Origin of the sequence: Janthinobacterium silvisoli, from assembly GCF_014200725.1 — a bacterium.
Taxonomy (GTDB): Bacteria; Pseudomonadota; Gammaproteobacteria; order Burkholderiales; family Burkholderiaceae_D; genus Janthinobacterium.
The window spans coordinates 915,007-1,145,692 of record NZ_JACHCL010000002.1; the positions used below are offsets into that span (position 1 = coordinate 915,007).

General features: G+C 60.0%; 188 protein-coding genes, 13 tRNA genes and 2 pseudogenes (1 of these 203 cut by a window edge). 76 read left to right on the forward strand and 127 right to left on the reverse strand.

Annotation, left to right across the window (positions count from 1 at the left end; translation table 11 throughout):
* Window positions 1-164: 164 nt before the first annotated feature.
* Window positions 165-1,214 (reverse strand): phosphate ABC transporter substrate-binding protein PstS, encoded by a 1,050-nt coding sequence (gene pstS / locus HDE75_RS14280; RefSeq protein ID WP_183677049.1) that lies wholly within the window; start codon window positions 1,212-1,214, stop codon window positions 165-167.
* 271 nt (window positions 1,215-1,485) lie between these two features.
* Here pstS and ppk1 point away from each other — a divergent pair, with 271 nt between their 5' ends.
* The 3 genes from ppk1 (at window position 1,486) to HDE75_RS26795 (ending at window position 4,513) form a co-directional block, all read left to right on the forward strand.
* Window positions 1,486-3,579 (forward strand): polyphosphate kinase 1, encoded by a 2,094-nt coding sequence (gene ppk1 / locus HDE75_RS14285; RefSeq protein ID WP_183677048.1) that lies wholly within the window; start codon window positions 1,486-1,488, stop codon window positions 3,577-3,579.
* A gap of 30 nt (window positions 3,580-3,609) precedes the next feature.
* On the forward strand, window positions 3,610-4,068 hold the full coding sequence (locus HDE75_RS14290; protein ID WP_183677047.1) for a SixA phosphatase family protein: 459 nt from the start codon (window positions 3,610-3,612) through the stop codon (window positions 4,066-4,068).
* 313 nt (window positions 4,069-4,381) lie between these two features.
* On the forward strand, window positions 4,382-4,513 hold the full coding sequence (locus HDE75_RS26795) for a hypothetical protein (protein ID WP_260174053.1): 132 nt from the start codon (window positions 4,382-4,384) through the stop codon (window positions 4,511-4,513).
* A gap of 66 nt (window positions 4,514-4,579) precedes the next feature.
* Here the strand turns inward: HDE75_RS26795 and HDE75_RS14295 are convergent, their stop codons facing one another.
* The 9 genes from HDE75_RS14295 to HDE75_RS14335 form a co-directional block, all read right to left on the reverse strand.
* Window positions 4,580-5,665 carry a polyamine ABC transporter substrate-binding protein gene (locus HDE75_RS14295; protein WP_260174054.1) on the reverse strand — a complete coding sequence of 362 codons (1,086 nt, stop codon included), beginning with the start codon at window positions 5,663-5,665 and terminating at the stop codon, window positions 4,580-4,582.
* 227 nt (window positions 5,666-5,892) lie between these two features.
* Window positions 5,893-8,499, reverse strand: a complete 2,607-nt coding sequence (clpB, locus tag HDE75_RS14300; protein WP_183677045.1) for an ATP-dependent chaperone ClpB — start codon at window positions 8,497-8,499, stop codon at window positions 5,893-5,895.
* A 128-nt stretch (window positions 8,500-8,627) separates the two neighbouring features.
* Window positions 8,628-9,107, reverse strand: a complete 480-nt coding sequence (locus tag HDE75_RS14305; RefSeq protein WP_183677044.1) for a molybdenum cofactor biosynthesis protein MoaE — start codon at window positions 9,105-9,107, stop codon at window positions 8,628-8,630.
* Window positions 9,104-11,671 carry a DUF349 domain-containing protein gene (locus HDE75_RS14310; RefSeq protein WP_183677043.1) on the reverse strand — a complete coding sequence of 856 codons (2,568 nt, stop codon included), beginning with the start codon at window positions 11,669-11,671 and terminating at the stop codon, window positions 9,104-9,106. Before HDE75_RS14310 ends, HDE75_RS14305 begins: the two co-directional genes overlap by 4 nt.
* A 141-nt stretch (window positions 11,672-11,812) precedes the next feature.
* Window positions 11,813-12,436 carry a hypothetical protein gene (locus HDE75_RS14315; RefSeq protein ID WP_183677042.1) on the reverse strand — a complete coding sequence of 208 codons (624 nt, stop codon included), beginning with the start codon at window positions 12,434-12,436 and terminating at the stop codon, window positions 11,813-11,815.
* Window positions 12,437-12,548: 112 nt separating this feature from the next.
* Window positions 12,549-15,218 carry a bifunctional acetate--CoA ligase family protein/GNAT family N-acetyltransferase gene (locus HDE75_RS14320; RefSeq protein ID WP_183677041.1) on the reverse strand — a complete coding sequence of 890 codons (2,670 nt, stop codon included), beginning with the start codon at window positions 15,216-15,218 and terminating at the stop codon, window positions 12,549-12,551.
* Between the two features lie 118 nt (window positions 15,219-15,336).
* Window positions 15,337-16,329: a DUF2804 domain-containing protein gene (locus HDE75_RS14325; RefSeq protein WP_183677040.1), complete on the reverse strand. Its 993-nt coding sequence runs from the start codon at window positions 16,327-16,329 to the stop codon at window positions 15,337-15,339.
* A complete protein-coding gene (locus HDE75_RS14330; protein ID WP_260174055.1) occupies window positions 16,326-17,591 on the reverse strand; it encodes a winged helix-turn-helix domain-containing protein in 1,266 nt (421 codons plus the stop codon). Before HDE75_RS14330 ends, HDE75_RS14325 begins: the two co-directional genes overlap by 4 nt.
* Window positions 17,592-17,697: 106 nt before the next feature.
* Window positions 17,698-18,069: a YajD family HNH nuclease gene (locus tag HDE75_RS14335; RefSeq protein ID WP_183677038.1), complete on the reverse strand. Its 372-nt coding sequence runs from the start codon at window positions 18,067-18,069 to the stop codon at window positions 17,698-17,700.
* Between the two features lie 259 nt (window positions 18,070-18,328).
* Here HDE75_RS14335 and HDE75_RS14340 point away from each other — a divergent pair, with 259 nt between their 5' ends.
* Complete coding sequence (locus tag HDE75_RS14340; protein WP_311735115.1) at window positions 18,329-21,349, forward strand: PAS domain S-box protein; 3,021 nt, start codon at window positions 18,329-18,331, stop codon at window positions 21,347-21,349.
* On the opposite strand, the gene HDE75_RS14345 is transcribed toward HDE75_RS14340, so the two are convergent.
* Entirely contained in the window at window positions 21,319-21,672 is a 354-nt protein-coding gene (locus HDE75_RS14345) for a hypothetical protein (protein ID WP_183677037.1), read from the reverse strand. The two genes, HDE75_RS14340 and HDE75_RS14345, sit on opposite strands and share 31 nt — an antisense overlap.
* Window positions 21,673-21,684: 12 nt before the next feature.
* Window positions 21,685-22,083 carry a T6SS effector phospholipase Tle3 domain-containing protein gene (locus HDE75_RS14350; protein ID WP_183677036.1) on the reverse strand — a complete coding sequence of 133 codons (399 nt, stop codon included), beginning with the start codon at window positions 22,081-22,083 and terminating at the stop codon, window positions 21,685-21,687.
* Window positions 22,084-22,238: 155 nt separating this feature from the next.
* Between HDE75_RS14350 and HDE75_RS14355 the strand changes: the two genes are divergently transcribed.
* Window positions 22,239-23,465 (forward strand): exonuclease SbcCD subunit D C-terminal domain-containing protein, encoded by a 1,227-nt coding sequence (locus HDE75_RS14355; RefSeq protein ID WP_183677035.1) that lies wholly within the window; start codon window positions 22,239-22,241, stop codon window positions 23,463-23,465.
* 39 nt (window positions 23,466-23,504) lie between these two features.
* A complete protein-coding gene (locus HDE75_RS14360) occupies window positions 23,505-27,263 on the forward strand; it encodes an AAA family ATPase (RefSeq protein WP_183677034.1) in 3,759 nt (1,252 codons plus the stop codon).
* A gap of 30 nt (window positions 27,264-27,293) precedes the next feature.
* Here HDE75_RS14360 and HDE75_RS14365 read toward each other — a convergent pair whose 3' ends face one another.
* On the reverse strand, window positions 27,294-27,446 hold the full coding sequence (locus HDE75_RS14365) for a hypothetical protein (RefSeq protein ID WP_183677033.1): 153 nt from the start codon (window positions 27,444-27,446) through the stop codon (window positions 27,294-27,296).
* Between the two features lie 191 nt (window positions 27,447-27,637).
* Here HDE75_RS14365 and HDE75_RS14370 point away from each other — a divergent pair, with 191 nt between their 5' ends.
* The 6 genes from HDE75_RS14370 to HDE75_RS14395 all read left to right on the forward strand — a co-directional run bounded on the left by HDE75_RS14370 (window position 27,638) and on the right by HDE75_RS14395 (window position 30,912).
* Window positions 27,638-27,850, forward strand: a complete 213-nt coding sequence (locus tag HDE75_RS14370; RefSeq protein ID WP_183677032.1) for a hypothetical protein — start codon at window positions 27,638-27,640, stop codon at window positions 27,848-27,850.
* 59 nt (window positions 27,851-27,909) lie between these two features.
* Window positions 27,910-28,770, forward strand: a complete 861-nt coding sequence (locus HDE75_RS14375; RefSeq protein ID WP_183677031.1) for a hypothetical protein — start codon at window positions 27,910-27,912, stop codon at window positions 28,768-28,770.
* An 83-nt stretch (window positions 28,771-28,853) separates the two neighbouring features.
* Window positions 28,854-30,032: a methyltransferase gene (locus HDE75_RS14380; protein WP_183677030.1), complete on the forward strand. Its 1,179-nt coding sequence runs from the start codon at window positions 28,854-28,856 to the stop codon at window positions 30,030-30,032.
* A 63-nt stretch (window positions 30,033-30,095) separates the two neighbouring features.
* Window positions 30,096-30,172 (forward strand) — tRNA-Met (locus tag HDE75_RS14385).
* Between the two features lie 108 nt (window positions 30,173-30,280).
* Window positions 30,281-30,772 carry a hypothetical protein gene (locus HDE75_RS14390; protein ID WP_183677029.1) on the forward strand — a complete coding sequence of 164 codons (492 nt, stop codon included), beginning with the start codon at window positions 30,281-30,283 and terminating at the stop codon, window positions 30,770-30,772.
* 63 nt (window positions 30,773-30,835) lie between these two features.
* Window positions 30,836-30,912: transfer RNA gene (locus HDE75_RS14395), tRNA-Met, on the forward strand.
* A 172-nt stretch (window positions 30,913-31,084) separates the two neighbouring features.
* Here the strand turns inward: HDE75_RS14395 and HDE75_RS14400 are convergent.
* Window positions 31,085-31,699 (reverse strand): hypothetical protein, encoded by a 615-nt coding sequence (locus HDE75_RS14400; RefSeq protein WP_183677028.1) that lies wholly within the window; start codon window positions 31,697-31,699, stop codon window positions 31,085-31,087.
* A gap of 220 nt (window positions 31,700-31,919) precedes the next feature.
* Window positions 31,920-32,585, reverse strand: a complete 666-nt coding sequence (locus tag HDE75_RS14405; protein ID WP_183677027.1) for a hypothetical protein — start codon at window positions 32,583-32,585, stop codon at window positions 31,920-31,922.
* 189 nt (window positions 32,586-32,774) lie between these two features.
* On the opposite strand from HDE75_RS14405, the gene HDE75_RS14410 reads away from it, so the two are divergent.
* From HDE75_RS14410 to dbpA, 6 genes are all read left to right on the forward strand, one after another.
* Window positions 32,775-33,293, forward strand: a complete 519-nt coding sequence (locus HDE75_RS14410) for a sigma-70 family RNA polymerase sigma factor (RefSeq protein WP_183677026.1) — start codon at window positions 32,775-32,777, stop codon at window positions 33,291-33,293.
* A 4-nt stretch (window positions 33,294-33,297) separates the two neighbouring features.
* The gene (locus HDE75_RS14415; protein ID WP_183677025.1) at window positions 33,298-34,323 is read left to right on the forward strand and encodes a FecR domain-containing protein; all 1,026 of its coding nucleotides are present in this window, start codon (window positions 33,298-33,300) and stop codon (window positions 34,321-34,323) included.
* Window positions 34,324-34,401: 78 nt separating this feature from the next.
* On the forward strand, window positions 34,402-36,879 hold the full coding sequence (locus HDE75_RS14420; RefSeq protein WP_183677024.1) for a TonB-dependent siderophore receptor: 2,478 nt from the start codon (window positions 34,402-34,404) through the stop codon (window positions 36,877-36,879).
* A gap of 130 nt (window positions 36,880-37,009) precedes the next feature.
* Complete coding sequence (locus HDE75_RS14425) at window positions 37,010-38,674, forward strand: acid phosphatase (RefSeq protein ID WP_183677023.1); 1,665 nt, start codon at window positions 37,010-37,012, stop codon at window positions 38,672-38,674.
* Window positions 38,675-38,897: 223 nt separating this feature from the next.
* Entirely contained in the window at window positions 38,898-39,137 is a 240-nt protein-coding gene (locus HDE75_RS14430; protein WP_183677022.1) for a hypothetical protein, read from the forward strand.
* 114 nt (window positions 39,138-39,251) lie between these two features.
* Entirely contained in the window at window positions 39,252-40,670 is a 1,419-nt protein-coding gene (dbpA, locus tag HDE75_RS14435) for an ATP-dependent RNA helicase DbpA (protein ID WP_183677021.1), read from the forward strand.
* Window positions 40,671-40,746: 76 nt separating this feature from the next.
* On the opposite strand, the gene cysS is transcribed toward dbpA, so the two are convergent.
* Window positions 40,747-42,123 carry a cysteine--tRNA ligase gene (cysS, locus tag HDE75_RS14440; RefSeq protein WP_183677020.1) on the reverse strand — a complete coding sequence of 459 codons (1,377 nt, stop codon included), beginning with the start codon at window positions 42,121-42,123 and terminating at the stop codon, window positions 40,747-40,749.
* Window positions 42,124-42,371: 248 nt separating this feature from the next.
* On the reverse strand, window positions 42,372-43,577 hold the full coding sequence (locus HDE75_RS14445; protein WP_183678004.1) for an MFS transporter: 1,206 nt from the start codon (window positions 43,575-43,577) through the stop codon (window positions 42,372-42,374).
* Between the two features lie 159 nt (window positions 43,578-43,736).
* On the opposite strand from HDE75_RS14445, the gene HDE75_RS14450 reads away from it, so the two are divergent.
* On the forward strand, window positions 43,737-44,567 hold the full coding sequence (locus HDE75_RS14450; RefSeq protein WP_260174064.1) for an AraC family transcriptional regulator: 831 nt from the start codon (window positions 43,737-43,739) through the stop codon (window positions 44,565-44,567).
* A 10-nt stretch (window positions 44,568-44,577) separates the two neighbouring features.
* On the opposite strand, the gene aqpZ is transcribed toward HDE75_RS14450, so the two are convergent.
* The 10 genes from aqpZ to HDE75_RS14500 all read right to left on the reverse strand — a co-directional run bounded on the left by aqpZ (window position 44,578) and on the right by HDE75_RS14500 (window position 51,007).
* Window positions 44,578-45,267: an aquaporin Z gene (gene aqpZ / locus HDE75_RS14455; protein WP_183677019.1), complete on the reverse strand. Its 690-nt coding sequence runs from the start codon at window positions 45,265-45,267 to the stop codon at window positions 44,578-44,580.
* A 279-nt stretch (window positions 45,268-45,546) separates the two neighbouring features.
* Complete coding sequence (locus HDE75_RS14460) at window positions 45,547-46,005, reverse strand: Ivy family c-type lysozyme inhibitor (RefSeq protein ID WP_183677018.1); 459 nt, start codon at window positions 46,003-46,005, stop codon at window positions 45,547-45,549.
* A gap of 9 nt (window positions 46,006-46,014) precedes the next feature.
* Window positions 46,015-46,425 carry a hypothetical protein gene (locus HDE75_RS14465; protein WP_183677017.1) on the reverse strand — a complete coding sequence of 137 codons (411 nt, stop codon included), beginning with the start codon at window positions 46,423-46,425 and terminating at the stop codon, window positions 46,015-46,017.
* A gap of 41 nt (window positions 46,426-46,466) precedes the next feature.
* The gene (locus tag HDE75_RS14470) at window positions 46,467-47,606 is read right to left on the reverse strand and encodes an amidase family protein (RefSeq protein ID WP_183677016.1); all 1,140 of its coding nucleotides are present in this window, start codon (window positions 47,604-47,606) and stop codon (window positions 46,467-46,469) included.
* A 180-nt stretch (window positions 47,607-47,786) separates the two neighbouring features.
* Window positions 47,787-48,362 carry an elongation factor P gene (locus HDE75_RS14475; protein ID WP_183677015.1) on the reverse strand — a complete coding sequence of 192 codons (576 nt, stop codon included), beginning with the start codon at window positions 48,360-48,362 and terminating at the stop codon, window positions 47,787-47,789.
* A 136-nt stretch (window positions 48,363-48,498) separates the two neighbouring features.
* Entirely contained in the window at window positions 48,499-49,644 is a 1,146-nt protein-coding gene (gene earP / locus HDE75_RS14480; protein ID WP_183677014.1) for an elongation factor P maturation arginine rhamnosyltransferase EarP, read from the reverse strand.
* Between the two features lie 126 nt (window positions 49,645-49,770).
* Window positions 49,771-49,846 (reverse strand) — tRNA-Glu (locus HDE75_RS14485).
* Between the two features lie 87 nt (window positions 49,847-49,933).
* Window positions 49,934-50,009, reverse strand: a tRNA-Glu gene (locus tag HDE75_RS14490).
* A 126-nt stretch (window positions 50,010-50,135) separates the two neighbouring features.
* A tRNA-Glu gene (locus tag HDE75_RS14495) sits at window positions 50,136-50,211 on the reverse strand.
* A 175-nt stretch (window positions 50,212-50,386) separates the two neighbouring features.
* On the reverse strand, window positions 50,387-51,007 hold the full coding sequence (locus HDE75_RS14500) for a TetR/AcrR family transcriptional regulator (RefSeq protein WP_183677013.1): 621 nt from the start codon (window positions 51,005-51,007) through the stop codon (window positions 50,387-50,389).
* A 108-nt stretch (window positions 51,008-51,115) separates the two neighbouring features.
* Here HDE75_RS14500 and HDE75_RS14505 point away from each other — a divergent pair, with 108 nt between their 5' ends.
* Window positions 51,116-52,678 (forward strand): FAD-dependent oxidoreductase, encoded by a 1,563-nt coding sequence (locus HDE75_RS14505; protein WP_183677012.1) that lies wholly within the window; start codon window positions 51,116-51,118, stop codon window positions 52,676-52,678.
* 366 nt (window positions 52,679-53,044) lie between these two features.
* Here HDE75_RS14505 and HDE75_RS14510 read toward each other — a convergent pair.
* From HDE75_RS14510 to HDE75_RS14545, 8 genes are all read right to left on the reverse strand, one after another.
* A tRNA-Ala gene (locus HDE75_RS14510) sits at window positions 53,045-53,120 on the reverse strand.
* A gap of 70 nt (window positions 53,121-53,190) precedes the next feature.
* A tRNA-Ala gene (locus tag HDE75_RS14515) sits at window positions 53,191-53,266 on the reverse strand.
* Between the two features lie 51 nt (window positions 53,267-53,317).
* Window positions 53,318-53,393: transfer RNA gene (locus HDE75_RS14520), tRNA-Glu, on the reverse strand.
* A 50-nt stretch (window positions 53,394-53,443) separates the two neighbouring features.
* A tRNA-Ala gene (locus HDE75_RS14525) sits at window positions 53,444-53,519 on the reverse strand.
* 135 nt (window positions 53,520-53,654) lie between these two features.
* Window positions 53,655-53,730, reverse strand: a tRNA-Glu gene (locus HDE75_RS14530).
* 50 nt (window positions 53,731-53,780) lie between these two features.
* Window positions 53,781-53,856: transfer RNA gene (locus HDE75_RS14535), tRNA-Ala, on the reverse strand.
* Window positions 53,857-53,992: 136 nt separating this feature from the next.
* Window positions 53,993-55,402: a glutamate--tRNA ligase gene (gltX, locus tag HDE75_RS14540; protein ID WP_183677011.1), complete on the reverse strand. Its 1,410-nt coding sequence runs from the start codon at window positions 55,400-55,402 to the stop codon at window positions 53,993-53,995.
* 69 nt (window positions 55,403-55,471) lie between these two features.
* Window positions 55,472-56,383 (reverse strand): LysR family transcriptional regulator, encoded by a 912-nt coding sequence (locus HDE75_RS14545; RefSeq protein WP_183677010.1) that lies wholly within the window; start codon window positions 56,381-56,383, stop codon window positions 55,472-55,474.
* A gap of 102 nt (window positions 56,384-56,485) precedes the next feature.
* On the opposite strand from HDE75_RS14545, the gene lysA reads away from it, so the two are divergent.
* Together lysA and HDE75_RS14555 are read left to right on the forward strand one after the other, a co-directional pair.
* Window positions 56,486-57,736 carry a diaminopimelate decarboxylase gene (gene lysA / locus HDE75_RS14550; protein WP_183677009.1) on the forward strand — a complete coding sequence of 417 codons (1,251 nt, stop codon included), beginning with the start codon at window positions 56,486-56,488 and terminating at the stop codon, window positions 57,734-57,736.
* Window positions 57,737-57,804: 68 nt separating this feature from the next.
* Complete coding sequence (locus HDE75_RS14555; protein WP_183677008.1) at window positions 57,805-59,352, forward strand: phospholipase D family protein; 1,548 nt, start codon at window positions 57,805-57,807, stop codon at window positions 59,350-59,352.
* A 6-nt stretch (window positions 59,353-59,358) separates the two neighbouring features.
* Here HDE75_RS14555 and HDE75_RS14560 read toward each other — a convergent pair whose 3' ends face one another.
* Both HDE75_RS14560 and apbC read right to left on the reverse strand, forming a co-directional pair.
* Window positions 59,359-61,035 (reverse strand): alkaline phosphatase family protein, encoded by a 1,677-nt coding sequence (locus HDE75_RS14560; RefSeq protein WP_183677007.1) that lies wholly within the window; start codon window positions 61,033-61,035, stop codon window positions 59,359-59,361.
* A 174-nt stretch (window positions 61,036-61,209) separates the two neighbouring features.
* Complete coding sequence (gene apbC, locus HDE75_RS14565; RefSeq protein ID WP_183677006.1) at window positions 61,210-62,298, reverse strand: iron-sulfur cluster carrier protein ApbC; 1,089 nt, start codon at window positions 62,296-62,298, stop codon at window positions 61,210-61,212.
* A 171-nt stretch (window positions 62,299-62,469) separates the two neighbouring features.
* Between apbC and metG the strand changes: the two genes are divergently transcribed.
* The 5 genes from metG (at window position 62,470) to panC (ending at window position 67,248) form a co-directional block, all read left to right on the forward strand.
* On the forward strand, window positions 62,470-64,620 hold the full coding sequence (gene metG / locus HDE75_RS14570) for a methionine--tRNA ligase (protein WP_183677005.1): 2,151 nt from the start codon (window positions 62,470-62,472) through the stop codon (window positions 64,618-64,620).
* A 12-nt stretch (window positions 64,621-64,632) separates the two neighbouring features.
* Window positions 64,633-65,112, forward strand: a complete 480-nt coding sequence (locus tag HDE75_RS14575) for a GNAT family N-acetyltransferase (RefSeq protein ID WP_183677004.1) — start codon at window positions 64,633-64,635, stop codon at window positions 65,110-65,112.
* Between the two features lie 108 nt (window positions 65,113-65,220).
* The gene (locus HDE75_RS14580; protein WP_183677003.1) at window positions 65,221-65,430 is read left to right on the forward strand and encodes a DUF3460 family protein; all 210 of its coding nucleotides are present in this window, start codon (window positions 65,221-65,223) and stop codon (window positions 65,428-65,430) included.
* Window positions 65,431-65,448: 18 nt separating this feature from the next.
* Window positions 65,449-66,351 (forward strand): segregation and condensation protein A, encoded by a 903-nt coding sequence (locus HDE75_RS14585; protein WP_183677002.1) that lies wholly within the window; start codon window positions 65,449-65,451, stop codon window positions 66,349-66,351.
* A gap of 57 nt (window positions 66,352-66,408) precedes the next feature.
* Window positions 66,409-67,248, forward strand: a complete 840-nt coding sequence (gene panC / locus HDE75_RS14590) for a pantoate--beta-alanine ligase (RefSeq protein WP_183677001.1) — start codon at window positions 66,409-66,411, stop codon at window positions 67,246-67,248.
* A 21-nt stretch (window positions 67,249-67,269) separates the two neighbouring features.
* Here the strand turns inward: panC and HDE75_RS14595 are convergent, their stop codons facing one another.
* Both HDE75_RS14595 and HDE75_RS14600 read right to left on the reverse strand, forming a co-directional pair.
* Window positions 67,270-67,632 carry a hypothetical protein gene (locus HDE75_RS14595; protein WP_183677000.1) on the reverse strand — a complete coding sequence of 121 codons (363 nt, stop codon included), beginning with the start codon at window positions 67,630-67,632 and terminating at the stop codon, window positions 67,270-67,272.
* Between the two features lie 99 nt (window positions 67,633-67,731).
* Entirely contained in the window at window positions 67,732-68,259 is a 528-nt protein-coding gene (locus HDE75_RS14600) for a cyclic nucleotide-binding domain-containing protein (RefSeq protein WP_221291862.1), read from the reverse strand.
* A 227-nt stretch (window positions 68,260-68,486) separates the two neighbouring features.
* On the opposite strand from HDE75_RS14600, the gene HDE75_RS14605 reads away from it, so the two are divergent.
* Window positions 68,487-69,236, forward strand: coding sequence for an SDR family oxidoreductase (locus tag HDE75_RS14605; RefSeq protein ID WP_183676999.1), 750 nt, complete (start codon window positions 68,487-68,489; stop codon window positions 69,234-69,236).
* A 29-nt stretch (window positions 69,237-69,265) separates the two neighbouring features.
* Window positions 69,266-70,159, forward strand: a complete 894-nt coding sequence (locus tag HDE75_RS14610) for an SDR family oxidoreductase (RefSeq protein ID WP_183676998.1) — start codon at window positions 69,266-69,268, stop codon at window positions 70,157-70,159.
* A 71-nt stretch (window positions 70,160-70,230) separates the two neighbouring features.
* Here HDE75_RS14610 and cheY read toward each other — a convergent pair whose 3' ends face one another.
* The 14 genes from cheY to flhD form a co-directional block, all read right to left on the reverse strand.
* Window positions 70,231-70,626 (reverse strand): chemotaxis response regulator CheY, encoded by a 396-nt coding sequence (gene cheY / locus HDE75_RS14615; protein ID WP_183676997.1) that lies wholly within the window; start codon window positions 70,624-70,626, stop codon window positions 70,231-70,233.
* A gap of 148 nt (window positions 70,627-70,774) precedes the next feature.
* On the reverse strand, window positions 70,775-71,845 hold the full coding sequence (locus HDE75_RS14620; RefSeq protein ID WP_183676996.1) for a protein-glutamate methylesterase/protein-glutamine glutaminase: 1,071 nt from the start codon (window positions 71,843-71,845) through the stop codon (window positions 70,775-70,777).
* Between the two features lie 164 nt (window positions 71,846-72,009).
* Window positions 72,010-72,618, reverse strand: coding sequence for a chemoreceptor glutamine deamidase CheD (gene cheD / locus HDE75_RS14625; protein ID WP_183676995.1), 609 nt, complete (start codon window positions 72,616-72,618; stop codon window positions 72,010-72,012).
* A gap of 9 nt (window positions 72,619-72,627) precedes the next feature.
* Entirely contained in the window at window positions 72,628-73,500 is an 873-nt protein-coding gene (locus tag HDE75_RS14630) for a CheR family methyltransferase (RefSeq protein WP_183676994.1), read from the reverse strand.
* A gap of 70 nt (window positions 73,501-73,570) precedes the next feature.
* Complete coding sequence (locus tag HDE75_RS14635) at window positions 73,571-75,289, reverse strand: methyl-accepting chemotaxis protein (RefSeq protein WP_183676993.1); 1,719 nt, start codon at window positions 75,287-75,289, stop codon at window positions 73,571-73,573.
* A gap of 122 nt (window positions 75,290-75,411) precedes the next feature.
* Window positions 75,412-75,918 carry a chemotaxis protein CheW gene (locus HDE75_RS14640; RefSeq protein ID WP_183676992.1) on the reverse strand — a complete coding sequence of 169 codons (507 nt, stop codon included), beginning with the start codon at window positions 75,916-75,918 and terminating at the stop codon, window positions 75,412-75,414.
* A gap of 9 nt (window positions 75,919-75,927) precedes the next feature.
* Window positions 75,928-78,153 (reverse strand): chemotaxis protein CheA, encoded by a 2,226-nt coding sequence (cheA, locus tag HDE75_RS14645; protein ID WP_183676991.1) that lies wholly within the window; start codon window positions 78,151-78,153, stop codon window positions 75,928-75,930.
* A gap of 43 nt (window positions 78,154-78,196) precedes the next feature.
* Window positions 78,197-78,562 (reverse strand): response regulator, encoded by a 366-nt coding sequence (locus tag HDE75_RS14650; RefSeq protein WP_183676990.1) that lies wholly within the window; start codon window positions 78,560-78,562, stop codon window positions 78,197-78,199.
* 78 nt (window positions 78,563-78,640) lie between these two features.
* Window positions 78,641-79,189, reverse strand: a complete 549-nt coding sequence (locus HDE75_RS14655) for a chemotaxis protein (RefSeq protein WP_183676989.1) — start codon at window positions 79,187-79,189, stop codon at window positions 78,641-78,643.
* 48 nt (window positions 79,190-79,237) lie between these two features.
* Window positions 79,238-80,218: a flagellar motor protein MotB gene (gene motB / locus HDE75_RS14660; RefSeq protein ID WP_183676988.1), complete on the reverse strand. Its 981-nt coding sequence runs from the start codon at window positions 80,216-80,218 to the stop codon at window positions 79,238-79,240.
* 58 nt (window positions 80,219-80,276) lie between these two features.
* On the reverse strand, window positions 80,277-81,137 hold the full coding sequence (motA, locus tag HDE75_RS14665) for a flagellar motor stator protein MotA (protein ID WP_183676987.1): 861 nt from the start codon (window positions 81,135-81,137) through the stop codon (window positions 80,277-80,279).
* A 215-nt stretch (window positions 81,138-81,352) separates the two neighbouring features.
* Entirely contained in the window at window positions 81,353-82,114 is a 762-nt protein-coding gene (locus HDE75_RS14670) for a class I SAM-dependent methyltransferase (protein WP_183676986.1), read from the reverse strand.
* Window positions 82,115-82,245: 131 nt separating this feature from the next.
* A complete protein-coding gene (gene flhC, locus HDE75_RS14675; protein ID WP_183676985.1) occupies window positions 82,246-82,806 on the reverse strand; it encodes a flagellar transcriptional regulator FlhC in 561 nt (186 codons plus the stop codon).
* Window positions 82,807-82,857: 51 nt separating this feature from the next.
* Window positions 82,858-83,175, reverse strand: coding sequence for a flagellar transcriptional regulator FlhD (gene flhD, locus HDE75_RS14680; RefSeq protein ID WP_183676984.1), 318 nt, complete (start codon window positions 83,173-83,175; stop codon window positions 82,858-82,860).
* 594 nt (window positions 83,176-83,769) lie between these two features.
* On the opposite strand from flhD, the gene kynU reads away from it, so the two are divergent.
* The 4 genes from kynU (at window position 83,770) to HDE75_RS14700 (ending at window position 88,652) form a co-directional block, all read left to right on the forward strand.
* Window positions 83,770-85,020 carry a kynureninase gene (gene kynU, locus HDE75_RS14685; protein WP_183676983.1) on the forward strand — a complete coding sequence of 417 codons (1,251 nt, stop codon included), beginning with the start codon at window positions 83,770-83,772 and terminating at the stop codon, window positions 85,018-85,020.
* 26 nt (window positions 85,021-85,046) lie between these two features.
* Window positions 85,047-85,919 carry a tryptophan 2,3-dioxygenase gene (kynA, locus tag HDE75_RS14690; protein ID WP_183676982.1) on the forward strand — a complete coding sequence of 291 codons (873 nt, stop codon included), beginning with the start codon at window positions 85,047-85,049 and terminating at the stop codon, window positions 85,917-85,919.
* A 9-nt stretch (window positions 85,920-85,928) separates the two neighbouring features.
* Window positions 85,929-86,474 carry an RBBP9/YdeN family alpha/beta hydrolase gene (locus tag HDE75_RS14695; RefSeq protein WP_183676981.1) on the forward strand — a complete coding sequence of 182 codons (546 nt, stop codon included), beginning with the start codon at window positions 85,929-85,931 and terminating at the stop codon, window positions 86,472-86,474.
* A 105-nt stretch (window positions 86,475-86,579) separates the two neighbouring features.
* Window positions 86,580-88,652 (forward strand): toxin-antitoxin system YwqK family antitoxin, encoded by a 2,073-nt coding sequence (locus tag HDE75_RS14700; protein WP_183676980.1) that lies wholly within the window; start codon window positions 86,580-86,582, stop codon window positions 88,650-88,652.
* 35 nt (window positions 88,653-88,687) lie between these two features.
* On the opposite strand, the gene HDE75_RS14705 is transcribed toward HDE75_RS14700, so the two are convergent.
* The 4 genes from HDE75_RS14705 to HDE75_RS14720 form a co-directional block, all read right to left on the reverse strand.
* Window positions 88,688-89,734, reverse strand: coding sequence for a hypothetical protein (locus HDE75_RS14705; RefSeq protein ID WP_183676979.1), 1,047 nt, complete (start codon window positions 89,732-89,734; stop codon window positions 88,688-88,690).
* Window positions 89,735-89,918: 184 nt separating this feature from the next.
* Window positions 89,919-90,284 (reverse strand): hypothetical protein, encoded by a 366-nt coding sequence (locus HDE75_RS14710; protein ID WP_183676978.1) that lies wholly within the window; start codon window positions 90,282-90,284, stop codon window positions 89,919-89,921.
* Window positions 90,285-90,357: 73 nt separating this feature from the next.
* Entirely contained in the window at window positions 90,358-92,277 is a 1,920-nt protein-coding gene (gene htpG, locus HDE75_RS14715) for a molecular chaperone HtpG (protein ID WP_183676977.1), read from the reverse strand.
* A 74-nt stretch (window positions 92,278-92,351) separates the two neighbouring features.
* Window positions 92,352-93,770, reverse strand: a complete 1,419-nt coding sequence (locus HDE75_RS14720; protein ID WP_183676976.1) for an aminotransferase-like domain-containing protein — start codon at window positions 93,768-93,770, stop codon at window positions 92,352-92,354.
* A 120-nt stretch (window positions 93,771-93,890) separates the two neighbouring features.
* Between HDE75_RS14720 and HDE75_RS14725 the strand changes: the two genes are divergently transcribed.
* The 3 genes from HDE75_RS14725 (at window position 93,891) to HDE75_RS14735 (ending at window position 97,897) form a co-directional block, all read left to right on the forward strand.
* Window positions 93,891-94,799 (forward strand): DMT family transporter, encoded by a 909-nt coding sequence (locus HDE75_RS14725; protein WP_183676975.1) that lies wholly within the window; start codon window positions 93,891-93,893, stop codon window positions 94,797-94,799.
* 177 nt (window positions 94,800-94,976) lie between these two features.
* Complete coding sequence (locus HDE75_RS14730; RefSeq protein WP_183676974.1) at window positions 94,977-96,170, forward strand: aminotransferase-like domain-containing protein; 1,194 nt, start codon at window positions 94,977-94,979, stop codon at window positions 96,168-96,170.
* A 368-nt stretch (window positions 96,171-96,538) separates the two neighbouring features.
* A complete protein-coding gene (locus HDE75_RS14735) occupies window positions 96,539-97,897 on the forward strand; it encodes a diguanylate cyclase domain-containing protein (RefSeq protein WP_183676973.1) in 1,359 nt (452 codons plus the stop codon).
* Window positions 97,898-98,068: 171 nt separating this feature from the next.
* Here HDE75_RS14735 and HDE75_RS14740 read toward each other — a convergent pair whose 3' ends face one another.
* Window positions 98,069-100,336, reverse strand: a complete 2,268-nt coding sequence (locus HDE75_RS14740; RefSeq protein WP_183676972.1) for a TonB-dependent hemoglobin/transferrin/lactoferrin family receptor — start codon at window positions 100,334-100,336, stop codon at window positions 98,069-98,071.
* A 384-nt stretch (window positions 100,337-100,720) separates the two neighbouring features.
* Here HDE75_RS14740 and HDE75_RS14745 point away from each other — a divergent pair, with 384 nt between their 5' ends.
* The gene (locus HDE75_RS14745; protein ID WP_183676971.1) at window positions 100,721-101,503 is read left to right on the forward strand and encodes a 3-hydroxybutyrate dehydrogenase; all 783 of its coding nucleotides are present in this window, start codon (window positions 100,721-100,723) and stop codon (window positions 101,501-101,503) included.
* Window positions 101,504-101,583: 80 nt separating this feature from the next.
* On the opposite strand, the pseudogene HDE75_RS26800 reads toward HDE75_RS14745, so the two are convergent.
* Window positions 101,584-101,763: pseudogene (locus HDE75_RS26800) on the reverse strand (IS5/IS1182 family transposase); the annotation flags it as partial.
* 412 nt (window positions 101,764-102,175) lie between these two features.
* Between HDE75_RS26800 and HDE75_RS14755 the strand changes: the two are divergent.
* Together HDE75_RS14755 and HDE75_RS14760 are read left to right on the forward strand one after the other, a co-directional pair.
* Window positions 102,176-103,642, forward strand: a complete 1,467-nt coding sequence (locus tag HDE75_RS14755; RefSeq protein WP_183676969.1) for a tyrosinase family protein — start codon at window positions 102,176-102,178, stop codon at window positions 103,640-103,642.
* Between the two features lie 36 nt (window positions 103,643-103,678).
* Entirely contained in the window at window positions 103,679-104,134 is a 456-nt protein-coding gene (locus HDE75_RS14760; protein ID WP_183676968.1) for a hypothetical protein, read from the forward strand.
* A 175-nt stretch (window positions 104,135-104,309) separates the two neighbouring features.
* Here the strand turns inward: HDE75_RS14760 and HDE75_RS14765 are convergent, their stop codons facing one another.
* Together HDE75_RS14765 and HDE75_RS14770 are read right to left on the reverse strand one after the other, a co-directional pair.
* Window positions 104,310-105,911, reverse strand: a complete 1,602-nt coding sequence (locus HDE75_RS14765) for a methyl-accepting chemotaxis protein (RefSeq protein WP_183676967.1) — start codon at window positions 105,909-105,911, stop codon at window positions 104,310-104,312.
* A 165-nt stretch (window positions 105,912-106,076) separates the two neighbouring features.
* Complete coding sequence (locus HDE75_RS14770; protein ID WP_183676966.1) at window positions 106,077-106,661, reverse strand: hypothetical protein; 585 nt, start codon at window positions 106,659-106,661, stop codon at window positions 106,077-106,079.
* A gap of 213 nt (window positions 106,662-106,874) precedes the next feature.
* On the opposite strand from HDE75_RS14770, the gene HDE75_RS14775 reads away from it, so the two are divergent.
* On the forward strand, window positions 106,875-108,959 hold the full coding sequence (locus HDE75_RS14775) for a S9 family peptidase (RefSeq protein WP_183676965.1): 2,085 nt from the start codon (window positions 106,875-106,877) through the stop codon (window positions 108,957-108,959).
* Window positions 108,960-109,011: 52 nt separating this feature from the next.
* On the opposite strand, the gene HDE75_RS14780 is transcribed toward HDE75_RS14775, so the two are convergent.
* Window positions 109,012-109,914, reverse strand: coding sequence for a LysR family transcriptional regulator (locus HDE75_RS14780; protein ID WP_183676964.1), 903 nt, complete (start codon window positions 109,912-109,914; stop codon window positions 109,012-109,014).
* A 128-nt stretch (window positions 109,915-110,042) separates the two neighbouring features.
* On the opposite strand from HDE75_RS14780, the gene HDE75_RS14785 reads away from it, so the two are divergent.
* Window positions 110,043-111,482, forward strand: a complete 1,440-nt coding sequence (locus HDE75_RS14785; protein WP_183676963.1) for an amidohydrolase family protein — start codon at window positions 110,043-110,045, stop codon at window positions 111,480-111,482.
* Window positions 111,483-111,492: 10 nt separating this feature from the next.
* Window positions 111,493-111,957 carry a DMT family transporter gene (locus tag HDE75_RS14790; protein WP_183676962.1) on the forward strand — a complete coding sequence of 155 codons (465 nt, stop codon included), beginning with the start codon at window positions 111,493-111,495 and terminating at the stop codon, window positions 111,955-111,957.
* Window positions 111,958-111,974: 17 nt separating this feature from the next.
* Here the strand turns inward: HDE75_RS14790 and HDE75_RS14795 are convergent, their stop codons facing one another.
* The 8 genes from HDE75_RS14795 to HDE75_RS14830 form a co-directional block, all read right to left on the reverse strand.
* Window positions 111,975-114,026, reverse strand: a complete 2,052-nt coding sequence (locus HDE75_RS14795) for an esterase-like activity of phytase family protein (RefSeq protein WP_183676961.1) — start codon at window positions 114,024-114,026, stop codon at window positions 111,975-111,977.
* Window positions 114,027-114,101: 75 nt separating this feature from the next.
* The gene (locus HDE75_RS14800; protein WP_221291863.1) at window positions 114,102-115,055 is read right to left on the reverse strand and encodes a helix-turn-helix domain-containing protein; all 954 of its coding nucleotides are present in this window, start codon (window positions 115,053-115,055) and stop codon (window positions 114,102-114,104) included.
* A 67-nt stretch (window positions 115,056-115,122) separates the two neighbouring features.
* Window positions 115,123-116,040: a helix-turn-helix domain-containing protein gene (locus tag HDE75_RS14805; protein WP_183676959.1), complete on the reverse strand. Its 918-nt coding sequence runs from the start codon at window positions 116,038-116,040 to the stop codon at window positions 115,123-115,125.
* Between the two features lie 13 nt (window positions 116,041-116,053).
* Complete coding sequence (locus HDE75_RS14810) at window positions 116,054-117,529, reverse strand: mannitol dehydrogenase family protein (protein WP_183676958.1); 1,476 nt, start codon at window positions 117,527-117,529, stop codon at window positions 116,054-116,056.
* 11 nt (window positions 117,530-117,540) lie between these two features.
* Window positions 117,541-118,578, reverse strand: coding sequence for an ABC transporter ATP-binding protein (locus HDE75_RS14815; protein WP_183676957.1), 1,038 nt, complete (start codon window positions 118,576-118,578; stop codon window positions 117,541-117,543).
* 23 nt (window positions 118,579-118,601) lie between these two features.
* Complete coding sequence (locus tag HDE75_RS14820) at window positions 118,602-119,420, reverse strand: carbohydrate ABC transporter permease (RefSeq protein WP_183676956.1); 819 nt, start codon at window positions 119,418-119,420, stop codon at window positions 118,602-118,604.
* 10 nt (window positions 119,421-119,430) lie between these two features.
* Window positions 119,431-120,291 carry a carbohydrate ABC transporter permease gene (locus HDE75_RS14825; protein WP_183676955.1) on the reverse strand — a complete coding sequence of 287 codons (861 nt, stop codon included), beginning with the start codon at window positions 120,289-120,291 and terminating at the stop codon, window positions 119,431-119,433.
* Window positions 120,292-120,401: 110 nt separating this feature from the next.
* Complete coding sequence (locus tag HDE75_RS14830; RefSeq protein WP_183676954.1) at window positions 120,402-121,712, reverse strand: ABC transporter substrate-binding protein; 1,311 nt, start codon at window positions 121,710-121,712, stop codon at window positions 120,402-120,404.
* A gap of 313 nt (window positions 121,713-122,025) precedes the next feature.
* Here HDE75_RS14830 and HDE75_RS14835 point away from each other — a divergent pair, with 313 nt between their 5' ends.
* Complete coding sequence (locus HDE75_RS14835; RefSeq protein WP_183676953.1) at window positions 122,026-123,303, forward strand: maltoporin; 1,278 nt, start codon at window positions 122,026-122,028, stop codon at window positions 123,301-123,303.
* A 71-nt stretch (window positions 123,304-123,374) separates the two neighbouring features.
* On the opposite strand, the gene HDE75_RS14840 is transcribed toward HDE75_RS14835, so the two are convergent.
* The 8 genes from HDE75_RS14840 to HDE75_RS14875 form a co-directional block, all read right to left on the reverse strand.
* Window positions 123,375-125,702, reverse strand: coding sequence for a chitinase C-terminal domain-containing protein (locus tag HDE75_RS14840; RefSeq protein WP_183676952.1), 2,328 nt, complete (start codon window positions 125,700-125,702; stop codon window positions 123,375-123,377).
* A gap of 92 nt (window positions 125,703-125,794) precedes the next feature.
* Window positions 125,795-127,027 carry a chitinase gene (locus tag HDE75_RS14845; RefSeq protein ID WP_311735116.1) on the reverse strand — a complete coding sequence of 411 codons (1,233 nt, stop codon included), beginning with the start codon at window positions 127,025-127,027 and terminating at the stop codon, window positions 125,795-125,797.
* Window positions 127,028-127,368: 341 nt separating this feature from the next.
* On the reverse strand, window positions 127,369-128,820 hold the full coding sequence (locus HDE75_RS14850; RefSeq protein WP_311735117.1) for a glycoside hydrolase family 19 protein: 1,452 nt from the start codon (window positions 128,818-128,820) through the stop codon (window positions 127,369-127,371).
* A gap of 300 nt (window positions 128,821-129,120) precedes the next feature.
* A complete protein-coding gene (locus tag HDE75_RS14855; protein ID WP_183676951.1) occupies window positions 129,121-129,957 on the reverse strand; it encodes a sulfotransferase family protein in 837 nt (278 codons plus the stop codon).
* A 119-nt stretch (window positions 129,958-130,076) separates the two neighbouring features.
* Complete coding sequence (locus HDE75_RS14860; RefSeq protein ID WP_183676950.1) at window positions 130,077-141,062, reverse strand: YDG domain-containing protein; 10,986 nt, start codon at window positions 141,060-141,062, stop codon at window positions 130,077-130,079.
* Between the two features lie 30 nt (window positions 141,063-141,092).
* Window positions 141,093-142,748, reverse strand: a complete 1,656-nt coding sequence (locus HDE75_RS14865) for a ShlB/FhaC/HecB family hemolysin secretion/activation protein (protein ID WP_183676949.1) — start codon at window positions 142,746-142,748, stop codon at window positions 141,093-141,095.
* 579 nt (window positions 142,749-143,327) lie between these two features.
* Window positions 143,328-144,044 carry a choice-of-anchor E domain-containing protein gene (locus HDE75_RS14870; protein WP_183751098.1) on the reverse strand — a complete coding sequence of 239 codons (717 nt, stop codon included), beginning with the start codon at window positions 144,042-144,044 and terminating at the stop codon, window positions 143,328-143,330.
* Window positions 144,045-144,381: 337 nt separating this feature from the next.
* Window positions 144,382-145,254 (reverse strand): NAD(P)-dependent oxidoreductase, encoded by an 873-nt coding sequence (locus HDE75_RS14875; RefSeq protein ID WP_183676948.1) that lies wholly within the window; start codon window positions 145,252-145,254, stop codon window positions 144,382-144,384.
* A 224-nt stretch (window positions 145,255-145,478) separates the two neighbouring features.
* Here HDE75_RS14875 and HDE75_RS14880 point away from each other — a divergent pair, with 224 nt between their 5' ends.
* On the forward strand, window positions 145,479-146,165 hold the full coding sequence (locus tag HDE75_RS14880; protein ID WP_260174075.1) for a PEP-CTERM sorting domain-containing protein: 687 nt from the start codon (window positions 145,479-145,481) through the stop codon (window positions 146,163-146,165).
* Window position 146,166: 1 nt separating this feature from the next.
* Here the strand turns inward: HDE75_RS14880 and hisC are convergent, their stop codons facing one another.
* On the reverse strand, window positions 146,167-147,222 hold the full coding sequence (hisC, locus tag HDE75_RS14885) for a histidinol-phosphate transaminase (protein ID WP_183676946.1): 1,056 nt from the start codon (window positions 147,220-147,222) through the stop codon (window positions 146,167-146,169).
* A gap of 149 nt (window positions 147,223-147,371) precedes the next feature.
* Here hisC and HDE75_RS14890 point away from each other — a divergent pair, with 149 nt between their 5' ends.
* On the forward strand, window positions 147,372-147,821 hold the full coding sequence (locus HDE75_RS14890) for a hypothetical protein (protein WP_183676945.1): 450 nt from the start codon (window positions 147,372-147,374) through the stop codon (window positions 147,819-147,821).
* A gap of 154 nt (window positions 147,822-147,975) precedes the next feature.
* On the opposite strand, the gene HDE75_RS14895 is transcribed toward HDE75_RS14890, so the two are convergent.
* From HDE75_RS14895 to HDE75_RS14910, 4 genes are all read right to left on the reverse strand, one after another.
* Window positions 147,976-148,065: transfer RNA gene (locus tag HDE75_RS14895), tRNA-Ser, on the reverse strand.
* A 273-nt stretch (window positions 148,066-148,338) separates the two neighbouring features.
* Window positions 148,339-148,428, reverse strand: a tRNA-Ser gene (locus HDE75_RS14900).
* Between the two features lie 87 nt (window positions 148,429-148,515).
* Window positions 148,516-149,808 (reverse strand): serine--tRNA ligase, encoded by a 1,293-nt coding sequence (gene serS, locus HDE75_RS14905; RefSeq protein ID WP_183676944.1) that lies wholly within the window; start codon window positions 149,806-149,808, stop codon window positions 148,516-148,518.
* A 138-nt stretch (window positions 149,809-149,946) separates the two neighbouring features.
* Window positions 149,947-150,150, reverse strand: a complete 204-nt coding sequence (locus HDE75_RS14910; protein ID WP_183676943.1) for a hypothetical protein — start codon at window positions 150,148-150,150, stop codon at window positions 149,947-149,949.
* Window positions 150,151-150,426: 276 nt separating this feature from the next.
* On the opposite strand from HDE75_RS14910, the gene HDE75_RS14915 reads away from it, so the two are divergent.
* On the forward strand, window positions 150,427-151,179 hold the full coding sequence (locus HDE75_RS14915) for an NAD-dependent epimerase/dehydratase family protein (RefSeq protein ID WP_183676942.1): 753 nt from the start codon (window positions 150,427-150,429) through the stop codon (window positions 151,177-151,179).
* 2 nt (window positions 151,180-151,181) lie between these two features.
* Here HDE75_RS14915 and HDE75_RS14920 read toward each other — a convergent pair whose 3' ends face one another.
* The 3 genes from HDE75_RS14920 to HDE75_RS14930 form a co-directional block, all read right to left on the reverse strand.
* Complete coding sequence (locus tag HDE75_RS14920; protein WP_183676941.1) at window positions 151,182-152,489, reverse strand: replication-associated recombination protein A; 1,308 nt, start codon at window positions 152,487-152,489, stop codon at window positions 151,182-151,184.
* Window positions 152,490-152,558: 69 nt separating this feature from the next.
* Window positions 152,559-153,197, reverse strand: a complete 639-nt coding sequence (gene lolA / locus HDE75_RS14925; protein ID WP_183676940.1) for an outer membrane lipoprotein chaperone LolA — start codon at window positions 153,195-153,197, stop codon at window positions 152,559-152,561.
* Window positions 153,198-153,221: 24 nt separating this feature from the next.
* Window positions 153,222-155,582: a DNA translocase FtsK gene (locus HDE75_RS14930; protein ID WP_183676939.1), complete on the reverse strand. Its 2,361-nt coding sequence runs from the start codon at window positions 155,580-155,582 to the stop codon at window positions 153,222-153,224.
* Between the two features lie 225 nt (window positions 155,583-155,807).
* On the opposite strand from HDE75_RS14930, the gene trxB reads away from it, so the two are divergent.
* From trxB to HDE75_RS14945, 3 genes are all read left to right on the forward strand, one after another.
* The gene (trxB, locus tag HDE75_RS14935; protein ID WP_183676938.1) at window positions 155,808-156,761 is read left to right on the forward strand and encodes a thioredoxin-disulfide reductase; all 954 of its coding nucleotides are present in this window, start codon (window positions 155,808-155,810) and stop codon (window positions 156,759-156,761) included.
* A gap of 7 nt (window positions 156,762-156,768) precedes the next feature.
* Entirely contained in the window at window positions 156,769-157,443 is a 675-nt protein-coding gene (locus HDE75_RS14940) for a Smr/MutS family protein (RefSeq protein WP_183676937.1), read from the forward strand.
* A gap of 141 nt (window positions 157,444-157,584) precedes the next feature.
* Window positions 157,585-158,211 carry a trimeric intracellular cation channel family protein gene (locus HDE75_RS14945; protein WP_183676936.1) on the forward strand — a complete coding sequence of 209 codons (627 nt, stop codon included), beginning with the start codon at window positions 157,585-157,587 and terminating at the stop codon, window positions 158,209-158,211.
* Between the two features lie 152 nt (window positions 158,212-158,363).
* On the opposite strand, the gene HDE75_RS14950 is transcribed toward HDE75_RS14945, so the two are convergent.
* The gene (locus tag HDE75_RS14950; protein ID WP_183676935.1) at window positions 158,364-158,702 is read right to left on the reverse strand and encodes a P-II family nitrogen regulator; all 339 of its coding nucleotides are present in this window, start codon (window positions 158,700-158,702) and stop codon (window positions 158,364-158,366) included.
* 45 nt (window positions 158,703-158,747) lie between these two features.
* Window positions 158,748-160,364, reverse strand: coding sequence for an NAD+ synthase (locus HDE75_RS14955; RefSeq protein ID WP_183676934.1), 1,617 nt, complete (start codon window positions 160,362-160,364; stop codon window positions 158,748-158,750).
* A 105-nt stretch (window positions 160,365-160,469) separates the two neighbouring features.
* Between HDE75_RS14955 and HDE75_RS14960 the strand changes: the two genes are divergently transcribed.
* A complete protein-coding gene (locus HDE75_RS14960) occupies window positions 160,470-161,612 on the forward strand; it encodes a GNAT family N-acetyltransferase (protein ID WP_183676933.1) in 1,143 nt (380 codons plus the stop codon).
* A 168-nt stretch (window positions 161,613-161,780) separates the two neighbouring features.
* Entirely contained in the window at window positions 161,781-162,632 is an 852-nt protein-coding gene (locus HDE75_RS14965; RefSeq protein WP_183676932.1) for an undecaprenyl-diphosphate phosphatase, read from the forward strand.
* 71 nt (window positions 162,633-162,703) lie between these two features.
* Here HDE75_RS14965 and ppa read toward each other — a convergent pair whose 3' ends face one another.
* The 5 genes from ppa to hemC all read right to left on the reverse strand — a co-directional run bounded on the left by ppa (window position 162,704) and on the right by hemC (window position 167,527).
* A complete protein-coding gene (ppa, locus tag HDE75_RS14970) occupies window positions 162,704-163,252 on the reverse strand; it encodes an inorganic diphosphatase (RefSeq protein ID WP_183676931.1) in 549 nt (182 codons plus the stop codon).
* Between the two features lie 138 nt (window positions 163,253-163,390).
* Entirely contained in the window at window positions 163,391-164,587 is a 1,197-nt protein-coding gene (locus HDE75_RS14975) for a heme biosynthesis protein HemY (RefSeq protein ID WP_183676930.1), read from the reverse strand.
* Between the two features lie 3 nt (window positions 164,588-164,590).
* Window positions 164,591-165,754, reverse strand: coding sequence for a uroporphyrinogen-III C-methyltransferase (locus tag HDE75_RS14980; RefSeq protein WP_183676929.1), 1,164 nt, complete (start codon window positions 165,752-165,754; stop codon window positions 164,591-164,593).
* The gene (locus HDE75_RS14985) at window positions 165,751-166,542 is read right to left on the reverse strand and encodes a uroporphyrinogen-III synthase (RefSeq protein WP_183677995.1); all 792 of its coding nucleotides are present in this window, start codon (window positions 166,540-166,542) and stop codon (window positions 165,751-165,753) included. The genes HDE75_RS14980 and HDE75_RS14985 overlap by 4 nt, the downstream gene beginning before the upstream one ends.
* 4 nt (window positions 166,543-166,546) lie before the next feature.
* Window positions 166,547-167,527, reverse strand: coding sequence for a hydroxymethylbilane synthase (gene hemC / locus HDE75_RS14990; RefSeq protein WP_183677993.1), 981 nt, complete (start codon window positions 167,525-167,527; stop codon window positions 166,547-166,549).
* Window positions 167,528-167,792: 265 nt separating this feature from the next.
* Between hemC and ppc the strand changes: the two genes are divergently transcribed.
* From ppc to HDE75_RS15005, 3 genes are all read left to right on the forward strand, one after another.
* Window positions 167,793-170,639, forward strand: a complete 2,847-nt coding sequence (ppc, locus tag HDE75_RS14995; RefSeq protein WP_183676928.1) for a phosphoenolpyruvate carboxylase — start codon at window positions 167,793-167,795, stop codon at window positions 170,637-170,639.
* A gap of 186 nt (window positions 170,640-170,825) precedes the next feature.
* Window positions 170,826-172,577 (forward strand): PAS domain-containing sensor histidine kinase, encoded by a 1,752-nt coding sequence (locus HDE75_RS15000; protein ID WP_183676927.1) that lies wholly within the window; start codon window positions 170,826-170,828, stop codon window positions 172,575-172,577.
* Window positions 172,578-172,690: 113 nt separating this feature from the next.
* Entirely contained in the window at window positions 172,691-173,827 is a 1,137-nt protein-coding gene (locus HDE75_RS15005) for an HAF repeat-containing protein (RefSeq protein WP_183676926.1), read from the forward strand.
* 58 nt (window positions 173,828-173,885) lie between these two features.
* Here HDE75_RS15005 and HDE75_RS15010 read toward each other — a convergent pair whose 3' ends face one another.
* From HDE75_RS15010 to HDE75_RS15020, 3 genes are all read right to left on the reverse strand, one after another.
* Window positions 173,886-174,875, reverse strand: a complete 990-nt coding sequence (locus tag HDE75_RS15010; protein WP_183676925.1) for a 2-dehydropantoate 2-reductase — start codon at window positions 174,873-174,875, stop codon at window positions 173,886-173,888.
* 142 nt (window positions 174,876-175,017) lie between these two features.
* Complete coding sequence (gene rpoD, locus HDE75_RS15015; protein ID WP_183676924.1) at window positions 175,018-177,558, reverse strand: RNA polymerase sigma factor RpoD; 2,541 nt, start codon at window positions 177,556-177,558, stop codon at window positions 175,018-175,020.
* Window positions 177,559-178,110: 552 nt separating this feature from the next.
* Window positions 178,111-178,905, reverse strand: coding sequence for an alpha/beta fold hydrolase (locus tag HDE75_RS15020; protein ID WP_260174077.1), 795 nt, complete (start codon window positions 178,903-178,905; stop codon window positions 178,111-178,113).
* 208 nt (window positions 178,906-179,113) lie between these two features.
* On the opposite strand from HDE75_RS15020, the gene HDE75_RS15025 reads away from it, so the two are divergent.
* Window positions 179,114-179,623, forward strand: coding sequence for a ProQ/FINO family protein (locus HDE75_RS15025; RefSeq protein WP_183676923.1), 510 nt, complete (start codon window positions 179,114-179,116; stop codon window positions 179,621-179,623).
* Between the two features lie 9 nt (window positions 179,624-179,632).
* Complete coding sequence (locus HDE75_RS15030; RefSeq protein WP_183676922.1) at window positions 179,633-180,271, forward strand: 3'-5' exonuclease; 639 nt, start codon at window positions 179,633-179,635, stop codon at window positions 180,269-180,271.
* Here HDE75_RS15030 and HDE75_RS15035 read toward each other — a convergent pair.
* Window positions 180,268-181,695 carry an aminotransferase-like domain-containing protein gene (locus HDE75_RS15035; RefSeq protein ID WP_183676921.1) on the reverse strand — a complete coding sequence of 476 codons (1,428 nt, stop codon included), beginning with the start codon at window positions 181,693-181,695 and terminating at the stop codon, window positions 180,268-180,270. The genes HDE75_RS15030 and HDE75_RS15035 overlap by 4 nt on opposite strands.
* A 134-nt stretch (window positions 181,696-181,829) precedes the next feature.
* Between HDE75_RS15035 and HDE75_RS15040 the strand changes: the two genes are divergently transcribed.
* Together HDE75_RS15040 and HDE75_RS15045 are read left to right on the forward strand one after the other, a co-directional pair.
* Window positions 181,830-182,555 carry a c-type cytochrome gene (locus HDE75_RS15040; protein ID WP_183676920.1) on the forward strand — a complete coding sequence of 242 codons (726 nt, stop codon included), beginning with the start codon at window positions 181,830-181,832 and terminating at the stop codon, window positions 182,553-182,555.
* A complete protein-coding gene (locus HDE75_RS15045; protein WP_183676919.1) occupies window positions 182,552-183,826 on the forward strand; it encodes a c-type cytochrome in 1,275 nt (424 codons plus the stop codon). The genes HDE75_RS15040 and HDE75_RS15045 overlap by 4 nt, the downstream gene beginning before the upstream one ends.
* Before the next feature lie 68 nt (window positions 183,827-183,894).
* On the opposite strand, the gene HDE75_RS15050 is transcribed toward HDE75_RS15045, so the two are convergent.
* Complete coding sequence (locus tag HDE75_RS15050) at window positions 183,895-184,530, reverse strand: SAM-dependent methyltransferase (RefSeq protein WP_183676918.1); 636 nt, start codon at window positions 184,528-184,530, stop codon at window positions 183,895-183,897.
* 200 nt (window positions 184,531-184,730) lie between these two features.
* Between HDE75_RS15050 and HDE75_RS15055 the strand changes: the two genes are divergently transcribed.
* Complete coding sequence (locus HDE75_RS15055; protein WP_183676917.1) at window positions 184,731-185,522, forward strand: head GIN domain-containing protein; 792 nt, start codon at window positions 184,731-184,733, stop codon at window positions 185,520-185,522.
* A gap of 64 nt (window positions 185,523-185,586) precedes the next feature.
* Here the strand turns inward: HDE75_RS15055 and HDE75_RS15060 are convergent, their stop codons facing one another.
* Both HDE75_RS15060 and purU read right to left on the reverse strand, forming a co-directional pair.
* Window positions 185,587-186,129: a YaeQ family protein gene (locus HDE75_RS15060; protein WP_183676916.1), complete on the reverse strand. Its 543-nt coding sequence runs from the start codon at window positions 186,127-186,129 to the stop codon at window positions 185,587-185,589.
* A gap of 173 nt (window positions 186,130-186,302) precedes the next feature.
* The gene (purU, locus tag HDE75_RS15065; RefSeq protein WP_183677991.1) at window positions 186,303-187,184 is read right to left on the reverse strand and encodes a formyltetrahydrofolate deformylase; all 882 of its coding nucleotides are present in this window, start codon (window positions 187,182-187,184) and stop codon (window positions 186,303-186,305) included.
* Window positions 187,185-187,496: 312 nt separating this feature from the next.
* Here purU and HDE75_RS15070 point away from each other — a divergent pair, with 312 nt between their 5' ends.
* Both HDE75_RS15070 and HDE75_RS15075 read left to right on the forward strand, forming a co-directional pair.
* Complete coding sequence (locus tag HDE75_RS15070) at window positions 187,497-187,994, forward strand: phasin family protein (RefSeq protein ID WP_183676915.1); 498 nt, start codon at window positions 187,497-187,499, stop codon at window positions 187,992-187,994.
* Between the two features lie 61 nt (window positions 187,995-188,055).
* Entirely contained in the window at window positions 188,056-188,463 is a 408-nt protein-coding gene (locus tag HDE75_RS15075; protein ID WP_183676914.1) for a KGG domain-containing protein, read from the forward strand.
* On the opposite strand, the gene HDE75_RS15080 is transcribed toward HDE75_RS15075, so the two are convergent.
* Window positions 188,460-189,386 carry an inositol monophosphatase family protein gene (locus HDE75_RS15080; RefSeq protein ID WP_183676913.1) on the reverse strand — a complete coding sequence of 309 codons (927 nt, stop codon included), beginning with the start codon at window positions 189,384-189,386 and terminating at the stop codon, window positions 188,460-188,462. The genes HDE75_RS15075 and HDE75_RS15080 overlap by 4 nt on opposite strands.
* Window positions 189,387-189,514: 128 nt before the next feature.
* Between HDE75_RS15080 and HDE75_RS15085 the strand changes: the two genes are divergently transcribed.
* Window positions 189,515-190,312: a helix-turn-helix transcriptional regulator gene (locus tag HDE75_RS15085; RefSeq protein WP_183676912.1), complete on the forward strand. Its 798-nt coding sequence runs from the start codon at window positions 189,515-189,517 to the stop codon at window positions 190,310-190,312.
* Between the two features lie 61 nt (window positions 190,313-190,373).
* A complete protein-coding gene (locus HDE75_RS15090) occupies window positions 190,374-190,886 on the forward strand; it encodes a YgjP-like metallopeptidase domain-containing protein (protein ID WP_183676911.1) in 513 nt (170 codons plus the stop codon).
* A 60-nt stretch (window positions 190,887-190,946) separates the two neighbouring features.
* Here HDE75_RS15090 and HDE75_RS15095 read toward each other — a convergent pair whose 3' ends face one another.
* The 12 genes and pseudogenes from HDE75_RS15095 to HDE75_RS26815 form a co-directional block, all read right to left on the reverse strand.
* Window positions 190,947-191,492: an LOG family protein gene (locus HDE75_RS15095; RefSeq protein WP_183677990.1), complete on the reverse strand. Its 546-nt coding sequence runs from the start codon at window positions 191,490-191,492 to the stop codon at window positions 190,947-190,949.
* A gap of 11 nt (window positions 191,493-191,503) precedes the next feature.
* Complete coding sequence (locus HDE75_RS15100) at window positions 191,504-192,277, reverse strand: tetratricopeptide repeat protein (RefSeq protein WP_183676910.1); 774 nt, start codon at window positions 192,275-192,277, stop codon at window positions 191,504-191,506.
* A gap of 66 nt (window positions 192,278-192,343) precedes the next feature.
* The gene (locus HDE75_RS15105; RefSeq protein ID WP_183676909.1) at window positions 192,344-193,015 is read right to left on the reverse strand and encodes a TetR/AcrR family transcriptional regulator; all 672 of its coding nucleotides are present in this window, start codon (window positions 193,013-193,015) and stop codon (window positions 192,344-192,346) included.
* A 145-nt stretch (window positions 193,016-193,160) separates the two neighbouring features.
* Window positions 193,161-193,730 (reverse strand): phasin family protein, encoded by a 570-nt coding sequence (locus tag HDE75_RS15110; protein WP_183676908.1) that lies wholly within the window; start codon window positions 193,728-193,730, stop codon window positions 193,161-193,163.
* 117 nt (window positions 193,731-193,847) lie between these two features.
* Complete coding sequence (locus HDE75_RS15115) at window positions 193,848-197,471, reverse strand: EAL domain-containing protein (RefSeq protein WP_183676907.1); 3,624 nt, start codon at window positions 197,469-197,471, stop codon at window positions 193,848-193,850.
* Between the two features lie 327 nt (window positions 197,472-197,798).
* Window positions 197,799-198,761, reverse strand: coding sequence for an esterase/lipase family protein (locus tag HDE75_RS15120; RefSeq protein ID WP_183676906.1), 963 nt, complete (start codon window positions 198,759-198,761; stop codon window positions 197,799-197,801).
* 115 nt (window positions 198,762-198,876) lie between these two features.
* Complete coding sequence (locus HDE75_RS15125; protein WP_260174084.1) at window positions 198,877-200,052, reverse strand: MFS transporter; 1,176 nt, start codon at window positions 200,050-200,052, stop codon at window positions 198,877-198,879.
* Window positions 200,053-200,136: 84 nt separating this feature from the next.
* On the reverse strand, window positions 200,137-201,042 hold the full coding sequence (locus tag HDE75_RS15130; protein WP_183676905.1) for a LysR substrate-binding domain-containing protein: 906 nt from the start codon (window positions 201,040-201,042) through the stop codon (window positions 200,137-200,139).
* A 15-nt stretch (window positions 201,043-201,057) separates the two neighbouring features.
* Complete coding sequence (locus tag HDE75_RS15135) at window positions 201,058-201,834, reverse strand: RNA methyltransferase (RefSeq protein WP_183676904.1); 777 nt, start codon at window positions 201,832-201,834, stop codon at window positions 201,058-201,060.
* A gap of 298 nt (window positions 201,835-202,132) precedes the next feature.
* Window positions 202,133-202,657, reverse strand: coding sequence for a hypothetical protein (locus HDE75_RS15140; RefSeq protein WP_260174085.1), 525 nt, complete (start codon window positions 202,655-202,657; stop codon window positions 202,133-202,135).
* Window positions 202,658-202,665: 8 nt separating this feature from the next.
* Window positions 202,666-203,685 (reverse strand): hypothetical protein, encoded by a 1,020-nt coding sequence (locus tag HDE75_RS15145; protein WP_183676902.1) that lies wholly within the window; start codon window positions 203,683-203,685, stop codon window positions 202,666-202,668.
* A 639-nt stretch (window positions 203,686-204,324) separates the two neighbouring features.
* Window positions 204,325-204,447, reverse strand: a pseudogene (locus HDE75_RS26815) (tRNA (cytosine(32)/uridine(32)-2'-O)-methyltransferase TrmJ); the annotation flags it as partial.
* A 195-nt stretch (window positions 204,448-204,642) separates the two neighbouring features.
* On the opposite strand from HDE75_RS26815, the gene HDE75_RS15150 reads away from it, so the two are divergent.
* Window positions 204,643-205,425: an inositol monophosphatase family protein gene (locus HDE75_RS15150; protein WP_183677988.1), complete on the forward strand. Its 783-nt coding sequence runs from the start codon at window positions 204,643-204,645 to the stop codon at window positions 205,423-205,425.
* Window positions 205,426-205,485: 60 nt separating this feature from the next.
* Here the strand turns inward: HDE75_RS15150 and HDE75_RS15155 are convergent, their stop codons facing one another.
* The 3 genes from HDE75_RS15155 to HDE75_RS15165 form a co-directional block, all read right to left on the reverse strand.
* Window positions 205,486-207,630 carry a TonB-dependent receptor plug domain-containing protein gene (locus HDE75_RS15155; RefSeq protein WP_183676901.1) on the reverse strand — a complete coding sequence of 715 codons (2,145 nt, stop codon included), beginning with the start codon at window positions 207,628-207,630 and terminating at the stop codon, window positions 205,486-205,488.
* Window positions 207,631-207,717: 87 nt separating this feature from the next.
* Window positions 207,718-209,244, reverse strand: coding sequence for a M23/M56 family metallopeptidase (locus HDE75_RS15160; RefSeq protein ID WP_183676900.1), 1,527 nt, complete (start codon window positions 209,242-209,244; stop codon window positions 207,718-207,720).
* Between the two features lie 3 nt (window positions 209,245-209,247).
* Window positions 209,248-209,625 (reverse strand): BlaI/MecI/CopY family transcriptional regulator, encoded by a 378-nt coding sequence (locus HDE75_RS15165; protein ID WP_183676899.1) that lies wholly within the window; start codon window positions 209,623-209,625, stop codon window positions 209,248-209,250.
* 267 nt (window positions 209,626-209,892) lie between these two features.
* On the opposite strand from HDE75_RS15165, the gene HDE75_RS15170 reads away from it, so the two are divergent.
* From HDE75_RS15170 to HDE75_RS15190, 5 genes are all read left to right on the forward strand, one after another.
* A complete protein-coding gene (locus HDE75_RS15170; RefSeq protein ID WP_183676898.1) occupies window positions 209,893-211,260 on the forward strand; it encodes a DEAD/DEAH box helicase in 1,368 nt (455 codons plus the stop codon).
* A gap of 248 nt (window positions 211,261-211,508) precedes the next feature.
* Window positions 211,509-212,291, forward strand: coding sequence for a 2-oxo-tetronate isomerase (gene otnI, locus HDE75_RS15175; RefSeq protein WP_183677987.1), 783 nt, complete (start codon window positions 211,509-211,511; stop codon window positions 212,289-212,291).
* A 164-nt stretch (window positions 212,292-212,455) separates the two neighbouring features.
* On the forward strand, window positions 212,456-212,929 hold the full coding sequence (locus tag HDE75_RS15180; RefSeq protein ID WP_183676897.1) for a hypothetical protein: 474 nt from the start codon (window positions 212,456-212,458) through the stop codon (window positions 212,927-212,929).
* Between the two features lie 79 nt (window positions 212,930-213,008).
* Window positions 213,009-213,425: a VOC family protein gene (locus HDE75_RS15185; RefSeq protein ID WP_183676896.1), complete on the forward strand. Its 417-nt coding sequence runs from the start codon at window positions 213,009-213,011 to the stop codon at window positions 213,423-213,425.
* A 78-nt stretch (window positions 213,426-213,503) separates the two neighbouring features.
* A complete protein-coding gene (locus HDE75_RS15190; RefSeq protein WP_260174086.1) occupies window positions 213,504-213,947 on the forward strand; it encodes a TraR/DksA family transcriptional regulator in 444 nt (147 codons plus the stop codon).
* Between the two features lie 188 nt (window positions 213,948-214,135).
* Here HDE75_RS15190 and phbB read toward each other — a convergent pair whose 3' ends face one another.
* Window positions 214,136-214,882: an acetoacetyl-CoA reductase gene (gene phbB, locus HDE75_RS15195; protein WP_183676895.1), complete on the reverse strand. Its 747-nt coding sequence runs from the start codon at window positions 214,880-214,882 to the stop codon at window positions 214,136-214,138.
* A 169-nt stretch (window positions 214,883-215,051) separates the two neighbouring features.
* On the opposite strand from phbB, the gene HDE75_RS15200 reads away from it, so the two are divergent.
* A complete protein-coding gene (locus HDE75_RS15200) occupies window positions 215,052-215,918 on the forward strand; it encodes a universal stress protein (protein WP_183676894.1) in 867 nt (288 codons plus the stop codon).
* 18 nt (window positions 215,919-215,936) lie between these two features.
* On the opposite strand, the gene HDE75_RS15205 is transcribed toward HDE75_RS15200, so the two are convergent.
* The 8 genes from HDE75_RS15205 to HDE75_RS15240 all read right to left on the reverse strand — a co-directional run bounded on the left by HDE75_RS15205 (window position 215,937) and on the right by HDE75_RS15240 (window position 223,346).
* On the reverse strand, window positions 215,937-216,311 hold the full coding sequence (locus HDE75_RS15205; protein WP_183676893.1) for a hypothetical protein: 375 nt from the start codon (window positions 216,309-216,311) through the stop codon (window positions 215,937-215,939).
* Between the two features lie 182 nt (window positions 216,312-216,493).
* Complete coding sequence (locus HDE75_RS15210) at window positions 216,494-217,048, reverse strand: glycine zipper domain-containing protein (protein ID WP_183676892.1); 555 nt, start codon at window positions 217,046-217,048, stop codon at window positions 216,494-216,496.
* Between the two features lie 101 nt (window positions 217,049-217,149).
* A complete protein-coding gene (locus HDE75_RS15215; RefSeq protein ID WP_183676891.1) occupies window positions 217,150-217,899 on the reverse strand; it encodes an amino acid ABC transporter ATP-binding protein in 750 nt (249 codons plus the stop codon).
* Window positions 217,896-218,588 carry an amino acid ABC transporter permease gene (locus HDE75_RS15220; protein ID WP_183676890.1) on the reverse strand — a complete coding sequence of 231 codons (693 nt, stop codon included), beginning with the start codon at window positions 218,586-218,588 and terminating at the stop codon, window positions 217,896-217,898. Before HDE75_RS15220 ends, HDE75_RS15215 begins: the two co-directional genes overlap by 4 nt.
* Complete coding sequence (locus HDE75_RS15225) at window positions 218,588-219,271, reverse strand: amino acid ABC transporter permease (protein ID WP_183676889.1); 684 nt, start codon at window positions 219,269-219,271, stop codon at window positions 218,588-218,590. Before HDE75_RS15225 ends, HDE75_RS15220 begins: the two co-directional genes overlap by 1 nt.
* Before the next feature lie 73 nt (window positions 219,272-219,344).
* On the reverse strand, window positions 219,345-220,175 hold the full coding sequence (locus HDE75_RS15230) for an ABC transporter substrate-binding protein (RefSeq protein ID WP_183676888.1): 831 nt from the start codon (window positions 220,173-220,175) through the stop codon (window positions 219,345-219,347).
* 111 nt (window positions 220,176-220,286) lie between these two features.
* Window positions 220,287-221,165 (reverse strand): CPBP family intramembrane glutamic endopeptidase, encoded by an 879-nt coding sequence (locus HDE75_RS15235; protein ID WP_183676887.1) that lies wholly within the window; start codon window positions 221,163-221,165, stop codon window positions 220,287-220,289.
* Between the two features lie 90 nt (window positions 221,166-221,255).
* Window positions 221,256-223,346, reverse strand: coding sequence for a serine hydrolase domain-containing protein (locus HDE75_RS15240; protein ID WP_183676886.1), 2,091 nt, complete (start codon window positions 223,344-223,346; stop codon window positions 221,256-221,258).
* Between the two features lie 139 nt (window positions 223,347-223,485).
* Here HDE75_RS15240 and HDE75_RS15245 point away from each other — a divergent pair, with 139 nt between their 5' ends.
* Both HDE75_RS15245 and HDE75_RS15250 read left to right on the forward strand, forming a co-directional pair.
* Window positions 223,486-225,144: a histidine kinase gene (locus tag HDE75_RS15245; RefSeq protein ID WP_183676885.1), complete on the forward strand. Its 1,659-nt coding sequence runs from the start codon at window positions 223,486-223,488 to the stop codon at window positions 225,142-225,144.
* Complete coding sequence (locus HDE75_RS15250; protein ID WP_183676884.1) at window positions 225,141-225,833, forward strand: LytR/AlgR family response regulator transcription factor; 693 nt, start codon at window positions 225,141-225,143, stop codon at window positions 225,831-225,833. Before HDE75_RS15245 ends, HDE75_RS15250 begins: the two co-directional genes overlap by 4 nt.
* A 6-nt stretch (window positions 225,834-225,839) precedes the next feature.
* Here the strand turns inward: HDE75_RS15250 and HDE75_RS15255 are convergent, their stop codons facing one another.
* Window positions 225,840-226,712, reverse strand: a complete 873-nt coding sequence (locus HDE75_RS15255; RefSeq protein ID WP_183676883.1) for a M90 family metallopeptidase — start codon at window positions 226,710-226,712, stop codon at window positions 225,840-225,842.
* Window positions 226,713-226,940: 228 nt separating this feature from the next.
* Window positions 226,941-227,441 carry a winged helix-turn-helix domain-containing protein gene (locus HDE75_RS15260; RefSeq protein WP_260174087.1) on the reverse strand — a complete coding sequence of 167 codons (501 nt, stop codon included), beginning with the start codon at window positions 227,439-227,441 and terminating at the stop codon, window positions 226,941-226,943.
* 444 nt (window positions 227,442-227,885) lie between these two features.
* Between HDE75_RS15260 and HDE75_RS15265 the strand changes: the two genes are divergently transcribed.
* The 4 genes from HDE75_RS15265 to HDE75_RS15280 form a co-directional block, all read left to right on the forward strand.
* Entirely contained in the window at window positions 227,886-228,167 is a 282-nt protein-coding gene (locus HDE75_RS15265) for a hypothetical protein (RefSeq protein WP_183676882.1), read from the forward strand.
* Between the two features lie 378 nt (window positions 228,168-228,545).
* Window positions 228,546-229,559 carry an ABC transporter substrate-binding protein gene (locus tag HDE75_RS15270; protein ID WP_183676881.1) on the forward strand — a complete coding sequence of 338 codons (1,014 nt, stop codon included), beginning with the start codon at window positions 228,546-228,548 and terminating at the stop codon, window positions 229,557-229,559.
* Between the two features lie 15 nt (window positions 229,560-229,574).
* Window positions 229,575-230,396, forward strand: coding sequence for an ABC transporter permease (locus tag HDE75_RS15275; protein ID WP_183676880.1), 822 nt, complete (start codon window positions 229,575-229,577; stop codon window positions 230,394-230,396).
* 11 nt (window positions 230,397-230,407) lie between these two features.
* Window positions 230,408-230,686, forward strand: the start of a protein-coding gene (locus HDE75_RS15280; protein WP_183676879.1) for an ABC transporter ATP-binding protein. The gene runs 513 nt beyond the window's last position; only the first 279 of its 792 coding nucleotides appear in the window; its start codon is at window positions 230,408-230,410; its stop codon lies off the right edge, out of view.

A 230,686-nucleotide genomic window follows, 5' to 3' on the forward strand; every position in this document is an offset into this window, starting at 1 on the left:
TGTTTTTACTACTTGTTTTTACTGCTTATTTTTACGGTGCTGCTCTTGTTCGTTTAGCCGGGAGCGCCTGCAAGCTCTTGCGGGCGGTCCTGGCTAACTCCCTGCCCTGCTGCCGTGTTGCTGGCGCAGGGCAAGGATGATCATTCAATACTCAGCGTATCGGATTAGTAGATTGCTTTACCTGCGGAATCTTTCAGGTTGGCTTTCCACGAGTCTTGCACCAGTTTTACGACCGATGCTGGCAGTGGAACGTAGTCCAGGTCAGCAGCAGCAGCGCCACCGTTTTTGAAGGCCCAGTCGAAGAATTTCAGGACTTCTTTGCCTTTGGCGGCATCAGCTTGTGCTTTGTGCATCAAGATGAACGATGCGCCGGTGATAGGCCAGCTGTTTTTGCCAGCCTGGTCGGTCAGCACCACGCCGAAACCTGGCGTTTTGCTCCATTCAGCGCTGGCAGCAGCTGCTTTGAACGCGTCGTCGCTAGGCTGCAGGAAGGTGCCTTCCTTGTTTTGCAGCTGGGTGTGGGTCATCTTGTTTTTCTTGGCGTAAGCCCACTCGACATAACCGATCGAACCCTTGATGCGCTGTACGTTCGCAGCAACGCCTTCGTTACCCTTACCGCCTACGCCAACTGCCCATTTCACAGCCGTGCCAGCGCCGATTTTCGATTTGAATTCAGCGTCGGTTTTCGACAGGAAGTCGGTGAACAGGAACGACGTGCCCGAACCGTCAGCGCGGTGTACCACGGTGATGTCTGCGTCTGGCAGCTTGATGCCGCTATTCAGGGCAACGATTTCAGGGGCATTCCACTTGGTGATCTTGCCCAGGTAGATGTCGCCAACGACTTTACCAGTCATTTTCAGTTGACCAGGAGCCACACCGTCCAGGTTGACAATGGTAACCACGCCGCCCATGATGGCTGGGAATTGGGTCAGACCCGACTCATCCAGCTCTTCTGCCTTCAAAGGCATGTCGGACGCGCCGAATTCAACGGTCTTGGCTTTGATTTGCTTGATACCAGCGCCGGAACCGACGGATTGGTAGTTCAGGCCATTGCCGGTAGCGGCTTTGTAGGATTCAGCCCATTTGGCATAGATTGGGTACGGGAAGGTTGCACCAGCACCTGTCATATCTGCCGCCATGACGGAAGCGGAAGAAAATGCCATCGCTGCCGAAGCACCCACGACGATAAATTTGAACATTTGCTTCATTTGCATATCAAGTCCTCAGGGTTGTTAGGGCGGAAAGCCCCGGTTGAATGCTGCGCAGTCTAGCAAGCGAATATGACAGCTTTATGACATGGCTGAAATTTCTTGAAATATTTGCCTACGCCCCGGAAACAGGCCTTTTTGAAGGCCATCATGACAAGGATTCTCACCAATTATTACAAGCAATGTCATGGTTACGTCACATTACATCATTACACTTATTGCGCGTCACACAAGTAGAAATATCGCTAGAATTAACTATCTGCAAAGACAAAAGAATATGAAACCTGACCTGCACACGGAAGTGACCAAATCGGGCATCCTGCTGGACCGCGAGTTGTCGCAATTGACTTTTAATAAACGCGTGATGGCGCAGGCGGAAGACCCCAGCATCCCCCTGCTCGAACGTCTGCGTTATCTGTGCATCGTCAGCAGCAATATGGATGAGTTCTTTGAAGTGCGCGTGGCCAGCCTGCTGGCAGCCGGCAGCATCGGCGGCTCGCTGGCCGGCCACCCTGCACTGATCGCCAACCTGGAACGCATCGGCAAGGAATGCCATGCGCTGGTCGAGCGCCAGTACGAGATATTAAATAACGATGTCTTGCCGGCGCTGCGCGAAGCGGGCGTGCACTTGCTGCGCGATAATGACCGTAACGATGCGCAGCGCGCCTGGGTGAAGGAATATTTCGACCGCGAAGTGCGCCCCCTGCTCACGCCGATCGGCCTCGACCCGGCCCACCCATTCCCACAGGTCGTCAACAAGAGTCTCAATTTCATCGTCTCGCTGAGCGGCAAGGATGCGTTCGGCCGCGGCACGGCGATCGCCATCGTCAAGGCGCCACGCGTGCTGCCACGCGTGATTAAACTGCCCGACGAGATTTCCGGCGACGGCGTATCGTTCTGCCTGCTCTCTTCCATCATCCACGCGCATATTTCCGATTTGTTTGCCGGCCGCGAAGTGATTGCCTATTCGCAGTTCCGCGTCACGCGCGACAGCGACCTGTGGGTCGATGAAGATGAAGTCAAGAACTTGCGCCAGGCATTGAAAGGCGAGTTGGTCGGCCGCCAGTTCGGCACCTCGGTGCGCCTGGAAGTGGCCCGCAACTGTCCGCCAGAACTGTCGCAATTCCTGCTCGACCAGTTCAGCCTGGACCAGAGCCGCCTCTACCGCGTGAATGGCCCCGTCAACCTGGTGCGCCTGACGGAAATGATCGACCACGTAAAACAGCCCACCTTGCGTTTCCCGCCATTTTTCCCGGGCCTGGCGCACAAGGCCATCGGCAACGATATCTTTGCCGCGCTGAACAAGCACGACATCCTGCTGCACCATCCTTACCAGTCGTTCCAGACGGTCATCGATTTCGTCCGCAGCGCCGCCTACGATCCGGCCGTGGTGGCCATCAAGCAAACCATCTACCGCACCGGCATGAACTCGGACTTGATGGAGTCGCTGATCACGGCCGCCAAGCTGGGCAAGGAAGTGACCGTCATCGTGGAATTGATGGCGCGTTTCGACGAAGAAGCCAACATTAACTGGGCCGACAAGCTGGAGCAGGCTGGCGCGCAAGTGGTGTATGGCGTAGTCGGCCTGAAAACCCACGCCAAGGTCGCGCTCGTCATCCGCCGCGAAGAAGGCGCGCTACGCTTTTATGCCCACCTGGGCACCGGCAACTATCACCCGACAACGACCAAGCTGTACACGGACTTTGGCTTGCTGACGGCCAAGCAAGACCTGGCGGTGGAAGTGAACGAAGTCTTCATCCACCTGACCAGCCTGACCAAGCCGCATAACCTGAGCTTGCTGTGGCTGGCGCCGTTCGGGCTGCAAAGCGAAATCATCAAGGCCATCCGCAACGAAGCCAAGATCGCCCGTTCGGGCCGTCGCGGCCGCATCATCGTCAAGATCAATGCGCTGGTCGACGAATCGGTGATCCGCGCGCTGTATGCGGCCTCGGGCGATGGCGTGAAGATCGACCTGATCGTGCGCGGCGCCTGCACCCTGAAGCCGGGCGTGCCGGGCTTGTCGGAAAACATCAAGGTGCGCTCCGTGATCGGGCGTTTCCTGGAACACAGCCGCATCTATTACTTCCGCAACGACCTGGCGCACGATGTGTATCTGGCCAGCGCCGACTGGATGAGCCGCAACCTGTTCCGCCGCGTGGAAGTCGCTTTCCCCGTGCTGGACCGCGCCTTGAAGCGGCGCGTGATTGCCGAAGGCCTGAACCCGTATTTGAAGGATAATACGAATGCGTGGGAGCTGGAACCGAGCGGCCAGTATGTGCGCCGCAAGCCACGCGCCAAACAAACCCTGTTCAGTGCCCAGCAATACCTGATGCAAACACTGGGCACGCCGGGCGCGGAGGTCGGGGAATAGAGAACGACTTTTAACACAGAGGAGTACAGCATGGATCTGATCTTGTGGCGACATGCGGAAGCCGAGCCGGGCGTGCCCGACCTGGAACGCGCCTTGACGGCCAAGGGGCAAAAGCAGGCGCGCCGCATGGCCGACTGGCTGGGTTCGCAACTACCCGACAATTGCCGTATCCTCGTCAGCCCGGCCCTGCGCACCTTGCAGACGGCCGAGCCGCTAGGGCGCAAGTTCAAGCTGGTGCCTGAACTGGCGCCGGGCGCCGAAGCGGAAGATATCCTCAAGGCCGCCAACTGGCCGGGCAACAAGGAAACCGTGCTCATCGTCGGCCACCAGCCCACCCTGGGCCAGGCCGCCGCCCTGCTATTGACGGGCGAAGTGCAAGACTGGGAAATGCGCAAGGCCAGCGCATGGTGGTTCTCCCAGCGCGAGCCAGGCGACGCGCTTAGCGTTTATCTGAAAGCCGTGATGGCGCATGACCTGGTGGTCAAGTAAGAAATCTCAAGCAGGGAAATGCGCAAGGCCAGCGCGATCATGGACAGGTTCTCCCAGCGCGAACCGGGAGACGCACTCAGCGTCTACCTGAAGGCAGTGATGGCGCATGACCTAGTGGTGAAATAACGGTGCTCAAATCAGGCAGATGCGCAAAAAATGCGCTGGGACAAATACTGTTGAGATTGGCAACATAGGCGAGCTTGTAAAGTGCTGACTATCTGCTAGAGTTTAATTGCGTCAACTACGTGTTGGAGCGCTGCTCTGACACCTTGAGCAACCCAGCGGGCGGCCGCTCAACAGCGGCTGAAACATCATGTCCATGTCCATCTTGCTAGTGTTTCTGTTTATCGCCATTTTCGCGGCCATCATCGGCTTCATCGCCTTTGAACTGATCGAGGAAATGCGCGGCAGTCGTCATAAACTGGTCGACCGCTATCACGAGTAGCGCACACATCAGCAATATCGAATGGCGCCAGCGACGGCATCACCGTCTCTCGCGCCATCCTTGTTTTTACACCCCGGTTTTAAACTTCGTATAGATCCGCGTCATCAGGCGGCGGATATCGGCCGTGGTCGCTTCCGGCGCGGCCATCCGCTGCTTGTCGGCGTCCGGCAGGAAGATGGCCTTGTTTTCGCCAATATCCTTGCGCACATACTTGATGCTGGCTGGATTCGGGTTGGCGTAGAACACCTTGTTGCTCAGACTGGCATGCACTTGCGGGCGCAAGATGTAGTTGATGAACAGATGCGCATTGTTCGGATGCGGCGCGTCGGCAGGAATGGCCATGGTGTCGAACATCAGGGCGGCCGTCTTCGGCACCAGCACCTGGATCACATTGCCATTCTTCGCATCGATGGCGCGCTGGCGGGCGATATTGATGTCGCCGGACCAGCCCAGCGCCACGCACACGGCGCCGTTGGCCATGTCATTGATATAGCCTGACGAGCTGAACAAAGTCACGTACGGACGGATGGCCTGCAGCACCTTTCCCGCTTCCTGGTAGTCGGCAGCCGACTTCGAATACGCTGGCTTGTTCAGGTATTGCAGCGCGGCCGGCAATACTTCGGATGGCGAATCGAGGAAAGACACGCCGCACGATTTCAGCTTCGATGCATATTTGGGGTCAAAGATCAGGTCCCAGGCGTTGTCAGGCATGGGCAAGCTGCCCAGCGCCGCCTTGACCTTGTTGACGTTGATGCCCACCGTGGTGTAGCCCCACAGCCAGTCGACCAGGTAGTCATTGTTCGGGTCGATCTTCGACAACTTGGCTTGCAGCGATGGATCGAGGTTGCCCAGGTTCGTCAGCTTGCTCTTGTCGAGCTTGCGCAACAGGCCCGCATCGATTTGCAGGCGCGCCCACTGGGCCGTCGGTACGACGATGTCATAACCGGACTTGCCCGCCACCAGTTTCGCATTGAGGATTTCGTTATTGTCGAAAACATCATAGCGCACCTTGATGCCGGTTTCCTTCTCAAAATTCTTGATCGTATCGTCGCCGATATAGTCCGACCAGTTATAGATGTTGAGAACTTTTTCTTCCTGGGCGTGGGCAGGCAAGGCCAGCACGGCCGCCGCCAAGGCCAAGGCCGAGCTCATTCCCAATGCTACGCGCCGTCCAACTTGCCATGTGCTTGCCATATCCCACCCTCCAGGTAAATTCAGAAAATATTGCGCATGATAGCAACAAGGGCGCAATCAGGTCTAGCCTGATTGCGCCCTTGCTTTACATTATCTCGACGTTAGCTTACGCCAACACCATACAGCATAAAACTGGGGTCAGACCCGACGGGTCTGACCCCCAGCATTTGCCGCTGGGATAAGAATTACGCCTTGTCCAACCCTACCGCAGCCGAGCCAAACGTCAGCGCACCGTTCTGCGCATCGATGCGTATCTCGTCTTTCGCCCCAAACTTGCCTTCCAGTATCAGCCTCGACAGCGGATTTTCGATCTGCTGCTGGATCGCCCGTTTCAACGGCCGCGCCCCATACACGGGATCGTAGCCGGCTTCGGCAATCTTTTGCAGGGCGGCATCGGTGATGCTCAACTGCATGTCCATGCGGGCCAGGCGCTGTTCGAGGATTTTCAGCTGGATCTTCGCGATCGCACCGATATTTTTCTCGTCCAGGCCATGGAACACCACGATTTCATCGATACGGTTGATGAACTCGGGACGGAAGTGCGAGCGTACCTCGGCCATCACGGCCAGCTTGACGACACCAGGATCATCGCTTTCCATCGCCTGGATTTTATGCGAACCCAGGTTCGAGGTCATGATGATGACGGTATTCTTGAAGTCCACCGTACGGCCCTGCCCGTCCGTCATGCGGCCATCGTCCAGCACTTGCAGCAGCACGTTGAAAACGTCCGCATGGGCTTTTTCCACTTCGTCGAGCAGGATCACGCTATATGGCTTGCGGCGCACGGCCTCCGTCAGGTAACCGCCTTCGTCGTAACCCACGTAGCCGGGCGGCGCGCCGATCAGGCGGGCCACAGAATGTTTCTCCATGAACTCGCTCATATCGATACGTATCATCGATTCTTCCGTATCGAACAGGAAAGTCGCCAGTGCCTTGCTCAGCTCGGTCTTGCCGACACCGGTAGGCCCCAGGAACATGAAGGAACCATACGGACGGTTCGGGTCGGACAGGCCCGCGCGCGAACGGCGGATGGCGTCGGCCACGGCATTGATCGCCTCGTCCTGGCCCACCACGCGCTCATGCAGTTTCTCTTCGATATGCAAGAGCTTGTCGCGCTCGCCCTGCATCATGCGCGACACGGGAATACCGGTGGCGCGCGACACCACTTCGGCGATTTCCTCGGCGCCTACTTGCGTGCGCAGCAGCTTTGGATGGCCGGCATCGATCTTGGGAAGACCGCTGTCGGCCTGCTTGAGCTGCGCCTCCAGCTGCGGCAGCTTGCCGTACTGCAGCTCGGACACCCGCTGCCAGTTGCTTTCGCGCGTGGCTTGCTCCATCTGCAGCTTGATTTGCTCGATTTCTTCCTTGATGTGCGTGCTGCCCTGCACCACGGCTTTTTCCGCCTTGAGGATTTCCTCGAAGTCGTTGTACTCGCGCTGCAGCTTGATGATTTCTTCATCGATCAAGCCCAGGCGGCGCAGGGATGCCTCATCTTTTTCCTTCTTGACGGCTTCTTTTTCGATCTTCAGCTGTATCAAGCGGCGTTCCAGCTTATCCATTACTTCCGGCTTGGAATCGATCTCGATCTTGATCTTGGCCGCTGCTTCATCGATCAGGTCGATCGCCTTGTCGGGCAAAAAGCGGTCGGTGATGTAGCGGTGCGACAATTCAGCGGCCGCGATAATTGCCGCGTCCGTAATTTCCACCTTGTGATGCAGCGCGTACTTGTCTTGCAAACCGCGCAGGATGGCGATCGTCGCCTCGACGGTAGGCTCATCGACCAGTACTTTCTGGAAACGCCGTTCCAGCGCCGGATCTTTTTCTATGTATTTACGGTATTCATCCAGGGTGGTGGCGCCCACGCAATGCAGTTCGCCACGCGCCAGCGCGGGTTTGAGCATATTGCCGGCGTCCATCGCGCCTTCGGACTTGCCCGCGCCCACCATGGTGTGCATTTCATCGATGAAGACGATGGTCTGGCCTTCATCCATGGCCAGTTCCTTCAGCACGGCTTTCAGGCGCTCCTCGAATTCACCGCGGTACTTGGCGCCGGCCAGCAAGGCTGCCATGTCCAGCGACAGTACGCGCTTGCCTTTCAAGGATTCCGGCACTTCGCCATTGACGATGCGCTGCGCCAGGCCTTCGACAATAGCTGTCTTGCCGACACCCGGTTCGCCGATCAGCACGGGGTTGTTCTTGGTGCGGCGCTGCAAGATCTGGATGGTACGGCGGATTTCATCGTCGCGGCCGATCACCGGGTCCAGCTTGCCCTTGCGAGCCCGTTCGGTCAGGTCCAGCGTGTATTTTTTCAGCGATTCGCGCTGGCCTTCGGCCTCTTGCGAGTCTACCTTGTTGCCGCCGCGCACAGCCTCGATGGCCGAAGCCAGCGCCTTGCGCGTCAAGCCATTTTCGCGCGCCAGCTTGCCGCCGTCAGACTTGTCTTCCGTCATCGCCAGCAAGACCATTTCACTGGAAACGAACTGGTCGCCCGCTTTTTGCGCTTCCTTGTCAGCCAGGTTCAGCAGGGCCACGAATTCGCGGCTGACCTGCACGTCGCCGCCCGTGCCCGATACCTTGGGCAAACGTTCCATCGAGGCAGTCAAAGCCTTGGACAAGCCGCCCACGTTGACGCCTGCGCGCTGCAGCAAGGAACGGGCGCCGCCATCGTCCTGGTTCAACAGGGCCGTCAGCAGATGGACAGGTTCGATATAGGGATTGTCATTACCCACGGCCAAGCTTTGCGCGTCGGCCAGGGCTTCTTGCAGTTTAGTGGTTAGTTTATCTTGTCGCATGTAAAGCGCTCCCGAATTAATTAGTTATGTAACAAATTGGGGTAAGGCGGCACTTTTCAAGCATACACAAACAAACTCATTACTGCGCTGACACAACTTTCAGTTGTGCGGCAGTGATTTGATACGATTCAATTTGCCTTTTTTGACCATTTGGACAGGGCAGCCTCGTCGCTGACACGGGCGTCGACCCAGCGCGCTCCGGCCGGCGTATCTTCTTTCTTCCAGAACGGCGCTTCCGTCTTCAGGTAATCGATGATGAATTCGCAGGCCGCAAACGCTTCGCCCCGGTGCGCGGCCGAGACCGCCACCAGCACGATCTGCTCCTGCGGCTTGAGCGGGCCGACCCGGTGGATCACCAGCGCGCCAGCTACCGGCCAGCGGGCGCTGGCCTGGGCCAGAATCGTCTCGATGGCTTTTTCCGTCATGCCAGGATAATGCTCCAGCTCCATGGCAGCCACGTCCAGGCCATCGTTCAAGTCGCGCACGGTGCCGACAAAACTGACCACCGCACCCACCTTCGGGTTACCCGCACGCAAGTTTGCGATTTCTTGACTCAAGTCAAAATCGGCTTGCTGTATGCGGACACTGAAGGTGGAGCGGGACGTCATTTTGCGCCAGCGCCTATGCGGCGCAGCAAGGCTTCGATGCGGCTGGCCGTGCGCACGTCGCTCAGCGCAGGAATCGCACACAGTTGCATCAGTTGCGACACTTGCGTGAGCGGCTTCTGGCCTGATTTCAGCGACGACTGCAATACTTCCACCTGCATTTTCAGGCGGTCGCGCGCATATTCGGCGCCGCTATCGACACCGGCAACGATTTCCAGGCGCAACACTTCTTCCTGCAATCGTGGCAGGTTCGCTTGCAATTGCTGGGCGTAGGCGGCACGGCTATCGCCATCCAGCGCCGCTTGCGCGGCGGCAAAACGCTGATGCAGGCTGCGTTCGTAGTGCGCGTCCAGCGGCGGCAAGGCGCTCCAGCGCTCGCCCCAGGCCTGCGCCTGAGCTTGCTCACCACCATCATTGACCGCCGTTTCCAGCGCCTGGCACAGACGCAGCTTGTCGCGCAAGGCATTCGCTTGTGCAGCGCCGGCGCGCTCAGTGATGGCGTCCGCTTGCGCTTGCACTAACGCAACGGCGGCCTGGTAGCGCTGCTCGATTTTCGCTTCGCTGGCGCGCGGCACGGGGCCGGTGGCGTTCCAGGCGGAGCGCGTGTCGCGCAGCAACTGATGAATGGCCGCCGTGCGGGCCTTGTCGTCGCCGTCAGGAATCACGGCCGTTTCCAGGCTGGCGCACAGCGCTTCGCGTGCATGCAAGTGTTCACGGCGCTCGTGGTCGGCCGCGTGGGCGGTTTCCTTGCGTTTAGCAAAGATATCGTCGCAGGCGGCGCGGAAACGCTGCCACAGAGCCTGCTCGGCGCGGCGCTCCAGCGGCAAGGCCTTGGCCAGTTCCTGCCATTTATCCTGCAGCGCGCGCAGCATGTCGACCGTATTTCGCTCGGACGGTTTCAGCAGACCCACTTCGACGATCAATTGTTCGCGGCGCGCCGTTTCGATCTGGCGCTGCGTTTCCAGCGGTTTCGACAACGCGTCGAGGGCAGCGCCAAATTCGCCATCCAGGCGTTTCTTTTCCTTGCGGTCGATGGTGCCCAGACGGGTCCAGGCCTGGCGCACGCGCTGCGAGGCGGCCGCGACATGTTTCCAGTCCGTGCTTTGCTGGGCGGCCAGGGCCGCCGTTTCATTGATCAATTCCTGCGCCTTGGCGGCATTACCCTGGCGCTCTTCGGCCAGTTGCTTGAAATGCTGGGCAGCAGGCGCATACGCCACGCTGCACGCAGCATCAAAACGTTCCCACAGCGATTTCGGCGCCGGGCCGGACAAGGTGTCGAGCGATTTCCAGCGTTCGCGCAAGCTGCCCACTTTCTTGGCCAGTTCGCTCATGGCCAAGCCTTGCGCCGGCAATTCCTCGCCGGCCTTGACCAGTTCTTCGCGCGAGACGTTGCCGCCCCAGCGCGCCCAGTCGGCCAGTTGCTTGAATTGTGCGCGTACATGCGCCAGGCGGTCTGACTGGGCTGGCGTCAGACGGCCATGTTTGCTGTCGCGCAAAGTCTTGTCATGCTCGGATGCCACATGCAGCAAGCCTTCCTGCAAAGCCGCTTCCATGCCGTCGAGCGCCTTGAAAAATTGCTCGCCAGCTTCCTTCGGCGGCAAGGCACGCTCTTCCTTGACCTTGCGTGGCGCAGCCTCTGCTGCTGGAGCCGGGGCGGCAGTGGGCGCAGGCACGCTGGCCAGCAGGGCGGTAAATTGCTGCTGCAAGCTGTCCGACAACGGCGACTCTGGCAAGCGCGGCAAGGCTGACCATGCACGGCGCAAGGTGTCCGCATCCAATGCTGCGCTGTCTTGCGCCTGCCATTGCTGCAACGCAGCCTGGCGCGCATCGAACGCGGCCTGGTGTTGCTGCAAGCCTTGCAGGGCAGATTGCGCCTGGGTACGGGCCACACTGAAATCGGTCAGCAAGTGTTTCGGCAGCGACGCGCGCTCGGGCGATTGCGTGTGCTGTGCGTGTTCAAGATCGAGGCGTTCCAGCGCCTGCGCCAGCTCGGCAGCGGTGCCGCCGGCCGCAGCCAGGCTGCGTACGGCGGCCACGGCGTCGATCACGGCGCGCTGCAAAGCCACTTGTGCTTCCAGGCGGGCAGCCAGCGCGGCGCGGGCAGCGTCAAAAGCCGCCGCCAGTTCCGGCGTGGACTTGATGACTTGCCACAGGCGGTCGAGTTCAGCCACCTGGTTAGGACTGAGTTTTTCATCGTGCAGCAAACGCTGGGCCGTATCGATGCTGGCCTGGGCGCGCAGGGTTTCCGCCGTCAGATGGCGGATCAGGTCGATGCGGCCCTGCATTAGCTTGGCAACGCGGCGGTCCGTATTGCGCATGGCTGCGTGGACTTTTTCCAGCAAGGGCAGCGTGTGGACGTGTTCGGCCGCGATCAAACGGGCATCGGCAAATTCGCTGGAAATGATGAACTCGGCAGCGGCGGCTTCATTGCCAGCCACGGCCTGGGCACGCGCCACTTGTTCGGCGCGGCGCGATGCGCTCTGCGCCGTGGCGGCGACTTGCTCTGCCACTACTGGATCCGGTTCGGAAGACTTGCTGGCAGTGCGCTTGAAAAGGAATTCGAACATGACGGGTTTCGCGTGGATCAAAACCAACATCATAACAAAGCCGGGGGCATTGCATCGGACAGCACCACAGTCGTTATCAAACAGGCATGATCAATATTTTCCCTATGAGAAATTGCCCAATGAATCACCCTCGCCTGGGGGTCAGGCCCGCGCCCGGCATGCCGAGCCAGTACCCACTTCCGGCGCAACGGGCCTGGGGGCGACAAACGGCAAGACTTGCGCCTTGCTGCGGCGGTCTTCCTCGGCGCGCGCATCGTGGGCCAGGAATTGATAGGCGATGGCAAACCAGGCTTCGCCGCCTATCACCTTGCGCGCCAGCGCGAACAATTCGCGTTCTTCTTTTTCCAGCCGCGCCAGCAGCGCCTGGCAAAAAGCATCGATGCTGGCAGACAGTGTTTCGATTTGCGCTTCGATCTGCTGTTGCGAGTTGTCTACAGTAACGCCGGCTCGCTGCTGCACGGTATTGACGCTCTCCAGCGCGGCATGCTGCAAGTGGTTGAGTTCAGCGATCAAGCCATCGGCATGTGGCGTGGCCTGGCGGATCGCGGGGATCAGGTACAGCTCCACCTTGCGCCAGTAGCCACTTTGATAAAGCCGGTTCAACCAGTCGGCCGCATATTGCCACTGGGCCAGAGTCAGCTGATTTTGATGATGCAGCTGCGTATGCAACTGTGCATGCATGTATTTTTGAAACGCCAGCAGGCTCACGCGGATGCTCGCCTGTTCAACCGATAAGGAAACCAAAGTATATGTCGCCGTTAGCATGCACTCACTCCCAAAATGCGCCCCGAATACGTACGAAATCGCTGGATGAAAGTGAAAGTGTAAAGACTAGCGACAAGGGCGGGTTTGATCCTGCACAAACCCGTGACGTGCTTTAACTGCGACGCAGGCCGATATGCAGATTGACCACACCAGGCTCTTCCGACGGGCTGACCTCGCCGCCAAAACTTTTTACCAGCCGCTGCATGCCCTTGTTGCGCGCCATCGCCTCGCCCACCAGCGCTTCCGTGCCGCGGCTGCGGAAATAATCGACCAGCTTTTCAAACAGGATATGGCCCAGGCCCTTGCCCTTCAGCGCCGAGCGCACGGCGATGGCGAAATCGGCCGTGATATTGTCCGGGTCGGCCACGGCGCGCACCACGCCTAGGGTTTCCGGCTGGCCGTCAGGCCCCGTGTGCGTGGCGATAAACGCCATGGCGCGGTCGTAATCGATCTGCGTCAAACGCGCCAGCTGCGACAGCGGCAGTTCGCGCATGGAAGTAAAGAAGCGCAGGCGCACGTCGTCCGGGTCCAGCGCATGGAACATGGCCAGGTGCTGCGGCGCGTCTTCCGGGCGTATCGGGCGCAGCAAAATGGGCTGGTCCATCCATGTCACCCACTGTTCCAGTTCCTGCGGATACGGGCGTATCGCCAGGCGGTCGCTTTTTTGCCCCGGCTGCAGGCGGATGCGCGCGTCGAGCGCGATCACGCCATCAGCGTCGGCCACCAGCGGGTTGATATCGAGTTCGGCCAGCTCGCCGATATCGGCCACCAGCTCTGCCACCTGGATCAGCGCATGGCAGATGGCGTCGACATTGGCGGCCGGCTGGCTGCGATAGCCAGCCAGCAGTTTCGACACGCGGGTGCGCGCCAGCATGTCGCGGGCCAGGACCATGTTCAGCGGCGGCAAGCCGATCGCATGGTCGGCCGTCACTTCCACCGACAGGCCACCCTGCCCCACCAGGATCACGGGACCGAAGGCGGCATCGGTGGTCACGCCGACGATCAATTCATGCGACTGCGGCCGGCGCGCCATCTGCTGCACCGTAAAGCCGTCGATCTGCGCATCGGGACGCATGCGGCGCACGCGTTTGAGCATGGCTGCAGCGGCCGTGCGCAAAATATCAGGCGTATCGAGGTCCAGCGCCACGCCGCCCACATCCGATTTATGCGCGATGTCGGGCGCATGGATTTTCAGCGCCACCGGGTAGCCAATCTCCGCCGCCACGGCCAGCGCCTCTTCCACGTCGGCGGCCATGCGCGTGCGCGCCACGGGTATGCCGTAGGCCGCCAGAATCTCTTTCGAGCGGCATTCACCCAGCACCGTCTGGCCGGCCGCCAGCGCGGCGGCGACAATCTCGCGCACGCGGGCGCGGCGCGGCGTAGCCGACATCGGCAGTTGCGCCGGCACTTGCATCAGCATTTCCTGGTTGCGCCGGTACTGCACGATCTGCATGAAGCCATGCACAGCTTTTTCCGGCGTATCGTAAGTGGGAATGCCAGCCCGGTTGAACACCTGCCGCGCGGGCGACACTACACTGCCGCCCAGCAGGCAAGTGAGCACCGTGCGCGAGGTGGCCTTGATCAGCGGCGTGACCGCTTCGGCGATATCCACCGACGACACCATGGCCGTGGGCGCATGCAGCAACAGCAAAGCGTCGGCCTGTGGTTCATCGAGCAGCGGCTTGATGGCGCCCACATAACGCTGCACGGGCGCGTCGCCAGCCAGGCCCACCGGGTTATCGTGCGACCAGCCCCGTGGCAGCGCCTTTTCCAGCGCGATCACGGTATCGGGCGACAGTTCGGCCAGGGTGCCCCCGCTGCCCACCAGCGCATCGGTAGCCATCACGCCCAGGCCGCCGCCATTGCACAAAATCGCCAGCCGCTCGCCGCGCTGGGCGCGGATATGGGTGAGCGTTTCGACCGCATCGAACAATTCCTCGGCCGAATACACGCGCAGCATACCGGCGCGGCGGATGGCGGCATCGTAGACGGCGTCGGAGCCAGCCAGCGCGCCCGTATGCCAGGCCGCCATCGCCGCACCGGCCGCCTCGCGTCCTGCTTTCAAGACGATCACAGGTTTGCTGCGCGACGCCGCCCGCGCCGCCGACATGAATTTGCGCGCCGCCTGGATATCTTCCATGTACAGCAAAATAGCGGCTGTATCGACGTCGCCCGCCAGATAATCGAGCAAGTCGCCAAAATCGACATCAAAGCTGCCGCCCAGCGAAATGAACTTGGAAAAGCCCACACCATGCGCATGGGCCCAGTCCAGCACGCCCGAGACCAGCGCCCCCGATTGCGATATGAAAGCGATCTTGCCTGGCGTTGCCGGCACGTGGGCGAAACTGGCGTTCAAGCCCAGTCTGGGCACCAGCAAACCCATGCTGCCGGGGCCCAGGATGCGCAACAGATGCGGCTTGGCCGCCTTCAGCATGGCCTGGCCCAGCTTTCCATGCTCCGCACCACCATCAAGGCTAGCCGTCATGACGATGGCCGCGCGCGTACCCAGCGCACCCAGCTCGCGGATCAAGCCAGGTATCGTCGCCGGGGGCGTGCAGAGTATCGCCAGGTCTGGCGCCTTGGGCAGCTGCGCCAGCTTGCGGTAGCAGCGATGGCCTTGCAGTTCATCGTACTTCGGGTTGACGGGCCAGACTTCGCCCTGGAAACCGCCGCCCAGCAGATTGGACAGGGTAATGGCGCCCAGGCTGTGTTCACGCGCAGAGGCGCCGATCAGGGCAACCGAAGCCGGCTTGAACAGCTTGTCGAGATTACGGATACTCATATTGGCCTCATGGGCGTATGGTGCTGGGAATAATGTCACGGGCCAGTGTATAGGAGGCGCCGTCAAAAAAACTTGACCTTGTGCTGGCTTTCACAAAAAACAGTGCACGCATCAAGGACTACCAGCGCGAGCGGTGGTTTTCCGTCACGCCGGCCAGCTGCGCCACGATACGCTTCGGTGCATTCACGCTGCTGCGCACCCAGCCGCTGAAAGTACCGATAGGCTGGATATAGCGGCTGGAGGCAAGCCACAGGTTTTTATCTTCGCGGCGCGCCCCTTCGGCCCTGAAATGCAGGTCCAATAAATCGTCGTCGGTCCACACATGCCATGGCGCCAGCGGATTGTCCGGATTGAAGTCGAAATGGGCGCGGCCCAGCGCAAACAGCTGGCCATCGAGCCACAGTGCGTTTTCCTGTCCGCCAAAGTACCCTGCCTGCAAATTGAAACCCAGGTCCAGGCTATGCGCCGACGCCCAGCGCCATTCCGTCTCGCGCGCCAGCAAGCCATTCGAATAATCAAAGCTGGCCACGCCGTCATCGAGGCTGTAGCCCATGGCGCCGCAGCGCACGGTGCCCCACAGCGGCAAGCCGCCCGATTTTTGCGTTGCATGCACGCAGCCGCCCTCGCCCACGGGACCGAAGGCCAGCAAGGCTGGGGACACGGGCGGGCCGAATTCGGCATCGATGGCAAAGTGGCCGCAGTCGAGCAGCAAGCGGTGGCGCTGCTGGCTGGCAGCTTCGATGACGATGCTGTTCGACAGGAAGCGGAAACGGCTGCTGCCACCCGCATGCGGCGCCACCCGGCAGCCCATGCCAGGCATGCCGTTTTGCGAAAATGCGGCCACGACCTTGCCCTTGTGACGGTCGAAAGCGTAGGCGAAGGCGGTGCTGGCCCAGCCCAGGTCGACGATGGCGACGCCGCAAAACAGCGCCGGGGTCGACAGCGCCACATAATGCCAGCGTTTGTGGTGGAACCGCCGCCAGATTGCGCCGCGCGCATGGGGCGCAGCCAGCGCAGCCCAATCGAATTGCTCGACCAGCCCCGCATAGCGACCGAAGCGGGGAACACCATCCCCGTCGAGCAGCGCTGGCGGAGACGGTGGCAATATCATGCGGCCAGCCTGTCCGCAGGTATCGCCAGCGCGGCGGCCAGCAGCGCGCCGAATGCAGCCGGCTGCGACTGCGTCACGTCAACCTGCGGGCAAGCATGCCAGTTGGCCAGGCGCTGCACGGCGCCGGCTACGTCATGCACCAAACGCGCACTCATACGCACGCCGTCTTCCAGCGCCAGCGACTTGATTTCAAAGCGTCCTTGCGCGCGGTGCGCCTTGGCGTCGATACGCCCCACCAGCGCGCCACGGCGCAGGATCGGCAGGGTAAAGTAGCCGTACTGGCGCTTCTCCGCGGGCGTATAGCATTCAAGCCGGTAGTCAAAGCCGAACAGTTCCAACGCGCGCCGGCGGTCCCAGACGACCGGATCGAACGGCGACAAGATCGTCGTCAGGGTAGGCGACAAGCGTCCTTCGGCCGCCGTGCGCGCCAGCGCCGCATGGTCCGCATGCACATACACGGGATCATCCCAGCCAGCCACCTGGCAGCGCAGCAAAGCGCCTTCCTCGACCAGCGCCTGCAGATCCTGCAGCAGGCTGGCCCGCGGCTGTCTGGTGCGGAAATAATCGCTGATCCAGCTGGCCCGCGCCAGGCCCAGCGCCTTCACGCTGGCCAGCAGCAGGCTGCGCCGCACTTGCTGTTCAGACGGCAGTTGGACATCGTCCCAGCCGGGCAGTACACGTTCGGCCAGGTCGTAATAACGCTGGAACTGGTGGCGTTTGGCGATCATCAGCACGCCCGAGGTGAACAACACTTCCAGCGAGCGTTTTTCAGGCTTCCAGCTCCACCAGCCGCCAGCCTTGCCATCCGTGCGCTCGAAGTCGGCTGAGCGCACGGCGCCATTGACGCGGATATGTTCGAGCACGGCGGCCACGGCTTGGCCCTGCTCGTCCATCCATTTGACCGAATATTTCCAGCCCATCGCCGCCGGATCGAGCATGCGCGGCCGGTACAAGCCATAGTCTTCGATCGGCACGAAACACGCTTCGTGGGCCCAGTATTCAAACAGCGCACCCTCGGCCAGCAATTGCTCCAGCCAGGATTGCGGATAATCGCCGAGCCGGCTCCACAGCACCAGATACGGGCTGCGCGCCACCACGTGGATGGTATCGATCTGCAGCACGCCCATCTGGCGGATGGCCGCCAGTACGTCAGCCTTGGCCGCCTTTTTACGGCGCGATTGCAGCAAGCCCTGCGCCGCCAGGTGCAGGGTGCGGGCGCCGGCCAGGGTGAGCTGCAGTGGCTCTGTGGATGGTGCGGACAAGATCGGCTCTTTTTCATCATGCGGGTTCTTCATGCCACAAAGATACCGCATCCGCAGGCTGGCAGGCGCTTTTTTTAAGCAGCCCCGGCTATCGCGCCCTGTCGATTCAGTCTTTCTTTTTGATCAACCCTGCCAGCGCCGCAAACGGATTATGCGTGGCGGGCGCCACTTCGGCCGACAGCAGGCCGGCGCCACGGTCCGCCTCCAGGTAGCGCGAGTGCTCATTGTCGTGGCAATACAGGCACAGCAGTTCCCAGTTGCTGCCATCGGGCGGGTTGTTATCGTGATTATGGTCGCGGTGATGCACGGTCAGCTGCTGCACGTTGGCGTGCGTGAATTCACGCGTGCAGCGGCCACACACCCACGGATACATCTTAAGCGAACGCTCGCGGTAGCCGTTTTCGCGCTGGTCGGCGGCACGGCGCGCTTCGGCGACGATCTTGTCGAGCCTGGCTGCATCAGGTTTTTTGCTCTGCATGACAACTTTCAATATGGAAGGAAGAAGCCCTCATTTTAATGATGATGGGGCTGCCGTTGTACTATTTTTGCCACGCCGCCTGCCTCTGATAGACCCGAATACTGGGCCGGAGGACTTTTTTTACGTGCGCAGCGCCATCCATGTTTGATTTAACGCAAAATAACGCCCATAACAGGGGCCAACCCCGCACAAGCGATTCCAGGCTGCAGGCTCTATAATCCGCGCCACGCCGCCCCTTTCAATGACTCTTGAAGCGCACGTGATATCGACCACGAGACCCCTGCAACGTTTTGCCCACCGCCTGTATCGCCTCAGTCTGCCCCTGTTCGCGCTGAGTTTGCTGATCGTGATCTGGAGCGCCGTCATTTACCAGGTGGGCCAGGAGCGGACCAGCGCCGTCAAGGACGCCGTGGCCAGCAGCCAGTCGCTGGCGCGCACCCTGGCCGACCATACGGGCTATATCCTGCGCCAGGCCGACCACGCCACGCAGCTGTTCAAGCTTAAGTACGAAGAATCGGGCGCGACCCTGCGCCTGAACGAATTCACGCGCCGCCTGGGCCTGCTCGACAGTGTGCTGCCATCGAAGCTGGAACTGCCGATCGCCCTGGTCGACGCATCGGGCGCCGTGATCGACAGCGTGCATGCGTACATGCCGGAACACCTGGCCGGGCAAGCGCTTTTCAAGGCGCTGGTGGCCAATCCGGTCGACACGGCGCTGGTCGATACCCCCACGCTCGATGTAGCGACGAAAAAATGGACAATACGCCTGGCGCGCCGCCTGAACGATGGACAGGGCCGTTTTGCGGGCGCCATCATCATCCTGGTCGATCCCACCTATTTCGTCGATGATTACGACCGCCTCGATCTCGATGAAAATGGCGCCCTGATGCTGGTGGCGCGCGACAATGGCCTGACTGTGGGCCGCGTCGGCGAGCAGGTGGTGGTCAGCGACCGCATCGATTTCCGCATGCCGGGACCGCCCACGCATGCGCCAGACGAATTATTGATCACCCCCGCCATCGACAAGACGCAGCGCATCTACAGCTACCGCGAATTGCCGCGCTACCCGCTGCTGGCCGTGGTGGGCGTCAGCCGCGACGCTGCCCTCAGCCATTTTGAACATCGCCGGCGCGTGTATTTCGGCATACTGGTCGGCGCCAGCCTGCTGATCACCGTCTTTACCTTCTTGCTGAACCGGCAGAGCGAGCGCCTGCGGCGCAGCATCCGCCAGGCCAAGGAGGCTCAGGCGCTTTTGCGGGCGGCGCATCAGGGCAGCCTCGACGCGGTGCTGCTGCTCAAAGCCTGGCGCCAGGCCCCGGGCAAGCCGGTGGAAGATTTCATCTTTGCCGACGTCAATGAGAGCGCCGCCGGGATGCTGGGCAAGCCGCGCCCGGAACTACTGGGGCAGCGCGCGCTGCGCCTGGTGCCGCTGCTGCGCGGCGAGCGCTTTTTTCGGCGCTTCGTGCTGGTGATGGAAACGGGCCAGCCGCTGGAGGACGAATTCGAACTGAAGCAGCCATCGGGCGGCTCGCGCTGGCTGCGCTACCAGATCGTGCCGATCAGCGACGGCGTGGCCGTCACCTCGCGCGATATCAGCGAACGCAAACACGACGAACTGGAAGTGCAAGGCAAGCGCAGCTTCCTGCAATCGCTGATCGAGCACTTGCCGGTGCTGGTCTACGTGAAAAGCGCCCGGCCTGAAAATTTCGGCCAGATGGTGGTGTGGAACAAGGCGGCGGAGCAGGTCACCGGCTACCTGGCCGATGACGTGCTCGGCAAGACCGACAGCGCCGCCTTCCCGCCCGATTTCGGCTTGCACGATGGCCAGGACGATCTCACTATCCTGGCCGAACGCCGCGTCATCGACCACCCGGAAAAGCCGCTGCGCCTGGCCGATGGCAGCCTGCGCCATCTGCATGTGGTTTCAGTGCCGGTGTTCGACGAGCGCCAGCAGACTGAATACATCCTGTGCATCGCCGAAGATATTTCGCAGCGCCGCCAGCAAGAAATGGAACTGCGCCAGAACCAGGCCGAACTGGCTGCCGTCACCGACGCGTCACCACTGGGCCTGGTGCGCCTGGACCGCCAGCGCCGCTGCACCTATGTCAACCGTACCTTCGAGGCCATCACCGGCCTGCCGCGCGCCGCCGCGCTGGGGGCTGGCTGGACCAGCGCCCTGCATCCAGACGATTACCCGCAAATGCACGTGGCGCTGGAACGGCTGCGCCACGACCATGCGCCCTTCCAGTCCACCTTGCGCTGCCTGCACCGCGACGGCAAGCTGGTGTGGGTCTCCGTGAAGATCGCTCCCATCCTCATCGATGGCCAGATCGAAGGCTATGTGGGCAGCCTCGATGACATCACCACCTTGCGCGAATCGGAAGTGGCGCTACTGGAAAGCGAATCGCGCCTGCGCACCATCGCCGACACGCTGCCGGCCATGATCGCCTACGTCGATGCCGACCAGATCTACCGCTTCCTGAACATCGCCTATGAACGCGAGTTCGACCTGAGCGGCATGCAGGTACTGGGCAAGAGCGTGATCGACACCATCGGCCCGGTACGCTACCGCATCGTGCTGCCGTATATCGAGCGCGTGCTGCGCGGCGAAACCCTCAGTTTCGAGGAAGAAGACCTGAAGGATGGCCTGGAGCGCTGCATGGAAGTGATCTATATCCCGCAGATCGGCGAAGATAACCTGCACGTGGTGGGATTTCACGTGATGCGCCAGGATATCACCGTGCAGAAACGCGAAAAACAGCGCCTGCTGAAACTGGCCCAGGTCGATACCCTGACCGGCCTGTCCAACCGCGCCGGCTTTACGCAAAAGCTCAGCGACGCCATGCACGAAAGCCGCCAGCAAGGCCGATTGATGGCCGTTATGTACATGGATATCGACCGCTTCAAGCCCGTCAACGATACCTACGGCCACGGCACCGGCGACGCCCTGCTGCGCGCCTTTGCCCAGCGCCTGACCCACACCATGCGCGCCACCGACTTCATCGCCCGACTGGGCGGCGACGAATTCACCATCATCATGGAACATATCAACCGGCCGCACGACGCCGCCATGCTGGCTGAAAAAATCGTCACGGCCATGCGCCAGCCCTTCGATCTCGATGGCGTCGTGGTCCACATCTCGGCCAGCATCGGCCTGGCCTTCTACCGCGATGAAGACATCAGCCCCGCCGCACTGCTACAGCGGGCCGACGTGCTGCTGTACCAGGCCAAGCAGGATGGGCGCAATACCTATCGGGCCGGGACCATGGTCGACGGATAAACCATGCGGACACGTCGGCACCAGCGCGAGTAGCCCTGCGAGCCCGGCCGCGCATCGTAGCGCAGTCCCCACCATGGCAGGAAGACAGTGTTGCCACCGCGTGCGCGGAACCAGGGTTTGTCGTGGTCGATGGGACGGACCACGGCCGGCGGCGCTACCACCAGCGCCGTCACCTGTTGCGCTTCACTGGCGCCCGCCACCAGTACGGAACCACCTACGTGGTTGGCATGGGCTATCGCCAGCGCCACATTCGCAAACGGCCCGCCGCCCCAGTAATCGTATTCGTTCAGGTAGATGGAGTCGCCATAGTCCTGCAGTTCCATATCGCTGGCCTTTTAGCCCCAGCGGAACCGGATCACGGGCGAAAAATGGGCTTGTTCCTGGATAAAAGTGCTGGCCGTGTAGTCGGGATCGACATAGCCGTCATCGTTCAATTCATCGCGATACCCCACTGGCGTGAGTTGCCCGGCTTGCGGCGAGGGGTGGCACAGGTGCTCGTCGCAGCGCTTCAAACGCGTGTTCAAGCCGGTGCACAAGCCTGCTTCGGCCGCCCGGTACCACTCGCCATCGGAATTGACGCCGTGCACGAAGATGATGACGCCCGACGACGGCATCTGTTGCAAACAGTCTTGCAGGCGATGGCTGAAACAGGTCGTGCCGGCCGCCTTGCCGACCACCAGGTCGACGGTCGCATGGAATGGACTATCGGGATCGCTGCCTTGCATATCGTTCATGGCGGGCCTTTTAGGTTAGCTGGCCTGGTCACCGGACTGGTCAATTTAAGCCCTTGCCGATGAACAGGTTTTACGCAGTGTCAATCAAACCATATCAATCCAGCCGTTTTTTCAGCTATATTGACGCCTGTTTCATCTCTTGCAAGTTCCTTATCATGCGCCTGCTGCATACTTCCGACTGGCATCTGGGCCAGACTCTGCATAACTATGAGCGGGGCTACGAGCACCAGTGCTTCCTGGACTGGCTGCTCGACACCCTCGTGGCCGAACAGGTCGACGTGCTGCTGGTGGCGGGCGACGTGTTCGACAATGCCAATCCTTCCTCGGCCTCGCAAAAGCAGCTTTACGTTTTCCTGCAGCAGGCGCGCATGCGCCTGCCCGCACTGCAACTGGTCGTCATCGCCGGCAACCACGATTCGGCCGGGCGGCTGGAAGCACCGGGACCGCTGCTGGCGGCGCATGGCACACACGTGATCGGCCATATTCTGCGCGACGACGCTGGCCATATCGACCTGGAACGGCTGCTGCTGCCACTCACCGGCAGCGATGGCACAGTGCAAGCCTGGTGCCTGGCCGTGCCCTTCCTGCGGCCCGGCGACGTACCGAAGATCGCCAGCGACAGTGGACAAGATCCTTACCTCGGCGGCATCGCCCTGCTGTACCGCCAGTTGACGGACCTGGCGCTGGCGCGGCGCCAGCCTGGCCAGGCGATTGTCGCCATGGGCCACTGTCATATGGTGGGCGGCGAGATGTCCAACGATTCCGAGCGCCGCATCGTTATCGGCGGCACGGAAATGCTGCCGTCGGGGATATTTGACGCGTCCATCGCCTATGCCGCGCTGGGCCATCTGCACCTGGCGCAAAGCGTGGGCAAGCAAGCGCATATCCGCTACAGCGGCAGCCCGATTCCGCTGTCGTTTGCCGAAGTGGGCTACCGCCACCAGGTGCTGTGCATCGATCTCGATGGCGAGACCTTGCGCGAAGTGCGGAGCATCGACATTCCACGCGCCGTGCCGCTGCTGCGCGTGCCGGCCAAGCCGGCGCCCATCGATGACGTGCTGGCCCAGCTGGCCGCACTGGACGTAGCCGAAACCGCAGCGGAAGCGCGCCCTTTCCTGGAAGTGCGCGTGCGCCTGGACGCGCCCGAACCGGGCCTGCGTACGCGCATCGAAACAGCGCTCGACGGCAAGGCCGTGCGCCTGGCGAAGATCGAAACATCGAGCGCCGCGCGCAGCAGCGCGCCGGAAAACATGACCCTGGACCAATTGAACCAGCTGCAGCCCGATGAGATTTTCCGCCGCCTGTACCAGCAAAAATACGGCAAGGAAGCGCCGCCCGAACAGCTGTCGGCGCTGGCTGAATTGCTACTACCGTCCGCTTGAAGTCTCCAACACAGAATAAACTGCACAGAATAATCCTGCATGAAAATCCTGAAAATCAGCGGTAAGAACCTGGCCTCGCTGGCTGGCGAATTTGAAGTGGACTTCGAACAGGAGCCGCTGGTCTCCAGCGGCTTGTTCGCCATCAGCGGCCCAACGGGCGCCGGCAAGAGCACCTTGCTCGACACCCTGTGCCTGGCCCTGTATGACGCCACGCCACGCTTGCTGAAAGTGGCGGGCCGCAGCAGCGCCCTGCCCGACGTGGGCAAGGAAACCGTCAATGCCCAGGATACGCGCACCCTGCTGCGCCGGGGTACGCCCGAAGGCCATGCGCAAGTCGATTTCGTCGGCAATGACGGCGCCCACTACCGCGCCCGCTGGAGCGTGCGCCGTTCGCGCAGCAAGGCCGAAGGCGCGCTGCAGGCGACCGCCATGAGCTTGCACAAGTTACCAGAGATGCAAGCCGTTGGCGGCACCAAGACGGAGGTCAAGGAAGAAATCGAAAAACGCATCGGCCTGTCTTTTGAACAGTTCACGCGCGCCGTGCTGCTGGCGCAAAACGAGTTTTCCACCTTTTTGAAAACGGAAGACAATGAACGGGGAGAATTGCTCGAAACGCTGACAGGCAGCACCATCTATTCCGATATCTCCGTGCGCGCCTTCGAGCGGGCCAAGAAGGAAAAACTGGTCCTGGAGCGGCTGGCGGAAAAGCTGGCCGACCAAAGGCCCTTGTCGCCGGAAGAACGGGCAGAAACGGAAGCGCAGGCCGCGACCGCCGAAACAGCCCTGCACACCCTGGACTTGCGCAAGACTGTGCTGGAACAGCAACAGCGCTGGCATCAGGAGACACAGAAGCTGCAACAGCAGATCGTGGCGGCGCAGCAGGCGCTGGAAACCTCGGCAACAGAACGCCAGGCGGCACAGGAGCGCCACGCGGCCCTGGCCCAATGGGAATTACTGCAACCGTCCCGTCCGCTGGTCGACAATGCGACCAGGTTAAGCAGCGATATCGCCAGCGCCAGCGTGACCCTGGAAACGGCGCGCCAGCAGGCGGCACAGGCGCAAACCAGCCAGGAACTGGCGGCTAGCCAAGCGCTCCAAGCTGTCAGTCATTTACAGGCGCAAGAAACTGCGCAGCGCGAGGCAGCGCCCCTGCTGGATCAGGCCAAGGCGCTGGACGCCGGCATCAGCGCCCGCCTGACGGCACATGAGGCAGGCAAGACGACAGCGCAAGCAGCCGACCAGGACAACGATGCTGCGCAAGCGAGCTTGCTGGCACTCCAGGAACGCCAGCGCAGTGTGAACCTGGAACAGGAAGCAGCTAAACAATGGCTCGATAGCCACCAGCACTGGGCTGCGCTGGCACAGTCATGGCCCTTGTGGGAGCAGTTATTCACGCAGGCGGGCCAGGCTGCAGCACAAGCCGATGCGGCCGACATCAATCAGCTGCAGGCACAGCAACTACTGGACGTGGCCAAGACAGAAACCACGTCAGCGCAAGACGCATTGATAGCAACCACCGCCACCCTGGCCGCACGCGAAGAGCAGCGGCAAACGGCGCTGGCGGCCTTGCGAAGCATCGATGGCGCAGTGCTGCTAGAGCAGCGCAGCCAGCTGGAAACCCATGGCCGCATTCTGGGCACGGCAGAAAAGAACTGGCATGAACTGGCACGCAAGCAGCAGGAACTGACACAGTGGCAGGCAAAAGTGTCGCAACTGGCGCACGCAGTGCAGGCGGAACAAGCCGCACTGACGGCGGAAACGGCCAGGACGCCCGCCATCGAAGCGGCCCTGCTCCAAGCGGAAAAATCGCTGAAAAACGCCGAAGCGGCCTGCGCCGCCAGCGTCGAGCAATTGCGCGCCAACCTGGCCGAGGATACGCCCTGCCCCGTCTGCGGCGCGCTGGAACACCCGTACAGCCATCAAGACCCTGTCTCGCAAGCGATGCTGGTCAGCCTGCGCAACGATGTGCAGGCCTGCCGCACGCAATCGCACGCCAATATCGCCCAACTGGCCGCTCACAAGGCGGCACTGGAAGGCTATGCGCGCGAGCAAACGCCCGCCGCGCAGGTGCTGGCAGCGCTGCCGGAAACCATCGCCCAATTGACGACGCAGTGGCAATCACATTCGGCCAGCCTGCATCTGCCAGCAGAAGAGCTTCGAACGGACTGGTTTGCAGAACAACTGGCTGCCAATACGGCGGGCCTGCAGGCGCTGGCCCAGCAGGAGGTGGCGCTGCGCCAGGCACAGCTCCAGCGCGACCAGGCGCAGGCCGCACATGAACAGGCGGCCACCGAACACGCACGACTGACGGCGGCCCTCTCGTCGGCGCAAGCCAAATTGGCACAACTGCAGGCGCAGCAAGCGGCCAGCAAGGACAAGGGTGAAACGGCGCGCAGCGCGCTCAATGGCTTGCTGGCCCAACTCGATGGCGCCTTTACGGATACCGAAGGCGCCGAAGACTGGAAGGAAAACTGGCGTTCAGGCCCTGCCGATTTCCGCGCGGCGCGTCAGCTTGAGAGCGAAGAATGGCTCAAGCAGCAAACGGCACAGCAAACGCGTGCGCAAGCGCTGACGACCTTGGCCACCCAGCTCGATGGATTGCTGACTGCCGCCAAACAGGCGCAGCAGCTTGCCAAGGACGCGCACGCAGCCTTTACCCAGCTCGATACCCAACTCAAGGCGCTGCAAGCAGAACGCAAGCTGCTGTGGAATGGCCAGGCTGTGGCAGAGGTTGAAGCCAGCTTGGCGGCCGCCATCGAGGCAGCAAAAAACACGCTGGCACAACAGCAAACGGCGGCCTTGGCAGCCAGCCAGGAAAAAACCCGTCTGGCTGAAGCTAGCGCGCAAGCAGAACAGCGCCTGACTGCCCTGCAACAGCAAGAGTTGGCAGCATCGGCCGCGCTGCAAGGTTGGCTGCAGCAATTCCAGCTAACTCATCCCAGCCACGCGCCCGACGATATCGCCAGCCTGCGCCAGCGCCTGTCGATTTCAGCCGATGCCATGCGCACCGAGCGCGAGGCGCTACAAGCGATAGAGCACCGGCACACTGCCGCCGTTTCCGTGCTGGCCGAACGCCGCCAGCAACTGGCTAGCCACCTGGAACAGCCGCCGGCCGAGCTGGAAACGGATGTGAATGTATTGCAGGCTGCGCTGGATGCCTTGACGGCTGAACGCCAGCAAGCGAACCAGCAGGCGACCCAGCTGCGCCTGGCCATCGCCCAGGACGACGCCAAACGCCATAGCGCGCAAGCGATGCTGGCACAGATCGAAGAACAAGCGGCCATCGAGCGGCGCTGGGCCAGCCTGAACGAGTTGATCGGTTCGGCCGATGGCAAGAAATTCCGCAACTACGCCCAGCAATTCACGCTGGAAGTGCTGCTCGGTTATGCCAACGCCCACCTGAACCATCTGGCGCGGCGCTACCAGCTGGAACGCATCGACAATCCGAACAATCCTTCACTGGGCCTGATGGTGCGCGACCAGGACATGGGCGGCGAGCTGCGCTCCGTCCATTCCCTGTCGGGCGGCGAATCGTTCCTCGTCTCGCTGGCCCTGGCGCTCGGCCTCGCTTCCCTGTCATCGAACCGGGTGCGCGTGGAGTCGCTATTCATCGATGAAGGTTTCGGCAGCCTGGACACGGAAACCCTGCGCGTGGCCATGGATGCGCTCGACGGCTTGCAAGCGATGGGCCGCAAGGTCGGCGTCATCTCGCACGTGCAGGAAATGACGGAACGCATCGCCACCAAGATCCTGGTGCGCCCCGGTTCGGGCGGCAAGAGCGTGGTGACGGTGCAATGACGCGGGAACAACGGGAATAGCGGGAATAGCCTAGCGCGGCACAGAGCCCGTTTGCAGCCTGAGCATATCCCAGCCCAGCTCGCGCCGGATCTGTTCCGGATCGGGCGGCGGACGGCGCTGTTCAAGCTCGGCTTTCAACCACTTCCTGACCATTTCCTTGCCAGGTTTCTGACGCTGTTCCATGATGCTACCTCAAGAATAGAGAGCAATCGCGATGCCAAACGGCATCCCTGTATCCACAACGTGGCAGCCACCATTCAGTTGACCGGACCGTAGCGAAGATGCAACAGTCTGTAACGATACGGCAAGTGCGGTAAAATCCCCGCCTTCGCGCGTTGCCCACGGCACGCCCCGCAATCGTTTTTAGGAAGCCCATGAAAGCCGCCCGCAGCCTTACCTTCAAGTGCGTAAAATGTCACAAATCCATGCAGGTTTACCTGCAAAAAGTATCCGCCTGCTCGCATATCCAGCCTTATCAGGGCATTTGCCAGTGCGGCGAAGTCAAGCGCCACGCTACGGGCCAGGCTGAAACCGTCAAGGCTTACCTGGAGTCGGCTGACGGCAGCTGGACACATCACCATCACTAATGGTTAAAGAATGAGAGAGAGCCGCCGTTAATCAGGTATTCGCTCATTCAAGATAAACCATGTCCCAACTCCCCGCCCTCGTCCCCGGTACACGCCAGAACGCCGCCAATACCGTGGCGGGCCAGGGCCAGCAAGCGCCCAAGGCGGGCAGCAATCTGGCGAACTTCGCCGGTTCGCCACTGATGCAGCGCACCACGCAGGATGTGGTGGCCCTGTCGAAGAATGGCCTGGACTTGTCGGCCAAGGGACTGTCCCAGCGCACCGATGCGCTGGGTAATGCGACGGTCGATGCGGCGCAAGACTTTCTCAAGAATATGACGCAAAAGATGTTTGGCGATGGCGCCAGCATCTCTTTTGACAGCGTCGATCTGCAGGCGGCCTCGGGTTTTTCCAGTGGCGCCGCCAGCGTTTCGGGCGCCAGCGGCACCAGCCAGGCGGCCGCTTTCAGCCTCGATGAAAACGCCCATTTCATCGGCAAGGGCAAGATCACCACGGCCGATGGCCAGACCTTCGATTTTGAAGTGGAAGTGCAATACCAGTCCAATATCAGCGCGGGCGCCCTGCAGCAAACGCCGGCCGATGCACCCGACACAGACAAGCCCGACGATACAACCCTGCCTACCAAGCAATTGCCCGCCACCAATTTCGCGGGCAACTTGAACGACCTGTTCAAGCTGCTGGGCCAGCAACTGCAAAGCAATATTTTCCATGGCAATCAAGATACTGCCAGCGCCAGCAGCAAGGATGGCGACCAGGCCGGCAGCCTGACCCTGCGCCTGCTGAACCTGGTGCAACCGGCCAAGACAGCCGAGGCAGACAAGTCCGAAACCAAGTCCGACGCCCAGGCCCGCGCGGTAGCGGCTGCCTATGGCGCCGATGACAAGCCAGCACCGCCAGCGATCTCACAGGCCCAGGCGTAGGCCGCCACGTAGCGCCCACGTATAATAGAAGACGGCCTGCGCAGGCGACCATGCCGCGCGCCCTCTTCTTTCGATTGAATCCCATGTCCGACACTTCTTCAAATACCGCCCATCCGCAGATCCACTGGAGCGAAAACGGCGCCGAACACACGGCCCGCTGGCGCTCGGAAAGCGGCATGCCGCCACCGAAGCGCGTCGTCATCGCCGACGACCGCACGACGGCCGACCAGGCGTACCGCCTGGCTTGCGAAGGCACGGCCATGCTGTGGCGCGGCGACTTCCAGAATGCGCGCCAGTTGCTGCAGGCGCTGGCGCGCCGCGCCGACCATAAAAACGACAAGCCCAGCAAAAAGGCCAAGGCCGCCAAGCTGGCCAAGCCTGAACCAACGGCCACCGAAGCGTTCCATTTGCACCGCCAGGCCCAGTCCCAGCGCGCCCGCACCCTGGCCATGCTGCTACTGCCTTTCGACGCCGACTACACGGTGCCGCTGCGCCGCGCGCCGGACGTGAAACTGGCTTGCAATGAAGCCTATGGCCGTGGCACGGAACCGTTCATCGCCTCGCTGCGCGAATTGCTGGGCCTGATCGGCGCCCACGAATGGCGCCGCACGGGCGTGGAATTGCCAGCCCTGGGCCAGCGCATCCACCCGCACTATGGCGTGTTCGCGCCGATCCGCGGCGAATACGTGGCTCTGGTAGCCGATACGCCCTTGCCAGCGCGGACAAAACTGGCTTTCGATATCGGCACCGGCACCGGCGTGCTGGCCGCCGTACTGGCCCAGCGCGGCGTCGACCGCATCGTCGCCACCGACCAGGACGCCCGCGCCCTGTCCTGCGCCCGTGAAAACCTGGCCCGCCTGGATTTGAGTCACCAGGTCGAAGTGATCCAGGCCGATTTGTTCCCGGCCGGCCGCGCGCCGCTGGTCGTGTGTAATCCACCATGGCTGCCTGCCCGCCCCAGCTCGCCCATCGAATACGCCGTCTACGACCCGGACAGCCGCATGCTGCGCGGTTTCCTGGCCGGCCTGGCCGAGCACCTGGAGCCTGCGGGCGAAGGCTGGCTGATCCTGTCCGACCTGGCCGAGCACCTGGGCCTGCGCCCACGCACGCAGTTGCTGGAATGGATCACGGCAGCTGGCTTGAAAGTCGTCGACCGCCACGACGTCTTGCCCACGCATCCGCGCGCGCAAGACGCCAGCGACACCCTGCATGCGGCGCGCTCGAAAGAAGTAACTTCATTGTGGCGTTTGGCAGCCGCTTGAGCGGAGCTACAATCCCCAGCCATTGCGCAATGCAGCAAACTGCGCTATAATCTTGGTCTCAGACGCGGGGTGGAGCAGTCTGGCAGCTCGTCGGGCTCATAACCCGAAGGTCACAGGTTCAAATCCTGTCCCCGCAACCAGATACATAAAAGCCGCTGATTCTTGCAAAGGAATCAGCGGCTTTTTCATTCTGGCTCATTTCGCGCAGGCATGTTAAATTGCCACTTTTACCATGCATAGGCCACTCCTTGAAAGCTTTCTTCAATGCCATACTGCTGGTCAGCCTGTTCTTTTCTGCTGCAGCGCAAGCCCAATCCCAGGCGCAAAGAGATGCCGAGTATCTGCAAGAATTCGTCGTTCCCTTTGCCAGACTGCAGCTTGAACGGCGTGGCGCATTTCCCCCGATAGGCGCGGCCCTGAAGAGTAACGATAAGTTTATTCTCATGCCTGTCGACAAAACAGCAGTATCGATGCTGCCAAAAGAGCTCATCGAACTGATGCAAGAGTCGCTGGTACAAGGCGCTGCCGACGGCGAGTACAAAACCACCGCCCTCGTCTACGACGCCACCGTGCCCTTGCCCTCCTCCGGCAAACCATCGGACGCGATCGCCGTCGCACTCGACCATCGCGATGGCTATTCAGTGATCACCTTTATTCCCTACGAACTGCGCGGCAAGCAAGTTCATATGGGCACGCCGTTTACCCGCCCAGGAACAGCCTCGGTTTTCCAGCAAAAATAAGCAGCCACAGCAGGCTTAGCAAAAATCATTCCCGCGACACGGCTAACTGGTATATAATTCGCCTGCGGGGTGGAGCAGTCTGGCAGCTCGTCGGGCTCATAACCCGAAGGTCACAGGTTCAAATCCTGTCCCCGCAACCAGAATTACTGAAAAGGCTTATCGTTCGCGATAAGCCTTTTTGCATTGAAGCCTGGCACTCAACTTTAGCGATTCACAAGACCGCCGCCTGGATACGCAATGAGCCGATGAAGCCGGCAGGATTGTCCTGGCTGAGGTAGATGGCTGAAACGGACTCTTGACACCCCATTTCTGTCATTCCTGGCGATACAAATCAGCCACATGCAGGGAATGGAAGGCAACAGTATCGCCATATTTAGCTGCAGCATGATGAGGGTCATTATCAAGCGCGCCAACGTAACAATCGTTTTCCTCATCAATGGCGGTAATGTTGACCCACATTCTTTCGCACTGGCCATCACCACGATCGGCATCTTCGGCTGCGAATCGAAAAACCAGTTTCACCAGCATACCAACGGCAAGGTTGTCACGAATCTCAGCAGGAGGCGGCTGTATATCCGCCAAATATTCAGAAAGCCAAACGGCGTCCTCCAGGTAATATCCATTCTCTGCAAACGAAGGAAATGGATTATTCCTGGAATACTCCCATTTATCCGCGCGATCATTCCAATCCGCCTGCCATCCGTATGGAAGGTCATACAGCTCTGCCAGCGAGGCCTGGCTGCTGATCATATCCGACAGGCAGGCGATCTTGATTGAACTCGGCGTCGTTTCATTTGACGCTGCATGGAATTGCCAGTCGCCATCGAAATCATGGTACACACACGTGACTGGGGAGCCATTTAATACATCGGTCGTTGTGTAGCAGGCAGTGTTCGGTGCGTCTTGAAAATTCCAGGTGTTTGTCATCTTATTTATGGATTGCGTCTTTAGGATACGCCAACGCCACATTGGGCTTATCCATAGTGACTGTTCTTTTTTCCCCGCTGTCTTGTGGAGGCTTGGCTGTCAGATATGGCGACCACTTCTGGCAAACGCTGATACGCCTGAAGCGATGGTTTTGAACGGCGAGAACCTGAGCTGGCCTTCAATTGGCCATGCATTGCTATGGTACGCTAGCCGCAACCAACTACTCCCCACCCGCCCGTATCTGCTTGGCCGCCGCGCGCAAACTGGCTGCTGCGCGGCCCAGCCGATCTGCCCCGGCTGCGTCGGACAAGGCCGCAAACGCGCTGATGTGGAAGGTGGCGACCATCATTGGAGATAGGCCAGATTCGATCGCCGCGCGGCTCAAGTCCGTCGAGGCGTCCAGATAAGCCTCGCTACCCGCCTCAAACGCCTGCTTGGTGTCGAGCAATTCTTGGCCGCCGTCCGCCTTGGCCAGGCAGTCGTCGACTTTTTGCTGGAAGGCCGGCATGGGGTCAGGCACCGGCTCAGGTTCGGGCGTAGCCGCCGCGTCTTCAGCCTCCTTCGCATTCTCCGTGGCAGGCGCCGTTTTTGCCGCCGACAATTCGCTCAAGGTCAGCCAGCGCTCGACCGCCAGATAATCTTCAAACGGGTCGGCTACCTTGGGATTGATTAGCCACACTTCGCCGGTACGCCAATCAATCCTGGTGCCTCGTTCGTTTCTTGCCAGCAAAATATCCTGGCCGCCGTCGGGATTGGACATGCGACCAATCTTGACCCAGTTCATCAGTTCGGCCTGGCGCGACATCGCATTCACACGATGAAAGTAGCCCATCCATAAAAATCTGGCGATCAAGAGAACCAGGGCACCGCCAACCATCCACATCATTTTTCGCTCCGCGCGTTCCACATCGACAGCGCCCATTTTCGCACATGGATGCTTGCATTCCAGAAACTTTAAACGTAGTGATGGGGTCTGGCCGTCAGTCGCATTTCCACAACGCGTGAGTAACGCGGATTGTCTGCAAGACACGACTACGATACAATGAGAACAATTCTCATTTAGATTGTTTGCCTTGTGCTTGCCGCCCATCCATCATCGCCGGACTTCCAGTCGCTCTACACCCAGCACCACGGCTGGCTGCTGGGCTGGCTGAAGCGGCGCCTGCACGATGCAGGACTGGCCAGCGACCTGGCGCAAGACACCTTTATCAAGATACTGGTCGCGCGCAACAGCAACGACATCATCGCGCCGCGTCCCTTCCTGGCGACCATCGCCAAGCGCCTGATCGCCAACCACTGCCGGCGCGAAGAACTCGAACATGCTTATACCGACGCGCTGATGCACTTGCCGCCAGCCCTCGCTCCCTCGCCGGAAACGCTGTCCATCCTGGTCGAATCGCTGCAGCTGATTGACCGCGCGCTCGATACCTTGTCTGACAAGGCCAGGAATGCCTTCCTGATGGCTCATCTCGACGGTATGACGTATGCCGAGATCGCCGTAGAACTGCAAGTGAGCAGCCATTCGATCAAGAAGTATCTGAGCCAGGCCAACCTGCTGTGCTTTTTTGCCGTGCCCGATTTTGCCGCGCTCTGAGCCCATGCGCCCCGCCGCCGCACACAATATGGTGTATGCCGAAGGCCAGCCCATCGACCTTGCCATCGCCATGCAGGCAGCCGAATGGCTGACCACCCTGATGAGCGGGCAAGCCACCCCGGCCGAGAAAACGGCGTGGACCGACTGGCGCCAATCGCACCCCGACCATGAACGCGCGTGGCGGCATATCGAAAAGGTCAGCGGCGGTTTCCAGGGACTCGATGGGCAGGCCAGCCGCCAGGCGCTGGCGCGCCGTTCGCGCAGCATGTCGGCTGGCGGCTTCCCGGTTTCCCGGCGCGGCAGCCTGAAAGCGCTGTCCTGGCTGGCCGCGATCGGCCTGACCGGCTGGCAGGGTGCGCGCTCGCAGCCGGCACAAACACTGCTGGCCGATGCATCAACGACGACAGGGCAGCGCCGCGACATCACCCTGCCGGACGGCACCCAGCTGACGCTCAATAGCGGCAGCGCCGTCAATCTCCGCTATTCCAGCACGCAGCGGCTGCTGCAACTGGTGCAGGGCGAGGTATTCATCAGCACGGCCCAGGAAGTGGGTCAACCGTACCGCCCCTTCCTGGTCGAAACGGCGCATGGCCAGGCGCTGGCACTGGGCACGCGCTACTCGGTGCGTCAGGACGAGGACTACACCAGCGTGGCGGTGGAGCAAGGCGCCGTCCGGCTCACGCCGCGCCATGGCGGCAGCAGTGTCATCATTCACGCAGGCCAGGCCAGCAGCATGACTGCGGAACGCATCGCGCCCGCGCAAACTGTATCGCCCGATGTGTGGGGCTGGCGCCGTGGCTTGCTGCTGGCCGACGACATGTCCTTGCGCGACTTCCTGCATGAACTGAGCCGCTACCGTCACGGTTTCCTCGGTTGCGACGACAGCGTGGCCGACCTGCGCATCTCGGGCGTTTTCCCGCTCCATGACCTGGAGACCGTGCTGCTGTCGCTGCCCGACACCTTGCCGGTCAAGCTGCGGCTGCGCACGCGCTACTGGATGCAGGTGGAAGCGCGCACACAAAATAGTTAAAAAAAACAGTAGCCGTTTTCGATTGCCGCGTGACCCATGGTTGAAACGCTCTTACTACGACTTCAACACAAGGTAACCATGTCTGCATCCATTTTCTCCATCCGTCGCACCACCATGGCGCGCGCCATACAACTGGTCTTCATCGGCTCCGCGTTATTCATCAACGCCAGCGCCCAGGCGCAAGACGCTACAAACGCCATGCAGCAAGCTGTCTATGACTTCCAGGTGCCCGCTGGCGACCTGGCCACCGCATTGCGCCAGGTCGCCAGCCAGTCCAGCGTCATCCTCAGCTTCACGCCGGAACAAACACGCGGCAAGACGACAGCAGGGCTCAGCGGCCGCCTGGGCGTGCTGGCCGCCCTGAACGGCGTGTTGCGCGGCACCGGCCTGAAGGCCGAGCGCAGCGCCAATGGCAGTTATGTGCTGCGCGCAGCCGATGCGGAAGCCTTGTCCGTCATGCCTGGCGTGACAGTGATGGCGCAGCAGGACGCCACCGAAGGCACGGGTTCGTATATTTCGCCGGTGGCGATCACCACCGCCACGCCGCTGGGCCTGCGCATCCGCGAGACACCGCAAACGGTCAGCGTCATCACCAGCCAGCGCATGCAAGACCAGGACTTGACGACCATCGGCCAGGTCATGGCCCAGACGCCTGGCATCACCCTGTTTAGCCTCGGTAGCGAGCGCGTAGGTTTCAGTTCGCGCGGCTATCCGATCACCAATTACCAGCTCGACGGCGTCAGCACGCACTCGGAAAACCTGGGCCTCAATTCGGTGCCGTCGCAAAGCCTGGCCGACATGGCGCTGTACGACCGCATCGAAGTACTGCGCGGCGCATCGGGCCTGATGACGGGCGCCGGCGACCCGTCGGGCGCCATCAATATGGTGCGCAAGAAGCCGACCGCCGATTTCCAGGCATCTGCCGAAGGCGCGCTGGGTTCGCGCAATGAACGGCGCGGCGCGGTCGATGTATCGGGCTCGCTGAACGAAACGCGCAGCGTGCGCGGCCGTGTCATCGCAGTGGCCGACGATAGCGACAGCATCATCGACAACTACAATCACGACAAGCAGGTGCTGTATGGCGTGATCGAAGCCGACCTGGCCGCTGGCAGCAAACTCACGGCGGGCGTCACTTACCAGCGCAACCGCTCGAAGGGTTCGCTGTCCTACCTGGGCTTCCCCCTGTTTTACAGCAATGGCGAGATGACCGACCTGCCGCGTTCCTTCAGCCCGGCCGCGCCATCGAACCGCTTCAACAGCAACTCGACCGAAGTCTTCGCCAGCCTGGAGCAGGCGCTGCCGAACGACTGGAAGCTGAAGGTCTCGGCCACGCATCTGCAGTCGTCGCAGCAGGAGCGCTCCGTGTTCATGGGCGTCAGTGCCGGCTTCCCCGACAAGGCCACCGGCGATGGACTCGCACTGGAAGCGAACTATCGCGACTATGACCTGCGCGTGAGCAGCGTGGACGTCAACGCACGCGGCCCCTTCACCCTGTTCGGCCAGCAGCACGAACTGGTGGTCGGCGCCGATTACAGCCAGTTCGACAGCACCACCGATGGCCGCTTTGACTGGAATATCCAGGGGCAAGCCGTCAATCTGTATCGCCCGATACCTGCCCAGGCGCCCGTCTACGGCAACACCTATGTCAAGTACGACAGCACGCGCCGCCAATCGAGCATCTATGCAGCCAGCCGCTTTACCCTGGCCGAACCATTGAAACTGATCGTCGGCGCAAAAGTGATGCGCTATGACGAAAACTATATCTCGGACGCACCCGCAGCCAACTTCTATAGCCAGTCACCCGCCTCCGAAAGCCGCGTCTTCACGCCGTATGCAGGCCTGGTCTACAGCATCGACAAGCAGCACAATCTGTACGCCAGCTACTCCACCATCTACCAGCCACAGGCCGCGCAAGACCGTTATGGCAAGCTGCTGCCGCCGCGCTCGGGCAAGAACTATGAAGCAGGCATTAAAAGCGCCTGGCTCGATGAACGCCTGAACACCAGCGTGGCGCTGTACCAGATCCAGCAGAGTAATCTGGCAGAATCCGATCCCGGCTACACCCTGCCGGGGACGGACTTCCCGGCCAATCGCGTGATCAAGGGCGCCAAAACCCAGGGCCTGGATGTGGAAGCGTCGGGCGCCATCACCCCGGCCTGGAACGTGTCGGCCGCCTGGTCATACAGCCGGACGGAAAGCGCCGACGGCAAGGCAATACAAACCACTTTCCCGCGCCATCTGGTAAAACTGTGGACCACCTACCGCCTGCCCGGCGAGCTGCATCGCTTGACTGTGGGCGGCGGCGTGAACTGGCAAAGCCGCGTGTATTCCGATATCGATGCGTGGCAAATCGACCGCACCTTGCATTGGGAACAAAAGGCGTATTCGGTAGCCAGCCTGATGGCGCGCTATGAAATCAACGACAAGCTGTCGGCGACGCTCAACGTCAGCAATCTGTTCGATAAGAAGTACACGGCGTCCGTGTCGGACTGGTGGTACTCGGGCATGTATGGCCCGGCACGCAAGGCAGCGCTGACCGTCAAGTATCAGTTCTGACAGTAGCATGAGACCAGGCGGGGGCGAATTAGGTATTTGGCATGAGTTCACATCAACGGAGGCTGGTGATACACTTCCGCCAAACGGGCGGCGTGCCGTCCGCGCCGATAGAGACACCCAAGGAGAATGTGTGAAGGACCTCGCCCCCGCCCTGCCAGCCGATACGGCCGATCAACCAGCCAACCCCTCGCGCCGGCGCATTTTCCAGGCTGCTTCCGCAGTCGGCCTGGCCGCCAGCCTGCCGGCGCTGGCCGACGCCGCGCCAGCCAAGAAAACCGTGGTCAAGGGCTCGCTCGATGAAAAATTGAAAGCCCACGTCAAGAACGTGGTAGTGATCTACCTGGAAAACCGCAGCTTCAATAATCTGTTCGCCAACTTCCCCGGCACCAGCGCACCGCTGTCGGCCGTGACGGCAGAACAGGCGCAGCAGCTGGACCGCGACGGCACGCCGCTGGCCACCCTGCCCAAGATTTGGGGCGGCCTGGTGCCCGACCAGCAAAATATCGGCGGCATCGATTACCTGATCAAGGAAGACCAGATCCAGGGCTTGCCAAACGCACCCTACAAATTGAGCGATGCTGCCGGCAAGCCTCTGCCGGAGAGCATCATCACGCGCGACCTGGTGCACCGTTTCTATAACAACCAGATGCAGATCAACGGCGGCAAGAACAACCAGTTCGCCGCCTGGGCCGACAGCGGCGGCCTGGTGATGGGCCACTACGGCGAAACGTCGAAAAACCTGAACATGTGGCAGATCGCGGAACAGTACACCTTGTGCGATAACTTCTTCATGGCAGCCTTTGGCGGTTCGTACATGAACCACCAGTTCCTCGTCACGGGCCGCCCGAACGAATACTTCAATGCGTCCGAGACGGCAGCGAAGAAAAAGCTCGCCGTATTGTCAGACGGACCGCAAGGCGTGCGCCTGGCGATTGCTGAAAACTCGCCGAAATCGGCACTGGAAGGCAAGCCGAAATACGTCAACGACGGCGCCCTGACGCCAGACGGCTATGCCGTCAACACCATGGCCCCGCCTTACCAGCCCAGCTACATCCGCCCAGCCTACGACGGCGATCCTCTGCATGCCGACCCGGCGGACGCCAACACCCTGCCGCCGCAAACCTATGACACCATCGGCGACCTGCTGTCACGCAAAGGCGTCAGCTGGGCGTGGTACGGCGGCGGCTGGCAAGCGGCCCTCGACCACAAGGGCGGCGGCAACAAGCCGAACTTCCAGTTCCACCATCAGCCGCTGAACTACTTCAAGCAGTTCGCGCCAGGCACGGCAGCGCGCGCAGAACACTTGCGCGATGGCGGCACCGGCGACAGCCCGATCTCGAACAAATTCCTGGCCGCCGCGGTGGCAGGCAAACTGCCGGCCGTGACCTTCTACAAACCGCAGGGTAACCTGAACCTGCATGCCGGCTACTCGGACATCGAGTCGGGCGACCAGCACGTGGCCAACATCATCCAGCACTTGAAAGAGTCGCCGCAATGGAAAGACATGATCATCGTGATCACGTTTGACGAAAATGGCGGCTGGTGGGATCACGTGGCGCCACCGAAAGGCGACCGCTGGGGCCCGGGCACGCGCATTCCCGCCATCGTCGTTTCGCCGTACGCGAAAAAAGGCGCGGTCGATCATACCTTCTATGACACCACCTCGATCATGCGCCTGATCACGCGCCTGCACGACTTGCCGCTGCTGGAAGGCTTGAAAGTGCGTAACGAAGCCTTCGCGGCGCGCGGCGCGCTGCCACCGGGTGACCTGACGGGCGCGCTGAGCTTCCGTTAAGTCAGGCGTTTAGCGTCCCACAATGCGGCACGCCTGTGATACACTGCGTGCCGCACTTTCATTCGCAGTTCGCTTTTCCTGCCGATGACATTCACAATGAGCCCGACTCCAGTAGCCGGGCTTTTGTTTTGTGGACCAGACTTACACAGTATTCACCAGTACATAGCGGACAGATTTCTGCCCGCTCCCCAGCTGACACCGGCAGGGGACCAGAGGTTCAGAAATGAGAGATAAAAAAGACAACGCCACCATCGACTTGCCCGGTTTCGGCCCGCCGCCACCGGCGCCGGCCGTGATTGAGCAAGAACCCGAGCCGAAGCGCCGGGTGCGCACGCGCAAGGTGGCGCTGAAACAGGTGCAACTCGAACTGCTGGAGCCGACCGACGCCACGGGCCTGCCCGTCTGGACGCGCGACGCCGGCCTCGATCTGAGCGGATTGCCCATCTGGGCGCCTGACAAGTAGTACACTCGCTTTAGCAGCACGCTGGCGGCCGTTTGCCGCCAGCCGAACACCATCCGCACAAGGGCGTAGAACGCCTGTAGATTGTGCCCATCCACCCGACCGGCTCCGCCCTTTATGACCACTTCCACAACTTCTTTCTCCAGCCTGCCGCTGACGCCCGCCTTTTTGGCCAACCTCGATTCGCTCGGCTACCACGAGATGACCACCATCCAGGCGCAAAGCCTGCCGGCGGTACTCGATGGACGCGACCTGATCGCGCAAGCCAAGACCGGTAGCGGCAAGACAGCTGCTTTCGGCATCGGCATCCTGCACAAGCTCAATCCGGCCTGGTTCGCCGTGCAAGGTTTGGTGCTGTGCCCGACGCGCGAGCTGGCCGACCAGGTGGCCAATGAACTGCGCCGCCTGGCGCGCGCGGCTGGCAATATCAAGATCCTGACCCTGACGGGCGGCGCACCGATGCGCCCGCAAATCGCTTCGCTGGAACACGGCGCCCATATCGTGGTCGGCACGCCAGGCCGTTTGCGCGACCATATCGGCCGTGGCACCATTAACCTGAACCACGTGCAAACGCTGGTGCTCGATGAAGCGGACCGCATGACGGACATGGGCTTTTACGAGGAAATCGCCGGCATCGTCAGCGCCTGCCCTGCGCGCCGCCAGACCTTGCTGTTTTCGGCGACCTACCCGGAAGATATCCGCCGCGCTACCGCGTCCTTCCTGGTCAACCCGCTGGAAGTGACGGTCGAAGCGCAGCACGATAATGAAAAGATCGAACAGCGCTTCTATGAAATCGGCTTCGACGAGCGCAATGCCGCCGTCTGCAAGCTGCTGAAACACTTCAAGCCGGAATCGACGCTGGCCTTCTGCAACACCAAGGTGCATTGCCGCGAACTGGCCGAAGAATTGCGCCAGCAAGGCTTTTCCGCGCTGGCCCTGTACGGCGAACTGGAGCAACGCGAGCGCGATGAAATCCTGGTGCTGTTCGCCAACCGCAGCTGCTCCGTGCTGGTAGCTACCGACGTCGCCGCGCGCGGCCTCGATATCTCGGACCTGGGCGCCGTGATCAACGTCGACGTATCGAAGGATACGGAAGTGCATATCCACCGCATCGGCCGCACTGGCCGTGGCAGCAAGAAGGGCCTGGCCCTGTCGCTGTGCGCACCGAACGAGAAAAAATGGGTCAAGCTGATCGAGCAATACCAGAACAGCGCCGTGGAATGGCACGACTTGAAAGAGATCGCCGAAGACGACGGCGCTGCCGCCTTGCCGGCACCGATGCTGACCCTGTGCATCATGGGCGGCAAGAAGGACAAGCTGCGTCCCGGCGACTTGCTGGGCGCGCTGACGGGCGACGCGGGCCTGACCAAGGACCAGGTGGGCAAGATCAATGTGTTCGAATTCATGACCTACGTGGCCATCGACCGTACCGTGGCCGACGCCGCCTTCCGCCGCCTGAACAAGGGTAATCCACTGGGCCGCGACTTTGGCAATATCAAGGGCCGCAGCTTCAAGATGCGGTTTATCGAGGCTTAAACCTTCGTCCAAAAGCAAGAGCTGGGTTTAATCAGCTTGGCCACACCGCTTGCGCAGAAGCGGCAGCATGACAGGCTTACAAGGCGCGCGCCTGCTGGCCCTGCGGCGTATCCTCGATTTCATAGCCAGCCTGACGCGCCAGCGTGCGTAGCTGATCTGCATCGGACCAGCGGCGCTCTTGCCGTGCGGCTTCGCGCTGACTCATCCACGCCTGTACCTGCGGCGGCATCGTCACGGCGGCCGGCTGCCAGTGCGCCAGGTCCAGCCCCAGCGCCATATCGAAGCGCAGCATGGTGGCCTTCTTTACGCCGTCGGGCAGCTCGCTTTTCAGCAGCTCCCAGGCCACGGCCAGCGCGCGCGGGAAATTGAGGTCGTCATTGAGCTGCGCTGCAAACCTGGCCAGCCAGGCCGCATCGGGCTCACCGCCTGGCGCGCCCAGTCCAAGCACGCTGGCCCGCAAGCGCGATAAACCACTAGCCGCCGCCTGCAGGGCTTTGTCACTGAAATTGAGGCTGCTGCGGTAGTGAGCGCCCAGGCACAGGTAGCGGTAAGCCAGGGGATCGACGCCCTGCTGCACCAGGCTGTGCAAACGCAAAAAGTCGCCCGACGATTTCGACATCTTGGCATCCTGCGTTTTCAAAAAAGCCCCGTGCAGCCAGAAGTTGGCGAGGCGCGTGCCGTGGCGCGCTTGCGTCTGCGCGATCTCGTTGCTGTGGTGGACCGCCACGTGGTCTTCACCACCGCAATGGATATCGAAATAACTGCCCAGGTGTTTTTCGGACATGGCCGAGCATTCGATATGCCAGCCGGGAAAACCCAGGCCCCAGGGGCTATCCCACTCCATCTGGCGCTGGCCTGGCACGCCGCTGAACTTCCATAGCGCGAAGTCGCAGATATCGCGCTTTTCTCCCAAGTCCACCCGCTTACCCGCCTGCAGGCCGTCGCGGTTCAGGCGCGCCAGCCGTCCATAACTCTCCTGGCGCGTCGTGTCGAAATAAATGCCGTCGCCCGTGCGGTAGGTATAACCCTTGCCTTCCAGGTCGCGAATAAAAGCGATCTGTTCGGCGATATGGTCGGTGGCGCGGCACCAGACGGTGGGCGGCAGGATATTGAGCTGCTGCAAATCGCCTTCAAAGGCAGACGTGAATTCGGCGGCGATATCCCAGGCCGACTTGCCGCTGCGCGCGCTCTTCGCTGCTATCTTGTCGTCGCCGCTGTCTGCATCGGACGTCAAGTGGCCCACGTCCGTGATATTCATCACATGGCGCACTTGCAAGCCATTGAACTCCAGCACCCGGCGCAAGCCATCGACAAACAGATAGGTGCGCAGGTTGCCGATATGCGCGTAATCGTAGACGGTAGGACCGCAGGCATACAGGCCCGCCTTGCCAGGCTCTATCGATTGAAAGGGACGCAGGCTGCGCTCATAGGTATCGTACAGATGTAGTGTCATGCGGGTCTTTCCAGGCAGTGAGAGAAAAACGGTGCGGAAAAAGAAAATGGCCACAGGTTTTTCAACACTGTGGCCATCGAAATGAGGAAAAAACTTAGCAGCGCGCGGCCGCATCCTCACAGGGCCAGGCGCACGGACACAGCGCGGCAGCGGCGCTGAAAGCAGTGACTGGATGGAGGATAGATGTGAACATGATTAAACTATCGCATGGGTGCTGGCGGGCCGTCAAGCCCGCCGGCACAAGACGATTATTTCTTTGCCTGCTCGATGTGCGGCAATAGCACTGTCAAAATACCCAGCAACGGCAGGTAAGAGCACAGTTTATAGACATAGGCGATGCCGGAAATATCGGCCAGGTGACCCATGGCGGCGGCCGCGATACCGGACACGCCAAACATCAGGCCAAAGAAGATCCCGGCGATCATGCCGACCTTGCCCGGCACCAGCTCCTGGGCGAAGACGACGATGGCGGAAAACGCGGACGAGATCACGAAACCGATGATCACCGTCAGCACGGCCGTCCAGAACAGGTCGACATACGGCAGCAGCAAGGTAAAGGGCGCTGCGCCCAGGATCGAGATCCAGATCACGCGCTTGCGGCCGATGCGGTCGCCGATCGGGCCACCCATGAAGGTGCCAGCCGCCACGGAGGCGAGGAACAGGAACAGGTACATTTGCGCCGAACCGATAGACAGATGGAATTTATCGATCAGGTAAAAGGTGTAGTAGCTCGACAGGCTGGCCATGTAGATGTACTTGGAAAACACCAGCAAGGCCAGCACGCCCAGCGCGCCCAGCACCTTGTTGCGCGACAGATTCGGACCGGCGTGGCCGCCCGCCTTGGGCTTGAAGCTGGCCAGGTGGCCGCTATACCAGCGGCTGACGCTGTACAGCACACCGATGGCCAGCAAGGTCATCAGGCTGAACCAGGCGATATTGCCCTGGCCACGGCCGACGATGACGGCGGCCGCCAGCAGCGGCCCCAAGGCCGAGCCCACGTTACCGCCCACCTGGAAGAGCGACTGGGCAAAGCCGTAGCGGCCGCCCGAGGCCATGCGCGCCACGCGCGATGCTTCCGGGTGGAAGGTCGAGGAACCGACGCCGATCAGGCCGGCAGCGATCAAGAGGGTCGGGAAACTCGACACCACGGCCAGCATCAGTACGCCGGCCAGGGTAAAGCACATGCCGACGGGCAGCAGGAATGGCAGAGGACGGCGGTCCGTGTACAGGCCTATCCATGGCTGCAGCAGCGAGGCCGTGCACTGGAATGTGAGCGTGATCAGGCCGACCTGGGTAAAGCTGAGGGCAAACTCGGCTTTCAGCATCGGGTAAATCGATGGCAGCATGGCTTGCACCAGGTCATTGAGCAAATGCACGAAGGCGACAGCGCCCAGGATGTGCATGGCCAGGCCAGACTGCTGTTGCGAGGAAGAAATCGGCTTGGACGGCGCCATGGGAGCGCTCAAGCTATCGGGAGTGGAGGTAGTCATCTTGGTTGTATCCGCAAAAATCGGGCCACACAGCTGGCCCGGCAAGATAAGCAGTATAGTATGGGCGTTGAATTGATAACTTCCAATAATCGTCGCCCAAGTGACAACCTCACCGCCTATTGCATGAATACTATCGACCCTACCCTGTTCGGCCCTGATGGCATGCCCTTCAGCCGCAGCACCAATTCCAAGGATTACCAGCTGCTGCCTCGCCCCGTGGCGGCAATGTCCAAGCAATATGCGGCAGGCGCCCACACGCCCATGCATAATCATGTGCGGGCACAGTTGCTGTATGCCACCCAAGGTGTGATGCGTGTGGCTACCGAGCACGGCGTGTGGATCTTGCCGCCGCGGCGCGCCCTGCTGATACCCGTGGGTGTGCAGCATGAGTTGCACACCCTCAACGATCTGAGCATGCGCACCCTGTATATCGAGGCGCAGGCGGCGGCCGTGTTCGGCACTGATTGCAAGGTACTGGAAGTGAGCACCCTGCTACGCGAGCTGATCCTGGCGCTACTGACCGAGCCCCTGGAATATACCTTGGGTGGGCGCGGCGACTGGCTGGCCAGGCTGATCCTGTCGGAGCTGGCGGCGGCAGAAACCGTGCCTATCGCGATTCCCTGGCCGCGTGACCGGCGCCTGCTGGCCGTCTGCTCGGCCATCATGGCTGCGCCGGGCAGCCGGCGCAGCATCGATGAATGGGCCTACGATGCGGGCGCCAGCGCACGTACCCTGATCCGCTTATTTCCCAAAGAGACTGGCATGCACTACCGGCAATGGCTACAGCAAGTACACCTGGCCGATGCCTTTTGCCGCCTGAACCGCGGCGAAAGCGTGGGCGCCATCGCCAGCGCGCTGGGCTACGCCAGCCCCAGCGCCTTCAGCGCGATGTTTCGCCGCATCCTGGGGCGCACGCCGCAGCATTACCTCGCCGAATGGCGTAGCGAGAATTAAGCGGCAACGTTTAGTTCTTCTCGCCGGCAATCAAACGATAGGCAATCGCCCCCAGCAAGGCGCCGATGATGGGCGCCAGCCAGAACAGCCACAACTGGCTGGTGGCCCAGTCGCCCACGTATAGCGCCACGCCAGTGCTGCGGGCTGGATTGACGGAGGTATTCGTCACGGGAATGCTGATCAAATGGATCAGGGTCAGCGCCAGGCCGATCGGCAGTGGCGCGAAGCCAGCGGGGGCGCGCTTGTCGGTGGCACCCAGGATGACGATCAGGAAAAACATGGTCAGCACGATTTCAATCACCAGCGCCGACAGCATCGAGTAGCCGCCCGGCGAATGGGCGCCATAGCCATTCGAGGCGAAGCCCTTGCTGACATCGAAACCGGCCTGGCCACTGGCGACCACGTACAGCACGCCACCGGCCACAATGGCGCCCAGCACCTGCGCCACGATGTAGGGTAATAGTTGCTTGGCGGGAAAGCGGCCGCCCGCCCACAGGCCGATCGAGACAGCGGGATTCAAATGGCAGCCCGAGATATGGCCGATGGCATAGGCCATGGTCAATACCGTCAAGCCAAACGCCAGCGCCACGCCGGCAAAACCGATGCCCAGACCGGGAAAGGCGGCGGCCAGCACCGCGCTGCCACAACCGCCCAGCACCAGCCAAAAGGTCCCGAGAAATTCGGCCCCGTATTGTTTCATGATGGTTTCCTTCCAAGGTGGATGAGAAGACGTACTGCAGCCAGCAGACTGATACACCACCCCTCCGGCCTGGCGCCGGAACGAGAAAAGCCGCCAGCGGCAGGGAAGCGTAGCTGGCGGATAATGACACGATAAAATTATGAATACAACATTCTTTTATGCAACTATGATAATAGTCACTGCGGAAAAATAGAAACAATTTCACAATAGAAATAGATGCCCTGTTGACTATTTCTTTGTGACCAAAGATGCTCTTCTGACATCAACAAGATGCAGCCATCAGTTTTGCTTGAGCACGGCCGCTTCGGCAATACTGGGATCGCCAAAATACACGGTGCGCGCCCCACCCTTGCCGTCAGGGCCCACATAGACACCGGCCATGCTGTGGCTGACGGGGTCGTACAGCACCGAGTAATGATGGCCGCAATTGTGCGGCTCGCAAACGCTGCTCAACAGGCGCGGCTTGCCTTCAATCTCCACGGGTTTGAGCGGTGTGGTCACGCCTTTGCGCACCCAGCACTGCCGCTTCAGGCCAGCTTGCTTGATCGCCACATCAAAAGCACGGCGAAAAGCAGAATCGCCTTGATAGACATCATTGAAATACGGACAACCGGCGCCGCCATCACATTGCTGCGCCTGTTCGATCAGGGAGAGCACGGGCGTTTCGGCAAGCGCTGGAACAGAGAGCGGCAATACGGCAGCGCTGAAAAGCAGCGATAACAATAAGCGTGGGAGCATGGAGACGACCTAAGGCGAGCAGCGGATGCCAACCACACCGTTAACTTTACCTTCCGCCCAATCCGCTTCGCGCCAGCGGTAGACGCCGGGAGCAACGATGATCAATTGCCATTCGACCAGCTTGCCGCTGGGGTCACGCCGGGTTTCATTGTCATAGCGTATGGTCAGGCTGCGCTCCGTTTCCGCCAGCACCACCGCAGCGAAGCGGTTAGTGGTCCCCAAGGTGCTTTTCCAGGTACGGTCATTGAAGATGGCCAGGCGCTGGCGGTCGTCCGATAGCTGCATGCGAGAAAAATGCCGCGCCTCTTCGCAGACACTGCCGGTGTTGACGCTTTCGGCCCAACTGCCGGCAAGCTGCGTGGCATCGAAAGGGATAGGGGCGGTATTCACGGCCGCACTCAGCAGCAAGGTAGCGAGCATAGGTATCGGACTGGGCTAGAGGAAAAGAAAAGACACAGGCATCAGCGCAGCGCCACGGTAATACTCGATGGCAGGGCCGGCGTGCGGCGATGCAAAGTTGCTTGTTCATAGGCATATGCGATCGCCAGCAGCCGCGCTTCGGCATGCGCGGCGCCGATGAAGGACAGCCCCACGGGCAGACCCGCCGCAGCACCTGCCGGCACCGTAATGTGTGGCAGCCCCGGCTGCAAGCGCGGCGTGTCATCGCAAGTGGGCGCGACCAGCGCAGCCAGTCCTTGCGCCTGCAACAGCTGCTCGATGCCGCCATCACTGGCATGGTGCAACACCAGCGGATCGATCAGTTCGACGCCTTGTTCACGCAAGACCAGCAAGGCTTGCTCCATCACGGCATCGCTGTCTGCACAACTGCCAAACAGGCTGCGCACCACACCGATGCGGCAAGACTGCAAGCCCATAGCTGGCAAAGGCGCTCCAGTACCGCCAGCCATGGCATCGAACAACCATGCCGCTTCGCGCACGCTGGAAGCGATAGGCCCGTTGGTAAGTCCGGTTGGCTTGATCGCCACCAGCCCGCAAGCCGATGCGGGCGCGAGCATGGAGCCATCTGCCTCGCTGCCCACGGCCAGGATCGTCAAGCCGGCCCAGCTGGCAGTCGCTTGCGGCACGCTGACGGCCGCCCACTGGCGCAGATTGCTTTTGCCGATGATGACGGCGCCAGCGGCGCGCAGCCGGGCCACGATAAAGGCGTCGCAACTGGCGTACAGGGTTACCCCCTGCACCCGGGTTTTCATGCGGTCGGCAGTGGCGATGTCATCGCGCAAGACCAGCGGAATGCCATGCAGCGGCCCGCGCACCTTGTGCAGGCTGCGCTCGCGGTCCATTTCCAGGGCAATTTTCAGTGCATCAGGATTGATCTCGATGCCGGGATACTGGCGTGCGCCCATGCTGCATAGCGAACGGATGCGCACCAGGTATTGCGAGGTCAGGGCATGGGAACTGAGTTTTCCTGCTTGCATCATCTGCTGCTGGGGCAAGACACCGGCATCGAGCAAATGGGCCATCGGGCTGGCGGGAGCAGTGGCGCGCCCCAGTACAGGGCGGGAGGTGCGCGTCGGCGAAGCGGACAGCGCAGGCGTGACGCTCCTGGCTGTGCCATTTCGAACAAATTGACTGCGCTGCATGCTATCCCCGGGAAGTTCAGTGTTTTTGACGCAACAGTGATTAGCCCATAGCATAGCAGCGCTTGCCTCTTAATTGTTGTTATAGGGAATTATTTTTTAAGCAAAAAAAAACGCTACCCTAGGGTAGCGTTTTTGTATTGTCGCCAAATGAAGACAACAACAGGGGCACATCATCCACGATTAGTTGCGGACTACGCGCTTGTATTCGTTGGTGCGGGTGTCGATTTCGATAACGTCGTCTTGCGCTACGAACAGTGGCACTTGCACGATGTGGCGGTGCGCTTCAATGGCGTTTTCGATTTTGGCTTCTTTCAGGACGTTGCCCGAAGTATTACCTTTGACTGCAGGCTCCGAGTACACCACTTGACGGGCGATGGTCGTAGGCAGTTCAACCGAGATAGCTTTGCCATCATAGAAAACAGCTTCGCATTCCATGCCGTCTTTCAGGTAATGCAGTGCATCGCCCAGGTTTTCTTCTTCGATTTCGTACTGGTTGTATTCGGTGTCCATGAACACGAACAGTGGGTCAGCGAAGTACGAGTAGGTGACTGGCTTTTTGTCCAGAACCACGACGTCGAACTTGTCGTCGCCACGGAAAACGTTTTCCAGTGGGCTGTTCGTCAGAAGATTTTTCATCTTCCATTTGTAGGTGAAGCCCGTGCGGCTCGAACCGTTGACATCAGAACGCAACACGATCATTGGCTTGCTGTCGACCATAATGATGTTGCCAACACGAATTTCTTTTGCGGGTTTCATAGAAGTGTACGTAAAAAGTGGGTTGCATGAAGACCATCTGCCGCCCGGGCGCCAACAGCGCCATGGGCTTGCGTTTGATCGGTTAAAAATACGTTAGAAAATAACCGGGCATTTTACCTTATTTTCTGGCAAGCGCCTATTCTGCGCTGCTGGCAGCGTGTGCGAAGGCCAGCAAATTACTTGCCAGATCACCATTCTGCAACATCTGCATCTGCCAGTCGGCCGCGCGCGCGGCAATTCTGGGCATATCGGCCTGCAATGCGGGCCACAGCCCCGCCCAGCCCTGTTCCGCCGGCAGGCCGCCATTCCAGTCCTCACTGGCCGCGCCTACGCTATCGATAGTCCCATCGGCATCGACTGCGTAACGCTGCAGGAAAGCGCGCAATTTGACGTGATGCAGGTTTTCATCCTGCGGATAGATATGCCAGATAAACGGCTTGCCCGCCCATTGCGCGCGGACAAAGGAATCTTCACCGCGCACGAAATTCACATCGCAAGCCCACAGCAGCTTGTCGTAATCGTCTTGCGGCACGAAAGGCAGCACGCGCAGCGTCAGATTTCCCCGTGTACGCGATGCCACGGCTGCAGCATCGTCGCCGATAAAAACCCGTACAGCATCGAACGCCACGCCTTCCGGCACCAGGCAGGTGATGCGCTCGCTACCCTGCTGCCATGCGGCCAGCAACTGCGCCACCGGTGCGTGCGGATAGCAGAACAGCGACACTTTGATCGCCGCCATTTCTGCTGGCGTGACGCCAAACTGCGCCAAGAACACCGCCATCGCCGCCGGGTCGCCCTGGAAGGCAGCGCGCCGCTGTTCCAGCGCCGCCTCGCGCAGCAAGCCACCTGTCTTGCCCGTAAAACCGGGAAAAAAGAAATGCTTTTGCATCCCGTGGCGCGACGATGGCAAGGTATGGCAGCCCTCCACCCACTCCTCCGCCGTCAAACCTTCCAGGTTCAGCCACACAGGATGCGGCGAGCACTGGGCCATCGCGGCAATATAGCCGGGCGGAATGTCGCAAGCGAAAAACTCGATGACGATATCGGCAATATCCTCCGGTACAAACACACCGTCCTGATCACACCAATAGCGCACGGTGACGCCGGCAGCCTGCTGCTGCACCAAAGCTACATCGATCTCGGGACAAATACGCCGAAAGCTGATCAAATCATCGACCCATAGGGTCACAGCCACGCCATGCTCGCGCTGCAATTGCCGCGCCAGACGCCAGCAAATGCCGATATCGCCGTAGTTATCGACGACTTTGCAAAAGATAGCCATGGATGGCGGATGTTGAACGGATAGCGACATGGGTGAGACACCAAAGGATAAGCGTTGTAAGACGACGAAAAACAAAAAAGCCGCACTGTGACCAGGCGGCTTTTTTGTTGGCTGAATCAGCCGGTCTGGCGTCCCCAAGGGGATTCGAACCCCTGTACTCACCGTGAAAGGGTGATGTCCTAGGCCTCTAGACGATGGGGACAGAAAATCTGTCCTGGATGCGCTGCTCTGCATCCCGACCTTGTTACTGCTCACTACTTGCAGCTGATTGTAAAGCCGCACTCGAATCTGGCGTCCCCAAGGGGATTCGAACCCCTGTACTCACCGTGAAAGGGTGATGTCCTAGGCCTCTAGACGATGGGGACAGAAATCTGTCCTGAATGCGCTGTTGCACATCCTGACCTGGTACTACAGCAATATTGCAGAAACAAAAAAAGCCTGACTTATCAGGCCCATTCAGCACTGCATCATTACTCTATAACTAAAAATCCTGGCGTCCCCAAGGGGATTCGAACCCCTGTACTCACCGTGAAAGGGTGATGTCCTAGGCCTCTAGACGATGGGGACCTGTGCTGGTTTTACTCTCAGCGGACTCTTCTTTGAAGGCTTTATTTAGCCCCTCAAAAAAGCGTGCGCGAAGTTTAACACGAAGCGATTCACGAAATCAACTACTGGCCTGCTTATTTTCCGCACCCGGCCCTCTCTATGAGAATGGGAAATGGCAGGCAGGCATGAAAGACCATCACCCAACGGCAGGCCGCTGCAGAAAAGGCATAAGAAGCGCAACAAGCTCCTCGTTAAAGCCGGGATGATCCAGCATTGCCGGCGTACGGGACGCTGTTTCATGAATGACGGCATGGACGGCGATACGTGCAATCCGGCACGCAAGTTGCGGATTTGGCACATTCCGCATGAAGGGACTGAAAGCGGACAGAAGCTGCTCCTCAACAACATCATCGGGAGCGGCATGTCTGACAGAACCCGGAAGCTCCTCGGCGATGGCCCGATGCACCGCCGGGGCTATCCTGTGCTCATCCACGATAGCCGCAACCAGCAAGGCAAGGGCATCGCGCAGCGAGGGTTGTCCTGGCAATTGCTCCAACGCCTCCGCCAGCTTTAGCCTGCTCTCAGCGGCATGGCGCAGCTGCAACTCAGCAACGATGGCTTCCTCGCCAGGGAAAAACTGATACAAGGAGCTGATGTTCACGCCGGCACGCTCGGCGATGGCATTCGTGGTTAAGCCCTCCCACCCAGATTCCACCAGAATGTAAGTAGCCGCTTGCGTAATTGCATCCACCGTCGCGCGCGAACGCTGCTGCCTGGGGCGTTTCCTGACCGCCGTGGCTGGACGGGCTGCCTTCATATAGGTACTCCGAATGCAAGTAGTGAAAATAAAAGTTTTAGCTTACTATTTTACACAGGAAGCAGCAAACAAACACCCGATCACCCCCATGAAGGAAAGCACAATCTGATGAAGCACGGAAAAATCATCGACGTACTGATCGTCGGCGCCGGGCCGACCGGCAGCACGCTGGCTATCGACCTGGCGCGCCGCGGCCTGGAACTGCGCATCATCGAGAAAGCCTCCAGGACCTTCGATGGCTCGCGTGCAAAAGGAATACAGCCGCGCAGCCTGGAAGTATTCGCCGACCTGGGCGTGCTCGACGAGATACTCGCCGCCGGCAGCCTCTATCCCAAACTGGGCGTACACCTCGGGCCGTTCAGCCTTCCATGGCGCATGTTCCGCAATATCGACGCCACGCCCGGCATCCCCTACCCCAATACCTGGCTGATTCCCCAGCACCGCGTCGACGGCGCACTGCACAGCCAGCTCGGCAGGCTTGGGCATCAGGCAGAGTTCGGCCACGAATTGCTGGATCTGGCGCAAGGCACGGACACGATCACTGCCACAATTTCCACCGCCAATGGCCCGCAAGACATTACGGCCCGCTACCTGGTGGGCGCCGATGGCGGCGGCAGCACCGTGCGCAAGAAACTCGGCATCGCATTCAATGGGACGACCAGGGAGCAGGATCGCATCCTGATTGTCGATGCCGCCACCTCCGGCCTGCCACGCGACCGATGGCACGTCTGGCCACGGCTGGGAGGAAAATTCATAGGAGCATGCCCGCTTCCGCACACGGATATGTTCCAATGGATGATACGGCTGGCGCCAGACGAGGAAGCACCACGCGACCTGGCAGGCATACTGCAACGCATCCATGCACACACGGGCAACGCCCACATTTCACTGCGCGATATTCAATGGCAATCAGTATTCCGGCCGAACATCCGCCTGGCAGAGCACTACCGCGCAGGGCGCGCCTTTTTGGCAGGCGATGCCGCGCACGTACACACGCCGGCCGGCGCCCAGGGACTCAACACCGGCATCCAGGATGCGTATAACCTGGGGTGGAAGCTGGCGCAATGCATCGCGGGCGCAGGCGACACACTGCTGGACAGCTACGAAGCGGAACGGCAACCCATCGCAGCGCGCGTGCTGGGCCTGTCAACCAAGAAATACGACGCAATCGGCACGCTCAATCCATCCGTAATCAAGCGCGGCAAGGACGAGCAACAACTTGCCCTGACCTATCAAGGCGGCCCGCTGGCCCTGGCCGGCAATCGCACCACGACCTTGCAGGCCGGAGACCGCGCGCCCGATGCCAGATTGCGCGACAACAAAGGGGGCGAGGCCAGGCTATTCGACTCCCTCAAGGGACCACACTTCACCGCCATTGCATACGGCACCGCGGCAGCCGACGAACTCGCACGCCTGGACTGGCCTTCGCTGGGCGCACCACTGCGGCGCGTAATAATCGACGATCCCGCCAACGCTGCCAACCATGCACTCATCGACGCGGCGCACACCTTCCGCGATGCCTATGGCGTTACCGGCGACACCCTGCTACTTGTACGCCCCGACGGCTACCTCGCACACATCGCCACACAAGACATGCTTGCCACCACACAAGCTGCCATCCGATGCCTGACACCACCCGCCGAAACCCAGCAAGACGAGCAGCACAAATAAAAAGCCGCTCCAGGCGACTTTAGTTTATCTCGTGATTTCTGCGCTATTGGTGGAGGCTAGAGGGAGCTAAGCACTGACCTCTTGCATGCCATGCAAGCGCTCTCCCAGCTAAGCCACACTCCCCGAGGGGTATGGCGGAAATAAAAAAAGCCGCTCAGGGCGACTTTGATTATCTTGTGATTTCTGCGCTATTGGTGGAGGTTAGAGGGAGCTAAGCACTGACCTCTTGCATGCCATGCAAGCACTCTCCCAGCTAAGCCACACTCCCCCGAGGGGTATGGCGGAACACTCAGCGGAAATAAAAAAAGCCGCTCGAGGCGACTTTGATTTATTTACTCCATATTCACTACTTAGTTTCTGCGCTATTGGTGGAGGTAAGCGGGATCGAACCGCTGACCTCTTGCATGCCATGCAAGCGCTCTAACAGCTAAGCCACACTCCCCCGAGGGGTATGGCGGAAACAAAAAAAGCCGCCCAGGGCGACTTTGATTATCTTGTGATTTCTGCGCTATTGGTGGAGGTAAGCGGGATCGAACCGCTGACCTCTTGCATGCCATGCAAGCGCTCTCCCAGCTGAGCTATACCCCCCGGGCGCAGAAACACTGCTACTTCTTCTTACTCAACAACACCAGACTGAACTGGCGTCCCCAAGGGGATTCGAACCCCTGTACTCACCGTGAAAGGGTGATGTCCTAGGCCTCTAGACGATGGGGACCTTGGCACTACAGTTTTACTTCTACCACTTGCTACTTATCCCTGCGCTGTTGGTGGAGGTAAGCGGGATCGAACCGCTGACCTCTTGCATGCCATGCAAGCGCTCTCCCAGCTGAGCTATACCCCCCCGGGCGCAGAAATAATAAAAGCCGCACTTGGCGACTTTGTTCCACTACTTGCTTTCCATCCAGAGCCCGCTTTTTACGAACCTGAACTTACAACAATCAGTACAAACAACTGCCACTACTATACCACAACAACCTGGCGTCCCCAAGGGGATTCGAACCCCTGTACTCACCGTGAAAGGGTGATGTCCTAGGCCTCTAGACGATGGGGACCGCGGAACTGCCATACAGCTACTGCACCACTTCAACGACCAAAAAATTCTTGGTGGAGGTAAGCGGGATCGAACCGCTGACCTCTTGCATGCCATGCAAGCGCTCTCCCAGCTGAGCTATACCCCCGTTGGTGCAGAAACAAGAGTATAGCAAAGAAGTTTCACTCTGCAAATACCCTTTTTGCGCCTATACGTAACATTTCATAGGGCTAGTTTCCACACCTCGCAAACAGGCTGATTTAACAATCAGCCCCAGCCTTTCATTACAGCCACCTCGCCAGGCGCGACAGCACCGTCTCGCGGCCGAAAACCACCACCACCTGGTCGATGGCTGGCGTCTGCAACTGGCCTGTCAGGATCAAGCGCAAAGGCATGGCCAGCAGCGGCATCTTGATGGTGTTGGCAGCCAGCACTTCCTTGATCATGGCGGCCACGGCTTCCTTGCTCCACTCTACCGTGGCGATACGCTCGGCAAACTGCGCCAGTACCGGTTTGATGGTCTCCGTGATGTGCTGCTCGACCAGCGCCGCTTCCGGTTGCGGTTCGCGGAAGAACAGCAGCGAAGCAGCGGCCAGTTCATTGACGGTGTTGGCGCGCTCTTTCATCATGCCCAGCACCAGCGCCAGGTCCGGCGCATCTTCAAACACGGCGCCAGCGGCCAGCATTTGCGGGCGGGCCAAGTCTGCCAGGCGGCTGTTGTCGGCTTGCTTGATATAGTGGTTGTTCAGCCAGGCCAGTTTTTCGTTGTTGAACTGGGCCGCCGATTTCGACAGATGGTTCAGGTTAAACCACTCGCAGAACTGCGCGGTCGAAAATACTTCGTCGTCGCCATGGCTCCAGCCCAGGCGCGCCAGGTAGTTCAGCATCGCTTCCGGCAAGAAGCCTTGCGCCGGGTAATCCATCACGCTGACGGCGCCATGGCGCTTCGACAGTTTTTCACCGTCGGCGCCCAAAATCATCGGCAGGTGGCCGTACAAAGGCAGCGGTGCGCCGATGGCGCGCAGGATATTGATCTGGCGCGGGGTGTTGTTGACATGGTCGTCGCCGCGGATCACGTGGGTGATCTGCATATCCCAGTCATCGACGGCCACGCAGAAGTTATAGGTCGGCGTGCCGTCCGGGCGGGCGATCACCAGGTCGTCCAGCTCGCGATTGGAAATCGTGATGGTGCCCTTGACAACATCGTCCCAAGTCACATCGCCATCGAGCGGGTTCTTGAAGCGCACCACCGGCTTGCGGTCTGCTGGCACGGCCGGCAGGGTCTTGCCTGGCTCCGGGCGCCAGGTGCCGTCATAGCGCGGCTTTTCACCGGCGGCGCGCATGCGTTCGCGCATCGCTTCGACTTCTTCCGGCGAGGAATAGCACAGGTAAGCCGTGCCCTGCTCCAGCATCTGCGCCACGACTTCGCGGTAGCGGTCCATGCGCTGCATCTGGTAGAACGGGCCTTCGTCGTGGTCCAGGCCCAGCCACTTCATACCTTCGATGATGGCTTGCACGGCTTCCGGCGTGGAACGTTCCAGGTCCGTGTCTTCAATGCGCAGCACGAAGGTGCCGCCGAAGTGGCGCGCGTAGGCCCAGCTATATAAAGCAGTGCGGGCGCCGCCCAGATGGAGATAGCCGGTCGGGCTGGGAGCGAAACGGGTGCGGACGGGTGTGGCGGAAGCTGTGGTCATCGAAGTAATCAGGCTTAAATAAATAAAACGCCATTTTACTCTGTCGGCCGCCGCCACTCCACTTGCGTTCTACAACTGCTGCAGCCGCCGCCTCACCACATCGGCCTGCGCATGCAGCGCGTGCTCGAACAGGGCGACCAGCTGCGACGGCGGCCGGTGCAGCGGCTTGACGATATTCACGGTGAACGGCAAGGAGACGGCAAAGCGGCGGATCTGCAAGCCCTGCCCCGCATAGTCGAGCGCCGTGAGCGGATTGACGATGGCCAGGCCCACACCTTCGCGCACCATGGCGCAGACAGAAACGGCGCTGTGCGTGTCGAGCGCCATGCGCCGCTCTACCCCGGCCTGGCGGAATATCTCGTCGATCTGCTGACGGTAGGGGTCGACGGCGGCTAGGCTGATAAAGGGCAAGCCGGCAAAATCCTGCGGCGCCAATACAGCTTTGGCGGCCAGCCGATGGCCATCGGGCAGCACGCATACTTCATCGACCGACATCAAGACGTCAAACGCCGTGCCCGGCGGCGCACTACCCACTTCCGTCAAGCCGATATCATGGCGCTGCGCCGACAGCCACTCTTCCAGCAGGGGCGATTCCTGCGGCGTGATGCTGATGCTCACATCGGGGAAATCTGCCACGAACTGCTTGCAGGCCTGCGGCAGCAGCGATTGCGAAAACACGGGCAGGCAGGCAATCGACAACTGGCCCTGGTCGAACTGGCGCAAGGCGGTTGCCGTGCTGACGATGCGCTCCAGGCCAAAATAGGCGCGCTGCACTTCCTCGAACAGCTGCAGCGCCTGGGCGGTCGGACGCAGCCGGCCCCGCTCGCGCTCGAACAGGGTCAGCTCCGTCAGGTATTCCAGGCGCGCCAGTTCGCGGCTGACGGTGGGCTGCGAGGTATGCAGCATGGTGGCCGCGCCCGTGACGCTGCCGGTCGTCATGATGGCGCGGAAAACCTCGATATGGCGTAGGGTGATGGACATAGCCATATCATAAATGAATAAGATAGGCTTAAATAGATATTTTATGTTTGAAGCGTAAACAACGATGATGCAAGCATTCCTCCCCTCTCACGAAAGCCCACGATGAAGCCCGTTACGGACCAGACCCTCGCCCAACTCGCCCAGCAGCACGGCACGCCGCTGTGGGTGTACGACGCCGCCACCATCCGCGCGCGCATCGAACAGCTGGCCCAGTTCGATACCGTGCGCTTCGCACAGAAAGCCAACTCGAACATCCATTTGCTGACCCTGATGCGCGAGGCGGGCGTGCACGTGGACGCCGTCTCGCTGGGCGAAATCGAACGCGCGCTGCAGGCAGGCTACACGCCGGCGCAAACCAATGGCGCTGCCGGCCTGGTATTTACCTGCGACCTGTTCGACCGCGCCACCCTGGCGCGCGTGGTGGAGGCGAAGATTGAAGTCAATTGCGGTTCGGTCGACATGCTGCGCCAGCTGGGCCCCGTGTCGCCCGGCCACCGCGTCTGGCTGCGCATCAATCCGGGCTATGGCCATGGCCACAGCAACAAGACCAATACCGGCGGCGAAAACAGCAAGCACGGCATCTGGCATGAAGAACTGCCAGAAGCGCTGGCCATCATCCGCGAGCACGGCTTGCACCTGGTCGGCCTGCACATGCATATCGGCTCAGGTGTCGATTACAGCCACCTGGAAACCGTCTGCGGCACCATGGTCGGTCTGGTGAAAAACCTGGACCACGATATCGAAGCCATCTCCACCGGCGGCGGCTTGTCCGTACCTTACCGCGATGGCGAACAGCCGGTCGACACGAATCACTACTTCCAGCTGTGGGATGCGGCGCGCAAGCAGATCGAAGCCCACCTGGGCCACCCGGTCCACCTGGAAATCGAACCAGGCCGTTTCCTGGTAGCCGACGCGGGCTTGCTGGTGGCCGAAGTACGCGCCACCAAACAAATGGGCGGCAACCATTTCACCTTGCTCGACACGGGCTTCAATGAACTGATGCGCCCCGCCATGTACGGCAGCTACCACGCCATGAGTTTGATCGCTCACGATGGCCGCCCCCTGGACGCACAGCGCGCCACCGTGGTCGGCGGCCCCCTGTGCGAATCGGGCGACGTGTTCACCCAGCGCGATGGCGGCGTGGTCGAAACGCGGCTGCTACCTAGCGCGCAAGTGGGCGACTACGTGGTGTTTGAGGGCGCGGGCGCGTATGGCGCGTCGATGTCATCGAACTACAACAGCCGCCCGCATGCGGCGGAATACCTGGTCGATGCTGCAGATGACAAACACCCGTCCCGCTTGATCCGCCGCCGCCAGACAGTGGCTGAACTGATCGCCCTGGAACAGTTCTAAAGACCAGTAGCTCAGCAGTGCGGGCATGCGCATCTGATAACATCGGGCAACTCCGATGAAAGCAAGCCATGCCCACCCGCTCCTTCCACCTCTCCACCCTGCTCTTGGCAGCCAGCCTGCTGGCTGGCTGCGCGCCCCTGCCCTCGCTGGATGGCAGGGCAGTTTCAAGCCGCATCACCGGCACCAACGATACGCAGCTGGGACTGGCCATCGCGCCCATGGCCGCCCAGCACCCGGGCGTATCCGGCATCTATCCGCTGGCCGACGGGCGCGATGCATTTGCCGCGCGCGCCCTGCTGGCGGCTGCCGCCCAGCGTAGCCTCGACGTGCAGTACTACATCTGGCATGAAGACATCACTGGCACGCTATTGTTTGAAGCGCTGCGCCAGGCGGCCGAACGGGGCGTGCGCGTGCGCCTGCTGCTCGACGATAACAACACCTCGGGCATGGACGCCACGCTGGCGCAACTGGGCCAGCAAGCCAATCTTGAAATCCGTTTGTTCAATCCCTTCCAGCTGCGCAAACCTCGCGCCCTGGCCTTTTTAGGCGACTTTTCGCGCCTGAATCGGCGCATGCACAATAAATCGTTCACGGCCGATAACCAGGCCACCATCGTCGGTGGGCGCAATGTGGGTGATGAATATTTTGGCGCGGCTGGCGACGTGCTGTTTTCCGACCTCGACGTGCTGGTGGTCGGCCCCGTGGTGGATGAAGTATCGCAGGACTTCGACCGCTACTGGAATAGCGCCTCGGCCTATCCGGCAGCGCTGCTGCTGAAAAAGCCTGCGGTCAATGATGCAGGCGCCATCGAAGTCAAGGCTGGCAAAGTGGAAGACAGTGCCGCCGCGCTGGAATATGTGGAAGCGATGCGCACCTCGCCGTTTGTCAAGCAGTTGATGGAGCGCAGCCTGCCCCTGATCTGGGCGCCCACGCGCCTGGTCAGCGACGACCCGGCCAAGGTGCTCGGCAAGGCGCGCCATGGCACGGGTGTGGCGGAAAACCTGAAAAACCTGCTGGGCGTGCCGGCAAAAGAGCTGGACTTGATTTCACCGTATTTCGTGCCCGGCAAATCGGGTACGCAGGCGTTTGCCGACATGGCGAAAAGTGGCGTGAACGTGCGCATCCTGACCAATGCGCTGGAAGCAACCGACGTGGCAGCCGTGCATGCGGGCTACGCCAAATGGCGCAAACCCTTGCTCGAAGCGGGCGTGACCCTGTATGAATCGCGCCGCTCGTGGGAAGAAGGGGACGCGCGCGAACACACGGGCCGCTTCGGCAGTTCTGCCTCGAGCCTGCATGCCAAAACCTTTGCCGTGGATGACCAGCGCATTTTTGTCGGCTCATTCAACTTCGACCCGCGCTCGATCGAACTCAATACGGAGATGGGCCTCGTCATCGACAGCCCCGAACTGGCCAGCCAGCTGGGCGCCGCCATGCGCAGCACCATCCCCCAGCGCGCTTATCAAGTGCACCTGGCGCCGGACGGCTCCCTCTACTGGACCGCCCGCAGCGCCAACGGCAGCACCACGCGCTACGATACTGAACCGGGCACCAGCGTGTGGAAGCGCATGGGGGTATCTATCTTGTCGGTGCTGCCGATAGACTGGTTGCTGTAAGCTAGCTTACTTCACGGCCTCCACCAGCACCCGCCCTTCCGATGCCGATGGCTGGCGCACGCGCAGCAAGTGGGCCAGGGTGGGGGCGATGTCGACCACCTCGGCGTATTGCCCGTAGGCGCCCGGCTTGATCCAGCGCGGGCCGAAGACCATCAGCGGCACGTTGGTGTCATAGGTGTAGGGCGAGCCGTGCGAGGTGCCGCCCACGCCCTTGCCGAAGTACCAGGCCTGTTTCGTCACCACCATCAGGTCGCCCGACAGCTGGCGGTTCCAGGCGCGGCGCATCAGGGTATCCATGCGCGTCGCCACGGCACCGCTTTCCATCTGCGTGCGCGTGTAGACCTGGGCCAGGCCGTCCTGCTCCATCAGGTAGCGGGCGGCGGCGTTTTCCAGGTCCGCACGTTTGATACCGCTTTTTTCTGCCAGTGCATAGTCCAGATAGATATTCGGCATCGACCAGGTCGTCACCAGCTTGTCCACGCCCAGGGTCGTGGCCAGATGCTGGTTCAGGTCAGCCGCCAGTTTGTCGCCGTCGATGCGCCTGGCGGAGATGCCGCGCGCTTCGGTAAATTCAGGCACGTTGGCAAAACCATGGTCGGCCGTCAGTACCACGATGACGTTATCCATGCCGACCTTTTTATCGAGGTCGCCAAAGAAGCTGGCCAGCATGCGGTCCAGGCGCTGCAGATGGTCGTGCGACATCCTGCTTTCCGGGCCGTAGGCATGGTTCACATAATCGTGCGCCGACAGGCTTACGCCCAGTATGTCGGGCACGCCGGCCGGATTGCGGCCCAGGTTTTCGCCATCGACGGCGGCGCGGGCAAATTCCAGGGTCAGCTCGTCAAGGAAAGGACCGGCCTTCAGGCGGTTGTAGTAATCGCCATCGAGGTTGCCGCTGTCGCTGTAATAGGAAAATGGGAAGGTGTTGCGGGCGCCAGGCTTGGCCGGCACAAGATCATCGCGCGCGTCGTTGACATAGGCGCTGTCGGCCAGCAGCGGCGTCCAGCTCTTGCCGTAGTAGCGGTCTTGCGGCTTGGCTGCCTGGTAGGCTTGTACCCACTGCGGATGCTGCTTCATATAGTAAGTGCTGCTGGCGAAGTTGCCGGTCTTTTCCATATACATATAAGCGGTGCCCGTCTTGCCAGCCAGCAAAATGGCGCCCCTGTCCTTGCCGGACACGGTGATGACTTTGGCCTTGTCGCCGGTGGCGTAGCGCAACTCATCGCCCAGGGTAGTCACGCGCAGCTTGGTCGGCGCGGTGCCATCGTCGGGCTTGGTTTCTTCGCCGATGTAATGGAAATTGCCGTCTTCGGTACAGTACACGGATTTCTTGGTGACGGGATCGATCCAGTTATTGCCGATCACGCCGTGTTGATACGGATAAGCGCCCGACAGCACGGCCGAGTGGCCGATGGCGGTGACGGTAATGCCATGGGCCTGGTGTGCATCGCTGAACCAGGCGCCCTGCTCCAGCAGGCGACGGAAACCGCCCTGGCCGAACTGGTCGCGGTAGCGCGTTACTTGTTCCTGCGGCAAGCCGTCGACCACCAGCACCACCACCAGTTTCGGCTGGGCAGTCTTGGCAGCAGGCGCAGCAGAAGCAGCAAACGCGTGACTGGCGGCCACGCTGGAAACCAGCAGCGCGTACGCCAGTTGCCGGGAAAGGGAAAAGTTCTTGGTCATATGGCTCGTCTCTATAGTGTCTGTTGGGCACCAGGACGCTGCGCGCCCCTCGCCAGCGGGCAGGATACGCAGATAATATGACAATATGATGACAGTCTGGCAAGCAATAAAAACGGGGCCGATCACACAGTGACCGGCCCCGTTTTTATCTTGCTCAGCAAATGACGCTGAAGATCAATCGTTCTTGATCACGATCGAAGGGAATTTGCTGGTCATGTCCTTGGCTTTTTCCGCTACCTTGATGGCGATGGTGCGGGCGATCTGTTTGTAGATCACGGCCACCGGGCCGTCCGGCTCGGCCACCACGGTTGGCGTGCCCGAATCGGTTTGCTGGCGGATCGCCATGGTCAAAGGCAAGGCGCCCAGGAATTCCGCGCCGAAGTCCGCGCACATCTTGGCGCCGCCGCCGGCGCCGAAGATTTCTTCTGCGTGGCCGCAGTTCGAACAGATATGCGTGCTCATGTTTTCCACCACGCCCAGGATAGGGATGCCGACTTTTTCAAACATTTTCAAGCCCTTGCGCGCGTCCAGCAGCGCAATGTCTTGCGGCGTGGTCACGATGACGGCGCCCGTGACCGGCACTTTTTGCGACAGGGTCAGCTGGATGTCGCCGGTGCCTGGTGGCATGTCGACGATCAGATAATCGAGGTCGCGCCAGTTGGTCTGGTCCAGCAATTGCTGCAAGGCTTGCGTGACCATCGGGCCGCGCCACACCATCGGCTCGTCCGGATCGATCATGAAACCGATCGACGACACTTGCAGGCCGTGATTTTCCATCGGCTCCATACTCTTGCCGTCCAGGGTCTTCGGTTGGCCGCTAATGCCCAGCATCATCGGTTGCGATGGGCCATAGATGTCTGCGTCCAGCACGCCAACGGTGGCGCCTTCGGCAGCCAGGGCCAGCGCCAGGTTGACCGCCGTGGTCGATTTACCAACACCACCCTTGCCTGAGGCAACGGCGATGATGTTTTTGACATTATTCATCGGCTTCAAGCCGCGCTGCACCGTGTGTGAAATGATCTTGGACGACACGCCCACGCTGACATTGCCCACGCCGGGCAGCACGCGCAGGGCGGCCAGCACGGATTTGCGGATCAGGTCGATCTGGCTCTTGGCCGGGTAACCGAGCTCGATATCGAGCGAAATATCGGCCCCATCTACCTTTAAATTCTTGACAGTCTTGCTGGAAACGAAATCTTTATGGGTATTGGGATCAATAACCTGTGTCAGTGCTGCTTTGACGTCTTCTACTGTGATGCTCATGACAATCTCCGGGATGTTCCTACATATGCAATAGGCGCAGTCTAGCGTAAATTTGCGGCTCGCGAGGAAGACAAAAGCGGCGCCGGCGCTGGCCATATATGTTCCGCATCTGCTCATATCGCGTTTCCGCTGTTAAAATGCCTGTTTATCCATCCCAAAAGTGCATCAATCATGACTCGGAAGCTGTTCGTCACCACTGCCCTGCCTTACGCAAACGCCGCTTTTCACATTGGCCACATCATGGAATATATCCAGGCCGATATCTGGGTCCGGTTCCAGCGAATGCAACGCGATGGCGCAGCCGCTCGTGAAGTGCACTTTGTGGGCGCCGACGATACGCACGGCACGCCCATCATGATCGCCGCCGAAAAGGAAGGCATCACGCCGCAGGAATTCGTCGCCAATATCGCCGCCGGACGCGCCCAGTATCTCGACGGTTTCCATATCGCCTTTGACAACTGGTATTCGACCGATTCGCCTGAAAACGTGGAGCTGTCGCAATCCATCTACCGCAAACTGCGCGATACGGGCCTGATCGTCACGAAAACCGTCGACCGTTTCTTCGATCCGGTCAAGGGCATGTTCCTGGCTGACCGCAACATCAAGGGCGAATGCCCGAAATGCGGCGCCAAGAACCAGTATGGCGACAATTGCGAAGTGTGCGGTGCGGCTTACCAGCCAACCGACCTGGTCAATCCATTCTCGGTCTTCACCAACGCCACGCCCGTGATGAAACCGTCGGAACAGTATTTCTTCAAGCTGTCGGACCCGCGCTGCTTTGAATTCCTGAAAAACTGGCTGAACACGCCAGGCCGCCTGCAGCCTGAAATGGTCAACAAGGTCAGCGAATGGCTCGGTGAAGCGGGCGAAAAGCTGGCTGACTGGGACATTTCGCGCGATGCGCCTTACTTCGGCATCCCGATTCCTGATGCACCGGGCAAGTTTTTCTATGTCTGGATGGATGCGCCGGTCGGTTACCTGGCCAGCCTGAAAAACTATTGCGACAAGAAAGGCATCGATTTCGACGCCCTGCTGAACGACCCGGCTACTGAACAAATCCACTTCATCGGCAAGGACATCGTCTCGTTCCACCTGCTGTTCTGGCCAGCCATGCTGCAGTTTGCCGGCCACCCGGTGATCGAGAAACTGAAAGTCAATGTACACGGCTTCCTGACGGTCAACAACGAAAAAATGTCGAAGTCGCGCGGCACCGGCATTTCGCCGCTGCGCTACCTGGACCTGGGCATGAACCCGGAATGGCTGCGTTACTACATCGCCTTCAAGCTGAACTCGAAAGTGGAAGACCTGGACTTCAACGGCGACGACTTCGTGGCCCGCGTAAACAGCGACCTGATCGGCAAATACGTGAATATCGCCAGCCGCTGCGCCGGCTTTATCGCCAAGCGTTTCGATGGCAAGCTGGCAAGCACGCTGTCGGACGGCGCGCAAGCGTGGATCAGCCGCGCCCTCACGCATGACGTCAATGGCGTGGTCGTCGAGCGCCAGGCCAGCATCGCCCAGCACTTTGAAAACCGCGAATTCGGCAAGGCCTTGCGCGAAATCATGGAAATCGCCGACATCACCAACCAGTATGTCGATGAAAACAAACCGTGGATATTGGCCAAGGATGCCGACAAGACGGCTCAATTGCACGATGTCTGCACCACCGCCCTGATCCTGTTCCGCCAGCTGACCATCTTGCTGTCGCCGGTACTGCCGGGCGTAGCCAAGAATGTGGCCACGTTCCTGAACGACGAGCAATTTAGCTGGGCCGATACGCAAGTGTTTGGCGACGCCGTATCGAACAGCATGCTGGGCCGCACCATCGGCGCCTACAGCCATTTGATGACGCGCATGGACACGAAGATGATCGAAGCGCTGTTTGATGCACCGCAAGCGGCTGTAGCGGCAGCTGCTCCAGTAGCTGAGGCTGTGGCCGAGATTGCAGCCCCGGCAGCCCTGGACATCGAAGAACTGGCGCCAGAGATCAAGATCGACGATTTCCTCAAGGTCGACCTGCGCATCGCCAAGATCGTCAATTGCGAACTGGTTGAAGGTTCGGACAAGCTGCTGCGTTTGACCCTGGATGCAGGCGAAGGCCGTTACCGCAATGTATTCTCGGGCATCCGCTCGGCCTACAAACCGGAAGAGCTGGTCGGCAAGCTGACCGTGCTGGTAGCCAACCTGGCGCCGCGCAAGATGAAGTTCGGTATTTCCGAAGGCATGGTGATGGCCGCTTCTGCTGCTGACGAGAAAGCCAACCCTGGCATCTACATCCTGAACCCATGGCCAGGCGCTGAACCTGGCATGCGCATCCGCTAAGCGAGGCCAGCAATGCAGATCGTGGTGCGCGAAGCGAACGATGCGGATGTGCAATTGATAGCCGAGCTGACCCGCGCATCGTGGGCCGGCAAGGTTGCCGCCACGTCCAGCGGGCACCGCGAAACGACCGAGCGAGTGACCGATGATTTGCGCAGCGGCGGCGGGTTTATCTTGTTGATCGATGGGCATCCAGCCGGTTCCGTGCGCTGGATGCCACTCGACAGCGAGCCGGCCATCTGGGAAATTGCGCGCATGGGCATCGTGCCTGCCTGGCGCGGCCAGCATTGTTCGCAGCAGTTGCTGGAAGCCGTGATACACCACGGCCTGGCTTGCCAGGCAGAGGAATTACGCCTGGCAATACGCCGCGACCAGCCCAAGCTGATCGATTTTTATGCAGCCTACGGCTTTGAACTGGCCGAGGAACTGGAGTATTCGCACGCCAACCCGGCCGAACCGCTGCCGATGATGATGCGCCGCTCACTGCGTTATTGATGTTTTTAAGATAATTTTTACAAATTTCCCCACAGCCAGGCGATAGTCTGCCCGCCGCTCCTTGCGGCGCGGTAAAATGGAGCTTGCTGACTTTACTCAGAAGAAAATATGAAACTGCCTGCAAAACACCTGAACTACGTTTCCGACCACACCAAGTTCATCAATGAACTGAAGGCCAAGAACCCTGCCATCGACGAAGGCCAGCGCGCCGGCCGTGCCCTGCTGTGGGACAAGCCGCCCGTCAGCCTCGATGAACAAGACCGCCAGATGGCGTCGGCCGTCAAGCAACAGGCTTACGTCTACCAGAACAAGATCTAACACCCTGGACACGGCACGATGCTGCCTGAAGAGTCGGTGAGCACGCCAGAAGCTGTCGCTAGCGGCGACAGCAACGGCGTGGCTAACGACACCGAGCTGGCAACAGCGGTCACAGAGACGGCGCCTGCCGTCGATGCGATCGAAGCCGGCATCGCCCGCCTGTATGGCGAGCCGCTGCTGCGCATGCCGACCGATCTCTACATCCCGCCGGACGCGCTGGAAATCTTCCTCGAAGCCTTCGAAGGCCCGCTGGACTTGCTGCTCTACCTGATCCGCAAGCAAAACTTCAATATTCTCGATATTCCAATGGCGCAGGTCACCCTGCAATATCTGAAATACGTCGACCAGATCCGCGTGCGCAATCTGGAACTGGCGGCCGAGTATCTATTGATGGCAGCCATGCTGATCGAGATCAAGTCGCGCATGCTCTTGCCATCGCGCAAAAGCGATGTCGAGGAAGATGGCGGCGATCCGCGCGCGGAACTGGTGCGCCGCCTGCTTGAATATGAGCAAATCAAGCTGGCCGCCTACGATTTGAATACGATTCCGCAATTCGAACGCGATTTCGTGCGCACGCAGATCTTCATCGAGCAAAGCCTGACGCCCACCTGGCCCGACGTGGAGCCGGTGGATTTGCAGCAAGCCTGGCTCGATGTGCTGAAACGCGCCAAGCTGACCCAGCATCACCGCATCAGCCGCCAGGAATTATCGGTGCGCGAACATATGTCGAGCATCTTGCGCCATCTGCAAAGCGCCCGCTTCGTGGAATTTGGCGACCTGTTCGACATCGCCGGTGGCGTGCCCATCGTGGTGGTCAATTTCGTGGCCTTGCTGGAACTGGCCAAGGAAACCCTGATCGAAATCACGCAAGCCGAGCCATTTGCACCCATCTACGTCCGGCTGGCCTATTCGCCTGCCTGATATCATCCTCCCCTTCTTACCGGCTACCGGATACCGGGGTTTTAGCGAGAGCAATCAATGAAAATTATTTCCGACATCGAAGAATTGCGCGACCAACTCAGCGGACAGCTGCGCACAGCCTTTGTGCCCACCATGGGCAATCTGCATGAAGGCCATTTGTCGCTGATGCGCCTGGCGCGCAAGCATGGCGACCCGGTCGTCGCTTCGATCTTTGTGAACCGCCTGCAATTTGGCCCGAACGAAGACTTCGACAAGTACCCGCGCACCTTCCAGGCCGACGTCGAGAAACTGGAAAAAGAAGGCGTGTACGTGCTGTTCGCGCCGACGGAAAAAGATTTGTATCCGGAACCGCAGGAATACCGCGTGCGTCCACCTGATGACCTGGGCAATACCCTGGAAGGCGAATTCCGCCCCGGCTTCTTCGAAGGCGTGTGCACGGTCGTCACCAAGCTGTTTTCCTGCGTACAGCCGCGCGTGGCCGTGTTCGGCAAGAAGGATTACCAGCAGTTGATGATCATCCGCAATATGTGCCGCCAATTCGCCTTGCCGACGGAAATCATCGCCGCCGAAACCTGGCGCGCCGACGATGGCCTGGCCTTGTCATCGCGCAATATGTATCTGTCGGAAGCGGAACGGGCCGAAGCGCCGGAACTGTACAAGGGCCTGAACTTCGTGGCCGAGGAAGTACGCAAGGGCAACCTGTCCATCGGGGAGCTGGAACAGGCAGCGATGCAGGCACTGGATGGCCGCGGCTGGAAATCGGACTACATCTCCGTACGCAAGCGTGGCAACCTGCAAGCGCCATCATCGACTGAACTGGCTGCCGGCGAACCGCTGGTAGTGCTGGCCGCCGCCAAGCTGGGGCAGACGCGTTTGATCGACAATCTGGAAATTTAAGGGCTTGACCCAAGCTTTGATCTACAAGCCGATCACCCGGCCTTCGCCATCTGGCGTGAAGGCCCGGTGATGGTCCGCCATGATCGTTTCATGGGCGGGCAACTCCAGCACAATCTCTTCGTCTTCCCATAATTTACGCTGTCTTGCCGGCAGTTTCTGGCTGCGCAGCACGGCGCGCGCCTGGGCGGGATCTTCCGCCAGCAACCGTATCGAGGTGGCATTCGGCTCGGCGGTCACCAGGGGCTGGTAACGGCTCAGCAACTCGTCATTGTATTCTACGGCAGAGGTGTTGAGGGACAGCACCGGCGCCTGCTCGACGCTGACGCCGCAAGCCACCAGGCAGGCGGTACTCACTGCCAATACTACAGTCTCTATTCGGCGCATGTTGCGCTCCTTATTGTCGGGGTCGGGGACAGTGGAGCGATCATCGCGCAAAGCGGGCCAGGACTCAATCCTTGTTACAAGAAATATTGCCCTACATCATTAAAAATTATTTATGCGCAATATTTCAGCATAATATTGCTTCCCCTGCGCCAGATGGGTCTGGAAATCCAGGCCTTGCGCCAGCAAACGTTCAAAATCAGTCTGCGTCATCTGCATCACATAACTATGCTGGATCACCACCAGCCGTGAGGGCTGGGCGGCCGCATACACGGCATCGCGGCCATACCACTTGCCTGGCTGATCGTGCAGCGCCGGATAGACCTTGCCGCCCGCCTCTACCTGCCATCCCCCATCGAGCAATATCCACACGCTGCGCGCCGCATCGCCGCTGGTGGCAATGGCCGTGCCCGGCTTGACTTCCCACTCCCTGGAATGCGCGATCACCTCGCGCAGCTGGGCCGTCGTCAGCCGTGTAAAGAAGGGGGTCTTGCGCAATAAATACAGATACGTGGTTGAAGCTTGCATGGAAGAGTCTTGGTGGCTGGAGCTAAAGGAATGGGCGACCTGGGCCAGCGGCATCAATAGTGCGCCAGCGGCAAGGATGAACGGTGACAATCGTTTCGACATGGTGTGCTCCTGAATGCGTTTCTCTTTAAGACAAGCACTATAGAGCTGCCGATGGCAGCGATAAAGCCGCCTTTTTTGCCTGCACCATGCCAGTCCGGCCAACAATTATTGTTATCAACAATTGCACAGTCTTGGCAGGCAACCCGCCTTTATCCGGCTAAAGATAAAGATCACAATGCAGTCACTGGCTCGCAACGGCGTAGCCCCACCACCACACAGGAGCAGATATGACTACCACCACCATCCCAAAAGTTGCCATCGTTACCGGCGCATCGCGCGGCATCGGCGCCGCCATCGCCCAGCGCCTGGCGCGCGACGGCATGCAAGTCGTCGTCAACTATGCCAATGGCCAGGCGGAAGCAGACAAGCTGGTGGCCACCATCGTGGACGCCGGCGGCGCTGCCATCGCCGTGAAAGCCGACGTGTCCAATGTGACCGACGTGCAAGCACTGTTCGATGCGGCAGAAGAGGCGTTTGGCGGCGTCGATGTGCTGGTCAATAACGCCGGCATCATGCCAGCCGTGCTGCCTGCGCTGGCCGACACGGACGACGCCACCTTCGACAGCCTGTTCGCCATCAACGTCAAGGGCAGCTTCAACACCATGCGCCAGGCGGCAAAACGCTTGCGCCATGGCGGCAGCGTGGTCAATTTTTCGACCAGCGTGATTGGCATCGCCCTGCCCGGCTATTCCGTCTACGGCGCCACCAAGGCCGCCATCGAAACCATGACGAATATCTTTGCCAAGGAATTGCGCGGCAAGGACATCACCGTCAACGCCGTCGCCCCCGGCCCGACCGCGACCGCCCTGTTCTTGAACGGCAAGACGGAAGAAATGATAGAACGCATGAGCAAGATGGCGCCACTGGAACGCCTGGGCACGCCGGACGACATCGCCGCCGCCGTCGCCTTCCTGGCTGGTCCCGATGGCCGCTGGGTCAATGGCCAAACTTTGCGCGCCAACGGCGGCCTGGTATAAACGCAGCACGAACAGAAACGGACCACATCATGAAACAAGTCATTTTGATTACCGGCGCGTCGACCGGCATCGGCAACCTGACGGCGCGCGCTTTGGCTGCCGCCGGCCACACGGTGTATGCCAGCATGCGCGACACCCTGGGGCGCAATGCGGCGCGCGTGCTGGAACTGCGCGACCATGCGTTTGCGCGTGGAGTCGATATCCGCGGCCTGGAACTGGACGTGCTGTCGCAAGCGTCGTGCGACGCAGCCATCGCCACCATCGTGGCCGAACAGGGTCGTCTGGACGTGATCGTGCACAATGCGGGCGGTCTCGTCACGGGCCCGATGGAAGCGTTCTCGCCGGAAGAAATCAAGCACGTCTTCGACGCCAATGTGATCGGCGCGCAGCGCGTCAACAAGGCCGCCTTGCCCGTCTTGCGCACGCAAGGCAGCGGCTTGCTGCTGTGGGTCAGCAGCACCACCACGCGCGGCGGTTTTCCACCGTTCATGGGGCCCTACGTAGCGGCCAAGGCGGCCATGGATTCGATCGCCGTGACCATGTCGTACGAGCTGACGCGCTTCGGCATCGAAACGACGATTGTCACGCCAGGCGCTTTTACACGCGGCACGGCGCACTTCCCGAATGCGGGTAAACCGGCCGACACCAACACCAGCGCCGCCTATGCCCGCTACGACGGCTTGATGGACCAGGTGGGCGCACGCCTGTCGGCCCTGACGCCGGACGATGCCGACCCAATCGCTGTGGCCGACGACATCGTGCGCGTGGTCGGCCTGCCCGCTGGCCAGCGTCCGTTCCGCACCGTGGTCGATTTCATCAACGATGGCGCAGAAGAAGTGTCGCTGGTCGCTGAAAAGGTACGCATCGATTTTGCCAAGCGCATCGGCATCGATGACCTGCTGGCCGTTCAAACGGCAGCGTAATAGTCGAAGGAGAAAAAAAACGCTGCCGGTTCACACCGGCAGCGTTTTTTTCGCTAAAAGCTGGACCCGGCTTAGCCGCCTTTTTCCAGTTTCTCGAAAATCTTGTTCAGCTTTTCATCGAGGGTCGCGGCCGTGAATGGCTTGACGACGTAACCGCTGGCGCCAGCCTGGGCAGCGGCGATGATGTTTTCCTTCTTCGCTTCAGCGGTCACCATCAGCACCGGCAGCTTGGCCAGCGCAGGATCGGCACGGATATGCTGCAGCATCGTCAAGCCATCCATGTTCGGCATATTCCAGTCCGAAACCACGAAGTCATACGATTCGGCGCGCAGCTTGGCCAGGCCCATTACGCCGTCTTCAGCTTCATCGACGTTGGCATAACCCAGTTCCTTCAACAGATTCCGGACAATGCGGCGCATCGTCGAAAAATCGTCAACGACTAAAAATTTCATCTTTGGATCAGCCATGAATAACTCCGTTGTTTCTGTAGCGGTTTGTTAATAATATCGACATGAATGCCGACATTATGGTCGACACTACGGCAGCAAGTTGTAGGATAGCATTTTCGTTGCTTTTAGGCGAACAAACTTGCTTTGAATCACATTAAAAAGTCGCTTATACGCGCAATGCGCGCATGCCATGTGCAGCCAGGTGACCAAGCACCATGCCGGGCAGCGATTTCAGTGGACCAACCTCATGCGCGGCGCCGATGGCAATCGCTTCGCGCGGCATGCCGAACACCACGCAACTGGCTTCATCCTGCGCAAAATTATACGCGCCCGCCGCCTTCATTTCCAACATGCCCTGGGCGCCATCCTTGCCCATGCCGGTTAGGATCACGCCGACGGCATTCTTGCCGGCCGACTGGGCGGCAGAGCGGAACAGCACGTCGACGGAAGGACGGTGGCGGTTGACCGGTTCGCCCTGGTCTATCCTGGTCATGTAGTTGGCGCCGCTGCGGGTCAGGCTCAGGTGCGAGTGGCCAGGCGCGATGTAGGCGTGGCCAGGCAGCACGCGTTCGCCACCGGCCGCTTCCTGCACCGAGATCTTGCACAGCGAATCGAGGCGGCGCGCAAACGAAGTCGTGAAACCTTCAGGCATGTGCTGCGTGATCAGAATGCCGGGGCAATCCGATGGCATCTGCATCAGGAATTCGCGGATCGCTTCGGTGCCGCCGGTGGACGCCCCCACGATGATCAGCTTTTCACTCGAAGTCAAAGGGCTGCGCAAGGCTGGCAGCGGCGCGGCCGTCTTGTCGCTGGCCGATGGCACGGTGCGCGCACGGATGCGGGCCTTGGAGGCGGCGCGGATTTTATCGGCGATCATGTCCGTGTATTCACGCATGCCGCTCTGGATCGATATCTTCGGCTTGGTGACGAAATCGATGGCACCCAGTTCCAGCGCGCGCATGGTGATTTCCGAGCCGCGCTCGGTCAGCGACGACACCATCAGCACCGGCATCGGGCGCAAGCGCATCAGCTTTTCCAGGAAATCGAGGCCATCCATCTTCGGCATCTCGACGTCCAGGGTCAGCACGTCAGGGTTGGTCTGCTTGATCATCTCGCGCGCCACCAGAGGATCTGGCGCCGCACCGACTACCTCCATGTCGGGCTGGCTGTTCACGATCTCTGTCATGACACTCCTGATCAGCGCCGAATCATCCACGATCAATACCTTGATCTTCATATCGTTCTCCTCCAGGCCATACAGCCTTTTTTTCATCAAAAAAACACTTGGCCAAACCGTAGCGAGCGGCAGTGATTTGTGGCTAAGAAGCGCAACCGTGCTAGAGCACGGTGAGCATCGCAGGCCGCAAAGCGGGACGCGCAGTAGGTTTGGCCTCGTGTTTATTAAAACAGCTCGATCTCGCCGCCGACAGGGGCAACCTTCAAGCGGCTGGCGTAATCGAGTTCGCGGCGTACCAAGGTATCGTTATGCGTCTGCATCAGCTTTTTCACCAGCACCTTGCCGCTGCGGGGGAAAAAATATACCTTGCGCGGGTAGATGTCGTTCAAATCTTCGGCCACCACGCGCATCTTTTCGGCGCGCAGGTAATTGATGACGAAGGCCGCGTTGCGTTCGCCCACGTTGATCGCCGTAAAACCGCGCAGCACGGCGCCGCCGCCGAAGACTTTCGCCTCCATGTTTTCGCGCCTTGCTCCGGCTTTGAGCAAATCGTTGATCAGCACTTCCATCGCATACGTGCCATAGCGCATGGAAGCGGAAATCGGGCTGTTGGTATCGCTGCCGCCATCGGGCAGCATGAAGTGGTTCATGCCGCCGAGGCCCGTGACACGGTCGCGGATGCAGGCCGATACGCAGGAGCCAAGCACCGTGACAATCAGCATGTCCTTGTTGGTGAAGTAGTACTCACCTGGCAGGATCTTGGCGGCGTCACAATTGAACGTCCTGTCGTAATAGACGTTAGTGGCAAATTGCTCTTTGGGTTCCAGACTCATAATTCACTTTCATGTACGATGCAACGGTGCTTTGGGTGCGCTGCCACGAGACTGGTCAAGCTCGTAGACGGTCTTGCCGCGCAGCTTCAATGATTCCGAGACGTACAGAAAATTCTCCGAATGGCCCGCAAACAGCAGGGCATTGGGCTTCATCAAAGGCACAAAGCGGGCCAGTATCTTGCGCTGCGTCGCCTTGTCGAAATAGATCATCACATTACGGCAGAAAATCACGTCGAACTGGCCGCTCAAAGGCCAGCTGTCGGCCAGCAGGTTGAGCGGCTTGAAGGTGATCATCTGGCGCAGTTCCGGGCGCACCCTGACCTGCCCTTCGCGCTCGCCCTTGCCGCGCAAGAAGAAGCGCCGCGCACGGTCTGGCGCCATCTTGTCGAGCCGGTCCAGGTTATAGACGCCATTGGCGGCCGTGGCCAGCACATTGGTGTCGATATCGGTGGCGATGATGGTCACCGGCGGCGTGAGCGTGTTGAACGCTTCGCACACCGTCATGGCGATCGAATACGGTTCCTCGCCGGTGGAACTGGCAGAACACCAGATGGTGATCGGCCCGCTCAGTTTCTTGACGTGTTCCGCCAGCAGCGGGAAATGATGCGCCTCGCGGAAGAACGACGTCAAATTGGTCGTCAGCGCATTCGTAAACGCTTCCCACTCGTCGCCCATGCGGCCCGCTTCCAGGTCGTCCAGGTAGCGGACGAACGAGGAAATGCCGGTCGCGCGCAAACGCCGCGCCAGGCGGCTGTAGACCATTTCCTGCTTGCTGTCGGCCAGCGCAATGCCGGCCCGCTTGTGTATCATGGCGCGGACCCGCTCGAAGTCCTTGCCGGTGAAGTCAAACTCCTTGACCGTATCCGTTTTCGTTTGCGGCATATGTTGTTACCTCTCTGTGACTACTCTGAACAATGCCTTTGCAGTGATACTCAACGGGACGGGAAGCGCCTCAAAATTCTTCCCACTCCTCGCCGCTGGCCGCCGCCAGCTTTTTTTCAGGCGCCGGCGCTGTCTTGCCTGCCGCCGGGATTTTCGCACTGGCTCTGGCCGTTGCCACTTTCAACGCCGGCCTGGCTGGTGCCGCCACTCGCGTAGCAGGCACCTGTACACGGGCCTGGCCTTCGCTGCCGAGCTTGAAGATGCTCACAGCGCCAGCCAGGCGCTGCGCCTGTTCCTGCATGCTCTCGGCCGCTGCCGCCGCCTGCTCGACCAGCGCCGCATTCTGCTGCGTCATCTGGTCCATCTCCGCAATCGCCTGGTTGACTTCACCGATGCCATGGCTTTGTTCCTGCGTGGCCGCCGTGATCTCGCCCATGATGTCGGCCACCTGGCGGATCGACTGCACGATCAGCTCCATGGTCTGGCCTGCCTCATCTACCAGCCGGCTGCCAGCATCGACCTTCTCGACTGAATCGCCGATCAGGCCCTTGATTTCCTTGGCCGCGCCAGCCGATCTTTGGGCCAGATTACGCACCTCGGACGCCACCACCGCGAAACCGCGGCCCTGCTCGCCGGCCCGCGCCGCCTCCACCGCGGCATTCAAGGCCAGGATATTGGTCTGGAACGCGATACCGTCTATGACGCCGATAATATCGACGATCTTGCGCGAACTGTCCTTGATCGACCCCATGGTATCGACTACTTGCGCCACCACGTTGCCGCCTTTTTCCGCCACCGACGATGCCGACACGGCCAGTTGATTGGCCTGGCGCGCATTGTCCGCATTCTGCTTCACGGTCGACGTCAACTCTTCCATCGACGACGCCGTCTCTTCGAGCGAACTGGCTTGCGTCTCGGTACGCGCCGACAGGTCCGCATTGCCGCTGGCGATTTCGTTGGACGCCACCGCGATCGTCTGCGTTCCCTGGCGTACGTCACTGACGGTCTTCACCAGGCTGGCGTTCATATCCTTGAGCGCCTGCTGCAGCGCGCTCGTTTCATCTTTCCCTTCGACCACAACCTGCGAGGTCAGCTCGCCCGCCGCCACTTTCTGCGCCACGGCCAGCGCGCCCGACAACGGCACCGTGATCGAGCGCGTGATAAACACCGCGCAACAGGCGCCCAGCGCCACGGCCATGCCACCCAATACGAACAGCATCAGCATCAAGCGCTTGTCCGCCGATAGCGAAGCGTCCATGAAGCTTTGCTGCGCCTTCTGCTGCAATTCCAGCAGCTGGTTGATGTCAGCCAGGGTCTTCTGGTTCAGCGGATCGATGCGCGTGGCGATCACCTTGGAGGCCCCCTCGCTATTAAACGCCAGCACCTGCGCCATCGCTTCCTTGAACGCCGCATCGACTTCGCGGTCGGCCGTGGCGATATGCGCCATCAGCGTCTTTTCGCTATCGGACAAGCCCAGGCTGGCCAGCTTGTCGCGCGCGCCGTCGTAGCGCTTGCGGTACTGCTGCACCTTGCCCTCTTCAGCCTGCATCAGGCCCACATCGCTTTGCAAGCCGATATTGCGGATCGAGATGCCGGTTTCCAGCATCGCACTTTTCATCAACCCGGCCTGCGTATTCTTTTGGTCCGCCAGTTCCAGCCCCGCCAGCAGTTCAGCCTTGTTGCGGGAGTTGAGGCCATTCGCCGACAGGATCACCACCACCAGGATGATCAGGATGCTGCCAAAACCGATACTCAACCGCGTGCCTATCTTGAAATCGCGCAAACCCATTTCAGTCTCCCTAATAGATAGATGGCGGCGCCTTGCTGCACTGTCCTGCGCCGCGTCGTGGCATGGTCTCTGACGGACCTTGTAGCCTGCCGGCGGGCCATCGGCCGCGCCAGCTGCCTGGCTTATGCTGCCAGCTTGTCGATCAGGCCCATCTCGCTGCTCGACATCAGCTTGTCGATATCGACCAGGATCAGCATGCGTTCATCGATGGTGCCCAGGCCGATCATGTAGTCGGTCGAGAAGGCGGTGCCCATTTCCGGCGCCGGCTTGACTTGTTCCGGGCTCAGGGTGGTCACGTCGGAGACGCTGTCGACCACCATGCCGACGATACGGCCACCGATGTTCAGGATGATCACCACCGTGAACTGGTCGTACACCGGCGTGCCCAGCTTGAACTTGATGCGCATGTCGACCACCGGGATGATGATGCCGCGCAGGTTGATCACGCCCTTGATGAATTCGGGCGCATTGGCGATGCGGGTCACCGCTTCATAGCCGCGGATTTCCTGCACCTTCAGGATATCGATGCCGTACTCTTCCGAGCCCAGGGTGAAGGCCAGGAATTCACGGCCGGCGATATCCTTGCCGTCGCCCGGTTTGCTTCCAGAGTTTTGTTGAATATCTGACATTGTGTTTTCCTATCTGCTATCTATCTGTGTTACGAAAAGGGACTCGTCAGCCAGCTGACGAGAGGAACGGATCAGGGCCGCGACGTCGAGAATCAAAGACACGCCGCCGTCGCCCAGGATGGTGGCGCCGGAAATGCCCACCACCTTGCGGTAATTCGATTCGAGGTTTTTCACCACCACCTGCTGCTGGCCGACCAGGTCATCGACAAACAGCGCGGCCTTGCGCCCTTCGGTTTCGAGGATCACGCAAATGCCTTCAGACGGCGCCGTAAAGCGCGGCGTAATGTCGAACATCTGGTACAGCGGGATCAAAGGCAGGTATTCGCCGCGTACCTTCACCACCTGCCCGCGGCCAGCGATGTCGCGGATATCGTCCACGGCGGGCTGCAAGGACTCGATCACAAAACCCAGTGGCAGGATATAAACCTCATCGCCTACTCTGATCGACATGCCGTCCAGGATGGCCAGGGTCAGCGGCAGCGAAATGGAAATCGTGGTGCCAAAACCCTTGGCCGAACGGATGTCGACCACGCCGCCCATGGCGCTGATATTGCGCTTGACCACATCCATGCCTACGCCACGGCCCGACACATCGGTCACCGCTTCGGCAGTGGAAAAGCCGGGCGCGAAAATCAGCTGCCACACGTCCGCGTCGCTCATGGATTCGGATACGTCCATACCCTGCTGCAGCGCCTTGGCCAAAATGCGTTCACGGTTCAGGCCCGCGCCATCGTCGGACACTTCGATGATGATATTGCCGCCCTGATGGCTGGCCGACAGGAACAATCGGCCCGCCTCGGTCTTGCCAGCAGCCACGCGGGCGGCCGGCATTTCCACGCCATGGTCGATACTGTTGCGCACCAAATGCGTCAAGGGGTCGACGATACGCTCGATCAAGCCCTTGTCCAGTTCCGTGGCTGCGCCATTGGTGATGAAATCGACTTTTTTACCGAGCTTGGTAGCCAGGTCGCGCACCATGCGCGGGAAGCGCGAGAACACGAAATCCATCGGCATCATGCGGATCGACATCACCGCTTCCTGCAAGTCGCGCGTATTGCGCGTCAGGTGGCTGACGCTATCGAGCAGCTTTTCATGCAGCATCGGGTCCAGCCCGCTGGCGCGCTGTTCGATCATCGCCTGCGTGATCACCAGTTCGCCCACCAGGTTGATCAGCTGGTCGACTTTTTCTATCGAGACGCGGATCGACGACGATTCGGCGCCCGCCTTGTCGCTGTCTTTCTTGGCAGGCTTTTTTTCTTGTTCTGCGTCGACCGCAGCGGCCGTCACAACGGCGGCTGCGTTGGCCGAACTGGCCTTGGCCGCGTCGGCGCGTATCTGTTCCAGTGGCTGGAAAAAGCCATAACCGCGCTGCGCATCCGTCGGCTCGCCTTGTGCAGCGGCGCGGATTTCCTCGAGCGGCTGGAAGAAGCCATAACCCTGCTCCGCTTCGCTTTTCACGGCGGGGGCGCCTGGCAAGGGATCGAAGAAGCCATAGCCCTGGGCGTTTTCCTGGGCAGCGCGGGCCACTTGCGCGGCGTCCGCTTCGCCGGGCGCCAACGGTGGCGACTGCGTGATGACCATGTCATCAGGGTTCAGCACGAACGAGCAGATGGCCAGGATATCGTCCAGGCTTTCATGCGTCGTCACATTAAGCACGCTGCGCGCGTCCGGCAAGCTGGAGACCACCACGTCGCCCAGCAAGCCCAGTTCGGCGGCCAGCGCATCGACTTCGCGCTGTTCCATCTTCGGCAATTCCAGGCGGTAGCGCTGGCCGCCGGCATGGCTGACGGTTTCTTTTTCTGCCGTGTGAAACGCGGGCGCAACGGGCGTCAGTGCAGCCACGGGGACGTCCTGCGAAAACGACTGCAGCATCATGCGGATATTGGCGACGGCGTCCTGGTCGACGGGCGTGCCCAGGCGATGGCCGTCGAGCTGCATCTTGAGGATATCCTTGGCCGCCAAAAAGGCGTCCACGTGTTCCGCCGTCAGGGCCATCTGGCCCTGGCGTATGCGGTCGAGCAAGGATTCCAGGACATGCGTCACTTCGCTCATGTCGGAGAGGCCGAACGTCGACGCGCCGCCCTTGATCGAATGGGCGGTGCGAAAAATCGCGTTCAGGTCTTCGGCGTCGGGCGCCGCAATATCGACGGCCAGCAGCAGCCGTTCTTTTTCAGCCAGCAGTTCTTCGGCCTCATCGAAAAAGACCTGAAAAAACTGGCTAATATCGATGGTCATAGGGTGACTCCGTCCATTGCATCGTTGCGCTGTGCGGCTGGCATCAGCCGATCACCTTTTTGACTACCTCGATCAGGCGCTGTGGATCGAACGGCTTCACCAGCCAGCCATTGGCGCCGGCGGCACGTCCCTTGGCTTTCATTTCATCAGACGATTCCGTCGTCAGCATCAGGATGGGCACTTTTTGATAGGTCGGCAGTTCGCGCAGCAGCTTGATCAGTTCCAGGCCATCCATGCGCGGCATGTTCTGGTCCGTCAGCACCAGATCCACCGTTTGCAGTTTGGCTTTTTCCAGACCGTCCTGGCCGTCAACGGCCTCCACCACCTGGTAACCGGCGGCTTTCAGGCTGAACGCCACCATCTGGCGCAATGAGCTGGAATCGTCCACTGCAAGTATTGTTTTGGCCATCTTTGCTCCACTCTAATCCGGGCTGTTTTACCCATTGATAATTAATCTATGCAACCGCAAGCGTTCCGCGCCCTGGGGCTAGAACAGCTCGATGTCGCCACTTTCCAAATGCTGCTGGCTGACCGCCTTGCGCAGCACGCTGCGCAATTCCAGGCTTTGTATCGCCAGCGCCATGCTGACTCTCGACAGCAGGGCGACGATTTCTTCGTTGTCGCTCTCGGGCAGCATCTCGGCGCCATGTGAACCGAGGGTGCCGAGAAATTCGCGCAAGCCTGTCACCCGCTTCAGGGTGCGGTCGATCAACTGGCTCGTCATGTCCTGGAACTGCATGCTGGTGATGGCGGCATTCACATAGCCGCCGACCTCTTCCTGCAGCGCCAGTAATTTTTCACGCTGCTGCTCGGCCGGCAGACCGCCGTCCAGCAGCAAGGCGATGGTGTCTTGCTGCGCCGCCACGGCCGCATGAATGGCCATGAAGTTGAAGGACAGCTTGTCGATAGCCTCTTCCAGTAAGACGCCGGTCTGCACCAGATCGGTTTCCACCTCCGTCAAATGCTTGCGACCATGGTCCGACACGCCAGACAACAGGCGCTTCACTTGCGAGCCCAGTACTTTCTTTCTTGTCATAAAGATCTCATTATTTCAATCCGCGCAGCGCTGATCGCTGCCGCGTGCTTATTTCTTTGCCGCTGCCGGGCCGGGGGAAGGCGCAGCGGCTGGCGGCGCGCCGTTCGCCACCCCCGCGGCAACTGCCTGCGGGGTGGTGGCGCCGCTTGCCGGCAAGTCCATCGCCGAACCATCGCGCAGGACATTTTCTTCCGTGCGTTTGTTCATGACGATGATGCTGATGCGCCGGTTGATGGGATTGAATGGGTCCAGCTTGTCCAGGTGGGCGGCCGAACCGAGGCCCACCACGCGCAATACCTTGTCTTCATTCATGCCGCCGATAATCAATTCACGCCGCGAGGCATTCGCGCGGTCGGCCGACAATTCCCAGTTGCTGTAGCCGGCGTCGCTCATGTAGGGCGTCGAATCGGTATGGCCCGACAAGCCGATACGGTTCGGCACTTCATTTAAGACCGAGCCGATGGCGTGCAGGATTTCTTTGGTGTACGGCTGCAGATTGGCGTTCGCCAGCGCAAACATGGGGCGGTTCTGCTCATCGACGATCTGGATGCGCAAGCCTTCGCTGGTGATATCGAGCAGCAGCTGGTTCTTGTACTTCTTCAGCAGCGGATTGGCATCGATGGTCGCTTCGATGCGCGCCTTGAGCGCCTGCAAGCGGCGCCCTTCTTCGCGTTCGAGCGCGGCCTTGGCCGAATTGAGGTCGTATTCCTTGCGCTGGTTGCTTTCGGCGCCCTTGCGCACTTCGCCATCCTTGCGCGTAAAGTCCTGGCCACCGCCCTGGATCACGGAATTGCTCTCGCCACTGCCGGAACCACCGGCCATCGCCACCTTCAGCGGCGTCTTGAAGAATTCGGAAATACCGTTCAAGTCCCCCTTCGAGGTGGAACCCAGCAGCCACATCAGCAGGAAGAAGGCCATCATGGCCGTGACAAAGTCGGCGTAGGCGATTTTCCACGCCCCGCCATGATGTCCACCCGATGTCTTCTTGATGCGCTTGACGATAATCGGGCGCATGCCTTCATCAGCCATGGCATCTCCCTTCCTGGTACAGCGATAGACTCATGTTTTCCAAACGTGTTTTCACTGCTTACTTCGTTTTCGATTTCTTGATATGTTCTTCGAGCTCATTGAACGTCGGGCGCTCGGTCGAGAACAGCACCTTGCGGCCAAACTCGACGGCCAGGGCCGGGGCATAACCATTCAGGCTCGCCAACAAGGTGACTTTCACGCACTGGAACATCTTGCTCGACTCTTCCAGCTTTTGCTCCAGCAAACCGGCCAGAGGGCCGACAAAGCCATACGCCAGCAAGATGCCGAGGAAGGTGCCGACCAGCGCGTGCGCGATCAGCATGCCCAGTTCCGACGGCGGGATGCCCACCGATTCCATGGTGTGCACCACGCCCATCACGGCGGCAACGATACCGAAAGCTGGCAAGCCATCGCCCACCTTGGCGATCACATGGGCCGGCACGGCGCCTTCGTGATGGTGGGTTTCGATTTCGTTGTCCATCAGGTTTTCGATCTGGAAGGCGTCCATATTGCCCGACACCATCAGGCGCAGGTAATCGGTCATGAACTCGATCACGTGGTGGTCGGCCAGCACCGCCGGATATTTGGAAAACAGCGGGCTTTCCTCGGGCTTGTCGATATCGCCTTCGATCGACATCAAACCTTCCTTGCGCACCTTGCTGAGCACCTCGAACAGCAGCGACATCAGCTCCATATACAGTTCTTTGGTGTAGCGCGAACCCTTGAACAGGCTGGGCAAGGCAGCCAGGGTGGCCTTGATGGCCTTGTTATTGTTACCAACAAGGAAGGCGCCCAGCGCCGCGCCGCCGATCATCAGCAGTTCGATCGGCTGGAACAGGGCCGCCAGATGGCCACCTGCCAGCGCGAAGCCGCCAAAAACCGAGGCGCAGACGACGATGTATCCGAGTATGACTAACAAGTGCCCTGACTCCCAATAGTGGCCGGGCCTCAGCGCCCGGCATGTTCAAACCGGCCCCGGTGGCTGGCGGCAATGCCGCGGCGGAGGCCGGCGGCAAATGTGACTGAAGGTAGATAGAAACGGCTTGCATTTCAACGTACTTCGACAAAAATGCCGTGTAGAACTACAATAACGTGAGATTGTCCTCTGAGCAAGCAAATAACGCAGACAATTGCTTAAAAGCACCATATGTAGAGCAAGGGACCACCCTCTGTGGTGCCTATGGTCTTATCGGGTGCGCGGGTCCTTATCTTGAATTCGTAACTAAGAAGCATACTTCCGGGCAACATCTCTGCCTCGGCCTTACTCCACAACGCTGCCATGGCCGCTGGCGACAGGTAGGCAAACACCACATCGTAGTCGGCAAAATCAAGCGCCTCGTAGTCGCCGCGCAGGAAACGCGCGCGGCTGCTGGACAAGCGCGCGCGCAGCCGGCTCAGCAGCCACGGCAGCGGCGCCAGCTCGATGCCGCTCACCTGCGCGTCCAGCCGGCGCCGCGACAAGTCGAGCACCAGCCCACCCAGGCCGCTGCCGATATCGATCAGGCGCACGCCGGGTCTATCGTGCACCAGCTCGGCGACCGCCTGCCACACTCTTGGACCCGACGGATAAAACGGCACTTGCGTGCGGAAGGTGGACCAATACAGGCTCAGCAAAAAAATAAAGGCCAGCAGGAAGACCACGGGCGGCAAGTCCAGCCAGCTGGCTCCCAGCAACGCGGGCGCGAACAGCAGGCCGATGGCGCACCACCAGCGCGCCAGGCCCACGCGCCAGGTCAGCAGCGCGGCAATGACACCCTGCAAAACGGCCACGGCCAGCAGCGGCAAGACCAGGCCGGCACGCGCCAATCCATAGACGAGCAGCAGCATCAAGGGGAAGGCCAGGACCTGGATCAGGAGCGCCTTGAGCGCGGGCGCCCGCAGGATTTGTTGCAGCATGGGCAAGGTCAAAAACGAAAGCGCCAGTGTAAGCGAAACGGCCATAAAAAAACCGGAACCACTCTCAGAGCGTTTCCGGTTTTGCGCTAGCCTTGACTACGGATAAGAAAGTGAGTGTACAAGCAAATGCGTCAGGCAGCCAGGCTGGCCGGAGCAGCCGCCGCTTCATCGCGGGCCTTTTTGGTCTTGCCGGCGCGCGAAGGCATATGGCACAGGCCGCAGACATAATCGGAATTCAGGTCCAGGCAATTGACGACGAACTTGCCGTTGCACTTGCCGCAAGGCGCCATGTCGAGCATCTTGCTGCTGAAAAAACGTACCAGTGTCCAGGCGCGCGTCAGCGACAGCAGCGGCTCTTCGCCCGGTTCCGGCGGCATTTGTTCCAGGTACAGCTGATAGGCTTTCATCACCGCCTCGATGCCGGTAGCGCCAGCGTGATCGACGAGGAACTTATGGATATTGATGAACAGCGAGGAGTGGATATTCGGTTGCCAGGTGAGGAACCAGTCCGTGGAAAACGGCAGCATGCCCTTGGGAGGCGATACCCCTTTCAATTCCTTGTACAGGTTCAACAGGCGCTCGCGCGACAGCGAGACTTCGGTTTCCAGCAGTTGCAAACGGGCGCCCAGCTGTATCAGTTCGATCGCCAGCTGGATTTCCTGCGCTTCCGATACGACACTTTTTTTGGCCATGCTGTGTGCTCCGCTGCTGATCTGACAGTGACTATTGAAGGAAAAGGCGGCTTAAACGATTTCTTCGACGCCCTGGCCTGCCATCAGGATGGCGGCGTGCGACTGGGCCAGCGAACGGTCTTTATTATAGTTGGTCAACATCGACAGGATGGCGCTGTCGTCAAAACGGAAGCGGGCCAGCATCATGTTGCCGCCTGCCAGTTTCAGGATCTGCGCGTTGCTCATACCTTCGATCAGTTCGGCGATGTCGGTGGAGATACCGAGACGGAAGATCGCAGTGACCTTATCTGCACGAATCATTTGCTGAGCCAGCATCAGATAGCTCAGGTTGGCATCGCGAATCTCGGCCATCATATCGTTAGCAGTCATTTCCATCTCCTCAATCCGTTGAATTCAGCTGGCACACTGTGTGTTGCCAGTGAGATACATTCTGAGGGAGCAACATCAAATGCAACAGAGGCGCAGCTCTGTATTTTTCGTCGGAGAATAGGGAATAGGATCGTAGGTGTTTGTCTGACAAACACTACTCGACCATGGTCGCACGCCCGTAAAAGCGTGGAAAAGACGCGATGAAAGAATCAAATTTTCCTGACTTTCTAACAGCGCTTAAAAGCACTTTTTTACAACAGCTTGACCTGAATCAAGCCGTTTCACTCTATATAACGACAGCTGAAACGGGAACTTGAGGCTTTTTTACAAAATATTTCAAAAATATTTCAATAAGGATTTCCCCTTGTCTAAACCGGTTACGGCGCCTGTTTGGAAAACTTGAGGGTTTTTTGAAAATATTTTGAGAAAACTGCAAATTTCTTCCTGACGCCCCACAAATGCGCTTTTTTTTCAGCCAGGACCGCGCCAAAAAGCGGCAGATCAGCCCATCCTTGCTACACTTCCATTCCCGCATGACTGGGCCAACCAGGCCGAAACCATGCTATCCAGACAAGTATCGACATGAAAGCCACCATGATTTCTCGACATGACTGCAGTGCGCGCGACGACGATGATCCGCTGGCGCCCTTGCGCCGCCAGTTCGACCTGCCTTCCGGCGTCATCTATCTTGACGGCAACTCGCTGGGCGCCCGGCCTAGCGCCGCCCCGGCCCGCGCCCAGCACGTCATCGCCGCCGAATGGGGCACTGACCTGATACGCAGCTGGAATACGGCGGGCTGGTTCGACTTGCCGAAACGCCTGGGCGACCGCTTGGCCCCGCTGATCGGCGCCGCAACCGGCGAAGTGGTGATCACCGACACCACCTCCATCAATCTGTTCAAGGCCCTGGCCGCTGCGCTGCAGATGCAGGCCAGCGATCCTCAGCGTGCAGAGCGCCGCGTCATCGTCAGCGAGCGCAGCAACTTCCCGACCGACTTATATATGGCGCAAGGCCTGGCTGCATGGCTGGACCGTGGCTACAGCTTGCGCCTGGTCGATGACCCGGCCGAACTGGCGTCAGCCATCGATGCCGATTGCGCCGTCGCCATGCTGACCCACGTCAATTACCGCAGCGGCTACCAGCACGACATGGCCGCTATCAGCCGTCACTGCCACGCGCAAGGTGCACTGGCCTTGTGGGACCTGGCCCATTCGGCCGGCGCCGTGCAGCTGGACTTGAACGCCGATGGCGCCGACCTGGCCGTCGGTTGTACCTATAAATACCTGAATGGCGGTCCGGGCGCGCCAGCCTTCATCTGGGTGCCGGAAAAACACCAGGCCCGCTTCCGCCAGCCTTTATCCGGCTGGTGGGGCCATGCCGCGCCCTTCGCCATGGAACCGGGCTTTACGCCAGCCGACGGCATAGGCCGCGCCCTGTGCGGCACGCAGCCGATCGTCTCGCTGGCACTGGTCGAATGCGGGCTCGATATTTTCGCGCAGACGACCATGGAAGCGATCCGCCACAAATCGCTGGCCCTGACCGACCTGTTCATCGCCCTGGTGGAACAGCGCTGCGCCAGCCACCCACTGGGCCTGGTCACGCCACGCGAACATGCGCGGCGCGGCAGCCAGGTCAGTTTTACGCACCCGCATGGCTACGCCGTGATGCAAGCCTTGATCGCGCGCGGTGTGATCGGCGACTACCGCGAGCCAGCCATCATGCGCTTCGGCTTTACACCGCTGTACACCAGTTTTGCGGACGTGTGGGATGCGGTCGAGATCCTGCGCGATATCCTCGACAAGCAAGCTTACGATATCGCCGCCAAGCGCGATGCCGTAACGTAAGCCCGTCACCTGAACCCGGATACCCCATGAACGACGACAACAAGAAAAGCGGCTGCCCCATGCATGGCGGCCAGCAAGACGCGCAGTGGCATGGCGCGCAGATGGATTTCAGCAAGTCGATGAGCTATGGCGACTACCTGGCGCTGGACCGCATCCTGACGGCCCAGCATCCGCTGTCGCCGAACCACAATGAAATGCTGTTCATCGTGCAGCACCAGACCAGCGAACTGTGGATGAAGCTGATGCTGCACGAAATGCACGCCGTACGCAGCAACCTGCAAAACGGCGACCTCTCGCCCGCCTTCAAGATGCTGGCCCGCGTGGCACGCATCATGGACCAGCTGGTACATGCCTGGGATGTGCTGGCGACCATGACGCCGCCCGAATACACGGCCATCCGCCCCTACCTGGGCGCCTCGTCGGGCTTCCAGTCCTATCAGTACCGCGAAATCGAATTCATCCTGGGCAACAAGAACGCCGCCCTGCTGAACGTGCACACGACGGCGCCGGACGCCTATACGACACTAGCCACGGCCCTGCGCACGCCGTCCGTCTACGACGAATCGGTCAAACTGCTGGCCCGCAGCGGCTTGCATATCGCGCCAGAACGCCTGAATGCCGACTGGACCCTGCCGACTACATCGGACGACACGGTCAAGGCAGCCTGGCTGGAAGTCTACCGCGACCCATCGAAATACTGGGCCCTGTACGAACTGGCTGAAAAGCTGGTCGACCTGGAAACGGCGTTCCGCTTCTGGCGCTTCCGCCACGTCACCACGGTGGAACGCATCATCGGCTTCAAGACCGGCACCGGCGGCACCGAAGGCGTGTCTTATTTACGCAAGATGCTCGACGTGGTGTTATTCCCTGAACTCTTCGCCTTGCGCACCGAACTATAAGGAGCTGGTATGTCCCCTCTCGTCCTGACCCTGGCCGGCCTGTGGAATTCTGGCCCGCAGCACTGGCAAACCCACTGGGAAGCACGCCATCCGCAATGGTCGCGGGTGCAGCAGAGCGAGTGGCAAACGCCAGACAAGGATGACTGGGTGGCGGCGCTGGACCAGGCGATTGCCGCCTGCCCGCGCCCGCCCGTGCTGGCCGCGCATAGCCTGGGCTGCGCCCTGGTCGCCCACTGGGCCGCCAGCGGTTCGCCGCACAAGATCGCCGGCGCTTTCCTGGTCGCCCCCAGCGATGTGGATGCGCCATCCTACCCGGCAGGCACGACCGGTTTTACGCCGATGCCGCTGCAAGCGCTGCCCTTTCCATCGCTGGTGGTTGCCAGCGGCGATGATCCCTATATCAGCTTTGCGCGGGCGCGCGCCTTTGCGCAAGCCTGGGGCAGCGACCTGACGATGATAGGCGACGCCGGCCATATCAATGGCGACGCCGGCTACGGCCCCTGGCCGGAAGGCGAACAGATGCTGCTGGACTTTTGCGCCGCCCACCAGGCCTGAAGTAAAAAAGCACAGCCGCGCACGATAAGGCCTTATTTGCACCTGTGGGCGAAGACAGGCAGAATCATGCCCTTTCCATAAGGGCGCCCCGGCGCCAGCCCTCCGATGAAACGCTCGCTGCTCTGCGCACTGCTGCCTTTGCTGTTCTGCTCCAGCCTGGCGCACGCTGCGCCCTTCTACGAAGGCAAGACCCTGGCCCATCCCGCCATCAATGCATCGCAGGATAGCGGCGCCGATATCGCATTCATCAAAGAAAAGGATGGCGTCAACGGCTACTATTGCGAGTGCCGCAGCAGCGGTTCAAAAACCATGCTGCTTGACCGCTTCGGCAATGCCGTGATCCGCTCGGTGTTTTACGCGGCGCTGGACCGCGAGTCGGAGCGCAGCGTGCAAACCATGCTGGTTCTGCTGCGCCAGGGCGACAGGAACGCACTGCGCGCCTACCGCTTTGACCGTAATTCGGGCAAATATAAACGCCTGGCAGATCTGCAACCGGCGCTGGACCGCATCGTTGCGCAAAGCGCCTCGCCGAACGCGGGCCAGGTCAAAGCCGCACTGGCCAGGCTGGCGCCCATGGATTACAGCGTCACGCGGGGCAAGAGCGGCAACCCCGACTTCGACGCCATCGACCATACGCAAGGCAGCATCGTCGGCTATTACAACGATGAAAACAAAGCCGTGGCCGCTGGCGACAAGAATATCATCACCTATAAAAAAAGCTTCCAGAAAAAGGGCGAGCTTTATCTGACGGCCAGCTACAGCCTGTATGGTGAAATCGACGCGGACACCCTGCCCAACTACCGCCTGTGGCAAGTCACGTGGGAAGCGGCGCCGCAGCAATACACGGGCACTGAAGAAGGGCCAGCGGTGATCTATAGCCGCGCCTGGGATGATGGTTCGGTGATCGAACGCGGCCAGTTCCGCAAGGGCAAGCGTGACGGCTTGTGGGTGCGCGATAGCCTGCATGATGGCAAAACCAAAGGCAAATATGTCAACGGCTTGCCCGAGGGACCATGGCATATTGAAAGTGACAAGCAAATCGAGGATGGCCTGTATCGCAATGGCAAGCGTGAAGGCCGCTGGAATGTCGTCAACTATGCGGGCGAAGACGAAACGACCGGCTACGACACCTATGTCGCCGACCAGTTGAACGGCCCGCATGAACGCAGCATGGGCGGCAAGGTGCGCGAACGCGGCGCGTTTGGCAATGGCCGGTACCAGGGGCCGTGGATCACGGAAGACGGCGCGGGCAGCTTTATCGATGGCCAGCGCGACGGGCCATGGAAACTCAATCTGAAAGACGGCGCCACGCAAAGCGTCAGCTTCGTCAAGGGTAAAAAACAGGGCGAAGCGATCGACCGGGACGCCCAGGGCGCGCTGCGCCTGCGCGATAACTATCAGGCCGACGTGCTCAATGGTCCGCGCACGCGTTACCTGGGGCCAGCCGGCAAGGAAGTCGTGGTCTACACGGCCACCTTCCGCAATGGCCAGCTCGATGGGCGCGAACAGGCCTTCGATATCAGTGGCAGCGGCAAGATCCTGCGCCTCGACATCGCCTGGGACAACGGCAAGAAGCAGGGACTCGATGCGCGCTACTTCCCGGACGGCAAACCGGAACGCCTGACCGTGATCGAGCGTGGCCGGCTGGCCGCGCATCTGCGCGACTACTACCCGGACGGCAAGCTGCTCAATGATATCCACCGCTGCTATTTCACCGAATACGGCAGCGAGCGCGATGACGTGTGCGACTACCACCGCACCTACTTCCCGGACGGCAGCCCCGAATACGACTATGTTTTCCTGTATGGCGACCGCCAGGAAGGCAAGACCTACTACAAGAACGGCAAGGTGAAAGAAGAATTACTGGTCGACCGCGCAGCCGATACCTCGGTGTACAACACCTATTACGAGAGCGGCCAGCTGAAATGCACGGAACCGCGCCGTGGGCATGGCAACCGTACGGTCAATGGGCAAGCGATGCAAAGCTATGGTGCAGCCAGCCGCGACGGCGACAGTATCTGCTATCACCCGAACGGCGTCATGGCCAGCATCCGCAGCTACAGCAAACGCCTGGCCCTCGATTGCGGCAAGAAGTTCGACGAAACGGGCAAACAAACGTTCCCCGGTCCGGAGGGCTGCCCGGCGCCCAAGAAGGTGATGTTCAACTTCAGCGAATAGCGAAGGAAATAGTAAAAAGAATCAGCGCCGGCCTGTCACTGGCCGGTAGCCAGCTTGCGCTGCCACAGCGCCACGTCGATCATCACGCCGTCATTGCCGGCATTGCGGATGTAGACGCGGTAGCTGCCCTGCCCCAGCTCGCCATCGATATAGGCGGTGCGCTCGTTGCGCTGGAAGCGGGCGCCCTTGGCCAGCTGTCGATAGCGCTCCACCACGCTCTCGAAACTGGCATAGCTGCGCATCGCCACTTCCAGGTCGCGCGGCGGCCGCCCTTCGGCCTGGTCCAGCACATTGCTTTGCTTCTTGCCACGCAAGGTAAGCGGATAGGAAAACACGCCGGCGCCGGCCGAGGTCATTACGGCGGACTTTTCCAGCAGCAGCGGCAGCAGCGCGCTGGGAAAAGCAGGCGGCAATTGCGCACGGTTCCAGCCCGGCAGCGGTGGCTGCGCCAGCACATATTCGACGCTGGCGATCTTTTGCCCATCGGCGCCCACTTCCTTGTCAGAGGCGATCAGCGCCAGCATCGGCGGCAATTGCCGGGCCCAGGCCAGCAGCGGCGCGGCTTCTCCGACCAGCATGCCCTTGCGGTGAAACACGGTCAGCACCGTGCTCGGATCGGCATTGCACACCTTGGCCAGCGGCTGGCCTTCGAGGTGGCAATGGCCATTGACCAGGCCAAAGGCGATAATTTCGCCGCGCTTGTCGAGCAGCATGGCGCCGCGCTCCCGGCCCTGGTTACGGTCATTCATCGACGCCAGCAACTGGCGGCCGTCAGGCAGCACGGTGCGGGTAGCGTCGCGGCGGTCGCTGATGGCTTCAAACGCCTGCTCCAGCACCAGCTCATCATCTTCCGTGTAGCTGCCACGCGCATACCCGAAGAAATCAAACAGTGCCGCACGCACTTGCGGATCCTCGCTCAAGCGCGGCAAGGTGCCGCCGGTCAGCAGCGCAGCCAGGTTCTTCGGCGCCGGCATCGCCAGGATACTGGGCGCGGCGGTCGCGCTGGCGGGCTGGGAAAGGACGCAGGAAGCCGCCAGCAAGGCGATGCCCCAGGTACGGTAGTTTGATAAGGTGATATACATGTTTCTGTCTGTCCGGGATTTGACCGTCGCTCCGGCCACGCGTCGCGCGTCGGTGATTCTAGCACGGCGCCATCGGCCATGCTGCACGGCTGGCAGGCTGGCGTGCGGCCCCTTTGGCAAAAGCCATCACTGTTACTATGGGCTCAATAATGACAAATTCATTAATATCTCCCCTACCCGCCTGTCATGCCTGCAAGCGTAGTGTTAATTTCTGCCCAAGCAAGGCAGCCAGCCAGCTCAAGCCAGCTGCCAGTACGCTGAAATAGATCGCCCGCAAAGGATGATAGGGCAGCAGATAAACCATTACCACTATGCCCAATATGGCGCATAGCACTGGTTTGATGCGGCCGGGCGGCAGCAGCGCCAGCACCAGGTTCGTACCGGCATAAGCATAAAACACCAGCACCCAGGCCTTCGCGCCGGCGATGCCGACGGAACCGAGGGCGCCAAACAGCTGGGTGTACAGATAAAAACCGAGCCAGCTCAAAAAGACAAACAGCAGGCAGCCCAGTGCATGTACGGCCAGGCCGCTGATTAAACGGATTTTCATGGCGCCCCTTATAAAAAAAGCCGGCCCCTTCATGCAGAAAGGGCCGGCTTTTCCATAGCTATAAAGCTATGATTTACTTCGCCGAATTGAGCAGCAATTCGTTCAGGCGCTTGACGAACGTCGCAGGATCGGCGAGCGAACCGCCTTCGGCCAGCAAGGCCTGATCGAACAGGATATTGGCCCAATCGCCGAACTTGCCGCCTTCTGCATCTTCATATTTCAGACGCGTCACCAGCGGGTGGTTCGGGTTGATTTCCAAAATCGGCTTCGATTCCGGCGCGCTCTGGCCTGCCGCTTTCAGCATGCGCAGCAAGTTGCCCGACAATTCATTTTCATCGGCCACCAGGCAGGCTGGCGAATCGGTCAGGCGGAAGGTCACGCGCACGTCCTTGGCCTTGTCGGCCAGGGCGGTCTTCATCTTGCCAACCAGGTCGGCGTACGAGGTTTCCGTTTCTTCGTGCTCTTTCTTTTCCGCTTCGTCTTCCAGCGCGCCCAGGTCCAGGCCGCCCTTGGCGACGGACACCAGTTCCTTGCCTTCGAAGTCCTGGATGAAAGACAGCATCCATTCATCGACCCGGTCTGTCAGCAGCAGCACTTCGACACCTTTTTTACGGAAGATTTCCAGGTGCGGGCTATTTTTGGCGGCAGCGTAATTGTCAGCCGTGACGTAATAGATCTTGTCCTGGCCTTCCTTCATGCGTGCCACGTAGTCGGCGAACGAGGTGATTTGCTCGTCGCTGTCGTTGGCGGTCGAAGTGAAGCGCAGCAGCTTGGCCAGACGCTCCTTGTTGGACGCGTCTTCGCCGATGCCTTCTTTCAGCACCTGGCCAAATTCCTTCCAGAAGGTGGCGTACTTGTCTTTTTTATCCTGCTCGTCGGCGTTTGCCAGTTCTTCCAGCATGCCCAGCACGCGCTTGGTCGAGCCTTCACGGATGACTTTGACGTCGCGCGACTCCTGCAGGATTTCACGCGAGACATTCAGCGGCAGGTCGGACGAATCGATCACGCCCTTGACGAAGCGCAGATACGTCGGCATCAGCTGCTCGGCATCGTCCATGATGAAGACGCGCTTGACGTACAGCTTGATGCCGCCGCGCTTGTTGCGGTCCCACATATCGAATGGGGCTTTGGCAGGAATGTACAGCAGCTGCGTGTATTCGCTGCGGCCTTCGACGCGGTTATGCGTGTGCGTCAGCGGGGCCTGGAAGTCGTGCGAAACGTGCTTGTAGAATTCGTCGTACTGTTCCGGCGTGATCTCGGACTTGCTGCGTGCCCACAGGGCGCTGGCCTGGTTGACGGTTTCCAGCTCGTCCTTGGCGACGGTTTCCTTTTTCTCGTCGTCCCACTCTTCTTTCTGCATCACGATAGGCAGCGAGATATGGTCCGAGTATTTGCGGATGGTCGATTTAATCTTCCAGCTCGACAGGAACTCATCTTCGCCTTCGCGCAGGTGCAGGATGATGTCCGTGCCGCGATTGGTTTTTTCGATGGTTTCGATGCTGTAATCGCCTTCGCCTGCCGATTCCCAGCGCACGCCTTCAGAGGCGGCAGCGCCGGCGCGGCGCGTTTCAACGGTGATCTTGTCGGCCACGATGAAGCCCGAATAGAAGCCCACGCCGAACTGGCCGATCAGGGCCGCGTCCTGCTGCTGGTCGCCCGACAGCTTGCCGAAGAATTCCTTGGTGCCCGACTTGGCGATGGTGCCCAGGTGCGAGATCGCCTCGTCACGGGTCATGCCGATGCCGTTGTCGGAAATGGTGATGGTGCGCGCATCCTTGTCGAAGCTGACCTTGATCTTCAATTCGTGATCGTTGCCATACAGGCCATCGTTATCGATCGCTTCGAAGCGCAATTTGTCGGCCGCGTCGGACGCGTTCGAGATCAATTCGCGCAAGAAGATTTCCTTGTTGGAGTACAAGGAGTGGATCATCAGATGCAGCATTTGCTTTACTTCAGTCTGAAAACCCAGGGTTTGCTTTTCGGAGACAGCCATTTTTACCTCATAGTCTTGTGGTGGATGGGACGGATTTTACGAAGTTGGGGATTGAATAAGTGATTTCAAGCCCTCTACCCTAATGCACGCTCAAAAAACGCCCAGACCCTATCATCCTGCACCGTCGCCAGGTTCAGGCGCATGCGGGTCGATGGCAGCTGGCGCGGTGAAAACAGGCTGCCGGGCGCCAGCACCAGGTCTTCGGCCAGGGCTTTTTCGGCCAGTACATTGGTGTCGCAGCCAGCGTCGGCCCAGACAAACATGCCGGCCGGCGCAGGATCAAAACGCAGGCCCGCCTGCTCGATGCGGCGGTAAGTTGCCTCGCGCACCTTGTCTAGCCGTGCACGCAAACGCTCCGCGTGCTTGCGGTACTGGCCCTGCGACAGCACCTGGTAGACCACGCGCTCGCCGATATCGCTGGTGGTGAGCGTGGCCAGCATCTTGCGGTCGGCCAGGCGCTGCGCCCGTTCGGGCGAGGTGGCGATAAAGCCCACGCGCAGATTGGCCGACAGGCTCTTGGAAAAGCCGCCCAGGTAAATCACGCGGCGCAGCTGATCCAGCGCGGCCAGCCGCGTCACCGGTTGCCCGCCCCCCGGATGCATGTCGCAATAGATATCGTCTTCGACGATCAAAAAATCATGCTGTTCGGCCAGGCGCAGCACCTGGAAAGCCTTGGCCGCCGACAGCGAGGTGGAACTGGGATTGTGCAGCACTGAATTGATCACATACAGCTTGGGCTGATGCAAGGCCGCCAGTTCGGCCAGCATGGCGATATCGGGGCCATCGGCCAGGCGCGGAATGCCGATCACGCGCATGCCCATGGCGGCAAAGGCGCCGAACATCAGCCAGTACGCCGGGTCGTCGACAAAGATGGTGTCGCCGGGGCGGGCAAATTCGCGCGCCACCAGGTCCAGCGCCTGCATCACGCCGACCGTGGTGACGATCTGCTCGGGCGGACAGCCGACTTCCAGGCCCGCCAGCTTCAGCTGCAGCTGCTGGCGCAGCGGCAAGAAGCCTTGCGGCGAACCATAGCTGAGCAGCAGGGAACCAGGCTGGCGCGCCACGTCGCGCAGGGCCCGCGCCACCAGTTCGCCATCGAGCCACTCATTGGGCAGCATGCCGGAACCGGGAGCATGATGGGGCGGCTTCTGGCGGAACATATTGCGGATCAGCCAAACCACATCCATGGGCTGCGCTGCCACCTCAGGCTGCGGCGCCGGCATATTCAGCGACGCGCGCTCGCGCACGAAAAAGCCGGCGCCACGCCGCGATTCCAGATAATCGAGCCCCACCAGCTTGTCGTAACTGGCCACCACCGTGGCGCACGACACGTCCAGGCTGACCGCGCACTGGCGGATCGAGGGCATGCGCGCGCCGCCGCGCAGCAAGCGGTCATCGATGCGCACCACCACCGAACGCACGATCTGGTCGATCAGGGTTTCGCCCGAAGTGCGCGACAACAGGCTCAGCGACGCTGTCAGTGTATTGCTCATATGACCATCACAGTATGGAAAATTATAGGACCAAGTGTATTTGTACTGTACTGCTATTGAAGCTTAGCATAGCAGCATGCCGTTCACAAATCCACGCTTTGCTCCATCACCATCGAGACCATGACATCGCACACCCAGCCTATTTCCTCCACTCCCCGTATGGCCGATGACCGCAAGGGCCTGTTGCTGGGCTTGACGGCCGTCGCCATGTTCAGCCTGACCCTGCCGTTTACGCGCCTGGCTGTGGCCGAGCTGCCTCCCGCCTTCGTGGCCCTGGGCCGCGCCCTGGTAGCCGCCTGCCTGGCGGCGTTATGGTTATGGCATCAGCGCGCGCCCCTGCCCCGGCGCGAACAATGGCTGCCGCTGGCCCTGGTGGCGCTGGGCTGCGTGGTGGGCTTTCCCTGGCTGACCTCGATCGCCATGCGCAGCCTGCCCGCCTCGCATGGCGCCGTGCTGGTCGGCATTCTGCCGCTGGCCACGGCCGTATTCGCCGTGCTGCGCGGCAAGGAACGTCCATCGACCGGGTTCTGGCTGATGGCGCTGGCCGGCACGGCGCTGGTGGTACTGTTTGCCCTGCGCCAGGGCGGCGGCAGCTTTCATCTGGCTGATGTGCTGATGTTCGCCGCCGTCATACTGGGTGCGCTCGGTTACGCGGAAGGCGGACGCCTGGCGCAAAGCATGCCCGGCCAGCATGTGATTTCCTGGGCGCTGGTGCTGGCCGCACCGTTCGTGCTGCCGCTGGTCCTGTATTTGACATGGCCGCAGCAGACCTTGCTATTGCAAGCGGGCGCCACGGCCTGGCTGGGTTTTGCCTATATTTCCGTGTTTTCCATGTTTATCGGCTTCTTTTTCTGGTACCGGGGCATGGCGCTGGGCGGCGTGGCGCGCGTGGGGCAAACGCAATTGCTGCAACCGTTTTTGACACTATTGGGCGCCGCGGTGCTGCTGGGCGAAGCGCTGGAACTGGCTAGCCTGCTATTTGCCGGCGCCGTGATCGCCGTGGTGGCAGCCGGGCGCAAGCTGAAATAGCCCGGTTGCCATATTGCGATATTTAATTGCAACGTCAAGTATGCACCAAAGTGTGGTCTGGTCGTACAATATGGCGGCATCAGGGGTGGCGCCTACCCGGCGCCGCTTTACCGACGGCCGCCACAAGCGGACCATAAAAACCAGCCGGCACAGCTCGGCATCTTCTGTGAGACACGCATGAAAATTGAAAATCCGAATCCTATCGAATGGCGCTTTTCCGAACGCGCGGAACAATTAAAAAGCTCCTTCATCCGCGAAATCCTGAAGATCACGCAGCGACCCGAGATCATTTCCTTCGCCGGTGGCCTGCCCTCGCCCGCCACCTTCCCTGTCGAGGAAATGAAAACCGCTTTCGACAAGGTCTTGTCGACCAATGGCAAGGTGGCCCTGCAATATGGTCCTACCGACGGTTATCCGCCGCTGCGCCAGTGGATCGCCGACTCGCTGTCGACCAGTGACAGCCGCATCTTGCCGGAACAGGTCTTGATGACCTCCGGCTCGCAGCAGGCGCTGGACCTGCTGGGCAAGGTGCTGATCGATGAAGGCAGCCGCGTGCTGGTGGAAACCCCCAGCTACCTGGGCGCCTTGCAGGCGTTTTCCGTCTACCGCCCGGAATTTGTTTCCGTCGAAACCGACGAGCACGGCCTGGTGCCGGCCTCGATCGATCCGGTCGCCGATGGCGCCCGCCTGCTGTACGCGCTGCCAAACTTCCAGAACCCGACGGGCCGCAGCCTGTCCGTGGCGCGCCGCGTCGAACTGGTGGAAACCTGCGCCCGCCATGGCTTGCCATTGATCGAAGATGATCCTTACGGCGCATTGAGCTACAAGGGCGAACCATCGCCAAAAATGATCAATATGAACCCGGACGGCGTAATCTACATGGGTTCGTTTTCCAAAGTGCTCACGCCCGGCATCCGCCTCGGCTACGTGGTGGCGCCGCTGCCGCTGGTACGCCGTCTGGAACTGGCCAAACAGGCGGCCGACCTGCACACGGCGCAACTGACGCAGATGGTGGTGCATGAAGTGATCAAGGATGGTTTCCTTGATCGCCATATCCCCAGCATCCGCACGCTGTATGGCAATCAATGCCAGGCCATGCTGGACGCCCTCAAGGAACATTTCCCGGCCGGCGTCACGTGGACCCGCCCGGAAGGCGGCATGTTTATCTGGGTGACCCTGCCGAAACACATCGACGCCATGCAGTTGCTCGATGAAGCGATCGCCAACAAGGTCGCCTTCGTGCCAGGCGCGCCGTTCTACGCCAACCAGCCGGAAACGAACACCCTGCGCCTGTCGTTCGTCACCGTGCCGCCCGAGCGTATCCGTGAAGGCGTCGCCATCCTGGGCAAACTGATCGCTGCCAAAGTGTAATCATCTCCGCCTGCCCGGCGCACTGCCGGGCAGCACCCTCGCCTGTTTTTCTTTTGTAATTTTCCTACAAAACTTCCCTGCGACAGCACAGTAAAAATACTAATATTGCATTTGTTGCCATATAAAAAACGATGCATTTTTTTCACCCAATCAATTGGCAAAGCGGTATCATCTGCTCAAATTGGGATCAAGTCAGCCTTTACTACACGTGTACAGATGCCCGGCCCGCCATCAGGCCCGACGCAACACTCCTGGCACCGCCTACCCGCCCGATGCGATGTGCGGCTGCAGCGATTCCAGGGTTCGGCAATACCGAAAGTGCAGCAAATGCTGGCCTGGTGCAGCTCATCAGATAGAGGCCGGTAGCAATGAAACCAGGCAGTGTGGATTTTCCCCAACGGCATGAAGCCGCCATATTGATCGTCGATGATGCGCCAGCCAACCTTGAGTTGCTGCGCAAGTCCATGAGCGAACAGGGTTATCAAACCTATGTGGCCACGTCCGGTGAGCGGGCCTTGATCATCGCCCAGCGCGCCCAGCCGGACCTGATCCTGCTCGACGTGCTGATGCCGGACATGGACGGCATCGAGACTTGCCGCCGGCTCAAGCAGCATCCGCTGACGCAGCGCATTCCCGTACTCTTCATGAGCGCCAGGACGGAAACGGACGATGTGGTGGCCGGCTTCGATGCGGGCGCCGTCGACTATATCGCCAAGCCGCTGCGTCTGGCCGAAGTGTGCGCCCGTGTGCGCGCCCAGCTGCAAATCCGCAGCAATAATGAAACCCAGCAGGAACAGGCCGAGCGCCTGCGCACCATCGTCAACAACATGGCCGAGGGTTTGCTGATCATCGAGGCGGACGGGCGCATCCAGTACACCAATCCCGCCTGTGACCAGTACCTGGGCTACCGCGAAAATGAACTGGCGGGCCACTCGATCGGCGAACTGCTCAGCCCTTTGGTGACGCAGGAATATCTCGATTATTTCGCCATGTATGCAGCCAATCCGGAGACGGCGCACAAGCATGGCACGCGCGAAGTGGCAATCCGCCACCGCAATGGCGATACCTTGAGCATGGACCTGACCCTGACGCCCATGTACCTGCGCCAGCCGCTGTATATCGGGCTGCTGCACGATATTACCCACCACAAGCAGTCGGAAGATGCGCTGCAGCGGGCCGCCTACCTCGATTCGCTGACCAAGATCGCCAACCGCCGCCATTTCGACACTTTCCTGGAAAAGGAATGGCAGCGCGCGGTGCGCAACGGCAGCGCGCTGTCGCTGGTGGTGCTCGATGTCGACCATTTCAAACTGTATAACGACAGCCTGGGCCATCCGGCCGGCGACGCCTGCCTGCAGCAAGTGGCGCAAGCGATCGATACGCACGCCTGCCGCCCGGGCGACCTGGCGGCCCGCTATGGCGGCGAAGAGTTCGTCATGCTGTTTTCAGAGACAGAAGCGGACGGCGCCATGCTGCTGGCCGAAGCGATACGCGGCCATATCGAAAGCCTGCAACTGCCCCATCCCCGCTCGCCCACCTCGCCATGGATCACCGTCAGCATCGGCGTGGCAACCATCCACCCGCACCAGCTCGACGACCGCGCCACCTTGTTCGTCGCCGCCGACCGCGCCCTGTACGTGGCCAAGGAAGGCGGCCGCAACCAGGTCCGCGCCACCCACTCGGGCAGCACAGCCTGGGAAACCGTGAAAGCCTTGGTACTGCGTTGATACCGCGCCCAGGACCTGTGCAAAGGCTTTCGGGCCTAGCAGACCTGAAAAATGTCGAGGGCAAGGCGCAGCGACGCAGACAGTACGCATGTACGGCAAGGAGCTGCAACGCCGCCCTCGGCATTTTCTCAGGCCCGCGACTCCGGCCCGCCATTCTTAAAACTCCAAAAATCAGAACTTCCGCGACAAACTCAGCTTCGCATTACGCCCCACACCCGTCACCGCTTCACTCAGGTAAGGCTTGTAATCGCGGTTAAAGATGTTATCGACCGTCAGCCGCACTTCCGTGCCGCGCCAAAAACCTTGCGTGCCATTCCATGCAGCAAACAGGGTGTGCAAAGCATAGCCGGTCGATGGCGGCAGTCGGTAGAAGCTACCCTTCGGCAGCACGCGATCCTGCTTGGCGACGAAGCGGCCTTGCCAGCCTATGCTAGCGCCCTGCTCGGGGAAGCGCCAGCCCAGGCCCGTCATCAGCTTGTCCGGCGCCATGGTCGATACGGGTTCGTCCTGACCCCATGGATCGCGCTGGGTACCGGTACGGGTGCCGTACTGCATCGACAAGGAGGCGCTGGCGTACAGGCGCGGCGTGTTGTAGTACGACTCCAGTTCCACGCCTTCCGTGCGGTAGCCGGCCAGGTTGCGATAATCGGACAAAGCTGGCGGCACCTTGCCCGAACCGGGCACATAACCTTCGAACAGCACACCCAGGCGCGGGCCGATATTGTCACTGACCCGGTTCTGATACACGGTCAGGCGCACTTGCGCATCGTCGCGTTCCAGGAACAAGTTCTGGCGATGGACTATGGCGCCCACACGCACGGCGGTCACGCGCTCCACCGCCAGGTTGCGGCTGGTGCCCGGCGTCGATGAACCCAGCTTGTCCGACACATAGTATTCATTCGAATACATCTCGTCGATGGTAGGCGCGCGCCAGGTGCGGCTCAAGTCGCCGAACAGCGCCAGTGTATTGGTCGCCTTCCAGAACAGGCCCAGGCGCGGCGACCAGTCCTCATGCGTTTTTTCGCTGAAATCGTGGCCGGCGGCTGGCAGCGGGCTGTTGTAGCGCGAGGCCTTGTTCGGCACGCCTTCTGTGCTGACCCTGTCATGGCGCAGCGCCGCCGTCACCGTCAGCCCGCCATAGGTCATCGCATCCTGCAGGTACAGACCCTGCGTTTCCTGGCGTCCTGCCGGCATGTAATACGGCTGGAAGTAACCATAGTTATAGGTCGGGTCCTTCAGCGCCGTCGGCGACGGGTAGTACATCAGGGTGTCGCGCACATTCTTGTGCCATTGCAGACCCGTTTGCAGCACGTGCGACCAGTTGCCCGTGTTAAAGACGCTTTCATTGCGCACTTCGGCGATGCGGTCGGTATACGTTGCCCAGCTCTCGTTGCCCAGCGACCCCAGGTAGGAACCCTGCGAGGCCGATGGCAAACGCGTGTCGTGCTGGTCGGTGTGCGAATAACCGGCGCTGGCCGTCAGCTTGACCCAGGGATTGTCCTGCGGCGCGTACTGCCATTTCACGGAATAGGTATCGTCGTGCTGGTCGCGGTAGACGGCCTTACGCTGCCACGCCTCTTCCAGGCCATACTTGGTGATTTCCGCCTCGGTTGGCGTGGGCACGTCTTCGCCCATGGCGGCGAATGGTCCCCAGCCCGTGCTGCCACTCTTCATCGCGGTCAGGGTCAGCAACTGTTCGCTGGTCAGGCGCACATTCAACTTGGCCAGGCTCGATGGCGCATCGATGGCGGAAAAGCGGAACACCTTGCCATCGGGTTTGCGCAAATCATCCGACTTGCGCTGCGTGGTGTAGGCCATGGCGTCGAAACGGCCATCTTCCGTGCGGCCATACACGGCCACGGTTGCGTCGTTTTCCGCGTTATTGCTATGGCGCGCATATTTGACGAAGGCGCCCACTTTGGCGTCGCCCTCCAGCATGTCCTTGGCATCCTTGGTCTCGACCGTGATCACGCCGCCAAAACCGCCATTGCCATACAAGCTGGTATGCGCACCCTTGTTCACTTCGATCTGCTTGATCAGTTCCGGCTCGATGAAGATGGAGCCCTGGCGATATTTTTCGAAGCCTTTCGGCACGCCATCGAGGATGACTTTCACGTCTTGCACCTTGCTGAAGCCCCAGATATTGAGGCTCTGGCCGCTGGGGCGCGCCGTGCCGGACATGTCCACGCCAGGCAAAGTATCGAGCAGGGACGCGACGTTATCGGCCTGCTGGCGTTCGATGTCAGCGGTATTGAGATAAGAGCGGCCCGCCGTACCGGCGTTGATCGCATCGCCGAACACGCTGATGGGCGCCATCTGCTGATCATTGCTCGCATCATCCTTGCTGTCGATGGCCCAGGCATTCGCGCCCGCAGTGCCCAGCATCAATGCCAGCGCGGCGGCCAGCGGCGTCAAATTCATATTTTTATGGAGTTTCATTGCATTCCTTGCCTGTCTTCATACTTCTGATGAGAAAACGCTGGGCAGAGGAAAGGACGGGCAGTGCACTATTCAGGCGGCGGCGTAGAAGGCAACGTTGCGGCGGTGCTCTGCCCGCGCGGACGCGTGCCGGCGGCTCACTGGCCTCACTGGCATCGCAGTGCAGACACCGTGGGTAAAGTTGCCTGGGTGAAATGCGTTGCACATCATATATTAGATGAGAATGATTCGCAATATCATTTATAAGGAATCGCTAAAGAACTGGCATAGAGCAAGACCCCGAAGATTGCCTGTGCGTGCAAGCCATGCTAGCGGCCTTTTCTGGCTATACTGGCGCAGGTAAAGCTCCCACGATGACCTCAACCCGCAATGCAAAGGATTAATATGCAACTCAAAGACAAAGTCGCACTGATTACCGGCGCCGCCAGTGGTATCGGCAAGGAAATAGCTCTTGAATATGCAAAACAGGGCGCGAAGGTCGTGATCGCCGACCTGGCGCTGGACGCGGCCAACAAGACCGCCGATGAAATCAAACAATCGGGCGGACAGGCCTTTGCCGTCGCCATGGATGTCACCAGCGAAGCACAGGTCGACCAGGGCGTGGCGGACGCCGCCGCCCACTTCGGCGGCATCGACGTGCTGATCAGCAACGCGGGCATCCAGATCATCAGCCCGGTCGTCGACTACCCGTTCGAACAGTGGAAAAAGATGCTGGCGATTCACCTGGACGGCGCCTTCCTGACCACCCGCGCCTGCATGCGCGAAATGATCAAGGGCGGCCGCGGCGGCGCCATCATCTACATGGGGTCGGTGCACTCGCATGAAGGCTCACCCTTCAAGAGCGCCTATGTGGCGGCCAAACACGGCTTGCTGGGCCTGGCCAAGGTGGTGGCCAAGGAAGGCGCGAAAGACCATATCCGCGCCAATGTCATTTGCCCCGGCTTCGTGCGCACGCCGCTGGTCGACAAGCAAATCCCCGAGCAGGCAGCCCAACTGAAGATCAGCGAAGAAGACGTGATCAAGAAAGTGATGCTGAAAGATACCATCGACGGCGAATTCACCACCACGCAAGACGTGGCGGAAACGGCCGTCTTCCTGGCCGCCTTCCCGTCGACGGCACTGAGCGGCCAATCCATCGTGGTCAGCCACGGCTGGTTCATGCAGTAAACCCCGCAGTAAAACCAGCACCGGGGTCCGGCCCGCCGGGTCGTACCCCAGCATTTGGAGCGCCTGCTCTTAGAACCTGTTCAAAGTCTCAAGAGTAACAAAAAGACGAGCACGAAAAATTGTCGGCTCGTCTCCAGTTTGTTCTCGCAATTTTTCCGCAGCCCCCGACATTTCTCCAGCCCGGCGAAAGAGCGCTTGACAATCCAACGCTGTGGCATCACCGCGAAGATATGTCATTCCAATCGCTTGGCAATTTCTACCGACGGCCCAAAAACCTGATTTTCAAAAGCCTGCTCAAACAGGTTGGGGGCGCCTTCCGATGGGCTGCCTTATGCTGCCTGGCACCTTATGCGTTTCGTGAATAGACTGGACAGGCGGAGCGTGTCAATGAATTTGAAACATACTATTTAATTATTAATTTATTAATAATTTATTTCATGCAACCCTCCTCCATGGTCGGCGAGTTAATCCATGCGGCCGTTGGCAACTTCTGTGGTTGCGGCATGCGGTGTTTGAAGCGATTCGGCATGCGCTGATGTTGTTTATTTAATTTAAACGTGAGTGCGTGATTTTCCGAGAGAGTGTCAGCTATTGTTCAGTGGGATACTTGCGTAAGACTTTTCCTACAACCGCATTTTTATGCTTTCACGAACTCATAAGGAGAATCTCAACATGAATAAGCGCCAGTTCCTTTTTCTGTCCGCGCAATGCGCAGCGATTCCAGTTCTTCTCGGCAGCAGCAATTTGTGGGCGGCTCCAGTTAATCTAAAAGTGCGGCGGAATCTGATGTCCCTGCCTGACAACGACCCGTTTTTTACGCAGTACGCTCAGGCGGTCAAGGCCATGCATGCGTTGCCAAGCACTGATCTGCGCAGCTGGTGGGGGCAGGCGACACTGCATCCGAACTACTGCGAGCATGGCACACCCAACTTCGCCACCTGGCACCGGCCTTATTTGCTGATGTTCGAAAGCATCTGCGCCAAGCTGATCGGAGTTCCGTCTTTTACGCTACCTTATTGGGACTGGAGCCAAAAACAGGGCATCATTCCCAATCCGTTTTACGATATTCAGGAACTCAATGTCGAATACTGGAAGGACCCAGGTATTTACACAGGGAAGAATTGGGGACCGGTCGATTCGTTGCCGCTGCGCGCTCTGGCGCGGGGCGTCGGCGTGCAAGCCGATCCGATTCGCGGCGGGGCTTTCACCAGCAAGAATTTGCAGAATATCCTGAAGCAGACGCAATTCAGTAACTTCACCAATATGCTGGAAGGACAACCGCATAACACCGGCCACGTCATTGTTGGTTTTCCTCCGATTGGCAAGCCGGGCCACATGGGCAGCGGCCTGTCGCCGCTGGACCCGATCTTCTGGATGCATCACGCGATGGTGGACTTTATGTGGGCTCGCTGGCAAAAGGCCGGTAACGTCACGCAGGACAATCCGGCAACCTACAATATGTTTGTTGATGCCGATGGCAAACCGGTCACGTTTACGTCGAAGCAGGTGCACGATTTCGAGGCGATGGGCTACACCTACGATTACTTCATCGATTCCGGCGCGGTAAAATTCCTCAGCGCGGCGCCGTTCTCGAATAATTTCCAGCATGTGCTGGCGTCCCAACTGGCCAAGGGCAAGCCGAAGTTATTGGCGCAGCTCAATACGGCCGTCCAGGTTAAGGCTAATACGCCGACGGCGTTCCCTGTGAAAGTGACGTCCTTGCTGCAGGAGCTGCAGGAATCGAGGGTGTTTCGTACAGTGCTGGGGTCGGAGCAACGCCTCGCCTCGGAGGGAAAGCGGATACTCGCCGTGCTCAAGCAGGTCAGCTGGCCGGAAGGTGAGCAGCAAGGACTGGTGGTCAATGCCTTCGTGAATTGCCCATATTTGACGCCGGCCACCAGTAGCGACGATCCACATTACGCCGGCTCCTTCAGTTTCTTCGGTTCGGCGCAGATGAGCCACGCGGGCCATCACGGGGCCAGTATCGTGCTGGACATTACCGCGCCACTGTTGGCACAGGCGGCCCAAGGGCGGTTAGATGAACGGGTACAATTGCAGTTCGTATCAATACACCCTCAAGCCGAAGGGAGTGCGAAGGCTATGTTCCAGATTAAGGACGTCGAAATTATCAGCGTGTAATCTGTAGCCATGGGATAGTTTTTCATGGAGGCAGCAATGACTTTCACATGTAAACGACTGGGTTCAGTGCTGGTGTGGGGCGTTATTGCTGGTTGTTCACTCAGTGTGGGCGCAACTTCGCGGGAGGTGAGTAGTAAAGTCATCTTTGAAGCGAAGTTGCGTTGCGATACCGCGCGGCCGACCTTGCTCCGCGTGAAATATCGGGTCTCGAAAGCCGAAGCGAACAACACTTTTATCCTGCAGGTCGCGTTGCTGCCACAGGGCGCATCCAAGCCGACGCCGGATGAACTGAACAAATACACCCTGGGTTTGATCGCGCCCTACCAGATGCCACCGCCATCGGCGATCAACGAAGCGGTATTTTCGCTGCCGGCGTGGTTTTGCGCATCACCCGGTGCGTCTGGCAAGCTGCTCATGCACATGCTGCCGCCTCACCCCCAAGGCAAGCCTCCCACCAGCCGTGTTCAAGTGGTGGATTGGCGGGTGGAATAAATCGTCCGACACCGGCAGCAGCGCGGGCGTAGCCGGTTTGAATAAATCGGCATGCAACTCGCGGCGCCACGTGAACAGCATATTGGCGTTGATGTTGCCCTGCTGCGCCAGCTGCGATACCGAGATATCATGTGCGCAAGCCGCGATGTCTTGCCCCGCAGACTTTGAACTGGTCCTAAGAACTCGCCCTGAGCGCTTGCCCATCATGGCACCGCTCCAGCTTGAACAGCGCCATCGCCTGTTCCAGCCTCAGCGTCTGCGCCTGCAGTTCGGCCGAAGCGGACGCCGACTGTTCCACCAGCGCCGCGTTCTGCTGCGTCACTTCATCCATCTGCGTCACCGCCCGGTTGACCTGGCCGATGCCATTGCTTTGCTCGCGCGAAGCGGAGGCGATTTCAGCCATGATGCCGTGCACGCCCTGCACCGCGCCCAGCATTTCAGCGCTGCTGGCGCCCGCCTGGGCCGCCAGTTGTGCGCCCGCTTCGACCTGCGCCAAAGAAGCCGTGATCAGCTGCTTGATTTCGCTGGCGGCCGACGAGCAGCGCTGTGCAAGGCTGCGCACTTCACCTGCGACGACGGCAAAACCGCGTCCCTGGTCGCCAGCGCGCGCCGCTTCCACGGCCGCATTCAAGGCCAGGATATTGGTCTGGAAGGCGATGCCTTCGATAATACCCGTAATATCGCCGATCTTCTTGGAAGACGCGTTAATCTCGGCCATCATATGCACCATCTGGCCGACGATTTCGCCCCCCTTGCCGGCCAGACCGTGGGCCTTGCCCGCCATGTCGCTCGCTTGCACGGCGTTGCCGCTGTTTTGCTGCACCGTGGCTGCCAGTTGTTCCATGCTCGACGCCGTCTGCTGCAAGGCCGAGGCCTGCGCTTCCGTGCGGCCCGACAAATCCATATTGCCGGCCGCGATTTCACGGCTGGCCACGCTGATTTGCAGGAAGTTACCGCGCACATCGCCGACGATGGAGTGCAGGTTCACGCGCAATTGCCGCAAGGAGCGCAGCAACTGGCCCATCTCGTCGCGCCGCTCGGTGCCCACTTCCTGCGTCAGGTCGCCGCCCGCCATCACGTCGCAGGCCTTGCGCGCCTGGCGCAAGGGCCGCAGCACATTGCTGTGCAGCGCATGCCAAAAGCCTGCCAGTACCAGCAGCGCCAGCAAGGACAGACCCGTGACCCAGCCTGAAGCTGCAGCTGGCAGCAAGCCAGCATTCCAGGCCAGTTGCAGCAACAGCACCAGGCCCAGGAAACCCAGATTCCAAGCTATGCGTTTGGCCAGCGCCATGTCGCGCAAACGCAGCAGCTTGGCCAGCGGGCCCGTGCGCATGGCCGCTCCCTGGCGGATGACGACACCATGCGCCTGCCCCGCCTTGATGCGCGCATACAGGGCTGCCGCCTGGACCACATGCTGGCGGCTCGGCTTGGTGCGCACGGACATATAGCCGACCGCTACGCCATCCTCGACCACCGGCGTGACGTTGGCCAGCACCCAGTAATAATCGCCATTCTTGCAGCGGTTCTTGACCATGCCGCTCCAGGAACGGCCCGAGCGGATGGTGGCCCAGAAATCGGCAAACGCTTCGACCGGCATGTCGGGATGGCGCAGTATATTTTGCGGCGCGCCTATCAATTCTTCGGCGCTATAGCCGCTGACGGCGATGAAATAAGGGTTGGCGTAGGTGATATTGCCTTGCAAGTCGGTAGTCGAGACGATGGTCTCGGTATCGCTCAGATTGATCTCGGTATCGCTGACGGGAAGATTGAGACGCATGGTCATTCCTCGGCTGTCGCCCGTGCACCGGCGGTGAAGGGGCACACCACGCACTGGCAAGGCGCCAGCCTGTCGTGTGCAATGAACCATTCATTCTAATATTGAATTGTTAATCTGAGAGCAATTTCTCATTGCGGCTTTTTAAGCCGTATTCAACGAGGTACTTCAGCGAGGTACATAACGCCAGCCAGCCTTCTCCAAGGCAAACTTCAGCTCGGTCTGGATATCGTCGGGACGGCCAGGCACGCTCAGCACGGTGGCGCACTCAAGATAACCCGTCTTGCGATTCACATCGCAGTCATTGATGGCCTTGACCTGCATGGTGGTCTGCGCTTCCTGCATCTGCTGATCCTTGGCCAACTCGGGATTGTTGGCCACTTCCTGTTTCGCCCAGGCACGTATCAGCGCTTGCGCTTCGGCTGGCGCCGGCCCGGCAAATTTGGCGTGCTTGCGCTCGACGCCGACCCAGCTATCGCCCTCCTGGCGCAGCGGCAAGACCGTAAAGCCATCACGCATGCCAGCACTCATGCCCACCAGGCAGACGACCTGATCCTTGAACTCAGGCTCTTGCGCCTGCTGGCAACCCAGCAGGCTGGTGACCTTGACAGGAATCGGCACGGACGATTTTTGCTTCGCTACCCCGGCCTGCACGGCAGCGTTGATTTGCTCTTGCGTGGGCATGGGAGCAGCGTGGAGGGACAAGCTAGCAAACAGGGTCGTAGCGGTCAGGGCGATGGTGGTCAGGCGCATGGAAGAAACTCGGCAGAAAAAAGAAGCGCACTCTAGCACTTTTCACAAAAGCAGGGTTTCCAATAGCGCAACACGTCCATCCTGTTGGCAAGCAGCCCTGGCGCTAAAAGCCGCTGGGGCCGGCGCTTTATTGCTATGATACTGGCCTGCCGGCGGTACAGCCGGTTACGTCTATATCAAATTAATAACGTCGTAATAAAAACGGGAGTTCGAATGAGTTTACGTCTGCTGCTCTTGGGAGCATTCAGTGCCGCCATGGCCACCACGGCCGCCGTCCCGGCGCTGGCCGCGCCACGCGGTTTCACCGTCGAAGACATGGTCGCCATGGAACGGGTCGGTCATCCGGTCCTGTCGCCGGACGCCACGCGCGTGGTCTACACGGTGCGCAGCACCAACCTGGACAAGAATCGCGGCAACACGCAGTTGTGGCTGATCGACTTGCGCGCGCCGAACGCGGCGCCACGCCAGCTGACGCGCGGCGAAGCCAGCGCCAGCGATCCTGAATGGTCGCCCAACGGCGACGTGATCTACTTCCTGTCCGGCCGCTCCGGCTCCTCGCAAGTATGGCAACTGCCCTTGAACGGCGGCGAAGCGTCGAAAGTGACCGACCTGCCGCTGGACGTGGACACCTTCCGCCTGTCGCCACAGGGCGACCGCCTGGCCTTCAGTATGGGCGTCTTCCTCGATTGCGCCGACATCGCCTGCACCAAAAAGCGCCTCGATGACAAGACGAAGAACAAGGCTAGCGGCATGGTCTACGACCAGCTGTTCGTGCGCCACTGGGATACCTGGGCCGATGGCCGCCGCAATGTGCTGTACTCGGCGCCTATCGACACTTCTGGCCGCGTCAGCGCCACGCCGGTCAGCCTGAGCGGCACGCTGGATGGCGACACGCCATCGAAACCATTCGGCGACAATGGCGAATACCATTTCAGCCCGGACGGCAAGACAGTCGCCTTCTCGGTCCGCGTGGCTGGCCGCACCGAATCGTGGTCGACCAACTTCGACGTCTACACCGTGCCTGCCATCGGCGGCCAGGCGCCCCGCAACCTGACGCCTGAAAATCCGGCCTGGGACGCGCGCGCCACCTATTCGCCAGACGGCCGCACGCTGGCCTACGTGGCCATGACCAAGCCAGGCTTTGAAGCAGACCGTTTCCACCTGGTGCTGATGGATGTCGCCACCGGCAAGAAACGTACCCTGGCTGACGACTGGGACCGTTCGGTCGCCGACTTCCGCTGGACGCCGGACGGCAAGGGCTTCCTGGTCGCCGCCGATGATATCGGCCAGCACCGCCTGTTCCATATCGACGCCGCCAACGGCAAGGTTGCCGCCCTGACGGGCAAGGGCGCCGTCGGCGAATTCGACGTGCGCGGCAATACCATCGTGCTGACCCACGCCAGCCTGGCTGGCGGCGCGCAGCTGTACTCGCGCAAGCTCGATGCAAAGACCGACACCGCGCCAATGGTGCAGCTGACCAAGCAGAATGCGGCAGCATTGGCTGACGTGCGCTTTGGCGAGTACGAGCAGTTCTCGTTCGCCGGCGCCGATGGAGAAACCGTCTACGGCCACGTGATGAAGCCATGGAACGCCAAGGCCGGTGAAAAATACCCGATCGCCTTTTTGGTACACGGCGGCCCGCAAGGCAGCTTCGGCAACAGCTGGAGCTACCGCTGGAATCCGCAAGTGTATGCAGGCGCCGGCTACGCCACCGTCTTCATCGACTTCCACGGTTCGACCGGCTATGGCCAGAAGTTCACCGATTCGATCAGCGGCGACTGGGGTGGCAAACCTTTGATCGACCTGCAAAAAGGCCTGGCGGCAGCCGTACAGAAATTCCCTTGGCTGGACCGCGAACGCAGCTGCGCCCTGGGCGCTTCGTATGGCGGCTACATGATGAACTGGATCGCCGGTAACTGGCCGGATGGCTTCAAGTGCCTGGTCAACCACGACGGCGTATTCGACAACCGCGCCATGTACTACTCGACCGAAGAACTGTGGTTCAACGAGTGGGAAAACGGCGGCCCCTACTTCAACGCCGCCGACAAGCACGAGAAATTCAATCCCGTGAACTACGTCAAAAACTGGAAAACGCCGATGCTGGTGGTGCAGGGAGACCTCGACTTCCGCATCCCGACCACGCAAGGCCTGGGCACGTTCACGGCGCTGCAGCGCCAGGGCATCCCGAGCAAGCTGCTGGTGTTCCCGGACGAAAACCACTGGGTACTGAAACCGGCCAACTCGCTGCTGTGGCATCACACGGTGTTGAACTGGCTGGACACCTACATCAAGAAATAATGTAGTCCCCGCTTGAAAACAAAAACCGCACTGCTCGCGCCGTGCGGTTTTTTTACGCCTGGACCAGCCTGGCGCGGGCAAAGTCGATAAAGGCGCGCAAGGTGGCCGGCGTCTGGCGGCGGCTGGGGTGGTACAGATAAAAGCCTGCGGACGGCGGCGACCAGTCGTCCAGCAAGGTCTGCAATCGCCCCGACTGCAATTCAGCCTGCATCCATTGTTCGGTCCAGACGGTGATGCCCAGGCCATCGACAGCCGCCTGCAGGGCGACGGCGCAATCGTTGACGATCAGCGAGCCTTTCACGGCCAGCTCGAAACGCTCGCCATCCCTGGCGAATTCCCAGTGATACAAGGAAGCCAAGCCCGGACGGCGCCAGTTGATGCAGCGGTGCTGGACCAGTTCTTCCGGCGTCGATGGCGCGCCATGCGCCCGCACATAGGCGGGCGAGGCGACGGCCACCTGGCGCAGCTCCGGCCCCAGCGCCACGGCAATCATGTCCTGGTCGATGAACTTACCCAGGCGGATGCCGGCGTCAAAGCCATGGGCAAAGATATCGCCCACGCTGTCGTCGCTGCTCAGGTCAAGCACGATATCGGGATAAGCGGCCTGGAAGTCGGCCAGCATGGGCTGGATGATGTGCAAAATGGCCATTTGCGGCGCGCAGATGCGCACCGTACCCGCTGGCTTGGCGCGAAAATCGTTGACCTGCTCGATGGCAGCGTCCAGTTCCACGAACAGGGGCGCCAGGCGGCTGTACAAACGGGCGCCCGCTTCGGTCTGCGTTACGCTGCGCGTGGTGCGGTTCAACAGGCGCACGCCGAGCCGCTCTTCCAGCCGGCGTATGGTCTGGCTCAGGGCCGATGGGGAGACGGCCAGCAGCTCAGAGGCGCGCGCAAACGTACCCAGTTCGGCCACGGCGGCAAAGGCCTTCAACTCGCTAAATTCGCTGCCGCGCATGGCGCCTCCTCAGTAAAACAAGCCGATTATGTATTCCCAGCTTCAAAACCCATGTCAATTATAGGATATTGTTGACAGAGACTTTGGCGCCCACAATCCCTGCATCCCTATCCGATGCGAGAACCGCCATGCAAACCAAGCCAAGCTCCACGCCACACTCCACCCACGCCAGCGCCATTGCCGGCGCCTTGCCCGCCGTCACCGGCCGCTTGCTGCTCAAGGGCGGCACCATCATCAGTATGGACCCTGCCATCGGCAACCTGGCGCAAGGCGACCTGCTGATCGACGGCGCGCGCATCGCCGCCATCGCCGCGCACCTCGATGTACCGGATGCACAAATCATCGACGCCAGCAACATGATCATCATGCCCGGCATGGTCGATACGCACCGCCATGCCTGGGAAGGCCAGCTGCGCCGCATCAACCCGAATTCGGCCACGCTGGAAGATTATTGCAACGCCACCCATTTCTCGTTCGCCAAATACTACCGGCCGCAAGATATGTATGTGGGTAACCTGCTCACGGCCCTGGGCTGCATCGACGCGGGCATCACCACGATGGTCGACAATTCGCACAATGCGCGCAGCGGCGCCCATTCCGATGCCGCAATCGAAGCCTTACGCGACGCCGGCATCCGTGCCGTGCACGCACCCGGCGCGCCACTGACCGGCGACTGGGACCAGGCAGCCTGGCCGCAAGACCTGGCGCGCCTGCAAGACAAATATTTCAAAGAGCCGGAACAACTGCTGTCGCTGGCGATGATGTCGCAGATCGACCGCGACACCTGGGCCGCCGCCCGCGCGCTGGGCCTGCGCATCGTGACCGAATTCTTTGGCAAGGAAATGGCGGGCGAACTGGCGGCGCTGCACCAGGACGGCTTGCTGGGCCCCGATAACATCTTCAACCATTGCACCGCCCTGCCCGCAGAAGCCTGGGCCATCTTGCGCGAAGCTGGCGTCAACATCAACGTCTGCCCCCGCTCGGATACGCATTACGCGCTGGAAGACGGCATGTGCTCCTACCAGGATGCCATCGGCCACGGCATGAAACCGGGCCTGAGCGTGGACAATGAAAGCTCCTATAGCGGCGACCTGTTCATGGAAATGCGCGTGGCTTTTTACCTGCAGCGCGCCACCACCCAGGCGCACCGCCACCACCAGCACAGCGGCCACTGCCAGCACGACGGCGACCATGCGCCTGTTCCCGAACCCGTCATGCTACGCAGCCTGCTCGAAGCGGCCACCATCGACGGCGCCGCCTGCGCGGGACTGGCCGGCCAGGTGGGCAGCCTGTCCATCGGCAAGCAGGCCGACATCGTCATGCTGCGCGCCGACGATATCAATCTGTACCCGTCGAACAATGCGCTGGGCACGGTGGTGCACGCGGCCGAGCGGGGCAATATCGATACCGTCATCATCGGCGGGCGCATCCGCAAACAGGGTGGCAAGCTGCTGGGACTGGACGTCGCGGCGTTAAAGGCAGCCACCGAAGAATCGCGCAGCCATTTGTTTGCCGCTGCCGGCTATGTGCCCGACATGTTCGCCGAGTCTTTCACTGCACTGGCTTGAGGGGCGCGCCATGTCCACACTGCTTTTCATGATCGCCTTTTGCGCCGGCGCCGCGATTTCCTGCCAGGCCGCCATCAATGGCCAGTTGGCGGGCGCCATCGGCCACAACACCATTGCCGCCGCTCTGTTTTCCTTTTTGAGCGGCAGCGTGCTGCTAGCCGTGATCGCCATAGGGCGCGGCGGCCTGCTGCCCTCGCTGGCTGCCCTGCCCGCCCAGCCCTGGTGGCGCCTGACGGGAGGTTTGCTGGGTGCGGGCGCCATCTTTTGCACGGTCATGCTGGCGCCGCGCATCGGCCTGGGCGCCCTGCTGGCCCTGGTGATCGCCGGTCAGTTGCTATCATCGCTGGCCATCGACCATTTCGGCTTGCTGGGCGTGGCCGTGCGCCAGGTCTCCTGGCTGAAAATGACAGGCGCCGCCGTGATGCTGGGCGGCGTGCTCTTGACCTTGTTCAGCGACCGGCTCACGGCTGCCTGACAAGCTGTCGTGCGTAATCAATACGTGTTAAGGGCCTTGGCGAACTTGACGATCCATAGCCGGCTTGGACGTTCGCGGTCGTCGCCACGCGCCACGCGGATGCTGTTGGCGGCGTTGCAGCCGGCAGCACTGCTGGTGATGATGACGCCATTCGCATCGACCGTGCACTTGGTGACGTCGGCATCTGCCACTTCCAGGCCGGCAGCGTCGAAGACCTTGGTCTTCAAGCCGAAGTCGTTGTCATTGGCCAGCGCGATGGTGGAGCCGTCGACCAGGGTCAGGCCTTCCGCTTTTTCTGCCGCCCAGCCGATGGCGTTCAAGTCCAATAACAGCGTTTTCCTGATCGGCTTGACGGTCGACCAGTCGGCGCCGTTGACGGCCACGCCGCCCATGCTGCTTTTTTCCAGGTCCGACGTCGCCGCGTTGTACGCCGCTGCAGAAATGTCGGTGGCCGCGTTCAGGTCCACCAGCATCAGTTTATTAAATACCTTGCCCGATGGCGCGGCGCCCTGTTCGATGACAAGGAACTTGCCGCCACCCAGCGCCACCATGTCGCCCAGCTTGGCGTTGCCCGTGCGGCCATCCTGATAATCGGCCGCATTGATTGGATAAGCATACATCTTGCCGCTGGTGCCCGTCACAGGGTCGAATTCGATCCAGCGCGTGAAGCCGGCAAAGCGCTCGACCTGCTCCGCCTTTTTCGTGACGCTATACATGGCCGTGCCATCGCTCAGGGGGCTTTGCAAAAAGGCGTACAGCTTGTCGTTACTGGCATCGAGGGTCAGGCCTTCCATGCCGCGGTTGGCGCGGCGCTTGGCGAACAGCGCGGGCAAGCCCTTGCCTGGTTCGTACTTGGCCTGGATGACGCCCGTGACTGGATCGAGCTTGACGATGAAGGGGCCATATTCGTCGGAGACCCACAGCGCATTGCGCTTCTTGTCGAGGACGATGGCTTCCGTATCGAGGCCGCCGGTATTGAAAACGGCCTTGCTGGCCGGGTCGAACTTCATGGCGTCCATCACGGGAATTTCAGCCGAATTGCCGACCGCGCCGACCGGCACGGGCAACCCCGAGCTGTTGACGGTGCCGCTGACCTTGATCGGCGTGCTGCTTGATAGCACAGCGCCGTTCTTGCCCAGCGTGATAATGCCAAACGCGGGCGTGAAACTGGGTGAAGGGAATATCTTGCTGCCTATCGTGCCCTTGCCGGCCGGATCAGGCACCAGCGGACCATCGCCGTTCGGGCCGCGGTCCGTCAAGCCATAAAATTCCAGGTCGCCATTCGTATTCGTGCCCTTGAAAGCCAGGCCGGAACCGTAGGATGGCAAGAATCCATTCGGGAATTCGCCCTTGATCTTCGCATTCGTGCCTTCATACGGCACATAAAAACTGGTCGCCGCCTGGATCTGGTAGCGCGTCACGGTGACTTTCACTTCACCGACAGGATGGACCTGCGTCAGCGTTTCATTGACAGGCGCGCCGGCCTTGGACGCCAGCGTATCTTCGAAATGTTCGCGCACCAGCGCGCGGCGGTCCATATCGACGCTGCGGCCGGCGAATTTTCCGCCCAGGCTAGCCAGGTGCGCGGCCAGGGCCGTGTTGAAGGCGGCTGGCGCGGCAGAAAAGTCGAGCGTCTTGCCGGCCAGCGCGGTCTTCACCTCGCTTGTCAGCTTGATGCCGTTCGATGGATCGCTGTCCTCGTCCAGTAATTGCAGCGCCATCAGGCGGTTGATGACTTTTTCATCCTGCACGCTGGTACTGGCGGCCAGCGCCAGCGGCGTCACGACGGTATTGCACAAGGTGCTGCCCAGCGCGAGGCCACCCACGCTGAAGCTCACCGTATCGCCAGGGTTGCACGTGAATTCCCCCTTGCCGCCGGTGCTGGCCTTGGCCGCGCTGCCCGCCACATACTCAAGGCCCTCCACCGCGCCATCGAGGAAAACGCCGGACAACGCCACCGGCTTGGCCGGCTCCGGCGTGCTGTCGCTGCCGCCACAGGCAGCCAGGCACAGGCCGGCCGCCAGGGCCAGCAAGCTCAATTTCAAATGGGGTGTGGTGACAGCGTGCATGCGGGCCTCGGTATAGGAATCGAAGCGGCAAGCCTACCGTAACAAAGTGACAAGCAGATGACAAAAAGACAGTGACTATGCCACTGCCTGTCCTGCAGCCAGTGCATCGGGCGGGCCGCCGATGCCGCCGAAACGGCCATCGGCCTGGCGGCGGAATTCTTTCGGCGTCACGCCCTTCACCTGCAGGAAGCGGCGATTAAAATTGGCCACATTCTGGAAACCCACGTCGTAGCAGACGTTGACCACATACTGGTCGGTGTCCATCAGCAGCTGGCAAGCCTTATTGATGCGCAGACGGCTGATAAAGTCGGTAAAGCTGTTGCCGGTGGCCTTGCGGAAGAAACGCGAGAATTTACTGAGCGACATGCCCACCTGCTCGGCCAGCATTTCCGCCGATATCGGCTCGCGGTAGTTTTCCGTGATGTAGTTGAGCACGGAATTGACCTTGGCTAAAGTAGCGTCATCATCGTAGGAACGCATCGAAGCGCTCGACAGCAAGCGGTAATTGGCCGTGCGCGCCAGCTTGCCCATGAATTGCACGAACTCGGCAAAACGCTCGGCGCCGTGGGTGGCGCGGATGCGTTGCAAATGCTGCTCGGCTTCGGCGCCCATGTCGAAAAACTCCACGCCATAGCTGGAACGCTCCAGCAGCGGCAGGATTTCACGCAGCTCGGGAATGCAGCGCGCGGCGCCCGCCAGCGGCGCATGGGCAAACTGCACGATCATGTCGCGCAGGGCCACGCCGCCTTCCGGCACCACGTTCGATATCCAGTTATGCGGCAAGCGCGGCCCCGTCAGCACCAGGTGGCCCGGTGAAAATTCGCCGATATAGTCGCCCACGAACAAGCGCCCGCTGGTGGCGACAATCAGGTGCAGTTCATATTCCTCGTGGCAGTGCCAGCGCACGCGCGCACTCGGGTAGCCGTGCTCCAGGTAATTGATGATGCCGTCGTAGCTTTCACGCTCCAGTTCCGGCGGCTTGCGCTCGCCGTCCCTGTGCACCAGCCATGTCTGTTCCATGCTCGTCATGATGATTATCCTGTCCCCTGCCTGTCTGCCCATGCTACCTCAAAATGGGGGCAGCGGCAGCAGTGCCTCATTCGCCATAGCGCCCCGACGCCTGCTGGCGGAATTCCTTCGGCGTCATGCCCTTCAGTTCCAGGAAGCGCCGGTTGAAATTGGCCACATTGTTGAAACCTGCCTCGTAGCAGATATTGCTGACGTAGCGCTCCGTTTCCATCAGCAGCTGGCAAGCCTTGTTGATGCGCAGGCGATTGACGAAATCGGTAAAGCTGTTGCCGGTAGCGCTGCGAAAGAAGCGGGAAAAGGTCCGCTCCGGCATGTCGACCTGCTCGGCCAGCTGCTTGAGTGAAAACTGGCTGCTGTAATTGTGCACGATGTAGTTGATGGCTGAACTGATGCGCGCCAAGGCCACGTCATCGTCGCTGGACTGCATCGGCACGGTCGACAGCAGCTGGTAATCGCTGGTCTGCGCCAGTTCTTCGAGCAGGCTCAAAAACTCGATAAAGCGCGGCAGGCCGCTGATGTCGCGGATGCGCTGGAAACGCCGCAGCGCCTGCTCGCTGACGCCAAAGAATTCGATGCCGTGCAAGGCCCGCTGCAGCAGCGGAAACACGGTTTTCAATTCCGGAATCGAGGTCGCCATCGCCGCCAGCGGCGGGTGGGCGAACTGGATCACCATGTCGCGCAGGGCCACGCCTTCGGGCGGCGTGTCGAGCGAGACCCAGTTATGCGGTACCCTGGGGCCAGTCAGCACCAGGTGGCCCGGCGTAAACTGGCCGATATAGTCGCCCACGAAGACCTTGCCACTGGTTTCCAGGATCAGGTGCAGCTCGTACTCGTCGTGATAATGCCAGCGCACCAGCGGGTTCGGAAAGCCGTGCTCCAGATAGCGGATAAAGCCGAAACTGCCTTTCGGCTCGAAGCCGGGCGTGGCGTCACGCTGCTGTTCATGCTCCATCTGCGGCGGCGAGTGGGTCGCTTTGCGAGACATGACGCCCTCCTCTTTATTGCACGATGTGTTCAAGCGCAGCGCGCGCACCCTGGCCATACAGGCTGGCCAGCGCCTGCGTCACCGCTGCAACAAACACGGGCGACTCGCCCAGTTCACCAAACAATTCATGCAGCGACAGCAGCGGTCCTGCATCTACCCCGCCCTGCAGCGCCAGCGCGCGCAAACGCTCGGCATACGGATCGTTGAGCGGCAGCGCATTGCCCTGCTCGTCGTGGCCTTCCAGATAGCGGAACCAGCAAGCGACCGTAAAGCCCAGCAGCTTGATGGCGCGTCCCTGCGCCAGCGCTTCGCGCACGGACGGCAGCACGAATTTGGGGATGCGCGCCGAGCCTTCGGTGCCGATGCGCGCCAGCTGGTCGCGCACGGCAGGATTCGAGAAGCGCTCGATCAAGGTGGCCTTGTACTGTTCCAGATCCACGCCTTGCACCGTATCGAGCAGAGGCGTGACTTCATCGTCCATCATGCGGCGCACCAGCGCGCGGATGCCGGCGTCATTCATCGCTTCATGCGCATAGGTGTACCCCAGCAGCATGCCGATATAGCACAGGGCCTGATGGCTGGCGTTGAGCAGGCGCAGCTTCATTTTTTCATACGGCAGCACGTCGTGCGTCATCTGCGCGCCGACTAGTTCCCAGGCCGGGCGGCCATGCGGGAAGGCGTCTTCGATCACCCATTGGCGGAACGGTTCGCACACCACGGGCCAGGCGTCGTTGATGCCGAAGCTGTCGTGCACCAAGGCCCGGTGTTCATCGGTGGTGGCCGGCGTGATGCGGTCGACCATGCTGTTGGGGAAGCTGCAATGCGTGGCCAGCCACTGCGCCAGTTCCGCGTCGCGCAAGGCGGCAAAGGCCAGCAGCATGGTGCGCGTCACATCGCCATTGTGCTGCAGGTTATCGCATGACAGGATGGTAAAGGGCGCCAATCCGCGCTGGCGGCGCAGCGATAGCGCAGCCAGCAAGTAGCCGAACGAGCAGCGCGGCGCCTGCGGGTGAGCCAGTTCATACACGATGTCAGGATGCGAGGCATCAAACTCGCCCGTGCCCTGGTTCACATAATAGCCGCCCTCGGTGATCGTCAGCGAGACGATGCGGGTGGCGGGGGCAGCCAGTTTTTCCAGCACGGCGGCAGGATCGTCGGGTGCGTACAGATACTCACCCACGCAGCCGATCACGCGCGCCACGTCACCGGCTGCGCTGCGCTCGACCACCGTGTATAAACCGTCCTGCGACTGCATGGCGTCGCGCATGGCTGCGTCGGACGGCAGCAGGCCCACGCCGCAATAACCCCATTGCGCATGGCCCGGCAAGGCCAGCAAATCGTCAAGATAGACGGCCTGGTGGGCGCGGTAAAAACCACCAACGCCGATATGCACGATGCTGGGCACCAGGGTGTCGCGTCCATACGCGGGACCGCTCACCGCGGTAGGCAGTTGCGCCAGATTGGCTTGATTCAAATGCAGTGCTGTCATGAAAAAACTCCTTATACCGCTGCGCAGGTCTTGCCGGCGCGGTCAAAATAATGGGTAAAGCCTGGCTCAAAGGTCAGATGCGTCTGCTGGCCCGGATGCAGGCTGCTGCGTTCGGCGGCGCGCGACACCACTTGCACATTGTTCTGCAGGCGCACATAGGTCAAGGTTTCCACGCCCAGCGACTCGACCAGTTCAACCGTGACGGGCACGCTGCCCTGCTGCTGTGCACCCAGGTAAACGTGTTCCGGGCGGATGCCGATAAAGCCATCGGCCTGGCCCTTGCCGCCCGACTGCGCCAGCAACTGCGGCACGGCGTCGGCAGGCACCACGTTCATGCTCGGCGTGCCGATGAATTGCGCCACAAAGCGATTGGCCGGACGGTCATACAATTCCAGGGGCGAGCCATGCTGTTCGATCTGGCCATCGCGCAGCACCACCACGCGGTCGGCCAGGGTCATCGCTTCAACCTGGTCGTGGGTGACGTAGATGGTGGTGGCGCCCAGTTCGCGGTGCAGCTTGGCGATCTCGATACGCGTCTGCACGCGCAGGGCTGCATCCAGATTCGACAGCGGTTCATCGAACAGGAATACTTTCGGGTCGCGCACGATGGCGCGGCCGATCGCCACGCGCTGGCGCTGGCCGCCCGACAGCTCTTTCGGCGTGCGTTCCAGGTATTTACCCAGGTCGAGGATGGCGGCCGCCTTGTCGACTTTTTCGCGGATGATCTTGGGGTCCACGCCGGCCAGTTTCAGGGCAAACGACATGTTCTGGAACACCGACATGTGCGGATACAGCGCATACGACTGGAACACCATCGCCAGGTCGCGCTTGGACGATGGCAGGCTGGTGATGTCGCGCCCGTCGAGCGACAGCTTGCCACCATCGATCGGTTCCAGGCCCGCGATCAGGCGCAGCAAGGTGGACTTGCCGCAGCCTGACGGGCCCACGAAGACGACGAACTCGCCCTGTTTGATTTCCAGGTCGATGCCCTTGATGGCGCGGTGCTCGCCAAAGAATTTTTCGATATTGCTCAGTTGAAGGTAAGCCATGATGATGTCTCTATTCTGTGTGATTATTTGACTGCGCCGAAGGTCATTCCTTGTACGAGCTGTTTCTGGCAGAACCAGCCCAGCGCCATGATCGGCGCGATCGCCATCAGCGAGGCGGCCGACAATTTGGCCCAGAACAAGCCTTCGGGGCTGGAGTAGGAGGCGATCAGCCAGGCCAGGGTGCCCGCGTTCGAGGCGCCCAGGTTCAGCGACCAGAACGATTCATTCCACGACCACACCATGCACACCAGCGCAGTGGAGGCGATGCCGCCCACCGACAGCGGCAAGACCACGTGGCGGAATTCATCCCAGACAGTGGCGCCGTCCATGCGCGAGGCTTCGAGTATTTCGCGCGGCAGCTCTTTCATGCTGGTGTAGAGCAGCCAGATCATGATGGGCAGATTCATCAGCATGAACATGATGGTCAGGCCGATGCGCGTGTCGAGCATGCCGAAGTACTGGTAGCAGATGTAAATCGGCATCAGCGCGCCCACGCCGGGCATGTAGCGTGAGCTGAGCATGAATTTCAGCAAGCCGATGGTGCCGCGGGTAGGAAAGAAGGCCATCGAATAAGCGGCCGGGATGGCGATCAGCAAGCCGATGGCCGTCGACAGCACGCTGGTAAACAGCGAGTTCCAGGCATAGGCAAAATAATTGTCCCGCGCCAACACTTCACGGAAGCTGTCCAGCGTCGGCGTGAAGAAGAACAATGGCGGCGTGGAAATGGCCTGCCCTTCCGTCTTGAACGCCATCATGCCCAGCCAGAGGATGGGGAAGAACAGCAGCAGCGCGAACAGCCAGGCGGCGAACGTGCGGCCGTAGAGGGTAAATTTGGTATGCATCGTGGTCTCCTTATTTCGACAGGTTCTTGCCGATGACGCGCATCAGGAAGAAGGCGGCGATGTTGGCAATGAGCACGGCGAACAGTGCGCCGGCCGAAGCCGCTCCTATGTCGTAGGACAACAGTGCCTGCTGGTAAATCATGAAAGTGATCGTGGTCGTGTCGAAACCAGGGCCGCCACCGGTGGTGGTAAAGATTTCCGCGAAAATGGACAGCAGGAAAATCATCTCGATCATCAGCACCACGGACATGGCGCGTCCCAGATGGGGAATGTAGAGGTAGCGCAACTGCTGCAAGTAATTGGCGCCATCCATGCGGGCCGCTTCCAGCTGTTCGCGGTCCATCGATTGCAGGGCCGTCATGAAGATCAGGCAGGCGAACGGCAGCCATTGCCACGACACCATCATGATGATGGAAAACAGGGGGTGGGCCGACAGCCAGTCCACGGGCGTGGCGCCAAAGAAAATGCTGATCTGCGCAAACAGGCCGTAGATGGGGTTGAGCAACATGTTCTTCCACATCAGCGCATTGACGGCGGGCATGACGAGAAACGGCGAGATCAGCAGCACGCGCACGATGGCGCGGCCGGGAAACGCTTCATTGATCAGCAAACCCAGCGCAGCGCCAAACACCACCGTGATCAGCATCACGGAAAACAGCAGGGTGAACGTATTCTGCAATGCCGGCAAGAACGAGGCATCGGTAAAGAAATAGTGGAAATTGGTCAAGCCATGGAAAGGATGGCCGCTCGGGTCGAGCATGCTGTAACGCACAAACGAGTAAAACAGCGTGATCAGCAGGGGCACGACGGAAATGACGGAGACGGCGACCACAGCCGGCGTCAGCAAAGTCCGGGGGATAAAGCGTTTCATAGGATTCTCTTGGGGCAAGGGACAACAATCGCCAGCAGAAATCTGGGGTCAGACCCGTCGGGTCTGACCCCGGCTTTACGCTATTGGGATAAGCAAACTATGCAGCAGACCTACTTGTAATACCCACCTTTGCGCATTTCACGATCCGCCGTCTGCTGCGACAATTCCAGCGCCTGGTCGACGGTGACCTTGCCCAGCAGGGCGGCCGCCATTTGCTGGCCGGCCGCTACGCCGATCACCTGGAATTCAGGAATCGAGGCGAATTGCACGCCCACGTAGGGCGACGGCAGCAGAGTGCTTTGCACGTTGCGGGTGGTGGCCAGGGCCTTGCCTTCGGCGGCGGCAAATTTCGCCACTTTCTGGAATTCAGGGCTGGCGTAGGTGGACTTGCGCGTGCCGGTCGGCACGTTGGCCCAGCCGGTTTCCTTGGCGACCAGTTTCACATAATCGGGCGAAGTAGCCCAGTTAATGAAACGCTGCGCTTCGTTCGGGTGCTTGGAGCTCGATGGAATCGCCAGCGACCAGATCCACAGCCAGTTGGCGCCACGCTCCGTGGTCCCCACCGGCGATTGCGCGAAGGCAACCTTGTCGGCGACCTTGCTCTGTTTTGGGTCGGTAATGAAAGAGGCGGCAATCGTCGCGTCGATCCAGATGCCGCATTTGCCCTGGTTGAACAGCGCCAGGTTTTCATTGAAGCTGTTGGCGGCGGCGCCTGGCGGGCCGTATTTTTTCATCAGGTCAACATACATATTGACCGCGTCTTTCCACGGCTTGCTGGTGAATTGCGGTTTCCATTGCATGTCGAACAGCTGGCCGCCAAACGAGTTGGCCATGGTGGTGATCAGCGCCATATTGTCGCCCCAGCCCGGCTTGCCGCGCAGGCAGATGCCGTACACGCCATTGGCTGGATCGTGGATCTTGGCGGCCACGTCGCGCAAGTGATTCCAGGTCGGACGGTCTTCGATCGTCATGCCGGCTTTTTTCACCAGGTCGCTGCGGTACATGATCATCGAGCTTTCGCCATAAAACGGCGACGCGTACAGCTTGCCGTCGCCGGACAAGCCTTCGCGTATCGATGGCAGCAAGTCATCGATCTCGTACTTGGCGTCGGGTTTGATCGGGATCAGCCAGTTTTTCTTGCCCCAGATCGGGGTTTCATACAGGCCGATGGTCATCACGTCGAACTGGCCTCCCTTGGTGGCGATGTCGGTGGTCATGCGCTGGCGCAGCACGCCCTCCTCCAGGGTAACCCACTTGAGCTTGATATCGGGATTGGCTTGTTCGAAGAATTTGCTGAGCTTTTGCATTTCGATCATATGACCGTTGTTGACGGTCGCAATCACCAGATCGGTGGCGGCAAAGGCGGAAGAGGTCAAGCAGAAAGCGCCGGCGCACAGCGCGGCAATGGCGGAACGTTTCATTGTGTGTCTCCAGTGTTTTTTGTCGTAGGCAATGCCGGATACTTAGCACCACGATCACAATGTATCACTGGATCCTGATACTTTCTGATACTCCAAAACCGCAAATCGATACTCTTTTGCAGCACTGCGGTGAACCAGAGTATCGATATTCAGCAAAAACAACAGCTTGGAAGAAAGTATCAATACTTGCTGGTTTCGTATCATGTAGTCAAAAAAACCGCTGCTAGACTCGCTGTGCGGCATAAGACTGCACGTTCTGGCGCCAGGAAATCTTTCCGGCCAGGACATCGATACCAACACTCCTGGAGACAATATGAAACACCCTGTCAAGACATCCTTGCTGACCGCACTCGTCCTCGTTTTTGGCACAGCCAGCGCCGACCCCATGTACCCAAGCGACGCAGAAGGTTTCCACGGCTACCTGCGCGCGGGTGCCGGCAGCACGACCGCTGACGGCGGCGGCCCACAAAGCTGCTACGGCCTGGGCGGCAATACTATGAAATATCGCCTCGGCAATGAGTGCGATGCCTACACGGAATTCGGTTACACCAAGGCCATCGCCAAATCCGGCGACGTCACCTACATGGCCACCTTGTGGGTCAACGCTTTTGCACCAACGTCCGACTTCGGCGACCGCAAGGTCGGCATCGTCAAGGCCTATGTCGAAGCGCAAGGCCTGGACTTCCTGGCTGGCGGTACGGCCTGGGTCGGCAAGCGTTTCTACTACCGTCCTGACATCCACATGCTGGACATGCAGTACATCAACATGAACGGCACCGGTGCCGGTCTGGACCGCATCGGCAACGTCGGCCCGGGTAAATTCTCGTATGCCTTCTTCAAGGATAACGACATCACCGTCACCGACCCGGTCACCAAAGTGGTCAGCACCCAGTCGGCCGTGCGCCAGAACTTCATCTACGGCGAAATTCCCGTGAACCAGAACGGCACGCTGGACCTGGCGGCAAGCTACATCGTTGGCCAAGGCAAGGATAACGACGCTTTCGGCCCAAAACATAATGGCTGGCAAGTGTCGGCTTTCCACCGTCAATCGAAAGTGTTCGGTGGCGGCAACACCTTCGGCGTGCAATACGGCGTCGGTCCTGGTGTCGGTGGCGCCGGCAACGGCCAGATGGGCGCGTCGGGCAGCACCTCGTTCGGCTCGGACGTCAAACGTACGCGTGTCTTCAATGACATGGCGATCCAGCCACTGGATCACTTCGGTATGGAATTCGTGGCCCTGTGGCAAAAAGATGAATCGAACGCCACCGGTTCCTCGACCTGGACCACGGTCGGTGTGCGCCCGGTGTACGCGCTGACCAACAACTTCAAGCTGGTCGCCGAACTGGGTACGGACCGCGTCACCCAGCCGAACGGCTTGCCAGCCAAGCGCCTGACCAAAATCACTTTTGCACCGACCATCTCGGCCGGTCCTGGCCTGTGGTCGCGTCCTGAATTGCGCGCCTTTGTCACCTATGGCAAATGGAACGATGCAGCGACCGCCTCGGTCAACGCAGCCAATAATTCGGGCCCGGTGTACAACAACAATACCAGCGGCACCTCGTACGGCTTCCAGGTCGAAACCTGGTTCTAAGCCCAGTCTTTACTTGTGGCTAAAAAAAAGGCGGAACCTCGGTTCCGCCTTTTTCTATTCAGACTAAGCCATTACGGCAAACCTACCGGTAACTCCGGATACTCTTGCTTCAAGGCATACTTGGTGCCGCCCACGGTGACCGTATAGTTGGCCGGTCCCGAGATCGGCAGGCGGTAGTTCAGGGTCAAGGCTACCGAACCGCCTGGCGCCAGCGATTGCCAGGCGGGAATCGCGAAGCGGGCGCGGTTGTAGTTCTTGGTAAAGCCGCCGATATTGTTCGGCCCCGTGTAGCCCGCATTGATCACTGTCAAGCCGAAGCCGGACTGGTCGCTCAAATCCGATGGCGCCGAGACGGGATAATCGAATTCCACCACCGTGCCGCCAGGCAAGGTCGCCGCCGTATTGTTTTTCACCGTCATCACCGGATTGATGGGGAAGTTGCTATCGCCCAGTTTCCAGCCACCCAGGGTAATGCTGACATTGGCCGCCGTGCCCGGCATGGCGATCTCGGCGCGCTTGTTGCCATACGGCCCAGCGGTGCGGAAGGCCTGGTACAGCACGTCGGTCAGGGTGGTGCCCATGAAGTACTCGCCCTTGCCGCCATTGCGCGTGGCATCCCAGGCATAGTCGCCGGCCAGTTCCCAGATCATCACGCCGCCAATATTATTGTTGACGATGTACTGGGCCTTGGCGCCTATCGATTGCGTGGTTTCCGTCGACAGGAAAACGCGCTTGCTGGCATTCCACAGCCACGGCGCCACCATGGTGCTGCTGTAATACGGCACATAGCTGCCGACGATGGTCTTGTCGGTGACCTTATAGGCGTCCAGATAGCTCGGCACGATGCCGTTCTGCAAGTTCAAGGCATGCCAGATCGGGTTGCCGCCACCAGGGGTCGGGTTGCCTTGCGTGTCGAGGTCATGCCAGACATTATCGATGCCGGTAGCGCCCGTGCCGCAGCTTTTCACACCGGCACAAGTGACGGTGGAATTGATCAGCGCCGTGGTGCCCCACAAGCCATTGGTGCCGCCCGTCACATCTTTCCAGCCGCGCGTGTAAAACGGCACGCCGATATTGATGCGCCCGGCCTGCAGCGCGCCACGGTAGTAGCGGTAAGCCCAGTCCGTATTCAGGTAACCGATGTTCTGGTACTGATAGGCGTTGCCGGCGCGCAGTTCGGCATCGTTGCCATCGTCAAACAACGGCGCATTCGGCCCCACATACTGGTTCCAGGCGCCGTGCAAGTCATAGCTCATCAGGCTGGCGTAATCGAGGTACTGCAGTCCCGACATGTTTTCTTCACCGCGCAAGACCCAGGCCGAGGCCGAACCGGCTATCGTCAGCAGGTAGTATTTATTGTCTTGCACTGCCGCTTCATCGAGTTTCTGGCGCAGCACTTTCAGCAACACGTTGTAGCTCGTCATCAAGCCGGCCAGGCGTGGCTTGGAGGCCGGAAAATCCAGGGGATTGCCCGCTTCATTGTTGGTGGTCGGGTGCTCGTAATCGACATCGACCCCATCGAAGAAGTTGTACTGGCGCACGAATGCCACCATGGAATCGGCCAGGGTATTGATGCCCGCCGTATTGATGCTGCCATCGGCATTGGTGGTAGCCGAGTAGAAACCGCCGCTGCCAGCCCAGCCGCCCACGGATATCATCAACTTAACGCCTGGATATTTCTTTTTATACTGGGCCAGCAAATTGAAATGGCCCTTGTAAGGCAAGGATGGGTCCATCGCCGCAGCCGGCACCGTCGGCCAGGTCAGGCCCGTGTCGGGATTGCTTGCGCCGCTGCCGATGGCAATCTTGGACGTGGCGGGATCGACCGAGGCAAACGCATAGTTCAAGTGGGTGATCTTGTCCCACGGCAGGTTATTCACCAGATAGGTGGGGCTGCCATCGGCGCCCGTGCGCCAGCTGGCGAAATAGCCGACGATACGGCGGTTCAGGCCATTGCCGAGGATTTCACGGCCATTCGCATCGTAGACCTTGCAATACGGCACATTCGGCACGGCCGAGATCAAGCCGTCGGGACGGCATGGCGTTGGTGTCGGAGTGGGTGTCGGAGTAGGCGTCGGGGTTGGGGTAGGCGTTGGTGTCGGCGTCGGCGTTGGCGTCGGCGTCGGGGTTGGCGTTGGTGTGGTATCGACCAATGCCCACGGCCCCCAGGTATCTGCTGCGCTAGGTACATTGCCTTGCGTCCACCACTTGGCCTTGTAAGTCACGCCCTGGTAAATCACGCACTGGCCGCCCGTGTAGGCAGTGGCCGCATTCCATACCTCGCATGACTCGGCGACTGCCAGCAAGGTGTTCGGGCTGGCCGTCGTACCGCCCTGGCTACCGCCGCAAGCGACGAGTACGCCGCTGAACAAGGCCATCAATAAAGCATTCGATTTCATGTTGTCTCCATAAAATGAAACGTCAAAAAAACCGTTGCCGGCCCCTCAAGAGGCTCTAGGCAACGGTATGGCTCGGCTTTGGACTGTTACTGTTACTTCAGCTTTACATTCCAGTTTGCTTCCACGCATTTCACGTAATTGCCGCCAATCAGGGCGCTATACGGTGTCTGATAACTCACCAGTTGGCACTGGTTTTCGCCACCCGCATTCCAGTTCTTTTCCCAGTAAATGTTGTAGGACGCGGAACTGGCCGCCGTGAAGCGCTGCATATTGGCGCACGACAGTTTTTCACCGGTGATATTCAAGCCCAGGTCGGCGGCAAATTGCTTGTAGTAATCGATGCGGTTTTGCGCAGCCGGTTTTTCCGTCCCTGCGCCGCACTCCGCATTGATGATCATGATGGTGGTGGCAAAGTCATTGCCTGCACCTGCCGCCTTGTCGGCTGCATTCGGCACCCAGGTGCCATCAATCACGTGCAGCATCGATGGCTTCGGCGGCTGCGGATAGACAAAGAAGAAAGTGGCCGAGGCCAGGTTCAGCCAGGTTGACGCTACCAGGTCCGGGTTCTTCAGCAGCACGGACTGGTCGCCATTGTTCATCATTTGCGAGAAAGGACCGTAGTTATAGTTGTAGGACAACTGTTTGGCGCCGCGCCCAAAGTATTTCTTGAAACTGCCATCCGCATTCGTGCCGCAGGTCCACACCTTGTTGAAAACAGGATCAGCACACTCGGCGTTGTAGCCACAGCCAGGCCCCGTCTCGTCGCAGCCGAGCTCGCGCAGATACTTCAAGCCCTGGCGCCATTGCGGTACCGGCAGGCTGGCGTTATGGTCGCCCGTTTCCTGTCCAAAATGGGCGAACATGGTGGCCAGGCTGCGACGGCAGATGGTGTCTGCATTGCGGCCATCCGTGTAGTCATCGCAAAGGCCCGGAAACTTGGCCACGGCTTGCAGGAAACGCTGATAGGTATAGCTGGCGTCGCGCACAGCAAAATAGAAATCCCACTTGGCGGCAGGCATCAGGCGCTCGACCCGCTTGACGTTGATCGGATTGCTGGCCAGGCCAGGCTGCACGGCATCGACGGCGGCGTTCGGCAAGGTGCGTATCGATGCCTTCACTTTGTGGAAGAAATCATTATTGGTCAGCGCTGCCTCGGTGGCCTCGGCCTGGGCCTTGGTAGGAACGGCGGCGGCTTGCGTCGTTGTTTCTGCCAGCAGGGTTGATCCGTTATCTGCAGGGGTGTTGCCGCCGCAAGCAAGCAATACGCTCCCCAACAATCCAGCCATCAAAGGGGTAGCCAAGCGGCTAATATGCCAAATCTTCACAATCTCTCCTGAAATGATACCTAATATCAAAGCAACTTTTAATGTTGTACGTAAATGAATGCACATTGAAACAATGGCTTTCTAGACAAAGAATGCGATAGTGAAAATTGGTAGTCAAGTGGTTTTATTAATTATTAGTCATGGCATGCCAGGACGGACACGCGATGACGTGTCCGGGCATGCCGCCACGAATGAGAGCTGGGTAAAAAAAGCGCCATGCCTCATGGGGACATGGCGGCTGCTACAGCGCTGGAAAGACAAGTGGTATTAGCACTATTGCCAGTGTTTAATTTCCATATGGAAAATTTTCAGGCAGAACATACTTTCAACTGCTACCGATACTATTGCAGCTTCACATTCCAGTTCGCTTCCACGCACTTCACATAGTTGCCGCCGATCAAGGCGCTATACGGCGTCTGGTAGCTGACCAGCTGGCACTGGTTCTCGCCGCCCGAGTTCCAATTTTTCTCCCAATAAATATTGTAGGAAGCAGAGCTGGCCGCCGTGAAGCGCTGCATATTGGCGCACGACAGCTGTTCGCCGCTGATATTCCAGCCCAGGTCCGCGGCAAACTGCTTGTAGTAATCGATGCGGTTTTGCGCGGCCAGCTTTTCCGTGCCCTGCCCGCACTCGGCGTTGATGATCATGATGGTGGTGGCAAAATTGTTGCCGGCCCCTGCCGCTACGTCGGCCGCATTCGGCACCCAGGTGCCGTCCAGCACGTGCAGCATCGATGGTTTCGGTGGCTGCGGATAGACAAAGAAGAAGGTGGCCGAGGCCAGGTTCAGCCAGGTCGACGCTACCAGGTCGGGATTTTTCAGCAGTACGGACTGGTCGCCATTGTTCATCGCCTGCGAGAACGGCCCGTAGTTGTAGTTATAGGACAACTGCTTGGCGCCGCGGCCAAAGTATTTCTTGAAGCTGCCATCGGCATTCGTGCCGCAGGCCCACACCTTGTTGAAGACGGGGTCGGCGCATTCGGCGTTGTAGCCACAGCCGGGGCCTGTTTCGTCGCAGCCCAGCTCGCGCAGATATTTCAAGCCCTGGCGCCATTGCGGTACCGGAAGACTGGCATTGTGGTCGCCCGTTTCTTGCCCGAAGTGCGCAAACATGGTGGCCAAGCTGTGGCGGCAGATGGCGTCTGCATTGCGGCCATCCGTATAGTCGTCGCAAATACCGGGGAACTTGGCCACCGCCTGCAGGAAGCGCTGGTAGGTGTAGCTGGCGTCGCGCACGGCAAAATAGAAATCCCATTTGGACGCCGGCAACAAGCGCTCGACCCGTTTGACGTTGGGCGGATTGCTGGCCAGGCCCGGCTGTACGGCCTCGACAGCCGTATTTGGCAAGGTGCGGATGGACGCCTTGACCTTGCGGAAGAAATCGTTGTTCGTCAGCGCCGCCTCGGTCGCCTCGGCCTGGGCCTTGGTCGGGACGCCCGTCGTTGGCGTGGGTGTAGGAGTCGGCGTTGGGGTGGGCGTTGGGGTAGGAGTCGGGGTGGGAGTCGGCGTCGGGGTAGCAGTGTCGAGATTCCATGGCCCCCACTGGTCATTGCTGGGCGCCGTGCCTTGCACCCACCATTTGGCGCGGTAGACCTTGCCGTCGTAGACGACGCACTGGCCTGCCGTATAGACGGTGCTGGCGCTCCAGACGGGGCAAACTTCGTTGACAGCAGTCTCTGCCAGCAAGCTTGAGGGAACTTCGGTGGTGGAATTGCCGCCGCAAGCGAGCAGTGCGGTACCAAGCAGGCCCGCCATGAAAGGCGTCGCCAGCCAGTTGATTTGCCGTGTATTCACATTCTCTCCTGAACGTTACGAAACTATCGAGGTAGCTTTTAGTGTTATGCGTAAAGAAAGCGCACAAAGCATCGGCTTTCACATCAGAGAATGGGGCGCACAAAATTGGTAGTCAAGTGGTTTTATGAAATGGAATTTTTACAATACCAGTCGTAAAACATGCGAGCTAAACACCAGGCATGGCGAAGAATGAATAGAGTGGAAATAATGGCTAAGAAGGAAAGTAAGAAATAATACCGCGCAGGCCGAAAACGGCAAGTGGTATTAGCACTGCCGTGTTCGTTCTAGGTGCGCGGGAATTCAGGTGCGCGATGACGCGGCAGTCTGCGGATAATACATTTCGTAAAACCAGCTGTAGGCGCTTTCGATCTGCGCCTGGATGCGCGGTGGAATCGCATGCTGCTTGGGCGCACTGATCGCCGCATATTGCCGGTGCGTATATTTCATGCGGTAATGGCTGTCGCTTTCCTGGATGCCGACGGCGAGCTTGTCCGGCTGTATCTGCCAGGGCGACAAACCCAGCCATGCATACAGGTGCGACATGCATTCCACGGGCCGCGCCATCAAGTCTTCAAAGCGCACGAAGTACAGCTTCTTTTGCACCTCGCCAGGTAGGTCGAGCAAGGCATGCAGCGAGCTCAAAGGCGCGCCGATGGTGCGGTCCTTGGCAAATAGCATATCGGCCCGGCCCATGCGGTCGTAATCGGCCAGGTGATCGACGAAATCGAGCAGGATGGTGCGCTGGTGCTGCGCTTCGATCGAGCCATAGACTTGCCCCAGCTCACGCACACACACTACAAGCTTGGCCTCGGGCGCCAATTGCAGCAGCATTTCCACGCAATGCAGCCAGGCACGGTTCTTGTCGACCACGCCCTGCTTGCCGCAATCCTTGTACCAGCCGCGCAAGAAACCCTGCATGGCCGTTTTCAGATGCTCATAACTGGCATCGAAGGAAGTATCGAGCTGGGACAAAAAGAAGCTGTCATCGCTGATGGTGCGCCGCAAGGACAGCAGCGCATTGCACAGTGGGGAACTATTGCCTTCGCAATGCAGGTCGGGATGCTGCGCCAGCAACTGGCACAACAAGGTGGAACCGGCCCTGGGCAAGCCAGCCACGCCGATGAAATTGGATGTCATTGTATGCACCTGAAAGTGGATGATACCTGTGCGTCGATTATAAGAGCATCGCCTGCGTACGGCAGCAATAAAAATGCCGCCTCACACAACGAGGCGGCACTGGCTTACTGACTGCAACGCTATTGGCTATCCTGGCTTACGCCCGCAGCAACGTCAATCGGCAGGCGCAAGCCGTTGTTCACCACACTCAGGCGCAAGCCGGGCAAAACATTGCTGATGACATTGCCAGACAGTTGCACCACAGGCGCGTTGCTATCGGCGTGTTTCTCTGCAGTAGCGCCTGGCGCGGCCGGCCCCGTATCTCCGCTGGCGATCATGTCGGCTTGCACCATATTGCCCTGCGACGGCGCCACGGCGATAGTTGCAATCACGCTCGCTATCGCGCTTTGCAGCGCTTCCGTCGGATTGACTTTGAGTACGCCGTCAACATAGTTCAAGGCGTAGTTATTCGACGCCTGCCCCGATGCCGACACCAGGTAGTTGCCTGCAGGAGAACCCGTGGTCGCCGGCGTACTGAACAGCAGGTTTCCACTTACTTCCGATGCCAGCGTATCGCCCGCCACCAGGCCGCTATAGCTGGCGCTGAACGGAGGATTGACACGTCCCTGGTCTTTCTCAGCGTTATCAACCTTCACCGTCAGCGCCGCCTGCGAAATGCTGGCCGTGGTGATGGCCTGGTTGCTGGCCAATATATAGTTGCCCGCATCGGCGCCGCCCAAGCCCAGGCCACTGATGGTCACGATCTTGCCTGTCGCCGCATTTTTGTCGCTGAACGCTCCGCGCACAGGCCCGCCCGCCAGGCTCAATGCATCGCCGGCCACCATGCCATTAAAGCTCGCACCCGACAGGTTCAGGCTGGCCGCCGTGCTGCCGTCATACACCTTGTTGGCCGCCACGATGCCGGAAATGCCGCTGATGGACGCTGGCGTAATGCTGGCCGTCAAGCCGGTCGGATTGCTCACCGTGTAATTGCTGGCAGAACCCGCCGTTGTACCACTACCTGCGTCGAGCAAGGTAGTGCCGCTGACCGTCACGGTTTTTGCATTGGCCGCGTTCTTGTCGCTAAAAGCCGCCACCTGGCCGCCGATGGACAGGGTTTCGCTACCCACCAGGCCACTCAGGCTGCCGCCAATCAGTTGCGCCACCGTATTGCCATCGTAGACCTTGTTGTTCGCTACCTGGCCGATCACCGTCAAGGCTTTCGGCGTGATACTGGCCGTCAAGCCGGTAGGATTGGTCACCGTGTAATTGCTGGCAGAACCCGAGCCATCGAGCAAGGTGGTGCCGCTGACCGTCACGGTTTTCGCATTACCCGCGTTCTTGTCGCCGAAGTTGGCCGTCTGGCCGCCGATGGACAGGGTTTCATCGCCCACCAGGCCAATCAGGCTGCCGCCGGACAGTTGCGCCACCGTGTTGCCATCGTAGACCTTGTTGCTCGCCACCTGGCCGATCACCGCCAAGACTTTCGGCGTAATGCTGGCCGTCAAGCCAGTCGGATTGCTCACCGTGTAATTGCTGGCCGAACCCGAGCCATCGAGCAAGGTGGTGCCACTGACCGTCACGGTTTTTGCATTGGCCGCATTCTTGTCGCTGAAGGCAGCAGTCTGGCCGCCGATGGACAGGGTTTCGCTACCAACCAGGCCGCTCAGGCTGCCACCGGTCAGTTGCGCCATCGTATTGCCATCGTAGACCTTGTTGCCCGCCACCTGGCCGATTACCGTCAAGGCTTTCGGGGTAATGCTGGCCGTCAAACCAGTCGGATTGGTCACCGTGTAATTGCTGGCCGAGCCCGCCGTTGTACCATTACCTGCGTCCAGCAAGGTGGTGCCGCTGACCGTCACGGTTTTCGCATTGGCCGCATTCTTGTCGCTGAAGGCAGCCGTCTGGCCGCCGATGGACAGGGTTTCACTACCGACCAGGCCGCTCAGGCTGCCGCCGACCAGTTGCGCCACTGTATTGCCGTCGTAGACCTTGTTGCCGGCGACCTGGCCCACTACCGTCAATGCTTTCGGCGTGATGCTGGCAGTCGTTGCGGCGGTCGTATTTGCCAGGTTGTAATTGCCCGCATCGGCGCCGCCCAATGTGATGCCGCTGATGCTGACGGCTTTCCCATTGGCGGCATTCTTGTCGCTGAAGCTGCCGCTGGCGTTCGCTACCGTCAGGTTGTCATTGCCGATGACGCCAGCAAACGAGGCGCTACCCGCATTCAGGCTGGCAGTCGCGTTACCGTCATACACCTTGTTGCTGGCAAGAATGCCACCCACGCTGTTAATGGTCGCCTTGCTGATATCGGCCGTCGTGCTGGCATTGGTGCTGGCCAGGTTGTAGTTGCCGGCATCGGCGCCGCCTAGTGCGATGCCGCTGATGCTGACGGTTTTTCCAGTCGCCGCGTTCTTGTCGCTGAAGCTGCCGCTGGCGTTCGCCACCGTCAGGTTGTCGTTGCCGATGATACCGGCAAACGAGGCACTGCCCGCATTCAGGCTGGCGGCCGTGCCGCCGTCATACACCTTGTTGCTGGCAAGAATGCCCCCTACGCTACTGATAGTCGCCTTGCTGATATCGGCCGTCGTGCTGGCATTGGTGCTGGCCAGGTTGTAGTTGCCGGCATCGGCGCCGCCCAGGGTGATGCCGCTGATGCTGACAGTTTTTCCAGTGGCGGCATTCTTGTCGCTAAAGCTGCCACTGGCGTTCGCTACCGTCAGATTATCGTTACCGATAATGCCGTCAAACGAGGCACTGCCTGCATTCAGGCTGGCCGTCGCGTTACCGTCATACACCTTGTTGCCAGCAAGAATGCCCCCCACGCTATTGATGGTCGCCTTGCTGATATCGGCCGTGCCGCTGGACGCGTTGTTGGCCAGGATATAGTTGCCCGCATCGGCGCCGCTCAAGGTGATGTTGCTAGCCGCCACCGTCTTGCCGGTACCCGCATTCTTGTCGCTGAATGCACCGCTGCCTGCGACTGTCAGGCTGTCGCCCTTCATCATGCCATCGAAAGTTCCTGCACCGGTCAGCGTGGCCGTGGTCAAGCCATCGTAAGTCTTGTTGTTCACGCCCACGCTCGTCACACTGTTGATAGTTGCCTTGCCGATATCGGCCGTGCCGCTGGACTTGTTATTGCTCAGGATATAGTTGCCCGCATCGGTGCCGGTCAAGGTGATGCCGCTGGCCGCCACGGCCTTGCCGGTACCGGCATTCTTGTCGCTGAATGCGCCGCTGCCTGCGACTGTCAGGCTGTCGCCCTTCAGCATGCCATCGAAGGTGGCCGCGCCGGTCAGCGTGGCCGTGGTCAAGCCATCGTAGGTCTTGTTGTTCACGCCCACGCTCGTCACGCTATTGATGGTCGCCTTGCCGATATCGGCCGTGCCGCTGGACGCGTTGTTGGCCAGGATATAGTTGCCAGCATCGGTGCCGGTCAAGGTGATGCCGCTGGCCGCCACGGCCTTGTTGGTACCGGCATTCTTGTCGCTGAATGCACCGCTGCCTGCGACTGTCAGGCTGTCGCCCTTCATCATGCCATCGAAGGTGGCCGCACCGGTCAGCGTGGCCGTGGTCAAGCCATCGTAAGTCTTGTTGTTCACGCCCACGCTCGTCACGCTATTGATGGTCGCCTTGCCGATATCGGCCGTGCCGCTGGACTTGTTGTTGCTCAGGATGTAGTTGCCCGCATCGGTGCCGGTCAAGGTGATGCCGCTGGCCGCCACCGTCTTGCCGGTACCGGCATTCTTGTCGCTGAATGCACCGCTGCCTGCGACTGTCAGGCTGTCGCCCTTCACCATGCCATCGAAGGTGGCCGCGCCGGTCAGCGTGGCCGTGGTCAAGCCATCGTAGGTCTTGTTGTTCACGCCCACGCTCGTCACGCTATTGATAGTCGCCTTGCCGATATCGGCCGTGCCGCTGGACGCGTTGTTGGCCAGGATATAGTTGCCCGCATCGGTGCCGGTCAAGGTGATGCCGCTGGCCGCCACCGTCTTGCCGGTACCCGCATTCTTGTCGCTGAATGCACCGCTGCCTGCGACTGTCAGGCTATCGCCCTTCATCATGCCATCGAAGGTGGCCGCGCCGTTCAGTGTAGCGGTGGTCAAGCCATCGTAGGTCTTGTTGTTCACGCCCACGCTCGTCACGCTATTGATGGTCGCCTTGCCGATATCGGCCGTGCCGCTGGACGCGTTGTTGGCCAGTATATAGTTGCCCGCATCGGTGCCGGTCAAGGTGATGCCGCTGGCCGCCACCGTCTTGCCGGTACCGGCATTCTTGTCGCTGAATGCACCGCTGCCTGCGACTGTCAGGCTGTCACCCTTCATCATGCCATCGAAAGTTCCTGCACCGGTCAGCGTGGCCGTGGTCAAGCCATCGTAAGTCTTGTTGTTTACGCCGACGCTCGTCACACTGTTGATAGTTGCCTTGCCGATATCGGCCGTGCCGCTGGACTTGTTATTGCTCAGGATATAGTTGCCCGCATCGGTGCCGGTCAAGGTGATGCCGCTGGCCGCCACCGTCTTGCCGGTACCCGCATTCTTGTCGCTGAATGCACCGCTGCCTGCGACTGTCAGGCTGTCACCCTTCATCATGCCATCGAAGTTGGCAGCACCGGTCAGCGTGGCCGTGGTCAAGCCATCGTAGGTCTTGTTGTTCACGCCGACGCTCGTCACGCTATTGATGGTCGCCTTGCTGATGTTGGCAGTCAGATTACCGGGACTGGTGAAGCTGTAATTGCTGGCCAGGCCAGTGCCATCCTGCAAGACGGTGCCATTGATCGTGACGACCTTGCCCGTACCCACGTTCTTGTCGCTGAAGGTACCGACACCGCCACTGAAGTTCAGGGTTTCACCGCTGACCACGCCAATCAGATTACCACCCGACAACACCGCCGCTGTCGTGCCATCGTAGACTTTATTGCCTGCCGTGACGCCCGACAAGGTAACGGCCTTCGGCGTGATACTGGCTGTCGCCGTCGCCGTGTTGTTGATGAAATTATAGTTACCCAGGTCGCTGCCACTCAGGGTAATCCCCGCGATATTGACGGTCTTGTTGCTGCCCACGTTTTTATCCGTAAACGCGCCGCTGGCACTGAACAATTGCACGTCATCGCCGGCAATCTTGCCATTGATCACAGCTGAGGCGGGGCTGAGACTGACGTTCAGGTTGCCGTTATATACCTTGTCCAGGGCAGTCAAACCGGTGACATTGCTGATCGACGCTTTCGTGATAGTGCCCGTCACGCCAGAAGGCGCGGCCACCGTATAGTTGCTGGCCAGGCCGGTGCCATTGCTCAAGGTCACACCGTTGACTGAAATGGGCTTGTTCGTCCCCACGTTCTTGTCGTTGTAGCTGCCCTGGGCAGTCAAGCCAAGGGTTTCCGAGCCGACCAGGCCATTGAGCGTGCCGCCGGCGAGAGTTACATCGCGCGTGCCATCGTAGACCTTATTGCCGTTCACGCCAGTCAGGGTCAAGGTCTTGGCGCTGATGTTGGCCGTGCTGCTGGACATATCACTGGCCAGGTTATAGTTGCCCGAGTCCGTTCCGCCCAATGCGATGCCGCTGATATTGACGGTCTTGCCATTGCCGGCGTTCTTGTCGCTGAAGCTGCCGCTGGCATTCGACACCGTCAAGTTGTCGCCGCCCACCATGCCGGCAAACGACGCCCCTGCCACGTTCAGGCTGGCGCCAAGCGTGCCGTCATACACCTTGTTGCCTGCAATAAGGCCGCTCACCCCTGAAATCGTGGCTTTGCTGATATCAGCGATGCTGCTGGCGGTAGTCGTGGTCAGGCTGTAGTTGCCAGCGTCCGTACCACCGAGCGCAATACCGCTGATACTGACCGTCTTGCCGCTGCCCGCGTTCTTGTCGCTGAAGCTGCCGCTTGCATTTGACACCGTCAGATTGTCGCCAAGTACCATACCGCTAAACGACGCCCCTGTCGTGTTCAGGTTGGCGGTAACGCTGCCGTCATACACCTTGTTGCCAGCTGCAATACCGCTGACGCTGGCAATGCTTGCCTTGCTGATGTTGGCGGTGGTGTTTGCAGTGTTGCTGGCCAGGTTGTAGTTGCCAGCGTCCGTGCCGCCCAACACGATACCGCTGACATTGACGGTTTTGCCATTGCCGGCGTTCTTGTCGCTGAAGCTGGCGCTGGCATTCGACAGCGTCAGGTTGTCGCCACCCACCATGCCGGCAAACGACGCTCCTGCCGTGTTCAGGCTGGCGGCCGTGCTGCCGTCATACACCTTGTTGCCGGCCACCAGACCGTTCACGCCGGTAATGCTTGCCTTGCTGATATCGGCGGTGCTGCTGGCGGTGGTATTGGTCAGGTTATAGTTACCCGCATCTGCTCCACCGAGCGCGAGACCGCTGATATTGACCGTCTTGCCATTGCCGGCGTTCTTGTCGCTGAAGCTGCCGCTGGCGCTCGATACCGTCAGGTTGTCTCCACCCACCATGCCGGCAAATGACGCGCCCGCCGCGTTCAGGCTGGCGGCAACAGTGCCGTCATAGACCTTGTTGCCAGCCAGAATACCGCTCACGCTGCTGACAGTCGCCTTGCTGATGTTGGCAGTGACATTTGTAGGATTGCTGATCGTATAATTACTAGCGAGACCAGTACCGTTCTGCAAGGTGGTGCCACTGACGGTCACCGACTTGCCATTGCCGACATTTTTGTCGCTGAAGACACCCGTGCTGCCGCTGAAACCCAGCGTTTCACCATTGACCAGATTGCTCAAGGAACCACCGAACAAGAAGGCATCCGTCGTGGCGTCATAGATTTTATTAGCAGCCGTCATGCCAGAAATCGTCAATACCCTGGGCGTAATCGCGCCGACAATGCCGGTCGGTGCAGTCAGCGTATAGTTACTGGCCAGGCCAGTGCCATTGCTCAAGGTGTTCGGATTGACTGCCACGGCCTTGCCTGTACCGGCGTTCGCATCCGCGTACGTGCCGGCCAGGTTAGCCAGACTCAGTGTTTCATTGCCGACCAGGCCATTCAAGCTGCCGCCCGTAAAAGTGGCGCCGGTATTGCCGTCATACTGTTTGCTGGCGACGGACAAGCCACTCACGGTCAAGGCCTTGGGCGTGATATTGCCGGTCAGTGAGCCGGACGCCGTAATCACATAATTGCCGCCCGCGCTGCCAGTTCCCACTGCGGTCACCGCGATGCCGTTACCAGCATTCTGGCTGGCAAACACACCCGTATTGAACTGCACGTTGCCGAGATCCTGGGCCAGCACGCCGCTCAAGCTGCCTCCGCTCAAGCTGGCGTTGGTCGTGCCATCATAAGCACGGTTGATCACCGTAGCGCCGCTCAGGGACACCCCGAGCTGTGCAATCGTCAGGGTGGCGGCATTATTGCTGATAACGTAGCCATGCTGGCCCGAATACAGACCGCCCGCCGTAATGGCATACGTGCCGGCGTTGATGGCGCTACCCGCCGCGCCATAGTTCAAGGTTCCCTGCAGCCGGCTATCGGTCAGGGTGGAATAGGTATACGTGGGCGCCGTCCAGCTATTGGTGCCATCGTAGGTCTTGCTGGCCGTCCCATTGAAATTGACATACAACGGCGTCATGAATGAGCGCAGCAAGGGCGTGCTATTGCCGTCATACACGATCCAGGTGCCGCCCAGGTCCCAGCCGGCAGCGCTGAAGATGGACAGGGTTTTCAGCTGCGCCGTGCTCAAGCCTGTGCCGGTTGCGCTGCTTGCCTTGCCGCTGGCGATGCTATCCCAGAAATTACCGCTGGACGCACCGCTATTGGTGCCCGCCAGCCCACCGGCATTGCTTGTACCGCTGACGACGCCGTTGGCATAGTTGTTGGTCAGCGTGCCAGCGTTGGCGCCCACCAGCCCACCACTACTGTCCGTGCCGCTCACGGCGCCGGAGGCATAATTATTGCTGACAGTGCCGGAACTGTAGCCCACCAGGCCACCCACCTGGGAAGCGCCAGTCACGCTGACCGTGCTGAAACTGCCGTTGACAGTACCGGCGTTACTGCCCACCAGGGCGCCCGTATAATTCTTGCCGGTAATACTGCCCCCCTCCAATCCCACATTAGCGATGTATGCGTTGCTGGCGGTGGCGCCAAACAGACCGGCGTAATCGATGCCGGAACGGTTGACCACCAGGCCATAAATGGTATGCCCGGCACCATCGAACCTGCCGGCGAACGGTGTGGCGCCACTCGTCCCGACGGGAATGAAACTGCCGCCATTCCATACGTCCAGGGTGCTGCTGGCCGTGGTCGCCGCAGCGATATCGTTGGCCAGCACATATTGGGCAGTCAAACTCATGCCCATCAATTGCAGCTGGTGCGCCGAGCTAATCGTGTTCGACCATTCCGAAGCCAGCATCGGCAAGGTGGCGCCCGTGCCCGTAGTGCTGTTGAAGCTGCCATCGGTATTGACCATCACCCAGTTGTTGCCTGTCGCGCCGGCACTGGTGGTGAAATTAAAACCGGTGAAATTGGAGGCGCTTTTCATCTGCGTGCTGCTCAGGCCAGTGAAGGTGGCAGTGCCGGTGTTGAGTCCTATCGCGGATCCGGCATTGAGCGTGGTATTGTAAATGCCATTGACGATGCCATTCGGCGCCTGATTCTGGCCAGCCACGCCGCCAACATTGCTGGCGCCAGTGACTTTACCGCTGGAATATACATTGGTCAGGCTACTGCGCCCGTTGGCGCTACCACCGGTGGTACTGTCATTCCAGCCGACCACGCCACCCACATTGCTGACACCGCTGACATTTCCGGTGGCATAACTGTTGAGGACTAATCCACCAGATTGATTAAAGCCGACTAATCCACCAACTTTGTCACCGGAAAGATTACTACCGGCAGGCCCTGCTGTTCCAGTGACGCCTGAAGTCGAATAACTATTGCTGATCGTGCCTGACACATTTTGGCCCACCAGGCCACCGATCTGGCTATGGCCTGTCACCGCACCGGTAGCGTAACTGTACTGGACGATGCCTTTAGCGCCACTTACAGCATCGTAACGGTTATAGCCAATCAAGCCCCCGGCCATTTGTCCACCAGTCACCGCGCCAGTGGCAAAGCTACTGGAAACCGTGCCAAAATTAAAAGCCACCAGGCCGCCAGCACTGCCCGTAGCGTCGCTGTTCACTGCACCAGTAGCCGAACTATTTGTAATGTTGCCGCTCAAAGCGTTATTACCCACCAGGCCACCGGCGCCATAAAACCCGGCAGACACCACAGTAGCACTGGAACGGCTATTGCTAATGCTCCCATAGTTCAAGCCTACCAACCCTCCTGATGTGGTGATGTTGCTACCGCTGACATTTCCGCTCGAATAAGTATTATTGATCTGGCCGAAATTCTCACCCGCCAGCGCACCAGCACCCAAGTAAGAGCCTGCAGCACCGGTGATATTGGCGCCGATCAGGCCCAGGTTGCTCACCGAACCCGTGCTGCCGATCGAGCCGAACAGGCCAACATTGGCCTCTTGCCGATTGACGTACAGATTATTGACGACATGACCCAAGCCATCAAACCTGCCACTGAACTGCACGCCAGATCCGATAGGCACAAAACCACCGCCCCCCCAGCCAGCCGTCAAAGTAGCATCGATATTGCTACCCAAGACATAATTGCCGCCCAACGCACCATTAATGCCTTGCAAATCGTTGCCCGTCAGACTGCCTTGCGCACCCAGGCTATTAATCACCTGATACGTAATCACCGGACCGCTACTGCCCTGTTTGGTGCTGAAATTATTGCCTGAAGGCAGATCCACTGCCGCCTTCACGTTGTAGGTGCTGCCCGTGCCGGCGGCCGAACTCTGGCCATATTCCAGCGCCAGGCTGGCCGTGCCGCTGCCGCGCATGGCGGTGTTGATATTGATATTGTTTTGCGCCGTCAGGGTCAGCTTGTTGGCCGACCAGGAAATCGTATCGTTGACGTTGATATTGCCCTGCGTGCCACTGCCGCCCGACACGCTCTGGATCTGCACATTGCTCGATTTGAGCATATTGCTAAAGAAGGCGCCCGTCTGGTCGCCACCGGACGCGGCAATATTGTAGTCGGTCGGATCGATCAGCCAGGTGCCGGCCAGGCCCTTGGCCGCCGCCGTGGTCACCTTCAAGCCATCGTCGAGCTTGACGTGCGCGGCCGAGGTATCGATAAAGCCGCCATTGCCGCCCGTGGGGGCGCTGGCGTCCAGGGTGCCGGCCGCGTTCACCGTGCCGCTTTGCATGTCGCCCAGCAGTTTGATGGTGCCGCCGCGCGTGTCGATGGTATGTGCCTCGATGATGCCCGTGTTGTTGACCACGGTTTTCAGCAAGTCTCCGGCCGCCTGCGCGCTCAGCAGCACGCTGCCGCCATCGGCCTTGATCAAGCCGCCATTATTGACCAGCGCGCCGACCGCCCCTTCGTTGATGGCCACGTTGAGCAAGCCGTCGCCGGCCACGTCCAGCGTGATGGCGCGGCCAGCCGCCAGCGCAACCGATCCCAGGCGTGCCTGGATCGTGCCTTCATTCGACACATTGGCGCCCAGCAAGGCAACGTAACCACCGGGCGCGCTGATGCTGCCCTGGTTCAAGACCTTGCCGGTGCCATTACCACTGAATTGGTACTTGCCCGACATAAAGTCGTTATTGGAAATATCCAAGGTCGAGGCCACCAGGCCCGCCGTATTGACGGAGGCGCCCTGGCCGAACAGGATGCCGTTCGGGTTGACGATAAACACCTTGCCGTTGGCCGATAAGTTGCCCAGGATGCTGGTGCCGTCGCTGCCCAGCACCCGGTTCAAGGCCACCGCATTGCTGTTGGGCTGCTTGAACTGCACCGATTCGCCTTGGCCGATATTGAAGCTGGCCCAGTTGATGACGGCATTCTGGCTGCCCTGGTTGATCACGGTCGAGCCTGGTGCGCCATTGATCGTCGCCTGCCCCGCCACCACGTTACCGCCCGTCGGCCCCGCCAGGGCCAGCGAACCATAGCCCAGCATCAAGGCCGCCGCCATGCTGGTCAGCGCGAAATGCGCGCCGCCACCGCTGGCGCCGGGCAAGGAGCGCTTGCCGGCCGATTTGACGTTTTCAGAGACGGCGGCATAAGCGCCGGTGGCCTGGTTCCAGATGGAGCGGTAAATGTGGTTCATGATGGTATCCCGATGGTCTCGATATTATTTTTAGAAGTACTTCACGGCTTGCAGCCAGAAACGGCCGGATGCATCCGGCGCCGAGGTGGCCTTGGCATTGCCCAGCTTGTGGGCGTAATAGGCCTTGACGATCAGCGCATTGGCGCCCGTCCACGTCAGGCCCAGGCCGGCGCCGCTCAAGGTGCGGCGGTTTTCGCCGGCACTCCAGGCATCGCGGTTGAGCTTGACGGTGCCCGTGTCGGCAAAGCCCACCAGTTGCAGCTGGCCGACAGCGGCATCGAAGGCCGGCAGGTTGCGGCGCAATTCCAGGTTCAGCACATAGCCCTGGTCGCCATACGCTTCGCCACCGGGATAGGCACGCACGCCACCCACGCCACCCAGTCCCATCTTTTCAGACACGTCGAGATTCTTCGAGGCCCATTGGGCATTGAGCAAACCATAGAAGGTGGTTTCCGCACCCAGGTTTTGCAGCCGCACGCCGGTAAAGCCCAGCTTGTTGAACGTACCGTTGCTATTGACGGTCAACTGGTCGATCAGCAAGGCCAGCGGCGTCTTGATATCGATCTTGCCGTTGGTATAGGTCAGCGAATAGGTGGACAGGCCGCCGCCGCCGAAGCTGTCGCGCGCGTCGCCATTGAGGTTCAGCATCCAGATCTGGGCATCCTTGTCATTCACGGTGCCCGTCGATTCGGTCTTGTCCTGGAACTTCTTGCTGTCATAGCTCAGTTGCAGATACAGATTGTTGGAACGCGAACGTATCAGCGGATAACTGCCATACAGGCTGGCGATCTTGGCCGTGCCCTTGGCTTCCAGCACGGCAAATTCCTTGCCCAGACGGTAATCCATATACGTGTAGGCGGCGCCCAGGCGCGCCGCGCCGATCTGGCCCTGGTAGGCGCCGCGCACATAGTTCAAGCCATCGGCCGAGGTGAAAGCGCGGACGGTGGCCACGTCGCCGATGCCGGCCAGTTCTGTCAGGTTGACGGTGGCGCCGATACGGTTGCGGCCCGTGTAGCGGTTGCCCTGGTTATCCGCGTCGACGCTGCCGTTGACGCGCGCGCCGGGCTGCAAGTCGACGATCAGGTCGGACGTACCCAGGCTTTCGCCTGGCGCCAGCGTAGACGACGCCTGCACGCCAGGCATGTCGGACAGCAGCAGCAAGCGCCGCTCGAGTGGTTCGGTAGCGATGATCTGGCCATCGAGGCCCGTCAGGATGGTGTTGGCCAGGCCATCGGACAAGCGGCTGGCATTGCGCACCGTCACCTTGCCATACTGGCCAGGCAATACTGCGATATTGACCACGCCATCCTTGATGTCTTGCGCAGGCAAATAAGCCTGTGCCAGGAAATAACCGCGCGTATGGTAATAGTCGGCAATCTTCGTTGCCATCGCACGCAAGTCAGTCAGGCTCAGCTCGCTGCCTGGCACAAAGCCCGTCGCTGCGATCAGCTCGCTTTCCGCAAACAGCGGCGAGGTCACGCGCAAACTCTGCACGGTGATGCGCGTGGTATCTCCCGCGACGGTAGCCGGCACATTGCCTTGCTGCACACGGATTTCGGGAGGCGCCTTCTTCAACTGCGGCGTGGCCGGTATCTGCTGCAACTGGCTGCCGGCGCCGGGCGGGTCCACGGCATAAGCATGTTGAATCAGGACCAGCAGGGTCAGGGGCAATAATCTGGCGTTCAAGTTCTTCCTCTCGATCGGCCTGCGGCAGCGGGGCAGGCGCAAAAAGTATCTGTTGTATGCTGGAGAGAATTAATAATTTTGATAACAATGTGAAATTATAGGCAGCCGCAATAATGGCTATTCTCAAAAGCAATATTGATACATTCTAGTCCTGTAAAACGTTGCCGTGATGCTATAAGAAGAACTTTGAGCCTGCGCATCAAGGATCGCTGTTCAAACACAAAAAAGGCCTGAAAATACGTCAAACTGCTGATTTCATGCTGTCTTAAATGTATCTAAAACGCAACAAAATTATCAGGGAAACACTCCCAAAATGCTAGTCGTCGCTTTTGTTGAGAAAAATACACTGTTATTGCTTTTGGTTGCCAAATAGAACAATTAATTAAAATATAAATAAATTTATTTCAAATTAATAATGGTATGGAAAAGTTCACATTTGCTTACGTGGAGGGAGCGCTGAATGCAGAAGGAAATTGCTAGCGGGGCAAGCCAGGGAAGAGGCCTGCCCAAGAGGGCAAGACAGAAGACAATAAAGGCCGATACGGCGGACGGGTTACGCCCGCCGTATCGATGCGGACGTCAGCCGAGATGCGCCTTGGCGGCCTTGCGGCGGCGCGCCATCACGCCGGCCAGCGCCAGGCCGGTCAGCATCATCACATAGGTTTCCGGCTCGGGGACGGCCGAGATGTACTCGTAAGTCACCGTCAAGCGGCCGGCCGCAGCCGTTTCAAACTGGGTCAGCAAATTGCCGGAACCACTGCCGTTCGAAGCGCCGAGGGCATTCAGGCCCAGGTTGATGAAGCCGCCGCCATCGGACGAGAACAGGCCAAAGTCGCTGCCACTGCGGCTGATGAAACTGTTGGAACCACTGCTGCTGCGCAAGCCGGTGCTGGCGCCCGAGGTGCCCGCAAAGTCGATCGTGCCGTCAAATGCGCTCAGCGCAAACGTTTCGCTGAAGATAGGATTGGCGACCACCAGCACGGAATTGTCGGGACGATACAAGGTCAGCAGCGACGACAGGCTCAGGGTGACGTCGGAAGCGCTGGCATCGAGGCTTTCCGCCCTGCCCGTGCCTTGCACCTGGCCGACCAGGGAAAACGTAATCGATTGCAAGAAGCCCAGATTGCTGTCGAACTTGGCCAGGTTCAAAGTGTCGCTCCAGTTGGTACCACTGAAGCCGCGCTCCACGTTGAATGTTTGGGTATATACCTCGTCGTGCGGGGCTGCCAGCACAGCTTGTGGGACGCTCAAGCCGAGCACTGCGGCCGTCGCCAGGGCGTAGAGAGATTTTTGCATCGATAGCTCCAATTTATCAGGAAAAAAGTCACAGGTTGCACAAGAACCAAAAAGCGCTCCAGTGCACACACCAGAAATCAGAAGTCTGATCCTCCAGTTAACTAATTGTAATAAATGCCATCAATTGAATATGCACACTTTGTTGCAATTTTGAAAATTATGATTGTATTTTTGATTGCGAAATGTGCTTGGCGATAGCGTGATTGGGAAACAGATTTCTGGTCAGAATCAATGTCATCGGTAACCATTAGTTAAACCCGCTTCCATCAACGACAAACGGCGCGCCCCTGGAAAGGGTCGCGCCGTTTTAAAGCAGACTGGAAGACAAGGCTTTTTGTTACGTTTTCTTGTGCAGCCGGGTAATCAGGCTCGATGTATCGTAGCGGTTGCCGCCCGCTTGCTGTACTTCGCTGTAGAACTGGTCCGTCAATTCCGTTACGGGCAGCTGACTACCGTTACGCCTGGCTTCGGCGATACAGATACCCAGGTCCTTGCGCATCAGGTCGACCGCGAAACCGAAATCAAACTTGCGCTCGATCATCGTCTTGCCGCGATTTTCCAGCTGCCACGACTGGGCCGCACCCTTGGCGATCACATCGACCACGCGGGCAGCATCGAGGCCCGCATTCTCGGCAAAGGCGATGCCTTCGCTGAGCGCCTGCACCAGGCCCGCGATACAGATCTGGTTGACCATCTTGGTCAATTGCCCCGAACCCGGCGCACCCATATAGGTGACGGCCCGCGCAAACAGGGCGATCACGGCTTCGGCGCGGGCATACGCTTCCTCGTCGCCGCCCACCATCACCGTCAGCTTGCCATTCTCGGCGCCAGCCTGACCGCCGGAGACCGGTGCATCCAGGAAGAACACGCCCTTTTCCCTGGCGGCCGCGTGGATGGTGCGGGCCGCTTCAGCCGAGGCGGTGGTATGGTCGATCAGCACGCTGCCGGGCGCCATGGCGGACAACAAGCCGCCCTCTTCCAGGATCACCTGGTATAGATCATTGTCATTGCCGATGCAGGTGAACACGAATTCGGCCCCGGCAGCAGCAGCGGCCGGCGTGGCCGCGCTCTTGCCCTGATGCTGCTCCAGCCAGGCTGCTGCGCGCGCCGGATTGCGGTTATACACCGTCACCTGATGCCCGCCCGCCGCCAGATGGCCAGCCATGGGAAAGCCCATGACGCCCAAGCCGATGAATGCCACTTTTGCCATATTGTCCGTCCTGTCGATGAAAGAATCCGATTATTGTCACACAAACGGACGGCCGCTGGCAGAGGTGGGCCAGATACTGCTGCCAGCATGCTTGATCATAAAAGCAACACATTAATCAAATGCAATTTTATCTTGCATTTATTGCCACACAATATTATATTGATTTGGTAACAAATAGTATCTATTCGAACATATACCAGCCCATCCATGCCCAGGAGGCGATCTTGCACACCGTCCACACCACCATCTTCCGTTTGAAGGCCCTGACCTTGACCGCTCTGCTGCTCATGGCGGGCACCTCCCAGGCCGGCATTACCGTCTATACCAGCCAGGCAGCGTACCTGGCGGCCGTCAGCGCCACCGCCGTCGACACTTACGACAACTTGCCCCTTGATGCGCTCAATACGCCACTCAATCGCACTGTCGGCGCGTACAGCTATACCGCCACTACCAACGGCACACCAGTCCAGCTGTTTGGCGCGGGTGATGGCGGCGACCATTGGCTCAGCACCAATGCCGCCACCGATAACATCCTGTTTTCCAATTTTTCCAGCACCGTGCGTGGCGTAGGCGGTTTCTTTTTCGGTTCGGATCTTTTCGGCGATTACACCGCCGGTAGCAGCAGCACCCTGACCGCCAGCAATATCCTCGGAGAAGTACTGACTTACCAGCTGATCTTGCCGACACAGTCCTCGTTTGTCGGCTTCATCTCCAGCGACGCCATCGCCACGCTGCGCTTCAAGAGCAACGATGCCGACAATAGTGTATGGCCCACCGTCAATGACTTGCACCTGTCGGCCGCCGCCGTCATTCCTGCCGTTCCGGAACCTTCCAGCTACGCCTTGCTACTGGGCGGCATGGGCTTGCTGGGCTGGATCGCCCGCCGGCGCCGCCAGTCTCGCCAGCATTAAGTTACAGCAACTCACGCAAGGCCCGCACCAGGGCCGCGCATTCGTCCGGACTGCCGATGCTGATGCGCAGAAACTGGCTGATGCGCGGCGCATTGAAGTGGCGCACGATCACGGAACGCGCGCGCAAGCCCGCCGCCAATTGCGCCGCATCGTGCTGCGGATGGCGGGCAAAGATAAAATTGGCCTGCGACGGCAAGACCTCGAAGCCCATTCCGGCCAGTTCAAACGCCAACTGTTGGCGGCTGTCGATCACGGCTTGCCGCGTCTGCTGGAAATAGGCTTCGTCACGGAACGACGCCACGGCGCCGGCCAGCGACAAGCGGTCCAGCGGATAGGAATTGAAACTGTTCTTGACCCGCTCCAGCGCTTCGATCAAGTCCGGCTGGCCCAGCGCGAAACCCACGCGCAAACCAGCCAGCGAACGCGATTTCGACAAGGTCTGCACCACCAGCAGGTTCGGATAACGGGCGATCAGGGCGACCGCGCTATCGCCGCCGAAATCCACATAGGCTTCATCGACCACCACCACCGCCTCGGGATGAGCCAACAAGATGCTTTCCACGGCCGCCAGGCCCAGGCCGATGCCGGTAGGCGCATTCGGATTCGGAAAGATGATGGCGCCGCACGGCCCTGCATAATCGTCGGGACGTATACGCATCTGCTCGTCGAGCGGCACGGTACGGTAATCGATGCCATACAGCTTGCAATACACGGGATAAAAGCTGTAGCTGATATCGGGGAGCAGCAGCGGTGCATCGTGCTTGAGCAAGGCCATGAACACCAGCGCCAGCACTTCATCGGAACCGTTGCCGACAAACACTTCCTTAGTGCTGACACCGTGATACTCAGCCAGTGTTTGCTTCAGTTCGCTAGCGGACGGATCGGGATACAACCGCAAGGTATCCGCCGCCGCCTCGCGCAGCGCGGCCAGCACCTGCGGCGCTGGGCCGTAGGGATTTTCATTGGTATTGAGCTTCACCAGGCCGGGCAGTTTCGGCTGCTCGCCTGGCACATAGGGGGTAAGTTCGCTTACCACGGCACTCCAGTATCGGCTCATTGCAGGCTTATAGTCGGGAAGTTGGGGGGGGGGAGATAAAACTCGATCAGATTACCATAGTGCTTAGCGGGATCAAGGCTGCGGCTGGGGCGAGGACTAGCGTGACATATGCAGATATAACGCGCCTTTGCAGCCTGAAAGGAAACATCATGAACAGCATGCACAAGCTCGATCAAGCAACACCAAATTTTGGTGAGCAGATCCTGGCTGAATTACGGGCAGCCACACAACAGCAACATGCGCCCACGAAAGTCGATCTGCAGCGTGTCTTGGCACTGGCGGAGCGCCTGGCGGTGAACAGCCGCGCCATGCACGATACCCTCGGGACATTGTTTGACAGCCTGCAGAAAAGCGAGGAGCATGCAGTGAATAGCGAGGAGGGTTCAGTCATGAACGAACAAACCGGCACACTGGAAAAAGATATCGCTGGCATGAAAGTGGATATCGCCAGCCTTAAGCTCGATATCGCGGTAGTGCGCTCCAACTATGCAAGCAAGTCCGATGTCGCTGAAGCGAAGTCAGCTGTGATTTTGTCGTGTGTGGGGACGATGATTGCCTTGTCAGGCGTGGCGTTTGCGGTGGCGAAGCTGGTGCACTGAGGCTGAGGGTGGGTTGGCTTTTAAAGCTTGAATAGAGGAAAAAACGCCTTGCGCTGCGCGCTTTGGGCGGTTTTTCTAGCTGGGTTGAGGCGCTAGCTGATAAGTTTCCTTGCAAATGAAAAAAGCTCCCGTCAGGGAGCTTTTTTACTTATTTTGGCGGAGAGGGTGGGATTCGAACCCACGGTACGATTTAACGTACGCTTGATTTCGAGTCAAGTACATTCGACCACTCTGCCACCTCTCCTTTACTACGTGCTGCGGTCTTCGTTTAAATGGACGGTGCCGTTTGAACGAGGCGCTATTCTAGCATGGGGGATGTTGCTTTGGGTAGGGGTTTGTTAGCTGGTACGCTACTGAAGTTCAAAACATGAATGGGCGATTCGGAGAGCCCTGCGCAAGTATGCGCAGGGCTTCGAACTCGGCCGCCTTGGCGCACCGCACGCCCCGCAGGGGGCGGGCTCCTCTTCGCCGGCACAAATAAAAAAAGCTCCCTTGCGGGAGCTTCTCTTATTTGTTCTGGCGGAGAGGGTGGGATTCGAACCCACGGTACGATTTAACGTACGCTTGATTTCGAGTCAAGTACATTCGACCACTCTGCCACCTCTCCAATTGCTGCGGTCTTTTCTCACATCGCTGCGAGAAGGCAAGATTATAGCAGCCTGCACAGAAAAGAAAAGGACTATTTTATATCCTCTTATACTGCTTTCAGATGCGTCAAACCACCCATGTACGGGCGCAGCACTGGCGGGATCTCTACGCTGCCGTCGGCTTGCTGGTAGTTTTCCAGGATCGCTACCAGGGTGCGGCCGACTGCCAGGCCGGAGCCGTTCAGGGTGTGGGCCAGTTCCGGCTTGCCGGCGGCGTTGCGGAAGCGTGCTTGCATGCGGCGGGCCTGGAAGGCTTCGCAGTTCGACAGCGAGGAAATTTCGCGGTAAGTGTTTTGCGCTGGCAGCCACACTTCCAGGTCGAAGGTCTTGGCAGCCGTAAAGCCCATGTCGCCCGTGCACAAGGACATCACGCGGTATGGCAGGCCCAGACGCTGCAGAATGACTTCGGCATGGCCGACCATTTCTTCCAGCACCGCATACGACGTGTCCGGATGCACCACTTGCACCATCTCGACCTTGTCGAATTGATGCTGGCGGATCATGCCGCGCGTATCACGGCCGTAGCTGCCCGCTTCCGAGCGGAAGCATGGCGTATGGGCAGTCATTTTCAGTGGCAGCTGGTCCAGCGCCAGGATTTCTTCGCGGGCGATGTTGGTCAGCGTCACTTCCGACGTCGGGATCAGGTAGAAGGTTTCGCCCTCGCCTTCCGCGCCGCCTTTTTTCACCGAGAACAGATCGGCTTCAAATTTCGGCAGCTGGCCCGTGCCGCGCAGTGAATCGGCGTTGACCATGTACGGCGTGTAGCATTCGGTGTAGCCGTGCTCGTCGGTGTGCGTGTTGAGCATGAATTGCGCCAGCGCGCGATGCAGGCGGGCAATGCCGCCTTTCATGACGGAGAAGCGCGAACCGGTCAGTTTGGTGGCCACTTCGAAATCGAGGCCCAGCGGGGCGCCCACGTCGACGTGATCCTTGACTTCGAAATCGAAGCTGCGTGGCGTGCCGACCTTGCGCACTTCCACGTTGCCAGACTCATCCGTGCCCACTGGCGCCGATTCGTGCGGCAGGTTCGGTACGGCCATGATGAAATCGCTCAGCTTGGCTTGCACCACGGTCAATGCCGCTTCATCGGCTTTCAGCTCATCACCCAGGCCGGCCACTTGCGCCATTACGGCCGAAGTATCTTCGCCCTTGCCTTTCAACATGCCAATTTGCTTGGACAGCGCATTGCGCTTGCCCTGCAGTTCTTCGGTGCGGGTCTGGATCGCCTTGCGTTCTGCTTCGAGGGCGTTGAAACCGTCTACATCGAGCTGGAATTTACGCGTCGCCAGACGGGCGGCAACGGTGGCGATGTCTTTACGGAGAAGTTGAATATCTATCATGGGTGGGTGTCGGTGCCGGTGTATCGAAAACACCATTGTACCAAGACACGACCACATGTTTTAGGAGTTTTGCGCCTGGCCAACCATCGTCATGGTCGCGGCGTAGTGGCACTCCAGCGGGTCTTGCTGTACAAACTATCAGATCAAGGCAGCTTTTTCAGCGGCGCTCAGACGGCGGGCGCTGACAGTCACGACTGGCATTTGAGCATTGTCGGCCTTGGCGATCACCGCCGACGTTGCACTCACTTCCAAAGTATTAGCATGGGCAGTGACATAGCTGGCGCCGATGGCGATCACAGCGGCGGCGACGAAGGCGATTTCGATATTTTTCAGTGCGTTCATGATGTGGCTCCGTTTAGTTGGTGTTGTTTTGCGTCATTAAGTGCTGCTGGTATGGTGGTACTTTAGCCAGCGCACAGGCACAACACCACCGGATTGCGACCAGCAGCAAAAAAATGGGATCGAACGGTAAAAATGGGCCACTGGAAGGAGAATAGCCATGGCGACGCACAGAACCGTACCCATGACAATTGCCGTATCTGTCATTATTGACGGCAAACACTTAAGCTATGGCTGTCTGCCTCGCTCTCACCACACTGCCACCACACAAAGGAATACATGATTCAAGACTCACTGCGCCAAGCACCATTGCGCGTCCTCGTCACAGGCGCCGCCGGCATCATTGGCAGCGCTTTCTGGAACAGCCGGCACGAAGAATTCTCCTTGCGCCTGGCCGACTTGCATACGGACCAGCTGGCGCAAGCGCCTTGCCCATCGATACGGCTCGATGTCAGCGACCATGCAGCCTGCCTGGCCGCCTGCGCAGACATCGACGTGGTGCTGCACCTGGCCGGCATTCCCCACGCCAGCGCCGATTTCGACACGCAGCTGCTGCAGCCCAATATTATTGGCACGCACAATATTTTCCACGCGGCGCAGGCGCAAGGCGTGAAACGGGTGGTGTTTGCCAGCAGCGCGCAAGCGATCGAAGGTTATCCGCTGGATGTGCAGATCCATGAAAACATGCCGGCGCGTCCGGCCAATATGTATGGCGCCAGCAAGGCGTTTGGCGAAGGCGTGGCATCGGCGTTTGCGCACCAGTATGGCATGACGACGATAGCCGTACGCATCGCCAACGTGGCCCGCTTTGAGCAAGGTCAACAGCACAGCGCGCGCGATATTGCCGCTTTTATCAGCGAACGCGACGTGGTGCACTTGCTGGCTCGTTGCGTGGCAGCCGATGTAGCGCCCGGCTACCACGTCGTGCATGGCGTATCGGACAACCGCTACAAACGGCTGTCGATCGCGGCCACGCGCCAGCTAGTGGGTTACGCACCGCAAGATGATGGTTTTAGCTTGCTGGGCTTGTAGCCTCAGCCTTTCCCGGCTTTCCGGTCCAGCTCGCGCAACCAGGCCAGCTTGTCGGCGATCTTGCTTTCCAGCCCCCTAGGCACGGGCTGGTACCAGCCTGGTTCCGGCATGCCGTCCGGGAAGTAAGTTTCACCTGCCGCATACGCGTCAGGCTCGTCATGCGCGTAGCGGTAGGCATGGCCGTAACCAAGCTCCTTCATCAGCTTGGTCGGAGCATTGCGCAGGTGCACCGGCACTTCCTTGGACTTGTCTTTCTTGACGAACGCCATGGCCGTATTAAAAGCGTTGTAGCCGGCATTGCTTTTCGCCGCGATCGCCAGGTAGATCACGGCTTGGCCCAAGGCCAGCTCGCCTTCCGGAGAACCCAGGCGTTCATAGGTTTCGGCCGCGTCATTGGCCATAGTCAGGGCGCGCGGGTCGGCCAGGCCGATATCTTCCCAGGCCATGCGCACGATGCGGCGCGACAAGTAGCGAGGATCGGCGCCGCCATCGATCATACGGCAAAACCAGTACAGGGCCGCGTCCGGGTTCGAGCCGCGCACGGATTTATGCAGGGCCGAGATCTGATCATAGAAATTGTCGCCGCCCTTGTCGAAGCGGCGCGAGTTCAGGGTCAGCGCATTGTCGACGAAGGCCGCATCGATCTGGGTCGTGCCGGTCGAGCTGGCAGCCGTGTCTGCTTGTTCCAGCAAGTTCAGGAAACGCCGTGCATCGCCATCTGCATAACCGATCAGGGTGTCTGCAGCCGCCTCGTCAAAGTGCAGATGCTGCAAGGCCGTGCTTTGCGCCTTGGCCAGCAACTGTTTCATCTCCTCTTCGTTGAGCGACTTGAGCACATATACTTGCGCGCGCGACAGCAAAGCCGAATTCACTTCAAAGCTGGGGTTTTCCGTGGTGGCGCCGATAAACGTCACCAGGCCCGATTCCACGAAGGGCAGCAAGGCGTCTTGCTGCGACTTGTTGAAGCGGTGGATTTCATCGACAAACAACAAAGTGTGCTTGCCGAACTGATCCAGGCTATGGCGGGCCTGGTCCATGGCCGCGCGGATATCTTTCACGCCGGCAAACACGGCCGACAGGGCAATGAATTCGCTATCGAAGGCATTCGCCATCAATCGCGCCAGAGTGGTCTTGCCCACGCCGGGCGGACCCCACAGGATCATGGAATGGGCCTTGCCCGCCTCGAACGCCAGGCGCAGCGGCTTGCCTGCGCCCAGCAAATGCGTCTGGCCGATGACTTCGGTCAGGGTTTTCGGCCGCAAGGCTTCGGCCAGAGGCTGGCGTGGTTCGGTGGAAAAGAGATCCGCCATCATAGTTACCGGGTAAGAAAACAAAGGCCCCGCACAGTGCGAGGCCGGTAAAAAACAGGTGTGAAAGGATCAGTTATTGATCACATCAGCACCCTTGGGCACGACGAATTTGAAATGATCGGCGGGCAAGTTCGGATTTTTCTGGAAATTCTTGAACGCCAATACCGAGGTCTGGCCAAACGAATCGCGCAACTCCATCGCTTCGGGCATGCCATTGCGCAAGCCGATGCTGATTTCATCAAAGGTCGTGTCCTTGGTTTTCGGCGTCGCCTTCAACCACTCCAGGCCATCGCGCGTGCCTGCTTCGGCCAGGGTGAAATTTTTTTCCAGGTCATTGCTGCCAAACAAGATGGCGGCCGGCGAAGAACCGAGCGCGTCGCCCAGTTTCTTGATCGTCACCTGGCTCAAATCCTTGTCGTAGATATACAGCTGCGTGCCATCGGCTTGCAGCAACTGTTCGTACGGTTTGGTGTACATCCAGATGAACTTGCCTGGACGGGCGAATTCAAACGTGCCGCTGGCTGGTGTAGATACCTTCGTCTTCGCGTCGGCTTTCTTGACCTGGTGCTGGGTGAACTCGCCCTTGGCCGACTTGGTGCCGGCGGCAAAGGCCTTGAATTGTTCAAGCGCACTGGCCGAAGCACTGGCCGCGAACAGCAGGCTGGCCGCGCCGATGATGATTTTTGCTGCAAAAGTCGTATTCTTCATTCTTCTTATCCTTCTTGTTGACACTTATTCTGCACTGGCCGCTGGCACCAGGATTTCCCGGTTACCATTCGACTGCATGGTCGATACGACACCACTCTGCTCCATCTGCTCCAGCAGACGGGCGGCGCGGTTGTAGCCGATGCGCAAATGACGCTGCACCAGCGAAATCGAGGCGCGGCGGTTTTTCAGCACTACCGCCACCGCCTGGTCGTACAGGGCATCGGCCTCGCCGCCGCCCTCGCCCGGCACGCCGCCGCCTTCACCACCCTCGCCTTCCAGGGTGCCGCCTTCGAGGATGCCCTCGATGTAATTCGGTTCGCCCTGCAACTTCAAATGGCTGACTACGCGATGCACTTCATCGTCGGATACAAAGGCGCCATGCACACGCATCGGCAAGCCGGTTCCTGGCGGCATGTACAGCATATCGCCCATGCCCAGCAGGGTTTCCGCACCCATCTGATCCAGAATCGTGCGCGAATCGATCTTCGACGAGACCTGGAACGCGATACGCGTAGGAATGTTCGCCTTGATCAAGCCCGTAATCACGTCTACAGATGGGCGCTGCGTGGCCAGAATCAAGTGCAAACCGGCGGCGCGGGCCTTTTGGGCGATACGCGCGATCAATTCTTCAACTTTTTTACCGACCACCATCATCAGGTCGGCCAATTCGTCGATAATGATGACGATGGTCGGCAGTTTTTCCAGCGGTTCCGGCGAATCCGGCGTCAGGCTGAACGGGTTCGGGATATGCTCTTCACGCTTGGCCGCCTCGGCGATTTTTGCGTTATAGCCGGCCAGGTTACGCACGCCCAGCTTACTCATCAGCTTGTAGCGCTTTTCCATCTCGTTTACGGCCCAGTTCAGCGCGTGGCCGGCCTGGCGCATATCGGTCACCACCGGCGCCAGCAAGTGCGGAATGCCTTCATAGACCGACATCTCCAGCATCTTCGGATCGATCAGTATCAAGCGCACATCGTTCGGGTCAGATTTATATAGCAGCGACAAAATGGTGGCGTTGATACCCACCGACTTACCGGAACCGGTCGTACCAGCCACCAGCAAGTGCGGCATCTTGGCCAGGTCGGCCACCACTGGCTTGCCGGCAATATCCTTGCCCAAGGCAATCGTCAGGCTCGATACGCCATCGTTATAGACCTTGGAGCCGAGGATTTCCGTCAGGCGCACGATCTGGCGCTTGGCGTTTGGCAATTCCAGCGCCATGTAATTCTTGCCTGGTATGGTTTCCACCACGCGGATAGAGGTCAGCGACAAGGAACGGGCCAGGTCGCGCGCCAGGCCCACGATCTGGCTGCCCTTGACGCCCGTGGCCGGTTCGATTTCATAGCGCGTGACCACCGGGCCGGGGTAAGCTGCCACTACCTTGGCATCCACGCCAAAGTCAGACAATTTCTTTTCAATCAGGCGGCTGGTAAATTCCAGCGTTTCTACGGACACGGTTTCCACTACCGGCGGCGCTTCATCGAGCAAGGACAAAGGCGGCAGCTTGCCATCGCCCAGGTTTTCAAACAGGGTCGCCTGGCGTTCTTTTTCCACCCGCTCCGATTTGACCACGGTCACCACTTGCGGTTCGATCTTGACCGGTGGCGCAGCCACGTGTTTTTCCACGTGCTTGGCCCGTTCGATCACCACCGCCTCGTCACGGCGCACGGCCGCCACTTCGCCATGGCGGCGGTCTTCGCGGTCCTGGTAGCGCAGTATGAACCAGTTGATGCCATCTTCGATGGCGCCGCCGATGCGTTCGGCCACTTGCAACCAGGAAACGTGAAAGAACAGGCTGAAACCCAGGGCGAACAGCAGCAACAGCAGCAAGGTCGCGCCCGTAAAGCCAAAACCTTCATACGAGGCATGGCCGATCAATTGGCCCAGCACCCCGCCCTGCTGGCGCGGCAGTTGTATATGCAGGTTTTTCGCCATGCGCAGCCATTCCAGACCCATGCTGCCGATCAGCATGATGGTAAAGCCGACGATGCGTATCAGCATCTCGACATGATGCTCGCGCTCGGGCTCATCGTCCTGTTCCAGCAAGAAGCGCGTGCTCAGGCGGCGATAGCCATGCCAGACCGTGCGCAGCAGCCAGACGCACCACCACCAGGCGGAAAAACCGAAGATATATAGCAGCAGGTCAGACAGGTTCGCGCCCAGGCGGCCGCCCAGGTTGGCTACCTTGCCCGCCGAGGTGGCGTGCGACCAGCCAGGGTCGAGCTTGTTGAAGCTGGCCAGTATCAGCACGAAGTAGAGGGCAAAGGCGGCCAGGGCGAACCAGCGCGCCTCGGACAACAGCCGCACCAGCCGGTTCGGCAAGGGCCGGCGTTCGACCGGTTTACGGGTGTAGCTATTCTGGGTGGCCTGGGCTGGTTTAGTCATTCTGGGAAGCGCTGCAAGGTGATAAATGTTTCTGAAAGGGAATTTCCCATAATAAGGAAGTATTCTAAGCCATATATGACAAGGAAGGCCCCACGATTCGTCGCTAGTGGCGGCTTGGTCTATAATCTCTGATCCATGCATAGCTTGCGCAAGCGCAATACTCATCTTGTTCTTGGCGCGTATGCCCCCAACTCAGATACATCTCACTTATTAAGAAGCCTCATTATGACGACGACCAAACACGCCCGCGTATTGATCCTTGGCTCCGGCCCTGCCGGCTACAGCGCTGCCGTGTATGCAGCCCGCGCCAACCTGAACCCGATGCTGGTGACCGGCGTGGAACAAGGCGGCCAGCTGATGACCACCACCGACGTGGAAAACTGGCCAGGCGACCCGATGGGCGTGCAAGGCCCGGAACTGATGCAGCGCTTGCTGCAGCACGCGGAACGCTTCAATACCGAAATCGTGTTCGACCACATCCACACGACATTCCTGAATGAAAAGCCGATCCGCCTGAAAGGCGACAGCCATGAATACACTTGCGACACGCTGATTATCGCCACCGGCGCCTCTGCGCAATACCTGGGCCTGCCATCGGAAGCCGAGTTCATGGGCAAGGGCGTGTCTGCCTGCGCCACTTGCGATGGTTTCTTCTACCGCAACCAGGAAGTAGCCGTGGTCGGCGGCGGCAATACGGCCGTCGAAGAAGCGCTGTACCTGTCGAACATCGCCAATAAAGTCACGCTGATCCACCGCCGCGACAAGTTCCGCGCCGAAGCCATCCTGATCGACCGCCTGAACGCCAAGGTTGCCGAAGGCAAGATCGTATTGAAATACAACCACACCCTGGACGAAGTGACAGGCAACGAAGGCGGCGTGACGGGCTTGAACATCAAGTCCACCATCGACGGCAGCGTTGAAGCCTTGAACGTGCACGGCGTGTTCATCGCCATCGGCCACAAGCCAAACACAGGCATCTTTGAAGGCCAGCTGGACATGCACAACGGCTACATCAAAACCAAAACCGGCCTGGAAGGCATGGCTACCGCCACCAGCGTACCGGGCGTATTTGCTGCCGGCGACGTGCAAGACCATATCTACCGCCAGGCCATCACCAGCGCCGGTACGGGTTGCATGGCAGCACTGGACGCCCAGCGCTACCTGGAAGGCCAGGAGTAATGACCGCATGGCGTCGATGAAAGACTTTGCCGACCTGAAAGCCGTGAGCAAGCAGCTCAAGGAACAGGCCGAAGCGCGCGCGGTGGCTGAAGCCGAGCGGACCAAGCGAGTGCAGGTTCAGGCCGTGGAAAGCAATCTGTTCAAGGCCAGCATCGGCGGCGTCAAGCGCTTGCCGGAATCTGACCGCTACGTGCCCAGCCTGCCCAAGGCGGGCGCCATTGCACAGCAGCAACCGGCGCGCAAGCTGACCCAGGCAGAAGATGATGCAGCGGTGCTGCGCGAATCGCTGTCGGACCTGTTCGAAGTCGACCATTACCTGGAAAACGATCCCGCGCTCAATTATGCGGCGCCCGGCGTTGGCCCTGACGTGGTGAAAAAGATGCGCAAGGGCCATTGGCCCATCCAGGATGAAATCGACCTGCATGGCTTGCGCCGCGATGAAGCGCGTGACGGCATCGGCGCTTTTCTGGCGGCAGCCACGCGGCGCAAGCTGCGCTGCGTGCGCGTGATCCACGGCAAGGGTTTCGGCTCGAAAGGCCAGGAACCGGTATTGAAATCGATGGTGCATAGCTGGCTGGTGCAAAAGCCGGAAGTGATCGCCTTTTGCCAGGCACGCCGCTCCGAAGGGGGCGATGGCGCACTGGTGGTCTTGCTCGCGTCTGCCCTGCAGCCGGTGCGTTAAATACCAGGCAAGCGTTCCTACAGGAATTTGTCATAGAAATTTGTCACACCGCCGCGGCCCCGTTTGTCACTATTCGGGGCCGTGTCATGTTAACCTGTGGCTATTATTTATTGCTCAAACTCTTGCTCAAACGCCACTCCCATGATGCCACCCCAATTACCGCCTGGTTCGCTGATCAAGCTGATCGAGATCATCGCTATCCTGGTGGGCGCCTTTTCCGGTTTTATCGAGGCGCGGCGCAAACGCATGGACTTGGTGGGCGTATTCGTGGTGGCTTTCATTACGGCATTCGGCGGCGGTACGCTGCGCGACATCCTGCTCGACAAGCGCCCCCTGTTCTGGGTCGCGCACCAGGAATATGCCATTCTCATCTTCGTACTGGCCCTGACGGCCGCGCCGCTGATCCAGCACTTGCGCCAGATCGTCTCGGAACGGCTGATCGTGATTGCCGACGCGATTGGCCTGGGCATGTTTGCGATTGCCGGCGTGGCCGAAGCGATACGCGCCGGCATGCCGATCTTTATTGCCTCGATGATGGGGGTGATTACAGGGATTTTCGGTGGGGTGATGCGCGACATCGTGTGCAACGAAGTGCCGATGGTGTTTCGGGACGGCAAACCGTACGCGATCTGCGCCTTCATCGGCTGCTGGGCCTATCTGCTGCAAAAGCATTTCGGCGTGGCCCACGATACCGCCTTGTGGACCAGCGCAGGCGGCATCACCATCATGCGCCTGGTCAGCTGGAAGTTTGACATGCGGCTGCGCTGAGCGCAGCCTTCTGCTTCTGATAGTGCCTGCCAGAAGCGTCGCGAGCGGCAGTGAGGCTCGGCGCCCCCTTGTGGCTAAGAAGCGCAACCGTGCTTGAGCACGGTGAGCATCGCAGGCCGCAAAGCGCGACGCGTAGTAGCTTATGGCCGGTGCTAAACTGCGTCTGGGCCTGTTTCACCCGTGCGGATACGGATCACCTGCTCCACATTGCGCACGAAAATCTTGCCATCGCCAATCTTGCCCGTGCGGGCCGCCTTGATGATGGCGTCCACCACCTGTTCCGACACGCCATCGTCAACCACCACTTCCACTTTGACTTTCGGCAGGAAGTCGACCACGTACTCGGCGCCACGGTACAGCTCGGTGTGGCCTTTCTGGCGGCCAAAACCCTTCACTTCCGTCACGGTCAGGCCCGTCACGTTCACATCGGCCAGGGCCTCGCGTACTTCGTCGAGCTTGAATGGTTTGATGATGGCGGTAATCTGTTTCATGGCTACTCCTTAAAATTGATTGCTTGTTTGACAGATAGTTAGTGATTATTCGTAAAACCGTGACGTAATCGGGTAACGCCAGTCGCGGCCAAAACCACGGTGCGTGACGCGGATGCCCACCGGCGACTGGCGCCGCTTGTATTCGTTAATCTTGATCAAACGCGTGATTTTCGCGACATCGGCTGCCGGGAAGCCAGCTTCGATGATTTCGGCGATGGGCCGGTTTTCTTCCATGTACAGTTGCATGATGCCGTCCAGTATCTCGTACGGCGGCAAGGAATCCTGGTCCAGCTGGTCGGCGCGCAATTCAGCCGAAGGCCCGCGCGTCAGGATACGCTCCGGTATCACGTCCGATACGCTGTTGCGGTATGCACACAGGCGGTACACCAGCGTCTTGGCGATATCCTTGATCACTGCAAAGCCGCCCGCCATGTCGCCATACAGGGTGCAATAACCAACCGCCATCTCGCTCTTGTTGCCGGTCGTCAGCACGATACTGCCATGCTTGTTCGACAAGGCCATCAGCAAGGTGCCGCGTATGCGTGCCTGGATATTTTCTTCCGTCGCATCTTCTGCCAGGCCCGCGAACTCGGTCGCCAGGGTGGCACGGAAGGCATCAAAAGTTTGCTTGATTGGAATTTCATCGTAGCGCACATTGAGCCGTTTTACCATGTCGCGCGAATCGATCCACGAAATATCGGCTGTAAATTGCGAAGGCATCATCACGGCGCGCACCTTGTCGGCACCCAGCGCATCGACGGCAATCGCCAGGGTCAAGGCGGAATCGACGCCGCCCGACATGCCGATCAACACGCCCGGGAAGCCATTCTTGCCTATATAGTCGCGCACGCCCAGCACCAGCGCCTGGTAAACCTGGGCTTCCAGCGGCAATGGCGCGGCCAGCGCTTGCGGCACGGGCGTGGCGCCATCGAATTCGACGACCTGCAAGTCTTCCTCGAAATGGCGCAGCTGCGCGCAAATCGTGCCGGCCGCATCCATGACGAAGGAATCGCCATCGAAAATCAGTTCATCCTGGCCACCAACCAGGTTGGCATACACCAGCGCCATACCTTGCGCGCTGACATTCTGGCGCATGGTTTCATAGCGCAGATGCTGCTTGTTCATATGATACGGCGAACCATTCGGCACCAGCAGCACTTGCGCACCAGCCGCGCGGGCGCGCATGGGCGCGTGTCCAAACCAGGTGTCTTCGCAGATATTGATGCCAAAACGCACGCCCTTGACGGCAAACACGAAGGCCTGGTCGGACGAGGTGAAATAACGCTTTTCATCGAACACGGTGGTATTCGGCAAATCGTGCTTGCGGTAAGTGCCCAGCACTTCGCCATTGAGCAGCACGGAGGCGGCGTTATGGCGCACGCCATTTTCATCTTGCAGCGGCAAGCCCACCACCACGTGCAAATCCTTGAACTGGGCCAGGTCGGCAGCGAGCTCGGCAAACGTCTGACGCGTTTTTGCGTAGAATGCATTGCGCAGCAATAAATCCTCGGGCGGATAGCCGACCAGCGACAGTTCCGGCGTCAGCACGATATCGGCGCCAGCTGCATGGGCGCGGCGGGAAAGGTCGAAGATCTTGGCGCGGTTGCCGGCCAGATCGCCGACCGTACTATTCATTTGAGCAATTGCGACTTTGACTGTCATGATGATGGATATTTCGTTCTATTTAACAAAGACGGGGCCAAGTTTAGCCCCGGGGTGCGCAGGCCGACGCCGGCGACCCGAAAAGTGATGAATGCAAGCACAAAAATGAATTATCGCACGGGTATCGTCTCTTCTCTGGCTGAAATTGGGGAAGCGGCCTGGTCCGAACTGCTGGCACGGCAGTCCGAACCCAATCCTTTCCTGTCGTATGCGTTTTTACACGCGCTGCACGAATCAGGCTGCGCCAGTGCAGACACTGGCTGGCAGCCGAATTATCTGGTGCTGTGGCAAGGCGACACCTTGGCCGCCGCCCTGCCCCTGTACCTGAAAATGCATTCCTACGGCGAATATGTGTTCGATTGGGCCTGGGCAGATGCTTACCAGCAACATGGCCTGGAATATTATCCGAAACTGTTATCGGCGATACCGTTTACGCCCGTCAGCGGCAACCGTTTGCTGGCGCGCGATGGTGAAGCGCGCGTGGCTTTGCTGGCTTTTTTGCAGGCACAGCAGCAGGCGGCGGAAGTATCGTCCAGCCATATCCTGTTTCCACCGGAACAGGAAGCAGAACAACTGGCAGAGGCTGGCTTTCTGCTGCGCAGCGGCGTGCAGTTTCACTGGCTAAACAAGGGCTACGCCAATTTCGAGCAATTCCTGTCTACCCTGGAACACAAGAAACGCAAGAATATCCGCGCCGAACGGCGCAAGGTGGCCGAGGCTGGCGTCACGCTGCGCCGGGTGCGCGGTCTGGACGCCACACTGGCGGACTGGAAGCTGTTCCACCGCTGCTACAGCAATACCTATGCCGAGCACCGCTCCTCTCCCTATCTGAGCCTGGATTTCTTCCAGCGCATCGGCGCCAGCATGCCGGAAAACATCTTGCTGGTGATCGCAGAACGCGAGGGCCGCGCGATTGCCGCCTCGCTGGTGATACACACCAGCGACACTTTATATGGCCGCTACTGGGGTGCGCTGGAACATGTGCCTTGCCTGCATTTCGAAACGGCCTATTACCAGCCGCTGGAATTTTGCATCGCGGAAGGCATCGCCACCTTCGAAGGCGGCGCCCAGGGCGAACACAAGATGGCGCGCGGCTTCTTGCCGCAAAAAACCTGGTCGGCCCACTGGCTGGCCCACCCCGCCTTCGCCGATGCAGTGCAGCGTTTCCTCGAGCGCGAACGCGGTGGCATCGACGCTTATCTCGATGAATTGAACGAGCACAGCCCGTTTCGCGGCAGCGCACAATAACACTGCCGGTTTGATAAGAAGGGCGGCTGTGTTAAGCTGAAAAAAGATATGTCTTTCGCATGTCTTTCGAAAACACAGACTCACTCTTCGCTCAACTTTTTCTTTGGTGGTGTAATTGCAAGTACTTAATTTAACCGGCGGCCGTGCGGCGCGTCACGGGAGCCTGGCATGACGGGCGTGATCAGCTGGTGGGAAGCCGCCCTGCTGGGACTGCTGCAAGGGATTACCGAATTCCTTCCCGTCTCTTCCAGCGCGCACTTGCGCATCCTAGGCCCTTTCTTGCCATCCGGCACCGACCCTGGCGCGGCCTTCACCGCCATCACGCAGATCGGCACCGAACTGGCCGTGCTGATTTATTTTCGTAAGGATATTTTGCGCATCGCCCTGGCCTGGTTTGCCGCCCTGCCCGGCACGGGCGCCAGCGCCGCTGCCAAGGCTAATCCCGATGCCCGTCTGGGCTGGCTGGTAATTATCGGCTCCTTGCCGATCGCCATCCTGGGCCTGGTCTTCCAGCACGCCATCGAAACCTATCTGCGCAATCTGTACCTGACGGCCACCATGCTGATCGTCTTCGGCCTGATCCTGGGCGCGGCTGACCGCTATGGCAAACATGCGCTGCCGTTGTCGCGCATGCGCTGGCGCGATGGCATCATCTTTGGCTTCGCCCAGGCGATGGCGCTGATCCCTGGTGTATCGCGTTCGGGCGGCACCATCACGGCAGGCCTGATGATGGGTTACACGCGCGAAGCGGCGGCCCGTTATTCCTTCCTGCTGGCCATCCCGGCAGTGGTCGCTTCCGGCTTTTACCAGCTCTACAAGAGCTGGGGCGTGGCTGGCCCTGTGGCGGCCGGCCCAACCGCGCTGGCCACCGTCATCGCCTTCTTTGTCGGCTACGGCGTGATCATGGTATTCCTGCGCATCGTCAGCAGCCGCGGCTACTGGCCTTTCGTGGCCTACCGCGTGGTGCTGGGTTTCGTCGTGATCGCCTTGCTGAATATGGGTATCATTTCAGCGCATTGATTGACGCCCAGACATAAAAAAGCGCCCCCAGCCATGACGGCTGGGGGCGCTTTTTATTGGGCGCTTGCTACTTAGGATGCCGACTTTTCAGCATCTTTCTTGTAGGAAGCAACGCCGTTCAGGATTTCCGCTTTCGCTTCTTCCGGACCATACCAGCCGTCGATCTTGACCCATTTACCTTTTTCCAGGTCTTTGTAGTGCTCGAAGAAGTGCTGGATCTGGCGCAAGCGCAGTTCATTCAGATCTTCCGGCTTTTGCCAGTGGCTGTAGATCGACAACACTTTGTCGACTGGCACGGCCAGCACTTTTGCGTCTTCGCCCGACTCATCGGTCATTTTCAGCACGCCGATAGGACGGCAGCGCACCACCACGCCCGGGATCAGCGGGAATGGGGTGATAACCAGCACGTCGACCGGGTCGCCGTCGTCGGACAGGGTGTTTGGTACATAGCCGTAGTTGCACGGATAGTGCATGGCGGTGCCCATGAAGCGGTCAACGAAGATCGCGCCCGATTCCTTGTCGACTTCATACTTGATCGGATCGGCGTTCATCGGGATTTCAATGACGACGTTGAAATCGTTCGGCAAGTCGCGGCCGGAAGAGACGTTATTCAAACTCATGGGGTTTCCTCATTGTGCGGATTGTATTGTAACGGCGTAATTATAGAGAACTCGGCCCGGCTTGTGCGCCGCAGCACATAAAAAAGAGTCCGCTTTCTTGTCAAAAGCGAACTCTTTTTTTATTTGGCGACTGGTTCTTTAGAGAATTGTTGCCAAGGCGCACTGCCGATAATGCGTGGCAGCCTGTTCGGTCTGCTGCAAGGCGTCATGCATCTGCGCCAGCTTCAGATGCGCATCGCGCACCATATGCGGATCGTTGGCGTCCGACAAAGCTTGCTCCAGGTGGCGCTGGGCCTTGCCCCACAGTTTTTGACGCAGGCACAAGGCACCCAGGGTCAGGGCCAGTTCTGCATCGAGCGGACGCTGTTTCAGCCACTGTTCGCAATGCTCGATCTGCAGCAGCAAGGCGGCCGAGCCAGCAGGCGCGGCCGCTTCGCGGTAGGCGCGCACCACGCGCTCATCCCAGTCGGCAGCCAGCGATTCTTCGCAGACCAGGCGCGCTTCATCGTGCAAGCCACGCGTATTCAAGGCGGTGGCGGCGCGGCAGGCGATGAACGGTTTGACGCGGTCGGTGGTGGGCACGGTGGACCAGACGCGCATCAGCGACTCGGCGTCGTGCGTGGGGTCGGACAGCAAATGGTCATAAGACAATTCACGCAAACGCGACGACAGCGCCGGATGCAGGGCGCGGTGCTTGTCGAGCGAGCGCACCAGGCGCAGCACTTCCGGCCAGTTCTTCGCTTGCTGCTCAGCCTTCAGCGACCATTGCAGCGCGTGGATATGGCGCGTGCCGCTGGCATTCAATTCGCGCACGGCGGCCAGCGCAGCTTCCGGCTGATGATCGTCGACCAGCAATTCGGTCACCGTCATCAAGCGTGCTGTTTTCAGGCTGTTGTCGCCTTCGACGCGAGCCAGCCAGCTGTCGCGGCGTTCGGACTGGCGCATGCGGTGCGCGGCGCGTGCGCCGATCAGCGCAGCCAGGCCAGCGTTTTCATCGAGTTCGGCAGCCCGCAGCGCGGCTTTTTCAGCATGGCCGAAACGGCCTTCGAACAGGGCTTTCAAGGCTTCGCGCAAGCCCTTGTTGCTGTCGCGCTCACGCTTGCGGTAGCGGTAAGCGGCCACTTGCGCCGGCATGCGCACGGTGGCGCGCACGGCGCGCACCAGCAGATACAGCAAGACGAACAGCAATACTTGCAGCAGCACAAAGAAATTGAGCGACAGGTCTACCCGGTACGGTGGATAAAACAGCACCACGTTGCCGGGATTAAAACGGGCCGTCACGGCGATACCGATCGCCGCGGCCATCAGGGCGAGTAGCCAGAGAAATAAACGCATGACTTAGGACTTCGCTTTGTAGTTGCGCACAGCGGTCAGGCTGTCGGACAAGGTCGGCATATCGATGGCCAGATTGCTCGCCTGCACCTGGCGCAGCAAACCTTGCGCTGTTTGCGTGGCCTTGGCGCGCGTATCGAAATACTTGGCCAGCGCATCCTGGGCCGCGATCAAGTCGCTTCTGAAAGCGGTTTCATTGCGCGACAACAAGGCCATGCGGGCGTTCAGCAGGCGCAGCTTGACGTTTTCACGCAGGAAATACGCTTCCGACGGCGACAGCATCAGCGCGTCCGGCGTATCGACGCGGCGGATGCGGATCAGCTGGCGCACATCGTTCCACATGTCGCCGCTCCAGGTATTCCAGCCATCGCGCACCGATTGCAGCAGCGGTTCCGGCGCCGGAGGACCGACCAGCTTACCGGCAGCATTTTTCACTGTTTTGCCCTTGCCCGCTTTTTCCGGCGCGGCCGGCAAGGCCGGCTTTTCGTCGGAGAGCATCGGCAAGGCGTCGATCTGGGCGATCACGGCGTCCAGGCGTAGCGCCACGCCGGTCGAATCGACGCTAGGCAAGGCCTTGAGTTTTTCCATGTCGCGGCCAATTGCGCGGCGGATGGTAATGAATTGTGGCTTGTCCGAACGCGACAGGCTGCGGTCGGCATTTTGCAGCGCGATCAGCGCGCCGGGCACGTTGCCGGCCAGTTGCAGCTGCTGGCTGGCGGTCGACAGCACTTGTTCGATCTCGGTCAGCGCCCACTCGTCGCGGTTCTTCGACAAGTCGTTATACAGTTGCTCCAAGGCCAGTTGCTGGCTTTGCGTTTCGCTCTGGCGGTTTTCCAGCGCTCCCACCTTGATCTGCAACTCTTTCGTGCCCTCTTGCACGGTGCGCGCCAGCACGCCGGTTTCGGCATTGCTGACATCGCCTTTTTGCAGGCGCTTGGCCACTTCTTCGCGCAGATTATGGATCTTGTTGCTGGACGACCAGCTTTGTGCAGCCAGCAGCACGGCCAGGACAATCAAGGCGATGCTGGTGGGCTTTTGCAATTGTTCGACCAGCGTGGGACCACCCTGCTTGGACGGACCAGCAGCAGCTTGCTCGGCTGCCTGCGGCGTCGTCTTCACGGCGCTCTCTGGCGTTGGATTCGGTTCGGAGTGAGTAGGCATTTCGTTCATGGTCGTGATTGTAACGCGGCGAGCACACCTGCGTCGCCAGATCCTGTCAAGGTGACGTGGGCAAACCCTAGCCCGGCCGCCGTTTGTGCAATGCGGGCGTGTGGCACGATCAGATGCTGCTGTTGCATTCTCACAACAATACCATCATTCCCTGCTTGTTGGCGCAATACATCGAGCAGTTGCAGCAAACCGCGCAACGCTTCCGAACTGGTAATGATCCAGTCATGATGATGCTGTAACAGCTGTTCCAGGGTCGCTTGCAAGGCCGGCGTCAACGCCGGCACGGCGCGCCGGTAAGCGGTAATAAAGTGCACCTCAGCACCCGCTGCACGCAAGCCATCGGCCAGAAAATCGCGGCCGCCGTCGCCACGCACGATCAGCACGCGCTTGCCGCGCAAGGCTGGCAAATCCAGCGCCAGCAGCAAATGTTCGGAATCGCTGCGCGTCGCGTCTGCCGGACTGGTGATGCTGGCATTGGCATCCGTGACACCATGCGCGGCCAGCGCCAACCGGCTGCCCTCGCCCACCACGGCAATCGGCAAGCCCGCCGGCCAGGCTGGCAATTGCGCAAACACGCAATCGATGGCGTTCGGTGACACAAACGTCACCAGATCATAATCAGACAGCGATGCCAGGGTGGCCGCCATTTGGGCCTTTTCTTCCAGGCCTGTGAGCGCATGGATTTCCAGCAAGGGCAGCAAGGTCACGGGCAAACCCAGTGCCGCCACCTGCGCGGCCAGCGGCCCCGATTGCGCGGCGGGCCGCGTAATCACCACGCTGTCGATCATGCGATCAGGCATGCGGCGCGAGTCCTTCGTGGTTGTCTGGCGTGACGGCGCAAGAGGCCAGGATGCCAGCCGCATCTTGCTGGCGCAGCAATTGTGCTGCCTGCTCGCCCAAGGCTTCGGGGTCGCTGGCGGCGCCGCTCACCTCGGCACTGGCCATGCGCTGGCCATCCGGCGTGGCGACCATGGCGCGCAAATGCATCTGCTCGCCGTTGATCGTGGCGTAGGCGGCCAGCGGAATCTGGCAGCTACCGCCAAAAATGCGCGACACCTTGCGTTCAGCCAGCGACACCTGGGCCGTGGCAACGTCGTTCAGCGGCGCCAGCAAACGCTGCAGGTCGACGCCGTCATGCCGCTCGCCCATGATTTCAATCGCCAGGGTGCCCTGACCGGCGGCTGGCAAGCTCAGCTCTGGCGACAGCACGCTGCGGATGCGGGCAGCCAGGCCCAGGCGGTTCAGGCCGGCGGCGGCCAGGATGATGGCGGCATAATCGCCACGGTCCAGCTTGCCCAAACGCGTATCGAGGTTGCCGCGCAGGGGCAAAATGGTCAGGTGCGGATAACGGGCCGCAATCAGGGCCTGGCGGCGCAGGCTGCTGGTGCCGACCACGGCGCCATGCGGCAACTCGTCCAGGCTGGCGTAATCGTTGGAAATAAAAGCATCGCGCGGGTCTTCGCGCTCCAGGATCGCCGCCAGGCTATAACCCTCGGGCAAGTCCATCGGCAAATCTTTCAGGCAATGCACGGCCAGGTCGGCGCGGCCATCGGCCATCGCCACTTCCAGCTCCTTGACGAACAAGCCCTTGCCGCCTACCTTGGACAGGGCGCGGTCCAGGATCTGGTCACCACGGGTGGTCATGCCGAGAATTTCGACGCTACACTGTGGATATAATGCAGACAGACGGTCGCGCACATGTTCAGCCTGCCACATGGCAAGACGGCTCTCGCGTGAGGCGATTACCAGCCGGGAAGGAATATTCGGGGTCAATTCGGATGCTTTCAAAACAAGTTCTTTCGCTGTCGTTGTTGTACCGCAAAGCGCAGCACGGGCCCATGCATGGTCAACTCATGGTCAACTCATTGTCAGTTATCTGGCCGATGGCCGCGCGCCTGCCGTCGCTGTATCGCTGCTACCCATGCTGCAGGCCACAAATTTTATCATGCGGCCCCCTCCCCGAATGGCTAAACGCCCTGGCAGTTGCCATTCCCTTGCTTTCACACACAGTTTTCTTCACTAACTTTGGTCCCTATTTATGTCCAACGACGCACATGCACCAGAAATAGTTCCCGTGAGCAGTCCCGACAAGGACGCGCCACTGAAAGAAGATATCCGCCTGCTGGGCCGCCTGCTGGGCGACGTGCTGCGCGAACAGGAAGGCGACGCCGTCTTCGAGGTAGTCGAAACCATACGCCAGACTTCCGTGCGCTTCCGGCGTGAAGCCGACGCCAGCGCAGCACTGGAACTCGATGGCATGCTCAAGGCGCTGAGCCGCGAGCAAACCATTTCCGTGGTGCGCGCTTTTTCCTATTTTTCGCACCTGGCCAATATTGCCGAAGACCAGCACCGCATTCGCCGCCGGCGCGCCCATCTGCTGGCCGGCTCCATGGCGCAAAAAGGCAGCGTCAGCTTTGCCCTGAAAAAATTGCGTTTGGCCGGCGTGCCGCGCGCCGCCGTCGATACTTTCTTCAAGGATGCCCTGATCGCGCCCGTGCTGACGGCCCACCCGACCGAAGTGCAGCGCAAGAGCATCCTCGACGCCGAGCACGATATCGCCCGCCTGCTGGCCGAACGCGACTTGCCGCTGACGCCAAAAGAACGCCAGGCCAAGCTGCAGCTGCTGCGTTCACGCGTGGCGACTTTATGGCAAACGCGCATGCTGCGCTATTCCAAGCTGACGGTGGCCGATGAAATTGAAAATGCCCTGTCGTATTACCGCATCACCTTTTTACGCGAACTGCCTGGCCTCTACGATGACATCGAGGATGACATCGCCAGCGAATATCCAAATGGCGACGGCACCATCACCCCCATAAAGAGCGCCTACGTGCAGATGGGCAGCTGGATAGGCGGCGACCGCGACGGCAACCCGAACGTCAACGCGGGCACCATGCAGCACGCGCTGGCCCGCCACGCCACCACCATCCTCGATTTTTACCTCGATGAAATCCATACCCTGGGCGCCGAGCTATCCGTATCGACCCTGATGACGGGCGTCAGCACCGAATTGCAAGCGCTGGCCGACCAGTCGCCCGACGCGTCGCCGCACCGCAGCGACGAACCGTACCGGCGCGCCCTGATCGGCGTGTACGCGCGCCTGGCCGCCACCGCCCGCGCCCTGGGCGCGACCAATATCCTGCGCAAGGAAGTCGGGCCGGCCGCGCCCTACCCGGACGCGCCCGCGTTTGCGGCCGACCTGCAAATCATTATCGACTCACTGGAAGCGCACCACGGCAAGGCGCTGGTGCGCCCGCGCCTGGCCACTCTGGCGCGGGCGGCCGATATCTTCGGCTTCCACCTGGCCTCGCTGGACATGCGGCAAACCTCGGACGTGCACGAACGCGTGCTCGCTGACCTGTTCGCCCAGAGCGGCGTGGAAGCGGACTATGCAGCGCTGCCCGAAGAAGAGCGCGAGGCGCTGCTGCTGCATGAACTGGCACAGCCGCGTTTGCTGTATTCGCCGTTTATCACTTACCGCGACGAAACCAATTCGGAACTGGCGATCCTGCGCGCGGCAGGCGATATCCGCCGGCGCTACGGCGAGCGGGCGATCCGCAACTACATCATTTCGCACACGGAAACCGTGTCCGACTTGCTGGAAGTGTTGCTGCTGCAAAAAGAAACCGGCTTACTGCGCACGGACTGGAGCAACGGTGGCGACGGCGACAGCACGTGTGAATTGATGGTGATCCCCCTGTTTGAAACCATCCCCGACCTGCAGCGCGCGTCTGGCATCATGGGCCGCGCCATGGCCTTGCCGCTGATCAAACAACTGATCGCCAAACAAGGGCAGCTGCAGGAAGTCATGCTCGGTTATTCCGATTCCAACAAGGATGGCGGTTTCCTGACCTCGAACTGGGAGTTATACAAGGCGGAACTGGCGCTGGTGGCGGATTTCCAAAAAGCCGACGTCAAGCTGCGTTTGTTCCATGGCCGGGGCGGCACGGTGGGCCGCGGCGGCGGCCCCAGCTATGAAGCGATCCTGGCCCAGCCGCCGGGCACCGTCAACGGCCAGATCCGGCTGACGGAGCAGGGCGAAATCATCGCCTCGAAGTTTTCCAATGCGGAAATCGGCCGGCGCAACCTGGAATTGCTGGTGGCCGCTACCCTGGAAGCGAGCCTGGCACCACAGGCAGCCAATCCGGCCGCGACCAGCCAGCTGGACCGCTTTGAAACCGTCATGGCGGAATTGTCAGACCTGGCTTACCACGCCTACCGCCACCTGGTGTATGAAACGCCGGGTTTCACCGAGTATTTCTTTGCCGCCACGCCGATCGCGGAAATTGCTGAGCTCAACCTCGGTTCGCGGCCCGCCTCGCGCAAGGCCAACCAGCGCATCGAAGACTTGCGCGCCATTCCCTGGGGCTTTTCCTGGGGCCAGTGCCGTTTGCTGCTGCCGGGCTGGTTCGGTTTCGGCAGCGCCATCGATGCGTGGATTAACAGTCCTGGCGGCAGCAAAGATGAAAAAATCGCCACCCTGCGCGCCATGTATGCCGAATGGCCATTCTTCGCCACCCTGCTGTCGAACATGGATATGGTGCTGGCCAAGACCGACCTGGCGATCGCCTCGCGCTATGCGGAACTGGTAGCGGACAAGGATTTGCGCGAACGCATCTACAAGCGCATCACGGACGAGCACGGCAATACCTTGCAGTGCCTGGAACTGATCACCGGCAACACGGAGCGGCTGGCCGGCAATCCGCTGCTGGCCCGTTCCATCCAGAACCGCTTCGCTTATCTCGACCCGCTGAACCACTTGCAGGTGGAATTGATCAAGCGCAACCGCGCCTTGTCGAGCGAAAACAAGATCGACGAACGCGTGCACCGCGGCATCCAGTTGTCGATCAATGGCGTGGCGGCCGGCTTGCGCAACACCGGCTGACAAACTGAGGCACCACGCGGGACAACATGACAGGGCTGGCGCAGGGGCGCCAGCCTTTTTTCATATCCGTTTTCTATTGAAAAAATATTCTCAATAAGGCAACAATTTGGCGCTACACTAGGCGTTCCACCGCCTCCAGCGCCCAAAAACTGCGCACAAAGGCCAACCAGGACGCCAGGGACGCGCATGAGCAAATGGTCGATTGAAACGCTGAGTGCGGCTTGCGCCGCCCTGCTTCTGATCTTGCTGAGCTGGCTCGCCGGCATCGCCTGGCACCGCTTCCACCCCTGGCAGCAGATGGGCCTGGCCCTGCTGCTGGCATTACTCGCCACTGCCAGCATCTGGATGATGCGCAAGCTGCGCGCCCATCATGCCGCCACCCGCCAGCAGCTCGACCCCAGCGTGCTGCGCTACCGGGACCTGGCCGAAACGGCGCAAGACGGCATGTGGCGCACCGATCCGCTTGGCATCATCCTCGACATCAACGAGCGCATGAGCGATATGCTGGGCATCCCCGTGGAGCAATTACTGGGCCAGAACGCCAGCAACTTCCACGATGAAGCCACGCGGCGGCGTTTGTGCCCGCTATGGCGTGAAGCCGGGCAAAGCTGCATGGGGGAACTGCATTACCTGCACACGGATGGGACGGAACGTTGGGCCATGGTCAGCGGGCGACGCTTGTACGACCAGCATGGCGTGCTGACGGGGTCCCTGATGCTGGCCAATGATATCAGTGCACGCAAGCGTGCCGAGCAGGCATTGGAGCAAGCCCATGCGGAGCTGGAAAGCCGCGTGGCCCTGCGCACGGCCCAATTGCAGGACGCCAATTCCCGCCTGTCCGCCGAAGTCGCCATGCATGCGCGCACGGAAACGGCGCTGGCGTTCAGTGAAGAACGCATGCAGGACATCATCTCGATGATGCCGCTGTCGCTGTTCCTGAAAGGAGCGGACTCGGGCCTGCTGATGATGAACCATGCCTGCGAACAGCAATGGGGCGTGCGCTTTGAGCAGGTGGCCGGAGAACGTATCTGGCAGCATTTTCCCGCTGAACAAAATGCGGGGTTCAGGGCGGGCGACCAGGAAGCGTTCGCCAGCCGGCGCCTGGTGATCCTTGAAGAACTGGTATGGAATGCCCAGTTGCAAGAGAACCGCCTGGTGCAAACGCACAAGAAACCCGTCTTCGATGCGGACGGCTTGCCGCAGATGATCATCGCCATGGCGATCGACATTACCGACAGCAAGCGCAACGAGGAAAACCTGCGCCAATCACTGGCGCAGCTGCGCGAACTGTCCGACCACCAGCAAACCATCAAGGAAGAGGAACGGCGCCGCATCGCGCTCGACATTCATGACGACCTGGGCCAAAACCTGATGGCGCTGCGCATCGATGTCTCGCTGCTGCACGCGCGCACCGCCACCACCCATCCGCGCCTGCACCGCCATGCCCAGCGCGTGCTCGACACCATCGACACCACCATCCGTTCCGTGCGCACCATCATCAATGACTTGCACCCGAGCACCCTGGAACTAGGCCTGGCGCCTGCCATCGAATGGCTGCTGCGGCAGATGGAGGCGCGCGGGCCCATCCGCTACCGGCTGGCGGTCGATAGCGAGGCGCCCGACCTGGGCCTGAACCAGCGCCAGACCTCGGCCATCTTCCGCGTGCTGCAGGAATCGCTGTCGAACATCGTGCGCCATGCGCAAGCGAGCGAAGTGGAAGTGGTGCTGGCGCAGGAAGCCGGGCATATCGCGCTGCGCATCAGCGACAACGGCGTCGGCATGCGGCCCGGTGACCATGGCAAGCGCTGCGCCTTCGGCCTGAAAAGCATACGCGAACGGGTGCAGGCCATGGGTGGCGAGATGCAGATCGACAGCCAGCCGGGTCAGGGCACGGCACTGGCGATCCGTGTGCCGCTGGCCGCCGCCAGCCAGGCCTGAGGCTGAAAATCCGGGCCGAAGCCAAACAACAACATTATTTAAAATAGTTACAAAATGTGTATTTTTTTGCACCACAAAAAAGTATAGTAAGTTTTTTCTCTGTGGAAACTACCATGAAGCCACCTGCCTCCCGCCTGTCCGCCACCTTGCTCCTGCTGCTGTTATCTGCGGCCCCTCTGGCCAGCGCCACTATTTACGCCGAACATGGTTTCGGCGAAAAAGACGGCAATGGCAGCATCGCTTCCGACCTGAATCCGGCCGGGCTGGTGGCAGGCATCATCACGGAGGAAGCAGGACGGCGCCGCGCCGTACTGTACCAAAACGGACAGATCCGCGAACTGGGCACCTTGGGGGGCGACGAAGGTTTCACCAAGGCCATCAATTCCCATGGCGTGGTGGTCGGCTCGTCACAGACAGCCAGCGGCGCCTGGCACGCCTTCCGCTATGAGAACGCAAGCGGCATGCGCGACCTGGGCACACTGGGCGGCAACAACAGCTATGCCACAGCCATCACGCAAGATGGCCGGGTGGCCGGTTATGCCGATACCAGCAACGGCGATTACCACGCCTTCGTCACGAAAGCTGACCACAGCCTGCAAGACCTGGGCACGCTAGGCGGCGACAGCAGCTACGCCAGCGGAGTCAACAACCATGGCGTGGTAGTTGGCACGGCGCAGCGCGGCGATGGCTACCGCCGCGCTTTCGTCTACCGTCCCGGCGAGGGCATGCAAGAGATCGGCACCCTGCCTGGCGGGCGCATCAGTTCGGCCACGGCCATCAATGATGCAGGCTTGATCGTCGGCACTTCGGAAACGGCAAAACGCCGCTGGCACGCGTTCGCCTATGACGGCAAGCGCATGATCGACCTGGGCGCCATGATAGGCCAGGGCGACAGCTACGCCACGGCCGTCAATGCGGCTGGCCACATCGTCGGCAGCGTCAGCATCAATGGCTACGAGCCGATGACTTTTGTCTACAAGGAAGGCGTGATGACGGTGCGCCGCCGCGACGACGGCCTGTACCTGACCAACAAGATCACCGACGCCGGCCTGGTGGTGGGCGCCATCTACACCGGCCATAAATTCCAGGCCTTCGCCGTACCGTCGAACGCAGCGCCGGCGCCGCACCGCAGCAACCCGCTCGACTGGCTGCTGATCACCTTCATCATCGGCGCCAGCGGCGTAGTGCTGTATAAGCTGCAGCGCAACCACCGCGTGGGTTTGCTGGGCGAACGTACGCGCTTGCTGTAAGGAACCGCCGGGAGATCCACGCCATAACGCATGCGCAGCGCGTTCACTTCACATAGAATCAGGCGGCTTGCGCGGGATACAAGCCGCGCACCCGCGCAAACAAGCGGGTCAAACCCAGCAGCGCATCGATATGCGGCGTGGCGATACCGAGCCGCTGGCCGATTTCACGCACCGCACCGACGATGTTGTCGAGTTCGAGCGGCCGGCCAGCCTCGGTATCTTGCAGCATCGACGTCTTGAACGAGCCCAGGGTGCGCGTCAACAGATTGCGGTGCTCAGGCGTTTCCGGGATCGCGCAGCCGATCTGCTGGCCGATGGTTCCCGCCTCGCGCATCGCCGCGATGCAAAACTCCCTGACCAGCGCATCGTCGAGCACGACGTCGGCCGTCGCGCCGGTGATCGCCGACACCGGATTGATGGTCAGGTTGCCCCATAGCTTGTACCAGGCGTCATAGCGGATATTGGCCGACAGCGGCGTCTCGATACCGGCGCCGACCAGCAGCGATTGCACCTTCTGCGCGCGCTTTGATAATGCGCCGCCCGGCTCGCCGATCACCAGCTTGTTACCCGTCTTGTGCATCACCAGGCCAGGCTCCGCCAGCCAGGTCGCCATATACACTACACAGCCGAGCACGTTTTCAAATGGCAAGGCGGCGCCGATCGCACCGTCCGGGTCGACGCTGGAAAGCGGTTGCGATCCCAGCGCCGGCACACCGTGGCCAAACCACCATGGCACGCCATTCATTGCCGGCAACAGTACGGTATCGGGACCCAGCAGCGGCTGGATTTGCCGGGCAACCTCGGCCAGCGCCGGCCCCTTCACGGCCAGGATTACCAGGTCTTGCACGCCCAGTTCGGCCGGATCGGCCACCGCATGCGCCGGCGCCTGCAACAAGTTCCCCGCTTCCTGCAAACGCCAGCCATGCGTTTGCAGCGCCGCCAAGGTCGCACCGCGCGCCACCACGCTCAAGTCACACTGCCCGGCAGCGGCCAGCCTGGCGCCGATAAAGCCGCCAATCGCGCCAGCGCCCACGATACAAACCTTCATGCTACCTCCAATGATTGATATTACAATAATTACAAAAAGTAATGCATATGGAAAATATTTTCCAATGGATGGTAACTCATCCGGGCACAAAAAAAAGGAAGCCGAAGCTTCCTTTTTTGGTTCATCTCATTGTGGATAACGCTTAGTTTTGCGTCAGGAAAGTTTTCAGCTTGTCCGAACGCGAAGGCTGGCGCAGCTTGCTCATGGCTTTCGCTTCGATCTGGCGGATACGCTCGCGCGTCACGTCGAATTGCTTGCCCACCTCTTCCAGCGTGTGGTCGTTCGACATTTCCACGCCATAACGCATGCGCAGCACTTTCGCTTCGCGCGGGGTCAGCGAGTCCAGCACTTCCTTGATCACGTTGCGCATCGAAGCGTGCAGTGCGGCGTCCAGCGGCGCCAGGGTGGTGTTGTCTTCGATGAAGTCGCCCAGTTGCGAATCGCCATCTTCGCCCATCGGCGTTTCCATGGAGATAGGCTCTTTGGCGATCTTCATGATCTCGCGCACCTTGTTTTCCGGCATTTCCATCTTGACAGCCAACGTCGCCAGGTCCGGCTCGCTGCCGGTTTCCTGCATGATCTGGCGCGAGATGCGGTTCATCTTGTTGATCGTTTCGATCATGTGCACCGGCACGCGGATGGTGCGGGCCATGTCGGCGATCGAACGCGTGATCGCCTGGCGGATCCACCAGGTGGCGTAGGTCGAGAACTTGTAGCCGCGGCGGTATTCGAATTTATCGACCGCTTTCAGCAAGCCGATATTGCCTTCCTGGATCAGGTCCAGGAATTGCAGGCCACGGTTGATGTATTTCTTCGCAATCGAAATCACCAGACGCAAGTTGGCGACCGTCATTTCGCGCTTGGCGTGACGGGCGCGCTTTTCGCCGGCAGCCATCTGCTTGTTGATCTTGCGCAAGTCAGCCAGCGGCAATGCCACGCGGGCTTGCAGGTCGATCATTTTCTTTTGCAGCTCTTTTACGGCTGGCACGTTGCGGCTCAGGATGGCGCTGTACGGATACTTGCAATCGACTTCGCGGTCGACCCATTCCAGGTCGCATTCATTGCCTGGGAAGACTTTGATGAAGTGGGCGCGCGGCATGCCGCATTTGTTGACGCACAGCTCCAGCACGGCGCGCTCGATATGGCGCACTTCTTCCATCTGGCCACGCAGGGTGTCGCACAGCTTTTCCACCACCTTGGCGGTGAAGCGGATGCCCAGCAATTCCTGGGAAATGGCTTCCTGCGCCTTGATGTAGGCTTTCGAGTTGTAGCCCTCGGGCGCCTTGCGCATCTTGTCGTACTGGGTCGAAATGACATTGAATTTCTCCAATGCATTCTTTTTCAGTTGCGCCAGTTGTTCGCTCGAGAAACCGGCCGCGCCGCCATTGGCGTCGCCGTCTTCTTCCTCGGCTTCTTCTTCCTCTTCCTCGTCGTCGCCCACCGTGGTTGGCGCTGCGACGGCGGCAGGCGCCGGCGCCGTGCTTTCGTTCAGGTCGACGAAGCCGTCCACCACTTCATCGACCTTGACTTCGTCGCGGGCGATTTTTTGCGACAGGGCGACGATTTCACCGATGGTGGTCGGGCAAGCGGAAATCGCCTGGATCATGTCTTTCAAGCCACCTTCGATACGCTTGGCGATTTCGATCTCGCCTTCGCGCGTCAGCAGCGCCACGGCGCCCATTTCACGCATATACATGCGCACCGGGTCGGTGGTGCGGCCAAAATCGGAGTCGACGGTCGACAGCGCGGTGGCGGCAGCCGCTTCCACTTCATCATCGCTGGTGACGGTGGCGACGTTGTCTGTCAGCAACAGGCTTTCCGCGTCAGGGGCGCGCTCGTAGACGGCGATCCCCATGTCGTTGAAGGTGGCGATGATGCCTTCGATCGCCTCCGGATCGATAATGTTTTCTGGCAATTGGTCATTGATCTCGGCATAGGTCAGGAAGCCGCGTTCCTTACCCATATTGATCAAGCCCGTGATTTGCTTGCGGCGGCGTTCCAGATCCGCTGCGGACGCTTCCGGATCGCCCAGTGCATCGGCCATGCCGCCCTTGGCCTTGCGGTCGCGCGCTTTCGAAACGGCCTTCAGTTCGGCGCGTTCGACGGCGTTCAGTGCTGCCACTTCATCGTTTTCCGGCGTGAATTCGCTCGGCTTACGGCCACGGCGGCCTGGTACCTTGACGGTCGGCAGGAAATAGTTCGAGGTATCGATGGCGGCCAGGGCGTCGGCGTCGGTGGTCTTGCTGACCACTTGCGCACCGCTGATGATGGTCACGGGCGCCGGTTCAACCTTGGCGCGCACGACTTTGGAGCGGGCAGCGGTGACGACCTTGTTGGTGGCGGCGCTCTCGGTCACTTTACGTGGCGCTGCAGCGACCTTGACGCCCGGGGCGATTTTCACGCTCGGCACTTTCGCTGGCGCAGCTTCGGCAGCCTCAGCCACCGCCTCAACGGCAGGCGCGGCAGCAGGCGCTTCCGGCGCCGCGTCCACTGGCGGCACGGCCAGGCGCGAACGGCTCTTCTTCACCACCGTGACCACGGTCGGGGTAGTGGCAGGCGCTTCCGGATTCGCTTGCGTATTATCGATGAAGTAAGATAAAGTCGTTTTAGGTACGGCAAGTTGCGCAGAAGCAGGACGGGGAGCCTTGGCGGACAACGTTAATGTTTTTGGCGTATTCTTCATAGATATCTCTTAATGCGAGACCAGATGGTGTCGGCGCGAAGTGAATGATCCCACCTAAGCCTGCGAAACCGGACTCGATGGAGCGTGTTGTTGCGGCTGCCGTCTAAAGGCAGCGGCGCCTGTTTATCGGAACGTTCAAGGCCCGCGCATCCAGAAACAGGAGCAGCGGGGCCGAAGCCGGGTCAGATAAATAAGCGATGTACATTGCGGAATGAAAAAAAGCCCGTACCAGAACGGGCTTGAATCTTGTTCAGTGAAGACACAGCGGAGAGCAAGATTATGCATGAAACGCCCTTATCTGGATAATTGATAAGCAACATACCGCATATCAACAATACTCATAATTGCGCTCCAACAAGACCTTGCTACCATCCCCTTCAGCTATGACCGAAACCTTTAAAAACAAGGCCTGATGATCACGGCGAGCCGACATTATACACATTTCCCGTATTTCGCGCCCTGCTTTATGCTGGCCCGGTGCTTGCTTGATGCTTATTTGCCCCTTATCCGATGCTGGCTCGCTTCCATGTTCGCCCACTATCGCTGAGGCCTTTAACGCCCATTCACGCTGGCCACCGCCTCCAGGATCACCGCCGCCACTTCATTCGGCCGTGATAGCAGCGATATGTGGCTGGCGCCGGGGATCAGCGTCACGCGCGCATGGATGCGGCTCGCTTCCTGCCTCTGCAAGGCAGTCGGGATAATCTGGTCGTTGCCGCTCAGGGCCCAGAAGGCCGGCTTGGTCTTCCATGCTGCATTGCTGACCTTGTCCTGGAGGATATGCTGGAATACCGGCCCCTGCGTCGCTTGATACACCGCGGCTTCTGCCCGGCTGAAGTCGGCCGCGAACAGGCTCACATAGGTTTCCAGATTCAGCCACAAATAGCCGGCGGAATCGGCGACCAGGCCGCTTTGCCAGGCGCCGGGCGGGTAGGTGCTGGTGATGTCGGCGATCGACTCGCCATCGCCGGGTGCAAACGCCGCCACATATACCAGCGCCGCGACCTGTTCCACGCTGCCCGCTTGCGTAATCACTGCACCACCATACGAATGCCCGGCCAGCACCACCTGGCCGCTTTGCATCGCGATGGCCCGGCGCACGATCTGCGCATCCTGCTCCAGCGAGGCGCGTTGCAATTGCACCGCGACCACCGTCAGGCCACGCTGCTGCAACAACGGGATCACGCGCGACCAGCTCGAACCGTCGGCCCAGGCGCCATGCACCAGCACCACGCTGGTCGGCAAGCGTGGCGCGGGGCCATGGCCCGCAGCGCAAGCACCCAGCAGCAGCGGCGCTATCGCGCATACCAGCATTCGCATGGCGGACTTCCACAGATTGCGCTTCATGGCTTGCTCCCTGGTTTGATTGACATGCTTTGACTTCGCCGCTTCAAGGCTACTCCGCCAATTGATCAGCTTGCTTGCGGCGCATCAAGCGGCGGCCAGCTGCGATTGATGCAACTTGACGGCGCCGGCGATTTTCGTGCAAGTTGCCAAAAAAGACAATGCACTTGCCTGTGGCGCGTGCTATGCTCCCCTTTTATAGCCTAACCCCATGAAGTCGATGACCAGCTCCACGCCAGACCAGCAAGCCACCACTCCTGACACGCCAGCCGATGCAGTTGCTGCAGTTGCAACACCTGCTGCTGCGCCAGCCGCACCTGCCGGCTTGAGCGCGCGCGCCTTGCTCAAACAGTTCCAGGAGCAATTCCCGCCTTTCCGCGATTGCCTTCCCCTGGCTATCGGTATCGACAAGCAGATCCTGGCCCGCCTGCCTGAGCTGGACCGCAAGCTGATGCGCACGGCGCTGGGCATCCACACCGGTTCGCTGCGCTACCTGCGCGTGATGGAAAAGGCCAAGGTGCGCTACGACCTCGACGGCGCCGCCGGCGCGGAAGTCACGCAAACCCACCGCGACCACGCCACGCAAGTATTGCAGCAACGCTTCAAGAAAGAAGCCGACCGCAAGAAAGCCGAACGCGAAGCAGCCGCCGCTGAAGAAGCGAACCGTTTGCGCCTTGAAAAGCTGAACCAGCTGACCGCGAAATTCTCGCGCAAAGGCTGATCCAGCTTCATGGAAACAGCCGTCGCGCCGCCACTACCGCCCTACCAGGGTATACAACTGGCCCAGGTCAAGCTGGTGCGCAGCAGCGATGATGCGCGCGAGGCCATGGCGGCACTGCTGGCGGCCGACGCGATCGGTTTTGACACTGAATCGAAGCCCACTTTTGTCAAGGGCGAGTCGTCCACCGGCCCGCATCTGATCCAGCTGGCGACCGACGACATCGCCTACCTGTTCCAGGTGGGCGTGGCGCCGACACCGGCCCTGGCGGAATTAAAGGCCATCCTCGAATCGACCACCACCATCAAGGTGGGGTTCGGCCTGTCCGATGACGTCAAGCGCTTGCGCGCCAAGCTGGGCATCATGCCGGCCCAGGTACTCGACCTGTCCGTCGCCCTGCGCGGCGGCCAGCGCAACGACCTGGGCGCCAAGACGGCAGTGGCCAAGTTCTTCGGCCTGCACCTGCAAAAATCCAAGAAAATCTCCACCACCAACTGGGCCGCATCGCGCCTGACGGAAAAGCAGATTTTATATGCGGCCGACGATGCGCAAGTCGCCCTGCGCGTGTACCGCCGCTGGATCGCCGACGGCGGCAAAGTAGCGCCGCAAAAAGCACCGCGCACTGCGCCAGCGCCACAACCCGCCGTCTAAGCTTCTCTTGCCGACAATTGTTGCGCGGCCAGCCGCCCCAGGGTGGTGATCGCCGCTGCCACCTGCGCAGTCCACGGGTGGCCGTAATTGAGGCGAATGCAATGGCCAAAAGCACGCGTGGCCGAAAAGATGGGCCCGGGCGCGATACTGATGCCTGCCTGCAAAGCACTCCTGTGCAAGGCCAGCGCATCGCATCCTTCGGGCAATTCCAGCCAGACAAAATAACCGCCCTGAGGCCGAGACACGCGCGTACCTGGCGGAAAATGCTCGGCAATCGCCTGCAGCATACTGCGCTGCTGCGTGGCCAGGGTCAAGCGCAACTGGCGCAAGTGGCGCTCATAACCGCCCTGCGCCAGATAATCGGCCAAGGCCATTTGCAGCGGCACGGGCGCCGACAAGCTGGTGGTCAGCTTCAACCGTTCGACCTGGCGCGCAAAGCGCCCCGCCACCACCCAGCCCAGGCGAAAGCCCGGCGCCAGCGTTTTTGAAAACGAACTGCAATGCATCACCAGGCCGCGGCGGTCGGCGCTTTTACTGAGACCCGGACGCTGCTTGCCGAAATACAGCTCGCCATACACATCATCTTCGATCAACGGCACGGCGTGCCGCGCCAGCAAATCCACCAGCGCACGTTTCTTTTCCAGCGGCATCAGGCTACCCAGCGGATTCTGAAAACTCGTCATCAGCCAGCACGCCTTCGGCCGGTGCCGCTCCAGCAAACTAGCCAGCGCATCGAGGTCGACGCCATCGCGGGGGCTGGTGGCGATCTCGACGGCTTTCAGTTCCAGCCTTTCCAGCGCCTGCAAGCAGGCATAAAAACTGGGCGACTCGATCAGCACCGTATCGCCGGGCCTGGTCACGGCTTGCAAACACAGGTTCAGCGCTTCCAGCGCGCCATTGGTGATGACGATCTCGTCACTGGAGACATGCACGCCATCGAGCTGGTAGCGCAAGGCGATCTGGCGGCGCAACTCGGCATTACCGAGTGATAAATCCGTCACCGCGCTCCAGGGATCGAAGCGGCGCATGCTGGCCGACACGGCCCGCGCCAGCCGATCCATCGGGTACAGCTCCGGGCTGGGGAAGGCTGAACCCAGCGGCACAATATCGCGCGAGGAAGAGGCGCCCAGCACCTCGAACACCAGATCGCTGACATCGACGTCGGTACGTACCTCGGCGGGCCGCGAGCTGCTGGGCTCTGGCGCAAGACTGGCCGCTTGTGGTGCTACGTAATAACCGGAACGGGGCCGCGACACGATCAAGCCACGCGCTTCGAGCAAATAATAGGCCTGGAATACCGTCGAGGGGCTGATCGCCTGCCGCGCCTGCTGCTGGCGCACGGACGGCAACTTGTCGCCAGGCAGCAGCAACTGGCCGCTGATCATGCTGGCGATCTCGTCCGCCAATACTTCATATCGCTTCAAGCCGTCCCTCCTCCATTACGCAAACTGATCCGGTGTTTTCTTTACACAACTGATCCTGTTCCTATTTATGCAAGCAGTATATCCTTGGCAATTAAGCCAGCATCGCCGGCCAGCACAGACAGGTGAACTATTTCATGCGATTCAATGTTTCCAGGTTCTCGATTTTCCTCGGCAGCATAGCCGCCCTGCTTTCCGGCTGGGTCATGGCGGCGCCGGCGATCCTGCCCGACAGCCTGGAGCAGCGCATCAAGGCTTGCACGGCTTGCCATGCCAGACAGGAAGGCCAGGACGCCTTCTTTCCCCGCATCGCCGGCAAGCCGGCCGGCTATCTGTACAACCAGCTGATCAATTTCCGCGACGGCCGGCGCCAGTATCCGATGATGACGTATATGGTGGAACACTTGCCGGACGCCTATCTTCGCGAGATCGCTGAGTATTTTGCCGAGCAACACCCCACGCCACCGCCGGCCCAGCCCAGCAATGCCAGCGCAGCCGTACTGGCGCGCGGCAAGCAACTGCTACAACAAGGCGATAGCAGCAAGAAAATTCCTGCCTGCATCACCTGCCATGGCGCCCAGCTGGCCGGTGTCGCGCCCGCCATACCCGGTTTGCTGGGCTTGCCGCGCGACTATATCAACGCGCAGTTTGGCGCCTGGAAAAACGGCGTACGCCGCGCCCAGGCGCCCGACTGCATGGCGCAGATCGCCGAGCGCCTGTCGAACGAGGACGTGGGCGCCCTCTCGGCCTGGCTGGGCACGCAAGTGGCCAGCGCCGCCACGCTCCCCGCTACCAGCATCGCCCTGCCCTTGCCACTGCACTGCGGCAGCGTGCCTGGCTCGACCGCAGAGGTGGCGCCATGAAGAAGGCCATGATTGCCGTGGGCCTTGCATTGATCATCGCAGGCAGCGCCAAATTCCTGCTGTGGCCCGACGACGATATCGGCCCGCCCGCCCCGCCCAGCAGCTTGAGCCAGGAACATCTGGTCGCACGCGGTGCCTATCTTTCCAGGGCGGGCGATTGCATGGCTTGCCACACGACGCGCGGCGGCGTGCCCTATGCGGGCGGCCGCGCACTGCAGACACCGTTCGGCCAGGTGATCTCACCGAACATCACGGCGGACCGCGAAACAGGCATCGGCAGCTGGACGGCTGATGATTTCTGGCGCGCGCTACATAACGGCAAGTCGAAAGATGGCCGTTTGCTCTATCCCGCCTTCCCCTACACCAATTACACCAAGGTGCGGCGTGAAGACAGCGACGCCCTGTACGCCTATTTCCAGAGTCTGCCGTCGCATACGCAAGCGAACTTGCCGCATGCCTTGCGCTTCCCTTACAACCAGCAAATCGCGCTGGCTGCCTGGCGTGCGCTGTATTTCAAGCCAACCGTCTACCAGCCGGTAGCCGGGCAAAGCATGGAATGGAACCGGGGCGCATATCTGGTGCAGGGACTGGGCCATTGCAGTGCTTGCCACAGCAGCCGCACGACTTTGGGGGGCAGCAATGATGGCTTGTCGGGCGGCCTGATTCCCGTACTGGGCTGGTATGCGCCCTCGCTCACCTCGGACGCCGAAGCAGGCTTGGGTGACTGGGAAACCGACCATATCGTGCAATTGCTGAAAACCGGCGTTTCGCCGCGCGCCACCGTGTTTGGCCCCATGGCCGAGGTGGTGCGGCAAAGCCTGCAGCATATGGATGAACCCGACGTGCGGGCCATGGCGATCTACCTGAAAAGCTTGCCTGGCCCGGCCCAACCGGTCAAACCGGCGCCACGCGACAACTCGGAAGCGGCGTTGGCCCAGCTGACAGCTGGCGCCAAGCTGTATGAAAGCCACTGCGCCAGCTGCCACCAGGCCGATGGCAAGGGTTTGCCACCCGGCTACCCGCCGCTGGCCGGCAACCGCGCATTGACCACGACCTCGGCCGTGAACGCCATCCGCATCGTGCTCAACGGCGGCTTTGCACCGGGCACGGCCGGCAACCCGCGTCCCTACGGCATGCCGCCGTTCGGCCCCGTACTGGACGACCGCGAAGTGGCGGCCGTGGTGACGTATTTAAGGGCCAGCTGGGGCAATGATGCGCCGGCGGTGTCGGCGCTGGAAGTGAATAAGTACCGCAGCGTGCCGTTGGAATAAATCTGGGGTCAGACCCGCCGGGTCTGACCCCAGCAGTTGCTGTGGGGGTAAAAACAATTACAACACTATCAGCGGAACTTGCTCTTGTGCCCAGTCTTCAAATCCAGCGCAAAGCGCACGCCGTTGTCGGTCAGCATGACTTCATCGGGCGGCTCTTCGCCGGCCAGGGCGCCGTCGATCAGCGGCAAGCCTTCGCCTTTGCGCATCAGCTCGTCGCAACGCTCATACACGTTCGGGCAACCGGTGGCCGCCATCAGCGCTTGCACGATAGCCACTTTCCAGGCATCGACGCCGCCGGCGTTAAATTCGCAGATCAGGTAGCCTTGCGCGCCGCCAAACAGCTGCACCACCAGGCCCGACAAACCTTCTTCTTCGCCCTTGATCAGGGTCAATAACTGATTCTCGCCGGCTTTCTTGATGGCAGGCAAACGCTTCTCGATGGCAGCCTTGACCCTGCGCTTGATCAGCGCATGGTCGATCGGCTCATCTTCCTTGAAGGTCCAGATGCGGGCGCGGATCTGCGACTTCGAATTGTAGGCGGCGCGGGCAATGAATTGGCGCGACGAGCTCTGCACGATGGCCGTCGAGCCAGGCTTCATTTTTTCCTGCGGCTTGCCTTCGACTTTATCAATCGCAGACGCATAGATGAACGATTGGCCCAGCAAGCTTTTTTCCTTGCCTTGTTTGATGGTGATGATCAGCATGTAATTCCAGTGTAGTGACCGGCACGCGCCGGTCGTCATAATTCCCGCATGATACCTCATGCCAACCTGTCGCATCAGCTTGCATTCTATGCCTGCCTGGCGGCAGTCTGTCGCAGTGGCATAGCTGCAACGCCAGGCTTGCCTTACTATCCATCTCAACAAACAATAACTTAATCAACAACTGACACAGGGAGTTTTTTATGGTGCATACGATTTTCCACACCCGCATGTCCGCCGCGGCGCGTGCTCTCCTGCTGGCCATCGGCGTGTGCGCGATGGCCGCGCCAGCCACACCAGCACTGGCCTCGCCTTTGGACTGGATCGCCGGCAGCAAGATCAAGGGTAGCGGCAAGCTGCAAAAACAGACGCGTGAAGTAGGTAGTTTCAATGGCGTGGCGCTCAATGTGCCTGGCCACGTCGAACTGCGCATTGGCAATACTGAAAGCATCACCATCGAAGCCGACGACAATATCCTGCCCCTGGTCGATACGGCAGTGGAAAATGGCACCCTGCGTATCCGGCCTTCAAAACGCAATACCAATTTCTACGCAACAACCCTTAACATCGTCATCCAGACGCGCCATGTGGAGCGCATCAGCGTCGGTGGTTCGGGCAGCATCGACGCGACCGGCTTGCGCGGCGACAGGCTGCGCTTCGACGTGGGCGGCTCGGGCGCCATCAATGCACGCGACATCGACAGCCGCAGTGCCTCTATCAATATCGGCGGCAGCGGCAGTTTCACGGCCAGCGGGAAAACGGAGCAGTTTACAGCCTCGATCGGCGGCTCGGGCAATATCCAGGCCGGCCGCCTGGCCGCCAGGGAAGTGCAAGTGAGCATAGGCGGTTCAGGCGAAGCGCAAGTATGGGCCAAGGAGGACTTGAACATCAGCATCGGCGGCTCGGGCGAAGTGAGCTACTACGGCGATCCACGCGTCAGCCGGAATATGCGACGCCCGGATAGTGTGAAGCACCTGGGCAGCGCACCTAACTAAATAAACCCTTCCCCATCAAGACAAAGCCCGGATCAGTCCGGGCTTTGTCTTTCAGGAACCGCACTTAGCGGGCCGGCTTCACCGGTTCACGGTCGATCTGCACCGTGGTCACGCTATCGGTCAGCCAGATCTGGCCATCCTGTATCGTGCATTGCAGCTGCATGGTGCGCTGCGCCAGGCCACTCATCTGCTGGGCCGCTTCGGAGGGCAGGTTGATCACGGTCAAGTTCTTCGCCCGTTCCAGTTTGTTGGCGATCTGTTTCCACCAGATATGGCTGGTCGCGCCATAGCTGTAGACGATCACCTGTTCCGAACGGCCGCACGCCTTCAGGATGCGTTTCTCGTCGGGCTGGCCCACTTCGATCCACAGCTGAATGGCGCCCGTCAAATCCTTTTGCCACAAGTCAGGCTCTTCGGTATCGAACAGGCCCTTGGTAAAGGTCAGCGCCTCGTCGGCGTGGATGGCGAACGCCAGCAGGCGCACCATCATGCGCTCGTCGGTTTCAGACGGGTGGCGCGCCAGGGTCAGCGCATGATCCTGGTAATAATTGCGGTCCATATCGGCGATCTGCAGATCGGCTTTGAATATCGTTGCTTTAAGGGCCATCGTGTGCTTCTGTAGGTATAAGTGTAAATAAACAAAAAATTAGGGCAACTTACAACACCTGACAAAACCGTAGCGAGCGGAAGGGAGAGGTGGCTGAGAAGCGCAACCGTACTTTAGTACGGTGAGCATCGCAGGCCGCCTATACCGACGCGCAGTAGGTTTGGTCAGGTGTTTTAGCGGAAGACGACCGTCTTATCCCCATTTTGCAGGATGCGGTGTTCGACGAACCATTTGACGGCGCGCGCCAGCACCACACATTCCACATCGCGGCCGATCGCCGTCAGGGTTTCGACATCCATGGCGTGGTCGACCCTCTCCACATCCTGCTCGATGATCGGCCCTTCATCCAGCTCGCCCGTAACAAAGTGGGCGGTAGCGCCGATCAGCTTGACGCCACGGTGATGCGCCTGCGCATACGGCTTGGCGCCCTTGAAGCTGGGCAAAAATGAGTGGTGGATATTGATTGCGCGCCCGGCCAATGCCTGGCACAGGCCAGGCGACAGGATTTGCATATAGCGCGCCAGCACCACCAGGTCGATCTTGTGCGTGTCCATCAGCTCGATGATGCGCGCTTCCTGCGCCAGCTTGGCCGATTCCGGGGCACCGGTCGCCAGCGGCAAGTGATGAAACGGAATATTGTAACTGGCCGCCAGCTGGTAAAACTCCATGTGGTTCGACACGATGGCCGGAATTTCCACGTCCAGCAAGCCGCTCTTGTAACGGAACAGCAAATCGTTCAGGCAATGGCCGATCTTGGACACCATCAGCATCACGCGCGGCTTGCTGCGCGCATCGTGCAACTTGCCGTGGAAGGGACCGTTCAACTGCATCGCTTGCGACAGTGCGGCAAAGTCCTCGCGCAACTGGGCATCGCTGACAGCGCTCTCTTCCAGCGCAAAATGCACACGCATGAAAAACAGCCGCGATTCCGGATCGCCAAACTGCGCCGAATCGATGATGTTGCAGCCATGCTCGGCCAGGAAACCCGAGACACGATGCACGATGCCGCGCTGGTCCAGGCAAGACAGGGTCAGGATGTATTCAGGATGCATTATGGTCGTTCAAGGAAGTTGAATAAGGGTGATGCCAGCTACCGCGCAGCCCGATATTGTCGCACGACCAAGCCCCATCAGCCGCATTTTCCATGCATCGGACAGCGGTATCGGCTTCCTGCAAGCTATTTCCTGGATTGTTGATCTAGCACAAGGCCCGCGTATTCTTCAATCTTCCAGGGGAAAACATCGCCATAAACCCGCATGCCGCGTGGAACCTGATGGCCGATTCAGCGTCTATCTCTTTGCTTGTTTCATACGTCGCATCCGCACACCGGGTGTTTCCAGGACCAGTTCTTTTTATTGAGGTAGAACATGTTCACAACGAGTGTCAGCCCCGCCCTGAAATCCCATCTGCAAGCCCAGCTTCATTTCGCTGCCGACTTGTCACGCAAGTTCGTCGACATGGCGCAACAAGTGAGTGAACTCAATCTGCGCCTAAGCCAGGAAATGCTTGAAGAGTTCAACAAGACCCATCAGCAGATGCTGTCGGCGCGCGACCCCGGTGAATTCCTTGCGCTGGCCGTGGGCCAGATGCGGCCGGGCGGCGACAAACTGCAGCACTATCAGCAGCAACTGTCCCGCGTGATCGCCAACGCCAATGTCGAACTGAACCGCACAGCAGAGACCCATATCCCTGAGACCAGCCGCACGGCTGCGGCGTTCGCCGACGAGGTGGTGCGCAAGGCAGGGGAAGAAACGGAAAAAGCCAGCCAGCGCCAGCGCGACCTGATCGAAAAAATGCACGCCAGCGTACTCGTCGATGGCGCGGATCACAAGAATGCCGGCAAGCGGGCCAACCAGACGCATTGACAAGCCGGGCACCCTCAATTTATCCCATCTCAGTGACGTAATCGACAGCAAGGAGAGCAACATGGCTAGCAATCAAGGCAATGAAGGCAACCAAGGCAAAGGCGCTGGCAGTAGCCAGAAAACGGAAGTCCACGGCGCTCAGAAAGTGCCGGCCAAACGGGGTTTCGCGGCAATGAATGAAGAACAGCAACGCGAAATTGCCAGCAAGGGCGGCCAGGCCGCGCATCAGAAAGGTACGGCGCACGAATTCGATTCGGAAGAAGCGCGCCGCGCCGGTCAAAAAGGAGGCGAAGCGGTCAGCCGCAACCGCGAACATATGGCGGAAATCGGCCGGAAAGGCGGCGAAAGCCGGCAATCAGCCAACCGTGATAACGAAAACCGCGGCGGCTCGGCCAGCCGCAGCGGTTCGTCAGAACAATCGTCCAAGACTGGCCGGCAAGGCAGCAGCAAGAACGACGACAAGGCTTAGGCCAGGTCTGCACTCTGCTGCAAGGTAGCCAACATGGTGGCATGCACGCCAGCGGGCGCCGCCAGCAGGCTGTGCGAGCGCAGCCCATATGGAGCGCCTTCTGCCGTTGTGACCAGACCGCCCGCCTCGCGCACCAGCAAGGCGGGGCCGGTGCAGTTGTAACCGTCTGGGCCGTAGACCCAAAAACCGTCCAGGCGGCCACACGCCACGTAGGCCATCTGCAAGGCGGTCGGTCCCAGGTTGCGCACGGCGATGGCGTGTTCCAGCATGGCGCCCAGCGACTGGCCCGCCTGGCGCAGCGCTTGCGGGTAGCGAAAGGCAAATGGAGGCTGGCTGCTGGCCAGGATGCTTTCATGAAAACTGCTGCGGGCATTGACCGTGATTGGCAAGCCATTGCGAAACGCACCGCCGGGGCTGGCTACTTTGGCTACTTTGGCTACTTTGGCTACGGCCGCTGCTGTGGACATGGCATCTTGCTTCGCTGCCACCGCGTGGAACAGTTCTTCATGCATGGCGTCGTAGACCACAACTAGTTGCGGCTGGCCGTCGCGCAGCAGTGTCAAGGTTGTGCACCATTGCGGAATCGCGCGCAGATACTGGACGGCGCCGTCGATCACATCGCACAGCCAGCAGTCACCGGACGGCATGGTGATGCTTTCGTCCAGTTCGCCGCCTGGCTCGCCATCGAACCAGCTGATGGCAGGGTACAGTTGCGCCAGGCGCTGGCGCAAATCATCGGCCGCTGCGCCGTCGATGCGCTTGAAGGTGGCAAACAGCGGCCCCGTTTCCGTCACCGGCGTCAAGGATTGGAACTGCTGCTTCAATTGCTGGCCCGTCAGGCGCACTTGCTGCAATACCACGTCGATATCAATTCCTGCGGCATTGGCCGCGCTCATTGCATTGATCATTGCATCATTCATCATCACACTCCTCTGTCAGAAAAGTGCAGTGTCCCGCCAGCAGGCTTGGCGCGCTAACGTTAAAATGCCATGAGATAATTGAATCGGGCCAATAATTGGCGCAATAAGCGGCCCCATACCTGCACACACCTATGACGCTAACTGCTGTCACCCCGGCGTTTCTTGAACGGCGCCTGACGAACGATGCGCCGCTGCTGATCCTGCCGCAAACAGCGCAGGATGGCCGAGGCAAGCATTTGCACGTGCATCCGGAAGGCCAGTTGTATCTAGCCTTGCAAGGTTTGATCGTGGTCGAAGCGGGCGATGTGCGCACCGTTCTGCCACCGGGGCACATCGGCTGGATACCGCCTGGCCTGCGCCACGGCGCCAGCGCGCATAGCCAGCATGCCACTGGCAGCCTGGTGGGCCTGACGATTTACCTGGCGCCCGCGCTGTGCCAGACGCTGCCTGCGATCTCGCAGGCATGGCGGATGACGCCGCTGATCGACGCCGTACTGGACCGCTTGCGCGAACTGCCGCCCCACACATCACTCGACGCGCGCCATGTGCGCCTGCTCGACGTGCTGCTCGATGAGCTAGCCCATACGCCAGCCGAAGCGCTGCGCCTGGTGATGCCGCGCCACCCGCGGCTATTGCAGATGGCGGCCGCCATCGCCCATGATCCGGCAGACGGGCGTAGCCTTGATGCCTGGGCGGACGCACTGGGCCTGTCGCGCCGCAGCGTGACGCGCCATTTTCGCGAAGAAACCGGCATGTCGCTGATCGCCTGGCGCCAGCTGGCGCGCTTGCAGCGAGGCATGGAATTGCTGCATGCGGGCGAGGCCGTGACCACGGTGGCGCTGACCCTTGGTTATGACAGCGTCAGCAGCTTCATCGCCCTGTTCCGGCGCGTGCTGGGCACCACGCCAGCCAGGTTTGCAGGCAGGTAACAAGTTCCATTTCCTCCATTGTGGTACATTCTCGCCTCGTTCCCAGCCCTCCCCGCCCCAGATGCAAGCAACCCTGAAATACCTGAGCGCCTATTCCGAGCAAACGCTAACGCAAGTGCGGCAACTGATTGCGCAAGACAAGCTGGGCGAAGTGTTATTGAAACGCTATCCGAACGCGCACGATGTACGCAACGACAAGGCCTTGTACCAGTACGTGCAGGATTTGAAGAATGAATTCCTGCGCAACGCCGAGCCGATCAACAAAGTGGCGTTCGACAGCAATATCCACGTGATCAACCATGCGCTGGGCCTGCACACCTCGATCTCACGCGTGCAGGGCGGCAAACTGAAAGCCAAGCATGAAATCCGCGTGGCCACCATGTTCAAGGAAGTGCCTATGGAATTTTTGCGCATGATCGCCGTGCATGAGCTTGCGCACGTGAAGGAAAAGCAGCACGACAAGGCTTTTTATAAACTGTGCACGTATATGGAACCGCAATACCACCAGTACGAATTCGATGTGCGCCTGTATCTGACCCAGCTGGACCTGTCGGGCCAGCGTTTGTGGTCGTGATATAAAAAAGGCCACCCTCGTCAACTCCGGGTGGCCTGAATAGATCAATCTCCGCCAGCCTCAGGGCGCGATGTCCTTCAGGCGCTGCACCAGCGCGGCCGGATCGGCATCGGCATTGAGGAAGGCCGCATGTTGCGGGCGGATAAAACCCTGCTCCTTGCCGTTTTGCACGAAGGCGATCAAGCCATCGTAAAAATGGTCGACATTGAGCAAGCCGATCGGCTTGGCGTGGATACCCAGCTGGGCCCAGGTCAGCATCTCGAACAGTTCTTCCAGCGTGCCATAGCCACCCGGCATGGCGATGAAGGCGTCGGCCAGGCTGGCCATCATGGCCTTGCGCTCATGCATGTCTTTCACGACAAACTGGCGCGTCAAGCCCGTATGGCCCACTTCGCGCTCGACCAGCTGGGTGGGGATCACGCCCGTCACCTCGCCGCCCAGGCGCAGCACTTCATCGGCGATGACGCCCATCAAGCCGACCTTGCCGCCGCCATACACCAGCGCGATATTTTCCGATACCAGCACGCGCGCCAGCGCGCGCGCCGCTTGCGCATATTCAGGGGTCACGCCAGCGTTGGCGCCACAGTACACACATAAAGCCTTGATCACATCTATCCTTAGTCTTTCAGTTCATCAATAGCGGCTTCGACTTCCAGCCGCTCCTTGGCATCGAGCGCCACGCAATCGGCAGCCTGGCCGTACAGGGCGAGCACTTCCGCCAGTTTTTTCTTACCGTCGAGCATATTCAAGGCGCGGCCATATTCGCTATGGGCCAGGGCCGAAGTAGGATTGAGCGCCAGCGCCGTCTTGAAATGCTGGTAGCCATCATCCTTGCTGGCGCCATAGGTCAGGCCGCCTATCATGCCGCCTACCTTGTCGATGATTTCCGTATGATAAATCCCGAATGCCACATGCGCCTCGGCGTGCAGCGGCGCCAGGGTCACCGTGCGGTTCAAACTGTTGCGCACCTTCGCACCCAGTCCCTGCGCCAGCGCCTTGACGACGGAAATACCGAGCGCATAACGGCCCAAGCTGTAAGCATGCCAATAAAAGCCGGCCGGATTGTCGGGCTGTTCCTGCTGCTGGCGTTCACAGCGCTCGGCCACCTCTTCATACAGCGCCAGCCTGCGCTCTTCGTCCGTTTCCAGATGGGTAGCGTACACGCACGTGGCCTTGTGCGCCACGGAATAACCGGGCACGCCGGCCGCCAGGCCCAGCTTGACGGCCCGTTCGAAATCGCCTGCATGAAAGGCGATCCAGGCTTGCACCAGCCTGTCTTGCTGGGGAAAGAGCTCCACATCGCCCGTGTGCAAACGCTTCCAGGCAGCTTCCAAAGTCTGTGGCGTATAGACATACGCGTCATCGGGATACGGAAATTGTGTCCAGGCCATGCCGATTCTCCAGTCAGCGAGCGTGCTCTTCGCGTCCACGGTGGGCGTCGTACCGTGGACGGCCAGTCAATCGCTCTTCAGTTTAGTCACATACTCTTCAGACAGCTTACGAAACAGCAGATGCGTTTCGTTACGCAAATACGGGCCGATCAGCGACAGCACCTGGTAACAGCCACGCGCCAGCGCATCGGACATCGATTGCTGCTCGGTGTACTTGCGCGGATTGCGCACATATTCGTACGACAGCCAGTAGGTTGCCACCACCACCATATTGGTCGCCATGGCAGAAATTTCCATGTCCGACGCGGCCAAAGACTGCTCGCTGCGCAAGTCTTCGCACAGCTGCGTGGCCACCTTGATCTTGTGCGCCAGGATCAGTTTGAAGTGCAATTCCAGCTTGCGGTTGCGCGACAGCAAATCATTGAGGTCGCGGTAAAAGAAGCGGTAGCGCCAGATCAGCTCGAACATCAGGTGCAGATACAGCCAGACATCTTCGATATTCGAACGGCGCCCGTCCGGCACCGTCAAGATGCGCTCGATTTCCGCCTCGAACTGGACAAAGATCGAGTTGACGATGTCGTCCTTGTTGCGAAAATGGTAGTACAGGTTGCCCGGCGAAATATTCATTTCCTCCGCAATCACGGTAGTCGTGATATTCGGTTCGCCAAATTCGTTGAACAAGCGCAGCGACAACTCCAGGATGCGTTCGCGGGTGCGGCGTGGTACTTTTTGTAGCATGGCGGGCAGTCTCTCTTTGTTCTGCCGCAAGCATACCATCTAAAATAGTTCCAATGAAACAGCACACGGTGCCAGCACGCAGAAGCGCAGGATACGTGCCATGGCAAAAAAAAGCCTGCACGGGCAGGCTTAGCGATGCGGCGCGCTAGTCATTAGCAGTCTTCTTTCGCGCTGCCGTCCTGGCGGCTGGCTTCACAGCCAGTTTCACAGCCGGTTTGACGGCTGGCCTGGCGCGCGCTTTCACGGCGGGCTTGGCGATGGGCTTGGCGGCAACCTTGGCGGCAGGTTTGCGTGTCGCCCTGGCTGCCGGTTTGGCGCCCGACAATACCGCCACCTGGCGGCTCAGCTGGTCGATCCGTTCATGCAGCGCAGCGATCTCGCCTTGCGTGGGCACGCCGATGGTGGCCAGCGCGCGCGCCACGCGCTCTTCAAACACTTGTTCCAGCTTGTCCCAGGAACCGCTGGCCTGCTTGCCGACGCCGCCGGCGATCTTGCTGACGGTGTCGCTGAAAGTCCCGCCGACCCCGGCCGCCTTCTCTTCGGCACGCTGCTGAAACGCCGTGCCTTCCTTGACCAGTTTGGAAAATACCCGGCCGCCCTCTTCCTGCGCCTTGGCGAAAGCGCCCAGGCCCGCCTGCCAGATCTGCTGCGCAGAGTTGCGCACGGCGTCGGCCAGCTCGCCGTCTTCCGCCAGTTCCTTCAGTTTCTTCGCCATCATCGCCTCCTTGCATTCGATTGCCCATGGACCAGCAATTTGATTGTAGTGAGCAAAACTAGAGCGAGGAATCTAATACGATAGAGCGCCGCTACTAAACTGCCGTGACAAAAAACCTCAGGCGGCGGCGCGCACGGGGCCGTGCAGCAAGCCATGCAGGCGGAAGCCTTCACGGATGTTTTCGCGCAGGACCGCGCCTTTCCAGGGCTTGGTATAGAAGCGGTCGACGGCGCCGCGGTTGATCGCCGCCATGATCGGCGTCAGGTCGGAATACGCCGACAGCATGATGCGGAAGGTGTCCGGGCACAGGTGCTTGACCCGCTCCATGAATTCCGTGCCACTCATCTGCGGCATGCACTGGTCGCATAAAATCACCTGCACCTTGTGGCGCGCCAGGATGTCGAAACCTTCGGCGGCCGTCTGCGCCGTCAGGATGCGGTAGCCGTCCTGGGCCAGGAAGTCGCTCAGCACATCGAGCATGAAGACATCGTCGTCGACAATCAGCAAGGTCTGCTGTTCATCGCCCATCTCGTCTTGCGGCGACGGCAGCAGCTTGCCACCCGTGAGCATTTGTTCGAACTCGGCCTGCGGCACGGGACGGCTGAAATAATAGCCCTGCATTTCATCGCAGCCGTGGCGGCGCAGATAAGCCAGCTGCGCATCGTTTTCCACGCCTTCCGCGATCACTTGCAGCTTCATGCTGTGCGCCATGCTGATGATGGCCAGCACTATGGCCGCGTCATCGGGATTGCTGGTCACTTCGCGCACGAAGGCGATATCGATTTTCAGCTTGTCGATCGGGAAGCGCTTCAGGTAGGCCAGGCTGGAATAGCCGGTGCCGAAATCGTCGATGGAAATCTGGATGCCCAGCGCCTTCAGATTGCGCAGCACGGCGATGGTTTCCTCGGCATTCGACATCAGCGAGCTTTCCGTCAATTCGAGCTCCAGCAGGTCGGGGGCGATATCGTATTTGCGGATCGCCTTGAGCACCTCTTCCTCCAGGCCGCCGACGAAAAACTGGATGCCCGACACGTTCACCGACAGGTGCACCGGGCCGATGCTGGTCGCGCCCCACTCGCTGATCTTCTTGCAGGCCTCGTCGAGCACCCAGTTACCGACCCGCACGATCAGCCCCGTCTCTTCCAGCAAGGGGATGAACAGGGCCGGCGACACCATGCCGTGGCCCGGCCGGTTCCAGCGTATCAGTGCTTCGGCGCCGCTGATGCGGCCCGAGCCGATATGCACCTTGGGCTGGAAGAACAGCACGAATTCCTCATTGTCGATGGCGCGCCGCAGCGCGTTTTCCATGTCCAGCCGGGCCATCGACTGCGCATTCATTTCAGCCGTGAAGAAGCGGAATACATCGCGGCCCGCCTCCTTCGCGCGGTACATGGCCGTATCGGCATACTGGATCAGGATATCGGCGTCGACGCCATCGTCCGGGTACACGGAAATGCCGATGCTGACCGTGACGGTCACTTCATGGCCTTGCAAATCAAATGGCTTGCGCATCGCTTCGCGGATCTTGTCGACCACGCCCACCGCATGCTGGGCGCCTTCGGGCAAGACCAGGATGGCGGCAAATTCGTCGCCGCCAAAGCGCCCGATGGTGTCGCGCACGCGCAGGCAATCGACAAGCCGGCTGGCAAACTGGCGCAGCAGCTCGTCGCCGAGGGTGTGGCCCAGCGTGTCGTTGACATTCTTGAAGCGGTCGACATCGAGGAACAGCACCGCCACCGCCCACTGGTGCTCCGCCGCCTGGCCCAATGAGTGCGTCAGCGATTCATAGAACTGGCTACGGTTCGGCAAACCGGTGAGTGTGTCGAAATGGGCCAGCTTCAGCAGGCGCTGCTCGGCGTCCTTGCGCTCGCTGATATCGCGCGCCACCGCCACCAGGATCCAGTTCTGGCCCGAACGCAGGGTGCGGCGCTGCACTTCGACCGCCAGCCGCGAGCCATCCTTGCGCTGCAACTGCAATTCCGTCATCTGGCCGCTCTGGTCGCCGGCAAGCAGCTTGTTGTACAGCTCTTCGAGCGGTGCTTCGCCTTCGCGGACCTGGCCAGTGCGCAGACCGAGAAAATCCTCGCGCTCGAAACCGAGCATGCGGCAGGCCGTCTGGTTGACGTCGATGAAGCACATCTCGGCGCGGTCGACCAGGAAGATGGCGTCGGCGGTGGCGTCCATCGCCAGGCGGAAGCGGCGCAAATCCTCGTCCAGGCGGATGCGCGCCTCCATGTCCAGGGTCAGTTGCTCGTGGTGGCGCTTGATTTCATCGTACAGCAGCAGGTTGTCATAGGCGACAGCGATCTGCGCGGCCACGGTGGCAGCGACACGCTCATCGACCTCGGAAAACTCGTTGGCGCCCAGTTTGTCGACCAGGTACAGCCAGCCGTGGCTGCGTTCGCGCGAAGCGATGGCTACGCCCAAAAAGGAATGCACGGGTGGGTGGGTACCGGGCAGGCCCAGCGCGCCAGGGTCGCCCTCCAGGCCATTGACGCGGTAGGGCTGGCGCTGTTCCAGCAGACGGTTCAAGACCCCCGTGCGCGGTGCGCTGGCGATGTCCCCTATATTTTTTTCGGCACCGCAGGAAGAAAAATAACTGAGCTTTTCAGCGCCTTCGTCCAGCACGCCGATACAGGCATATTTCGACACGCAGATATTTTGCGCCACCTTGCAGCCCGCTTCGATCAACTTGCGCGGGTCGCGCTCGGCGCCCAGCTCGATACCCAGTTCGATCAGCGCGGTCAGGCGCAGGCTGACTGCCTGCAGGCTGGAAAGTGAGCGCGACAGGCGTTCAGTCATGATTGCCAAATCTTCCGGCACCGCGACCTGGCCCTCGCCCTGGTTGGCCAGTTGCGAAATCTGCTGGCTGCTCGATTCCAGCTCTTCCAGATAACCGCTCACCTGATGCTCGATGCCGCTCAACTTGCCGGGGACGGTGACGGCGCGCGGCCGCGGCTTGAGCTCGCTGGCGGGCGCCATCATGCCCAGCGCCTCGTTCACCGTACGCACGATGACTTCAGGGTCAGAGGGTTTTGGCAATACCCAGCGCACGCCACAGGCCTGTGCCAGCAGGATGGCTTCCTGTTCGCGGTAGGTAGCCGTATAAAAGATGATGGGCACATCGGCCAGCTCGGGGGTTTCATGCACGCGCGTGACGAATTCGTAGCCGTCCATATTCGGCATCAGGATGTCGGAAATGATCAGGTCCGGCCGTTCGGTGCGCATGATTTCCAGGCCTTCGAGCCCATTTGCCGCTTCCAGCAAACGGTGCCCGCTGTAGCCCAGCAGCGCGGTGAGAAATTCGCGGTTCAGCACATGATCGTCAACGATCAAAATAGTGGCTATGTCGTTTTTAACTGGCGTCGACGGCGCCCCGGCTAAAAAAGATTCAAGTTCCGCGACAAACAGATCGGGCTCGATCGGTTTGCCGATATAGCCATTGAAGCCCGCTTCGAGCAGGCGCTCGCGGTCGCCCACCATGGCCAGGGCGGTTACGGCCAGCGCGGGAATCTTGCGCAGCGCCGGGTCTTTTTTCAATTCCGCCACCACGCCATAGCCATCGAGCTTGGGCAGATGTACGTCGCAGATGATCAGGTCCGGCAATTCGCTGCGCGCCATGCGCACGCCTTCTTCGCCGTCATAGGCGGCCAGCGGCGTGTAACCGAAAGCACGCAACAGATACACCATCAACTCCATATTGGTGGCGTTATCTTCAATAATCAGGATCCGTGCAGACAATTAGCACTCCCACCAAAAACACACATTCGATCACGAATACCTACCGCTCACTTTCCCAGCCGTGCAAGCAGGCTCTACAGCATAACAATCCTACAACAGATTATCGCAAGCCCCAGTATAAATCGCATCAGCCGAATCCGCTGCCACGGACGCCATGGCTGACCTAGCTGAACAGCTAAAGATGCACACTTGCCCGCCAATGCCAGGCTCAAGCTTAAACCAGTAAGTCATGGTAAAACAGCCTTTTCTCCGTCCCACCTTGTTAAAAAATGGCAACAGCAGAGTCAAAACAGACCATCTTGCCATGCAGACAAAATGCCACAAAATTCAGTCCGAATGGACGCGGGAAATAGCGTTTGTGACTTCGGACACGATAGTGATTTCTTCGATGACCCGGTCCAGGATGCGCGCATCGCTGGCCAGCGCCACATGGCCGATTCCGCCAAACGCCAGATTGCGGGCGCCGGGCAGGCAGGCTGAATCCTGGGGCGCGACGATATTGTCATGGTGGCTATAGATCGACGTGAACCGGGCCCGCAGCTCGGTGGGCTCGCTGGCGGCCAGCTGCGCCAGCCACGAATGCGGCTGGCCGTGGGGACGGCTCATCTGGCGCGCATTGCGTCCCAAGCCCAGGTTGGCCAGCACCGTGCCATGGTGCGGCGTGCCAACCGTGATCACGTGCGCGATGTCTTGCACACCGTACTGGCGCAGATACGCGCGCGCCACTAGGCCACCCATGCTGTGCGCCACGAGGATGACTTGCGGTGCACCGGTGCGTGCGCGCAGGGCCTGTACCGCGCACTGCACCTGCGGCAAAACACTGTCGATATCGGCGCCGATCGGCTCCAGGTCGAGCGCATCATGGACAATCCCCGCTTGCGCGAACCGCCGGCTCAACTGCGTCCAGTAGCCACGGTTGCACACATAGCCGTGGATCAGCAGCACGGGCAAGCCGGAGGACGCCTGCGCGTCCAGCGGCGTCAATCGCGGGCGCAGCATGCCCCAAGACGACGTCCACAAGCCAGCCAGGAATTCCCCGAAAAACAGCCGGGCGGCACCAGCCGCATCGAGCCGGAATGCGGGCGGCACCGGGCTGCCAAAGTGGCGGCTTTGCCAGAAGTGATGGAGCACGAGGATGGCGCGCGCGGCCAGCACGATGGCCAGCGCCAATAACAGTGCCAACAACGGTGCCCGCCACGACGCCACCGGCAGTTGCAGCAGCAGCCAGGCCAGGCCCAGTACGGCCAGCACTTGCAGCAGCATCAGTCCCTTGAGGAGGCGGGCGATCATCTGCGCACCTCACCCGGCTTAGCTAGCCCTTTGCCCCGCATCCTGCCTCCTGATATTTTTGGCAAGTGTATGCCAAGGCAGGCGGCCGCTGTGCATGCACAGTAGAGCGTAGCGTCTATTTAACTCGCCACAACAGCGCCATCGCCAGCAGTGCAGCCACGCTGCCTCCCAGCGCGATCGATGGCAAGCCATGGACTGCGATCAGCAAACCGCCCAGCGCACCGCCAGCGGCCGTACCCAGATTGAAGGCGGCGATGTTCAAGCCCGCCGCCACGGCGTCGCTGCCCGGGCAATGCTGTTGCGCCAGCCGCAGCAGCCGCATGGTGGACATGGTGACAATCGCGAAAAACACCAAGCCCAAAGTCCCGCACAAGGCCAGCATGGCGGTCGCATGCAAACGCAGCACATAAAATCCCAGCAGGTTCAACGCCAGCGCGCCCAGCGCCAGCAGCATGGTCCGGTGCGCATCGGACCGGTCGGCGCACCAGCCGCCCAGCAGATTGCCGAAAATGGAGCACAGGCCAAAACTGAGCATGGCGGCGCCCAGCCAGCCCGCATCGAGCCCGCTCACCTGCAGCAGGAACGGTGAAATGTAGGTGAAAAAACTGAAGGTAGCCACGCTGACCAGGGCCGCGATGGCGGCCGCCATCAGCAGCGCAGGCCGGCTAATGGCGCGCAGGCTGGCCAGCGCAGAAACCGGGGCGGCATCCTTGTCTACCCTGGGCATGGCCCACAGCAGCCCCGCCCCGCCACACAGCGCCAGCATGCCGATGACGGCAAAGACCGAGCGCCACGACAACAAGGCACCCAGCCAGGTCCCCAGCGGCACGCCGCCAGCCAGCGCCAGGGTCAGGCCCAGCCACACAATCGATAGGGCTCCTCCGGCCCGGGCAGGATCGACCAGGCTGGTGGCCGCATGCGAGGCCACGGCCATGAACACGCCATGGGCCAGTCCCACCACAAAGCGCACGGCCAGCAACGGTCCCAGGCCGGGAGCGGCCGCCATGGCCAGGCTGCCCAGCGCCAGCACGGCCATGGTGGCGACCAGCACTTGCCGCTTCGGGCGGCGCGCCAGCATCGCCGTCAATATCGGCGCGCCTATCGCCGCCCCCAGCGCATAGGCGGCAATTGCGCCACCGGTGGCGGCCACGCTGGCCTGCAGCTCCCGCGCCATGCTCGATAAAAGACCGGCAACGATGAATTCGGACAGGCCGAAGGCAAAGCTGCACAGTGAAAGCAGGTATATCGCCGGTGGCAACGCAGCAGCGGAGCGTAAGGAAAGAGAAGACATGGCGGCTCCAGTCGGATCAAACCGCCATGCTGGCTTTTAAGCCAGCATCTGTAAAATATCTTATTAGTCTCGCATTGAGACTTTTCAAGTCACACTGGATGACTGCCGCAACTGCGCCAGCAAGCGGTCGCGCACAGGACTGTCGCGCCGCGTATCCCAGGCCATAAACAGATCAAGCTGTCGCAGTGCGTCGGGCGCATCCGATTGCACCGGCAAGATGGTCACGCCGGGCGGCGCCTGCAGGGCCAGGCTGGCCGGCAGCAAGGCCACGCCGAAACCGGCCGCCACCAGTCCCAGCACCGTTTGCAGCCGGCGCGCCTGCTGTACCACCGTGGGCGCAAAGCCCGCATGCAGGCACAGGCTGGCCAGCTGGTCATGAAAGCCCTGCCCCAGTCCACGTGGGGTGGCGACGAAATCATCTTCAGATAGTTCCGCCAATGCCAGCTGTGACCAGTCCGCACAACGGTGGCCGGGCGGCAGCGCGACGACGATCTCTTCACTGGCCAGCCGCTCGAAGCGCAGGCCAGGCGTGCTGCGTCCAGGCGCCCGCAAAATCGCGATATCGACCTGGCCCGCTTCCAGCATCTCGACCTGCTCCTGGGTCGACGCTTCGCGCAGGGTGAATTGCACGGCGGGCGAGGCAGCGCGGAACTGGCGCAAGGCATCGAGCACCTGCGCATACGGCGTGATATGGATAAACGACAGACGCAGATGGCCTGCGACTCCCTGCGCCACGCGGCGGGTGGCGGCCACGCCTTCTTCCAGGGTCGCCAGCACCGCGCGGGCTGTCTGCAAAAAAACATCGCCGGCCGGCGTCAGGCTGACCTTGCGGTTGCTGCGTTCGAACACGGCATAGCCTAGCGCGTCTTCCAGGCGCAGTATCGCCTGGCTCAAGGGCGGCTGCGCCATATGCAAGCGTTCGGCGGCGCGCCGGAAATTGAGTTCCTCGGCGACGGCGATGAACTGGCGCAGCAGCCGGGTCTCTATCATGGCAGGGCTGATACCTTACTTCTTCGCCACGGCCAGGATATGGCGCGCGATGCCGCGCAGGATATTGACTTCTTCCGTCTCCAGTCCCGTGCGCGAAAACAAACGCTTCAAACGCGGCATCAGCTTTTTCGGATTATCGGCGTCCAGAAAGTCAATCGCGACCAGCGCCTGTTCCAGGTGCGCATACATGCCATCGACCTGGGCCAGGCTGGCGGCGTCGCCATGAAAACCGATCGGATTGGCGGCAGGCGCAGCATCCGATACCTCCAGCGCCGCCATGCGGCATTCATAGGCCACCACTTGCGCCGCCTGCGACAGGTTCAGCGAGGAATACTCGGGATTGGCAGGGATATTGATCAGCACATTGCACTGCTCGACGATCTCGTTGGGCAAGCCAAAACGCTCATTGCCAAAGATCACGGCCGCATGCAGGTCTGTGCTGGCGGCCAGTTGGTTAGATAAAGCGCGCGGCGCCAGTACCGGCGGCGAAAATTCGCGCAGCCGGGCCGACACGGCGGCCGCGTAATTGCAGCCCTCCAGCGCTTCGGCGATCGAGCCGACGATGCGCGCACCAGCCAGGATATCCTGCGCGCCGCTGGCAAAGGCCACCGCTTCCGGGTCCGTCAAGGCATCGGGAAAGCGCGGATTGACCAGCACCAGTTCAGAAAAACCCATCGTTTTCATGGCCCGGGCGACGGCGCCAATGTTGCCAGAGCGACTAGTTTCGACAAGAATAAATCGCAGGCGGTTAAAAAGAGACGCAAGAGACGTGTTGGTTTCGGGCAGATTCATTTAAATGGCTAATTGTGCAGTATCGATAAACAAGGAATTACAGGGAAATCACCCCTACGCTGCCCCACAGACCTGAATTTTAACCTGTACTGACATCCGAAGACGCAATTCTCCCAAACCTTACAAAGCTTCCTTTTTATTAATTATTTATCAATCCCCTATACGCCTGAACGCATCCTGTCTGCCAAAGCTGATTATTCCGGCAAAATATAGCTGCCCTGTTCTGATGACCGGCTATTTTTTGCGTACGTATCAACTATACTACTGCCATCCTATACCAGCAGTAAAAGGCTATAAGTCAGCCGTCTCCCGGAGCGCGTTGTACCAAACTATTCTGCGCGGCGATCATGTCCTGTTGGGACTGCTCTCGATCAAAGTTCGACTTGATCAGGTCGGCGGGGATTATGGTGACGACCACGATAGCTACCTGCCATTGTGTGAGCAAAGCGAGAATAAAAAAGGAGACGCCACGCAGTTTTTCCACATGCTCCAAAACTCCCGGAATCTGCTTCAGCAAAGGTGCAAGAATGCCAATCATCAAAAGGCACACTAGTATTATCGTCGAGTGCACCGCAGGCGTGAGAAGCAGTCCGACATTATCATTACCGGAACCACCTACCGATGAGCTACGCCCAAAACTGATCTTCAAACGTTCCGGATAAATAATCGCAAGCCACGCACCAACAACCGCAAAAATAATTGCCGCAGTATTTCGAAGAGCTTCGAACAGTGGCCACTGCTGAGCAAAAGTGATCTTCTGGCCGAAGTAAAAACCGGCAATGCAAATTGCACTCCCGGCCAAACCCAATAGCAAGAAAATCAAGTATCGAATCATTGTAAAAATTTTAGAATTTCGTTCTCATTGTCTTGTAATGACTGTAGCAACGACTCAATGTCTACCGCTGCTTCGTTAATTCGCTTGACGTTAAGTGAAATTACACCTGCAGCCCGCGAACCGCTAAGCCAATGCTCTTTTTGGTCGCCGTCGAACATAAACCCCAGGTCGTCGAACCCTCGGTGTTGCAACTGATTTTCGGTCTCGATCATTTGCAATAACTCATCCGTACTAGGCCGGTAATCCAACTCCAAATAAACACGTTGCTCGGTAACATTAGCTCGGTTCGGCTGACCATGAACGAACTTAATGAAATTCTGCCAAAGTGACGTATCTATCGTTGATGCGCTGCTTAAGTGTCCCCGCCGTAAGACCCTTCGGATCGTTGCAACGTTATCAGTAAAGAACTTAATCACAGCAGGCTTATGATACAACTTTGTCTTGAATTGTGGCCCTATATTCGGGATTACTTCTCTATTGGAAGTGTTCGTGTAACCTGCCACAGCATCAATACCATTCCGGTTCTCCAGCACCACATAGCGACAGTAGCGCGACATGAACGTTCCAAGATATGCAGCAAGTCCGGGCTGTCCGCTTTTGTTCGAAAACTTCACCGTCGCCAACAGATTTCGCCCTGGAATTATCCAGAAATAGGTAGCGTATCCGGGAATGCTATTCGCAACCACACCGTTAAGGTGTACTTTTGCGTCGCCCACCTTGGAATTCATGCTCACAGACGCGACTCCGGATACGGACGATGGAACCTCATTCCAAGTAGCAACTAGCCAACTTGCTGCTTTCTTCTTCAGCCCGAATAGGTAAACCGGGTCTTCATCGGCATCGGTTGCGGTATTAATGAGTTTTGTCTGTGATAAATCAAGCGCCATGCTCCATTGCTGCACTTGAGTAAGAATGTCGTCCACTCCCCCGAACATTGGAGAACTATCCCGTGCCTTGTAAAACCCGCATTTATTTATGTTAAAAAAGGTAATATGAACTTCTTCAGGTGTCAACATGGAAAATATCAAATAAATATTTAATTTTCCATTCTACAACTATTTCCTCCTAGCCTACAAAAATACGCATCTTCATCTACCATTCGAGGTTCAACGACTCCAGAAGCATAGCTATTAATAGTTGCCATAATAATTACGACGCCGCTATCGCGCTGACAACTCAAGTATTGGCCCGGCCGTCCAATCGGATTTATGGTCAACTCGCTTTAAGACTAAATCACAACCCACCATCCTTTCTGTGAACAACTACCAAGGATGGCAAATATATCAATTAAACGACACATCCCACATGAACCACCTCGTTATACAAAACTTTTTTCTTATTAAAAATCAATAAGTTACAGCACTCTTAATAACGTCATCCCAGCAACGATACCAATGCCAAAATAGCATTTTTCCACGATTTCAGGCTAAAATTGCTCAAAATTTAAGCATTTTTGACGTGCAAAGCATTTCTGGCTAACGCGCCAAATACTTGTGTATAACGAGGTGCACCTGAACACGTCCCAACGCTTACGCGCCGCATCATATTGCGACATTACTAATTTTAAAATTCACATATTCTGCGCATTTTTGCGCATGATGTTACGACTGACATGAAAGCCGCATAGACACAGACTTTCCTTTGTGCAACACTTAACCCATCGTTTTCATGGCCCGCGCGACGGCGCCAATGTTGCCAGAGCGACTAGTTTCGACAAGAATAAATCGCAGGCGCGTAAAAAGAGACGCAAGAGACGTGTTGGTTTCGGGCAGATTCATTTAAAATAGCGCCATTGCGCGGTATCGATACAGGAAATTTCGGGAAGCGACGTCACAAAACGCTGACGTCAGGCCGGGATTTTAACCATTTCGCCACCGCTACGCTCTTTAATTCATTCTTGCACACTTGCGCTCCGGTACTGAACAGCACCGCTGGGCGCTCGCGTGCTTTTAACGGAAGCTCATATGCACCCAATGCTCAATACGGCGATCAAAGCCGCCCGCCGCGCCGCCACCGTCATCAACCGCGCCTCTTTTGACCTCGACCGCGTCGTCGTCACGGAAAAACAACACAACGATTTCGTCACCGACGTCGACCAGGCGGCTGAACAAGCCATCATTGAGGTGCTGTCCAAAGCCTATCCTGACCACGCCTTTCTGGGCGAAGAGTCGGGCGCTTCCGCCAACTCGCACGACGAGAATGAATATCAGTGGATCATCGATCCGCTGGACGGCACCACCAACTTTATCCACGGCTTCCCGCAATACTGCATCTCGATCGCACTGGCACACCGTGGCGTCGTCACGCAAGCCGTCATCTACGACCCGGTACGCAACGACCTGTTTACGGCCAGCAAAGGCGCCGGCGCCTACCTGAACGAAAAGCGCATCCGCGTCACCAAACTGGACCGCATCGCCAACGCCCTGCTGGGCACCGGCTACGTGGCTGGCAGCGTGAAAGCGCTGGACGAATACCTGAAGATGTACCAAATCATGGGCGAACGCAGCCAGGGCGTACGCCGCGCCGGTTCGGCCGCGCTGGACCTGGCTTACGTCGCTTGCGGCCGCCTGGACGGCTTCTACGAAAAAGGCTTGAAGCCTTGGGACATCGCCGCCGGCGCGCTGATGATCACGGAATCGGGCGGCATCGTCGGTGAATTCAACGGCGAATCGGACTACCTGTACAAAGGCGACATCATCGCCGCCAGCCCGAAAATCTTTGGCCAGATGATTACATTGCTGACCCCATTCGCTTAAGCAGCGTAGCGGCAAATCCTGAAAAAACCGGCCCTGGCCGGTTTTTTTGCATTCCAACTCCTAAAGAGACCCTTCCAGCATCAGGCGCACGGTGCGGTGCGTAGCAGTATCAACGGTGCGCAGGATACTGCCCGTGTTATCGGCATACAGGCTGCGTGTGGGGAACTTCTGCGCCAGCAGGTTGGCGCCAGAAAGACGCAGGCGCAGCTTGTCGCTGAATTTCCATAATCCGTAGAGATCGAGTTCCCGCTTGGTTCCCTGATAACTCCATAATTCACGTGTATCGCGCGATGCACCGCCGGCCTGGTAATTGAGGTTGCCGCCTACCGTCAAGGGCAAGCCGGTCAACTGGTAATCGGCGCCCAGGTTGGCGCTCCAGGGCAACTGGCTGTCGAGCCGGTTATCAGGGCCGGGGACGGCATCCACACGCGACCAGTTGCGCGCCAGGTTGGCCCGCAGGTCAAGCTTGGGAGCGCTGGCGAACAGCACCGTCAAGGGCAGCTTGGCTTCCAGCTCGATGCCACGCGCCAAAGCCGTGCCATTGTTGTAGGGCGAGCTGACCCAGCGCCCATTATCCTGGTACAGCCTGTCCATCATCACATCAGAAATGCGCCGCATGGTGGCGCTGGCGCTCAGCATCGCTCCCTCCCCCAGATAATATTCATAGGCGGCGTCCAGGCCCCACGCCAGTTCCGGGCGCAACGCCGGATTGCCCTGGGTATCCGGGTTGGTGGGGCTATTGCCATTGTCTATGGTGTAGGGGCGCGGTATCAGCTGGAAAATCTGCGGCGCCTTATAGGTGCGCGTAAGGGCCAGGCGCAGCTGGTCCTGGCTGCGCAGCTTCCACAGGCTTTGCAGCACGGGGCTCCACACTTGTGACCGCACATCGACCGCTGGACCGTCACCGGTGGCGCTGGCCGTGCGCAAGGATTCCCAGCGCAAGCCCAGGTACAGCGACCAGCGGCTTGAGATTTCCCATTCATCTTGCGCGAACAGGGCCAGGCGGCGTACCGTGGCGGCATAGTCTGCGTCATACAGCACGGGCGGGCTATCCGGCACCAGCTGGCGTTCGCGGCGAAACTCCGCGCGCCGCCGGCGTTCCGCCTCCCAGCCCGCCGCCAGGGTATGGTGCTCGCCCAGCGAGCGGCGATAGGTGCCGCTGATGCTGACACCGGTATCGTCCACGCCCGAATCGACCAGGCGGGTAGTACTGGTTCCAAAGCCGGCACCATTGAAGGTGTAGTTGCTGCTGCGGTGGTTGTAGTTCAGGCCCAGTTTCAGGTCGAGACTGGCGCCATGGTCCAGCTTGCGCAGCCAGTGCAGATCGCTGCGCACGATGCTGCTGTCCTGGTTAAAGTAGGCGTCATTGTCCGGATACTCCGTGTTGCCACCCAAATAAGCTGTTTCCACCACATGGCGGGCGCTGGCCAGGCGCCGGAAACTGAACAGGTTTTGCAGGGACAGGCTGTCTTCTCCCTCAAGCGCCCATTGCAAACGGGGCGCCAGTTCGAGCGCGTCGCTGGTGACGCGCTCGGTCAGTGGCAGATGGCGGATCACGGTCGGCGTGCCATCGACGCGATATTCACGGTCCCATTCGTCCAGCAAGCTCTGACGCCCCGTGTGGCTGAGCGTGCCAGCCAGCACATACGACAGGCTACCCGCCTTGTCGGACAATTGCATCGTGGCGCTACCGGCTGGCATGCCATTGCTGTGCGATGCACCCAGTTTAAAAGTGCGCTCTGGCTTCCGGGATACTTTTTTCAGGATGATATTGATGGAACCGGCAATCGCCTGTGCCGAAAACTCGGCCGTGGTGGCGCGCATGATTTCCACCCGTTCGACCAGTTCCGGATCGAGCGAGTCCAGCGAAAAGCCGGCTGGCACGGGCACGCCATTGAGCATGATCAAGGTGTAGCCCTGGCCCAGGCCACGCAGCTGAATTTGGCCACCCTGCCCGCTGCCCTGCGCCCCCCCGATGCTAATGCCGGGCAAGCGCTTCAAGGCGTCCGACAGGCTGCGGTCACCCTGCTGGTTCAATTCTTCGTAGCCGACCACGATGCTGGCCACCGTATCGTTGCGCCGCTGCTGCAGCTTGCCGGCATTCACAGTCACGGAAGGAACGGTAGTATCAGGGATGGCATCATCGGTATAGGCGTGCGCCGTCAACGGCAGCGCGAGGCTGCACAAAAATACATTCAATCGCATGGGAGTTCCCGAAAAGGGTGGGTGATTGCCGGCCTGGCGCTGCGCCAGGCCGGCCTGCGGCCCTAATGCATCATGTAAATGACGACATCAGCGGCCAAATTGTTCGCGCCGCATGCGCAGGGCGCGCTCGCTGGCATTGGCGTCCAGGCCAGCGAGCCTGGTTTGCGGATCTTGCCGCTTGCCATCTTGCCGCACCTGGAAGTGCAGGTGCGGGCCAGTCGCCGACCGTCCTGTTGCGCCCACCGTGCCGATAGTCTGGCCCGCCTTGACGGGGGTGCCATCGGCCAGCGCCACGCTGTCGAGATGGACATACCAGGATTCCAGCCCGGCGCCATGGTCTATGCGCACCAGATTGCCCATCCAGTCATCGTGCGCCACCCTGGCCACGCCATCGGCCACCGCATGCACGGGCGTGCCACGGCTGGCGGCCAGATCCAGTCCACTCAGCCCCTTGGGTGTCGTGGGACGCACTACACCAAAGAAGCCGGTGACGCGCATGCTGGCCAGCGGATTGCGCCAAGGGGCAGTATCAGGTATTGCAGTAGCGGCTGCCGTGGTGGCTGCCGGTTCGGCCGGCACCCAGGCCAGCGCCGGTTGCAGGACGACGCTGCTCGCGCCCAGGGCGCCGAGCACCGTTACCAGGGCCAGCTTGACACCCCAGGGCATGCTGCCAGATTGAGTATCACGCATGCGGGCCACCCGATCGACCATGCCGCCTGGTTTGCCGCCGAAGGCCAGGCCGGCAGGAACACAGCTTTGCACGCTCAACTGGCGCACCAGCGCAGCCGCATATTGCTGGCGTTGCTGCTGCGGACGGCCAGCGAGCACTTCCCGGTCGCAGCCCAGCTCTTGCGCCCAACCCAGTTTCTGGCCCAGCCGGCGCAAGGCCGGGTTAAACCATAGCAAGGCATGCAAGCAGTTCGCCAGCAATTGCACGGCCGGGTCGCGGCGGCGCGAGTGCGTCAGTTCATGTTCGATAATCAACTGCTGCTGCTCCGGCGTAAATTGCGCCAGATGCGCGGGCAATAACAAACGCGGCTGCAGGGAACCCAACAGCATCGGTGAAATCGGTGCATCGATTTCCAGCACTTCCATACGCTGCTGTTGCAACTGGCGTAGTTGCATCTCTGTAAAAGCTCCGTGCGCCTGCATGGCAGCCAGATCGAGCGGACGCGCTGCCTTGAGCAGGGCCATCACGATGGCTTGATTACGCCGGTAACGCCAGGCCATATACGCTACGCCGCAGGGATAAACCAGCAGCCAGGCCAGCGCCAGGCGCTTGAGCCAGATCGTATTAGAAGCAATTTCCGGTGATTCGTCTGCAGGTACTGTAGATGCTGCAGCCGGCTGCGCCAACGGCGCCGGCAGCACCTCGGTTGCCGTGGTTGCCACCGGCAAGCTGACTTCCGGCACCACGCTGATACGCTGGCTATGCGGCAATAAAGACAGCATGAATACGGCAACCAGCAGCAATTGCGCCCCCAGCCATACGCCGCGCTGGGCGCTCAGTACAGGCCAGCGCCGCTGCGCCAGGTGCAGCAGACCCTGCAGCAGTAAGCCGGTCAGCAGGCAGGCCACCGTCGCCCGCAAGAGTGTCAATGCAAACAAAGTCATCGCTTACTCCTTCGTTTCCAGCGGCCAGTCGTGCAGCATTTGTTCCAGCTCCAACAATTCCTGCGGGTCCACCAGCTTGCTACCGGTAAACATGGTCACCGGCAAAGGGCTGTCGATTTCCATCACGCGCCGGCCAAAATCGTTGGCAAAAGCGGCCAGGGTGGCGACCTTGTCCACATGGGCTTCATACACCAGCACGCCCTGCAAGCTGCGCTGGGACAACATGCCTTTTTCCAGCATGCGCTCTACCGTCTTGCGGGTGGAAGAAAACGACCAGCCCAATTCCTCTTCCACGCAGGCATGCAATTGACGCGAAGACAAGGGCTGCTGTTTCCACAGCGCCTTCAATAACGATAATTCAGTAACAGATGGCGTAGCCATGATGTGCTCCTGCTATGACGATTAAAACAATTATGCGACAACTGTCACATGCAATGCAAGCAAAATTTGCGACAGTTGTCACATGCATTTTCCTTCCACAATCCTTTCCTTTGCGAATCAATTGAAACGCTTTCATGCCAGGCTGTTATACTTCGCGTGTGCGGCACATATGACCAGTCCCCTTGCCGCTGTCTTTCGACCCCTAATCTGATTGCCTGCGACTGGCGCCTCACGATGGCGACAGGCCGATCTCACAATAAAGTTATCATGTCCTTTTCCTCCCTCGGATTGTCCGACGCTATCGTACGTGCCGTTACCGAACACGGCTACACCGTGCCGACCCCGATCCAGACCCAGGCGATCCCTGCCGTGCTGGCCGGTGGCGACTTGCTGGCCGGCGCACAAACCGGTACCGGCAAGACGGCCGGCTTTACCCTGCCCGTACTGCACCGCTTGTCGACCGACGCGAATGGCGCGGCGATCACCAGCAATACGTCCACGCGCCCTATCCGCGCGCTGATCCTGGCGCCAACGCGCGAACTGGCGGCGCAAGTGGAAGAAAGCGTGCGCGCCTACAGCAAGTACACCAAGCTCAATTCGGCCGTGATCTTCGGCGGCGTCGGCATCAATCCGCAAATCAAGCAGCTGAAACACGGCGTCGACATCCTGGTCGCCACGCCAGGCCGCCTGCTGGACCACATGGGCCAGAACACGGTCGACCTGTCGAAAGTGGAAATCCTGATCCTCGACGAAGCCGACCGCATGCTGGACATGGGCTTCATCCGCGACATCAAGAAAGTGCTGGCCGTGCTGCCGCCGAAACGCCAGAACCTGCTGTTCTCGGCCACTTTCTCGGAAGAGATCAAGGCCCTGGCCGACGGCTTGCTGAACAAGCCAGCCATGATCGAAGTGGCGCGCCGCAATTCGACCGTGGAAGTGATCAAGCAAAAAATCCATCCGGTCGACCGCGACAAGAAACACCCGATGCTGTCTTACCTGATCAAGGCGCATAACTGGACGCAAGTACTGGTATTTACCCGCACCAAGCACGGCGCCAACAAGCTGGTCGAACAACTGGGCGCGGACGGTATCGGCGCACTGGCGATTCACGGCAACAAGAGCCAGTCGGCCCGCACGCGCGCGCTGTCCGAATTCAAGGATGGCACCCTGCAAGTGCTGGTCGCCACCGACATCGCCGCGCGCGGTATCGATATCGATCAATTGCCGCACGTGGTGAACTACGACTTGCCGAACATTCCGGAAGATTATGTGCACCGTATCGGCCGCACGGGCCGTGCCGGCGCCAAAGGCGAAGCCGTGTCGCTGGTTTGCGTGGATGAGCACGAAATGTTGAAAGACATCGAAAAGCTGATCAAGCAAAGCCTGCCGCGCGAAGTCATCCCTGGTTTTGAACCAGACCCGACCGCACGAGCACAGCCTGTGCAATTGCGCAGCGGCACCGGCGGTCACCGCAACAACAGCCGCGCGCCAGCCGGCGCCGTGGTGCGCGTGAAAACCGGTGGCGGCGGCGCCAAGCCACGCAGCGCCGGCCCATCGGGCGGTGGTGGCGGCAACCGCGGCGGCAACGCGCCGCGCTCGGCAGCCAATCACCGCTCCGGCGGCCGCGGCCGCTAATACACGGCTGCAAACCTGCTGCGCGGGGCGCTATCGTTTCTCCGTTGCGCGCCGTACCTTCGTACGGCTGTGCTACTCAAACCGATATCACTCCCGCTCGCCAAGGTTTTCAACCATGTATTGAGTAACATACACAACCAAAAAAACCGTTCCAGGACTTGCTTCTGGAACGGTTTTTTTATGCCCGCCACTTTCCTGGAAATTGGGCTAGGATAGTGTTCAACTCTCCCTCATTTTTTATCCGCACCATGCTCAATTTTGCCGCCAACCTCAGCTTGCTGTTTACCGAACTGCCCTTCCTCGACCGTTTCGCCGCGGCCAGGGCGGCCGGCTTCGACGCTGTCGAATTCCTGTTTCCGTATGCGATAGAAAAGCGGCAAATCGCCGCGCGGCTGGAACAGCATCAACTGCAACTGGCGCTATTCAACCTGCCGCCCGGCGACTGGGAACAGGGCGAGCGGGGCATCGCCTGCGATCCGCGCCGCAACGAAGAATTTCGCGCCGGCGTGCGTCTGGCGATCGACTATGCGCAGGCACTGGGTGCGACCCGGCTGCACTGCATGGCCGGTATCGTGCCAGCTGGCATGAGTCTGGAGCGGGCGCGGCAAAGCATGATCGGCAATCTGCAATATGCGGCCGATGCCTGCCGTCCACATGGCATCGAGGTCTTGATCGAACCGATCAACCACTACGACATGCCCGGCTACTTTCTTCATCATAGCCAGCAAGCGGCCGACATCATCGCCGATTGCCAGCGCAACAATGTCTTCCTGCAATACGATATTTATCATATGCAGCGCATGGAAGGCGAGTTGAGCAACACCATCCGCACCTTGCTGCCGCTGATACGGCATATCCAGATCGCCGATACGCCGGGCCGCCACGAACCGGGCACCGGTGAAATCAATTACCGTCACCTGTTCAATCTGCTCGACCAGATCGGCTACAAGGGCTGGGTAGGTTGCGAGTATCGTCCCACCGGCGACACCCTCGCTGGCCTGGCTTGGCGCACACAACTGTCTGCACACTAAGATTCGACTAGCTTGCGCCCGCACAAGGTGCATCGCACGGGCAGGAATAACAATACCTTTCCATACAGTAGTTTCACTGTCGAAAGATATCGTGACTTCCCTGCCCAGCCCCCTGCGTATATTTTCCCTGCTGGTCGCCACAGAGCGTCATCGGGAGAACCGCCATGAATGACACCCTGGACAGCACAATTATTCACGAACGCCGTGAAGCAGCACTGAGCAGCGCCATGCGCGTCGAGCAACTGGCCGACAGCCTGTCTCAGGCCGCCACTTCCCTGCATGGCGCCGTCATGCGCGCTATCCGCAAGCGGGCCGGCCAGGGAGAAAACGGCATTAGCCAAACACAGGCGCAAGCAGTATTTGCGCTGGAAGTTGCCCTGCGCCAGCAAGCGAACCAGCTGTATGCCGACGCGGCCGGCCATACCGTCGCGGGGCTGGACGCGGCGCAGCGCCAACTCAGCGGCCTGCTCGATGCGGTACGCCTCTCGATTGCCCGCAATGACAATGTGCGCCACTGGATCATCCTGGCAACAAGCTTGCTCAACCTGGGCAACGCTGTCATCGCCCGCAACCCGGAGCGCATACTGGCCAGTGTCGACAAGGTGCGTGAGCGGCTGCAAACGGCGCCCCACGATTGATTGAAATCAAGCCGCCAGCGCCTATACTGATCTCGCATCGCACGGCAATCATGCCGGCGGGACGATCAGGAGACCAACCATGCGAGCCGAAGCGTATTTGCAATTCAATGGAAACTGCGCGCAAGCGCTGGAATACTACCGCCAGCACCTGCACGGTGAAAACCTGTTCCTGATGCCGTTTCGCGGCACGCCGGGGCAGGAACAAGTCAAGGAAGACTGGTATGACAAGATCATGCACGGCTCGGTGCAGATCGGCCCCACCGCGGTGATGGGCAGCGATGGCGGCTGTCCGGAAGATGGCGCCAAGGGCATGTCAGGCTGCTCGATTGCCCTCAACGTGCCCGACCCGCTTGAGGCGGAGCGGGTGTTCGCCGCGCTGGCCCGCGATGGCACTATCCGCATGCCTTTACAGGAAACATTCTGGGCAAAAAGATTCGGCATGCTGACCGATCAATTCGGCGTTTCCTGGATGATCAACTGCGAAAAGCCAGCATAGAAAGCCAAACCACCACCTGCGCCGCCTCAAACGCGGCGCGGGCGCCCGCACAAGCAGAGATGGCATCCATGGGCTACCATGAAGAGAGACACTTCTACACGTGAGCCGGCCATGGATGCATTGCAGCGAGGAAAATTACCGCAAGGATCTGGACAAGGATTATCCCAAGCACAACTTGAACGCTTGCGCGGCGTGCTCGAACAGCGCAAGCATGCCTTGCTGGCGCAAATCGACAACGAAGCCGCCGAAGCGGGCGATCGCGGTGCACTGCTCAACGAAGTCGAAGCCTCACCGGCCGACAACGCCAGCGTGCGCACCTTGAACGCCCTGGTCAGCGAAGCGGCCGAGCATAATGTCGCGCAACTGGCCATTATCAAAGACGCGCTGGCCAGGTTTGCCGATGGCAGCTATGGCCTGTGCGACAACTGCGGCGAAGCTATCGGCCCGTCGCGCCTGGAGGCCCGCCCCGAAGCGCGCTTGTGCATCGATTGCCAGACGCGGCTGGAAAAGCTGCGACGCTAGGCAAGTCGCCAGACCAACGCTGCATTAACACAACAAAGGGCAAGGCATCGCTGCCCTGCCCCCTGTTCTTCCACCTTTATCACCATTGCTGCCTTGCTGCTGTCCAGCCACCCGCCAGCCTCTGCGTGCTGACTGGATGGCCGGGTCTCCTCCACTGCCGTTGCTCCTTGCGTACTCCCTTGATCCGATCAACTCATGTGCTGCCCGCCATTGATGGCGATATTCGCGCCCGTCACAAAGGCAGCCTCGTCCGACGCCAGATACGCTACCAGCGCCGCCACTTCATCGGGTTCGCCCAGGCGGCCCAGGGGGATTTGCGGCAGGATCTTGCTTTCCATGATATCGGCCGGCACGGCAGTCACCATCGGCGTGCGCAGGTAGCCGGGCGACACCGTGTTGACGGTAATACCATGGCGCGCCACTTCCAGCGCCAGCGCCTTGCTGAAACCATGCACGCCCGCCTTGGCCGCCGCATAATTGCATTGGCCAAACGCTCCCTTCTGGCCGTTGACGGATGAAATATTGATGATGCGGCCCCAGCGGTTAAGCAGCATCGGTTCCAGCACTTGCTTGCTCATGTTGAACAGGCTGTCCAGATTGGTGCGCATGACGTCAGCCCAATGCGACAACTCCATCTTGCGCATGCTCTGGTCACGCGTGATGCCGGCGTTGTTTACCAGCACATCGATGCGACCGAACTGTTCGAGCACCCGTCCCACGGCCGCCGTGCATGAGGCAAAGTCGGCTACATCGGCTTCCAGCGCATGAAAATAATACTTGTCATGCTGCTGCTCTTCCAGCCAGGCGCCCACGCGCTTGTTGCCTGGCGAATAGGTGGCCACTACGGCAAAACCGGCCCCATGCAGGCGGCGGCACAAGGCCGTGCCCAGGCCACCCATGCCGCCAGTGACCAATGCCACTTTTTGTTGTTCCATCTTCCAGTCTCCCCGTCTTTGATTGTTTTTCTGCGAGGAATCAAGTGTAGGAGCAGTTTTTACCCGCCGCCTTGCGCAATATCAAGTGCTCAGCCTGCTGCATTCGTGCGCAGGCGACAGGCATGCCTGTGCCAGAATGGGACCCGTCTCCATACAAGAAGGACTGGCCATGACGTATAAAACCGTACTGCTCCACATCGACGATAGCGCCAGCCGCGATGCACGCATCGCCGTCGCCGCCAGCATTACGCAAGCGTGCGGCGGCCACCTGACGGGCGTATCACTGACGGGCGTCTCGCGCCTGCTATACCAGAACCAGTCCGAACTCGATGCCGATCCCAACCTGGCGCTGCACCTCAATTTCCTGCGAGAACGAGCCAGCCGCGCACTCGATGGTGTCGAGCAACAAGTGCGCGCGGCGGGCGTGACCTCGTTTGAACAGCGGGTGGTCGATGACGAGGCTGCTGGCGGCATCAGCCTGCTGGCCCGCTATGCAGACCTGGTGGTGATCAGCCAATACCATGCGCAAGATAAATCACCGTCCGTGATGCGCGATTTCCCCGCCTACGTGCTGCTGCATGCGGGCCGGCCCGTGCTGATCGTGCCCTATGCCCAGACGCAGCCCGTGCTGGCGCCACCGGCAGCGGCCCGCAATGTGCTCATTTCATGGAATGCCAGCAAGGAAGCAAGCCGCGCCGTCAGCGCCGCCCTGCCCCTGCTGCAGCGGGCAGAACAGGTGCACGTGGCCGTCTTCGACGCCAGGCTGCATGCGGCCGAGCATGGCGAACAGCCCGGTGCGGAACTGCTGGAATACCTGGCGCGCCATGGCGTAGAAGCCAAACTGCTGTTGCTCGACGGCGGCAGCACGCGGCGCGGCGATATCGGCGACGCGCTGCTGTCGCAGGCGGCCGACCTGTCGGCCGATTTGCTGGTGATGGGAGCGTACGGACATTCACGTTTGCGCGAAACGATACTGGGCGGCGTCACGCGCACCGTGCTGCACAGCATGACGATTACGGTGCTGATGGCGCATTAAGATTAAGCGCCAGGAAATCTACCCACCCGACTGCCAGGGTAAATTACGGATCTTGGCCACTTGCCGCTGTGCCAGCCATTGCCACAGCTGCAGCGCATCGGCCTGCTTCAGGGCCGACATGCGGCGCGGGCTGGCCAGGGCGATCTCGCAATCGCGGTCCGACCATTCCTCGAAAGTCACTACGCCTCCGCTAGCGACCTCTACCTGGTACATCAAGCCATCGTCGTAGCCAAAGCGCAGCAATACGGCGGCCGGGCCGCCGTCAGCAGTGGTGGCGGCGGGCTTGCCAGGTTTGCCGTACACCTCGGCCAGCGCATCGGCCAGCTGGGTCGGCGACGGCGCACAGATATCGCGCCCATCGGCCCGCGTAAGAATGAACCATGCCTGTGTCATGACGCGCCCTCCTATCCATACTCATTAGCATGCGAGGCAGTAGATGGACAGTCACGCTGGTGCTGTACTGCAAGCACGGGAACTATCCCTATCGGCATTTCTGATACTGGTACTGATAAGGATAATACCTAAATTTCGTGCAGTGCGGCATTTTTGGCGACATGGGGCGGTTTTACCGTACATCAGGCCACCAGCACCGGGATGCTGAGCGGATCGAAATCATGCCAGTCGCCATTGGCGATCGTGCCTTCCGCCTCTTCGATATGCTGGGCGCCCAGCCGGTGCAGCGCTTCCAGTGCACACTCGCGCTCATACAGGCCGCTGAGCGCCACCGCGATCAGCATGCCGGGATGACGGGGCAACTGACGGTTTTCACCGGTTTTTTCAGCCTCTCCAGCGTCTTTCATCTTGTTAAAACTGTAGAGTGAACCGACGTGGCCGCCCACCAAGGCGCCGACCACCGGGCCCAGCGGCCCTGTCGCCAGGCTAGTCGCAGCGCCGATGCCGGCGCCCACCGCTGCACCGACGGACACGCCTTCGGCGATGCCTTCCGGGGTTTCCCTGGCGCCCGGCGAAGCATCGCGGTCGCCGCCCAGCGCATGCAAATCGTGCTGTCCAGGCTGGTTAACAAAAAAGGAACTGATGCGGCTGTCGGGAAAGCCCGCCTGCTTCAACGCTTCGCGCGCAGCAGCGACCTCATCCTGCAACTGAAAATGACCTGCAATGATGCGTGACATGATCTCCCTCCTGATGGCTTGCTGGCGCGCCATGCGCCACCGTGCCAGCGTGCGCCTGCCGGACGGTGTCTACCGTTCGCTTGCGCACGCAGTGGAAAAAATCAGGCGGAAGCGGAAGCTGTAAAGGGGCTGCGGATATCGGACAGGAATTGCTGCGCACGCGGATGTTGCGGGCTGCCAAAGAAGGCTTCGGGCGAACCGCGCTCCAGCACTTGCCCATGGTCCATGAACCAGACCCGGTCCGCCACCTCGCGCGCAAAACCCATTTCGTGCGTGACGCACACCATGGTCATGCCGCCATGCGCCAGGTCGCGCATCACTTGCAGTACTTCGCCGACCATTTCCGGGTCCAGCGCACTGGTCGGCTCATCGAACAGCATCAGCGGCGGCTGCATCGCCAGCGCGCGGGCGATCGCCACCCTTTGCTGCTGGCCGCCCGACAAAGCGGCCGGCATGGCCTGCGCCTTGTGCGCCAGGCCCACGCGCTCCAGCAGCGCCATCGCGCGCTCTTCGGCTTCGTGCTTCGACAGGCCGCGCAAGCGCTGCGGCGCCAGCGCGCAATTGGCCAGCACCGACAGATGGGGAAACAGGTTGAACTGTTGAAAGACAAAGCCGATATGCGAACGGAAGGCGTTCACGTCCAGCCCCGGCGCATGGATATCCTGGCCCGCTACCGTGATATGGCCCGAGGCAATCGGCTCCAGACGGTTGATGGTGCGTATCAGGGTCGACTTGCCCGAACCGGACGGGCCACACACCACCAGCACTTCGCCTTTCGATACATGTTCGCTGATGCCGTTCAAGGCGTGGTAATTGCCATAGTATTTATTGACGTTGTCAAAGGTGATCATGCGGCGGCTTTCAAAACGCGGGCCTGGCGCCGCTCGAGCCAGAAGGCGGCGCGCGACAGGCTGAAACAAAGAATAAAATAAGTCATGCCCAGCAAGAAATACACTTGCACCGGTTTGGTCAGCACCAGGCCATTGATTTGCGAAGCGACAAACGACACTTCGGCCAGGCCGATGATGTAGCCGAGCGAAGTTTCCTTGATGGTCGAGACGAACTGATTCACCAGCGATGGCAGCATGTGGCGCAGCGCTTGCGGCAAGATTACCGTGCGCATGGCGGACAGATACGGCAAGCCCAGCGAACGGGCCGCTTCCAGCTGCCCCTTGGGCACGGCTTGCACGCCGGCACGCACGATTTCAGCCAGGTAAATGCCATCGAAGATCACCAGCGCCACCAGCATGGTGGTAAATTGCCCGCTTTCATGGCCGGTCAAGTTGGGCAGGAAAAAATAGGCCCAAAAAATTACCAGCAGCAAGGGAATACCGCGCACCACATGGATCAGCGCGGTGACGGGCCAGCGCAAGGCGCGCCAGGGACTGATGCGGGCCAGGCCCAGCAGCAAGCCCAAGGGCAAGCTCAGCACCAGCGCCAGGCTCGCCAGCAGCACCGTCAGCGCCAGGCCGCCCAGCGGCCCTTCCGGGTAGCGGCCGACCAGGAAATACAGCCAATAGTCTTGTATCAATTCCAGCATCAGGCGGCCCTCCTTTGCAGCAAGGCCGCCAGGCCCGATATCAGCAAGGACACGGTCAGGTAGGCCACGCTGGCGAAGGCAAACGCTTCCACGCTGCGGAAAGACGCCGTTTCCACGCGCTGCGTCTGGTACATCAGCTCAGCCACGCCGATCACGGTGGCGATGCTGGTGTTTTGCCACAGGTTCAGGGTTTGCGACAACAAGGGCGGCAGGGACAGGCGCAAGGCTTGCGGCAAGATGCACAAACGCATGGTTTGCAAGAAACTGAAGCCCAGCGCCCGGCCCGCCTCGAATTGCTGAGCAGGAATAGCACGGATGCCGCTGCGGATGTCTTCGGCCATATACGCCGCCGTGTACAGGGTCAGCGCGACGATGGCGCTGATGGCCTCGATATTGCCTGCATACAAACGCTCTTTCCATGCTTGCGGCAGCAATTCAGGCGCGCCGAAATACCAGAACAGGAAATGCGCCAGCAAGGGCACGTTACGGATCGACTCGACGTACGCGGCGCCCACGGCGTTCAAGAACCGCGACGGCGCCAGGCGCAAGATGGCCACGCCGCATGCCAAAGGCAAGGACAGCAGCAAGGTAATGCCCATCAGCTGGAGGGATAGCAGCAGTCCGGAGAGCAACCAGTCGTGGTAGTCGCCGGACAGCAAGAGATGCAGATCGAATTGAAGCATGGAGATGACAACGGTGGTGCGGCCGCCTGCTAGGGCGCGCCGCAGATTTGCTTAAACAAGCAGATGCAGGGAATCAGGATTCGATCTTGTCGGAATCAAACTTGAAGGTGCGTTTCTGGAATTTGACGTTGCTGGTCGGGCCATACCATTTGAAGAACAGCTGTTCCGCCTCGCCCGACTTTTCCAGGCTGCGCAAGGTGTCGTCGACGGCCGCCTTCAAGCCCTTTTCGCCCTTGCGGATGCCGAAGGCAAACACTTCCTGGCTGATATTTTGCGGCAGCACGATGTAATCCTTTTGCGCGGCGCCCAGCTTGGCATAGTTGTTCAGCAAGGACACTTCATCGTCGACATAGCCTGCGCCCTTGCCTTGCTGCAAGCCCAGGTAAGCCTGGCCCGAGGTCTCGAACGTCACCACGTCCACGCCAGGGACGGCCTTGCGGATATTCGGTTCCTGCGTGCCGCCCTTGACGGTCAGCACCTTCTTGCCGGTCAGACCGGCCACACTGGTGATATTGCTGCTCTTTTTCACCAGCACGCGCTGGCCCGTGTAAAACGTGGACAGCGAGAAATCGATCAGGCTTTCGCGTTCCTTGTTATGCGTCAAGGACGCCGTCAGGATATCGATACGGCCTTGCTGCAATTCAGGAATACGGGCGGCCACGGCCAGTTGCTTGATCACCGGTTTCACGCCCAGGCTCTTGGCAATCGCGCGGCACAGGTCCACTTCGTAACCGACCAGCTGGCGCGACTTGGCGTCGATAAAGCTGTTTGGCTCATCCGTACCCAGGGTACCGCAGACCAGTTCTCCTTTGGCCTTGATAGTGGCCAGCTGATCCGCTTGCGCTACCTGGACAAAGGCAACAGAGGTAAGAACGAGCGCGGCAAGGTGAAGACGAGTCTGCATGGAAGTCCTGTGGTGGCTAAAAGATGCCGCCATTAAACCTTAGCCGCCTTATTTCCAAAAAGGAATCTTTTCACCGTTACTTATGCAAAAACCTTATAAGACTTGCCGCTCTCAGCCACGCAGGTAGGGATACGTCAATGCCAGGAACTGCACCGCGTTGACGATGAAGTGGGTGGCGATGGCTGCTTCGATGCGTTTGGTATAACGATAGGCAACACCGTAACCGAGGCCAGCCATGGTCGCCAGCAAGGTCACGCGCCAGCCACCGGCAGCATGCGTCAGCCCGAACAGCACGCTGGCGATCAGCACCGCCGCGAGCTCGCCGCTGCTGGTGTTACCCAGGAATGCGGCGATGCGCCCTTGCAGCAAGCCACGGAAAAAAGCTTCTTCGGCAACACAAGTCAACAGCAGATTGACCAGCAGGAATTGCAGCGTGATGTCAGGAAATTTGAAATCCGGCTTCACGAAGCCGATGGCCAGCGCCGTGCCCACCACGGCGGCCAGCGTGACCGCCATCACCGGCGCTGCCCGCTTCATGGCTGACACGAATTCCGGCCTATGCTGCGCCCGCACGCAAAACAGGGCCAGCAAGACCAGTCCGGCCAAGCCTTTGTCGAAATTCAAGTACTGGGTGAACGGCGCGCCGCCAGGCGACAAGACCAGCTTGTCGATGATGCGCGGATTATGGAAACCCGGCAAGAGATGCAAGGCCAGCGCCAGGGCGGCAAGCATGGTCAACAGCAGCAGCAAGCGGCTCAGCCATTTCGCGCCCGGTCTGCGGCTGACACGCTGCGCCGATACAGCAAGCACGATGAACACGACGATGGACGGCAGCGCCAGCGGCGCCAGGATGCCGGTGGCAAGACCGCTGACGATGGCAGCCAGCAGTAACACACCCCAGGCCGGGAGTCGCAGCGATGCGCTCAAGCGCACATCGGGAAACCAGACCGACAAGATGGCCAAACCCAGCAGGCCGTAAGTAATCAACATGGAAAGCCCTGTCAGATGAAGAAGCGGACACCACTATAAATGACTTACGGCAATATGACACATGTAATCGTTTCCACCGCAACCAAAATATCAATGCGCATTATTCAGGCGGGCAATCACTGCCCTGGCGCCATCCGCTCCCGGGTAGGCAGGATCCAGGCGCAAGGCTTGCTGATATGCCTGCACTGCCTGAGCGCGCAAGCCCTGCTCAACGTAAAAGCTGCCCAGGGTATCGTGCAGATTGGCGACGTCCGGGTGTAACTGGATCGCCGCCTGCAGCAGGGCCGTGCCAGCGGCCACCGCTCCGCCGGCTTTCAAACGATAGGCGGCATTATTCAGGGCCGTGGCGCTGGCGGCGCCCTGCGGATCGCGGTCCAGCGCCAGGCGCAGGGCGGCGATACTGGCGGCGCTATCGCCTGCGCTCATCAGCAGTATCCCGTGCAAGGCTTGCGCACGGTCGCTGAGCGGATACAGGGCTACCGCGAGGCGCGCCAACGCCAGGGCTTGCACGCTATCGCCACGCCCGCTCGATGTTTGCGCCAATTCATTGATTTCGGCCATGAAATCGGGATAGACAAGCTGGTCCCGGAAAGCTGTTTCCAGCTGCTTGCTTAGTTGCGCGACAGAACTGGGCTGCGCAGGCCAGGCCACCGCAGCGGTGCGGTCCCAGCTGGCGCCCAGCTTCAGCATGGCTTGCTCGAAAGCCGGGTCGAAACGAGGCGTGCCGCCAGCCGGCGCCGCTTGCGACAACACGATATAGTCGCGCACGAAGGCCAGCGGACCACTATTGGCGTATTGATCCAGGTCAAAACCCGCCTGCCGCAGCCGGGCGGCCATGCTGGAACCGGCCGTCAGCAGGACGCGCCCACCGGCAGGGTGGCGGGCGGCCGCGATAAACAGGCTGGCCGCCCTGGCGTCATCCTGTTTCAGCGCCTGGAGGTTGATCTGGTCAAAGGCCAGCTGCGTCACGGCCGGGTCGCCAGTATAAGGCTGGCCGGTTTTTTCCAGCTGGGCACGCCCCTCGTCGAACAGTCCCTTGGCCAGCTGTCCGTACAACTGCGCATTCGCGTGTGCGATATAAGGTTTGAGCTCCCACGCTTCGCCCGTGACCACTTCGAACAAGCGTTCGGCAAACGCCGCCGTATTGACTCTTTCCAGGTTGGACGCCACGGCGATCGTAAGCTTGCGCGACGGGAAACTGAACAGATAGGTGGCAGTTTCCGGCTGCTGGCCGCTATGCGAAATCACATAACGCCCGCCCGTCGGATAAGTCTCCCAGCCCATGCCGTAATCGCTCAAGCGCCCTGCGCGTGTGACCATCGATTCCTGCATCAGCGCCAGGCTGGCCGGCGACAGCAGCTTGCCGTCATGGATACCCTTGCCGAAAGCTAGCATATCGGGCACGGTCGAGCGCGTGCCGCCAGCCGAAAAGCGGCTGCTGACATCGACGAATTCCGAATTTTTTAGCTCCCTGCCCTCCAGCCCGTAACCGCGCACCCGGTGCGCTATCACGGCGGCAGGGTCATCCATCATGGTAGCCGTCATGCCCAGCGGCCCCCACACATGGCGCTGCATGTAGCCGCCATAACTTTCGCCCGTAGCGTTCTCGATGACCGCGCCCAGCAGGTTGTAGCCATAGCTGGTGTAGCGGTAGCGCGTGCCGGGTTCGGCGATCAGGTCGAAATATTCGAACACGGTGATGGACTCACGCGTGGTTTTATGTTCCTTGAAATGCTGCTCGGTCTTGTGGTCGCGGTAGGCGTCGATGCCGGCCAGATGGCCCAGCAGCAATCTCACCGTGATGGGAAACGGCTTCACGGGAAAATACGGCACATAGGTTTGCACTGGCGCATCGAGGTCGACCTTGCCCTGCTCGACCAGCTGCAAAATCGCGACCGCCGTCATCGGCTTGGTAACGGACGCCAGGCGATAGCTGGACACAGCCGTGGCCGGCACCTGGTTTTCCAGGTCGGCGTAACCATAACCCTGGACCCATTCCACATCGCCACGGGTAAAACCGATGGTCATGCCCGGCATGCGCTCCATGGCCATGCGGCTGGCGACCCAGCCATCGAAGGCGGCCAGCCGCGCAGCGAGCGACGAGTCAGGCGCTGCCGCCTGCGCCAGGGCGCAGAGCAGGAACAGCGCGCTAGGGACCACATATTTTTTCCAGCTTGGCATCGTCATTCATTCCATGGTGAGGGTGTGATTACGGCGATGGTAAGCATGTTTCTGCTGTTTTTGGGCAGCGTTGCACGAAATGCACCTGGGCTACATGAATGGCACGGCCGGCTGATGCTTAGCAGCTACAATTGCCGCCATGCCCACACTGTCACTCATCGTTAATTGCTTGCTGCTGTGCTGCCTGGCCCTGCCCACGTCTGCCATGGCGCGCAGTTTGTCCATGTCGCTGGACGATGGCTGGCGCGCCTGTGACGGCACGCTCACCACGGCATCGCTGCACAGTCTGCTCAAGCCGCAGCAACTGCGCTGCCTGGAACGTGAGCTGATCCTCCCCGCCACGCCGCACGCGCCGCAAGTGATGCTGCTGTCGGCCCTGGCGGCCAGCACCTTGTGGCTCGATGGTGTGCAAATCGCCAGCAATGGCCAGCCTGCCGCGCAAGCCGCCGATGAAATCGCCGGCCAGGTCGATATAGCCGTGCCGCTGGCGCCTGCGCAACTGGCCAAGGGAGCACATCACTTGCGGCTGCTGCTATCGACACAGCAAGTGCCTACCCGCCTGGATGCGCCATTTTATGGCTTTTCCCTGCAAGACCAGCAAGCCTATCAAACGGCGCAAGCCTGGCGCAATCTGCCGCCATTATTGCTGGCAGGTGCGCTGGCGGGTGCCGCCGTGTTGTTGACCACCTTGAAGCTCGCCTTGAACCTGCTGTATCAGCGGCGCCTGCACTGGGCTATCTTTACAGCGCTGTGTCTGGCCGCATCGCTGCTGCTGGTGGCGGAAACCTGGCGCAGCCTGGCTGGCTATACCTATCCCCAGCACATCGTGCGCCTGTATGCCATCAACCTGCTGACCTGGCTGTTTGCCGCGCTGCTGCCGCTATACTTTTTCTGTTCCTATCATTTCCGCCATAGCCTGCTGGCTGCTGCCTTGATGCTAGGCTGCGTGGCGCTGGCCGGTGCGCTACCGGTGCATTTCGACAACCAGTGCCGGATGATGTTTGTCAGCGGCCTGACGGCCAGCCTGGCCATCAACCTGTTCGCCCTGTGGCGCCGCTTGCCGGGCAGCCGGACCGGCACTGCGATTGCACTACTCTCCTGCGTCATGTATATGCTGGCCGGTAACGGTTTTGCCGAAGGCGGTTTTGCGCTGGTAGTCTGCTTCCTGCTGCTGCCCCTGTGCGCGCAATTGCTGTCGCAACTGATGCGCGACCGGCAAAAGGCGGCACGCGCAAGCCAGCTGGAAAACCAGCTCTTGCGCAAAAACCTGCAACCGCACTTCCTGATGAATTCCCTGAGCCTGATCAGCGAATTGAACGAGCAATCGTCACAGGCGGCAGAAAACTTTATCGTCGCACTGGGCGATGGCTTCCGCATGCTCAACGAGTACGCTCAGCAGCCCAGCATTGCCCTGACGCAGGAACTGGCCCTGTGCCATAACTATCTGGCCATCATGAGCACGCGCTTGCAGCAGCCATGCAAGCTGGAACTGATAGGTGAGACCAGCGCCATCATCGTGCCGCCCGCCACCTTGCTGACGGCGCTGGAAAACGCCTTCAGCCATAACCGCTACCGGCAAGGTGCCACTTTCCGCCTGCAGATCGAACGGAATAGCCAGACGGATATCCTCAGCTTGCTGCTGCCTGCCGGTGAAACGCGGCCACATGCGGGCACAGGCATCGGTGAGCGGTATATTCATTCCAGCCTGCAAGCCGTATTTGGCAAGCACGCCCACTACGAGACCACGCTAGCGCCAAACGGCCGGCAGCTGAGATTTACCTTGCCGGTGGCGTCATGAAGATAGTGATACTGGAAGACGAACCGCTGATCGCGCAGCGCCTGGAACGCGAGGTGCGCACTCACTTTGGCGCTCGCCTCGCGCATTTGGTTTTGCATGACAGCCTGGAGCAGGCGCTGGCCGAGCTGCAAGCTGGCCCTTGTGATTTGTTGCTGCTGGACTTGAACCTGCATGGGGACGATGGCTACGAACTGCTGCGCCTGGCAGGCAAACGCTGCTTCCAGACGATTATCGTCTCGGCCCACGCGGAACGTTCGATTACGGCGTTTGACATGGGCGTGCTCGATTTCGTCGCCAAGCCATTCAGCCGTGAGCGCCTGCAGCAAGCCTTGCAGCGCTACACGGATCTAAGCCAGCCTTCCCGGCTTTCTCTGGCAGTGAAAAAACGGGGTGCGCTGGAATGGATAGACGTCGCCGATATCGACCATGTGCAGGCCGATGGGCATTACAGCAATATCGTGCTGTCGAGCGGCGAGCAATGTTTCCACGACTTGCCTATTGAAAAGATCATGGTCTTGCTGCCGCCGCATTTCTTGCGCGTGCACCGCTCCTACCTCGTCAACAGCCTTGTTTTCAAGCGCCTGCATATCGCCGCGGGCGGCAAGTATGCGCTGGACACGCAGACAAGTACGGGCATTCCTGTGTCCCGCAGCAACTATGCGCTGCTCAAACAAAGGCTGCTGGGCTAAGTTACACTACCAATGTGGCGCGTAATTAGGGAATGGCGACGCCATATGTTCAGGCTCGCTTGGCGGCGACATCCACTCGCGCGGATCGACCTTGTAATATTTGAGAAACTCCGCGTACAACTCCTCGTGATGTTCGGCCATCTGATATGGCTTTTCAAAGAAGGTTTCGGTGGCCACGGCAAAGAATTCGGCCGGATTGGTGGCGCCGTAATGGTCCATCACGCTTTGCTGCTGATAAATGGCGTCATGGCGCAAGTTGGCAAAATCGCGCGACAGCACGGTGGCCCAGCTGCGGTAGCTCGAGACATTCGGCAAATACGGCGCACCGTTGGGGGCGCCCGATTCGCTGTCGAGCTGGTGGGCAAATTCATGCAGCACCACATTGTGGCCATCGGTCCAGTCGGCCGCACCGCGCTGTACATGATCCCACGACAACACCACCCGGCCATCGCCCCACGATTCACCGAGCAAACCATTGGCCGCTGGCGTGACCACGCCGCCCGGCCCCACTTCATTGCGCGTGACCAGGAATTCGGTGGGGTAGACGAGGATGGTGTCGAGCTGCGGATACACCTGGGTCTGGCGGTTCAGCAACAGCAGACACGCCTGGCCGGCGATGGTGTAGCGCATCTCGTCCGTAACTTCCAGGCCGCCGCAGCCAACGAATTTCTTTTGATACAGAAACTGCACCACCAGCCGCTGCAATTGCTGCTGCAACGGGACCGGCATGCGCTGATAGACAGGAATATTGCGTTCCAGCACGGCCAAGCCTTCCGCCGGCAAGGGTTTAGCCAGCGCCCGCTTCAAGCGCCAGCCGGGAAACCACAGCGCCAGCACGATGCCGGCAATGACGAGGGCGATCCACAGTAGCGGGTTCATGCGCACATCCGTTTCAAGATGGCAGATGGCAAGGAAGCGGAGGCGAGATAGGCAGGCAAGGACAGACTCCTTCGAGTGGGCCCGCGCCGGTACGGGCAGGCAGTCCAATCCAGATGGGGCTGCTTGATATCTTTTCAATCAGCAATTACGAGATGCCCTCGTATGTTTCTGAAACGCCAAAAGCCGGGCTAAAACCCGGCTTTATTACACAGTCACAACGCCAGCTAATTACTCAGCGGCTTTCTGCTGTGGCGCACCAAACAATGCTGCTACCAAGGGGTCGCGCATCACCGGACCGCGGTTGACGCGGATGGCGTAATGCGTGTCATCGGCCAGGATATGGAAGTGACGGCCGCTGCCTGCCATGCTTTGTTCGCGCAGGCCTGGACGGTCCTTGCGCGGTGGCGCGCCTTCGCGTTTTGGTTGCACGATGGCAGCCAGAAAAGCTTTCACGCGTTCCGGGTCGGGCGTCAGCTGATACACGGCCTTGCCCAGATAGGTGGCCGTACCTTCGATATAGCGGGCCAGTTCGATCACGCCCGCTTCGCGCAAGTCGCGGATATATTTGCGGGCGCCCGATGGCGAAAACTTGAGGAACCAGGCGATTTCATCAGCCAGCATCTCGTGCAGCGACAATTCGGCGATCAGCTTTTGCATGTTCTCGATGCGGCGCAAGGTGGCGGACGTCGAACGCACGCGTTCGATCGGCGCCATGGAAATTGGGTTCATGCGCTCCGGTGGGATCGGGGCCGCACGCTCAACCATTGCCATTTGAGGGCCTTTTTCAGGGCCACGAAGTTCCTGGTGCGCTGCCTTCATTTCGCTCTTCACGTGAGACTGAGTCATTGCATGCATTTGAACACTCCTTTTTAAACGATTGCCGGTAGCCCGAATTATTAAATTCTTGGCAATTTTTGTACCAAGTAGCCACAATTCCTAGGCGTCTGACTAAAGCATGCCTGCGTGAACTGTCTTGGTCTGTGCGTTATCGAACATTAGGATGAAGATTCATGGCCTGGAGCGAAAAATATTGCCTTACGGAATTTTTTACAACAGCTTACACATTCAAGGACCGATCCCGCGCACAAGGTGAAATGGCGAACAGAGGCGATAACGGTATTGCCATAAATTTAACCCAACACCTTTTTTCATCCACCACACAAAGGAACCACCATGACCATTCTGCAAAAAGCCCCAGCCATGCTGTCTGCGGCAGCCCTGATCGCCATGAGCCTGGCCTTGAGCGCCTGCAAGAAACCAGCCGATGCCCCGCTGCCGGAAGCGGCGCCACCGGCCATGGCCCCTGCTACGCCAGCCACCACGCAGCCAGCACCTTCTCCCTCTTCCGATCCGAACGCTCCACCCGCCACACCGCTGACCGATCCGGCCACCACACCGGCCGTGCCGCCAGCCGGTGCCACCGGCACGGAGCCGCCAGCCACGCCATCTAAATAAGCTCCCGGAGACGGGTCCCGCTCAGCGTTGTCGTTGGGGGATTTGCGCGCTATCGCAGTGTGAGCTGCGATAGCGCGTTTTTTTACTTGGAGTGCTTGAGCGCCAACTTGGTTCGGCAATGCTGCGTGATACAGCGCATCACGGAGCCAGTGCGGCATTTCAGACAATATGGAGGGCTTCAATGCGGAAAGACAGAAACACGGTGCTGGCGCATTTTTCCCGATAAAAATTAAACCTTTAGAAACAATTACTTGCAATAAACTCCAAAATACAGTCCACTGGCACGAAAGATGCTTTTACATTCTCAGAGCCGCCGTCAGAGCAGCCGCATAAGTAGCAACAAGCAGAATAAAAACATCTAACTTTTGGAGACACTGCATGATCAGCAATACCGTCCGTCCTTTCCGCATCACATCCTTCCTGAACACCAAGGCCCTGGCCGTGGCTATCGCCGTGGCGGCCCAATTTCCGCTGTCGGCCCACGCCGCCGATCTGGTACGCCTGGGCAACCTGAAATTCGCCCATTACGGCGCAGTCGCCTATATGAAGGAAATTGCCCCCAAATACGACTTGAAAATCGAAGAACGCGTGTTCGCCAAGGGCCTCGACATCGTGCCAGCCATGATTGCCGGCGAGATCGATGTCTCGGCCAGCGCACTGGAAGCAGCGATTACGGGCCGCGCCACCGGCTTGCCGGTCTACCTGGTGGGCGGTTTCGCCAAGGGCGGCGTGCAAATCGTCGGCCGCCCGGACCTGAACATCAAGGGCATCGCCGATTTGAAGGGTAAAAAAGTCGGCGTCACGCGCGGCGGCCCGCAGGAAATCCTGCTGTTCGCGGAACTGGCCAAGGCCAAGCTGACCTGGTCCGACAAAAAGGGCAAGGACGTGCAGATCCTGTACATGGGCTACCCCGATTTGAACCAGGCCCTGCTGACCAAGGAAATCGACGCCATGAGCCAGTCCGAACCCTACTCTACTCAGGCGATCCACAAGAAATACGGCACGCAGATCATGAAACCGTATGACACTGCACTGGGCGAACCCGTGCGCGCACTGGTGATGACGGAAAAAATGTACAAGGAAAAACCAGCCGTGGCGCAACGCTTCATGGATTGCTTCGTCGCTGCCACCCGCGCTTTCCTGGCCGACCCGAAACTGGCGGAAAAGTACGTGCGCGAATCGATGTTCAAGAACCAGATCACGTCCGAGGATTACCGCGACGCCATCGACAACGCCATCTTCACGGAAGACATTACGCAAAGCCACGTGCAGCTGACCACCGACTATATGGTGCAGTTCGGCGTGGGCCGCATGGCCAAACCGCCTGCTGCCAAGGACTGGGTCAAGCTGGACCTGCTGGAAAAAGCCAAGAAGTCCTACGCACCACGCTAAGGGGAAAGTATCACCATGAATCTGCAAACCATGAAACGTGCCTTGCATGGCGCCATCGTGCCGGTGGCCGTGCTCTTGATCTGGCAAGCCATGTCCACCTTCGGCTGGATCAATCCGCAAATCCTGCCCTCGCCCATTGCCGTGCTGGTCAAGTGGTATGAATATCTGATCCCGATGGAAGCCTACACGCCTGACTCGGGCAACTACCTGCTGTGGATGCTGTCGGGCGAATTGCCGCATGATGCCTGGGCCAGCCTGTCGCGCGTACTGGGCGGCTTTGCCATCGGCGCCGGCCTGGCCTTGCCGCTGGGCTTGCTGATGGGTACCAACAAGACCGTCTACAAGCTGTTCGATCCGCTGGTGCAAGTGCTGCGCCCGATTCCACCGATCGCCTACATTCCGCTGGCAATCCTGTGGTTCGGCCTGGGCAATCCGCCGGCCTTCTTCCTGATCAGCATCGGTTCTTTCTTCCCCGTCCTGATGAATACCATCGCCGGCGTGCGCCAGGTTGACGGCATTTATATCCGCGCCGCGCGCAACCTGGGCGCCAGCCAGATGACCATGTTCCGCCGCGTGATCTTGCCGGCAGCCACGCCCTACATCCTGGCCGGTGCGCGCATCGGCATGGGCACGGCCTTCATCGTCGTGATCGTAGCGGAAATGATCGCCGTCAACAGCGGCCTGGGTTTCCGCATCCTGGAAGCGCGCGAGTATTTCTGGTCCGACAAAATTATCGCCGGCATGTTCACCATCGGCCTGTTCGGCCTGGCCATCGACATCGCCATGAATGCCCTGAATAATCATTTGCTGCAGTGGCACCGCGGCCTGGAACACTGAGAGGAACGGCCATGACCACCATCAATATCAATGCAGTCAATAAAGTGTTTACCACGGGCGGCAATGACGTCATCGCGCTGAAAGACATCAACCTGGAAATCGCCAGCGGCGAGTTCATCTGCCTGCTGGGGCCATCGGGCTGCGGCAAGTCGACCCTGCTGAACGCCATCGCCGGCTTTTCCCACCCGAGCTCGGGCCAGATCCTGGCCGGCGGCAAGCTGATCACAGAACCCGGTCCCGACCGCGGCATGGTGTTTCAGGAATACGCGCTGTTCCCGTGGATGTCGATC

Bases quoted from the DNA above. Each gene is read 5' to 3' on its own strand.
- pstS (WP_183677049.1), bottom strand. From the start codon at position 1,214: ATGCAAATGAAGCAAATGTTCAAATTTATCGTCGTGGGTGCTTCGGCA.
- ppk1 (WP_183677048.1), top strand. From the start codon at position 1,486: ATGAAACCTGACCTGCACACGGAAGTGACCAAATCGGGCATCCTGCTG.
- HDE75_RS14290 (WP_183677047.1), top strand. From the start codon at position 3,610: ATGGATCTGATCTTGTGGCGACATGCGGAAGCCGAGCCGGGCGTGCCC.
- HDE75_RS26795 (WP_260174053.1), top strand. From the start codon at position 4,382: ATGTCCATGTCCATCTTGCTAGTGTTTCTGTTTATCGCCATTTTCGCG.
- HDE75_RS14295 (WP_260174054.1), bottom strand. From the start codon at position 5,665: ATGAGCTCGGCCTTGGCCTTGGCGGCGGCCGTGCTGGCCTTGCCTGCC.
- clpB (WP_183677045.1), bottom strand. From the start codon at position 8,499: ATGCGACAAGATAAACTAACCACTAAACTGCAAGAAGCCCTGGCCGAC.
- HDE75_RS14305 (WP_183677044.1), bottom strand. From the start codon at position 9,107: ATGACGTCCCGCTCCACCTTCAGTGTCCGCATACAGCAAGCCGATTTT.
- HDE75_RS14310 (WP_183677043.1), bottom strand. From the start codon at position 11,671: ATGTTCGAATTCCTTTTCAAGCGCACTGCCAGCAAGTCTTCCGAACCG.
- HDE75_RS14315 (WP_183677042.1), bottom strand. From the start codon at position 12,436: ATGCTAACGGCGACATATACTTTGGTTTCCTTATCGGTTGAACAGGCG.
- HDE75_RS14320 (WP_183677041.1), bottom strand. From the start codon at position 15,218: ATGAGTATCCGTAATCTCGACAAGCTGTTCAAGCCGGCTTCGGTTGCC.
- HDE75_RS14325 (WP_183677040.1), bottom strand. From the start codon at position 16,329: ATGATATTGCCACCGTCTCCGCCAGCGCTGCTCGACGGGGATGGTGTT.
- HDE75_RS14335 (WP_183677038.1), bottom strand. From the start codon at position 18,069: ATGCAGAGCAAAAAACCTGATGCAGCCAGGCTCGACAAGATCGTCGCC.
- HDE75_RS14345 (WP_183677037.1), bottom strand. From the start codon at position 21,672: ATGGAACTGCAGGACTATGGCGACTCCATCTACCTGAACGAATACGAT.
- HDE75_RS14350 (WP_183677036.1), bottom strand. From the start codon at position 22,083: ATGAACGATATGCAAGGCAGCGATCCCGATAGTCCATTCCATGCGACC.
- HDE75_RS14355 (WP_183677035.1), top strand. From the start codon at position 22,239: ATGCGCCTGCTGCATACTTCCGACTGGCATCTGGGCCAGACTCTGCAT.
- HDE75_RS14360 (WP_183677034.1), top strand. From the start codon at position 23,505: ATGAAAATCCTGAAAATCAGCGGTAAGAACCTGGCCTCGCTGGCTGGC.
- HDE75_RS14365 (WP_183677033.1), bottom strand. From the start codon at position 27,446: ATGGAACAGCGTCAGAAACCTGGCAAGGAAATGGTCAGGAAGTGGTTG.
- HDE75_RS14370 (WP_183677032.1), top strand. From the start codon at position 27,638: ATGAAAGCCGCCCGCAGCCTTACCTTCAAGTGCGTAAAATGTCACAAA.
- HDE75_RS14375 (WP_183677031.1), top strand. From the start codon at position 27,910: ATGTCCCAACTCCCCGCCCTCGTCCCCGGTACACGCCAGAACGCCGCC.
- HDE75_RS14380 (WP_183677030.1), top strand. From the start codon at position 28,854: ATGTCCGACACTTCTTCAAATACCGCCCATCCGCAGATCCACTGGAGC.
- HDE75_RS14400 (WP_183677028.1), bottom strand. From the start codon at position 31,699: ATGACAAACACCTGGAATTTTCAAGACGCACCGAACACTGCCTGCTAC.
- HDE75_RS14405 (WP_183677027.1), bottom strand. From the start codon at position 32,585: ATGATGTGGATGGTTGGCGGTGCCCTGGTTCTCTTGATCGCCAGATTT.
- HDE75_RS14415 (WP_183677025.1), top strand. From the start codon at position 33,298: ATGCGCCCCGCCGCCGCACACAATATGGTGTATGCCGAAGGCCAGCCC.
- HDE75_RS14420 (WP_183677024.1), top strand. From the start codon at position 34,402: ATGTCTGCATCCATTTTCTCCATCCGTCGCACCACCATGGCGCGCGCC.
- HDE75_RS14430 (WP_183677022.1), top strand. From the start codon at position 38,898: ATGAGAGATAAAAAAGACAACGCCACCATCGACTTGCCCGGTTTCGGC.
- dbpA (WP_183677021.1), top strand. From the start codon at position 39,252: ATGACCACTTCCACAACTTCTTTCTCCAGCCTGCCGCTGACGCCCGCC.
- cysS (WP_183677020.1), bottom strand. From the start codon at position 42,123: ATGACACTACATCTGTACGATACCTATGAGCGCAGCCTGCGTCCCTTT.
- HDE75_RS14445 (WP_183678004.1), bottom strand. From the start codon at position 43,577: ATGGCGCCGTCCAAGCCGATTTCTTCCTCGCAACAGCAGTCTGGCCTG.
- HDE75_RS14450 (WP_260174064.1), top strand. From the start codon at position 43,737: ATGAATACTATCGACCCTACCCTGTTCGGCCCTGATGGCATGCCCTTC.
- aqpZ (WP_183677019.1), bottom strand. From the start codon at position 45,267: ATGAAACAATACGGGGCCGAATTTCTCGGGACCTTTTGGCTGGTGCTG.
- HDE75_RS14460 (WP_183677018.1), bottom strand. From the start codon at position 46,005: ATGCTCCCACGCTTATTGTTATCGCTGCTTTTCAGCGCTGCCGTATTG.
- HDE75_RS14465 (WP_183677017.1), bottom strand. From the start codon at position 46,425: ATGCTCGCTACCTTGCTGCTGAGTGCGGCCGTGAATACCGCCCCTATC.
- HDE75_RS14470 (WP_183677016.1), bottom strand. From the start codon at position 47,606: ATGCAGCGCAGTCAATTTGTTCGAAATGGCACAGCCAGGAGCGTCACG.
- HDE75_RS14475 (WP_183677015.1), bottom strand. From the start codon at position 48,362: ATGAAACCCGCAAAAGAAATTCGTGTTGGCAACATCATTATGGTCGAC.
- earP (WP_183677014.1), bottom strand. From the start codon at position 49,644: ATGGCTATCTTTTGCAAAGTCGTCGATAACTACGGCGATATCGGCATT.
- HDE75_RS14500 (WP_183677013.1), bottom strand. From the start codon at position 51,007: ATGAAGGCAGCCCGTCCAGCCACGGCGGTCAGGAAACGCCCCAGGCAG.
- HDE75_RS14505 (WP_183677012.1), top strand. From the start codon at position 51,116: ATGAAGCACGGAAAAATCATCGACGTACTGATCGTCGGCGCCGGGCCG.
- gltX (WP_183677011.1), bottom strand. From the start codon at position 55,402: ATGACCACAGCTTCCGCCACACCCGTCCGCACCCGTTTCGCTCCCAGC.
- HDE75_RS14545 (WP_183677010.1), bottom strand. From the start codon at position 56,383: ATGTCCATCACCCTACGCCATATCGAGGTTTTCCGCGCCATCATGACG.
- lysA (WP_183677009.1), top strand. From the start codon at position 56,486: ATGAAGCCCGTTACGGACCAGACCCTCGCCCAACTCGCCCAGCAGCAC.
- HDE75_RS14555 (WP_183677008.1), top strand. From the start codon at position 57,805: ATGCCCACCCGCTCCTTCCACCTCTCCACCCTGCTCTTGGCAGCCAGC.
- HDE75_RS14560 (WP_183677007.1), bottom strand. From the start codon at position 61,035: ATGACCAAGAACTTTTCCCTTTCCCGGCAACTGGCGTACGCGCTGCTG.
- apbC (WP_183677006.1), bottom strand. From the start codon at position 62,298: ATGAGCATCACAGTAGAAGACGTCAAAGCAGCACTGACACAGGTTATT.
- metG (WP_183677005.1), top strand. From the start codon at position 62,470: ATGACTCGGAAGCTGTTCGTCACCACTGCCCTGCCTTACGCAAACGCC.
- HDE75_RS14575 (WP_183677004.1), top strand. From the start codon at position 64,633: ATGCAGATCGTGGTGCGCGAAGCGAACGATGCGGATGTGCAATTGATA.
- HDE75_RS14580 (WP_183677003.1), top strand. From the start codon at position 65,221: ATGAAACTGCCTGCAAAACACCTGAACTACGTTTCCGACCACACCAAG.
- HDE75_RS14585 (WP_183677002.1), top strand. From the start codon at position 65,449: ATGCTGCCTGAAGAGTCGGTGAGCACGCCAGAAGCTGTCGCTAGCGGC.
- panC (WP_183677001.1), top strand. From the start codon at position 66,409: ATGAAAATTATTTCCGACATCGAAGAATTGCGCGACCAACTCAGCGGA.
- HDE75_RS14595 (WP_183677000.1), bottom strand. From the start codon at position 67,632: ATGCGCCGAATAGAGACTGTAGTATTGGCAGTGAGTACCGCCTGCCTG.
- HDE75_RS14600 (WP_221291862.1), bottom strand. From the start codon at position 68,259: ATGTCGAAACGATTGTCACCGTTCATCCTTGCCGCTGGCGCACTATTG.
- HDE75_RS14605 (WP_183676999.1), top strand. From the start codon at position 68,487: ATGACTACCACCACCATCCCAAAAGTTGCCATCGTTACCGGCGCATCG.
- HDE75_RS14610 (WP_183676998.1), top strand. From the start codon at position 69,266: ATGAAACAAGTCATTTTGATTACCGGCGCGTCGACCGGCATCGGCAAC.
- cheY (WP_183676997.1), bottom strand. From the start codon at position 70,626: ATGGCTGATCCAAAGATGAAATTTTTAGTCGTTGACGATTTTTCGACG.
- HDE75_RS14620 (WP_183676996.1), bottom strand. From the start codon at position 71,845: ATGAAGATCAAGGTATTGATCGTGGATGATTCGGCGCTGATCAGGAGT.
- cheD (WP_183676995.1), bottom strand. From the start codon at position 72,618: ATGAGTCTGGAACCCAAAGAGCAATTTGCCACTAACGTCTATTACGAC.
- HDE75_RS14630 (WP_183676994.1), bottom strand. From the start codon at position 73,500: ATGCCGCAAACGAAAACGGATACGGTCAAGGAGTTTGACTTCACCGGC.
- HDE75_RS14635 (WP_183676993.1), bottom strand. From the start codon at position 75,289: ATGGGTTTGCGCGATTTCAAGATAGGCACGCGGTTGAGTATCGGTTTT.
- HDE75_RS14640 (WP_183676992.1), bottom strand. From the start codon at position 75,918: ATGTCAGATATTCAACAAAACTCTGGAAGCAAACCGGGCGACGGCAAG.
- cheA (WP_183676991.1), bottom strand. From the start codon at position 78,153: ATGACCATCGATATTAGCCAGTTTTTTCAGGTCTTTTTCGATGAGGCC.
- HDE75_RS14650 (WP_183676990.1), bottom strand. From the start codon at position 78,562: ATGGCCAAAACAATACTTGCAGTGGACGATTCCAGCTCATTGCGCCAG.
- HDE75_RS14655 (WP_183676989.1), bottom strand. From the start codon at position 79,189: ATGACAAGAAAGAAAGTACTGGGCTCGCAAGTGAAGCGCCTGTTGTCT.
- motB (WP_183676988.1), bottom strand. From the start codon at position 80,218: ATGGCTGATGAAGGCATGCGCCCGATTATCGTCAAGCGCATCAAGAAG.
- HDE75_RS14670 (WP_183676986.1), bottom strand. From the start codon at position 82,114: ATGCTGCAACAAATCCTGCGGGCGCCCGCGCTCAAGGCGCTCCTGATC.
- flhC (WP_183676985.1), bottom strand. From the start codon at position 82,806: ATGGCCAAAAAAAGTGTCGTATCGGAAGCGCAGGAAATCCAGCTGGCG.
- flhD (WP_183676984.1), bottom strand. From the start codon at position 83,175: ATGACTGCTAACGATATGATGGCCGAGATTCGCGATGCCAACCTGAGC.
- kynU (WP_183676983.1), top strand. From the start codon at position 83,770: ATGATTTCTCGACATGACTGCAGTGCGCGCGACGACGATGATCCGCTG.
- kynA (WP_183676982.1), top strand. From the start codon at position 85,047: ATGAACGACGACAACAAGAAAAGCGGCTGCCCCATGCATGGCGGCCAG.
- HDE75_RS14695 (WP_183676981.1), top strand. From the start codon at position 85,929: ATGTCCCCTCTCGTCCTGACCCTGGCCGGCCTGTGGAATTCTGGCCCG.
- HDE75_RS14700 (WP_183676980.1), top strand. From the start codon at position 86,580: ATGAAACGCTCGCTGCTCTGCGCACTGCTGCCTTTGCTGTTCTGCTCC.
- HDE75_RS14705 (WP_183676979.1), bottom strand. From the start codon at position 89,734: ATGTATATCACCTTATCAAACTACCGTACCTGGGGCATCGCCTTGCTG.
- HDE75_RS14710 (WP_183676978.1), bottom strand. From the start codon at position 90,284: ATGAAAATCCGTTTAATCAGCGGCCTGGCCGTACATGCACTGGGCTGC.
- htpG (WP_183676977.1), bottom strand. From the start codon at position 92,277: ATGGCTGTCTCCGAAAAGCAAACCCTGGGTTTTCAGACTGAAGTAAAG.
- HDE75_RS14720 (WP_183676976.1), bottom strand. From the start codon at position 93,770: ATGAGCAATACACTGACAGCGTCGCTGAGCCTGTTGTCGCGCACTTCG.
- HDE75_RS14725 (WP_183676975.1), top strand. From the start codon at position 93,891: ATGACATCGCACACCCAGCCTATTTCCTCCACTCCCCGTATGGCCGAT.
- HDE75_RS14730 (WP_183676974.1), top strand. From the start codon at position 94,977: ATGAAAATTGAAAATCCGAATCCTATCGAATGGCGCTTTTCCGAACGC.
- HDE75_RS14735 (WP_183676973.1), top strand. From the start codon at position 96,539: ATGAAACCAGGCAGTGTGGATTTTCCCCAACGGCATGAAGCCGCCATA.
- HDE75_RS14740 (WP_183676972.1), bottom strand. From the start codon at position 100,336: ATGAAACTCCATAAAAATATGAATTTGACGCCGCTGGCCGCCGCGCTG.
- HDE75_RS14745 (WP_183676971.1), top strand. From the start codon at position 100,721: ATGCAACTCAAAGACAAAGTCGCACTGATTACCGGCGCCGCCAGTGGT.
- HDE75_RS14755 (WP_183676969.1), top strand. From the start codon at position 102,176: ATGAATAAGCGCCAGTTCCTTTTTCTGTCCGCGCAATGCGCAGCGATT.
- HDE75_RS14760 (WP_183676968.1), top strand. From the start codon at position 103,679: ATGACTTTCACATGTAAACGACTGGGTTCAGTGCTGGTGTGGGGCGTT.
- HDE75_RS14765 (WP_183676967.1), bottom strand. From the start codon at position 105,911: ATGCGTCTCAATCTTCCCGTCAGCGATACCGAGATCAATCTGAGCGAT.
- HDE75_RS14770 (WP_183676966.1), bottom strand. From the start codon at position 106,661: ATGCGCCTGACCACCATCGCCCTGACCGCTACGACCCTGTTTGCTAGC.
- HDE75_RS14775 (WP_183676965.1), top strand. From the start codon at position 106,875: ATGAGTTTACGTCTGCTGCTCTTGGGAGCATTCAGTGCCGCCATGGCC.
- HDE75_RS14780 (WP_183676964.1), bottom strand. From the start codon at position 109,914: ATGCGCGGCAGCGAATTTAGCGAGTTGAAGGCCTTTGCCGCCGTGGCC.
- HDE75_RS14785 (WP_183676963.1), top strand. From the start codon at position 110,043: ATGCAAACCAAGCCAAGCTCCACGCCACACTCCACCCACGCCAGCGCC.
- HDE75_RS14790 (WP_183676962.1), top strand. From the start codon at position 111,493: ATGTCCACACTGCTTTTCATGATCGCCTTTTGCGCCGGCGCCGCGATT.
- HDE75_RS14795 (WP_183676961.1), bottom strand. From the start codon at position 114,026: ATGCACGCTGTCACCACACCCCATTTGAAATTGAGCTTGCTGGCCCTG.
- HDE75_RS14800 (WP_221291863.1), bottom strand. From the start codon at position 115,055: ATGACGAGCATGGAACAGACATGGCTGGTGCACAGGGACGGCGAGCGC.
- HDE75_RS14805 (WP_183676959.1), bottom strand. From the start codon at position 116,040: ATGTCTCGCAAAGCGACCCACTCGCCGCCGCAGATGGAGCATGAACAG.
- HDE75_RS14810 (WP_183676958.1), bottom strand. From the start codon at position 117,529: ATGACAGCACTGCATTTGAATCAAGCCAATCTGGCGCAACTGCCTACC.
- HDE75_RS14815 (WP_183676957.1), bottom strand. From the start codon at position 118,578: ATGGCTTACCTTCAACTGAGCAATATCGAAAAATTCTTTGGCGAGCAC.
- HDE75_RS14820 (WP_183676956.1), bottom strand. From the start codon at position 119,420: ATGCATACCAAATTTACCCTCTACGGCCGCACGTTCGCCGCCTGGCTG.
- HDE75_RS14825 (WP_183676955.1), bottom strand. From the start codon at position 120,291: ATGAAACGCTTTATCCCCCGGACTTTGCTGACGCCGGCTGTGGTCGCC.
- HDE75_RS14830 (WP_183676954.1), bottom strand. From the start codon at position 121,712: ATGAAACGTTCCGCCATTGCCGCGCTGTGCGCCGGCGCTTTCTGCTTG.
- HDE75_RS14835 (WP_183676953.1), top strand. From the start codon at position 122,026: ATGAAACACCCTGTCAAGACATCCTTGCTGACCGCACTCGTCCTCGTT.
- HDE75_RS14840 (WP_183676952.1), bottom strand. From the start codon at position 125,702: ATGAAATCGAATGCTTTATTGATGGCCTTGTTCAGCGGCGTACTCGTC.
- HDE75_RS14855 (WP_183676951.1), bottom strand. From the start codon at position 129,957: ATGACATCCAATTTCATCGGCGTGGCTGGCTTGCCCAGGGCCGGTTCC.
- HDE75_RS14860 (WP_183676950.1), bottom strand. From the start codon at position 141,062: ATGAACCACATTTACCGCTCCATCTGGAACCAGGCCACCGGCGCTTAT.
- HDE75_RS14870 (WP_183751098.1), bottom strand. From the start codon at position 144,044: ATGCAAAAATCTCTCTACGCCCTGGCGACGGCCGCAGTGCTCGGCTTG.
- HDE75_RS14875 (WP_183676948.1), bottom strand. From the start codon at position 145,254: ATGGCAAAAGTGGCATTCATCGGCTTGGGCGTCATGGGCTTTCCCATG.
- hisC (WP_183676946.1), bottom strand. From the start codon at position 147,222: ATGAGCCGATACTGGAGTGCCGTGGTAAGCGAACTTACCCCCTATGTG.
- HDE75_RS14890 (WP_183676945.1), top strand. From the start codon at position 147,372: ATGAACAGCATGCACAAGCTCGATCAAGCAACACCAAATTTTGGTGAG.
- serS (WP_183676944.1), bottom strand. From the start codon at position 149,808: ATGATAGATATTCAACTTCTCCGTAAAGACATCGCCACCGTTGCCGCC.
- HDE75_RS14910 (WP_183676943.1), bottom strand. From the start codon at position 150,150: ATGAACGCACTGAAAAATATCGAAATCGCCTTCGTCGCCGCCGCTGTG.
- HDE75_RS14915 (WP_183676942.1), top strand. From the start codon at position 150,427: ATGATTCAAGACTCACTGCGCCAAGCACCATTGCGCGTCCTCGTCACA.
- HDE75_RS14920 (WP_183676941.1), bottom strand. From the start codon at position 152,489: ATGGCGGATCTCTTTTCCACCGAACCACGCCAGCCTCTGGCCGAAGCC.
- lolA (WP_183676940.1), bottom strand. From the start codon at position 153,197: ATGAAGAATACGACTTTTGCAGCAAAAATCATCATCGGCGCGGCCAGC.
- HDE75_RS14930 (WP_183676939.1), bottom strand. From the start codon at position 155,582: ATGACTAAACCAGCCCAGGCCACCCAGAATAGCTACACCCGTAAACCG.
- trxB (WP_183676938.1), top strand. From the start codon at position 155,808: ATGACGACGACCAAACACGCCCGCGTATTGATCCTTGGCTCCGGCCCT.
- HDE75_RS14940 (WP_183676937.1), top strand. From the start codon at position 156,769: ATGGCGTCGATGAAAGACTTTGCCGACCTGAAAGCCGTGAGCAAGCAG.
- HDE75_RS14945 (WP_183676936.1), top strand. From the start codon at position 157,585: ATGATGCCACCCCAATTACCGCCTGGTTCGCTGATCAAGCTGATCGAG.
- HDE75_RS14950 (WP_183676935.1), bottom strand. From the start codon at position 158,702: ATGAAACAGATTACCGCCATCATCAAACCATTCAAGCTCGACGAAGTA.
- HDE75_RS14955 (WP_183676934.1), bottom strand. From the start codon at position 160,364: ATGACAGTCAAAGTCGCAATTGCTCAAATGAATAGTACGGTCGGCGAT.
- HDE75_RS14960 (WP_183676933.1), top strand. From the start codon at position 160,470: ATGAATTATCGCACGGGTATCGTCTCTTCTCTGGCTGAAATTGGGGAA.
- HDE75_RS14965 (WP_183676932.1), top strand. From the start codon at position 161,781: ATGACGGGCGTGATCAGCTGGTGGGAAGCCGCCCTGCTGGGACTGCTG.
- ppa (WP_183676931.1), bottom strand. From the start codon at position 163,252: ATGAGTTTGAATAACGTCTCTTCCGGCCGCGACTTGCCGAACGATTTC.
- HDE75_RS14975 (WP_183676930.1), bottom strand. From the start codon at position 164,587: ATGCGTTTATTTCTCTGGCTACTCGCCCTGATGGCCGCGGCGATCGGT.
- HDE75_RS14980 (WP_183676929.1), bottom strand. From the start codon at position 165,754: ATGAACGAAATGCCTACTCACTCCGAACCGAATCCAACGCCAGAGAGC.
- HDE75_RS14985 (WP_183677995.1), bottom strand. From the start codon at position 166,542: ATGATCGACAGCGTGGTGATTACGCGGCCCGCCGCGCAATCGGGGCCG.
- ppc (WP_183676928.1), top strand. From the start codon at position 167,793: ATGTCCAACGACGCACATGCACCAGAAATAGTTCCCGTGAGCAGTCCC.
- HDE75_RS15000 (WP_183676927.1), top strand. From the start codon at position 170,826: ATGAGCAAATGGTCGATTGAAACGCTGAGTGCGGCTTGCGCCGCCCTG.
- HDE75_RS15005 (WP_183676926.1), top strand. From the start codon at position 172,691: ATGAAGCCACCTGCCTCCCGCCTGTCCGCCACCTTGCTCCTGCTGCTG.
- HDE75_RS15010 (WP_183676925.1), bottom strand. From the start codon at position 174,875: ATGAAGGTTTGTATCGTGGGCGCTGGCGCGATTGGCGGCTTTATCGGC.
- rpoD (WP_183676924.1), bottom strand. From the start codon at position 177,558: ATGAAGAATACGCCAAAAACATTAACGTTGTCCGCCAAGGCTCCCCGT.
- HDE75_RS15020 (WP_260174077.1), bottom strand. From the start codon at position 178,905: ATGAAGCGCAATCTGTGGAAGTCCGCCATGCGAATGCTGGTATGCGCG.
- HDE75_RS15025 (WP_183676923.1), top strand. From the start codon at position 179,114: ATGAAGTCGATGACCAGCTCCACGCCAGACCAGCAAGCCACCACTCCT.
- HDE75_RS15030 (WP_183676922.1), top strand. From the start codon at position 179,633: ATGGAAACAGCCGTCGCGCCGCCACTACCGCCCTACCAGGGTATACAA.
- HDE75_RS15040 (WP_183676920.1), top strand. From the start codon at position 181,830: ATGCGATTCAATGTTTCCAGGTTCTCGATTTTCCTCGGCAGCATAGCC.
- HDE75_RS15045 (WP_183676919.1), top strand. From the start codon at position 182,552: ATGAAGAAGGCCATGATTGCCGTGGGCCTTGCATTGATCATCGCAGGC.
- HDE75_RS15050 (WP_183676918.1), bottom strand. From the start codon at position 184,530: ATGCTGATCATCACCATCAAACAAGGCAAGGAAAAAAGCTTGCTGGGC.
- HDE75_RS15055 (WP_183676917.1), top strand. From the start codon at position 184,731: ATGGTGCATACGATTTTCCACACCCGCATGTCCGCCGCGGCGCGTGCT.
- HDE75_RS15060 (WP_183676916.1), bottom strand. From the start codon at position 186,129: ATGGCCCTTAAAGCAACGATATTCAAAGCCGATCTGCAGATCGCCGAT.
- HDE75_RS15070 (WP_183676915.1), top strand. From the start codon at position 187,497: ATGTTCACAACGAGTGTCAGCCCCGCCCTGAAATCCCATCTGCAAGCC.
- HDE75_RS15075 (WP_183676914.1), top strand. From the start codon at position 188,056: ATGGCTAGCAATCAAGGCAATGAAGGCAACCAAGGCAAAGGCGCTGGC.
- HDE75_RS15080 (WP_183676913.1), bottom strand. From the start codon at position 189,386: ATGATGAATGATGCAATGATCAATGCAATGAGCGCGGCCAATGCCGCA.
- HDE75_RS15085 (WP_183676912.1), top strand. From the start codon at position 189,515: ATGACGCTAACTGCTGTCACCCCGGCGTTTCTTGAACGGCGCCTGACG.
- HDE75_RS15090 (WP_183676911.1), top strand. From the start codon at position 190,374: ATGCAAGCAACCCTGAAATACCTGAGCGCCTATTCCGAGCAAACGCTA.
- HDE75_RS15100 (WP_183676910.1), bottom strand. From the start codon at position 192,277: ATGGCCTGGACACAATTTCCGTATCCCGATGACGCGTATGTCTATACG.
- HDE75_RS15105 (WP_183676909.1), bottom strand. From the start codon at position 193,015: ATGCTACAAAAAGTACCACGCCGCACCCGCGAACGCATCCTGGAGTTG.
- HDE75_RS15110 (WP_183676908.1), bottom strand. From the start codon at position 193,730: ATGGCGAAGAAACTGAAGGAACTGGCGGAAGACGGCGAGCTGGCCGAC.
- HDE75_RS15120 (WP_183676906.1), bottom strand. From the start codon at position 198,761: ATGATCGCCCGCCTCCTCAAGGGACTGATGCTGCTGCAAGTGCTGGCC.
- HDE75_RS15125 (WP_260174084.1), bottom strand. From the start codon at position 200,052: ATGTCTTCTCTTTCCTTACGCTCCGCTGCTGCGTTGCCACCGGCGATA.
- HDE75_RS15130 (WP_183676905.1), bottom strand. From the start codon at position 201,042: ATGATAGAGACCCGGCTGCTGCGCCAGTTCATCGCCGTCGCCGAGGAA.
- HDE75_RS15135 (WP_183676904.1), bottom strand. From the start codon at position 201,834: ATGAATCTGCCCGAAACCAACACGTCTCTTGCGTCTCTTTTTAACCGC.
- HDE75_RS15145 (WP_183676902.1), bottom strand. From the start codon at position 203,685: ATGTTGACACCTGAAGAAGTTCATATTACCTTTTTTAACATAAATAAA.
- HDE75_RS15150 (WP_183677988.1), top strand. From the start codon at position 204,643: ATGCTCAATACGGCGATCAAAGCCGCCCGCCGCGCCGCCACCGTCATC.
- HDE75_RS15155 (WP_183676901.1), bottom strand. From the start codon at position 207,630: ATGCGATTGAATGTATTTTTGTGCAGCCTCGCGCTGCCGTTGACGGCG.
- HDE75_RS15160 (WP_183676900.1), bottom strand. From the start codon at position 209,244: ATGACTTTGTTTGCATTGACACTCTTGCGGGCGACGGTGGCCTGCCTG.
- HDE75_RS15165 (WP_183676899.1), bottom strand. From the start codon at position 209,625: ATGGCTACGCCATCTGTTACTGAATTATCGTTATTGAAGGCGCTGTGG.
- HDE75_RS15170 (WP_183676898.1), top strand. From the start codon at position 209,893: ATGTCCTTTTCCTCCCTCGGATTGTCCGACGCTATCGTACGTGCCGTT.
- otnI (WP_183677987.1), top strand. From the start codon at position 211,509: ATGCTCAATTTTGCCGCCAACCTCAGCTTGCTGTTTACCGAACTGCCC.
- HDE75_RS15180 (WP_183676897.1), top strand. From the start codon at position 212,456: ATGAATGACACCCTGGACAGCACAATTATTCACGAACGCCGTGAAGCA.
- HDE75_RS15185 (WP_183676896.1), top strand. From the start codon at position 213,009: ATGCGAGCCGAAGCGTATTTGCAATTCAATGGAAACTGCGCGCAAGCG.
- HDE75_RS15190 (WP_260174086.1), top strand. From the start codon at position 213,504: ATGAAGAGAGACACTTCTACACGTGAGCCGGCCATGGATGCATTGCAG.
- phbB (WP_183676895.1), bottom strand. From the start codon at position 214,882: ATGGAACAACAAAAAGTGGCATTGGTCACTGGCGGCATGGGTGGCCTG.
- HDE75_RS15200 (WP_183676894.1), top strand. From the start codon at position 215,052: ATGACGTATAAAACCGTACTGCTCCACATCGACGATAGCGCCAGCCGC.
- HDE75_RS15205 (WP_183676893.1), bottom strand. From the start codon at position 216,311: ATGACACAGGCATGGTTCATTCTTACGCGGGCCGATGGGCGCGATATC.
- HDE75_RS15210 (WP_183676892.1), bottom strand. From the start codon at position 217,048: ATGTCACGCATCATTGCAGGTCATTTTCAGTTGCAGGATGAGGTCGCT.
- HDE75_RS15215 (WP_183676891.1), bottom strand. From the start codon at position 217,899: ATGATCACCTTTGACAACGTCAATAAATACTATGGCAATTACCACGCC.
- HDE75_RS15220 (WP_183676890.1), bottom strand. From the start codon at position 218,588: ATGCTGGAATTGATACAAGACTATTGGCTGTATTTCCTGGTCGGCCGC.
- HDE75_RS15225 (WP_183676889.1), bottom strand. From the start codon at position 219,271: ATGCTTCAATTCGATCTGCATCTCTTGCTGTCCGGCGACTACCACGAC.
- HDE75_RS15230 (WP_183676888.1), bottom strand. From the start codon at position 220,175: ATGCAGACTCGTCTTCACCTTGCCGCGCTCGTTCTTACCTCTGTTGCC.
- HDE75_RS15235 (WP_183676887.1), bottom strand. From the start codon at position 221,165: ATGTTGATTACTTACGGCCTGCTGGGTTTGGCCATCTTGTCGGTCTGG.
- HDE75_RS15240 (WP_183676886.1), bottom strand. From the start codon at position 223,346: ATGCCAAGCTGGAAAAAATATGTGGTCCCTAGCGCGCTGTTCCTGCTC.
- HDE75_RS15245 (WP_183676885.1), top strand. From the start codon at position 223,486: ATGCCCACACTGTCACTCATCGTTAATTGCTTGCTGCTGTGCTGCCTG.
- HDE75_RS15250 (WP_183676884.1), top strand. From the start codon at position 225,141: ATGAAGATAGTGATACTGGAAGACGAACCGCTGATCGCGCAGCGCCTG.
- HDE75_RS15255 (WP_183676883.1), bottom strand. From the start codon at position 226,712: ATGAACCCGCTACTGTGGATCGCCCTCGTCATTGCCGGCATCGTGCTG.
- HDE75_RS15260 (WP_260174087.1), bottom strand. From the start codon at position 227,441: ATGAACCCAATTTCCATGGCGCCGATCGAACGCGTGCGTTCGACGTCC.
- HDE75_RS15265 (WP_183676882.1), top strand. From the start codon at position 227,886: ATGACCATTCTGCAAAAAGCCCCAGCCATGCTGTCTGCGGCAGCCCTG.
- HDE75_RS15270 (WP_183676881.1), top strand. From the start codon at position 228,546: ATGATCAGCAATACCGTCCGTCCTTTCCGCATCACATCCTTCCTGAAC.
- HDE75_RS15275 (WP_183676880.1), top strand. From the start codon at position 229,575: ATGAATCTGCAAACCATGAAACGTGCCTTGCATGGCGCCATCGTGCCG.